At 72.3% G+C, this 228,484-nt stretch carries 197 protein-coding genes, 11 pseudogenes and 1 riboswitch (2 of these 209 cut by a window edge); of the genes and pseudogenes, 111 read left to right on the top strand and 97 right to left on the bottom strand.

The annotated features are described in order from the left end of the window. The 4 genes from ACIP93_RS28260 to ACIP93_RS28245 all read right to left on the bottom strand — a co-directional run. Positions 1 to 377, bottom strand: the 5' portion of a protein-coding gene (locus ACIP93_RS28260; RefSeq protein WP_345220015.1) for a TerB family tellurite resistance protein. It extends 79 nt beyond the left edge of the window; only the first 377 of its 456 coding nucleotides appear in the window; it begins with the start codon at positions 375 to 377; its stop codon lies beyond the left edge, outside the window. A 67-nt stretch (positions 378 to 444) separates the two neighbouring features. Beyond that, entirely contained in the window at positions 445 to 1,443 is a 999-nt protein-coding gene (locus tag ACIP93_RS28255) for a sporulation protein (RefSeq protein ID WP_401762958.1), read from the bottom strand. Positions 1,444 to 1,539: 96 nt separating this feature from the next. Then, positions 1,540 to 1,758 (bottom strand): hypothetical protein, encoded by a 219-nt coding sequence (locus ACIP93_RS28250; RefSeq protein ID WP_401762955.1) that lies wholly within the window; start codon positions 1,756 to 1,758, stop codon positions 1,540 to 1,542. A gap of 719 nt (positions 1,759 to 2,477) precedes the next feature. After that, entirely contained in the window at positions 2,478 to 3,275 is a 798-nt protein-coding gene (locus tag ACIP93_RS28245) for a GntR family transcriptional regulator (protein ID WP_401762952.1), read from the bottom strand. Between the two features lie 241 nt (positions 3,276 to 3,516). On the opposite strand from ACIP93_RS28245, the gene ACIP93_RS28240 reads away from it, so the two are divergent. Together ACIP93_RS28240 and ACIP93_RS28235 are read left to right on the top strand one after the other, a co-directional pair. Beyond that, positions 3,517 to 3,960, top strand: a complete 444-nt coding sequence (locus tag ACIP93_RS28240) for a transposase family protein (protein WP_401763001.1) — start codon at positions 3,517 to 3,519, stop codon at positions 3,958 to 3,960. Between the two features lie 470 nt (positions 3,961 to 4,430). Further along, positions 4,431 to 4,787, top strand: a complete 357-nt coding sequence (locus ACIP93_RS28235) for a hypothetical protein (RefSeq protein ID WP_345220010.1) — start codon at positions 4,431 to 4,433, stop codon at positions 4,785 to 4,787. 130 nt (positions 4,788 to 4,917) lie between these two features. Here ACIP93_RS28235 and ACIP93_RS28230 read toward each other — a convergent pair whose 3' ends face one another. Beyond that, positions 4,918 to 5,139 carry a hypothetical protein gene (locus ACIP93_RS28230; RefSeq protein WP_401763007.1) on the bottom strand — a complete coding sequence of 74 codons (222 nt, stop codon included), beginning with the start codon at positions 5,137 to 5,139 and terminating at the stop codon, positions 4,918 to 4,920. A 61-nt stretch (positions 5,140 to 5,200) separates the two neighbouring features. Continuing rightward, positions 5,201 to 5,539 (bottom strand): annotated as a pseudogene (locus tag ACIP93_RS28225) (IS5/IS1182 family transposase); the annotation flags it as partial. Here ACIP93_RS28225 and ACIP93_RS28220 point away from each other — a divergent pair. Further along, positions 5,540 to 5,719: pseudogene (locus ACIP93_RS28220) on the top strand (hypothetical protein); the annotation flags it as partial. Here the strand turns inward: ACIP93_RS28220 and ACIP93_RS28215 are convergent. The 11 genes and pseudogenes from ACIP93_RS28215 to ACIP93_RS28165 form a co-directional block, all read right to left on the bottom strand. Further along, positions 5,674 to 5,888: pseudogene (locus ACIP93_RS28215) on the bottom strand (aldehyde dehydrogenase (NADP(+))); the annotation flags it as partial. The pseudogenes ACIP93_RS28220 and ACIP93_RS28215 sit on opposite strands and share 46 nt — an antisense overlap. Before the next feature lie 48 nt (positions 5,889 to 5,936). After that, positions 5,937 to 6,752, bottom strand: a complete 816-nt coding sequence (locus ACIP93_RS28210; protein WP_401762949.1) for a hypothetical protein — start codon at positions 6,750 to 6,752, stop codon at positions 5,937 to 5,939. After that, positions 6,749 to 7,279, bottom strand: a complete 531-nt coding sequence (locus ACIP93_RS28205) for a SigE family RNA polymerase sigma factor (protein ID WP_345220008.1) — start codon at positions 7,277 to 7,279, stop codon at positions 6,749 to 6,751. The genes ACIP93_RS28210 and ACIP93_RS28205 overlap by 4 nt, the downstream gene beginning before the upstream one ends. Before the next feature lie 135 nt (positions 7,280 to 7,414). Continuing rightward, positions 7,415 to 8,431 (bottom strand): expansin EXLX1 family cellulose-binding protein, encoded by a 1,017-nt coding sequence (locus ACIP93_RS28200; RefSeq protein WP_401762945.1) that lies wholly within the window; start codon positions 8,429 to 8,431, stop codon positions 7,415 to 7,417. Between the two features lie 194 nt (positions 8,432 to 8,625). After that, entirely contained in the window at positions 8,626 to 11,268 is a 2,643-nt protein-coding gene (locus tag ACIP93_RS28195; protein ID WP_401762999.1) for an RICIN domain-containing protein, read from the bottom strand. A gap of 85 nt (positions 11,269 to 11,353) precedes the next feature. After that, positions 11,354 to 13,474 (bottom strand): beta-galactosidase, encoded by a 2,121-nt coding sequence (locus ACIP93_RS28190; RefSeq protein WP_401762942.1) that lies wholly within the window; start codon positions 13,472 to 13,474, stop codon positions 11,354 to 11,356. An 88-nt stretch (positions 13,475 to 13,562) separates the two neighbouring features. Next, positions 13,563 to 15,317, bottom strand: a complete 1,755-nt coding sequence (locus tag ACIP93_RS28185; protein ID WP_401762939.1) for a cellulase family glycosylhydrolase — start codon at positions 15,315 to 15,317, stop codon at positions 13,563 to 13,565. A gap of 51 nt (positions 15,318 to 15,368) precedes the next feature. Next, complete coding sequence (locus ACIP93_RS28180; protein WP_401762936.1) at positions 15,369 to 16,889, bottom strand: glycoside hydrolase family 43 protein; 1,521 nt, start codon at positions 16,887 to 16,889, stop codon at positions 15,369 to 15,371. Between the two features lie 136 nt (positions 16,890 to 17,025). Next, the gene (locus tag ACIP93_RS28175) at positions 17,026 to 17,991 is read right to left on the bottom strand and encodes a carbohydrate ABC transporter permease (RefSeq protein ID WP_401762933.1); all 966 of its coding nucleotides are present in this window, start codon (positions 17,989 to 17,991) and stop codon (positions 17,026 to 17,028) included. Further along, positions 17,988 to 19,019: an ABC transporter permease gene (locus ACIP93_RS28170; RefSeq protein WP_401762931.1), complete on the bottom strand. Its 1,032-nt coding sequence runs from the start codon at positions 19,017 to 19,019 to the stop codon at positions 17,988 to 17,990. Before ACIP93_RS28170 ends, ACIP93_RS28175 begins: the two co-directional genes overlap by 4 nt. After that, on the bottom strand, positions 19,016 to 20,692 hold the full coding sequence (locus tag ACIP93_RS28165; protein WP_401762928.1) for an ABC transporter substrate-binding protein: 1,677 nt from the start codon (positions 20,690 to 20,692) through the stop codon (positions 19,016 to 19,018). Before ACIP93_RS28165 ends, ACIP93_RS28170 begins: the two co-directional genes overlap by 4 nt. A gap of 163 nt (positions 20,693 to 20,855) precedes the next feature. Between ACIP93_RS28165 and ACIP93_RS28160 the strand changes: the two genes are divergently transcribed. The 9 genes from ACIP93_RS28160 to ACIP93_RS28120 all read left to right on the top strand — a co-directional run bounded on the left by ACIP93_RS28160 (position 20,856) and on the right by ACIP93_RS28120 (position 35,650). Next, positions 20,856 to 23,744 carry a glycoside hydrolase family 3 C-terminal domain-containing protein gene (locus ACIP93_RS28160; protein ID WP_401762925.1) on the top strand — a complete coding sequence of 963 codons (2,889 nt, stop codon included), beginning with the start codon at positions 20,856 to 20,858 and terminating at the stop codon, positions 23,742 to 23,744. 170 nt (positions 23,745 to 23,914) lie between these two features. Then, positions 23,915 to 24,898: an acetylxylan esterase gene (locus ACIP93_RS28155; RefSeq protein WP_401762923.1), complete on the top strand. Its 984-nt coding sequence runs from the start codon at positions 23,915 to 23,917 to the stop codon at positions 24,896 to 24,898. Between the two features lie 118 nt (positions 24,899 to 25,016). Continuing rightward, complete coding sequence (locus ACIP93_RS28150) at positions 25,017 to 26,441, top strand: GH1 family beta-glucosidase (protein WP_401762920.1); 1,425 nt, start codon at positions 25,017 to 25,019, stop codon at positions 26,439 to 26,441. Then, a complete protein-coding gene (gene yicI / locus ACIP93_RS28145; protein ID WP_401762917.1) occupies positions 26,438 to 28,720 on the top strand; it encodes an alpha-xylosidase in 2,283 nt (760 codons plus the stop codon). The genes ACIP93_RS28150 and yicI overlap by 4 nt, the downstream gene beginning before the upstream one ends. 221 nt (positions 28,721 to 28,941) lie before the next feature. Then, positions 28,942 to 30,000 (top strand): LacI family DNA-binding transcriptional regulator, encoded by a 1,059-nt coding sequence (locus ACIP93_RS28140; protein WP_401762914.1) that lies wholly within the window; start codon positions 28,942 to 28,944, stop codon positions 29,998 to 30,000. Positions 30,001 to 30,243: 243 nt separating this feature from the next. After that, positions 30,244 to 31,476, top strand: a complete 1,233-nt coding sequence (locus tag ACIP93_RS28135) for an extracellular solute-binding protein (RefSeq protein ID WP_401762911.1) — start codon at positions 30,244 to 30,246, stop codon at positions 31,474 to 31,476. Continuing rightward, positions 31,477 to 32,472 carry a carbohydrate ABC transporter permease gene (locus tag ACIP93_RS28130; protein ID WP_380836439.1) on the top strand — a complete coding sequence of 332 codons (996 nt, stop codon included), beginning with the start codon at positions 31,477 to 31,479 and terminating at the stop codon, positions 32,470 to 32,472. Positions 32,473 to 32,504: 32 nt separating this feature from the next. Further along, a complete protein-coding gene (locus tag ACIP93_RS28125; protein ID WP_401762907.1) occupies positions 32,505 to 33,341 on the top strand; it encodes a carbohydrate ABC transporter permease in 837 nt (278 codons plus the stop codon). Between the two features lie 77 nt (positions 33,342 to 33,418). Further along, positions 33,419 to 35,650, top strand: a complete 2,232-nt coding sequence (locus ACIP93_RS28120) for a glycoside hydrolase family 3 N-terminal domain-containing protein (RefSeq protein WP_401762904.1) — start codon at positions 33,419 to 33,421, stop codon at positions 35,648 to 35,650. A gap of 213 nt (positions 35,651 to 35,863) precedes the next feature. On the opposite strand, the gene ACIP93_RS28115 is transcribed toward ACIP93_RS28120, so the two are convergent. Then, positions 35,864 to 37,852 (bottom strand): beta-galactosidase, encoded by a 1,989-nt coding sequence (locus ACIP93_RS28115; RefSeq protein WP_401762901.1) that lies wholly within the window; start codon positions 37,850 to 37,852, stop codon positions 35,864 to 35,866. A 728-nt stretch (positions 37,853 to 38,580) separates the two neighbouring features. Between ACIP93_RS28115 and ACIP93_RS28110 the strand changes: the two genes are divergently transcribed. The 3 genes from ACIP93_RS28110 to ACIP93_RS28100 all read left to right on the top strand — a co-directional run bounded on the left by ACIP93_RS28110 (position 38,581) and on the right by ACIP93_RS28100 (position 40,648). Continuing rightward, complete coding sequence (locus tag ACIP93_RS28110) at positions 38,581 to 39,414, top strand: helix-turn-helix domain-containing protein (RefSeq protein WP_401762898.1); 834 nt, start codon at positions 38,581 to 38,583, stop codon at positions 39,412 to 39,414. Between the two features lie 134 nt (positions 39,415 to 39,548). Next, complete coding sequence (locus ACIP93_RS28105; RefSeq protein WP_401762997.1) at positions 39,549 to 40,328, top strand: phytanoyl-CoA dioxygenase family protein; 780 nt, start codon at positions 39,549 to 39,551, stop codon at positions 40,326 to 40,328. After that, on the top strand, positions 40,325 to 40,648 hold the full coding sequence (locus tag ACIP93_RS28100) for a hypothetical protein (protein ID WP_401762895.1): 324 nt from the start codon (positions 40,325 to 40,327) through the stop codon (positions 40,646 to 40,648). Before ACIP93_RS28105 ends, ACIP93_RS28100 begins: the two co-directional genes overlap by 4 nt. Before the next feature lie 29 nt (positions 40,649 to 40,677). Here ACIP93_RS28100 and ACIP93_RS28095 read toward each other — a convergent pair whose 3' ends face one another. Together ACIP93_RS28095 and ACIP93_RS28090 are read right to left on the bottom strand one after the other, a co-directional pair. Beyond that, positions 40,678 to 42,192 (bottom strand): alpha-N-arabinofuranosidase, encoded by a 1,515-nt coding sequence (locus ACIP93_RS28095; protein WP_401762893.1) that lies wholly within the window; start codon positions 42,190 to 42,192, stop codon positions 40,678 to 40,680. Positions 42,193 to 42,543: 351 nt separating this feature from the next. Next, positions 42,544 to 44,523 (bottom strand): TIM-barrel domain-containing protein, encoded by a 1,980-nt coding sequence (locus ACIP93_RS28090; RefSeq protein WP_401762890.1) that lies wholly within the window; start codon positions 44,521 to 44,523, stop codon positions 42,544 to 42,546. Positions 44,524 to 44,611: 88 nt separating this feature from the next. Between ACIP93_RS28090 and ACIP93_RS28085 the strand changes: the two genes are divergently transcribed. Further along, entirely contained in the window at positions 44,612 to 44,974 is a 363-nt protein-coding gene (locus ACIP93_RS28085; protein WP_401762888.1) for a DUF1304 domain-containing protein, read from the top strand. 18 nt (positions 44,975 to 44,992) lie between these two features. Here the strand turns inward: ACIP93_RS28085 and ACIP93_RS28080 are convergent, their stop codons facing one another. Then, complete coding sequence (locus ACIP93_RS28080; RefSeq protein WP_401762886.1) at positions 44,993 to 46,396, bottom strand: xylulokinase; 1,404 nt, start codon at positions 46,394 to 46,396, stop codon at positions 44,993 to 44,995. A 3-nt stretch (positions 46,397 to 46,399) separates the two neighbouring features. Next, positions 46,400 to 47,587, bottom strand: coding sequence for a xylose isomerase (gene xylA, locus ACIP93_RS28075; protein WP_401762883.1), 1,188 nt, complete (start codon positions 47,585 to 47,587; stop codon positions 46,400 to 46,402). Positions 47,588 to 47,743: 156 nt separating this feature from the next. Between xylA and ACIP93_RS28070 the strand changes: the two genes are divergently transcribed. Beyond that, positions 47,744 to 48,967, top strand: a complete 1,224-nt coding sequence (locus ACIP93_RS28070) for an ROK family protein (protein WP_401762880.1) — start codon at positions 47,744 to 47,746, stop codon at positions 48,965 to 48,967. A 369-nt stretch (positions 48,968 to 49,336) separates the two neighbouring features. On the opposite strand, the pseudogene ACIP93_RS28065 reads toward ACIP93_RS28070, so the two are convergent. Beyond that, a pseudogene (locus ACIP93_RS28065) lies at positions 49,337 to 50,779 on the bottom strand (endo-1,4-beta-xylanase). Between the two features lie 1,037 nt (positions 50,780 to 51,816). Between ACIP93_RS28065 and ACIP93_RS28060 the strand changes: the two are divergent. From ACIP93_RS28060 to ACIP93_RS28045, 4 genes are all read left to right on the top strand, one after another. Continuing rightward, positions 51,817 to 53,286, top strand: a complete 1,470-nt coding sequence (locus ACIP93_RS28060; RefSeq protein ID WP_401762877.1) for a non-reducing end alpha-L-arabinofuranosidase family hydrolase — start codon at positions 51,817 to 51,819, stop codon at positions 53,284 to 53,286. Positions 53,287 to 53,822: 536 nt separating this feature from the next. Continuing rightward, the gene (locus ACIP93_RS28055; protein WP_401762874.1) at positions 53,823 to 54,053 is read left to right on the top strand and encodes a hypothetical protein; all 231 of its coding nucleotides are present in this window, start codon (positions 53,823 to 53,825) and stop codon (positions 54,051 to 54,053) included. Positions 54,054 to 54,155: 102 nt separating this feature from the next. Continuing rightward, the gene (locus ACIP93_RS28050; RefSeq protein ID WP_401762872.1) at positions 54,156 to 55,169 is read left to right on the top strand and encodes a LacI family DNA-binding transcriptional regulator; all 1,014 of its coding nucleotides are present in this window, start codon (positions 54,156 to 54,158) and stop codon (positions 55,167 to 55,169) included. 917 nt (positions 55,170 to 56,086) lie between these two features. Beyond that, positions 56,087 to 58,273, top strand: a complete 2,187-nt coding sequence (locus tag ACIP93_RS28045) for a xyloglucanase (RefSeq protein WP_401762869.1) — start codon at positions 56,087 to 56,089, stop codon at positions 58,271 to 58,273. A 205-nt stretch (positions 58,274 to 58,478) separates the two neighbouring features. Here ACIP93_RS28045 and ACIP93_RS28040 read toward each other — a convergent pair whose 3' ends face one another. Then, entirely contained in the window at positions 58,479 to 59,636 is a 1,158-nt protein-coding gene (locus tag ACIP93_RS28040; protein ID WP_401762867.1) for an ROK family protein, read from the bottom strand. Between the two features lie 193 nt (positions 59,637 to 59,829). Between ACIP93_RS28040 and ACIP93_RS28035 the strand changes: the two genes are divergently transcribed. The 3 genes from ACIP93_RS28035 (at position 59,830) to ACIP93_RS28025 (ending at position 63,422) form a co-directional block, all read left to right on the top strand. Further along, positions 59,830 to 62,019 carry an alpha-galactosidase gene (locus ACIP93_RS28035; RefSeq protein ID WP_401762864.1) on the top strand — a complete coding sequence of 730 codons (2,190 nt, stop codon included), beginning with the start codon at positions 59,830 to 59,832 and terminating at the stop codon, positions 62,017 to 62,019. A gap of 122 nt (positions 62,020 to 62,141) precedes the next feature. Continuing rightward, the gene (locus tag ACIP93_RS28030) at positions 62,142 to 62,339 is read left to right on the top strand and encodes a hypothetical protein (protein WP_401762861.1); all 198 of its coding nucleotides are present in this window, start codon (positions 62,142 to 62,144) and stop codon (positions 62,337 to 62,339) included. Between the two features lie 222 nt (positions 62,340 to 62,561). Then, complete coding sequence (locus ACIP93_RS28025; protein WP_401762858.1) at positions 62,562 to 63,422, top strand: alpha/beta fold hydrolase; 861 nt, start codon at positions 62,562 to 62,564, stop codon at positions 63,420 to 63,422. A 162-nt stretch (positions 63,423 to 63,584) separates the two neighbouring features. On the opposite strand, the gene ACIP93_RS28020 is transcribed toward ACIP93_RS28025, so the two are convergent. Next, the gene (locus ACIP93_RS28020; RefSeq protein ID WP_401762855.1) at positions 63,585 to 63,890 is read right to left on the bottom strand and encodes an RICIN domain-containing protein; all 306 of its coding nucleotides are present in this window, start codon (positions 63,888 to 63,890) and stop codon (positions 63,585 to 63,587) included. Between the two features lie 230 nt (positions 63,891 to 64,120). On the opposite strand from ACIP93_RS28020, the gene ACIP93_RS28015 reads away from it, so the two are divergent. After that, positions 64,121 to 64,957 carry a hypothetical protein gene (locus ACIP93_RS28015; RefSeq protein ID WP_401762852.1) on the top strand — a complete coding sequence of 279 codons (837 nt, stop codon included), beginning with the start codon at positions 64,121 to 64,123 and terminating at the stop codon, positions 64,955 to 64,957. 298 nt (positions 64,958 to 65,255) lie between these two features. Here ACIP93_RS28015 and ACIP93_RS28010 read toward each other — a convergent pair whose 3' ends face one another. Further along, on the bottom strand, positions 65,256 to 66,065 hold the full coding sequence (locus ACIP93_RS28010; RefSeq protein ID WP_401762850.1) for a response regulator transcription factor: 810 nt from the start codon (positions 66,063 to 66,065) through the stop codon (positions 65,256 to 65,258). Positions 66,066 to 66,257: 192 nt separating this feature from the next. On the opposite strand from ACIP93_RS28010, the gene ACIP93_RS28005 reads away from it, so the two are divergent. The 3 genes from ACIP93_RS28005 to ACIP93_RS27995 all read left to right on the top strand — a co-directional run bounded on the left by ACIP93_RS28005 (position 66,258) and on the right by ACIP93_RS27995 (position 68,689). Beyond that, positions 66,258 to 66,761, top strand: coding sequence for a hypothetical protein (locus ACIP93_RS28005; RefSeq protein WP_401762847.1), 504 nt, complete (start codon positions 66,258 to 66,260; stop codon positions 66,759 to 66,761). A gap of 37 nt (positions 66,762 to 66,798) precedes the next feature. Next, positions 66,799 to 67,314 (top strand): hypothetical protein, encoded by a 516-nt coding sequence (locus ACIP93_RS28000; protein WP_345219257.1) that lies wholly within the window; start codon positions 66,799 to 66,801, stop codon positions 67,312 to 67,314. Between the two features lie 154 nt (positions 67,315 to 67,468). Next, the gene (locus ACIP93_RS27995) at positions 67,469 to 68,689 is read left to right on the top strand and encodes a hypothetical protein (RefSeq protein WP_401762845.1); all 1,221 of its coding nucleotides are present in this window, start codon (positions 67,469 to 67,471) and stop codon (positions 68,687 to 68,689) included. Between the two features lie 293 nt (positions 68,690 to 68,982). Here the strand turns inward: ACIP93_RS27995 and ACIP93_RS27990 are convergent. The 6 genes and pseudogenes from ACIP93_RS27990 to ACIP93_RS27965 form a co-directional block, all read right to left on the bottom strand. Beyond that, positions 68,983 to 70,044: pseudogene (locus ACIP93_RS27990) on the bottom strand (threonine aldolase family protein); the annotation flags it as partial. A gap of 87 nt (positions 70,045 to 70,131) precedes the next feature. Then, a complete protein-coding gene (locus ACIP93_RS27985; protein ID WP_401762842.1) occupies positions 70,132 to 71,523 on the bottom strand; it encodes a hypothetical protein in 1,392 nt (463 codons plus the stop codon). Between the two features lie 80 nt (positions 71,524 to 71,603). Then, entirely contained in the window at positions 71,604 to 72,830 is a 1,227-nt protein-coding gene (locus tag ACIP93_RS27980) for an amidohydrolase family protein (RefSeq protein WP_401762839.1), read from the bottom strand. Positions 72,831 to 72,931: 101 nt separating this feature from the next. Beyond that, on the bottom strand, positions 72,932 to 74,665 hold the full coding sequence (locus tag ACIP93_RS27975) for a flavin monoamine oxidase family protein (RefSeq protein WP_401762836.1): 1,734 nt from the start codon (positions 74,663 to 74,665) through the stop codon (positions 72,932 to 72,934). Positions 74,666 to 74,729: 64 nt separating this feature from the next. After that, on the bottom strand, positions 74,730 to 76,280 hold the full coding sequence (locus ACIP93_RS27970; RefSeq protein ID WP_401762833.1) for a glutamate--cysteine ligase: 1,551 nt from the start codon (positions 76,278 to 76,280) through the stop codon (positions 74,730 to 74,732). 134 nt (positions 76,281 to 76,414) lie between these two features. Beyond that, positions 76,415 to 77,083, bottom strand: a complete 669-nt coding sequence (locus tag ACIP93_RS27965) for a hypothetical protein (RefSeq protein WP_401762830.1) — start codon at positions 77,081 to 77,083, stop codon at positions 76,415 to 76,417. Between the two features lie 536 nt (positions 77,084 to 77,619). On the opposite strand from ACIP93_RS27965, the gene ACIP93_RS27960 reads away from it, so the two are divergent. The 9 genes from ACIP93_RS27960 (at position 77,620) to ACIP93_RS27920 (ending at position 85,483) form a co-directional block, all read left to right on the top strand. Then, on the top strand, positions 77,620 to 77,817 hold the full coding sequence (locus ACIP93_RS27960) for a hypothetical protein (protein ID WP_401762827.1): 198 nt from the start codon (positions 77,620 to 77,622) through the stop codon (positions 77,815 to 77,817). 653 nt (positions 77,818 to 78,470) lie between these two features. Next, positions 78,471 to 79,229 (top strand): iron-containing redox enzyme family protein, encoded by a 759-nt coding sequence (locus ACIP93_RS27955; protein WP_345219265.1) that lies wholly within the window; start codon positions 78,471 to 78,473, stop codon positions 79,227 to 79,229. Between the two features lie 55 nt (positions 79,230 to 79,284). Continuing rightward, positions 79,285 to 80,565, top strand: a complete 1,281-nt coding sequence (locus tag ACIP93_RS27950; RefSeq protein WP_345219266.1) for a pyridoxal phosphate-dependent aminotransferase — start codon at positions 79,285 to 79,287, stop codon at positions 80,563 to 80,565. Between the two features lie 16 nt (positions 80,566 to 80,581). Then, positions 80,582 to 82,378: an FAD/NAD(P)-binding protein gene (locus tag ACIP93_RS27945; RefSeq protein WP_401762823.1), complete on the top strand. Its 1,797-nt coding sequence runs from the start codon at positions 80,582 to 80,584 to the stop codon at positions 82,376 to 82,378. A gap of 3 nt (positions 82,379 to 82,381) precedes the next feature. Then, positions 82,382 to 82,909: a cupin domain-containing protein gene (locus tag ACIP93_RS27940; protein WP_401762821.1), complete on the top strand. Its 528-nt coding sequence runs from the start codon at positions 82,382 to 82,384 to the stop codon at positions 82,907 to 82,909. Beyond that, positions 82,906 to 83,676 (top strand): sulfite exporter TauE/SafE family protein, encoded by a 771-nt coding sequence (locus ACIP93_RS27935; RefSeq protein ID WP_401762818.1) that lies wholly within the window; start codon positions 82,906 to 82,908, stop codon positions 83,674 to 83,676. Before ACIP93_RS27940 ends, ACIP93_RS27935 begins: the two co-directional genes overlap by 4 nt. Positions 83,677 to 83,711: 35 nt before the next feature. After that, positions 83,712 to 84,308 carry an O-methyltransferase gene (locus ACIP93_RS27930; RefSeq protein ID WP_401762816.1) on the top strand — a complete coding sequence of 199 codons (597 nt, stop codon included), beginning with the start codon at positions 83,712 to 83,714 and terminating at the stop codon, positions 84,306 to 84,308. Positions 84,309 to 84,397: 89 nt separating this feature from the next. Next, entirely contained in the window at positions 84,398 to 84,946 is a 549-nt protein-coding gene (locus ACIP93_RS27925; RefSeq protein WP_401762813.1) for a nitroreductase family protein, read from the top strand. Between the two features lie 162 nt (positions 84,947 to 85,108). Next, positions 85,109 to 85,483: a VOC family protein gene (locus tag ACIP93_RS27920; RefSeq protein ID WP_401762810.1), complete on the top strand. Its 375-nt coding sequence runs from the start codon at positions 85,109 to 85,111 to the stop codon at positions 85,481 to 85,483. A gap of 169 nt (positions 85,484 to 85,652) precedes the next feature. Here ACIP93_RS27920 and ACIP93_RS27915 read toward each other — a convergent pair. The 3 genes and pseudogenes from ACIP93_RS27915 to ACIP93_RS27905 form a co-directional block, all read right to left on the bottom strand. Beyond that, positions 85,653 to 85,847 (bottom strand): annotated as a pseudogene (locus ACIP93_RS27915) (flavodoxin family protein); the annotation flags it as partial. Between the two features lie 460 nt (positions 85,848 to 86,307). After that, positions 86,308 to 87,066 (bottom strand): DUF2637 domain-containing protein, encoded by a 759-nt coding sequence (locus tag ACIP93_RS27910; protein ID WP_401762807.1) that lies wholly within the window; start codon positions 87,064 to 87,066, stop codon positions 86,308 to 86,310. 832 nt (positions 87,067 to 87,898) lie between these two features. After that, positions 87,899 to 88,060: a hypothetical protein gene (locus ACIP93_RS27905; protein ID WP_401762804.1), complete on the bottom strand. Its 162-nt coding sequence runs from the start codon at positions 88,058 to 88,060 to the stop codon at positions 87,899 to 87,901. Between the two features lie 241 nt (positions 88,061 to 88,301). Here ACIP93_RS27905 and ACIP93_RS27900 point away from each other — a divergent pair, with 241 nt between their 5' ends. Continuing rightward, a complete protein-coding gene (locus ACIP93_RS27900; protein ID WP_401763005.1) occupies positions 88,302 to 88,853 on the top strand; it encodes a hypothetical protein in 552 nt (183 codons plus the stop codon). Positions 88,854 to 88,896: 43 nt separating this feature from the next. Here ACIP93_RS27900 and ACIP93_RS27895 read toward each other — a convergent pair. Then, positions 88,897 to 89,469 (bottom strand): annotated as a pseudogene (locus ACIP93_RS27895) (peptidoglycan-binding protein); the annotation flags it as partial. Positions 89,470 to 89,939: 470 nt separating this feature from the next. Here ACIP93_RS27895 and ACIP93_RS27890 point away from each other — a divergent pair. After that, positions 89,940 to 90,212: pseudogene (locus tag ACIP93_RS27890) on the top strand (IS5/IS1182 family transposase); the annotation flags it as partial. 271 nt (positions 90,213 to 90,483) lie between these two features. After that, a complete protein-coding gene (locus ACIP93_RS27885; RefSeq protein ID WP_345219276.1) occupies positions 90,484 to 91,353 on the top strand; it encodes an isocitrate lyase/PEP mutase family protein in 870 nt (289 codons plus the stop codon). Between the two features lie 162 nt (positions 91,354 to 91,515). Here the strand turns inward: ACIP93_RS27885 and ACIP93_RS27880 are convergent, their stop codons facing one another. Further along, positions 91,516 to 95,781, bottom strand: coding sequence for a S8 family serine peptidase (locus ACIP93_RS27880; RefSeq protein ID WP_401762801.1), 4,266 nt, complete (start codon positions 95,779 to 95,781; stop codon positions 91,516 to 91,518). Between the two features lie 91 nt (positions 95,782 to 95,872). Here ACIP93_RS27880 and ACIP93_RS27875 point away from each other — a divergent pair, with 91 nt between their 5' ends. Then, positions 95,873 to 96,826, top strand: coding sequence for a helix-turn-helix domain-containing protein (locus tag ACIP93_RS27875; RefSeq protein WP_401762798.1), 954 nt, complete (start codon positions 95,873 to 95,875; stop codon positions 96,824 to 96,826). A 51-nt stretch (positions 96,827 to 96,877) separates the two neighbouring features. Here the strand turns inward: ACIP93_RS27875 and ACIP93_RS27870 are convergent, their stop codons facing one another. Next, positions 96,878 to 98,590: a PHP domain-containing protein gene (locus ACIP93_RS27870; RefSeq protein ID WP_401762795.1), complete on the bottom strand. Its 1,713-nt coding sequence runs from the start codon at positions 98,588 to 98,590 to the stop codon at positions 96,878 to 96,880. Positions 98,591 to 98,887: 297 nt separating this feature from the next. Between ACIP93_RS27870 and ACIP93_RS27865 the strand changes: the two genes are divergently transcribed. Beyond that, positions 98,888 to 100,291, top strand: a complete 1,404-nt coding sequence (locus ACIP93_RS27865) for a hypothetical protein (RefSeq protein WP_401762792.1) — start codon at positions 98,888 to 98,890, stop codon at positions 100,289 to 100,291. Between the two features lie 183 nt (positions 100,292 to 100,474). Here the strand turns inward: ACIP93_RS27865 and ACIP93_RS27860 are convergent, their stop codons facing one another. After that, positions 100,475 to 101,695, bottom strand: a complete 1,221-nt coding sequence (locus ACIP93_RS27860) for an FAD-dependent monooxygenase (protein ID WP_401762789.1) — start codon at positions 101,693 to 101,695, stop codon at positions 100,475 to 100,477. A gap of 576 nt (positions 101,696 to 102,271) precedes the next feature. Here ACIP93_RS27860 and ACIP93_RS27855 point away from each other — a divergent pair. From ACIP93_RS27855 to ACIP93_RS27820, 8 genes are read left to right on the top strand one after another with little or no spacing between them, the layout of a single operon-like run. Continuing rightward, positions 102,272 to 103,453 carry a glycosyltransferase gene (locus ACIP93_RS27855; RefSeq protein ID WP_401762786.1) on the top strand — a complete coding sequence of 394 codons (1,182 nt, stop codon included), beginning with the start codon at positions 102,272 to 102,274 and terminating at the stop codon, positions 103,451 to 103,453. Next, positions 103,453 to 104,925, top strand: a complete 1,473-nt coding sequence (locus tag ACIP93_RS27850) for a sugar transferase (RefSeq protein ID WP_401762783.1) — start codon at positions 103,453 to 103,455, stop codon at positions 104,923 to 104,925. Before ACIP93_RS27855 ends, ACIP93_RS27850 begins: the two co-directional genes overlap by 1 nt. Continuing rightward, positions 104,926 to 106,353 (top strand): O-antigen ligase family protein, encoded by a 1,428-nt coding sequence (locus ACIP93_RS27845; protein WP_401762780.1) that lies wholly within the window; start codon positions 104,926 to 104,928, stop codon positions 106,351 to 106,353. After that, on the top strand, positions 106,350 to 108,014 hold the full coding sequence (locus tag ACIP93_RS27840; RefSeq protein WP_345219285.1) for a lipid II flippase MurJ: 1,665 nt from the start codon (positions 106,350 to 106,352) through the stop codon (positions 108,012 to 108,014). Before ACIP93_RS27845 ends, ACIP93_RS27840 begins: the two co-directional genes overlap by 4 nt. Continuing rightward, positions 108,004 to 108,816: a polysaccharide deacetylase family protein gene (locus ACIP93_RS27835; protein ID WP_380836454.1), complete on the top strand. Its 813-nt coding sequence runs from the start codon at positions 108,004 to 108,006 to the stop codon at positions 108,814 to 108,816. Before ACIP93_RS27840 ends, ACIP93_RS27835 begins: the two co-directional genes overlap by 11 nt. Further along, positions 108,813 to 109,949, top strand: coding sequence for a glycosyltransferase (locus ACIP93_RS27830; protein ID WP_401762775.1), 1,137 nt, complete (start codon positions 108,813 to 108,815; stop codon positions 109,947 to 109,949). Before ACIP93_RS27835 ends, ACIP93_RS27830 begins: the two co-directional genes overlap by 4 nt. Then, positions 109,946 to 110,632 carry a lipopolysaccharide biosynthesis protein gene (locus ACIP93_RS27825; RefSeq protein ID WP_401762772.1) on the top strand — a complete coding sequence of 229 codons (687 nt, stop codon included), beginning with the start codon at positions 109,946 to 109,948 and terminating at the stop codon, positions 110,630 to 110,632. The genes ACIP93_RS27830 and ACIP93_RS27825 overlap by 4 nt, the downstream gene beginning before the upstream one ends. 5 nt (positions 110,633 to 110,637) lie before the next feature. Beyond that, positions 110,638 to 111,783: a GNAT family N-acetyltransferase gene (locus tag ACIP93_RS27820; RefSeq protein WP_401762769.1), complete on the top strand. Its 1,146-nt coding sequence runs from the start codon at positions 110,638 to 110,640 to the stop codon at positions 111,781 to 111,783. Positions 111,784 to 111,883: 100 nt separating this feature from the next. Here the strand turns inward: ACIP93_RS27820 and ACIP93_RS27815 are convergent, their stop codons facing one another. Further along, on the bottom strand, positions 111,884 to 113,155 hold the full coding sequence (locus ACIP93_RS27815) for a glycoside hydrolase family 26 protein (RefSeq protein WP_401762766.1): 1,272 nt from the start codon (positions 113,153 to 113,155) through the stop codon (positions 111,884 to 111,886). A 297-nt stretch (positions 113,156 to 113,452) separates the two neighbouring features. On the opposite strand from ACIP93_RS27815, the gene ACIP93_RS27810 reads away from it, so the two are divergent. Together ACIP93_RS27810 and ACIP93_RS27805 are read left to right on the top strand one after the other, a co-directional pair. Beyond that, positions 113,453 to 113,923 carry a tyrosinase family oxidase copper chaperone gene (locus ACIP93_RS27810; protein WP_401762763.1) on the top strand — a complete coding sequence of 157 codons (471 nt, stop codon included), beginning with the start codon at positions 113,453 to 113,455 and terminating at the stop codon, positions 113,921 to 113,923. A gap of 18 nt (positions 113,924 to 113,941) precedes the next feature. Continuing rightward, on the top strand, positions 113,942 to 114,802 hold the full coding sequence (locus ACIP93_RS27805) for a tyrosinase family protein (RefSeq protein ID WP_401762760.1): 861 nt from the start codon (positions 113,942 to 113,944) through the stop codon (positions 114,800 to 114,802). A 105-nt stretch (positions 114,803 to 114,907) separates the two neighbouring features. Here ACIP93_RS27805 and ACIP93_RS27800 read toward each other — a convergent pair whose 3' ends face one another. Continuing rightward, positions 114,908 to 115,177, bottom strand: a complete 270-nt coding sequence (locus tag ACIP93_RS27800; RefSeq protein ID WP_345219292.1) for a chaplin — start codon at positions 115,175 to 115,177, stop codon at positions 114,908 to 114,910. A gap of 285 nt (positions 115,178 to 115,462) precedes the next feature. Between ACIP93_RS27800 and ACIP93_RS27795 the strand changes: the two genes are divergently transcribed. After that, positions 115,463 to 116,134 carry a hypothetical protein gene (locus ACIP93_RS27795; protein WP_401762757.1) on the top strand — a complete coding sequence of 224 codons (672 nt, stop codon included), beginning with the start codon at positions 115,463 to 115,465 and terminating at the stop codon, positions 116,132 to 116,134. 70 nt (positions 116,135 to 116,204) lie between these two features. Here the strand turns inward: ACIP93_RS27795 and ACIP93_RS27790 are convergent, their stop codons facing one another. The 3 genes from ACIP93_RS27790 to ACIP93_RS27780 form a co-directional block, all read right to left on the bottom strand. Next, the gene (locus ACIP93_RS27790; RefSeq protein WP_401762754.1) at positions 116,205 to 117,398 is read right to left on the bottom strand and encodes a GDSL-type esterase/lipase family protein; all 1,194 of its coding nucleotides are present in this window, start codon (positions 117,396 to 117,398) and stop codon (positions 116,205 to 116,207) included. A gap of 256 nt (positions 117,399 to 117,654) precedes the next feature. Next, positions 117,655 to 117,939, bottom strand: a complete 285-nt coding sequence (locus ACIP93_RS27785; RefSeq protein WP_401762751.1) for a hypothetical protein — start codon at positions 117,937 to 117,939, stop codon at positions 117,655 to 117,657. Positions 117,940 to 118,319: 380 nt separating this feature from the next. Continuing rightward, positions 118,320 to 118,742: a VOC family protein gene (locus ACIP93_RS27780; RefSeq protein WP_401762748.1), complete on the bottom strand. Its 423-nt coding sequence runs from the start codon at positions 118,740 to 118,742 to the stop codon at positions 118,320 to 118,322. A 158-nt stretch (positions 118,743 to 118,900) separates the two neighbouring features. Between ACIP93_RS27780 and ACIP93_RS27775 the strand changes: the two genes are divergently transcribed. The 3 genes and pseudogenes from ACIP93_RS27775 to ACIP93_RS27765 form a co-directional block, all read left to right on the top strand. Continuing rightward, a complete protein-coding gene (locus tag ACIP93_RS27775) occupies positions 118,901 to 119,884 on the top strand; it encodes a helix-turn-helix transcriptional regulator (protein ID WP_401762745.1) in 984 nt (327 codons plus the stop codon). A 57-nt stretch (positions 119,885 to 119,941) separates the two neighbouring features. Next, a complete protein-coding gene (locus ACIP93_RS27770; protein ID WP_401762742.1) occupies positions 119,942 to 120,091 on the top strand; it encodes a hypothetical protein in 150 nt (49 codons plus the stop codon). A 34-nt stretch (positions 120,092 to 120,125) separates the two neighbouring features. Continuing rightward, positions 120,126 to 120,293 (top strand): annotated as a pseudogene (locus ACIP93_RS27765) (chitinase); the annotation flags it as partial. Here ACIP93_RS27765 and ACIP93_RS27760 read toward each other — a convergent pair. Next, positions 120,286 to 120,684: a winged helix-turn-helix transcriptional regulator gene (locus ACIP93_RS27760; RefSeq protein WP_401762739.1), complete on the bottom strand. Its 399-nt coding sequence runs from the start codon at positions 120,682 to 120,684 to the stop codon at positions 120,286 to 120,288. The pseudogene ACIP93_RS27765 and the gene ACIP93_RS27760 overlap by 8 nt on opposite strands. Positions 120,685 to 120,758: 74 nt before the next feature. Here ACIP93_RS27760 and ACIP93_RS27755 point away from each other — a divergent pair, with 74 nt between their 5' ends. After that, on the top strand, positions 120,759 to 121,451 hold the full coding sequence (locus tag ACIP93_RS27755; RefSeq protein WP_401762738.1) for an NADPH-dependent F420 reductase: 693 nt from the start codon (positions 120,759 to 120,761) through the stop codon (positions 121,449 to 121,451). Between the two features lie 94 nt (positions 121,452 to 121,545). Here the strand turns inward: ACIP93_RS27755 and ACIP93_RS27750 are convergent, their stop codons facing one another. From ACIP93_RS27750 to ACIP93_RS27725, 6 genes are all read right to left on the bottom strand, one after another. Beyond that, positions 121,546 to 123,261, bottom strand: a complete 1,716-nt coding sequence (locus ACIP93_RS27750; protein WP_401762736.1) for an amidase family protein — start codon at positions 123,259 to 123,261, stop codon at positions 121,546 to 121,548. 564 nt (positions 123,262 to 123,825) lie between these two features. Further along, complete coding sequence (locus ACIP93_RS27745) at positions 123,826 to 124,644, bottom strand: hypothetical protein (protein ID WP_345219302.1); 819 nt, start codon at positions 124,642 to 124,644, stop codon at positions 123,826 to 123,828. 20 nt (positions 124,645 to 124,664) lie between these two features. Next, positions 124,665 to 124,946 (bottom strand): acyl carrier protein, encoded by a 282-nt coding sequence (locus tag ACIP93_RS27740; RefSeq protein ID WP_345219303.1) that lies wholly within the window; start codon positions 124,944 to 124,946, stop codon positions 124,665 to 124,667. A 33-nt stretch (positions 124,947 to 124,979) separates the two neighbouring features. Beyond that, a complete protein-coding gene (locus ACIP93_RS27735; RefSeq protein ID WP_401762733.1) occupies positions 124,980 to 126,701 on the bottom strand; it encodes a fatty acyl-AMP ligase in 1,722 nt (573 codons plus the stop codon). A 115-nt stretch (positions 126,702 to 126,816) separates the two neighbouring features. Beyond that, positions 126,817 to 127,611 (bottom strand): hypothetical protein, encoded by a 795-nt coding sequence (locus ACIP93_RS27730; protein WP_401762730.1) that lies wholly within the window; start codon positions 127,609 to 127,611, stop codon positions 126,817 to 126,819. 239 nt (positions 127,612 to 127,850) lie between these two features. Continuing rightward, complete coding sequence (locus tag ACIP93_RS27725; protein ID WP_401762728.1) at positions 127,851 to 128,789, bottom strand: ATP-binding protein; 939 nt, start codon at positions 128,787 to 128,789, stop codon at positions 127,851 to 127,853. Between the two features lie 386 nt (positions 128,790 to 129,175). On the opposite strand from ACIP93_RS27725, the gene ACIP93_RS27720 reads away from it, so the two are divergent. Next, entirely contained in the window at positions 129,176 to 129,592 is a 417-nt protein-coding gene (locus tag ACIP93_RS27720; protein WP_345219306.1) for a tyrosinase cofactor, read from the top strand. 15 nt (positions 129,593 to 129,607) lie between these two features. After that, entirely contained in the window at positions 129,608 to 130,432 is an 825-nt protein-coding gene (locus ACIP93_RS27715; RefSeq protein ID WP_345219307.1) for a tyrosinase family protein, read from the top strand. 377 nt (positions 130,433 to 130,809) lie between these two features. Here the strand turns inward: ACIP93_RS27715 and ACIP93_RS27710 are convergent. From ACIP93_RS27710 to ACIP93_RS27695, 4 genes and pseudogenes are all read right to left on the bottom strand, one after another. Beyond that, a pseudogene (locus ACIP93_RS27710) lies at positions 130,810 to 131,446 on the bottom strand (transposase). A gap of 286 nt (positions 131,447 to 131,732) precedes the next feature. Further along, entirely contained in the window at positions 131,733 to 131,891 is a 159-nt protein-coding gene (locus ACIP93_RS27705) for a hypothetical protein (protein ID WP_345219308.1), read from the bottom strand. 41 nt (positions 131,892 to 131,932) lie between these two features. Beyond that, positions 131,933 to 132,136 (bottom strand): hypothetical protein, encoded by a 204-nt coding sequence (locus ACIP93_RS27700; RefSeq protein ID WP_401762724.1) that lies wholly within the window; start codon positions 132,134 to 132,136, stop codon positions 131,933 to 131,935. A gap of 14 nt (positions 132,137 to 132,150) precedes the next feature. Continuing rightward, on the bottom strand, positions 132,151 to 132,396 hold the full coding sequence (locus ACIP93_RS27695) for a hypothetical protein (protein WP_401762721.1): 246 nt from the start codon (positions 132,394 to 132,396) through the stop codon (positions 132,151 to 132,153). Positions 132,397 to 132,707: 311 nt separating this feature from the next. Between ACIP93_RS27695 and ACIP93_RS27690 the strand changes: the two genes are divergently transcribed. Both ACIP93_RS27690 and ACIP93_RS27685 read left to right on the top strand, forming a co-directional pair. Next, positions 132,708 to 132,872 (top strand): hypothetical protein, encoded by a 165-nt coding sequence (locus ACIP93_RS27690; RefSeq protein ID WP_401762719.1) that lies wholly within the window; start codon positions 132,708 to 132,710, stop codon positions 132,870 to 132,872. Positions 132,873 to 132,987: 115 nt separating this feature from the next. Next, positions 132,988 to 133,272 (top strand): helix-turn-helix domain-containing protein, encoded by a 285-nt coding sequence (locus ACIP93_RS27685; protein ID WP_401762995.1) that lies wholly within the window; start codon positions 132,988 to 132,990, stop codon positions 133,270 to 133,272. 79 nt (positions 133,273 to 133,351) lie between these two features. Here ACIP93_RS27685 and ACIP93_RS27680 read toward each other — a convergent pair whose 3' ends face one another. Further along, positions 133,352 to 133,537: a hypothetical protein gene (locus ACIP93_RS27680; RefSeq protein WP_401762716.1), complete on the bottom strand. Its 186-nt coding sequence runs from the start codon at positions 133,535 to 133,537 to the stop codon at positions 133,352 to 133,354. 883 nt (positions 133,538 to 134,420) lie between these two features. Here ACIP93_RS27680 and ACIP93_RS27675 point away from each other — a divergent pair. Continuing rightward, the gene (locus ACIP93_RS27675) at positions 134,421 to 135,365 is read left to right on the top strand and encodes an endo-beta-N-acetylglucosaminidase H (protein WP_401762992.1); all 945 of its coding nucleotides are present in this window, start codon (positions 134,421 to 134,423) and stop codon (positions 135,363 to 135,365) included. 97 nt (positions 135,366 to 135,462) lie between these two features. Here ACIP93_RS27675 and ACIP93_RS27670 read toward each other — a convergent pair whose 3' ends face one another. After that, positions 135,463 to 135,918, bottom strand: coding sequence for an ATP-binding protein (locus ACIP93_RS27670; protein WP_401762713.1), 456 nt, complete (start codon positions 135,916 to 135,918; stop codon positions 135,463 to 135,465). Between the two features lie 254 nt (positions 135,919 to 136,172). Here ACIP93_RS27670 and ACIP93_RS27665 point away from each other — a divergent pair, with 254 nt between their 5' ends. After that, on the top strand, positions 136,173 to 137,210 hold the full coding sequence (locus ACIP93_RS27665; RefSeq protein WP_401762710.1) for an NAD(P)/FAD-dependent oxidoreductase: 1,038 nt from the start codon (positions 136,173 to 136,175) through the stop codon (positions 137,208 to 137,210). A 65-nt stretch (positions 137,211 to 137,275) separates the two neighbouring features. On the opposite strand, the gene ACIP93_RS27660 is transcribed toward ACIP93_RS27665, so the two are convergent. From ACIP93_RS27660 to ACIP93_RS27650, 3 genes are all read right to left on the bottom strand, one after another. Further along, positions 137,276 to 138,274, bottom strand: a complete 999-nt coding sequence (locus tag ACIP93_RS27660) for a helix-turn-helix transcriptional regulator (RefSeq protein ID WP_401762707.1) — start codon at positions 138,272 to 138,274, stop codon at positions 137,276 to 137,278. Between the two features lie 111 nt (positions 138,275 to 138,385). After that, positions 138,386 to 139,594 carry a HEAT repeat domain-containing protein gene (locus ACIP93_RS27655; protein ID WP_401762705.1) on the bottom strand — a complete coding sequence of 403 codons (1,209 nt, stop codon included), beginning with the start codon at positions 139,592 to 139,594 and terminating at the stop codon, positions 138,386 to 138,388. A 9-nt stretch (positions 139,595 to 139,603) separates the two neighbouring features. Then, positions 139,604 to 140,323 carry a HEAT repeat domain-containing protein gene (locus ACIP93_RS27650; protein WP_401762702.1) on the bottom strand — a complete coding sequence of 240 codons (720 nt, stop codon included), beginning with the start codon at positions 140,321 to 140,323 and terminating at the stop codon, positions 139,604 to 139,606. 160 nt (positions 140,324 to 140,483) lie between these two features. On the opposite strand from ACIP93_RS27650, the gene ACIP93_RS27645 reads away from it, so the two are divergent. Next, positions 140,484 to 141,113, top strand: coding sequence for a hypothetical protein (locus tag ACIP93_RS27645; RefSeq protein WP_401762699.1), 630 nt, complete (start codon positions 140,484 to 140,486; stop codon positions 141,111 to 141,113). Here the strand turns inward: ACIP93_RS27645 and ACIP93_RS27640 are convergent. Beyond that, complete coding sequence (locus ACIP93_RS27640) at positions 141,110 to 142,030, bottom strand: LysR family transcriptional regulator (protein ID WP_401762696.1); 921 nt, start codon at positions 142,028 to 142,030, stop codon at positions 141,110 to 141,112. The two genes, ACIP93_RS27645 and ACIP93_RS27640, sit on opposite strands and share 4 nt — an antisense overlap. A 205-nt stretch (positions 142,031 to 142,235) precedes the next feature. On the opposite strand from ACIP93_RS27640, the gene ACIP93_RS27635 reads away from it, so the two are divergent. Then, on the top strand, positions 142,236 to 142,880 hold the full coding sequence (locus ACIP93_RS27635) for a DUF6817 domain-containing protein (RefSeq protein WP_401762693.1): 645 nt from the start codon (positions 142,236 to 142,238) through the stop codon (positions 142,878 to 142,880). A 30-nt stretch (positions 142,881 to 142,910) separates the two neighbouring features. Here ACIP93_RS27635 and metE read toward each other — a convergent pair whose 3' ends face one another. Beyond that, positions 142,911 to 145,223, bottom strand: coding sequence for a 5-methyltetrahydropteroyltriglutamate--homocysteine S-methyltransferase (gene metE, locus ACIP93_RS27630; RefSeq protein ID WP_401762690.1), 2,313 nt, complete (start codon positions 145,221 to 145,223; stop codon positions 142,911 to 142,913). 166 nt (positions 145,224 to 145,389) lie between these two features. Then, a riboswitch (cobalamin riboswitch) is annotated at positions 145,390 to 145,612 on the bottom strand. Between the two features lie 331 nt (positions 145,613 to 145,943). Beyond that, entirely contained in the window at positions 145,944 to 147,305 is a 1,362-nt protein-coding gene (locus ACIP93_RS27625; protein ID WP_401762688.1) for a glycoside hydrolase family 18 protein, read from the bottom strand. Between the two features lie 262 nt (positions 147,306 to 147,567). Here ACIP93_RS27625 and ACIP93_RS27620 point away from each other — a divergent pair, with 262 nt between their 5' ends. The 3 genes from ACIP93_RS27620 to ACIP93_RS27610 all read left to right on the top strand — a co-directional run bounded on the left by ACIP93_RS27620 (position 147,568) and on the right by ACIP93_RS27610 (position 150,805). Then, complete coding sequence (locus tag ACIP93_RS27620) at positions 147,568 to 148,221, top strand: GntR family transcriptional regulator (protein ID WP_345219326.1); 654 nt, start codon at positions 147,568 to 147,570, stop codon at positions 148,219 to 148,221. A 285-nt stretch (positions 148,222 to 148,506) separates the two neighbouring features. Continuing rightward, positions 148,507 to 149,976 (top strand): NCS1 family nucleobase:cation symporter-1, encoded by a 1,470-nt coding sequence (locus ACIP93_RS27615; protein ID WP_401762989.1) that lies wholly within the window; start codon positions 148,507 to 148,509, stop codon positions 149,974 to 149,976. Between the two features lie 85 nt (positions 149,977 to 150,061). Then, positions 150,062 to 150,805 (top strand): aspartate/glutamate racemase family protein, encoded by a 744-nt coding sequence (locus ACIP93_RS27610; RefSeq protein WP_345219327.1) that lies wholly within the window; start codon positions 150,062 to 150,064, stop codon positions 150,803 to 150,805. A gap of 75 nt (positions 150,806 to 150,880) precedes the next feature. Here ACIP93_RS27610 and ACIP93_RS27605 read toward each other — a convergent pair whose 3' ends face one another. Then, positions 150,881 to 152,044, bottom strand: coding sequence for an aminotransferase class V-fold PLP-dependent enzyme (locus tag ACIP93_RS27605; RefSeq protein WP_401762684.1), 1,164 nt, complete (start codon positions 152,042 to 152,044; stop codon positions 150,881 to 150,883). A 369-nt stretch (positions 152,045 to 152,413) separates the two neighbouring features. Between ACIP93_RS27605 and ACIP93_RS27600 the strand changes: the two genes are divergently transcribed. From ACIP93_RS27600 to menC, 3 genes are all read left to right on the top strand, one after another. Beyond that, positions 152,414 to 153,520 carry a M20 family metallopeptidase gene (locus ACIP93_RS27600; protein ID WP_401762987.1) on the top strand — a complete coding sequence of 369 codons (1,107 nt, stop codon included), beginning with the start codon at positions 152,414 to 152,416 and terminating at the stop codon, positions 153,518 to 153,520. A 116-nt stretch (positions 153,521 to 153,636) separates the two neighbouring features. Continuing rightward, entirely contained in the window at positions 153,637 to 154,440 is an 804-nt protein-coding gene (locus tag ACIP93_RS27595; RefSeq protein WP_401762681.1) for a GNAT family N-acetyltransferase, read from the top strand. Between the two features lie 57 nt (positions 154,441 to 154,497). Further along, positions 154,498 to 155,598: an o-succinylbenzoate synthase gene (menC, locus tag ACIP93_RS27590; RefSeq protein ID WP_401762678.1), complete on the top strand. Its 1,101-nt coding sequence runs from the start codon at positions 154,498 to 154,500 to the stop codon at positions 155,596 to 155,598. Between the two features lie 19 nt (positions 155,599 to 155,617). On the opposite strand, the gene ACIP93_RS27585 is transcribed toward menC, so the two are convergent. Beyond that, on the bottom strand, positions 155,618 to 156,262 hold the full coding sequence (locus ACIP93_RS27585) for a histone deacetylase (RefSeq protein WP_401762675.1): 645 nt from the start codon (positions 156,260 to 156,262) through the stop codon (positions 155,618 to 155,620). A gap of 156 nt (positions 156,263 to 156,418) precedes the next feature. Here ACIP93_RS27585 and ACIP93_RS27580 point away from each other — a divergent pair, with 156 nt between their 5' ends. After that, positions 156,419 to 157,180, top strand: a complete 762-nt coding sequence (locus ACIP93_RS27580) for an HAD family hydrolase (RefSeq protein ID WP_401762673.1) — start codon at positions 156,419 to 156,421, stop codon at positions 157,178 to 157,180. On the opposite strand, the gene ACIP93_RS27575 is transcribed toward ACIP93_RS27580, so the two are convergent. Continuing rightward, positions 157,177 to 157,674 carry a nuclear transport factor 2 family protein gene (locus tag ACIP93_RS27575; protein WP_401762671.1) on the bottom strand — a complete coding sequence of 166 codons (498 nt, stop codon included), beginning with the start codon at positions 157,672 to 157,674 and terminating at the stop codon, positions 157,177 to 157,179. The genes ACIP93_RS27580 and ACIP93_RS27575 overlap by 4 nt on opposite strands. Positions 157,675 to 157,770: 96 nt before the next feature. Here ACIP93_RS27575 and ACIP93_RS27570 point away from each other — a divergent pair, with 96 nt between their 5' ends. After that, positions 157,771 to 158,313, top strand: coding sequence for a DapH/DapD/GlmU-related protein (locus tag ACIP93_RS27570; RefSeq protein WP_345219334.1), 543 nt, complete (start codon positions 157,771 to 157,773; stop codon positions 158,311 to 158,313). A 256-nt stretch (positions 158,314 to 158,569) separates the two neighbouring features. Continuing rightward, complete coding sequence (locus ACIP93_RS27565) at positions 158,570 to 159,295, top strand: class I SAM-dependent DNA methyltransferase (RefSeq protein ID WP_401762984.1); 726 nt, start codon at positions 158,570 to 158,572, stop codon at positions 159,293 to 159,295. 175 nt (positions 159,296 to 159,470) lie between these two features. Here ACIP93_RS27565 and ACIP93_RS27560 read toward each other — a convergent pair whose 3' ends face one another. Continuing rightward, positions 159,471 to 160,103: a maleylpyruvate isomerase family mycothiol-dependent enzyme gene (locus tag ACIP93_RS27560; RefSeq protein ID WP_401762668.1), complete on the bottom strand. Its 633-nt coding sequence runs from the start codon at positions 160,101 to 160,103 to the stop codon at positions 159,471 to 159,473. Between the two features lie 76 nt (positions 160,104 to 160,179). After that, entirely contained in the window at positions 160,180 to 160,902 is a 723-nt protein-coding gene (locus tag ACIP93_RS27555) for a TetR/AcrR family transcriptional regulator (RefSeq protein ID WP_401762665.1), read from the bottom strand. Between the two features lie 191 nt (positions 160,903 to 161,093). Here ACIP93_RS27555 and ACIP93_RS27550 point away from each other — a divergent pair, with 191 nt between their 5' ends. Beyond that, positions 161,094 to 162,692, top strand: a complete 1,599-nt coding sequence (locus ACIP93_RS27550; protein WP_401762982.1) for a CocE/NonD family hydrolase — start codon at positions 161,094 to 161,096, stop codon at positions 162,690 to 162,692. On the opposite strand, the gene ACIP93_RS27545 is transcribed toward ACIP93_RS27550, so the two are convergent. From ACIP93_RS27545 to ACIP93_RS27530, 4 genes are all read right to left on the bottom strand, one after another. Further along, positions 162,637 to 163,173, bottom strand: coding sequence for an SRPBCC family protein (locus ACIP93_RS27545; RefSeq protein WP_345219337.1), 537 nt, complete (start codon positions 163,171 to 163,173; stop codon positions 162,637 to 162,639). The genes ACIP93_RS27550 and ACIP93_RS27545 overlap by 56 nt on opposite strands. Before the next feature lie 228 nt (positions 163,174 to 163,401). Beyond that, complete coding sequence (locus ACIP93_RS27540; RefSeq protein ID WP_401762663.1) at positions 163,402 to 164,346, bottom strand: Gfo/Idh/MocA family protein; 945 nt, start codon at positions 164,344 to 164,346, stop codon at positions 163,402 to 163,404. A 67-nt stretch (positions 164,347 to 164,413) separates the two neighbouring features. Further along, positions 164,414 to 164,818, bottom strand: a complete 405-nt coding sequence (locus tag ACIP93_RS27535) for a VOC family protein (RefSeq protein ID WP_401762660.1) — start codon at positions 164,816 to 164,818, stop codon at positions 164,414 to 164,416. An 87-nt stretch (positions 164,819 to 164,905) separates the two neighbouring features. Continuing rightward, the gene (locus tag ACIP93_RS27530; RefSeq protein ID WP_401762657.1) at positions 164,906 to 165,706 is read right to left on the bottom strand and encodes a VOC family protein; all 801 of its coding nucleotides are present in this window, start codon (positions 165,704 to 165,706) and stop codon (positions 164,906 to 164,908) included. Between the two features lie 128 nt (positions 165,707 to 165,834). On the opposite strand from ACIP93_RS27530, the gene ACIP93_RS27525 reads away from it, so the two are divergent. Further along, positions 165,835 to 166,797, top strand: a complete 963-nt coding sequence (locus ACIP93_RS27525; RefSeq protein ID WP_401762654.1) for a helix-turn-helix transcriptional regulator — start codon at positions 165,835 to 165,837, stop codon at positions 166,795 to 166,797. A gap of 50 nt (positions 166,798 to 166,847) precedes the next feature. Here ACIP93_RS27525 and ACIP93_RS27520 read toward each other — a convergent pair whose 3' ends face one another. Continuing rightward, on the bottom strand, positions 166,848 to 167,051 hold the full coding sequence (locus ACIP93_RS27520) for a hypothetical protein (RefSeq protein ID WP_401762651.1): 204 nt from the start codon (positions 167,049 to 167,051) through the stop codon (positions 166,848 to 166,850). Positions 167,052 to 167,490: 439 nt separating this feature from the next. Between ACIP93_RS27520 and ACIP93_RS27515 the strand changes: the two genes are divergently transcribed. The 3 genes from ACIP93_RS27515 to ACIP93_RS27505 all read left to right on the top strand — a co-directional run bounded on the left by ACIP93_RS27515 (position 167,491) and on the right by ACIP93_RS27505 (position 169,777). Continuing rightward, a complete protein-coding gene (locus ACIP93_RS27515; protein WP_401762648.1) occupies positions 167,491 to 168,195 on the top strand; it encodes a response regulator in 705 nt (234 codons plus the stop codon). A 160-nt stretch (positions 168,196 to 168,355) separates the two neighbouring features. Next, on the top strand, positions 168,356 to 168,931 hold the full coding sequence (locus ACIP93_RS27510) for a DUF1697 domain-containing protein (RefSeq protein ID WP_401762645.1): 576 nt from the start codon (positions 168,356 to 168,358) through the stop codon (positions 168,929 to 168,931). A gap of 129 nt (positions 168,932 to 169,060) precedes the next feature. Continuing rightward, positions 169,061 to 169,777, top strand: coding sequence for a hypothetical protein (locus ACIP93_RS27505; RefSeq protein WP_401762643.1), 717 nt, complete (start codon positions 169,061 to 169,063; stop codon positions 169,775 to 169,777). An 83-nt stretch (positions 169,778 to 169,860) separates the two neighbouring features. On the opposite strand, the gene ACIP93_RS27500 is transcribed toward ACIP93_RS27505, so the two are convergent. Together ACIP93_RS27500 and ACIP93_RS27495 are read right to left on the bottom strand one after the other, a co-directional pair. Next, positions 169,861 to 170,187, bottom strand: a complete 327-nt coding sequence (locus ACIP93_RS27500) for a hypothetical protein (protein ID WP_345219340.1) — start codon at positions 170,185 to 170,187, stop codon at positions 169,861 to 169,863. Between the two features lie 26 nt (positions 170,188 to 170,213). Next, a complete protein-coding gene (locus ACIP93_RS27495; protein WP_345219341.1) occupies positions 170,214 to 170,789 on the bottom strand; it encodes a TetR/AcrR family transcriptional regulator in 576 nt (191 codons plus the stop codon). Between the two features lie 135 nt (positions 170,790 to 170,924). Here ACIP93_RS27495 and ACIP93_RS27490 point away from each other — a divergent pair, with 135 nt between their 5' ends. The 4 genes from ACIP93_RS27490 (at position 170,925) to ACIP93_RS27475 (ending at position 175,522) form a co-directional block, all read left to right on the top strand. Continuing rightward, positions 170,925 to 171,812 carry a hypothetical protein gene (locus ACIP93_RS27490; RefSeq protein WP_401762639.1) on the top strand — a complete coding sequence of 296 codons (888 nt, stop codon included), beginning with the start codon at positions 170,925 to 170,927 and terminating at the stop codon, positions 171,810 to 171,812. 269 nt (positions 171,813 to 172,081) lie between these two features. After that, positions 172,082 to 173,791, top strand: coding sequence for a SpoIIE family protein phosphatase (locus tag ACIP93_RS27485; RefSeq protein WP_401762636.1), 1,710 nt, complete (start codon positions 172,082 to 172,084; stop codon positions 173,789 to 173,791). Beyond that, positions 173,788 to 175,047: a B12-binding domain-containing protein gene (locus ACIP93_RS27480; protein WP_401762633.1), complete on the top strand. Its 1,260-nt coding sequence runs from the start codon at positions 173,788 to 173,790 to the stop codon at positions 175,045 to 175,047. The genes ACIP93_RS27485 and ACIP93_RS27480 overlap by 4 nt, the downstream gene beginning before the upstream one ends. A 97-nt stretch (positions 175,048 to 175,144) precedes the next feature. After that, complete coding sequence (locus ACIP93_RS27475) at positions 175,145 to 175,522, top strand: STAS domain-containing protein (RefSeq protein ID WP_401762631.1); 378 nt, start codon at positions 175,145 to 175,147, stop codon at positions 175,520 to 175,522. Between the two features lie 66 nt (positions 175,523 to 175,588). On the opposite strand, the gene ACIP93_RS27470 is transcribed toward ACIP93_RS27475, so the two are convergent. The 3 genes from ACIP93_RS27470 to ACIP93_RS27460 form a co-directional block, all read right to left on the bottom strand. Then, complete coding sequence (locus ACIP93_RS27470) at positions 175,589 to 176,287, bottom strand: response regulator transcription factor (protein ID WP_345219346.1); 699 nt, start codon at positions 176,285 to 176,287, stop codon at positions 175,589 to 175,591. A 16-nt stretch (positions 176,288 to 176,303) separates the two neighbouring features. Then, positions 176,304 to 177,485: a histidine kinase gene (locus ACIP93_RS27465; protein WP_345219347.1), complete on the bottom strand. Its 1,182-nt coding sequence runs from the start codon at positions 177,483 to 177,485 to the stop codon at positions 176,304 to 176,306. Between the two features lie 312 nt (positions 177,486 to 177,797). Continuing rightward, the gene (locus ACIP93_RS27460) at positions 177,798 to 179,141 is read right to left on the bottom strand and encodes an MFS transporter (protein WP_401762626.1); all 1,344 of its coding nucleotides are present in this window, start codon (positions 179,139 to 179,141) and stop codon (positions 177,798 to 177,800) included. A gap of 233 nt (positions 179,142 to 179,374) precedes the next feature. On the opposite strand from ACIP93_RS27460, the gene ACIP93_RS27455 reads away from it, so the two are divergent. Beyond that, a complete protein-coding gene (locus ACIP93_RS27455; RefSeq protein WP_345219349.1) occupies positions 179,375 to 179,956 on the top strand; it encodes a Type-2Aa cytolytic delta-endotoxin in 582 nt (193 codons plus the stop codon). A gap of 252 nt (positions 179,957 to 180,208) precedes the next feature. Here ACIP93_RS27455 and ACIP93_RS27450 read toward each other — a convergent pair whose 3' ends face one another. Continuing rightward, positions 180,209 to 181,000 carry a hypothetical protein gene (locus ACIP93_RS27450; protein ID WP_401762623.1) on the bottom strand — a complete coding sequence of 264 codons (792 nt, stop codon included), beginning with the start codon at positions 180,998 to 181,000 and terminating at the stop codon, positions 180,209 to 180,211. A 307-nt stretch (positions 181,001 to 181,307) separates the two neighbouring features. Here ACIP93_RS27450 and dnaN point away from each other — a divergent pair, with 307 nt between their 5' ends. Next, a complete protein-coding gene (gene dnaN / locus ACIP93_RS27445) occupies positions 181,308 to 182,459 on the top strand; it encodes a DNA polymerase III subunit beta (RefSeq protein WP_401762620.1) in 1,152 nt (383 codons plus the stop codon). 32 nt (positions 182,460 to 182,491) lie between these two features. Here the strand turns inward: dnaN and ACIP93_RS27440 are convergent, their stop codons facing one another. Continuing rightward, positions 182,492 to 183,157, bottom strand: a complete 666-nt coding sequence (locus tag ACIP93_RS27440; protein ID WP_401762617.1) for a matrixin family metalloprotease — start codon at positions 183,155 to 183,157, stop codon at positions 182,492 to 182,494. A gap of 144 nt (positions 183,158 to 183,301) precedes the next feature. Continuing rightward, positions 183,302 to 184,360 (bottom strand): endonuclease/exonuclease/phosphatase family protein, encoded by a 1,059-nt coding sequence (locus ACIP93_RS27435; RefSeq protein WP_401762615.1) that lies wholly within the window; start codon positions 184,358 to 184,360, stop codon positions 183,302 to 183,304. A 207-nt stretch (positions 184,361 to 184,567) separates the two neighbouring features. Between ACIP93_RS27435 and ACIP93_RS27430 the strand changes: the two genes are divergently transcribed. Continuing rightward, a complete protein-coding gene (locus tag ACIP93_RS27430) occupies positions 184,568 to 185,644 on the top strand; it encodes a sensor histidine kinase (RefSeq protein WP_401762612.1) in 1,077 nt (358 codons plus the stop codon). Between the two features lie 25 nt (positions 185,645 to 185,669). Here ACIP93_RS27430 and ACIP93_RS27425 read toward each other — a convergent pair whose 3' ends face one another. The 3 genes from ACIP93_RS27425 to ACIP93_RS27415 all read right to left on the bottom strand — a co-directional run bounded on the left by ACIP93_RS27425 (position 185,670) and on the right by ACIP93_RS27415 (position 188,879). Beyond that, entirely contained in the window at positions 185,670 to 186,872 is a 1,203-nt protein-coding gene (locus ACIP93_RS27425) for a D-alanyl-D-alanine carboxypeptidase family protein (protein WP_401762610.1), read from the bottom strand. 249 nt (positions 186,873 to 187,121) lie between these two features. Beyond that, on the bottom strand, positions 187,122 to 188,576 hold the full coding sequence (locus ACIP93_RS27420; protein ID WP_345219355.1) for a glyceraldehyde-3-phosphate dehydrogenase: 1,455 nt from the start codon (positions 188,574 to 188,576) through the stop codon (positions 187,122 to 187,124). 177 nt (positions 188,577 to 188,753) lie between these two features. Further along, positions 188,754 to 188,879, bottom strand: a complete 126-nt coding sequence (locus ACIP93_RS27415; RefSeq protein WP_401762607.1) for a hypothetical protein — start codon at positions 188,877 to 188,879, stop codon at positions 188,754 to 188,756. Between ACIP93_RS27415 and ACIP93_RS27410 the strand changes: the two genes are divergently transcribed. From ACIP93_RS27410 to ACIP93_RS27390, 5 genes are all read left to right on the top strand, one after another. Next, positions 188,878 to 189,216 (top strand): hypothetical protein, encoded by a 339-nt coding sequence (locus ACIP93_RS27410; protein WP_401762604.1) that lies wholly within the window; start codon positions 188,878 to 188,880, stop codon positions 189,214 to 189,216. The genes ACIP93_RS27415 and ACIP93_RS27410 overlap by 2 nt on opposite strands. 198 nt (positions 189,217 to 189,414) lie before the next feature. Further along, positions 189,415 to 190,182 (top strand): spermidine synthase, encoded by a 768-nt coding sequence (locus ACIP93_RS27405; RefSeq protein WP_401762602.1) that lies wholly within the window; start codon positions 189,415 to 189,417, stop codon positions 190,180 to 190,182. A gap of 75 nt (positions 190,183 to 190,257) precedes the next feature. Then, on the top strand, positions 190,258 to 191,100 hold the full coding sequence (locus ACIP93_RS27400; RefSeq protein ID WP_401762599.1) for an alpha/beta fold hydrolase: 843 nt from the start codon (positions 190,258 to 190,260) through the stop codon (positions 191,098 to 191,100). Continuing rightward, the gene (locus tag ACIP93_RS27395) at positions 191,100 to 192,401 is read left to right on the top strand and encodes a PP2C family protein-serine/threonine phosphatase (RefSeq protein WP_401762596.1); all 1,302 of its coding nucleotides are present in this window, start codon (positions 191,100 to 191,102) and stop codon (positions 192,399 to 192,401) included. Before ACIP93_RS27400 ends, ACIP93_RS27395 begins: the two co-directional genes overlap by 1 nt. After that, on the top strand, positions 192,398 to 192,787 hold the full coding sequence (locus ACIP93_RS27390) for an STAS domain-containing protein (protein ID WP_401762593.1): 390 nt from the start codon (positions 192,398 to 192,400) through the stop codon (positions 192,785 to 192,787). The genes ACIP93_RS27395 and ACIP93_RS27390 overlap by 4 nt, the downstream gene beginning before the upstream one ends. Positions 192,788 to 192,836: 49 nt before the next feature. On the opposite strand, the gene ACIP93_RS27385 is transcribed toward ACIP93_RS27390, so the two are convergent. The 3 genes from ACIP93_RS27385 to ACIP93_RS27375 form a co-directional block, all read right to left on the bottom strand. Beyond that, positions 192,837 to 193,382: a GNAT family N-acetyltransferase gene (locus ACIP93_RS27385; protein ID WP_401762590.1), complete on the bottom strand. Its 546-nt coding sequence runs from the start codon at positions 193,380 to 193,382 to the stop codon at positions 192,837 to 192,839. Between the two features lie 95 nt (positions 193,383 to 193,477). Then, the gene (locus tag ACIP93_RS27380) at positions 193,478 to 195,574 is read right to left on the bottom strand and encodes an MMPL family transporter (protein WP_401762587.1); all 2,097 of its coding nucleotides are present in this window, start codon (positions 195,572 to 195,574) and stop codon (positions 193,478 to 193,480) included. Positions 195,575 to 195,696: 122 nt separating this feature from the next. After that, positions 195,697 to 196,215 carry a MarR family winged helix-turn-helix transcriptional regulator gene (locus ACIP93_RS27375; RefSeq protein ID WP_401762584.1) on the bottom strand — a complete coding sequence of 173 codons (519 nt, stop codon included), beginning with the start codon at positions 196,213 to 196,215 and terminating at the stop codon, positions 195,697 to 195,699. A 59-nt stretch (positions 196,216 to 196,274) separates the two neighbouring features. Here ACIP93_RS27375 and ACIP93_RS27370 point away from each other — a divergent pair, with 59 nt between their 5' ends. Together ACIP93_RS27370 and ACIP93_RS27365 are read left to right on the top strand one after the other, a co-directional pair. Beyond that, positions 196,275 to 196,445 (top strand): hypothetical protein, encoded by a 171-nt coding sequence (locus tag ACIP93_RS27370; RefSeq protein WP_401762581.1) that lies wholly within the window; start codon positions 196,275 to 196,277, stop codon positions 196,443 to 196,445. A gap of 131 nt (positions 196,446 to 196,576) precedes the next feature. Continuing rightward, a complete protein-coding gene (locus tag ACIP93_RS27365; protein WP_401762578.1) occupies positions 196,577 to 197,224 on the top strand; it encodes an HAD family hydrolase in 648 nt (215 codons plus the stop codon). On the opposite strand, the gene ACIP93_RS27360 is transcribed toward ACIP93_RS27365, so the two are convergent. Next, the gene (locus ACIP93_RS27360) at positions 197,206 to 198,186 is read right to left on the bottom strand and encodes a helix-turn-helix transcriptional regulator (protein ID WP_401762576.1); all 981 of its coding nucleotides are present in this window, start codon (positions 198,184 to 198,186) and stop codon (positions 197,206 to 197,208) included. The two genes, ACIP93_RS27365 and ACIP93_RS27360, sit on opposite strands and share 19 nt — an antisense overlap. Positions 198,187 to 198,297: 111 nt before the next feature. Between ACIP93_RS27360 and ACIP93_RS27355 the strand changes: the two genes are divergently transcribed. Then, the gene (locus tag ACIP93_RS27355; RefSeq protein ID WP_401762573.1) at positions 198,298 to 198,771 is read left to right on the top strand and encodes a DUF3224 domain-containing protein; all 474 of its coding nucleotides are present in this window, start codon (positions 198,298 to 198,300) and stop codon (positions 198,769 to 198,771) included. 42 nt (positions 198,772 to 198,813) lie between these two features. On the opposite strand, the gene ACIP93_RS27350 is transcribed toward ACIP93_RS27355, so the two are convergent. Continuing rightward, the gene (locus ACIP93_RS27350) at positions 198,814 to 199,962 is read right to left on the bottom strand and encodes a winged helix DNA-binding domain-containing protein (RefSeq protein WP_401762570.1); all 1,149 of its coding nucleotides are present in this window, start codon (positions 199,960 to 199,962) and stop codon (positions 198,814 to 198,816) included. Positions 199,963 to 200,009: 47 nt separating this feature from the next. After that, complete coding sequence (locus tag ACIP93_RS27345) at positions 200,010 to 201,662, bottom strand: GMC oxidoreductase (protein WP_401762568.1); 1,653 nt, start codon at positions 201,660 to 201,662, stop codon at positions 200,010 to 200,012. A 182-nt stretch (positions 201,663 to 201,844) separates the two neighbouring features. On the opposite strand from ACIP93_RS27345, the gene ACIP93_RS27340 reads away from it, so the two are divergent. Beyond that, entirely contained in the window at positions 201,845 to 202,549 is a 705-nt protein-coding gene (locus ACIP93_RS27340; protein ID WP_401762979.1) for a DNA-binding response regulator, read from the top strand. Between the two features lie 21 nt (positions 202,550 to 202,570). Here the strand turns inward: ACIP93_RS27340 and ACIP93_RS27335 are convergent. From ACIP93_RS27335 to lanKC, 4 genes and pseudogenes are all read right to left on the bottom strand, one after another. Next, positions 202,571 to 204,397, bottom strand: a pseudogene (locus tag ACIP93_RS27335) (ATP-binding cassette domain-containing protein); the annotation flags it as partial. Beyond that, positions 204,394 to 206,184 carry an ABC transporter ATP-binding protein gene (locus tag ACIP93_RS27330; RefSeq protein WP_401762565.1) on the bottom strand — a complete coding sequence of 597 codons (1,791 nt, stop codon included), beginning with the start codon at positions 206,182 to 206,184 and terminating at the stop codon, positions 204,394 to 204,396. The pseudogene ACIP93_RS27335 and the gene ACIP93_RS27330, both read right to left, overlap by 4 nt. Before the next feature lie 340 nt (positions 206,185 to 206,524). Then, entirely contained in the window at positions 206,525 to 206,656 is a 132-nt protein-coding gene (locus ACIP93_RS27325) for a SapB/AmfS family lanthipeptide (protein ID WP_345219372.1), read from the bottom strand. 11 nt (positions 206,657 to 206,667) lie between these two features. Then, positions 206,668 to 209,277: a class III lanthionine synthetase LanKC gene (gene lanKC / locus ACIP93_RS27320; protein ID WP_401762561.1), complete on the bottom strand. Its 2,610-nt coding sequence runs from the start codon at positions 209,275 to 209,277 to the stop codon at positions 206,668 to 206,670. A gap of 255 nt (positions 209,278 to 209,532) precedes the next feature. On the opposite strand from lanKC, the gene ACIP93_RS27315 reads away from it, so the two are divergent. The 6 genes from ACIP93_RS27315 to ACIP93_RS27290 are packed head-to-tail and all read left to right on the top strand — an operon-like array spanning position 209,533 to position 215,986. Further along, positions 209,533 to 210,381, top strand: a complete 849-nt coding sequence (locus tag ACIP93_RS27315; protein WP_345219835.1) for an STAS domain-containing protein — start codon at positions 209,533 to 209,535, stop codon at positions 210,379 to 210,381. Further along, positions 210,378 to 210,755, top strand: a complete 378-nt coding sequence (locus tag ACIP93_RS27310; RefSeq protein ID WP_345219374.1) for an STAS domain-containing protein — start codon at positions 210,378 to 210,380, stop codon at positions 210,753 to 210,755. The genes ACIP93_RS27315 and ACIP93_RS27310 overlap by 4 nt, the downstream gene beginning before the upstream one ends. Beyond that, entirely contained in the window at positions 210,752 to 211,174 is a 423-nt protein-coding gene (locus ACIP93_RS27305; protein WP_401762558.1) for an anti-sigma regulatory factor, read from the top strand. The genes ACIP93_RS27310 and ACIP93_RS27305 overlap by 4 nt, the downstream gene beginning before the upstream one ends. Further along, on the top strand, positions 211,171 to 212,253 hold the full coding sequence (locus ACIP93_RS27300; RefSeq protein WP_401762556.1) for an ATP-binding SpoIIE family protein phosphatase: 1,083 nt from the start codon (positions 211,171 to 211,173) through the stop codon (positions 212,251 to 212,253). The genes ACIP93_RS27305 and ACIP93_RS27300 overlap by 4 nt, the downstream gene beginning before the upstream one ends. Then, a complete protein-coding gene (locus tag ACIP93_RS27295; RefSeq protein WP_401762553.1) occupies positions 212,250 to 214,217 on the top strand; it encodes an ATP-binding protein in 1,968 nt (655 codons plus the stop codon). Before ACIP93_RS27300 ends, ACIP93_RS27295 begins: the two co-directional genes overlap by 4 nt. Next, the gene (locus tag ACIP93_RS27290) at positions 214,214 to 215,986 is read left to right on the top strand and encodes a SpoIIE family protein phosphatase (protein ID WP_401762550.1); all 1,773 of its coding nucleotides are present in this window, start codon (positions 214,214 to 214,216) and stop codon (positions 215,984 to 215,986) included. Before ACIP93_RS27295 ends, ACIP93_RS27290 begins: the two co-directional genes overlap by 4 nt. 6 nt (positions 215,987 to 215,992) lie before the next feature. On the opposite strand, the gene ACIP93_RS27285 is transcribed toward ACIP93_RS27290, so the two are convergent. Beyond that, positions 215,993 to 216,703, bottom strand: a complete 711-nt coding sequence (locus tag ACIP93_RS27285) for a MerR family transcriptional regulator (protein WP_401762548.1) — start codon at positions 216,701 to 216,703, stop codon at positions 215,993 to 215,995. A gap of 72 nt (positions 216,704 to 216,775) precedes the next feature. On the opposite strand from ACIP93_RS27285, the gene ACIP93_RS27280 reads away from it, so the two are divergent. Beyond that, a complete protein-coding gene (locus ACIP93_RS27280; RefSeq protein ID WP_401762976.1) occupies positions 216,776 to 217,267 on the top strand; it encodes a DUF6194 family protein in 492 nt (163 codons plus the stop codon). Positions 217,268 to 217,474: 207 nt separating this feature from the next. Further along, entirely contained in the window at positions 217,475 to 218,728 is a 1,254-nt protein-coding gene (locus ACIP93_RS27275) for an LCP family protein (protein ID WP_345219380.1), read from the top strand. Here ACIP93_RS27275 and thpR read toward each other — a convergent pair. Next, positions 218,715 to 219,332 (bottom strand): RNA 2',3'-cyclic phosphodiesterase, encoded by a 618-nt coding sequence (gene thpR / locus ACIP93_RS27270; RefSeq protein ID WP_401762546.1) that lies wholly within the window; start codon positions 219,330 to 219,332, stop codon positions 218,715 to 218,717. The genes ACIP93_RS27275 and thpR overlap by 14 nt on opposite strands. A gap of 42 nt (positions 219,333 to 219,374) precedes the next feature. Between thpR and ACIP93_RS27265 the strand changes: the two genes are divergently transcribed. The 4 genes from ACIP93_RS27265 (at position 219,375) to ACIP93_RS27250 (ending at position 225,014) form a co-directional block, all read left to right on the top strand. Next, a complete protein-coding gene (locus ACIP93_RS27265; RefSeq protein ID WP_345219382.1) occupies positions 219,375 to 219,713 on the top strand; it encodes a thioredoxin domain-containing protein in 339 nt (112 codons plus the stop codon). 362 nt (positions 219,714 to 220,075) lie between these two features. Next, positions 220,076 to 221,785 (top strand): chitinase, encoded by a 1,710-nt coding sequence (locus ACIP93_RS27260; RefSeq protein ID WP_401762543.1) that lies wholly within the window; start codon positions 220,076 to 220,078, stop codon positions 221,783 to 221,785. A gap of 276 nt (positions 221,786 to 222,061) precedes the next feature. Then, on the top strand, positions 222,062 to 223,543 hold the full coding sequence (locus tag ACIP93_RS27255; RefSeq protein ID WP_401762540.1) for a hypothetical protein: 1,482 nt from the start codon (positions 222,062 to 222,064) through the stop codon (positions 223,541 to 223,543). Between the two features lie 127 nt (positions 223,544 to 223,670). Beyond that, positions 223,671 to 225,014, top strand: coding sequence for a hypothetical protein (locus ACIP93_RS27250; RefSeq protein ID WP_401762537.1), 1,344 nt, complete (start codon positions 223,671 to 223,673; stop codon positions 225,012 to 225,014). A 70-nt stretch (positions 225,015 to 225,084) separates the two neighbouring features. On the opposite strand, the gene ACIP93_RS27245 is transcribed toward ACIP93_RS27250, so the two are convergent. Further along, entirely contained in the window at positions 225,085 to 225,804 is a 720-nt protein-coding gene (locus tag ACIP93_RS27245; protein WP_401762535.1) for a lysophospholipid acyltransferase family protein, read from the bottom strand. A 165-nt stretch (positions 225,805 to 225,969) separates the two neighbouring features. Between ACIP93_RS27245 and ACIP93_RS27240 the strand changes: the two genes are divergently transcribed. From ACIP93_RS27240 to nadE, 4 genes are all read left to right on the top strand, one after another. Then, the gene (locus tag ACIP93_RS27240) at positions 225,970 to 226,239 is read left to right on the top strand and encodes an acyl carrier protein (RefSeq protein WP_345219386.1); all 270 of its coding nucleotides are present in this window, start codon (positions 225,970 to 225,972) and stop codon (positions 226,237 to 226,239) included. After that, positions 226,236 to 227,441 carry a beta-ketoacyl-[acyl-carrier-protein] synthase family protein gene (locus ACIP93_RS27235; protein WP_401762533.1) on the top strand — a complete coding sequence of 402 codons (1,206 nt, stop codon included), beginning with the start codon at positions 226,236 to 226,238 and terminating at the stop codon, positions 227,439 to 227,441. The genes ACIP93_RS27240 and ACIP93_RS27235 overlap by 4 nt, the downstream gene beginning before the upstream one ends. A 74-nt stretch (positions 227,442 to 227,515) precedes the next feature. Beyond that, on the top strand, positions 227,516 to 227,989 hold the full coding sequence (locus ACIP93_RS27230) for an NUDIX hydrolase (protein ID WP_345219388.1): 474 nt from the start codon (positions 227,516 to 227,518) through the stop codon (positions 227,987 to 227,989). A 155-nt stretch (positions 227,990 to 228,144) separates the two neighbouring features. After that, on the top strand, positions 228,145 to 228,484 hold the 5' end (the start) of the coding sequence (gene nadE / locus ACIP93_RS27225) for an ammonia-dependent NAD(+) synthetase (protein WP_401762529.1). 491 nt of this gene lie beyond the right edge of the window; the window shows 340 of its 831 coding nt (coding positions 1–340); the start codon lies at positions 228,145 to 228,147; the stop codon falls past the right edge of the window.

Raw genomic sequence — 228,484 nt, 5'->3', positions numbered from 1 at the left:
TCGCCGTCGGCGCCGCCGATGACGATGCCGATCTGGACAACGGCGCGGGCCTCGGCGGCCTTCTTCTTGGCCTTGGCGATCTCCTGCAGCACGCTGACCTTGCCGAAGTCGAAGTCGGCCGTCAGCTTGGCCAGGTTGTCCTCGAAGCGCCGCCGCAGGTCATCGGCGTCGAAGTTGCCCAGTACCTCGTTAGTGGCGATCAACTGCGCCACGCGCCGGCGCTCGGCCGGGTCGATGGTGCCGTCGGCGGCCGCCACGAGCGCGCACATCGCCATGGACGCGTCCCGGAACGCGCCGGACTTCAGGTCGTTCTTCTTCGCCGTCAGCTGGGTCTGCATCGTCGATGCCGATTCCCGGATGCGGTCCCACAGGGCCACGGGGTAACTCCTTCGTTGAGCGGTGTGCGGGCCGGGGCAGCCCGGCCCGCACCTGTAAGGGGGTGGGTCAGGCCTCGTCGTCGCCCTCGTCGTCGCCCTCGAAGAAGTCACCGACCTCGTCGACGACTTCGGCGGCGACGAGGCCGCCGGCCACGCCGACAGCAAGGCCCGCAGCGCCCGCGGCGACGGCCGTTCCCATGCCGGGCCCGGAACGGTGACCGCCGTGGCCGTCGTGAGAGTAATGGGCGCCGTGCGGGTCTGCGTGCCCGTAGGGTGCGGGGGCGCTGTGGTGGCCGTGGCTGGCGACCATCTGGCGGAGCCAGGCGTCGACGACGGTGTTCCAGTCGCGCTGGTCGGCACCGTCGTGGCTGACGACGTGCCGGTTGACGACATCACGGCCCGAAGAGAAGAATCCGCCGGGCTTGTCGGCCTCCAGAACGACTTCCATCCCGCCGGGGTGGGCCAGGAAGGTGACCTCCAGCTCCCGCATGGCGTACGCGTACTGCGGGGCGGGTGCGAGTTCGATCTCCTGGTAGAACGGCAGCTGCTGGCCGGTGCCGCGGATGTGGCCGTACTCCAGGTCGGCCGTCTTGAAGCCGAAGCCGAGCTGGCCGAGGGCTTCGAGGACCGCCTCCTGCACGGGCAGCGGGGCAACGGCGAGCGGGTCGAGGTCGCCCTTGTCCTTCGCGCCAGCCACCGCCAGCTCCGTGCGTACGCCGAGCACGATGCCCAGCGCCTGCCCGTACAGCTCCGTGATCGGCGTCTCCCACGGCAGGGCCAGGCCGAACGGCACACTGCGCTGCTCACCGGCGGCCAGGCGGAAGCCGCCGCCGACGGTGAACCGGCCGAAGGCCGCCACGCCCTCGGTCTCTCCGCCGTCGTGTTCTGCCTCCACCCGGGCGACCAGTTCCAGGGTGATCTGCTCGATGTCGAAGTCGGCGCTGCCGCCCTTCAGATGCACCTGGCCGGTCAGGCTGGAGCCGGGCCGAACCGCACCCGGGTCGAGGACCGTGTCCACGGTGGGGCCGCCCACGCCGAGCGAGCCGAGCAACTTCTTGAACACCATCGCGGCGTTCACTCCTTCATGTACGGGATCTGCCGGCGCGGCGCCGCGGAACCTCTGCCGAGGCACGGACGGCACCGCGCGGCCAGAGGATGGTGACTACTTCGCCGAATCCAGCGCGGCCAGCGCCTGGGCCCAACGGACGTACTTCAGCTCGGCGAGCTCGGCGACGGTGGCGACACCGAACGCCTCCTCCAGCAGCTCGCCGTCACGGTCGGACACCCCCTTCAGTGCCGCGACGGGGGCGGCGAGGATCTCGGGCAGCGGCTTGTCCGCCCACGCCTTGTCCAGCACCTTGTCCAGATCGATCGAAGCCACGTATGCCCTCCCAGGCCAACAGCGAGTCGAACCAGCGGTGCGCGGCCGTGCGGCCGCGCAGCCACCGCCGAAAGCGACGGCTGCATGTGTGCACCCAGGGGCGGCAGGAAGTATCCCAACCGCCCCCCGTGTTTTCTACACGACTGTAGAAGCATAGGGCCGGGCCGGCGAGTCACGGGACACTCCGGAGCCATGAGGACGTTAAAAGTCCGGAAACATACCGTGACCAGCAGTCCCTCAGGCGGCTTTACCGTTCCTTCACTATGGGTGAGGGAAACTCCCCTCTCCCCTGAAGCACCCCGCTCGACGACGCCCTCACCGTCATGCGGGCAGCCGGCACCCATCTCGCCGCCGTCATCGGCGATAAAGGCGCCGTCATCGGGTTCGCGCCATGGAAGACGTCCTGTCCGAGCCGGTCGGCCCCATGGCCGTTTGATCGCCGCCGCCCCCCGAAGCCGGCCCTTGACGCCGAGGTGTCATCGACGGGCTGGGGGCGGGCCGGGGTGGAACGGCTGCGGGCTCGTGCGACCGCACGCCTCTGCCCTGCCACCGCGGCATCATCGCCGACAATCCCGTGCCGCCGAATGCCCACGTCGAGGGCCTCACCAGCCAGCCCGACCTATGGGGCGGCCCAGTCACCGACGAACGCCGCACACTCATCGCCCGCCTTCAACCCGCTGTCCCCGCGCCCTGAGCCACAGCGACTGCTTCCAGCACCGTCAACTCGCGCGCCGAAGGCCTCCATAGCCGTTCGGCCCGCGAGTTGACGTTTTCGTCCATGGGCCATGAGGGCGCTGCGTGTTCTGGTCAGCTGGGCTGCGGGACGCTGTCACGAGTTTCCCGGGGCACCGCAGTCGCCAGGAAGCTGAGCGCTGGGATGCCGACGGGGTTGGTAGTGGTACGGGTGATGCGCAGCAGCGGGACGCCTTTGGCCAGGTGGAGCCGGTCGGCTTCGGCGGGGGGTGGGCCTGTGGGCGCTGACGGCTTCGGCAATCCGGGTGCCGCGGGCGAGGGTGGCGGAGAGGAAGCTGGTGGCGAGCCGGTGCGGGGTGTGAGTGGCGGCGTCGCCCATGAGCCGCTCGCGGACGAGGACTTCCTGGGGCCCGCCGTCGGGAGGCGGAGGAGGGCGGCGATGTCACGGAGGGCGGGCGCCCGGGCGATGGTGGGGGTTCGAGAGCGGCCCACGGTTGTGCGGAGGCGTCGAAGCAGTAGCCGCGTTCGTCGCGGTGGACTTGGCGGCCGCGGGTCGGGCCCCGGCGGGGAGACCGGGTGCGGACGACGGTTCCGCGGCGGCGGACGACGTCGACGAGCCCTTCGGCTTCGAGTGGGGCCAGGGCCTCGCGTGCGGTCTGCTTGGTGACGTTGTACTGAGCCTTTTCCAACCTGGCATGGCTTACTGCGAGTTGGTTACCCGTGAAGAAAGATGAAGCTCCTGGTGGACGGTGTCTCGACCAAGATCTACCGTGCCGCCAGGAGCTTCGCGTGCTTGTCCGCCCGTCCTCGATCAACCTGTCCACCCGCACTCTGCGGTACCTGACCGGCCAGCTCCGTCTTCGCGGGCGGGCGATCGGTGCCCGATGGCGGCGGCTGACGGCAGGCCGGCAGGCCCTCCTGGCCCCGGCCCGCCTGCGGTGCGGTGACACCTACGCCCAGCTCGCCGCTGGATCCGGCATCGGCATCGGCATCGCGACCGTCTACCGCTGCGTAAGCGAGGCCGTCCATGCTCTGGCCGAGCTCGCTCGGAGCGTCGCCGAGGCAATGAGGACAGCGAGTGCGAAGGCGTTCGTCATCCTGGACGGCACGCTGCCGCCGATCGACCGGATCGCCGCCGACACCCCGTACTGCTCCGGGAAGCACAAGCGCCACGGCATGAACGTGCAGGTCCTCACCGATCCGTTCGGAAGGCTGCTGTGGGCCTCACCCGCTTTGTCCGGCTCCACGCACGACCTGACGGCTACCCGTACGCACGGGATCCTCGACGCCCTGGCGGAAGGCGAGCCAGACCCGGACCGCCACACCGTGGCTGACCACCGCCACCGTCCGCGCACCACTGCGGGTCCTCGGCGACCCCGTGGGGCACCCTTTCCGCCGCATTGTGCGAGGGTGACGGCGGGATTCAGGTCAGTCACGGCCGACATGCCCGCGGGGTCTGCCCGTCCCTCGATCCACAGCCGGGGCGGACCATCTGTTGCTCACGGTTGATATGGGATTAGATTGGCTCAACAGCCTTGTGAATGAACCGAGTTCAGGTGCGTGGGAGTCCCGCGTCCTTCCTGAGCCAGAGGGAGCAGTGGATGAGCGGAGCGGCCCCGACCCCGCCGGGATCCGGAGTACCTCCCACCTCCCCGCCAGGTCGACCCCCCGTACCCGCTCCGGACCCCGGTCGTCCCGACGGAGATCCGCACCCCGCCCCGTCGCGACGACGTCTCACCGAATGGGCGGCACTGGTTTCCGCCGTCACCGCGGTTCTCGGCCTCCTCCTGGGATTCTTCGGCCTTCCCACGGTGGTGAACTCCCCCACCGCCAGAACCGTGACCGTCAAGGAGACGGTCACGGTCACGGCGCCTGCGCCGACCAGGGCCGGTGGGCAGGGCGCCGGGTCGACTGCGGGGACGGCGGACACGGGTGCGCCTTCGGCCCCCGTCGAGCCCATCCGCCAAAAGAACATTCACATGACCATCCGGTACTACCTGTCGTTCTCCTTGGATCCCGTCAAACCCCGCGAAGGAGAGGGTGACTTCAACTTCTTCGCTCTCGGTGACGGAGAAATCAACTCGAGCGGAGGCACAGTGGTGCGGCTGGACCCCGGTCAGCAGGGTTCATTGGACGTCTGCACTTCCGACACCCGGTACGTCAGCAGGCTGGAGGTCGCCGAACTGACCCCGGGCACTCAGCTCTGCGTCGTCAACAAGGGGAACGTGGCACTCATCGAGATACGCGGGCTTCCCGACGCCGCGGCTCCCAGTTCGTACCTCACCTTCGACGCCACCATCTGGCGGCAGGCCGTCCGTCCTGAACCGACAGGCTGAGCGCCCCTTCGTCCGGTCGGGGCTCAGTGAGCCTCCGCCAGCCTGAGGGCGCAGGTCAAAGGGCTGGTGCGACCGGCCCCTGGGGTATTTGTGCTGATCGTGAGCGGGAGTCCACGGAGAAGATCATCCGTCAGCGGTTGATTTCGAGGTTCGTCAAGACGGTCAGGGCACGCAGGAGGCGGGTGGCGCGGGCGGAATTGGTGCGGAGCTTGGTGATGGCCCGCCAGTTCCTGAGGTGGACGAAGCCGTGCTCGACCGGTACGAGTCCGATGGCGAGGACACGGTTGGCCTCCTTCTCGCCTCGATCGAGCAGGTGGGTACGAGTGGCGATGCAGCGGCGGGTGATCAGCAAACTCTCGCGGGAGTGCGAAGGCGTGGGTTGTATTCTGCGAAAGGGCCAAGGGCGGCCAACACAATGGCTTGAGCTGCCGGTGGGTGATGAGGCAGCAGGTCGGATCGAGGAAAACTTCGTGGATGTCTGCTCGGCGTTCCCGACGGGCGCGGAGTCGTCGGAAGCCGTGTAGTCAGGCGAAGGTCTGCTCCACCACCCACTGGTAGACACCAAGTCCGGTGCCGTGGCGGGTGCTTCGGTGTGCGACGGCTGCGACGTCTGCGACGATGCCGCGGGCCCGGACCTGGTCGCGGTAGATGTCGTGGTCGTAGCCATGGTCGGCGAACAGCGCGTCCGGCCTGCGCGGTTGGGGGTCGAGGCGGCCGCGGACGGGCGGAATGGCGTCCAGCAGCGGCATGAGATCGCAGAGGGATTGCCCAATGCCGACATTGGTGCCCGCATTCATCCGGGCGCGGGCACCGTCAAGGACCACGTCAGCTCGATCCTCACCGAGCCGCGGGTCTCCAGCCGCGTCCAGGCGGCCCCGCTCGCCGAGTGGGAGGCGGAGTGGACGGCGACGACGCCGAGCGGAATCTTGTAACGGCTCAGATCGGGGACGGGCGGAGTCGCGGAGGCGTCCGGGTGGCTGATGATGACGTCGAGGAAGGAACCCTCGTCGACGACGTCGCGAAGGATCTCAACTGGCAGCATGTACCCGTGAGTTCACCGTTCAGCCGGGGCGCGCCCAGGGCGGTCTCGGCGTCGGCGGACGCCGCCTTCCCCGGTCGAGGGACGTATGTGCCCCGGGCGGCCGGCGGTCACGGCGCCGGTGCGAACCCTCCCCGGACCGAGACGGGGCCGTCCGAGGACCGGGCGTCGACGCGGTAGCTGTCGGCCGAGGCGTCGCGTGTGCCAGGGGCGTGGTTGTACTGGGCGGCGAAGGTGTGCTGCCAGGCCGGAACGGTGCGACCAGGTTTGAGGGCCCAGCGGTAGAGCAGTCCGCCGCCGGACTGCCGCACGGTGACGGTGAAGTCGTCGCTCGGCAGCGTGCGCCAGTTCCCGGTGTCCCGCACGCCGCCGGTCAAAGCGATGCGGAGTTCCACGGTGAGGGAGGTGAGCGGCCGGGTGGTGGTGAGGAGCAGGTTGCTCTGGGCCCAGTAGCGGGTGCTGTGCGAGTCCACCGTGCCGTTCGACGACAGGGGGCCGCTCTGTGTGCGGGGGGCCGCCGACGAGGGGGGCGGGCTGGTGGGATGCGAACCGGTGGGGGGATGGGTGACGGGGGGAGCGGTGGCGGTGGAGTCGCGGGGAGGCGAGGGGGGCGGCGGAGTGGGGGTGGGGGCAGGGGTGGGGGAGACGGTGGTGGGAGAAGGAGGAGGGGCGGCCGGAGCGGTGGGGGCGCCGGGCGGCGGTGAGGTCTGGACGATCCCGGCGACGGCGAGCGTGCCGGTCGCCAGGATGCCGGCGGCGGCGAAGCCGGTGAGGGCGGCCTTGGGCCATGACCTCGCGATCGCCGGGGCGCGGTGCCGGACGGCGGGGCCGGACGCGCCGCGTTCCACCCGGGCCAGGATCTTCGCGCGGTCGGGCTGGTGGGCCTCGGCGGCCTCGCGCAGCCGCCGGTTGATGTCGTCGTTCACCGGTTCCTCCTCCCTGCCGTCAGTTCCCCGGCTGCTCGTGCGCCGAGCGTCCGTTCCAGCTCCGCCATCCCCTTGGAGGTCTGGCTCTTCACCGTACCGACCGATATGCCCAGTGCTGCCGCGGTGTCCTTCTCCGACAGGTCGAAGGCGTGCCGCAGCACCACGCATGCCCGCTTGCGGAACGGCAGCCGGTCGAGCGCTGCGCGTACGTCCAGCACGGACGCCACGTCAGGGCTCTCGGTCCGCTCCGGACTGCGGGACCAGAACAGGGCGACCCGGCGTCTTTCGCGCACCGCGCTGCGGATGCGTGCGCGCGCCATGTTGGCCACCACGCCACGGGCGTACGCCAACGGGTGATCGGCCTGACGGAGCCGGCCCCAGTGCTGCCAGAGGGCGACCAGCGCGTCCGCGGCGAGGTCGTCGGCCGCGTCCGTCTCGCCGGTGAGGAGATGGGCGAAACGGGCCAGTTCGGCGTAGTGGCGTTCGAAGAAGTCGTGGAACTCCGCGGACGCGTCGTCGAGGAGCATCTCCCTCGGTCGCCCTCTCCCTGCGTTTTGTGTGAAAAATACCGGCTTGAGCGTAACAACGGTCGCCCTCGGAGCTCCCCGGGACGGGCTCCGGGGACACGGCCGTGACCTCGAAGACCTTGGACGGGGGCACGGTCAGTGCCGGGCGAACTGGACGCGGGCCGGCTGGACGACGTCCGGTTTCACCGCGATCCCGTCGACGACCAGCCGCTGCCCGTAGATGTCGGTGATCCTGATCGACCCGCCGCACCCGCTGCCGCCGGGCGAGAGGAAGTAGTTGTACGCGGAGCGAGGCAGCCGCCGCCAGCCGCCCGCCGTACGGAATTCGAGCGCGGCCACCGGGTTGCGGTGACCGATCACCTGGACGGCACACCAGTGGGGGCTGGAACCCGTCTTGTACCGGAGGGACATCGGCCCGGCGGTGGCGGGGCTGAGCAGCTCCCAGGTGATCGGGATGCGGCCCACCTCGAGGTCGGCGAGTTCGGCGAAGGCCTGCCGGCTGAGATCGAGTTGTCCGGGCGCGCAGGGCAGCGGGCACTCGTTGACGATCCGTACCGTCAGGGAGGCTCCGCCTGCGGCGCGAATCCGGACGTACGCCCCGCAGGCCCTGGCCGACTCGTAGTCGGTGTGGTTCATCGCCGCGACCATGAGGTCGGGGGCCGGGCCGTACAGGCAGGCGCCGTTCCCGTCGGCCGCCTCGTAGGCGGTCGCGACGCCCCGGTAGCCGACCTCGGGCTTGATCCGTCCGGCCAGGGAACCGGTGGAGGCCACGGGCCCGGCGGCGGCCACGGACCCGGCGGCGGCCGGGGGTGCGGCGGACGTCTTGCGTGGGCCGGGCCCGGTTGACGGCGTCGGGGTCGCGGTGGGCGGCGGAGTCGACGGGCCGGTGGACGGAGGCTTCGTCGGTACGTTCGTGGGGTCGGCCGTCATGGCCGGGGAACCGGTCAGGGGCGGGACGGTCACCGGGGCGACCGCGGCGGAGTCACCGGCGGGGTGCCCGGAGCCGTTCCCGCTCCCGGGGAGGAACGCGAGGAGCAGGCAGCCCAGAAGGGCGAGGGTGCCCAGAACCAGCGGAACACCGAGGTCCGGTTTGCGTCCGTGTCTGCGCCGTGGCGGGGGAGTGCCGTGCTGCGTGGTCGTCCTCGGGCCCATCCGTGTGGTCCATCCGTTCGGTTCTACGTGTCGGCGTGGTGTTCTTCAGTGGCCGCCGGAGGCGGAAAGGTTGCCGCTCCGGCGCGGGGAACGCAGAAATCACCGCGGGTTCCGCGGCTGCGGCAGCCGAACGGGACCGGAGCGGAACGGCACGCGGCGTGCCGTTCCGCTCCTGGCCCCGCAGGGGGACGCGGTCAGGAGAGGTCGCCGTACACCACGCCGCGGCCGTAGCTGCCCACGTAGACCCGGCCGTACATGTCGGGGTCGCCGGAGATGACGCTGATGGAGCTGCCGCCGAACTGGTTGCGGTCGTCGTTGATCCGGACCCAGGCGCTGCCGCCGTCGTCGGACCGGAACAGCCCGGTGACGCCCTTCACCGTGCCGCTGAGGTACAGCGCCTGGTGGCGGGCCCCCGGGGCCGGCTTGCCGAAGCCGATGCCCGACGCCTTCTGCACACCGCTCAGCCTGGTGAAGCCCGTCCCGCCGTCGGTGGAGTGCAGGAGACCGCCGCCCCCGGCACTGATCCACAGGTCACCGGCGGCGTCCGGGGCGGCCTTGAGGGGGCCGTTGCCCAGGCCGGTGGCCCGGCCGCCGAAGCTCCGGCCGCCGTCGGTGCTGGCGTACAGAGTGCCGTCGCTCAGGGCGTAGAAGGTGTGCGCGGCCGTACGGTCGGCCACCACGGCCGTGTCCGCGGGAAGCCCCGTGACCGCCCTCCAGGTCGCGCCCCGGTCGGTCGAGTAGTGCGGGCGCTGCCCCTCGGCGGTCCAGATCAGGGTGGACCCGTCCGCCGCGACCGCCACGCTGCCGCCGCCCGCACCCTTCACCGGCACCCCGGCGAACGGGGCCCAGTGGGCTCCGCCGTCGGTCGAGTACGCGCCGTGCTGTTCGTGGCCGAGACCGACCCGCGCCATGAACGCGGGCTTCGACTGGGCGAAGTCGATGCCGGTGGTGTTGGTGAACAGCGGTCCCGACAAAGCCTTGGCGGGAACCTTGGTCAGGTCCTCGTGCCGGAAGCCGCTGACATCGCCGAGCGCGCTGATCAGTGGCTGGCCGGGCGGCTTCATCAGCCCGAGAGTCGCGGTCTCCTCCACACCCTTGGCCGGAACCGTCCAGTGGGTCCTGCCGCCCCGGTCCGCCGCGGTCACGTCCTTGCTGCCCCAGATCCCCGACCCGGTGCCGTACAGCACGTGCCCGGAGTCGAAGGGGTTGATGGCCAATGCACCCATCCAGTGGCCGATGCCCTTGCCGACGTACGGTGCCGCGGAGTCGTCCCGCACCGAGGTGGCGCCGAGCGCCTTCCAGGAGGCGCCGCCGTCGTTCGACCGGTACAGCTCGTCCGAGGGCCACCAACGGCCCAGCGTGGTGACCATCACCGTGGACGGGCGCCGCGGATCGACGGCCAGCCCGGCGAACCCGTAGTTGCCGCTGGACGGCGAGATGTTCCTCCACGCCCCGGTGGCCGGCGTGTGCTTCCACACCGAACCGCCCGTCACCCCGTTCGGGCCGGGCGTGTTGGTGTACGTCAGGTACAGCGAACCGTCACCGGAGAGCACCCCGTGGTGCGGCAACTCCCCCTTGGGCCGGCCCGGTACGGGCTGCCAGGTGCCGCCGTCGTCGGTGGAGCGGTACAGGGAGGTGCCCTTGTCCGCCACCCCGACGTAGAGGGTCTTGCTGCCGGGCGGGCCGAAGGTCACGAAGGACAGGCCCACCCCGCTGCTCGCGCCGTCCTTGACGGGGAAGCTCGCGACCCGGCTCCAGGTCACACCGAAGTCGGTGCTGCGCCAGAGCCCGTTCTTGCGGGTGCCCAGGTACAGCTTGCTGTGGTCGGAGGGGTCCACCACCAGCCGCTCGCCCATGGACCGGCCGTCCTCGTTCCCGCCCAGTTTGAACGGCAGGTTGGTGCGCTGGAACGTCCGGCCCTGGTCGGTGGAGCGCAGGATCGCGCCGTTGCCCGCCCAGCCGTTGGTGTAGTGGCCGCTCGCGAGGTACACGCGGTTCGGGTCGACAGGATCGGTCGCCAGGCTCTCGATGCCCAGCAGGTTCCAGTCGTCCCCGCCGATCCAGTCGGTCATCGAGGTCCACCGGCCCGCGGCCGCCTCCCAGCGGTAGGCGCCGCCGATGTCGGTCCGGGCGTACAGCAGGTCCTTGCGGGTGGGGTGGAAGACCAGCCCGGTGACGAATCCGCCGCCGACGATCTGCGCGTTGTTCCAGGTGTAGCCGCCCTGGGAAGCGGAGTCCTTCACCAGCTTCCACTGCTGGTTGGCGGTGTTCCGGTCGGTGAACTGGATGAGCGGCGCGCCCTCGTTGCGGGAGCCGCCCCGCACGTCCAGCACCAGGCCGGTCCTGCGGGAGACGAACTTCACCGCCCCGTCGCCCACTTCCTCCAGCTTCCACTGCTGCGCGGCGGAATCACGGTCGGTCTGCTGCTCCACGGCGGCACTCGCGTGGGTGGCATCGCCGTGTACGCCCAGGACCTTGCGGCTGGTGCGGTTCTCCAGCTCGTAGTAGCCGTCGCCCACCGACCGCAGCCGCCACTGCTGGCTCGCGGCACCGGCGACGCGGCCCGCCTGCAGTATCCGGACGCCGTCCGCGGTGGCTGCCCCGGACACGTCCAGCACCTTGTCGCTGCGTACGGACACCAGGGTGTAGTACGCGCCGGGGTCCACCGCTGCGGCGTCCGCGTCGTCCTGCACGAAGAGCAGGTAGGGACCGAGCACACCGGTCACGCCCAGCGCCAGGCCCAAGGCCGTCCTGCGCCGGCGGTGGCGTCCACGGGCACGCTGCTCGGGGGCGGCCGCGTGGGCACGCCGCCGTCCGCCGTCGGCGCGGGGGTCCATCTCGTTCATGGGGGATCCTTGCTTCGTTCCGGGGGTCGCCTCCTCGTTGCCGCCGCCGCCGAAAAGGTTGCCGCCCGGTTCGGACTCATTGCCGCGTGCGGAATGCCCGTACGTCCCAGGCGCCGAGGGACACCAGCTCACCTGCGGCAACGGCCGTGCCGTCGAGGGCGTCGACCAGGTGCGCGGGCGCCGGGACGTCGTCCGGCTCCCAGCTCCAGTTGTGCACGACGTGGACGCGCCGTCCGTCCGGGGCGGTACCGGTCGCCACCGTGACGGACTCGGGCAGCCCGTCCCAGCCGCTGACGGGGGCGGGCGCCAGCCAGGCGGCCAGCGACCGGGCCAGGCCGCGCCCCGGCACCGTACCGACGCAGGTCACCCGGCCCGCGCCGTGCGGGCGGGTGGTGACGGCGGGCCAGCGGCCGAAGTGCGGGTGGTCGTACCCGGCCAGCACCGTCGCGTCGGTGACGGTGAGGCCCTCCACCCAGTGGGTCGCGGTCGCGTCGGCGTCGAGGCGCAGGGTGCCGCCGGGCGCGGCGTGCAGCCCCAGTGCGCCGGAGAGGTTGCTGAACTCGTCGTACGACACCCCGGCGGCGGCCGTCAGCCGGGCGGGGGCCGGTTCGTGGTGGGCCCGCGCCTCGTGGTCCGCGTAACCGGTGCGGGGGCCGAGGACGAGGTGGCCGCCGGCGACGGCGTACGCCTCGAACCAGTCGAGCAGGGAGTCCTCGGCCAGGTACAGGCCGGGGACGACCAGCACGGGGTGGAGTGCGGCGGCCACTTCGGGCGCCGGGCCGTCCCGTTCGCCCCGGGCGTCGTGCAGTTGGCGGGCGTGCAGGATGCGCACCTGGCGGCCGGACTCGAACGCGCCCCGGTAGAAGGGGTCGAAGATGCGCTGGTACGAGGCGGCGTCCGGACGGCCGTCCGCGGTCGCCAGCGGCGGGTACTTCTCCATCAGCCACTGGCTGGGCGCCGAGTGCACCATCGCGATGTCGGCGTCGGGTGTGATCCCGGCGAAGAGGTCGCCCGCTTTCTCGAACTCGGCGCCCAGGGCCGCGAGTTCGCTGTACACCCGGCCCGGCCGCCCGCTGTGCGGCAGCACTCCGCCCCAGTGCGTCTCGGTGCCGAAGTGCAGGGTGTGCCAGTGCCAGTACTCGATCATCCGCGCGCCGCGCGAGACGAGCGCCCACGCGGCCTGCCGCCACTGCCCGTCGTAGCCGGGGCGGTTGTCCGAAGCGCCGCTGACTGCCTGCGCGTTGGTCTCGGTGACCAGGAAGGGTTCCTGGCGGGAGGAGAAGATCCGGTCGGCGCTGCGGTACAGGGCCCACACACCGCTGGTCTTCCACTGCTGCTCGTGGGCGAGGGGGGTGGGGTCGGGCAGGGCGAGGGCGTCCTGGAGGTCGTAGTAGGGGTTGCCCGCGGTGACGTCCAGGGCGTCGGTGAGTTCGTCGTCCTCCAGCGCGGGGTGGGCGTAGGCGAGGCAGGTGGTGACGAACTGGTCCGGGCGGGCGTACTCGCGGGCGATGTCCGCCTGTCGGCCGATGAACTCGGTGGTCTGGCGCGCCTGGAACGCCCGCCAGGCGACGTCGTACTGCGGCTGCTGGTTGCCGTCGGGCTTCCACAGGTCGGCCCAGGTGGACAGGCGGTGCGACCAGTAGACCAGGCCCCACTCGCGGTTGAGGGCCTCCACGTCGCCGTACTTCTGGCGCAGGTGGTCGGTGAACCGCTGGAAGACGCCGTGGTTGTGCGGCAGGCGCAGACCGGGCTCGTTGTCGACCTGGAAGCCGATGACGGCCGGGTGGGCGGCATGGCGGGCGAGGATCGCCCTGGTGATGCGTTCGGCGTGGAAGCGGAAGGCGGGGTGGGTGAAGTCGGCCTCCTGACGGGCGCCCCAGCCGGTGGGCCGCCCGGTGGTGTGCTCGACGGCGATCTCCGGGTACTGGCGGGCCAGCCAGGGCGGCACGGCATAGGTGGGGGTGCCGAGGACGACGGAGATGCCGCGGGCGTGCGCCCCGTCGAGGACCGGGGTGAGCCAGTCGAGCGCGAAGCGGCCGTTCTCCGGCTCCCAGGTGGACCAGACCGACTCACCGACCCGGATGACGGTGAACTTCGCCTCCGCCATCAGGTCGAGGTCTTCCTCGAGCCGGTCGTGGGGTTGGTACTCGGGGTAGTAGGCGGCGCCGAACAGGACGCGCGGGGGCAGCGGGAACACGTCGGACGCACCTCGGAATCGGCGGGGTGAGGGCCCCGGCTGCCGGGGGAGCGGCAGCCGGGGCGTACGGGGGGGGGGGGGCGCGGGGTCAGGCGACGGTGCCGGTGACCGTGCTGTCGGTCCTGGTCACCTGGTAGGTGACGGTGGCGCCGCTGTAGAAGTGGAAGACCAGCGTGGCCGTCTGCCCCTCGCGGAGCGACGTGTTGAACGCCGGGGTCAGGACGATCGTGCTCTTCGGGTAGTCCGGCGAGAACGCCTGGTTGAACTCCTGGTACGGGGTCCAGTCGGTCGGGCCCGCGTTGCTGCCGTCCGCGTAGGTGGCGTGCATGGTGGCCAGCTGGTCGCCCCGGTACTGGGCGGGGACGGCGAACGCCTCGGTGGTGCCGGTCGTGTTCGTCAGCACCGGGCGGCCGGTGGTGACCACCTCGACGGTCCAGGGCCGACCGGCGGAGAACCGGGCCTGCACCGTGGCGTTGACCCCGTATCCCCGGTCACCGGCCAGTCGGGTCAGCAGTTCTGCCGTGAGGGTGAGCCGGTCGCCGGAGAGGGTGTAGTCCCGGCCCTGGACCAGCTTGCCGGAGCCGTGCCACAGGCCCCGGAACTTCAGGCCGTTGCGGTTCAGGGTGAGCGAACGGGCGGGGACGGCGCCCGACTTCGGCAGGTACACCCTGTCGAAGGAGGTGCTGCCCGAGCGGGTGGTCCAGCTCGACTTGATCAGGGCGAACAGGGCGGGGTCGCGCCACTTCAGCGTCTCCCGGTTCAGCAGGTTGAACGCGTCCCACAGGGCGGTGGTGATGCCGAGGGTGCGCATCTTGTGCCCGAGGTGCTCGAAGTACTTCAGCGCCTCGCCCCGCTCGACGCTCTCGGGGTGGAAGTGGTTCGGCCAGCTGAGCAGGCCGAACTCGCCGAGGTACACCGGGATGCCCCGGGCGAGGAGGGTGTCGCGCACCCGGTCGAAGGAGGTCTCCAGGTCTTTCTGGGCGGTCTCGTCGTAGCGGGTGCCGCCCGCGATGTTCACGCTGAACGGGTACCAGCTGTAGTAGTGCACGGTGGCGATCAGGTGCGGGTCCTTCAGCGCGCGGATGGTGGTGACGAGGTCGTCCAGGGGCTTCTGGTTGGCGGAGGTGTTCCAGGAGGGCAGGACCAGCACACGGTTGCCGTTGCGGCTGCCCGAGGCGCGGACGATCGAGTGGAAGGAGGTGTTGAGCTCGTGCAGGAACCGGGTGATCTGCTCCTGGGAGGCGTCCGCGAACTGCGGCTCGTTGATGCTCTCGAAGAGCACGCTGCGCGGGGCGTCACGGAACTGCCGGGCGATCTGGGTCCACAGCGAGTTGTAGCGGGCGACGACCTGATCGTGCTCGGTGGACATCTTCTTGATCCACTGCCACGAGTCGTGGTGCACGTTGAGCACCACGTACAGGCCCTCGGCGACCGCGAAGTCCACGACCTGCTGGACCCGCTTCATCCAGGTGGCGTCGACGGCGTAGGGGGCGGTGGCGGACTGGTGGTCGGTCCAGGTCACGGGGATGCGGACGCTGCGGAAGCCCTCGGAGCGGATCTTCGCGAAGTGCGCTCTGGTGGTCAGCGGGTTGCCCCAGGACGTCTCGTCCGGGATGGCGTCCAGGGTGTTGCCCAGGTTCCAGCCGGGCTGCATCGCCGCGTTGACGTCCTTGGCCTGGTACGGCACGGCGACGGCGGGCCGCGGCGGCTTCTTGCCCTCGTCCGGCCCGGCCGCCGCCGTACCGGCGGACAGGCCCAGCACGACCGCCAGCGCCAGCAGCACGGCCAGCAGGCGGCCGGGACCGTGGCTCCGGTGGTACGAGGATCGTCGTAGGTCGTTCACGGTGTTCCTTTCGGTCGGTGGTGCGCCGTGGTGCGGGGGGAGCCGACTGGCTCAGCCGTCGAGCGGCTCGTAGTCGAACCAGTCGAAGTGGACGGTGCCGGAGGCGGCGTACATGCCGATCACCCGGCCGGTGAAGCCGCCGGCGACCTCGGTGGAGAGGTACCGGCCGTCCAGGGAGGCGAGTTCGGTGTACGCGCCGCCCGGGAACTCGACGCCGAGGGCCAGCCGGTCGGGACCGGTCCGCGGGCCCTGCGGAGGCTGGGGTACGACGTCGAGACCGAGCACCACCGGCCCGGCGGGCACCGGGGCGGAGGCGACCTCGGTGCGCAGGGAGCCGATCCGGGCGAGGACCCTCACTTCGCCGTCGGCCGCCTCGATCTCGTAGTGGTGCTGCTCGTCCAGCCGTACGGCCAGCCCGCCGCGTCCTCGGCCGGGGTCCACGAGGGTGCGCACCCGGCAGGAGAAGTGCTGCTGGCGGCGGCCGACGAAGGTCACGTCGGGCGCGTCGAGGGACTCCCCCGCGGCGCGCAGGGTCAGGTGACCGGGGCGCTCCTCGGTGGTGCACAGCCGCTCCGGGCGGGCGCGCAGCGACAGCCAGTGGAAGGGGAGCGGGGCGTCGTCGAAGTCGTCCCTCCCGGTGGTGGCGGGAACGGGGTGCAACGGCCAGGCGGGGGCGGGCAGCTCGCCGGTGACCTCCCCGATTACCGGCCAGCCGTCGACCCATTCCACCGGGGCGAGGAAGGTCTCGCGGCCCAGTACGTGCCAGCCGGGGGTGCCGCCGCGCGGCCGAACCGCGAGCAGCACCATCCACCAGGACCCGTCGGGTGCCTGGACCAGGTCCGCGTGACCGGTGTTCTGGATGGGGCGACTGGTGCCGCGGTGGGTGAGGACGGGGTTGTCCGGGCAGGGCTCGAACGGGCCCGAGGGGTGACGTCCACGGGCGATCGAGACGGCGTGTCCGCGCTCGGTCCCGCCCTCGGCGATCATCAAGTACCAGAACTCGCCGATCCGGTACAGGTGCGGCGCCTCGGGGGCCTGGGCGCCCGGGCTGCCGGACCAGAGGGGACGCGGCCCGTCCAGCACCTTCCCGTTGTACGGATCCAGGCGGACCTGCGAGACCCCGGCGACCGTGCACCAGCAGGCGCCGTCCTCGTCCCAGGCGAGATCGGGGTCGATGCCCGGCACGTCCGGCAGCCGCACCGGGTCCGACCAGGGGCCCGCCGGGTCGGTGGCGGTGAGGAGCATGTTGCCCTCGTCGTTCACGTTGGTGACGACCAGCCAGAAGCGGCCGTCGTGGAAGCGCAGGGTGGGTGCGTAGATTCCGCCGGAGGACGGCCGGTCGTACGGCAGGCGCAACTGGGCGGGCCGGTCGAGGGCGTTGCCGATCTGCTTCCAGTGCACCAGGTCGCGGCTGTGGAAGACAGGGATGCCGGGGAAGTACTCGAAGCTGGAGCAGACGAGGTAGTAGTCGTCGCCCCGGCGGCAGATGCTGGGGTCGGGGTGGAAACCGGGGAGCACCGGGTTGGCGAGGGTGAGGGCGGAGGCGCCGTCCGGGCGGTGGTGGTCGGACACGTGAGGGGGTCTTCCTGTGGGAACGGGGAGTGAGGAGTGTTCGGCATGTCGAACATGGTTCGGAATGGATCCCGGGCCGCCCCGAAGAGACAGACGGGGGCATGGGGCCGTTACGGCAACAGCACCGCGGACGTGCTCAGCCCTTGATGGCGCCGGTGAGGACACCGGTGCGCAGGTGCTTCTGGACGAAGGGGTAGACGACCAGCAGCGGTATCAGCGTCAGGACCACCACCGCCATCTGCAACGACAGCGGAGCGGTCTGCATCTGGGTGCCGCCGAAGCCGCCGTCGACCGAACCGGGCATTCCGTTGCCCCTGTTCACATAGGTGAGCAACACGTACTGCAGCGGCCACTTCGCGCTGTCCGTCGGCATGTAGATCATGACGTTGAAGAAGGAGTTCCAGTAGCCGACCCCGTAGAAGAGCGCGATCACGGCGGTCACGGCACGGGAGGTGGGCAGGACCACGGACCACAGGATGCGCCACTCGCCGGCGCCGTCCATCCGGGCCGCGTCGATGAGTTCGGAGGAGGTCGACTGGTAGAAGGCGCGCAGGACGAGGATGTTGAAGACCGAGACCGCGCTCGGCAGCACCAGCGCCCACCACTGGCCGTAGCCGCCGAGCCCGGTGACGACCAGGAAGGTCGGAATCAGTCCGCCGCCGACGAACATGGTGACGATCAGCAGCATCAGGACGAAACGGTGGCCGAGCGACCTGGAGCGGGAGAGCCCGTAAGCACAGGTGATGGAGACCGCCATGGAGAAGGCCGTGCCGACGAGGGTGATGCCGAGGCTGACGATCAGTGCGTTCAGCACGGTCGAGTCGCTCAGCATCTGCCGGTACGCCTCGGCGGTCAGTCCGTCCGGCCAGATCACCAGGCCGCCGGCCCGGTTGATCGAACCGGCGTCGGAGAAGCTGGTCAGGACGATGATCCAGAGCGGGACGACGACGAGGGCGAGCACTCCGCCGAGGGTGAGGCCCTTGGCTGCCTGGCCGACCCCGGTGGGCGGTTCCTCCCAGGGCGGGCGGTTCGAACCGGCCTTGGCGCGGGGGGACCTGAGTGCTGTACGCCGGGTGGTGGCGCGGATGGGGGTGTCGGTCATTTTCGGTACAACCCGTCTTCGCCGAAGGCGTGGGCCAGCTTGTTGGCGCCCCAGATGAGCAGGAGCGAGATCACGCTCTTGAAGAGGCCGGCCGCCGCGCCGTAGCTGTAGTCGCCGGTGGAGATGCCGTAGTAGAAGGAGAAGGTGTCCAGGACGTCCGCCGCGTCGTGGCCGACCGCCTCGCGCTGGATGAGGAACTGCTCGAAGCCGACCGTGAGCGCGTTGCCCAGCCGCAGCACCAGCATCAGGACGATCACTCCGCGCAGCCCGGGCAGCGTGATGTGCCACATCCGCCGGAAGCGGCCCGCCCCGTCCGCCGCCGCCGCTTCGTAGAGGTCGGTGTTGATCGCGCTGAGGGCGGCGAGGAAGACGATGATCCCCCAGCCGGCTTCCTTCCAGACCGCCTGCGAGGTGACCAGCAGCGCGAAGGTGTCCGGGTTGGTCATGATGTCCCAGGTCCCGAAGTCGTGCCGGCGCAGGAACTGGTTGATCGCGCCGGCGCCGCCGAGCATCTGCTGGAAGATCGTGATTGCCAGCACCCAGGAGAAGAAGTGCGGCAGATAGACCACGGACTGGAAGAAGTTGCGGATTCTCAGGCTGAGCACGGAGTTGAGGAGCAGGGCCAGCGCTATCGGCACGGGGAAGAACAGGATCAGCTGGACGAAGCTCAGATAGAGCGTGTTCTGCAGGGCCTGCCAGAACTGGACGTCGGAGAGGAGCCTGTCGAACTGCTCGAACCCGACCCACGGGCTGTTCCACACGCCGTTCAGCGGGTCGTACTCCTGGAAGGCGGTGAAGACGCCGAAGAGCGGGGCGTAGTTGAAGACCAGGAGCAGGACGACGGCCGGCACCGTCATGAGCAGCAGGCTGCGGTCCCGGCGCAGGCGGATGCGCCAGTTGCGCCGGTCCGCCTTCTCGCCCCCGGGGTCCCCGGGCCTTTTGGGCCTCCCGGGCTCCCCGGGTGGCGGGGGCTGCTGCGGGGCGTCCGGGCCGGGGGTGCGGGCGGCGGGGGCGTGTGCCGTGCTCACAGGCCCGTCCCGTACTTCTCCAGGACGTTGCTGGTCATCCACTCCTTGAGGCGCTTGCCCTGCCCGGACTTCCAGGAGTCGACGACCGTCCGCACCTCGGACACCGTCTTCTTGCCGTGGCTGCAGTCCTTGATGGTGTCCGCCACGGGCTGGGCGGCCTCCGCTGTCGCCATCGCCTGCGGCAGGCTGATGTTCATGCCCCAGAACGGCGGCTTGACGAGCGTGTGGACGTTGGCCTTCTCCCAGTCCGTGACGTCCTTGACCAACTGGTCGTTGCCCGGGGCGCTGATCACTGCCGCGGGGGTCGCGAGGCCGGAGTAGGTGCCGGTCTGGGCGAACTTCTTGCCGTCCTCCGTGTAGACCGGTACCCCGTTCTCACGGGTGTGGTGGACGCCCTCGACCCCGAACTGGACCATCGTGTACTCGGCCGATCCGTACGGGGCGGCCAAGTAGTTCGCGACCGCGAGGAGTTCCTCGATCTGGGCCGGTTTCAGATTGGCGTTGAGGTAGCTGATCATGCTGGAGGCGGGGCCCATTTCCAGCCTGGGCCTGCCCTTGCCGTCGGCGGTGAAGACGTTGAAGGCACCGCGCCGGTACTGGGGGTTGGCGGCGGTGCCGGACTGGTGGTCGGCGAGGACCCAGGCGCCCTTGCCGTCTCCCTTGATGAGCGTCTTGCCGCTGTAGAAACGGGTGTTGGCGGCGGCGTTGTCGCCCGCCAGGGCGTCCGGGTGCATACAGCCGGACTTGGCCAGCCGGTAGTGCCAGTCGAGTGCCTCCAGGAACTCCTGGGTCTCGTAGAGGTGGCTGAGCTTGCCGTCCTCGACCTTCCACTTCGTGGGAGCGCCCCAGAAGGTGTACACGTACGTCCAGATGTCGTCGAAGGCCCAGACGCCCCGCTTGGCGTCGGTGAGCTCCTTGCCGAGGCGCATCAGGTCGTCCGCGGACTTGACCTGGTCGGCGGTGATGCCCTTGGCCTCCAGGACGTCCCGGCGGTAGAAGGTGGCGCCGACCTCGTAGTTGCTGGCGTGTCCGGGGATGCCGTGGAGCTTGTCGTTCCAGACACCCGTCTGCCAGGCGCCGGTGGGCAGGGCCGCCAGGTTGGGGTACTTCTTGACCTTGTCGCCCGCCAGGTACGGAGTCAGGTCGGCCAGTTGGGAACCGGCCAGCTGTCCGGTGGCGAAGTTGGGGTTCCACCAGGCCGGCAGCAGTATCCAGTCCGGCAGCTTCTTGGCGGCGGTCATGGTGGGGACGATGGTGTTGTAGGTGTTGCCGTCCGCCGGCTTGACCTGGAGGTCCAGCCCCAGCGCCTTGGTCATGGCCTGGAAGTAGGAGTTGCCGGCCGGCGGGTTGGTGCCCCACAGCGGAGTGACGGCCGTGTAGCTGCCGCCCTTGCCCGGTACGCCCTGGACCGTGACGGGAGGCTTGGCCGGGTAGGTGAGGTAGCCGGGGTGCGTGGCCACGTCCTTGCCCCCGGCCGCCGGCGCGATCTCCGGTTTCACGGCGGTGCGCTCCACGTACGTCGGCAGTGCCGCCCTCATGCCTTCCTTTGTGTTCGCACCGCCGCGCTGTGCCCCTCCGCCCCCTCCGCAGGCGGTGAGCAGGGGGGACATCGCGGCGGTTCCCGCGACAGCGGCGGCGGTGAGCAGACGCCTGCGGCTCATCTGGTGGCTCATGACGGTGGGGCCCCTTCCGGCAACAGCGCGTCGAAGCGCTTCACTTGGCAGCGGAAAGTAGCCGAGTTCATTCGGGCGAAACAAGAGGAAGAGCAGAACGAAACTTTCTCTTCCCTTCTCGTTGACAGGTTCTCGGCGGGAGTGAGAACGTCGATGCGCTTCGATGAAGGCCCGTCAAGGCCCACCCGCCCAAGGGGAGTTGCACGTGAGTTCCGTGCCCGAGTCCGCAACCGATCAGCCTGTTTTCCGCGACCCCGGCCACCCGTTGCGCAAGCGCGTCGACGATCTGCTCTCGCGGCTCACACCCGACGAGCGGCTCGCGATGCTGCACCAGCACGTGCCGGCCGTTCCCCGCCTGGGAGTCCAGGGATTCCGTACCGGCAGTGAGGCTCTGCACGGAGTCTCCTGGATCGGAGAGGCCACCGTCTTCCCGCAGGCCGTCGGCCTCGGTGCCACCTGGGACGAGGACCTGGTGCGCAAGGTCGGCGAGGCCGTCTCGGTCGAACTGCGCGCCTTCCACCACCACCGCACCCCCGACACCGGCCAGGGCCCCCACAGCCTCCAGGCCTGGGCGCCGGTCCTCAACCTGCTGCGCGACCCGCGCTGGGGCCGCAACGAGGAGGGCTACTCCGAGGACCCGGTGCACACCGCCCGCATCGGCGAGGCGTACTGCCGCGGCATGTCCGGCGATCACCCGGACTACCTGCGCACCGCCCCCGTCCTCAAGCACTTCCTCGCCTACAACAACGAGGACGACCGCTGCACCACCTCCTCCGGGCTGCGCCCGCGCGTCCTGCACGAGTACGACCTGGCAGCCTTCCGCCCCGTCATCGCCTCGGGCGCCGCGACCGGTGCCATGGCCGCGTACAACCTGGTCAACGGCCGCCCCTGCCACGTCACTCCGCTCATCGAGAGCGAGCTGCGCCGCTGGGCCGAGCCCACCGGCCACCAGCTGTTCGTGGTCAGCGACGCCGAGGCGCCGTCCAACCTGGTCGACCCGGAGCACTACTTCGACGACCACGCCGTCTCCCACGCCGCCGCCCTCAAGGCCGGAATCGACAACTTCACCGACCACGGCGAGGACAGCCACATCCCCCTCGGCAGGCTCCGCGAAGCCCTGGAGCGCGGCCTGATCGACCAGGGCGACATCGACCGCGCCGTCCGCCGCCAGCTCGAACTCCGATTCCGGCTGGGCGAGTTCGACCCCGGACTCGACCCGTACGCGGCCATCGGCCCGGAGGTGGTCGACTGCGCCGAGCACCGCGCCCTGGCCCGCGAGGCCGCCACCGAGTCCGTCGTACTCCTCAAGAACGACGGCCTGCTCCCGCTGGACGCCCGGCCCGGCCCCCGGATCGCCGTCATCGGCCCGCTCGCCGACACCCTCTACGAGGACTGGTACAGCGGCACCCTGCCCCACCGGGTGAGCATCGCCGACGGCCTCAACGCGGCACTGGCCGCCCGGGGCGGCGAGGTCGTGCACGTGGAGGGCGCCGACCGCGTCGCACTGCGCTCGACCACCACCGGAGAACTCCTCGGCAAGACTCCCTTCGACGTCAACGAATGGGGCGACGACGTTCTCACCCTGCGGGCCGCCGACACCGGACTCCACCTCAGCCTCAAGGAGGACGGCGCCCTCGTCGCCGACCAGGAGATCCTCAAGACCTGGTTCGTCAACGAGACCTTCCGCCTCGAACCAGCGGACGGGGGAAGGGTGCTGCTGCGTTCCGTGATCTCCGGCCGGTACGCCGCCGTCGACCCCGAGGACGGTCGTACCACGGTCACCGCCGACACCCCGGACACCGCCGAGCACTGGGAGAGGGAACTGCTGCACGACGGCCTCGCCGCGGCGCGCGCCGCCGCGCAGTCCGCCGACGCCGCCGTCGTCGTCCTCGGCAACCACCCGATGGTCAACGGCCGCGAGACCGAGGACCGCACCGGCATCGCCCTGCCCGCCACCCAGGAGCACCTGCTCCGCGAAGTCGCCGCCGTCCGCCCGGAAACCGTGCTGACCGTCATGAGCAGCTACCCGTACGCCGTCGACTGGGCCGACCAGCACCTGCCCGCCGTGCTGTGGACCTCCCACGGCGGCCAGGAGACCGGCCACGCGCTGGCCGCCGTACTCCTCGGCGACGCCGACCCCGCCGGCCGCCTTCCGCAGACCTGGTACCGGGGCGACGACGAACTGCCCGCACGCCTCGACTACGACATCATCAAGGCGGGCTGGACCTACCAGTACCACCGCACCGCGCCCCTCTATCCTTTCGGCCACGGACTGTCCTACACCGACTTCGGCTACGGCGACCTGCGCCTTTCGCGGTCGTCGATCGACCAGGACGGCACGGTCGACGTCACGGTCACGGTGACCAACGGCGGCTCACGCCCCGGCAGCGACGTCGTCCAGCTCTACGTCCGGGCGCTGGACGCCCGCTACGAGGCGCCCCGGCTGCGGCTCGCCGACTTCCGCAAGCTCCGGCTCGATCCCGGCGAGAGCCGCGAGCTGACCTTCCGGACACCGGCCGAGCGGCTCGCCCACTGGGACGTCGCCACCGGTGCCTTCACCGTCGACCCCGGCGGTTACGAGATCCTCGTCGCCCGCTCCGCCGGCCACTGCGTCCTCACCGCGCCCCTCACGGTGACCGGAAGGGACCCCGAACCCCGGGTGGTCGTCGAACGGCGCACCCTGACAGCCGATTTCGACGACCACACGGCCATCGCCCTTGTGGACGCCGCCCCCACGCACGGCGACGCGGTCACCCCCGCCGGCCCCGGACGGCCCGCGACCCTGCTCTTTCGCGGCACCGACCTCTCCGGGGCGGTCCGCGTCGAGGTGGAGGTCGCACGCGAGGACACCGGAACGGACGAGGCGCGGCTCGAACTCCGGGCGTCGGAGAAGCGGTTGGCCGCGGTCGACGTGCCGGTCACCGGCGACCGCCACAGGTGGACCACCGTGACCGCCGAACTCGCCGAACCAGCCGTCGGCGTCCACGACCTGCACCTGACCCTGCACGGTGAGTTCCGCCTCCGAGCCTTCCGCTTCTCCGGGTCCTGCTGAGGCCCACCCCCGCCAGGAGCAGCGGTCCGCCCTCGCACGGAGGCGGGCCGCCTGCCCGCCCGCGACGGCACCCGGACCGCCAGGTGCGGTCCTCGGCGCCGGACGCCTGCCCGTACCACGGCACCCCGCCGCCCCGCCGCCCCGCCGTCCACGACAACCGGAGGCCAACCATGCCGCTCACCGATCTCGGGCTCGATGAACTCACCCGATACCGACCGGAGCTGTCCGTCCCCGAGGACTTCGACGACTTCTGGCGGCGCACCCTCGAAGAGGCCCGCCGGCACGGCGGCGCGGTCAAGGCCGAGGGGGTCGCCTCCGCACACCTGCTGAGCAACGTCGAGGTCGACGACGTGCGCTTCCCCGGCTGGAACGGCGAGCCGGTGGCCGCCTGGCTGCTGCGCCCGCGCGGCGCGGAAGGGCCGCTGCCGGTCGTCGTCACCTACATCGGATACAGCGGCGGCCGCGGCCTGCCCACGGAACACCTGCTCTGGGCGTCCGCGGGTTTCGCCCAACTCGTCGTGGACAGCCGGGGGATGGGCCACGACACCCCGGACCGGACCGTGGGCGACGGCACCCAGTGGTCCGAAGGGTTCATGACCCGCGGCATCGACCACCCCGGCCACTACTACTACCGACGGCTGATCACCGACTGCGTGCGCGCCGTGGACGCCGTCTCCCAGATGCCCGCCCTCGACGAGGGCCGGATCGTGCTGACCGGCGGCAGCCAGGGCGGCGGACTGGCCCTCGCGGTCGCGGGCCTCGTCGGCGCCCGCGCGGCGGCGCTGATGACGGACGTCCCGTTCCTGTGCCACTACCGCCGGGCCGTGAACATCACCGGGGAGGCCCCGTACTCGGAGATCGCCAAGTACCTGCGCTGGCACAGCCGCCACCGTGTGGAGCGGACCTTCGCCACCCTCGACTACTTCGACGGCGTCCACTTCGCCACTCGGGCCACCGCGCCCGCCCTGTTCAGCGTCGGTCTGATGGACCCGATCTGCCCGCCCTCCACGGTCTACGCCGCCTTCAACCACTACGCGGGCGAGGACCGCACCATGACCGTGTGGCCGTTCGCCGACCACGGCGGCGGCTACGGCTCCAACCCAGCCGTCCAGCTCGCCTGGCTGCACGAACGCGGCACGGCCCCGAGGCTCTGACCGCCGCGGCCGGACCGTCCCTCCGACTGCCCCGCATCGCGGCGGAGGAGTGACGCACTCCACGCAAGCCGACGCCCCGCGCGCCGCCGCCCCCCGACCCGCCCACGAGGTACTCCGTATGCACCCTCCGGACTTCCCGGAACTGCCCGCAGGATTCCGCTTCGGCGCCGCCACCGCCGCTTACCAGATCGAGGGCGCCCACGACGCGGACGGCCGGGGCCCGAGCATCTGGGACACCTTCAGCCACACCCCCGGCCGCACCCTCAACGGTGCCACCGGCGACACGGCCTGCGACCACTACCACCGCTACCGCGAGGACGTGGGACTGCTGCGCGACCTCGGCGTCGACAGCTACCGCTTCTCGCTCTCCTGGCCCCGCCTGATCCCCGCGGGCACCGGCCCGGCCAACCCCCGGGGCCTCGACTTCTACGACCGCCTCATCGACGAACTGCTGGCCGCCGGCATCGCGCCCGCCGTCACCCTCTACCACTGGGACCTGCCGCAGGCCCTGGAGGCCCCGCCCCCAGGCAGCACCGCCACCGGTGGCGGCTGGCGGGTGCGCGAGACCGCCGAGGCATTCGCCGAGTACGCCGCCCTCGCCGCCGCGCGCTACGGGGACCGCGTCGAGCGCTGGATCACCCTCAACGAGCCGTACTGCTCCGCCTTCGTCGGGCACGCCGAAGGACGCCACGCTCCCGGCGCCCAGGAGGGCCGCGGCGCGCTGGCCGCCGCCCACCACCTCCTGCTCGCCCACGGCCTCGCCGTACAGGCGCTGCGCAGCGCGGGCGCCCAGGAGGTCGGCATCATCCTCAACATCGACCGCATCCACGCCGCCTCCGACCGCCCGGAGGACCTCGCCGCCGTACGCCGCGCCGAAGTCCTGCACAACGAGACCTGGACCGAACCGCTCCTCGGCGGGCGCTACCCCCGTGGCGAGCACGAAACCTGGGGGGCGCTCGCCGACGGCGCCTGGCGCCGGCCCGGCGACCTGCGACTGATCGGCGCCCCGCTGGACTTCCTCGGCGTCAACTTCTACCGGCCGGTCACCGTCGCCGCGGCAGCCCACCGCACACCCGACCCCGGCCTCCGCGACGCCGTTGACATCGGTGTCACCGAACTCGACCCGTACGGCACCCGGCACACCACCATGGGCTGGCCCGTGGTGCCGCGCGCACTCACCGAACTGCTCCGCGACCTCCACGCCCGCTACCCACGCCTCCCACCGGTGTGGATCACCGAGAACGGCTCGGCCGAGGACGACACCGTCGCCCCCGACGGCCTCGTCCACGACACCGACCGGATCGCCTACCTGGCCGACCACCTCGCCGCCGTCGCCGACGCGGTCGCACAGGGCGTGGACGTACGCGGCTACCACGTGTGGTCCCTGCTGGACAACTTCGAGTGGGCGCGCGGCTACGACCAGCGCTTCGGCCTGGTCCACATCGACCACGACACCCTGAACCGCACGCCCAAGGACAGCTACCGCTGGTACCAGGGCATGATCACCGCGCACCGAGCGCGGACGGAGGAACCTGCCCGATGAAGTTCACCGACGGCTACTGGCTGATGCGTCCCGGCGTGGTGGCGCTCTACGCCGCAGAGGTCGCCGACATCCGGGCCGACGAGCACCGGATGACCCTCTACGCCCCCGTGAAGCACGTGCGCGGCCGGGGCGACACCCTCAACAGCCCGCTGCTCACGGTCGAGTGCTGGTCGCCCGCCGAGGGCGTGATCGGGGTGCGCACCACCCACCACGCCGGTACGCCGGACCCAGGGCCCCACTTCGCGCTGCCCGGCGCGGAGCCGGGCGCGGGAAAGGTGCGCAGGGACGGTGCGGTGACCGAACTCTCCGCCGGCGACCTCACCCTGCGGGTGGACGCCTCCCAGCCGTGGAACCTGGAGTTCACCGCCGAGCGCCGGACCTTGACCACGGTGGGGGAGCGCGGCACCGGCTTCGTCACCGACGCAGCGGGAAGCCACCACATGCTTGGCCAACTCTCGCTCGGAGTGGGCGAGCTGGTGTACGGGCTGGGCGAGCGGTTCACCCCGTTCGTCAGGAACGGCCAGACGGTGGACATCTGGCAGGCGGACGGCGGCACCAGCAGCGAACAGGCCTACAAGAACATCCCCTTCCACCTCACCAACCAGGGCTACGGAGTCTTCGTCAACCACCCCGGCAAGGTCAGCTACGAGATCGGCTCCGAGTCCGTCGGCCAGGTCCAGTTCAGCGTCGAGGACCAGACGCTGGAGTACTTCGTCGTGCACGGCCCCACCCCGAAACAGATCCTGGAGCGCTACACCGCCCTCACCGGCCGCCCCGCCCTTCCCCCGGCCTGGGCCCTGGGCCTGTGGCTGACCACCTCCTTCACCACCGACTACGACGAGGCCACCGTCAACCGCTTCGTCGGCGGCATGGCCGAGCGCGGCATCCCGCTGAGCGTCTTCCACCTGGACTGCTTCTGGATGCGCGAGTACCAGTGGAGCGACTTCGCGTGGGACCCCGAGACCTTCCCCGACCCGGCCGGAATGCTGGCCCGGCTCAAGGAGCAGGGACTGCGGATCTCCGCCTGGATCAACCCGTACGTCGCCCAGAAGTCCGCCCTGTTCGCGGAGGGCATGCGCGAGGGGTACCTGGTGCGCCGCGCGGACGGCAGCGTCTGGCAGTGGGACCTGTGGCAGCCCGGCATGGCCTTGGTGGACTTCACCAACCCGGCCGCGCGTGACTGGTACACCGGCAAGCTGCGCGCACTGCTCGCCCAGGGGGTGGACTGCTTCAAGACCGACTTCGGCGAACGCATCCCCACCGACGTCGTCTGGCACGACGGTTCCGACCCCCAGCGGATGCACAACTACTACACCCAGCTCTACAACGAGGCCGTGTTCGAGCTGCTGCGCGAGGAACGCGGTGAGGGCGAGGCGCTGCTCTTCGCCCGCTCCGCCACCGCCGGGGGCCAGCAGTACCCGGTGCACTGGGGCGGTGACTGCGAGTCCCACTTCAACGCCATGGCCGAATCGCTGCGCGGCGGGCTCTCCCTCGGCCTGTCCGGCTTCGGCTTCTGGAGCCACGACATCGGCGGCTTCGAGGGCACGCCGAGCCCGGCCGTCTTCAAGCGCTGGGTGCAGTTCGGCCTGCTCTCCTCGCACAGCCGGCTGCACGGCAGCAAGTCGTACCGGGTGCCCTGGGACTACGGCGACGAAGCCGTCGACGTCACCCGGGAGTTCACCCTCCTCAAGCACCGCCTCGCCCCCTACCTCCAGCGCGCCGCCCAGCAGGCGCACACCACCGGCATCCCGGTGATGCGCGCCATGGTGCTGGAGTTCCCCGACGACCCCGCGGCGGCCACCCTCGACCGGCAGTACCTGCTGGGCGGCGACCTGCTCGTCGCCCCGGTCCTCAGCGACGACGGCACGGTGGAGTACTACGTCCCCGAGGGGACCTGGACCAACCTGCTGACCGGCGAGCAGGTCACAGGACCGCGCTGGACCAAGGAACAGCACGGCTTCCACACCCTGCCGCTGCTCGTCCGCCCCGACTCCGTCATCCCCCTGGCGGCCGACGACCAGCACCCCGTCTCCGCCTGGGCCGACGGAGTCGAACTGCGCGTCCACGCCTTCGCCGACGGCGCGGAGCGCACGGTCGTCATCCCCCGCTCCGACGGCCCCGGCGAAAGCGCCCGCTTCCATCTGCGCCGCAGCGGCGACCGACTCCACGTCACCACCGACAGCCTCCGTCCGTGGCACCTGCGGACCGGCGGACCGGACGGCACCCTGCACACCTGCCCGGCCGGCACCCCGCAGGCCGACTTCCCCTACCCGGTCTGAGAACGACGCCTCCTCCTCCGGCACGAGGTCTGTTCGTCTGTTCCGGGACACGGCAGGACGGTACGGGCCTCTGCCGCCGGAATCAGGCGCTTCGCACCGGTTTCGCGTTCGAGGAGCCGGACATCGGGGCGGGGTGGCCGACACGCGGCCGAGTGCATGTCCTACGGTTTCCGGAAGGCGCCCGGATTCCTTCCGGGCGCACAGCTACGGAGGTGGGGACTGTGGCCGGGAAACGCGCCCAGCGCACTACAGGTACGCAGGGCCCGGACGGGGCGGCCAAGGTGACGATCAGCGAGATCGCCCGGGAGGCCGGAGTGTCCGTGCCGACCGTCTCGCGCGTCGTCAACGGGCGTTCCGACGTCTCACCCGACACCCGGGCCCGGGTCGAGGACCTGCTGCACCGGCACGGTTACCGGCGTCGCCCGGGAGCGCAGGGGACCCGGGCGGCCCTGCTCGACCTGGTCTTCAACGACCTGGACAGCCCCTGGGCCGTGGAGATCATCCGGGGTGTGGAGGAGGTCGCGCACGAGCAGGGCGTGGGCACGGTGGTCTCCGCGATCCACGACCGGGCGGGCGCGGCCCGCCAGTGGATGACCAATCTGCGGGCCCGCGCCTCGGACGGCGTGATCCTGGTGACCTCCGTGCTCGAATCCGGTCTCCACGACGAACTGCGGCGTCTGGGTGTGCCGTTGGTGGTGATCGACCCGGCCGGATCGCCCGCCACGGAAGTGTCCACCGTCGGCGCCACCAACTGGGCCGGCGGCATGGCTGCCACGGAGCACCTGCTCGGGCTCGGCCACCGCAGGATCGGGTTCGTCGAGGGCCCGCCCCGGCTGCTGTGCTCCCGGGCCCGCCTCGACGGCTACCGCGCCGCACTCGACGTGGCCGGGGTGCCGGTCGACGACGAGTTGATCGTGCCCGGCGACTTCTACCACGAGTCGGGCTTCACGGGGGCGAACCGGCTGCTCGACCTGGACGAGCCGCCCACCGCGATCTTCGCGGCCAGCGATCAGATGGCGCTCGGCGCGATCGAGGCACTGCGCCAACGCGGTCTGCGCGTGCCGGAGGACATGAGCATCGTCGGCTTCGACGACCTGCCGGAGGTGCGCTGGTCGTCCCCGCCGCTCACGACGGTCCGTCAACCCCTGTCCGACATGGGCAAGTTGGCGGCTCGGATGGTGCTGGACCTGGCCCGGTCGGTGCAGCCCGCCTCGCCGCGGGTGGAGCTCTCGACGGAGTTGGTGGTCCGCGCGAGCACGGCGCGCCGGCGAGGCGCATAGCGGAGCAGTGACTTCCGCCCCGGAGGGGCGGCAGGGGTGTCAACGTCCTTTTCCGCCAGGACCGTTGACACCCCTTTCGCATGCCCGTAACTTCCGTGTCCGTCTCCCGATAATTATCGGACTTCTTCCGGAAGGTGTGCTGTGCCAGCCTCCGATCGAGTCGCCGCATCCCTCTTCGGTGCCGCGTCCTCCCCGTTTCCCCGTCGCCGATTCCTCGGCACCGCGACAGCGGCCGGACTCGGTGTGGCCGGACTGTCCGCCTGCTCGGACTCCGGGGCCACCACCACCGACAGCGAGGGCCGTACTGTCGTGGAACTGTGGAACATCCAGACCACGGAGCCCTCGAAATCCGTCTGGCCCGAGCGGGTCAAGGCGTTCGAGGCCAAGAACTCCAAGGTGCGCATCAAGCTCGTCACCCTGGAGAACGACGCGTACAAGTCCAAGATGACGGCGCGCACCAGTTCCGGAAAGCTGCCGGACATCTACCACACGTGGGGCGGCGGGGTGCTGAGGCAGCAGATCGACGCGGGACTCGTGGAGGACCTCACGCCCACCGTCAGCCCCATGGCCCCCACCTTCATCCCGGCGTCGCTCAAGCCCTACGAGTTCGACGGCAAGACGTACGCCATGCCCATCGACATCGGCGCCGTCGGCTTCTGGTACAACAAGGCGCTCTTCGCCAAGGCCGGCCTCACCGCCCCGCCGGCCACCTGGGCCGACTACCTCGATGCGGTCAGGAGGCTGAAGAGCGCGGGGATCACGCCCATCGCCCTCGCGGGCAAGGAGAAGTGGCCCGGCATGTACTACTGGGCGTACCTCTCCATGCGGGTCGGCGGAGTCGACAGCATGCAGGAGGCCGCCGACGCCGAGGACTTCACCGGCGACAGCTTCCTCAAGGCCGGCGAACACCTCAAGGAGCTCGTCGCCCTGGAGCCGTTCCAGAAGGGCTTCCTCGGCGCCGGGTACTCCACGCCCAACGGCGAGGCCGCGGTCATGGGCAACGGCGAGGCCGCGATGGAGCTGATGGGCCAGTGGGGGCCCAACGTGCAGGCCGACTCCGGCAAGGGCATCGGCGAGGACCTCGGGTTCTTCCCGTTCCCCGCGGTGGCGGGCGGCAAGGGCGCCCGGACCGACGTGTTCGGGGGCGGCGGCGGGTACGCGGTCCGCAAGGGCGCCCCGCAGGCGGCCGTCGACTTCCTGAAGTTCTTCATGTCGCCCGAGTCCGACCGCGTCCTCGTCTCCGAGGCCGAGATGATGCCGGTCGTCAAGGAAGCCGTCGGCGCCCTGACCGACCCCGGCCTCAAGGCCGTCTCCGAGACCCTCGGCAAGGCCACCGGCTTCCAGCTCTACCTCGACCAGGCATACCCGCCCGCCGTCGGACAGGAGATCAACGACTCGGTCGCCGCCCTCATCGCCGGGACCAAATCCCCCGAGCAGGTGGCCCGTTCCGTCACGCAGGTCGCCAAGAGCCAGTAAATGACCATGACGTCGACCGATACGCGCTCCCCGGGGCAGGCCCTCGCCGAGCAGCCGGACACGGACGGGCCCACCCGCCGCCCGTTCGCCCGCCGCCTGCGGGACTGGCTGACCCCCGTCCTCTTCACGGTGCCCGGACTCGTCCTGTTCGGCCTGTTCGTCCTCGTGCCGATCCTGTACGCCGGGTACGTCAGCTTCTTCAACTGGGGCGGATTCGGCGCCCCCTCGGACTTCACCGGCATCGACAACTACACCCGACTGCTCGGCGACCCGGTCTTCCTCGGCGACCTGTGGCGCGGACTGCTGCTCGTCCTGCTGTCCGTGGGGATTCAGCTGCCGTTCGCGCTCGCCATGGCCGTGCTGCTCAACCAGAAGCTGCGCGGCCGGGCCTTCTACCGGATGCTGTTCTTCGCCCCGTACGTCCTCTCCGAGGTCATCACCGGCGTCCTGTTCTCCATGATCTTCGCGCCGGACGCGGGCCTCGCCGACAAGGTGCTCGGCGCGATCGGCCTCGACGAGCTGGGCGGACTGTGGTTCGCCGACCAGGACAACGTCCTGGCCACCGTGTTCCTCGTCATGATGTGGAAGTACTTCGGCTTCCACATGATGCTCTACCTGGCCGGCCTCCAGGGCGTCCCCGCCGCACTCCACGAAGCGGCCCGCCTCGACGGCGCCGGCCCCTGGCAGCGCTTCCGCCACATCACCCTGCCGCTGCTCGGCCCGACGATCCGGATGAGCGTCTTCCTGTCCGTGATCGGCGCGATCCAACTGTTCGACCTGGTCTGGGTGGTGACCCAGGGCGGCCCCGACCACCACTCCGAGACGATGGCCGTCACCCTCTTCCAGTTCGGGTTCAAACGCACCCAGATCGGCTACGCCGGCGCGATCAGCATCGCGATGTTCCTCATCAGCCTCGTCTTCGCCCTCGCCTACCAGCGCTTCGTGCTGCGCCGCGACACCGAAGGAGCCCTCACCTCGATGCGAGGCAACCGATGACCCCGACGCGGCCGACGCCCACGAAGGCGCCGATGTCCCCCGGCCTGCGGCGCAGACTGCGCTCCACACCCCTTTACGTCATTGTGTGGGTGATCGGCGTGGTCATGGTCACGCCGCTGCTGTACGCGCTCGTCTCCGGTTTCAAGTCCACCGACCAGCTCTCCGGGAACGGCTTCGGACCGCCCTCGCCGTGGGTCACGTCGAACTACACGGACGTCCTGGCCTCCGCCGCCTTCTGGCGGATGCTCGGCTCCTCCACCCTGATCGCGGTCGGTACGACCCTGCTGACGGTCGGCGCGGCAGCACTCGCCGCGTTCGCACTCGCCCGCTTCGCCTTCCGCGGCCGGGAGGTGCTGTTCACCCTCTTCACCGTCGGGCTGATGTTCCCGTTCGCCGTGGCGATCCTGCCGCTGTTCATCCTGCTGCGCACCTTCGGCCTGCTCGACAACCCGTGGGGCGTGATCCTCCCGCAGGCCGCGTTCGGACTGCCGATGACCATCCTCATACTGCGCGGGTTCTTCCGTGAGATCCCCGGCGAACTGGAAGAGGCCGCGACGCTGGACGGCTGCTCGCCCTTCGGTTTCTTCTGGCGCGTCCTGCTGCCGATGGCCCGCCCCGCCCTGGGCACGGTCTCCGTCCTGGCCGTGGTGGGCAGCTGGAACAACTTCCTGCTGCCGCTTCTCGTCTTCAGCGAACCCACCTGGTGGACGATCCCGGTCGGAGTCCAACAGTTCCAGGGCCAGTACGCCGCCGACATCGCCCGCGTCTTCGCCTATCTGGTCCTCGCCATGGTGCCCGCACTCGGCTTCTACGCCGTCGCCGAACGGCAGTTGATCGGCGGTATCACCATGGGCGCCACCAAGGGCTGAGCCCGCACGGGCCGCCCGGTCGCCTTCCTCAGCCCCTTCGCGCCATCCACTCACTCGTACCGCACGTAAGGAGTTCCATGGCCGAGCCATGGCAGAACACCACCCTGCCCGCCCACGCCCGCGCGGCGGACCTGCTCGCCCGGATGACCAACGAGGAGAAGACCGCCCAGCTCTCCAGCGTATGGATCGGCGCCGACACCGAAGGCGCCGACGTCGCACCCGGACAGCACACCTACGCCGCCCGCAGCGCCGCCCTCGACGCCCTGCTGCCCTACGGCCTCGGCCACCTCACCCGCCCCTTCGGCACCGTCCCCGTGGACCCCGCCGAAGGCGCCGCCCGCCTCGCCGGGCTGCAACGCGCCATCCGCGCCGGCAACCGCTTCCGCCTCCCCGCGATCGCCCACGAGGAGTGCCTGACCGGCTTCACCGCATGGCAGGCCACCGTCTTCCCCACCCCCCTCGCCTGGGGCGCCACCTTCGACCCCGCGCTGATAGCGGAGATGGCGCAGGCCATCGGTGCGTCGATGCGCGCGGTCGGCGTCCACCAGGGCCTCGCCCCGGTCCTCGACGTCGTACGGGACCCGCGATGGGGCCGCACCGAGGAAGCCATCGGCGAGGACCCGTACCTCGTCGGCACGATCGGCACCGCGTACGTACGAGGTCTGGAGACGGCCGGGATCGTCGCCACCCTCAAGCACTTCGCCGGCTACTCGGCCTCGCGGGCCGCCCGCAACCACGCCCCTGCCTCGATCGGCCCGCGCGAGCTCGCCGATGTGATCCTCCCGCCCTTCGAGATGGCGCTGCGCGAGGGCGGCGCCCGCTCCGTGATGCCCGCCTACAACGACATCGACGGACTGCCCGCCCACGCACATGTCCGGCTCCTCACCCAACTCCTGCGCGAGGAATGGGAGTTCACCGGAACGGTGGTCTCGGACTACTACGGTGTCTCGCTCCTGGAGGAAGCGCACCGGCTCACCGACGGGGAGGCCGGAGCGGCGCGGCTCGCGCTCGCGGCCGGTGTCGACGTGGAACTTCCGGCGGCCCGCTGCTTCACCCCCGCCGACCCGCTCCCCGAGGACCTGCTCGACCGGGCCGCACTGCGCGTCCTCACGCAGAAGTGCGAACTCGGCCTCCTCGATCCCCACGAAGGACCCGGCGCCGCCGGGACCGCCGACGCACCCGTCGACCTGAACCCTCCGCACCTGCGTGAGCTGGCACGACGGGTGGCCGAGGAATCGGTCGTACTGCTCGCCAACGACTCCGGTGTGCTGCCGCTCGACGGCGGATCGCGCCTCGCCCTCCTCGGCCCGCTCGCCCACGAGCAGGCCGCCGTGCTCGGCTGCTACACCTTTCCCCGGCACGTCGGCGTCCACCATCCGGACCTGCCCACGGGTGTCGAGGTGCCGACGCTCGCCGAGGCGCTGCGCGCCGAGCTGCCGGACGCCGTGTTCGTCGAGGACCCGGCCGGTGCCGATGTGTGCCTGGCCGTGGTCGGGGACCGCTCCGGCCTGTTCGGCCGGGGTTCTTCGGGGGAGGGGTGTGACGCGGAAGACCTCCAACTGCCCTTTGACCAGGACAAGTTGTTGGACGAGGCGATGGCTTGCGGTGCGCCCGTGGTCATCGTCGCCCTCGGTGGACGCCCCTACGCGCTCGGCCGCTGGGCCGACCGGGCCGCCGCGGTCGTCACGGCGTTCTTCCCCGGACAGGAGGGCGGCGGGGCCGTCGCCGGAGTCCTGTCCGGGCGGGTCGAACCGTCCGGGCGTCTGCCCGTCGCGGTACCGCGCAACCCCGGCGGCCAGCCGGCCCCCTACCTCGCCCCGCCGCTCGGCAGGCACGGGTTCCCCAGCAGCGTGGACCCCACCCCCCTGTACCCGTTCGGGCACGGCCTCTCGTACACCGCCTTCGCCTGGGGCCGGCCCCACTGCGACGCACCGGAGTTCTCCACCGGCGGGGAGACCACCCTGCGCCTGACCGTACGCAATACCGGCGACCGGGCGGGCACCGAGACCGTCCAGCTCTACCTCCACGACCCGGTCGGCACCGTCGCCCGCCCCGAGGTCCGGCTCGTGGGCTACGCCCGCGTACCGCTCGAAGCCGGTGCCTCGGCCGAGGTGCACGCCACCTTCCCCGCCGACCTCGCCGCGTACACCGGCGCGGACGGCCGCCGCGTGGTCGAACCCGGAGCCCTCGAACTGCGCGTCGCCGCTTCCAGTGAACGCGTCCACCACACGGTGTCGCTCACCCTGACCGGGGAAGCGCGGCAGGTGGGGCACGAACGCCGGATGCGGTGCGAGATGCGAGTGAAGTAGCACCACTCGTCCATGCCACGGCGTCAGCGAGGACAGGAGGCCCAGGGCGGAGAGCAGAGCGGCACGGCAGGCGGTGCCGCGGCGCGCTGGGCCCCGGGCGTGCGCGGCCGGGGCGGGCGGTGGGCAGCCCGCTGGTGGTCGGTGCGCGGGCGGCGCCGGACGCGGCGGCAGCGGGTCAGCGCGGCGAACGCGTCGTCCGGCGCCTCCCTTCGGTCAGTGCCCGCGCAGAACCGCGCAACCACCGGCCGGCAGTACGCGCACGGGGGCGTCGGTGAGCAGGTCGTGCGCGGCCTCCGGCAGGGGCACGGGCTCGGCGGTGTGGTTGAGCAGGACCCGCCAGCTCCGTCCGTCGGGGGAGCGGCGGGTGACGGCCTCGACACCGGGCGGCAGGTCCGGCACCTGCGGTTCGACCCCGGCCTCCGCCAGCAGGCGGCCGACCAGCGCCGCGTAACCGACGTCGTCCAGCCGGGTGGACAGGTACCAGCCGTGTCCGCTGCCGAAGCGGTGCCGGGTGAGGGCGGGCCCGCCCGTGAGCATGCCGTGGGTGTACGCGGCGAGGGTCTCCGCGCCCTCGGTGCGCAGCAGTTCGCTCCAGACCGTGCCCTGCGACCCGTCCGACAGGACGATCCGCTCGTCCTCGCGCAGCGGCCGGTACTCCTCGACGCGCATGCCCAGGGCCTCGCGCAGCGGTGCGGCCGGGTAGCCGCCGAGCCTGGCGTGCATGCGGTCGTCGACGTAGCCGCTGGCGTGCTGGACCAGGAGCGTCCCGCCGCCGTCCACGAAGCGGCGCAGGCTCTCGGCCCCCTCGTCGGACAGCAGGAACAGGGCCGGGGCGACGACGAGCCGGTAGCGCGCCAGTTCGTGCTCCGGGCGGGCGAAGTCGACGGTGCATCCCGCGTCCCACAGCGCGCGGTGCGCCCGGACGAGTTCCCCGTGGTAGTCGCCGAGGCGGGAGGAGGGCAGCCCGTCGACGCCGAGTGCCCACCAGGCGTCCGGGGAGTCGAGCACGGCCACGGACGCGGTGACCGTCGACCCCGCCAGCTCGCCGAGCCGGGCGACGGCCTCGCCCAGTTGCGTGACCTCGCGGAAGATCCGGCTGTCGGGACCCGCGTGCGGGACCATCGCCGAGTGCCAGCTCTCGGCGCCGGCCCGGGACTGCCGCCACTGGAAGAACAGGGCGCCCTCCGAACCGCGGGCGATGTGGCCGAGGGAATGACGCATGATCTCGCCGGGCTCCTTGCCGAGGATGCGGTCGCCGTCGTACACGGTGTTGGTGCCCTGCTCCATCAAGAGCCAGGGGCGGCCGCCGCCGAGGGAACGGGTGCGGTCGGCGTGGGCGGCGACGCCGGCTGCGGCGTCCAGCCCGGGTGCCGCCGGATACTGGTCGGACGTGACGACGTCGAGTTCGCCGGCGAGGGCCCACAGGTCCACGTTCTGGTAGGCGGGGAGCATCAGGTTGGTCGTCACCGGCCGGTCGCTGTGCGCGCGGATCGCGTCGCGCTGCTCGCGGTGGGCGGCGACGATCTCGGCGGACCAGAAGCGGCGGAAGTCCAGCGCCTGACCGGGGTTCTTGTGCCACTGCGAGGCGCGCGGCGGCAGCACCTGCTCCCAGGACGTGTAGTGCTGGCTCCAGAACGCCGTTCCCCAGGCCTCGTTGAGGGCGTCCAGCGAGCCGTGGCGCGCTCGCAGCCACACCCGGAAGGCGGCGGCCGTGTGGTCGCAGTGGCAGAGGGTGCCGTACTCGTTGTGCACGTGCCACAGGGCGAGGGCGGGGTGGTCGCCGTACCGCTGGGCAAGGACGGAGGCGATCCGGCGGGCCGCGCGCCGGTAGGCGGGCGCGGTGAGGCAGTAGGTGTCGCGGCTGCCGTGGGTGAGGCGGGCGCCCTGGGGGGTGACCGGCAGCGCGTCGGGGTGGGCCAGGGTGAACCAGGGCGGCGGTGAGGCCGTCGGGGTGGCGAGGTCGACGGCCACGCCGTTCGCGTGCAGGCGCTCGATGTGGGCGTCGAGCCAGGCGAAGTCGAAGCGCCCTTCCTCCGGTTCGAGCAGGGCCCAGGAGAAGACGCCCACGGTAGCCAGGTTGACCCTGGCCCGGCGCATGAGCTCGTCGTCCTCCTGCCACACCGGCTCGTCCCACTGCTCGGGGTTGTAGTCCCCGCCGAAGGCCAGGCCGCCCAAGCGGTCGGTGATGCTGCGGGTCGTCATGACGGTTCCTCGGTCGGGGGACAAACGGCTTCCTGGTGATCTGCCGGGCCGGGTGACAGCAGTACGTGGCGCCTCGCGGGCCCCGCGCCCGGCAGGGCGGTGACGGTACGGCCCGCCCTCCGTCCGCCCCGACCCGCTTCCTGCGCGGGACCGGGGCGAGGGGATGGTGCTCGACGTGCTGCTTGGAACACCGGGCCCCGGCCGGACGGCAGAGGGGTCGGTGAGGCCGCGTGCACGGCCGAAGATGCTGTGTCGAAGCGCTTCGCCAACAGAGGCAAGTTAACGGAGAAGATTCGTAGAAAACAAGAGGCTCTACCGTGTAATGCTTCTCGTCGTGGTCACTTGCTGGATCGGCGAGAGGGACAGCCAAGTCGAAGCGCTTCGTCAACCGGGTCCGGAGTCGACTTCCTGCGTCCGTTCCGGCGACGAACCCCGCTTCCGGACCGGTGCGTTCGCAGGCGGAGGGGGGCAGGGCGGTGAGGCAGGGCGCTGCGGCAGCTGGTGAGCCGGTCGGATCGGTACGATGCCGCTGACGCGGCCCTGCTCGGCCCCGGCGAAGAGGGGCGGACAAGAGGAGGGCGGCAGGGGCGGCCTGGAGGCCGGCACCCGGCGTCACCCGCTCTTCACCCGTGGAGAGCTGTTGACCTCCCGGGAAGCCATGGACGATTTTCGTACGAGGTCTTCAGCCCGGGTACGAACCCTTCCCCGACGCATGCTGCCGAGGCACCGTGACCGCATTCCAGTCCGTACAGACAGCCCTCGTCCGCCTCGACGGTCCACCCGAACCCGCGGCCGTCGGCATCGGCGTCCACGGCCCGGCCGGGCACGTCGACGAGTTCCAACTGCCGGACATGTGGCAGTTCCATCTCTATCACTACGAGGCCGACCTGACCGTGGGCGGTGTCGAGCACCGGATTCGCCCCGGCCACGTCAGCCTCGTGCCGCCCGGAACGCCGGTCCGCTACCTGTACCGGGGCCGCTCCGAACACCTCTACGTACACCTGCGCCTCGGCGCTCAGGGCGCCGCCCGTGAGGTGGCGACGGTCCAACGCGCAGGCGTCCAGGCCGCCGTCCTCGACGGCCAGTTGCGCCAGGCGCTGTCCGCCTGGCCGCACACCCCCGGGCGGGCGGCGGCCGAAGTGTGGGCCGCGCTGTGGAACGTGGCCGAGCTGGCCCCGCTCCGGGACGGGAAGGCACAGGTCCTCCCTCCCGCGGTGGCCGCCGCGGTGGCCCTGATCGAGGCGCGGCTGGCGGAGCCGCTCACCGTGCCCGACATCGCGAAGGCGGCCGGTGTCTCCCACAACCACCTCACCCGCCTCTTCCGCACCGCCACGGGAGAAACAGTGGTCGGCTACATCCGTACCCGCAGGATGGAGCGGGCCGGGCATCTGTTGCGGGCGAGCACGCTCTCCATCTCCCGGGTGGCCGCCGCCGTCGGCATCCCCGATCTGCAGGCGTTCAACAAGGCCTGCCGTCGCGAGCTCGGGGCCTGCCCACGAACGGTCAGAGCCGCACGGCGCGGCACCCCGATGAATCGCCCCGCGGTGAGAATCGACCAGTAGAGGGTGAGCCCGGCCCACGCGTCCCGGTGGCGACCGCTCCTAGCGTGTGCGCCATGACGCATACCGAGACCGAGACACGTGCAGGAACCGGGGCGCCGACCCCGCCGGGCGGCGCGCTGCTCAGTACGGTCCAGATGGCGCGCTTCGTGGCGAGCGGATCGCTGCGCCTCGACGCGGTGGTTCCGGCGGCGATGAACGCCGAGGCCCTGCGGGTGCTGGAGGACGGAGTGCCGCCGGTGCCCTACGGGACACCGGTGCCGCAGGCCTACGCGCCGGGGTCGTTCCCCCGCAGGCTGCTCGAACTGCCGCAGGTGGCGGGGGCCTTGCACAGCCTGGTGGGTCCTGGGCCGACGGTGGACCACCACGCCGTGCACATCCGCGAGCCACGCGGGGGAGACGCCCAGCCGTTGCACGCGGACGCCGTCATCGACGTGAGGCCCGACGCGTTCGACGTCCAGCTGATGTACTACCCGCAGCAGGTGACGCTGGAGATGGGCGGCACCCTGAGCGTCCCCGGGAGCCATCTGCGGCGGACCAACGAGACCGACACCGGCCGGTACCAGAACCTGCGGGGCCAGGACCGGTTGGTCTGCCCGGCCGGCACGGTGGTGTTCCTGCACCACGGGATCTGGCACGGGGGCCGCCGCAACGACAGCGACATCCGGCGCTACATGTTCAAGATCCGCTTCAATCCGACGGTGCGCCAGCGCCTCCTGTGGGACCTCGCCGACCTGCACGACCCCCAGGTGCACGCCGAACTCGACGCGCACTTCCCCTGGTACGAGCAGGCCGGCGGCCGTCTGGAGCGGTACAACCGCGTCCTGCTGTGGCGCGAGCTGACCGGGGACGACGGATTCGACATCGACCACTGGGTGACCAGGGTCTCCAACCGCCCCGGGGCGAGGACCGCATGACCATCGACACGACGGACTCCGGCCCCCGGACGGGCGGCACCCCTGTGCTGCGGCAACGGGTCCTGGTGCTCTACCTGTCCACCTCGGCCCTGGACTCCCCGGTCGTCGGCTGGTCCCACTACGACGGGACCGGCCGCACCTTCCCGACCACGGGCGACAGCGACGAGCCGCCGTACGAGTCGGGCGTGGCGGCCCTTCTCGACGGCTGGCGGCTGATCCAGGCCGCTCAGCTGATCCCTCCCGGGCCGGGCAGCGAGTACGGCGTCTCCTTCCTCAAGCACGAGTTCTTCTTCGAGCAGATCGTGGACGTCCGGGCGTAGGAGCCGGCACAGCTCGCCGGTGGCCGGGTTCAGGCCAGCCGGATGACGTTCCAGGACAGCGGTTCCAGCACCGTGCTCAGCACGCCGTCCGTGAGGCGGGTGCCGGTGGCGCGGTGCGGGCCGACGCGTTCGGGGTCGGCGAGTGTGTTGCGCGCGTCGGGGTCCTCGTCGGCGAGGGCGCTGTGCTCGACGACCCTGCTCAACTCCAGCGCGTGCAGGGTGATCTCCAGCGGCAGGGGCTCGGTCTGGCTGCGGTTCACGGCGAAGACGGCCACCGTCCCGTCCGGTGCGCGCACCGCCGTCGCGTGCAGCAGCGGCACCTCCCCGTGCTCCTTCGTCGCGTACGTGGGCGAGTCGGGCCGTACGTCCAGGACCTGTCCGCGCCCGTGGCGGGCGGCCTGGGCGAAGGGGAAGAAGGTGGTCTGCCGCCATGCGGGACCGCCGGGTTCGGTCATGATCGGGGCGATGACGTTGACGAGCTGGGCGAGGCAGGCGATGGACACCCGGTCGGCGTGCCGGAGCAGCGCGACGAGGAGCGACCCGAGGACGACGGCGTCGGTGACGGAGTAGCTGTCTTCGAGCAGGCGGGGCGCCTCGGGCCAGTCGAGAGGGGCGGTGGCGGCCTCCTCGGCGGAGCGGCGCTGGTACCAGACGTTCCACTCGTCGAAGGAGAGGCTGATCCTCTTCGACGACTTCAGGCGTGCGCCGACGTGGTCGCAGGTGGCGACGACGGCCTCGATGAAGGCCTCCATGTCGACCGCGGAAGCGAGGAAGGAGTCCCGGTCCCCGTCGACCTCCTCGTAGTAGGCGTGCAGGGAGACGTGGTCGACGAGGTCGTACGTCTCGCTGAGGACGGTCGCTTCCCAGGCGGCGAAGGTGTCCATTCCCCGGCTCGAACTCCCGCACGCCACGAGCTCGACGGCGGGGTCCATCTGCCGCATGGCGCGGGCGGTTTCGGCGGCGAGGCGGCCGTACTCCTCGGCGGTCTTGTGGCCGGTCTGCCAGGGGCCGTCCATCTCGTTGCCCAGGCACCACAGGCGGATGCCGAAGGGCTGCTCGTCGCCGTGGGCGATGCGGCGCTCGGAGAGTTCCGTTCCGGCGGGGTGGTTGGCGTACTCCTGGAGTTCCAGGGCCTCGGCGACGCCTCGGGTGCCGAGGTTGACGGCCATCATGGGCTCGGCCTGCGGGCCGACCTTGCGGAGGAAGCCGATGTACTCGCTGAGGCCGAAGCGGTTGGTCTCGGTGGAGCGCCAGGCGAGGTCGAGCCGCCGGGGGCGTTCGTCGGCGGGGCCGACGCCGTCCTCCCACTTGTAGCCGGAGACGAAGTTGCCGCCGGGGTAGCGGATGGCGGTGGTGCCGAGTTCGCGGACGAGACCGAGGACGTCCGTGCGGAGTCCGGCCTCGTCGGCGGTGGGGTGTCCGGGTTCGTAGATGCCGGTGTGGACGCAGCGGCCGAGGTGCTCGACGAAGGAGCCGAAGAGCCGGGGGTCGACAGGGCCGACGGTGAAGGCGGGGTCGAGGGTGAAGCGGGCGGTGTGCGGCATGGCAGTGCCTTTCAGGTGGGTGGTGCGGGGCCGGGGGTTGCGGGAGCGGGCCCGGTCACTGCCCGGCCGGGCGCGTGTGGGCCCCGCCGGGCACGGACTGGCGCTGGACGCGCGGCCCGGCACTGGAGGAGGGCGAGGACGAGGAGCGGGAGCGGGTCCGCGATGACGACGGCGGCCATCAGCCGGGCGCGCCGAGGCCCAGTACGAGCAGTGGCGGCCGTCGCAGCGGTTCGCCGGACGCCGCGAGACCTCTCCCCCCCCGGCCCCCGCCGTCACCGGCCTCGTCACCGGCCGCTTCGCCCCGAGGCCGCCTGCGCCTTCCCGCGGCGGGTCGGACACGGGCGGGTCACGTCAGCGGAACAGCGCCGCCACCCCCGCGCCCTCGCGGACGAAGACGGGTATGCGGTCCAGCGGAGCATCGGCGTCGAGCGTCGTTCCGCCCTCCTCCACCCTCCCGGAGAACGGGTCCAGCCAGCGCGCCCCGTACGGCAGATGGACCCGGCGGCTGCGCGCTCCCGCCTCGTGGACCGGCGCCACCAGGACGTCGGGGCCGAGCAGGAACTGGTCGTCCGCCTCCCAAGCGCGTTGGTCGTCGGGGAAGTCGAAGAACAGCGGGCGCATCGGCGGGGCGCCGGTGCGGTGGGCGACCTCGGACAGCTCGTGCAGGTACGGGCGCAGCCGCTCGCGCAGGAGCAGGTGTTCCCGGAGGATGCCGTAGGCCTCTTCGCCGTAGGACCAGACCTCGTTCGGTCCGCCGGTCATGTCCGTGGAGAACGCGGGGTGATGGGGTTCGCGCTCGCCGTGCAGGCGCATGACGGGGCTGAAGGTGCCGTACTGGAACCAACGGATCAGCAGTTCGCGGTAGGCGCAGTCGTCCGGGTCGCCGCCCGAGAAGCCGCCGATGTCGGTGTTCCACCAGCAGATGCCGCTCATCGCGACGTTCAGCCCGGCCCTGATCTGGCGCGACAGCGAGTCGAAGGTGGGCGGGATGTCGCCGGAGCACAGCGCGGCCCCGTACTTCTGGCTGCCCGCCCACGCCGAACGCACCAGGGACAGCGGCCGGTCGTCGCCCGCCGAGGCCAGGCCCTCGGCGACCGCGCGGGTGTGCAGTACGGGGTAGAGGTGCGCGGCCGCGGCGGCCGGTCCGGCCGCGTACACGGCGCGCTCCGCCGCCTCCCGGCCCAGGTCGGGTTCACAGGCGTCCAGCCAGAAGCAACTCACCCCGTGCGCACGGTAGTTGGTGTTCAGCCGCTGCCACAGTGCGGTACGCGCACCGGGGTGAGTGGCGTCGTAGTACGCCATCGGGCGCATCGGCTCCTCGGCACTGCGTGACGGCCAATGGGCGGTGAGGAGGCCGCCGTCCGCGTCCCTGACGAGGTGCCCGGCGGCGGACAGTCCGTCGAACGAGTCGCTGCCGGGCTCGACCGTCGGCCACACCGAGACCGCGAGCCGCACTCCGAGCGCGGTCAGCTCCTGCACCATCCCGGCGGGGTCGGGCCACTCGCTCCCCTCGAAGCGCCAGTCGCCGTGGGCGGGCCAGTGGAAGAAGTCGCAGACGATGACCGACAGCGGCAGCCCGCGCTCCTTGTACTGCCGGGCCACCGAGAGGAGTTCGTCCTGGGTGCGGTAGCGCAGCTTCGACTGCCAGAAGCCGGACGCCCACTCGGGCAGGAGGGGCGGGCGGCCGGTGACCTGGGTGTACGCGTCGAGGATCTGGCCCGGGGTGTCGCCCGCGGTGACCCAGTAGTCGATGCGTCCGCCGCCGTCGGCGGTCCAGCGGGTCGTGTCGGCGCCCAGTTCGACGCGGCCGGTGGCGGGGTTGTTCCACAGCAGGCCGTAGCCGCGCGAGGAGTGCAGGAAGGGGATCGCGGCGACGGTGTTGCGCTGGACGAGGTCGATCACACAGCCCTTCTGGTCCAGGCGGCCGTGCAGGTGCTGGCCCAGGCCGTGCAGCCGCTCGCCGTCGTACCCCTCGAAGTGCTGTTCCGTACGGCCGTTTGCCGCGTGCACGCGGGGGCCTTCGTGGTGGGCGTACGGGGACTTCTCGGCGAGCAGTTCGCGGCCCGACGCGGTGTCCAGGAAGCGCAGGCGGCCGTCCGCCGACGCCTCCACGGTGAGGCGGCCGTTGACCAGGCGGGCCGAGCCGTCGTCGGCCACAAGGACCTCGGTGGGCGGTGGGGGCGGGGGGCTCTCCAGCGCACCGGGGGCGGCGGGGTCGACGGACCCCGAAGCGGCGCGCACACGGACCGCGTGCGGACCCCAGGGCTCGGCGTGGAGGACCTCGTTGGCTGTGCGGCGTTCCAGAGCGCCGGCACGGATGGTGTACGTCAAGGGGCTTCCCCTGTTCTGCTCGACTGGCGGTCTCGTCTGTCCGATCGGCGGGGGCGGGGTGCACGGGGCGTGACATAACATGCGCGTTATGTCTGCTTTCGCCGCTGTTGCGGTTGTCGCTCTCGCTCTCCTGCACCTCTGCATCCTGGTTCTGGAGATGTTCCTGTGGACCGGCTCCAGGGCGCGGGCCGTCTTCGGCACGACAGCGGAGTTCGCGGCTTCGACCAGGGCGATGGCCGCCAACCAGGGCCTGTACAACGGATTTCTCGCAGCCGGACTCCTGTGGGGTGCCTTCGCCTCCGATCCGGTCGGATTCCAGGTGCGGGTCTTCTTCCTGGCCTGCGTCGCCGTGGCCGGGCTCTACGGCGCCGCGACGTCGTCCCGCAAGATCCTCTTCGTGCAGACCGTCCCCGCGCTCGCCGTGCTCGCGCTGGTGCTCCTCGCCCGCTGAGGCAGGGGCGCGGCGCCGTCAGCGCGCGGACCGGTAGCGGTCCAGGACCTCGGGAGTGGCGGGCGCGGTCACGGTTCGGGTGCCCGCGCGCTCCCACGCGGGCAAGTGCCCGATGTGCACTCCGGCGGCCTGCCGCGCGGCGCCGTCGGCGACGTACTCACCCGGCTCGGGGACGAGCACGGGAAGCCCGAAGACCGCGGCGGCGACCTCCTGCACGGCGGCCGAGCGCGCCCCGCCCCCGACCAGGACGATCCGTTCGGCCGGGACGCCCTGCGAGGTGAGCGCGGCCAGCCCGTCGGCGAGGGAGCAGACGATGCCCTCGACGGCGGCACGGGCCAGGTGGGCGGGCGTGAAGTTGCCCAGCGTCATGCCGTGCAGCGAACCGGTGGCATCGGGCAGGTTGGGGGTGCGCTCCCCCTGGAAGTACGGCACCAGGGTGAGGCCCTGCGCCCCCGCCGGCACGGAGAGCGCCAGCGGGGTCAGCTCGTCCAGCGGGACACCGAGCACGGCCGCGGTCGCGTCGAGCACGCGTGAGGCGTTGAGCGTGCACACGAGCGGGAGATGGCGGCCGGTGGCGTCGGCGAAACCCGCCACCTGCCCGGAGGGGTCCGCCGTCGGCCGGTCGGCGACGGCGAACACGGTGCCCGAGGTGCCGATGGAGACGACCACGTCGCCCACCGACGCCCCGACCCCGAGCCCGGCCGCCGCGTTGTCCCCGGCGCCGGGACCGAGGAGCGCGCCCCCCGGCGTACGGCCCGCCGCTTCGAGCGGACCCAGGACCCGGGGGAGCACCGGGCCGTGCCCGAGGGTGCGGGCGAGAACGTCGGGCAGGTACCTCCCCGTCGACGGCGACCAGTACCCCGTGCCCGAGGCGTCCGAGCGGTCCGTCCGCAGCGCGTCCAGCGCGCCCGAACCGGGGCCGTGCCCCGCGAGCCGCCAGGTGAGCCAGTCGTGCGGAAGGCACACGGCGGCCGTCCGCGCGGCGCTCTCGGGCTCGTTGTCGGCCAGCCACCGCAGCTTGGCCGCGGTGAGGGCGGCGACCGGAAGGGTCCCGGTCGCCTCGGCCCACCAGCGGGCTCCGGCGGCGGAGTCGCCGTCGCCCGCCTCGCTGATCAGCGCCGTGGCGGCATCGGCCGAGCGGGTGTCGTTCCACAGCAGCGCCGGGCGGACGACCGCGCCGTCCCTGTCGAGACAGACCATGCCGTGCTGCTGGCCGGCCACCGAGACGGCGACGACGTCGTCGATGCCGCCCGCCGTCTCGATCGCGGCCTCCAGCGCCTCCCACCACGCGTCGGGATGCACCTCGGTGCCCTCGGGATGGCGGGCCGAGCCCGAACGCACCAGTGCGCCGGTCGCGGCGTCCCGCACCACGACCTTGCAGGACTGGGTGGAGCTGTCGACTCCGGCGACGAGGTCGGCCATCGGTCAGCGCCCGCCGGTCAGGTGCTCGATCGCGAGCTGGTTGAGGCGTACGAACGCGAAGGAGTGCGCGGCGGCCTTCTCGACGTCGAACTCCTGGAACACGGACGCGTCGGCGAGCAGGTCCGCCGCCGACTCCCCGGCGGCGAGCGTCGGCTCGGACAGCTCGTGCACGCCCGAGACGCGCAGCGCCTCCTGGACTTCCGGGTCGGCGCGGAACGCCGCCGCCCGCTCCCTGAGCCGCAGATAGGTGGCCATGTTGGCGCGGGCGGACTCCCACACGCCGTCGTACCCGTCGGTGCGGGAGGGCTTGTAGTCGAAGTGGCGCGGGCCCTCGTAACGGGGACCGCCGCCGGGGAAGCCGTTCTCCAGGAGGTCGACCGTGAAGAACGCGCTGGTCAGGTCGCCGTGCCCGAAGACGAGGTCCTGGTCGTACTTGATGCCGCGCTGGCCGTTGAGGTCGATGTGGAAGAGCTTGCCCGCCCACAGCGCCTGTGCGATGCCGTGCGTGAAGTTCAGGCCGGCCATCTGCTCGTGCCCGGTCTCCGGGTTGACGCCCACGATGTCGCCGTGCTCCAGCTGCGCGATGAACCCGAGGGCGTGGCCCACGGTCGGCAGGAGGATGTCGCCGCGCGGTTCGTTCGGCTTGGGCTCCAGGGCGATCCGCAGACCGTACCCCTTGTCCTTGATGTACGCGGCGGCGGTGTCCACGCCCTCACGGTAGCGGTCGAACGCGGCGGCGAGGTCCTTCGAACCGTCGTACTCCGAGCCCTCGCGGCCACCCCACATGACGAAGGTCTCGGCGCCGAACTCGGCCGCGAGGTCGATGGTGCGGAGCACCTTCGCGAGAGCGAAGCGGCGCACCGAGCGGTCGTTCGAGGTGAAGCCGCCGTCCTTGAAGACGGGGTGACTGAAGAGGTTCGTGGTGACCGTCGGGACCTTGAGTCCCGTCTCCTCCAGCGCGGTGCGGAAGGCGCTCAGGATTCGCTCGCGCTCGGCCGCGGAGGCGTCGAACGGGATCAGGTCGTTGTCGTGGAACGTGATGCCGTACGCGCCGAGCTCGGCGAGCCGGTGAACGGCCTCGACCGGGTCGAGAGCGGCACGGGTCGGGGCGCCGAACGGGTCGTTGCCCGTCCAGCCGACGGTCCACAGGCCGAAGGCGAACTTGTCCGCGGCAGTGGGGAGCAGAGTCATGCCAAACACCTCATCCGGGCTCGTCCTCTGCTGCGGGAGAAGCACTTCCGAGCAGGAGCAGAATTAGTATTGGATCTGAACTATATGGACCGTGGTGAACTTGTCAACGATCGTGCGGCGCGGCCGGACGCAGACAGGACCACCGAAGGGACGCACGTGCAGGGGCAGGGCGACAGCGCGGCGCACATCCAGGCACCCGGCCGGGTCACCGACGTACGGCGGCGCAATCTCGCCCTCGTACTCGCGCGCATCGGACCGGACGTCCTCGCGTCCCGGGCGGACATCGCCGCCGCCACCGGCCTCACCAAGGCCGCGGTCTCCAGCCTGGTGACCGACCTCCTGGCAACAGGGCTGGTCGAGGAACTCGGCGTGACCCGGGCCGGTGGGCGGGGCCGGCCCGGGGTGGGCCTGGCCCTCGATCCGCGACGCGGCGCGGTCGGCGCCGAGGTGAACGTCGACTACCTCGCGGCAGGCATCGTGGACCTGCACGGACAACTGCGGGTCCATGAAGTGGCCGAGGCCGCCAACCGGGGCCGCGCCCCGGACGAAGTCCTCGCGGAACTGTCGGAACTCGTCGCACGCTGTTCGGCCCGGGCCGCCGACGCGGGGATGACCCTCCTCGGCGGCGGACTCGCCGTTCCCGGCCTCGTGGACCCGGGCCGCGGGACCGTTCTGACAGCCCCCAATCTCGTGTGGCACGGCGCCGATCTGAGCGCCGCGCTCACCGGCCTCGCCCAGCCGACGCCCTTCGGCGTCGTCCTCTCCAACGAGGCGGACAGCGCGTCCCTCGCCGAACTCTGGTACGGCTGCGGGGCGTCGCTCGGCTCCTATCTGTTCGTGTCGGGCGAAGTCGGGGTCGGCGGCGGCCTGGTGCTGGCGGCGGAGCTGTTCTCCGGCCCCGGCGGACACGCGGGCGAAGTGGGACACGTCGTCGTCGAACCGGGCGGTCGACGCTGCTCGTGCGGAGGCCGCGGTTGCCTGGAGACCGTCGCCGGTCAGGAGGCGATCCTCGCCGCGGCGGGAATCACCGGCGGCGGCAGCACGACGGCGGAACGCATGAGCGTGCTGCGGTCCGCCCTCACGGCAGGCGACGCACGGGCGCTCGCTGCCGTCGCGCACGCGGGGCATTGCCTCGGGATCGCGGTGGTGTCCTCGGCGCGCCTCGTCGATCTCTCGGCCGTGGTGCTCGGCGGGCACTTCGCGACGCTCGCCGCTTGGCTGCGCCCCGCACTCCTCAGCAGCCTCGACGACTTCGCCCCGGGTCTCATCGCCCCCGGCCGCGCGGTCTTCTCGGAGCTGGGGGCGACGGCCGCACTGCGGGGGGCCGCGGGCTCGGTGCTGCGGCGGGCACTGGCCGCACCGTACGAACTGTTGGACTGAGTGCGGAAGTCCGCGGGGGCCCGCCGCGCGGGCAGCGGGCCCCCGCGGGCCCTCGGGCCTCCCTCCTCCGCGTGCCGGAAGCCCGTTGCGTGCTGCTTGTGCAGCGGACTGTGTGTTCAAGCCCTGCCTCACCGGAAGCCCGTTGCGTGCTGGGGTTGTGCAGCGGACCGTGTGTTCAAGCCCAGCCTCAGGGGGCGCGCTCCCGACCGCCGTATCCCCCTCAGCAACTGGTGCAGCCAGTCCGGGGCGGACCTCGGCGGACGCCCGACGACTGCCTCCGCAGCAGGAGACGGGTACCCCGTCGGCCCGGGGCGGAGGCCCTGGCCGCGACGGAGGTCGCGCCGCGTTCCGACAGGTCTGGCAGACCTCTCAGGTGAGGGTCCAGCGCTGGTTGCCCGCGTTCGAGCAGGAGTAGAGCTGGGCGAGGGTGCCGTTGGCCGTGCCGGCTCCGGCGGCGTCGAGGCACAGGCCGGACTGGACGCCGACGACGGAGCCGTCGGAGTTGAGGCGCCACTTCTGGTTGTCGCCGCCCCAGCAGCTGTAGATCTGCACCTTGGCGCCGTTGCCGTTGCCCGCGGCGTCCAGGCACTTGTCGCCGTAGACCCTGAGCTCGCCGGCGGCGGTGTGCGACCACTGCTGGTTGGTGTTGTTGTTGCAGTCCCACAGTTGGACCTGGGCGCCGTCGGTGGTGGTGGCGCCCGGCACGTCCAGGCAGCGGCCGGAAGCGACGCCCCTGATCTGTCCGGAACCCGAAGGGGGCGGGGTGGAGGCGGAGTTGAGTGCGTCGAGGACGGCGGTGTAGGCGGGCTTCTTGCTGCCGTTGGCGTTGAACAGCAGGGGCGAGTGCTCGGGTCGCCAGGAATCGGTGTCGCGCACACCCCAGACGGTGATGCCAAGACAACGCGCGACGGCCAGGCAGTCCTTGGTCACGTCGGCATAGGCAGTGGGTGACGCGCCCTGGATGTCGAGTTCGGTGACGGCCACGTCGACGCCGAGAGCGGCGAAGCTCCGCAGGGTGGTGCGGAAGTTGCTGTGGTAGGGGCTGTCGTTGTTGAAGTGCGCCTGGAAGCCGACGCAGTCGATCGGTACGCCGCGCTGCTTGAAGTCCTTGACCATGGCGTACATGGCCTGGGTCTTGGCCCAGGTCCAGTTCTCGACGTTGTAGTCGTTGTAGCAGAGCTTGGCGGCCGGGTCGGCGGCGCGCGCGGTGCGGAAGGCGACCTCGATCCAGTCGTTGCCGGTGCGCTGCAGGTTGGAGTCGCGCCGGGCGCCCGAACTGCCGTCCTGGAAGGCCTCGTTCACGACGTCCCACTGGGCGATCTTGCCTTTGTAGTGGGCCATCACGCCGTTGATGTGGCCGACCATCGCCTGGCGCAGCGTGCTGCCGCTGAGGCTCTACATCCAGCCGGGCTGCTGGGAGTGCCAGGCCAGGGTGTGACCACGCACCTGCTTGCCGTTCTGCACCGCCCAGTGGTGGACGCGGTCACCGGCGGTGAAGTCGAACTGGCCCCGGCGGGGTTCGGTGGCGTCGATCTTCATCTCGTTCTCGGCCGTCACCGAGTCGAACTCGCGGTTCGCGATCGCCGAGTACGTCGAGTCACCCAGCCTGCCCGAGGCGATGGCGGTGCCGAAATAGCGACCGCTCTGCGCCGCCGCGGCCCCGAGTGTGTTCTCGGCCGCGCTTTCGGCGGCGTGTGCGGCCGGTGACGTGACCGGCGCGGTGAGCGCACCGAGGACGCCGACGGCCAGTGCGGTGAGCAGAACGCCGGCCTTCCGGCGGACGGCGGGCGGGGGAGTGGCATGCGAAGACATGACTGTGCCTCCAGAGCTGAGATCGGGGAAGGGGGAACGGAGTCGCGCCGGGGGCGACCACCGTCCCGGAGACGTTGCGCGACTGCCAGGTGAGCGACTGTGCCGCTGTGGTGACCACGCCGGCGCGCTGGGGCCGTCCGGCGGGCAGCCGACCCGGTCGACGCGTACCGCGGTGTTCGCCGCCGCGGCGGGAACCGCCACCGGGCGGTGGCAAGGCGTCCGGGGTGGCGCGACGAAGAGGAGGAGGGCATGAGCGGCTCCCGCGTCGATGGTGTTCACCGGGTGGAGTGGGTCCGGGTGAGCAGGTCCTCCGCTGCGGCAGGCGGCCACGGGGGCAACCGTGTGAGGAACCAGGTGCCGGTGGGGCCGGCGGAGGTGAAGGAGCGGAAGCAGCGCAGGCCGACGGAGTGGACGCTCCCTGGATGAGCACACACCGGTGGCGACCCGCAGCCACTCCGTGGAGGCGTTCTCGGTGACCGGCGGCACCGTGGGCAACGCCGAGGAAGTGCGCTTCCTTTCGAAATATCGAACGACGGTTGGTGCGTCGGCTGATTCGAGTCGGACAGTAGCGACGTGCGGGGTGAGCGTCAACAGGGCTGACATGCAAGGGAGTTGGAAATGTGGCGACCGGGTGGACGCCGCTTGGCCGCCTTCTCCCTCCCCAGCGCGGGCGCGTGGGGCGAGGACCGAGGCGAAAATTTTCGGAGAATTGCCGTTCGGACCGACCTGCTGGTCGAGCCGCCAGGGGCAGCACTGTTGGCGGCAGTTCGGTCGTAGGTCTTGACCCTGGGACCTCGTGTTCCTAATTTGTGGCGTCAGCGATCCGAGAACTTTCCGGAAAAGTTTCGGACTTGAAGCGGCGTCCGCCTCCCGGATCCCCCACCCCGGCCACGGGGAAGTGCTCCAGCTGGAGCGCGCGCAGAGCGCCGATGCGTCGGCAGGCGCGCCAGTTCTCCCCCGCCCCGCCCCTGATCCCGCCGCGGCCGCTCCGCGGTGCATCAAGGTCACCTCACCCCCGCCCCCCAGGAGGTCTTCCGATGCGGTTCCGCCAACGGCCCCTGTTCCACCTCAGACGCCTGCTCGCCGTCCTCGCGCCCCTGCTGCTCGCGGCCACCGTCCTCGGCGCCCCGCCCGCCGCCGCGGCGACCGTCGACACCAACGCCTGGTACGTGCTGGTCAACCGCCACAGCGGCAAGGCCCTGGACGTCCACAACCTGGCGACCGGCGACGGCGCGCGCATCACGCAGTGGACCAGGAACGACCAGAACCAGCAGCAGTGGCAGTTCGTCGACTCCGGCGGCGGCAACTACCGCATCAAGTCCCGCCACTCCGGCAAGGTGCTGGACGTCCACAACCGGTCGACGGCCAACGGCGGCCCGATCGTTCAGTGGGCCGACCTCAACGGCACCAACCAGCAGTGGCGGCCGGCCGACAGCCCGGACGGCCATGTGAGGCTCCTCTCGCGCCACAGCAACAAGGCCCTCGAAGTGCAGGGCGCCTCCACGGCCGACAACGCGAACGTCGTCCAGTACGACGACTGGGGCGGCGCCAACCAGCAGTGGCGGCTCGTCAAGGTCGGCGGCGGCAGCTCGGGCCCGTGCGAGCTCCCCTCGACGTACCGCTGGACATCGACGGGGCCCCTGGCCCAGCCCAAACCGGGATGGGTCTCGCTCAAGGACTTCACCGTCGCCCCCTACAACGGCAAGCAACTCGTCTACGCGACGACGCACGACACGGGCACGAAGTGGGGTTCGATGAACTTCAGCCCGTTCACCGACTGGTCGGAGATGGGCTCGGCCGGCCAGAACACGATGTCGTCCGGCGCGGTCGCGCCCACGCTCTTCTACTTCGCGCCGAAGAACATCTGGGTACTCACCTACCAGTGGGGTGCGACCACCTTCTCCTACCGGACGTCGAGCGACCCCACCGACCCCAATGGCTGGTCAGCACCGCACGAGCTCTTCTCCGGAAGCATCGGCGGCCCCGGAACAGGACCCATCGACCAGACGATCATCGGTGACGCGACGAACATGTACCTGTTCTTCGCCGGTGACAACGGCAAGATCTACCGGGCCGATATGCCGATCGGGAACTTCCCGGGCAGCTTCGGCTCGTCGTACACGACGATCATGAGCGACACGACCAACAACCTGTTCGAGGCGCCGCAGGTCTACAAGCTCCAGGGCCAGAACCGCTACCTCATGATCGTCGAGGCGATCGGCTCCCAGGGCCGCTACTTCCGCTCGTTCACCGCCACCAGCCTGAACGGCACCTGGACACCCCAGGCCGCGACGGAGAGCAACCCCTTCGCAGGCAAGGCCAACAGCGGGGCCGCCTGGACCGACGACATCAGTCACGGCGAACTGCTCCGCACCGGCCCCGACCAGACCATGACCGTCGATCCCTGCAATCTGCGGCTGCTCTACCAGGGACGCAGCCCCGACTCGGACGGCGTCGACTACGGCCTCCTCCCGTACCGTCCGGGGCTGCTGACACTGCGGCGCTGACGGCGCGGCCCGAGTCCGCTACGGGGCCCGCGTGGTGGGCTCCGCAGGAAGCGGACAGGACGTGAAGCCCCTGGGAGGGAGGGGACGTGCGACGGCTCTGCCGTTCCAGGAGGCTTCACGTGGTCCTTCACCACCCGCCGAGTCCGAGGAGCCGGCCGGCCGAACGGGGTACCGAGCTCCGGTACGCGATCCGGTTCGGGCGATCTCGACATTCCCGAGCCTCCCGGGCAACCGCCGCGCGCGGGTCGGTCAGCTCTTCTTCGGCGGTGCGCCGGGCCGGTTGGCCAGGGTGACCGCCGGTCCGTGACAGCGCTGATCACGCGGACGGTCACCGGGCCTGTCCCGGGCGCGGCATGCACCAGGGGCGCGCCCGGGGAGAACGCGGCGGCTGTGGCCGTGACCGACGCCGCCGTCCACGCGGCTCGCGGCAGGTTCCGCACCGCGGACATGCCGTGACCGCGCCACCCTCGGCCTCGGCTGGAGGGCGCCAGAACTCCGCTGACGGGCCCACTGCTTGTCCCCGGTCCCCTGCCGCGGTGGTGAGGGACGACTTCCCGGTCGATGCCGGGGCCGGCGGCGTGGTCGACGAAGTGTCTGCGGTAGCCACCGTCGCTCCGGATCTCGCCCCGGATCTCGCGCAGGGCGGGCGGCAGCCGCTCGAAGAGGGCCCGACCGGGGGAGGGGCCCGGATCGTGTTCCGCTGGACGCCGGTTGACGAATGGTCCGTGCCGGGTGCCTTCGGACCGCTGAGTGAAGCGCTTCAATAGCATGGTCTGGACAGGTCTCAGCGACTGGGGCTAAGGTGCGTCCTATCCGCGACGATCTATGCCAAGTCCGCTGTTGAAGCGCTTCTTCTCGGGGAGAATCCGATGGTCACCCTTGCTGAAGTGGCGCAGCATGCCGGAGTCTCGGCCAGCACCGTGAGTTACGTCCTCAGCGGCAAACGGACCATCTCCGCAGTGACGAAGCAGCGGGTTGAACGCAGCATCCAGGAACTCGGCTACCACCCGAACGCCGGGGCGCGGGCATTGGCGAGCAGCCGGTCCAACATCATCGCGCTGATGATGCCGCTACGTACGGACATGTACGTACCGGTCATGATGGAGATCGCCATCGCCGTCGCCACCCATGCGAGGGAGCACGGCTTCGACGTGCTGATGCTCACCGGTGAGGAGGGGCCCGCCGCCGTGCAGCGCGTGGTCGGCAGTGGGCTTGCCGACGCGATCATCCTGATGGACGTGGAGCTGGACGACGCCCGGCTCCCCCTGCTGCGCGCGAGCGGGCGGCCCGCCGTGCTCATCGGCCTTCCCGCCGAACCCGGTGGACTCACCTGTGTGGACCTCGACTTCGCTGAGGCCGGGGCGCTGTGTGCGACGCACCTGGCCGAGTTGGGGCACCGCGACATCGTCGTGATCGGTGAGGCTCCGGCCGTGTACGAGCGCAAGACCGGTTTCGCGGAGCGCACCATCGAAGGTCTGCGGGGCCGTGCACAGGAGCTCGGCCTGCGTGTGCTGCACCGTCCGTGCGAGGGGTCGTACGCCGCAGTGGCCGGGGCCCTGGGGCAGGTCTTCACCGAACGTCCCGGCGTCACGGGTTTCGTCGTACAGAACGAGCAGGCGCTGGAACCCCTGCTCAGCCTGCTGCGCCAGGACAGACGTGCCATTCCCGAGGACATCTCGGTGGTCGCCGTCTGCCCGGAGCAGGTGGCCCTCCAGGGCTCGATCCGGCTGACCTCCGTCACCATCCCCGCGCGCGAGATGGCACGCCAGGCCGTGGAGCGCCTCGTCGCCAAGATCGCGGGTGAAAGCCAGGGCGAGGTCTTCCTCCTCGAACCTGAACTCGTCGCCCGGGCAAGCAGCGGACCGGCGCCCGCAGGAGGGTGACGGGCTGGCGTGGCGGGGTCTGACCGCCCCGCCGGATCGGTCCTCCACCCGCAGTGGAGCGCAACAACCACTGACGCGAGCGCCGAGGGCAACGGCCTCGCCATGCGCTCGGCAACGAGAGAACGCGCCAACTCCCAGCACCGGCGGCCCCGTTACGGGACCGCGAAGAGTGCGATGGCGGCGGGCAGTCCCTTCGCGGCACCGCGGCCGGATCGCCTGACGCGTTCTGGCGCGGCCCTCGCTGGGAGGAACTCCTTCCAGCCCGCCTCACTCGAAGCGCTTCGAAATTCTCGTGTTGCCTGCGCAGGACCCAGCAGGAGCAGCAGTCTGCCCGTGCGCCCGTTCGGCGGCGCCCGTGTCGCGCCTCCAACACGCGGGCACATTCCCAGTTCGGAGCGTGCGAAGCTGCCGTGAAAGGTCGAGCGAAGTCACCCTCGACTCCGTTCGGTCCCCGAAGTTCCCCGTGACGACCTGTTGTCTTCCCCGGAGCTGCATCGCTACTGTCACCGAAGCGTTGAAGCGCATCGATACGCGCCTTCTTCGGCCTTCCGGATCTCCTTCGACCGAACGGCTCCGTGTCGACCTGCCCCGGCTCCCGGGAGCGTGAGTCAAAGCCGCCGGCACCGCCGCGCATGAATGTCGCCACCACCGGCCCCAGGGCCGCACATGACTCGGACGGCCCTCACGAACACACCAGAAAGGCAGGACCCCCCATGTCCTCCGCGCCCCACCTGTCCCGATGAGGGCTGCTCGCCGTCGGCACGGCCGCCGCCGTCCTTCCGGCGCTCGCCCCCGCCGCCGCGTCAGCCGCGCCGTCCGGAGCGGCCAGACGTATCCCGTACACCTTCGGCAACGCGGAGACAGTCGGCGGCGGCTTCGTCAGCGGCATCGTCTTCAACCAGCGCGAGCGCGGACTGGTGTACGCCCGTACTGACATCGGCGGCGCCTACCGCCTCGACCGGGCGACCCGGCGCTGGGTCCCCCTCACCGACTGGATCGGCTGGGACCGGTACGGCCACACCGGCATCATCAGCATCGCCACGGACGAGACCGACCCCGACCGCGTCTACCTGGCGGCGGGCACCTACACCCTCCCCGACTGGGACCCGAGCACGGCGGCGATCCTGCGCTCGACCGACCGCGGCCGCACCTGGAGGACCACCCCCCTGCCGTTCCGCCTCGGCGGCAACATGCCGGGGCGGGGCATCGGCGAACGCCTGGTGATCGACCCGAACCGCAACCGCGTCCTCTACCTCGGCGTGCGCGGAGGGCACGGCCTGTGGCGTAGCACCGACCACGGCAAGACCTTCGCGAAGGTCGACGACTTCCCGAACGCGGGCAACTTCGTTCCGGACCCCCAAAACCCCGACGGCTACAACGGCGACAACCTGGGCGTGCTGCAAGTCGTCTTCGACAAGCGCACCGCCCGGGCAGGCAGGGCCACCCGCACGCTCTACGTCACGGTCGCCGACAAGGACAACATCCTCTACCGGTCGACCGACGCCGGCGTCACCTGGGAGCGCGTCCCCGGCCAGCCCACCGGCTTCATCCCGCACCACGCGCTCTTCGACCACGTCAACGGTTTCCTCTACCTGGCGACCAGCGACACCGCCGGTCCCTACGACGGCGCCAAGGGCGACGTGTGGAAGCTGGACACCGCCACCGACGCCTGGACCCGCATCAGCCCGGTCCCCTCCACCAGCGCCGACAACGCCTACGGCTACAGCGGCCTGACCATCGACCGCCGGAACCCGCGGACCCTGATGGTGTCCACCCAGGTCAGCTGGTCCCCCGACTGCATCCTCTTCCGCTCCACCGACGGCGGGGCCACCTGGACACGGGCGTGGGACTGGACCTCGCAGACCGAACGCCGGCTGCGCTACGACATGAACATCTCCGATGCTCCCTGGCTGACCTGGAACGCCACCCCGAAGCCGCCGGAGAGCACCCCCAAGCTGGGCTGGATGATGGAATCCGTCCAGATCGATCCTTTCGACTCGGATCACTTCCTGTACGGAACGGGGGCGACGATCTACGGCTCGGACAACCTCAAGGACTGGGACACCGGGGGCAGGGTGCACCTGTCCGTACGGGCCCACGGGCTGGAGGAGACAGCGGTCATGTGCCTGATCAGCCCGCCCGCCGGCCGCGCGCACCTCTTCTCCGGCATGGGCGACGTCGGTGGCTTCCGGCACACGGACTTCCGCAAGGCGTCGAAGATGTACGACAGTCCCACTTTCGGTGGCACCCCGGCCCTGGACTTCGCGGAACTGGCGCCCCACATCCTCGTACGCGTCGGCCACCCCACCAGCGGCTGGACGCAGCACTTCGCCGTTTCGACCGACGCCGGCGACACCTGGAAGCCGTCGGGCAGTGAGCCGGCCGGACTCACCGGGCCCGGCGTCGAGGACCAGGCCGTCGCCGTCGGCGCCGACGGCAGGCGCGTCGTCTGGTCCCCGGCCGGTGCTCCGGTCAGCTGGTCCGACGACCTCGGGGCGACCTGGACGGCGTCGAAGGGGCTGCCTGCCGGGGCCCCGGTACGTTCGGACCGGGTGAACCCCGCCATGTTCTACGCGTACGCCGCCGGCGTCTTCTACGCCAGCACGGACGGCGGCAGGACCTTCACAGCCACGGCGGCCGGCGGCCTGCCCACCGCGGGCAACGTCCGCTTCAAGGCGGTGCCGGGCCACGAGGGGGATGTCTGGCTGGCGGGCGGCACCAGCAGGTCCGCCGCTCCCACGCCGTACGGGATGTGGCGCTCGACCGATGCGGGAAGGACTTTCACCCGGCTCACGGCGGTGGACGAGGGGGACGTCGTCGGCTTCGGCAAAGCCGCACCGCGTGCCACGTACCCCGCCGTCTTCACCAGTTCCAAGATCGGCGGCGTGCGTGGCATCTTCCGGTCCGACGACGCGGGCCGGACCTGGCTTCGTGTCAACGACGACCGGCACCAGTACGGATGGACCGGTAGCACCATCACCGGAGACCCCCGCATCCATGGCCGGGTGTACGTCGGCACCAACGGACGGGGCGTCATCTACGGCGACCCGAAGCAGCCGGTGGACGGTGCCGTCCGGAGGCCGGCGCGGTCCACCTCCGGTTGACGCCGCTGTGGCAGTCCCGCAGATCGCCTCGGTGGGGGGGAGTCGGCGCGGTTGCCGGGGTCTGGACCCCAGATCCGCAGGGTGCCGCAGTAGGGCCGGTGGTCGACGCGAGGTGCCCTCGGGGGCCCTGAGGGCCGGTCGCACGGGCCGCCTCGGCCAGCCGTGGGCATGCCTTCGTTCACACCGGGGCAGGGCGACGGCGTGACTACATGTCCAGGACGTGGGCCTGGATCGCGGTGGTCGCGGCGCCGCGTGCCCAGTGGGTGAAGTCGCTTTCCCTTATGTCCAGTTGGAGTGGTACGGCGCTCGGGGTGCGGCCCTCGCGCACTGCTTCGTCGACGGCCGCACGGGCCACCTCGGCCAGCCGTACGCCTTCGCCCGCGAGCACGATCTTGCGCACCAGTGTGAAGTTGGCGATCGCGGCCACCAGACGGCCGAGGGCGCGCCCGGCGTCCGTGACGACCCGCGCGGCCACTGGGTCCCCGCTTGCGGCGAGGTCGAGGCACTCCTCGTAGGACACCGGTCGCCGCAGACCCACGGAGACGGCGGCGCACAGTGACGACTGCGTCAGCATGGCCGTGGCGCAGCCCCGGTGGCCGTCCGGGCACAGCGGCCCCAGCGGGTCCAGGGGAACATGACTGAGCAGCCCGATCCCGGCGTCCGGGCTGTCGACGACAGTGTCGTGCATGACCAGGCCGTATCCGATGCCGCTGCCGATGGTCAGGACCGCACACCGGTCGTGACCGCGCGCCGCGCCGAACCAGTGCTCGGCCCGGGTCAGAGCCAGCAGGTCGTTGTCCACGACGACGGGCAGGCTGAGAGTCTTGGAGAGCAGGCCGCCCAGCGGTACTTCGCCGGTCCAGCCCAGGAAGGGCGCCGTGATGACGGTCGTGTGCTCGCGGACGTGCCCGCCGAGGCTGACACCGACCCTGCTGACCGGCGGCCCCCCGGCGGTGCATTCGTCCGCCAGCTCCCGTACGGCCGCCACGACCGAAGCCGGACCCCGGTCCGTCAGGGGCCTGCGCGCCGAAGTGAGGGCCTCTGCGCGCAGGTTCGTGAGGACCGCGTGCACCGCGTCACCGGTCACTTTGACGCCGAGGAAGTGGTACGCGGCCGGGTTGACGGCGAGCGGTCGGCTCCGGCGCCCCGCCCGGCTCTCCCGGTCCGGTCCGCTGTCCTCCTCCACCAGCAGCCCTGCGTCGACCAACGGCCTGGTGAGCCGGGTGAGGCTGCCCGCCGACAGGCCCAGCCGCTGGGCGATCCGGCTGCGGGAGACGGGCCCGCGCAGCAGCACTTCGAGGGCGACGGCGCGGGCCGCGCCGGTCATCTGGATCTGGGTCGAGGGCGCTGGGGTGGCGTCCAACGGTGCTACCTCCGCGAAGCAGGGTCGGTCGGCTGGATGAGGCTCAGCGTCCCATGTCGACGAGTTATTTTCGCTGCAAAACGAATCGGCTGCCGTCGCCCTGATTTTTCCTGCTGCGCCCCGGGGTTGACGGCAGTTGGGTTCCGTGGCGAAAGTTTCTCGTGTCCGTCCGCGCATCATCCGAGGGAGACACATGCCCGCGCGCTCGCACGACCATGACCTCCTCCACTTCCGTGCCGCCGGGACGAGCCTCGTCCTGGACTGCTCCGGCGGCCTGCTGCCGCGGGTCGTCCACTGGGGGGCCGGCCTCGGTGAACTCTCCCGCGACGCGCTGGCTTGCCTGGCTCTCGCCGACGCGCAGCAGCCCGTGTCCGGTTCCCTCGATGTCCCGGTTCCCTTCACCGTGCTGCCGCAGCAGTCCGTCGGGTGGCTCGGCACCCCCGGACTCACCGGGCACCGCGACGGGCAGGACTTCTCGACGGCCTTCACCGTCCGCTCCCTGCGTCCCGAAACCGGCGACGGGCCCCTCGCCCACCGCCTCACCGTCGAAGCCGCCGACGAGCACGCGCGCCTGGCCCTGCGGCTGGAGATCGAGCTGACGCGCTCCGGCCTGGTCCGCCAGCGGGCCGCCCTCACCCACGAAGGCGGCCATGAAGACGGCCGGGAAGGCGAGCGCCCCTTCACCCTGGACGGTCTGCTGCTGACCCTGCCTGTTCCCGCCCACGCCACTGAACTGCTCGACCTCACCGGCCGCCACCTGCGCGAACGCAGCCCCCAGCGGCACGAGTTCACCATCGGGACCCATGCACGGGAGAACTGGCGCGGCCGCACCGGCATCGACGCGACACTGGTCCAGATCGCGGGCGAGAGCGGATTCGGGTTCCGCACCGGTGAGGTGTGGGGGATGCACGTCGCCTGGAGCGGCAACCACCGGTCCCTGGCCGAACGTACCCCGGCGGGCGTGCGCCTGCTCGGCGGCGGCGAAAGCCTGCTGCCGGGCGAGATCCGGCTCGCAGTGGGCCAGACGTACGACTCGCCCTGGGTCTACGGATCTTACGGACGCGGCCTGGACGAACTCGCCGGACGCTTCCACGCATACCTCCGCGACCGCGCCCACCACCCCCGCTCGCCCCGCCCGGTCACCATGAACACCTGGGAGGCCGTCTACTTCCAGCACGACGAGGACAAACTGAAGGCCCTGGCCGACGCGGCGGCCGAGGCCGGGGCGGAACGCTTCGTCCTGGACGACGGCTGGTTCCACGGCCGCCGCGATGACACGGCCGGACTCGGCGACTGGTACGTCGACAAGAACGTGTGGCCCGGTGGCCTGCACCCGCTGGTGGACCATGTGCACGCGCTGGGCATGGAGTTCGGGCTCTGGTTCGAACCCGAGATGATCAACCCGGACTCCGACCTCGCCCGGGCCCACCCGGAATGGATCATGGCTACGGGCGGGCGCACGCCGCCGCTCTCCCGCCATCAGCAGGTTCTCGACCTCGGTCACCCCGAGGCGTACGCCTACCTGCTGGAACGCCTGGACACCCTCGTCGGCGAGTACGGCATCGCATACATCAAGTGGGACCACAACCGAGACCTGGTCGAGGCCGGGCACGGCCCGCTCGGCACACCCGGGGTGCACACGCAGACCCTCGCCGTGTACCGGCTCATCGACGAACTGCGCGCCCGTCGGCCGGAGCTGGAGATCGAGTCCTGCTCCTCCGGCGGCGGCCGGATCGACCTGGGCATCCTGGAGCGCACCGACCGGGTGTGGACCAGCGACTGCATCGACGCCTTGGAGCGCCAGCAGATCCAGCGCTGGACCTCCCTTCTGCTGCCTCCCGAGCTGCTCGGCTCGCACGTGTCGGCGCCCGTCGCCCACACCACGGGCCGTTCGCACACCCTCGACTTCCGGGCGGCGACCGCCCTGTTCTGTCACTTCGGCATCGAGTGGGACCTCACCCTCGCCACCACCGAGGAACGCGCCCGGCTCGCGCAGTGGATCACGGCGTACAAGAGTCTGCGGCCGCTGCTGCACCGCGGCACCGTCGTCCGCGGCGACCACCCGGACCCTGCCCTGTGGCTGCACGGCGTCGTCGCGGCGGACCGGTCCCACGCCGTCTACGCCCTCGTGCAGACGGCCACCAGCGTGCAGTCGCCGCCCGGCCGCGTCCGCCTGCCCGGACTGGACCCGAGCGCCGTGTACCGGCTGGCACCGCTCGCGCCCGGGGACCGCCCGGAGGGGTCGGCCTGGACGGACCTGCCCTGGTGGCGCGATGAGCGGATGGAGCTGCCGGGGCACGTCCTGGAGACGGTCGGCGTACGGGCTCCCGTGCTGTTCCCGGAGCGGGCGGTTCTCGTGGAGGCACGGCGTGTCGGCCTCTGAGCCCGTGGAGCGCGGATGAGCCCGTCCGGGGCGGGGGAGTCCGGCATGGAAGTCTCCTGTGCCGGGCTGCCGCGCGTCAACTCCCGGTCAGCTACGAGGTCGCGCTGGAGACCGTGGGCCGGGTGGTTGCCCGGTACGCGCAACGCATACACGCAGAACGCCACGCGGCGGACCCCGACCTGGAGTGCCTGGCCACCTGCACCACGGCGCGGCACGACGCCCAGAAGGACGTCGAAGCGCTGGACGACGCGGACGAGGCGGAGACGGAACGGGTGGCCGCTCTCTACGAGGCGCGCTTCAAGGAATTCGCCGCACAGTAGGTCCCCCCGGGTGCTGCCGGCCGTCACCAGCGCCGCGAGTCGCGCGCTGGCCGCCGGCGGTTTCTGACAGCACTGAGGCACCGCACGCGGAAGAAGTGCGTGGGCACGCCGCCCGGTCCGGAGATCCTCGGCCGCCCGGACGACGTGCCGGAGCCCGTCGTGGGCAGAACGGAGATGCCGGGGAGGGCGGTCGGCCGGGCCCCGAAGCGAAAGGAGTGGTCCGTGTTCGAGGGATTCGCCACCAGGACGGTGGACACCGGTGAGGCATCCGTCTTCGTCCGATACGGCGGAGAAGGCCCGCCCCTCCTGTTGCTGCACGGCCATCCCCGCACCTCCGCGACCTGGCACCGGGTCGCGCCCCTCCTGGTGCGGCGGGGCTTCACCGTCGTCTGTCCCGACCTGCGGGGTTACGGGCGTTCCCGCGGCCCCGCGCCCGCCGCCGACCACGCACCGCACTCCAAACGTGCCGTGGCCGGAGACATGATCGAGGTCATGCGGGCGCTTGGTCACCAGCGCTTCGGGCTCGCAGGCCACGACCGTGGAACGGCCGTGGCGCTCCGGCTGGTGCTGGACCACCCGTCCGCGGTGTCCCGGGTGGCGTTCCTGGACGGCCTGCCGCTGAGCGAGCACCTGGACCGTGCCGACACCCGGTTCGCCACCGCATGGTGGCACTGGTTCTTCTTCGCCCAGCCGGAGATCCCCGAGCGCGTCATCAACGCGGACCCCGACGCCTGGTACCGCGGGACCCCCTCGGCGATGGGGCAGGAGAACCATGACGAGTGGCGCGCCGCCACCAGGAACCCGGACGTCGTGCGAGCCATGCTGGAGGACTACCGGGCCGGGCTCACCGTAGACCGCCGCCACGAGGAGGCGGACCGAGCCCGGGGCGCACGGATCGAGTGTCCCACCCTGGTCCTGTGGTCCCTGCGGGACGACTTGGAGGACCTGTACGGCGATCCGCGCGCCATCTGGCGCGGCTGGGCCGACGACGTCCGCGGCCACGGCATCGACTGCGGCCACCATGTGGCGGAGGAAGCCCCCGGTCCGCTCGCCGCCGCCCTGGGCGACTTCTTCACCGCCTGACTCGGTCCACCGCCGTAACAGCAGGGGTCGTCCCACACCCGCGGCAACGCCCCACGGGCGCTCGCCGTGCCCCGTACCCCGTGGCAGGAAACGCATGGCACCGCCCGGCCGGGAGCTGCCCATTCCCCTTGTGGGCAACTCACCCGGCCGGGCCGCTCTGCCTCAGCGCCAGGTCTGGTGCCGGTCGTAGTAGCACGTGTTCGTCCGCAGCCCGTACTGCCTGTCGTCCAGGCACTCATTGGTGGCCCGGCTCCTGAAGGTCACCTTGTCACCGCTCTCGTACGCCCACCAGCCGTGCTGGGGCGAGGAGTTGCAGGCCCTGGTGGTGAGCGTGACGCCGTCGTCGTAGAGGCACTTGTTGGTGGCCATGGTGCGGAGCTGGCGGGTGCCGTCGTTCCAGACGTGCACGTTCCACTGCTGGTGGACTGGTGGACACCACCGTTGCAGCCGTCTGCGCAGTAGCTCCATCCCGTGGGAGTGACCGTTGCCGCGCCCCCGTCGGCTCCTACGGGATCGCTGGAGTTCTCGGCCACGAAATAGTGGGCCATGCACGCCAAAGGGCTTGAGAGGCAACCTTGTTGGCGCAGTTCGAATTTCCCGTAGGAGTGGTACCGGGGCGAAGGTGTCTGTACTTCATGCCGAGTATGAGTAGCATCCGGCTATCCACGTGCCCCCTGCGAGAGCGAGCGACCATGTCGTTGAGCACCACCCCCATCCAGAATCAGTACGTGCAGCAGTTGGCCGATGACTTGGCGAGGAACATCGAGGAGCAGGAGAAGGTCCGCGCCCAGGTGGAGGAGGCGCAGAAACGTCTCGCCGTCCTGACGCAGGAGTACATCTGGCTTGAGGCCATGCGAGCCCAGGCCGCAGCGGCCGAGGCCACCTCGGCGGTTGCCGTACCGGTCACCGATGATGCTCCTGCCGCTCCTGCCGCTCCTGCCGCTCCTGCCGCTGAGGAAGCTCCGGCCCGGACGCCGGTGAAGGCCGGGCGGACCCGCAGGAAGGCCGTGAAGCCGCAGACCGTGACCGTCGCCACGGACGTCCCGGCACCTGCGGATGCCCCCGCGAAGCAGGGCGACTCAGCGGCTGCCCAACCGCTGGAGTCGACACCCGCGGAGGCGTCGAAGAAGAGGGCCGTGCGGAAATCAACGCCGAAGAAGACCGCGAAGAACGAGAAATCCGCGACGACCGCGACGACCGAGACCTCCGCAAAGGCCGTGAAGGCCGTGAAGAAACTCCCCGGCCAGCGAGTGACAACGACGAAAACGACCCCGGCCGAGCGGACCAAGCGGGGTCCTTCGCTGGCCGACCTGATCGCTCCGTTGCTCAGCGCGGACATCCCGCGCTCGACGAAGGAAGTCGTGGCCGCACTCCAGGAGCACCACCCCGAGCGCCCCACCAGCGACCAGCTGGTCCGCAACGCCATCAACACCCTGATCAGCCGGGGCAGGGCACAGCGGCACCAGCAACAGAACTCGGTGTTCTACACCGGCGTCGCACCCCAGGACGAGGGTGTGGAGGCAGCCGCACGGTGAGGCACGGACCGGCCCGACACCGGGCGGGCCGGGCAGGTGGCCCCGCTGGCAGGTGAGGCCGGCTCAACGGTGCGGCCATTGACGGTGCGGCCGTCAACGGTGCGGCCGTGAGCGACGCTCGCGCTCGTCGCGGACCCCCCACATCCCGGACGGCCCCGCCGGTTCATCCCGCAACGGCAGTTCCACGCCCCCTTTCGGCACATCGCAGCACATCGCATCGCAGCACATCGCACCGGTGTCGACGGTCGCATCCGAGCGCTCGCCGGTCGGCCGCGCGCGAGTGAGTGGCCGTCGGCGGTCAGCACGGCCTCCCGGGCGGCGACAGTTCCTGGCCGGAAAGCAGGCCCGCCTGCTGAGCACGCAGCACCGCGCTGAGCCGGTCCGTGGCCCCGAGTTTCCGGTACAGGGCGTTCAGATGCTTGTGGACGGTGCGCGGCGAGATGCCCAGCCTGCGTCCGATCCCCTCGGCGGTCAGTCCCGTGGCCAGCAGGTGCAGTACGTTCGTCTCGCGCGGGGTCAACGGCGCAGCCAGGGCGTCATTGGCCCGCCGCCCGCACTCGCCGGCGGAGGACCCGCGCAGCGCCAGCAGGAGGGACCGGTGGGCCGTCGCGGCCTTGAGCAGTGGCTGGACGCGTGCGGCGTAGCGCTCGTCGTGCCGGGAGAAGTCGTCGCCGGAACGGTGCACCAGGAACCCGCTGACGTGCGGCCCTCCCCCCGGCAGCGGCAGGCCGAACACGTGCCGTGTCCCGAACGCCTGGCGGAGGGCGTCGGCGGTCGGACTGTTCTGCCAGGTCCGTGCCCCCACCACCCGGGCGGCGCTCTGCGGCGTCCAGTCCGCGCTCGCCCCGTAGCGTTGGATGAAGGGATACCCCGAACGGATGTGACCCTGCGCCGAGTCGTCGTCGGCACCGGCCTCGGGCAGTCGTCGCGGGGACCGGATCACCACTCTGCCCTGCTCACGCGTCCAAGGCACCTCCTTGACCACGACCAGCTCCCCGTCGAGCGCCGTGAGCAGCTCGTCGGTGAGCAACGGCCAGACGGCCTCGGGGCTTTCGGCGCTCATCACCTCGACCGCCAGGTCCAGCATGCGTGCGTACCGATCCGGCATGACAACCCTCCGACGTCCCCGAGAGTGTGCTTCATCACGGTAACCCGTCGTCGTCCATACGCACTTCTCCCCATGGCCCGGCACAGGGCGATCCCGCCACGATCGGTTCCGGGCGGGCCGCGGGGTCCGCCCGGGACCGCGGGGAGATCACGTATGCCCGGGAAGCGAAGAGCGGCAGGAGCCGCGTCGGCCATGGCACCGCCGTCGGCCCGCCGTACGCTGTTCGCCGCCGTGCTCTGCGCCGCCAGTGCGGGGTTCGCGGCGCCCGTCGCGACGGCGGCCGAGCCACGGACGGGAGCCACCCACTGCGTCACCGTCCTGAACGGGGTCGAGCGCGGCGAGGGCGTGTCGAAGGTCCGTTCACGCACCTGCTTCTCGGGGCCCGGCGCGGCGGAACGCGCCGGGCGGGCGGCACCGGCCGTCGCGACCCAGCTCATGCTCTGGGCGGAGCACCGTGACTACGGCGGTGTGTACGACCGGATCCATGGCTACGACGGTCCGTGCGACGCGGCCGGCCACAGCTTCACGCCGAGCACCTGGTGGTCGAACAACCTGACGTCCTTCCAGGTGATGGGCGGCTGCACCAAGTCGTACCTGAGCGGCCCCCGTGGCAACGGCTCGTTCAGCGGGCAGGTCCCCCACGTCGGCGACAACCTCAACGACGCGGTCACGTACGTGAAGGTCTGGCGCGGCTGACGCCGCGACCGTTCACCATCGAAAGGACATCCACGACATGCGTCCACTGCGCACCGTACTCACGTCTCTCACCGCGACCTGCGCCCTCGCGGCCGGCCTGGCCGTCGCGGGTCCCCTCACTCCGGCGCAGGCCGCCGCGTCGGACTGCACGGGCGGAGCCCGGGGCTTCCGCGACCACCCGGACAACGCCTCCGGTGACACCGACAAGCCCCGCAAGCTGGACCTCGGCGGCGGCGTCGTCATCACGCTGGAGAAAGGGGTGTACGTGGACCAGCAGATCGGCTTCGGGAAGATCAGCGGCCCCACCCGCCCCGGTGACAAGGTGTGGATGGACTGGCGGGCCGCCGGGTGGGACGACGGAGGCAGGCCCGACTGGCCGGTGCACCCCTGGCTCCAGTGCGGACCCTTCACCGTGCAGCATCACGGCCAGAGCCTGACGACTCCCTTCAAGCGGACCAGCACCGACCCCAACTACCAGTTCCGGGTCTGCGGTTCGCTCGCCTCCAACGGCGTCGTCCGCTGCGCCACCAAGAACGGTGTCGACTGGTGGTGACCCGCCGGCACCGTTGAGCCCCGCCCCTGGGGTCCGCCGCGGGCCGCGGTACCGGCAGACCGGTGGCGCGGCCCGCGGCGGACCGCCAGGCCGTCCCACCGACCCGACCCACGGTCGGGCTCGTATCCGACGCCCGCGCACCCCTGGACTGTTCATGACTCTGTCTTTCATACGTTCCCGTGCTTCCACCCGCTCCGCCGCCGCCGCGCGTCGCCGCCCGCCGTGGCGGCCGGCACGCGCCGCCGTGCTCGCCACCGCTCTCCTCGCGCTCGTCCTCGGGGCCGCACTGCCGGCCGCGGCCGCCCCGTCACCCGGCCCGACGCCCGGAACCGCGCGTGCCGTCGTGCCGCCCGGGGTGACGGCGGGCATCGCCGTCTACGACCGCAAGGCCGGCACCTTCACCGAACAGGTCAACCCCTCCCTGCCCTTCCGTTCGGCCTCCGTCGTCAAGCTGCTGATCGCGCTGGACGTCCTGGGCGACCGCGGCCCCGACGCACTCGGCGCGCAGGACCGCGCACGTGTCGACGCCATGCTGCGCACCAGCGACGACAACGCGGCCAGCCACTTCTGGACCGTGAACGGCGGCGGCACGATCATCGACCGGATGGTGCGCAAGCTCGGCCTCACCGACACCGCCCGCCCCCCGGCGACCCATCCCGGCTACTGGGGCTACACCGCTCTCTCCGCCCGGGACACCGTCACGATCTACCGGTACCTGCTGGACACCGCGCCGGCCGCGGTGCGCGACTACGTCATGGGCGGCCTGCGCTCCTCCGCCCGCTGCGCCGGCGACGGCTACGACCAGCACTTCGGCATCCCCGGTGCCTTCGAGCGCCCCTGGGCGGTCAAGCAGGGCTGGTCGGGCTTCAGCTCGGGTGGTTGCACCACGCCGGCCGCGGTCGCACCGACAGCGGCCACGCCGGCGGCCGGTACCGGCGGTCCGGCCGCCGCGGGAGTCGACCTCGCCCGGCCGGCCCTGCACAGCACCGGCACCGTCGGCCCCGACGACGGCACGATCGTCGCCGTCCTCACCCTGCACCCGGACGGCACCTCGTACGGCAAGGCGTACACCGACCTGGGCCGGCTGACCCGCTCCTTGAACGTGCCCGGGGCCACGCGCCCCGCGGGCATGTGGATCGGCACGTGGGGCGCCGACGTCGTCGTCCGCGAAGAAGCCACCACGAAATCCCGCAAGTTGACGGTGCTGCCCGCCGGCGCCGAGATCCTGGTGTCCTGCCAGAAGCGGGGTCAGGAGGTCAGCATCCCGCCCTACACCAACGACTGGTGGGCCTACCTCCCCCAGTACGGAGGCTACGTCACCAACATCTATCTGAGCGTTCCCGAGAACCAGGTCCCGGGCCTGCGCCTGTGCTGACCCGCACAACCCGCCCGGTCCGCCTCGCCTGCCGGGGCGGACCCCCAGCGACACCGGCCCCCCGCTCCGGCCGCCTCCGTGCCCGGCACGCGGGGAAACGGACGCCCGCCGTCGAGCCCGTCGACCAGGCCCGGTGGAGCCTCGATGATGTGGCGGATCGCCGGTTCGGCCGACCGGCGATCCAGGGACAGCACGCGCGCTGTCACGTGCTTGTCGTGTGCGGCATTCGGTCCAACGGCGTCCTCGTGCCCGGGGTCTGGTCCCGTCGTCGAAGACGAGGCCAAGGGTGGTGGTCATGGTCGGGTCGTCTCGCACGCCACAACGGCGACGAACTCGTCCACGTCGCTTTCGGTGGTGTCGAACGAGCACATGAGCCGGGCTTCTCCGGTTTCCTCGTCGTTGAGGTAGAAGGTGTAGGTCTCGCGCAGCCGTTCGATGACGTGGTGCGGCAACTGGACGAACACCGCGTTGGCTTCAACGGGTCTGGTAACGACTACGCCGTCGAGGCGGGCGAGGGAGCGTCCGAGACGTGCGGCCATGGCGTTGGCTTGAGACGCGTTGCGCAACCATAGATCGCCGGTGAGCAAGGCCTCGAATTGTGCTGAGAGGAACCGCATTTTGGAGGCCAGGTGCAGGGATTGCTTGCGCAGGTGAGGGACCCCGCTGACCAGGGAGGGATTCAGGACCACGACGCACTCGCCGAAGAGCAGACCGTTCTTGGTGCCGCCGAAGGACAGGATGTCCACTCCTGCGTCCGTCGTGCAGGCACGCAGTGGAACGTCCAGGAAGGCGGCGGCGTTGGCCAGGCGGGCTCCGTCCAGGTGCAGCGCCATGCCTCGTGCGTGGGTGTATGCGGACAGGGCGCGGATTTCGTCCGGCCGGTAGCAGGCGCCCAGTTCCGTGGGCTGGGTGAGTGAGACGGCCTGGGGTTGAGCTCGTTGTACGTCACCCTGGGTTTCGACGGCACCGTGGACGGCGTGCGTATCGAGCTTGCCGTGGTTGTGCGGCACGGCCAACAATTTCAATCCGCCCACTCTTTCCGGCGCGCCTCCCTCGTCTTCGTTCAGGTGTGCTTGATCGGCGCAGACGACCGCGCCCCAGCGGTCGGTTACCGCTTGTAATGCGATGACGTTGGCGCCTGTGCCGTTGAAGACGGGGAAGACCTGGGCCTGCGGTCCGAAGTGGTGGCGGAAGAGCGTGTCGAGGTGGGCGGTGTAGTCGTCCTGTCCGTAGGCGCTCTGGTGACCGCCGTTGGCAAGGGACAGGGCCGTGAGGATCTCCGGGTGCGCGCCGGAACAGTTGTCACTGGTGAAATCGCGCCGTCGGGGATCGTGGCGCCGGGAGGCGTCGGTGCGCGTTCCGGGGCCATGCCCGCCGGGCTTGCCGTACCCACGCGTGGGCGTGGCACGGGCGGTCGCGGGCCTTGTCCGCGTCGCGGCTCTTCAACCGCCGACGACGTAGTTCCAGTAGCCCTCCAGGAGGGCGCCGAGCTGGCGGGCGGTGTGCAGGATGCGGTCGGGTTCCTCGCCCTGCGAGAGGCCGTGTTCGAGGACGGCCAAGGTGCCTTCGGCGATCTCGGCGGGTGGGCGTTCGCCCCACGACCGCATATAGGTGATCACTGGGCCGGGCACGTCGGGCAGGTTCTCTGCCGCATCCGCGATGCGGGAGAAGAGCGTGCACCACGTGGAGAGATCTGTGTGGAGGTAGAGCGCCGCTTCCGCCGGCCCGGCGTGCATGCCCAGCCAGGACAGGTCACGCACGACCTGGTACAACCCCTCGTCGACCGGCACTGCCGGGATGCGCCCGTCCTCGATGCCGACCGAGGGCGCCCCCTCGCGCAGGAGCTTGCGGGACTCGGCAATCGTGAGGAGGGTGAAGGAGAAGAGCTGAGCCGGGTCCTCGTGCCGGTGACGGGCCACCAACTGACCGTACGAGGAGAGTTCGGCCTCCTGGCACTGGTACTCCGCGAGCAGCAGACGCTTGAACTGGTCGCCACGCACCTGTTTGGCAAGCGCGCTTTCTACCATCGTGTTGCCGCGAACGAAACGCTCGACATCGGGCTTCATGGCTTCTACCAGCTGTTCGGGATTCATCCGGCCCCTCCTGAAGGATTGTGGACACGTCTGTTCTGGCAGCGGTATGCCGCTACCGGGGGTAGTGGAGCGGTGATCGTCTTGGGCTTCGGCAGCGCCGGCCACCGAGCGCCACCACGCGCGGTGCAGCGGCTCGAGCACCGAGGCGCTGCGGGTGATCCCTTGCTCGGGCTCTCCGTGGGCGAGACCGTATGCGATGACCCGAAGGACGCCGTCGGCTGTCGGTGCGGGGTTCTCCCGGTGGGCGTGCAGGTGCGCGACGAGCGCAGCGGGGACGTCTCGGTGTCGGTCCAGCGCCTCGGCCAACATCGCGCAGGATCGGCTCCACGAGGCGACACCGGTGCGGATCGTCAGTGCCGCCTCCCCGGGTCCGGCGTGGCACGCGACGCGGGTGAGGAAGGCGGTCAGGCGCCGTACAGCCGGGGTGCTCTCCGCGATGTGCAGGTCTGCCTGGGGCAGGCCCAGGGCCGGTGCGACCGAGGTGAGCAACCGGTGTCTGTGGCTGATCGCTCGGTTTCGCGCGTACGTGAAGAACTGATGTGGTTCCTCGTGCTCGTAGCGGCGCAGGAGGAAGGCGTACGCCTTGATCTCGCTCTCGCACGTCTGGTGTTCGGCGAGGACGAGCCGACGGCACGCATCGGTGTCCATGCGTCCGGCACTGGCCAGGGCGAGGACGTCCTGTGACACCGGGTTTCCGGCGCCGCCGGTGTGAACGGCGTCGAGGAACGAGGTGAGCGGCACGGAGCGTCCGGCATCCGGTCGCGCGCGAGCTTCACCTCCACTGCCGCCGCCGGGGCGCCTCTCGGCCCTGGGAGGCGGGATCATGTCAACGATCCCGGGGGGTAAGGCCGCCCGTCCTTGACGACGTAGCGGACGCGGCCGGTGGCTTGGATGTCGACGAACGGGTCACCGTGCACGGCGATGACGTCGGCTACGGAGCCGGGGACGAGCTTGCCCAGGTCGCTTCGGCCAAGGAGATCGGCAGCGACGGTCGTCGCGGCACGCAGGGCGCGCAAGGCGGTGAAGCCGTGAGAAAGCATGGCGGGGAACTCGCGCCAGTTGTCGGCGTGCGGAAACATGCCGGCGTCGGTGCCGAACGCCACCTTGACCCGGGTGCGTGCAGGGCGCGACAGCCCTTCGAGCAATTGCTCTGCGTGCGCACGGTACGCCTCGCGCGTCTGCGCAGATCGCCCGCTCCAGAAGTCGTCGTCGTCGAGGTTGTCCACGAAGTACCGCTGGACGTACTGGGTGGGCACCAGATACGTGCCCGCGTCGATCATGCGCTCGTAGGTGGGATCCGTGGCCAGGCAGGCGTGCTCGACGCTGCGCACGCCAGCCGTTACGGCCCGTACGACAGCCTCGTCGTGCAGGGCGTGGGTCGCGCAGGGCAACAGCATGTCGTCTGCCGTGGCGACGATTGCGTCCATCTCGGCCTGGGAGTAAGCGGTACTGGTGAGTTGGCTGACGGGTGAGGAGAAACCACCGCCGCCGGCGAACTTGATCCAGTCGGCGCCGGCCTGGGCTTGCCCACGTACGGCGCGACGCAATTCGTCGATCCCGTCCGCCACGGTACCGATCTGGGTGCCGTAACGCTGCGCGAGGTCGGGCGACTTGTCGCCGTGACCCGAACGCGGGGAAAGGATGTTGGGTGCCGCCAGGATGCGCGGGCCCTCGATCAAGCCGTCCTCGACGGCTTGCCGGAGTGCCACGTTGAGGGCTTGATGAGCGCTCCCCAGGTCGCGGACGGTGGTGAACCCGCCCGCCAGCAACTGCCGCAAGGGCCGGATACCCGTGAGCGTCTGGTACGCGGCCGACGACGTCTCGGCATTCTCATCGAGGAGGTGGACATGGCAGTCGATGAAGCCGGGCAGCACCGTGCAGCCCGGCAGATCCACGACCTCCGCGTCTCCCGGGGCGAGGCCGGGGCCGACTTCGGCTACCCGGCCGGCGCGCAGCAGGACCTCCAAGCCGCTTGTGGGGGCCGAAGCGACCGCGTCCCAGACTGCGTCTGGGCGCAGCAGGATGCCTCGCTGGGGGGAGGAACTCATGTACACCGTCCTTTTCGGTCGACGCCCGTCCGCGGACATGGGCACGCACGGGCACCGGGCGTGGCACTCACATCGAGGCAGGGATGCCACCGTGTTGCTCGTCACAGCTCGACAGGGGCGTAGTCGGGGTGGTTCCACATGTCTCCGGGGCCCGGATTGCCGGGTTCACAGCGACCGCCGAGCAGACGGACGACGCCCCAGGCGGCGTTGAGTCCTGAGGCAAGCGCGTGTTCGAGCCAACCCGACGACCAAGAGGTGTCGTCACCCGCGAAGAAGAGGGCATTGGGCGGCTCACCCGGTACAGCGGGCCGTCCGGTGAAGTCCTTCATGAAATGGCTGAACAGGTCCCGCTGATAGGGGTACTCGCCCGGTGCCGAGAAGCGGCACAAACCGCGGAAGTGGGCCTCGTTCTCCCACGAGATGGTGACCGCCTGAGAACGGTCCGCCTGCCGCCGCAGTTCCCCGGCGATCTCGGGGTGGATGCGTGCGAGGTCGCGGACGAAGAGTTCGACGCGTTCCTGCTGGGAGGAAGCCGACACCTTGACGGCATCCCGGCCCCAGCTGAAGCTCAGATCCAGAACGGCGGTCCGGCCTCCGGGGGCGCGGGGGGGACCGTAGTCGAAGGTGTAGCAGGCGCGCGGCAGGCGGTCGGTGAGAGTGACACCGTCGAGGGTGGTGCCCTGCCAGAAAGGTTCGTCCACCACGAGCGCGGTCTTGGACGACTGCCGGTAGCTGAGCCGGCGCACCGCACGCCACATCCTGGGGCCCAGAGGAGAACGGCCTGCGGAGGCGGAACGCAGTTCGATCGCTGTCTCCAGCACGTTCAGCTGGGGGGTCAGCACCACGGCGGCCACCCGCTCGCCGCGCCCGTCAGCGCTGTGCACCACGGCACCGCGGCGGGGGTCCTCGTCGACCACGACGGCAGTGACCGCAGGACGTGGTGTGCCGCCGTTGACCTCTTCCAGGCTGGTGGATCGACCGGAGGGATCGGTGGTGCGGTGGCTCCAGAATCCTTCGGCGAGTGCGCTGATGCCCTCGCGGGGGTAGTACGCGGTGCTGCCCTCGGAGGTCAGCACCAGCCGCAGCGTTTCCAGCAGGCTCAGCCCGAAGAAGGTGTCCCATGCCGCAGGGGCCACGCCGGTGGTGCCCAGCAGTCTGGCCTGGTTGTGGGTGAGCCCGGCACCCTCGTCCTCGCGCAGGAAACGGTAGAAGGTCCACTGCTCGTACCTGCGCACCACCTCCTGCCAGCGGCGACGCACAGCGCCCAGGTCGCGCCGTGCGAGGTCGCGCTGGAGCTGGTCCAGGCCCAAGCGGGTCAACGCGTCCAGCCAGCGGGTGTGGGCGTGGCGTATCTCCTCGTCGAGGGGATACAAGTCGGTGATCTCCCGGACCAGGTGGCGTACTCCGTCGATTTCAAGGGCGGTGACCGGCGTGGTTCCGGCCGCGTAGTCGTCGCGGAAGGGTTCCCAGTGCAGGCCGAACATCTGCGCGTACTGCCACAGCAAGCGCGCGGAGTCGGGGAAGCGCATACAGCCCAGCTCCACCACGGCGCTGTCATCCTTGTGCAGCCGCCGGGAGTACATCCGCCCGCCCAGCCGAACGCCTCCGGGCCCGTCCGCACTGCGTTCCGCTTCGTACACCAGCGGGCGGCAGCCGGTGCGCAGCAATTCGTATGCGGCGGCAAGACCGCTGCCACCGGCGCCGATGACCGCCACTGGCGCGCCCCGGGCCGCTTCGGGCAAGCGGCCAATACGCCGGTCGCCGGCCACGTGGGCGGCGTAGTCGAAGGGGAAGTCGACCTGCAGATCGGCAGGCGGCGGCGGTTGCGCACTCATCGAGACCTCGTTTGCGTACCGGGGGCGAACTCGGATCGGGACGAAGGGAACCTCGTGGCGGCGGCTACGGAGAAGCGCGGGGCGACGATCCGCGGTGAGCGCGCACGGGCCACGTGTGCACAGGAGCGCCGGTACGGGCGAGGTCGGCATAGGCGCGGGTCAGCATCCGCAGGGCTTCTGCTCGATCGACGTGCTGCTCGAACGCCATGAGAGTCCGGTCCTGCCAGGTCGCCCCGGTCCTGCCGGTGGTCGCACGTGCGCGGATGATTTCGAGCAGCGACTCGGTTTCTTCCTTGTCGACCTCCAAAGAGGCCAGACCAGCGGCGGCGAGCGGCACCAACCCGCAGACCAGATCGGCGGCCCGCCGACGGGTGGGTGGAGCGCCAACGGATGAGGGCCACCACAGCTGTGCGTCCAAACCGTACTTCGCCGCGAGGTAGAAGTTCTCTTGTGCGTGGGCGAACGGCAAGAGCTCCGCCACGTCTGCCTGTTCCGCGAGCCCTGTGGTCAGGCCCACGAGAAAGGCGGCGTTCGCCGCCATGTCGATGGTGGTCGGGCCGGAGGGCAGCGCGCGAAACTCAATGCGCACGTGCCCGGAGGGGTCGTAGACCGGCCGGTTCCACCACCACACCGTGCTCATGTGGTCACGCAGTTCCCGCAGACTCGGAACACCAGAGTCCGTCACGTCCGGGCACGGCAGTACGTCCGAGACGACCGGTTCCAGGACGTCGTAATGGCGCACCGCCTCCTCGAAGAGCTGCCGCACACCCCCGGCCAGCCACCGCCCGCTCGGCCCGAACGCGACCCGTGGAGGCCGTCGGGCGTCGTGTGAGCGGTCGCCGAAGCCGTGCTCGAACATGGGGATGCGCGCCTCCTGCCATGACCGCCGACCAAGCATCAATGAGGAGTTGCACGCTGCGGCCAGTACGGGCGCGATGGCGAGTTGCGCGGCGTTATAGGTACGGGTGAATGTCTGAGGAGCGACTGACAGATGGACTTGCCATGAGCAGGACAATCCTTGGACCGCGACGGACCGCGCGTGCACGGTGGTGGGTTCTGCTCCGTCGAGAGTGAAGGCGAAAGGGAGCGCACGCCCTGTCGTGAAGGCGCGCTCGAGAGCTCTGTACCTGGGGTGCGGCGACAGTGCCGAGGGTCCCACATCGGCGGATGTCAGAGTGGGCAGACTGCCGAGGGTGACCGGTGCAGCGGCATACGTCGACGCAGCGTGGGCGATCTTGGCCAACACTTCGTCACTCTCGGCGGCCATGGTGCGAAACGGGCCGCCGGCGGCCCGTACCGGCGTCACATTCACTTCAAGAAGGAAGCGGTTCACTTCGGGGGCGATCCGCTTGTCTGCGACCGCGGTGCGCACCGCGTCGCCCAACAAAGCCGGGGAGCCGTCGGTGTGGACCAGGAAAAGCTCCAGCTCCGCTCCCAGCGTGGTGCTCGCGGTGCCGAATCCGGGGCGGTGCAGCACGTCTTCGAGTTCGGTCAGGCAGGCGCGGAGCCGTGTTCGGGAGGTGCTGTTCCGCCCCTGGTCCGCGGCGACGCGCGGCGTCGGGCCAGGACTGGGCGGCGGCCTGCGAGGCGGATTCGTTGATTGGTTTCCGGTCACCGCACCCAGCCTCCTCATACGCCTCGATGCCCTCCGGTCTGACACGTGAAGGAGCCGCCCGTGGACGGACCCGAGGGGCTGGAGGTGTCCGGCCGCGTTCGGCCGGACCGCCGGCGAGCCACCTCGTGGGTGCCTCACCACCCGGTCCCGGCACCGTCCACGGCTGCGGAGTGCCACCATGCGCGCAGGGCGGGGTCCATGCGCACCGCGCTGCGGGTGATCCAGTCTCGGGGCTCGCCTTGGGCCAGGCCGTGTTCGATGACCTGGAGCACACCGTCGGCCACTTCGGGCGGGTTGTCGCGATAGGCATCGATGTAGGCGACGACTTCCTCGGGCACGTCATCGGCGTCGCGCAGTACGTCAGCGAGTTCCGCGCAGCTGTTGCACCACAGAGCGAAATCCGTTCGCGCTGTCAACGCAGCCTCCGCGCTCCCCGCGTGCAGCGCCACCCATGAGATGAACTCGGTAAACCGCCGCACCGGCCGGGTGACGGGAGCCCGGCGCATCTCGTCCGGGGAAAGACCCAGCGAGGAGGCGGCCCCTGAGACCATGCGGTGGCGTGCCTGCATGAGTTCGTGTGCCACAAAGGAGAAGAATCCGCCAGGAACCTCGTGGGGGAAGCGCGAAAGCAACAGCCCGTAGGCTGTGAATTCCGCCTCCTGCGACTGGAATTCGGCGAGGGCGAAGCGCTTCAGATGCTCGGTGCGGATTTTCCCTTCGCGCGCCAGGGAGAGGAACTCGTTGGCGCGTACATGATCGGCTATATTCGCCCCGACCGCGTCAAGAAATGAAGTGGCCGCCATGTGTAATTTCCTCCCCGCAGGCATTTTGGCGCGCATCGTCGCCCGGTGCGAAGTACTGGATGGTTTTACGTGGCCCGAATGGACGGCGGTGGCTATCCCGGAAACTGGCGACCACCATACGTGGCGTATCCGCGTTCGAGAACCCCTGAATGTCGTCGAGTGTGGATATGGGTGCTTCCCGGCCGAGAACACCAGCAAGAACAAGCCGGAACAGCCAAAAAGCCTTCTACTTTTGCTCCATGAGAAGGCCAGAAAGAGATCGTACTCGCGGCCGCTGCGGCAAGGTGGCGAACTTCTTGAAACTCTGGAGCACCATGGAGCCCTTGGGCAACGGCAGTTTCTTCGCCAACGATGAAGACGGGACAAAATCCCATGCGGCGCCTGCGCATGATCCCGCCCTGTACTACGCGGGCGCCGTCCTCAGCGGCCGGCTCCCCGTGCACCAGAACGGTTAGGGCGGCGCCGAGGCCGCCAACATCGAGGAGTCCCTGCACGCCGTCGCCGTCCGGCGCGGGGTCGGCCTGCTCCTGGTGTCGGTGGCCGCGCAGCACCCGGACCCGGACATCCCGTACCTGCCGCTGACGGGCGCCCTGCCCGCCGTCCTCACGTACGCCTCCCCACGCAGCGACCCGCACCCCTTCGGCCGTGCGCTGCGGAAGGACCGGACCGCCGAACGGGCCCCCGCCCGGCCCGATCTGCCGGAGGCCCGGCTGACGGCCCCGGCGGAAGCGTGAGGGGAGTGGCGGGCCGGGGCCCGGGTGCCCCTCCACAAAGCGTCCGGACGCCCGGCTTCCGCAACGACGGCGCTCGAATCGCTCGCAAGGGCGCGAACGGGACGATCGGTCGCACAGTCGATGGCAGTACAGGTGTCCGCACCCCCCGCCACTCCGACCGGCCGGCGAAACCCGCAGTTGGGGCCCGGTGCCGCCGTCGCACGATCGCCATCGCGAAGAACGGGCGTGCGAGTGAAGGGAGTTCTCCGCCCGTCGGCCTCCGTACGCGCGGTGTCCTGATCCCCACGGCGATCCTGTCCTGAATCGCGTTGTTGATAGTTCGTGGGCATATTCGTTTCCGCAGACCAGGCGTCCCGCTCCTCCTGCACACCCCTCCCGTGCGCCCGCCCGGCCCGCTTCTGTGCTGGCAATGGCGAGTTTCCGTCCTGTGGCGCCCAAGATCCATCCGTCAGGATGGTCGTGACGGGTCGGCGGCGGGCACGCCGACGAGTGGAGGAACGGTGCAGCACTCATCCGGGTCCGCAAGGAAACGGGTGGAGGAGCCCTTCTTCCCCCGGTCCGATCCGTGCGTCGACCAGTTGCGTTCCCGTTCCATTTGCTCGGCAAAGTCGTTCCGTCAGTCAACCGCGCCTCAAGACAGAGTGGGCACACGAATGACAACGTTTCCCAGCACGGCCATCCACGACTCGGTCACCACGCTCATCGACGACCTGGACCGGCACCCGGTCTACGAGAACGAGTACTTCAAGCTCCTTGAGGGAACGCCCTGGACCGGTGACACGTTCGACTTCCACCGGGCGAACTTCTACCACCGCACCGAAGGCACCGTGAAGGGCATAGCCCACGTGTGCGCCCAGGCCGCGGCCCACGACGACATGGACACCCTCGTCCTGTTCTCGCACATCCTCAACGAGGAGACCGGCGACGGAAACCGGGCGCACTGCCACGAGGTGCTGATGGAGAACACCCACAACCTGCACGGCCAGGTCGAGTTCGGGGTGGCTCCGATGCTGGTCAAGGAGGCGCGGGAGAGCAAGCTCGTCATCCCGGAGACCCTGGAGTACCGGCAGCGCACGCTGGACCTGCTGTCGGCCGGCTACCACAGCATGCTGGGCGTCGCGATGGCCCTGGAGTCCCACGCCGACCGGATGCTCAAGATCTGCCGCACGGCGTTCCGCAACACCAACAAGAACCTGCCGCAGGACAAGTTCGTCCACGACGTCGAGGTCTACTTCAACGTCCACGTCGGCGATGCGGGCGTCGAGGAACGCCACGCCGCGGACGCCAAGAAGTGCGTGGTGAACAACTGCCGCAGCGAGGCGGACGTGGCGGCCATCGCCGCCGCCGCGACGGAGACGCTGGACGTCCAGCTGCGCATGTGGAACGCGATGCACAAGGCCGTCACCCACTGAGTCCGCGGTTCCCCGAGGCTGCCCGCACGACTCCAGAGAGGTAGACCGCACGACTGTGCAGAAGAACCGAGGAATCTCCCGCGCCGTCCTGAACATCCCGGAATCGGTGACCCACGGCACCGCCGCGAAACTCCTGGCGATGAACAGCACGCTCGCCCCGGAGGACCAGGTCATCGACCTCAGCATCGGTGCCCTGGACACACCCGCCGACCCCCGGATCGACCGCGGCGTGATCGACTTCATCCGTACGCGGCCCGAGGTGCTCCACGCGTTCGCCCCCATCAAGGGATTCCCCTTCCTGCGGGAGTCCGTCGCGGCCCGCGTGAACCGGCTGCACGACATCTCCTACGACCCGGAGAACGAGATCCTGGTGACGCCCGGCGGCGTCAAGGGCTCCATCTCCGTGGCCTTCCACGCCCTGCTGGACCCGGGCGACGAGGTCGTCGTCCCGGTGCCCAACTGGCCCCACTACCCGGACATGGTGCTGCTCCACGAGGCCGTGCCGACGACCGTCCGCGTCACGGCCGAGGACGGGCTGACGGCGCCGGCCCTGGAGCAGGCGCTCAACGACCGCACCAAGATCGTGGTGCTCGGCGACTGCGTCAACCCGACCGGCAAGATCTACTCCACGCAGGAGCTCTCCGCGCTCGCCCAGGTTCTCGCCCGGCACAACCAGCGGCGCGAGTCCGACGGCGCGAGCCCGGTCTACGTCCTGTTCGACTGCCCCTACGAGGCCCACGTCCTGGGCGAGCGCGCCCGGACCTTCGCCGCCATCGAGGCCACCCTCCCCGACGGGACCCCCGCCCCGATGCGGCCGTGGACGCTGACGGTGACCGGCCCCGGCAAGACGTACGGCATGCACGGCGACCGGATCGGCTACCTGTGCGGACCGCCCGACATCGTCGAGGCCGCCGCCCGTGCCCAGGTCAACCTCACGTCGTTCGCCTCCACCTACGGCCAGGTCGCGACGCACCTCGCGCTCCAGCCGGACATGGACGAGGTGGCCACCGAACGGGCCAGGTCCGCGCGGGCGAACCTGGAGGTCATGCTCCGCGAACTGGAGTCCGTGCCCGCACTGCGGGTCAGACCCCCCGACGGCGGCTACTTCCTCTTCGTCGACCTGTCGCACTACGCCCACGCCTACCAGCAGCATGGGTACGTCACGGCGGACCAGTTCCTGCTGGAGGAGGCGAGGGTCGCCACCATCTGCGGCAACCACTTCGCCCAGGAGGAGGAGTTCGACCACTACGTACGGATCAACTGCGGCCGTACGGGTTCCACCCTGAGCCAAGCCGGCACACGCATCAGGGGTGCCCTCAGCCGTCTGGAGACCTGAGCTGAAAGCCAACACGGTGGGAACTGTCAGGTACTGCGTCATCGGCACCGGATTCGCCGGAACCTGCGCGCTGTGGCATCTGGTCCGAGAACTGACCGCTCCCGGCCGTCGGTCCCCGCTCTCCCGTCCGGCGGTCTCGATCGCCACGGTGGAGCGGGGGCCGGTCAGCGGCCCCGGATACCCCTACGCCAAGGACAACGCCCAACTCGGGCACCGGTGCAACAACGAGGCGAGCACCATGGGCATCCATGGCAACGACTTCGTCGACTGGCTCGCCGAGAACAAGCCCCGCCTCGTCGCCGACCACCCGGAACTCGTCCTGGAGACCCACCCCGGGATCGACCTGGAGCAATGGCGGCCGGAGAACGGCGAGTTCTATCCGCGGGCCCTGTTCGGCCTGTACTTGGAGCACCGGTTCCAGGACGCGGTGCGGACCGCCCGGGAGCACGGCATCGACGTGCGGCAGTACACGGAGCACGAGGCCGTCGACGGGTGGAGCGCGCGGGACGGCTTCTCCGTACGGCTCCGCGACCTGGCGACGGGCCGCGAGTTCGACCTGGACGGGCTCGACCGGGTGCTGCTGAACACCGGGCACTGGCAGTCCGCGCAGGGCGACCCGCTCGCGGAACACCCGGGGTACCTCGCGGCGCCCTATCCGCCGGGCCGGATCCTGCCCGCCGTCGCCGACCGCGTCCGCTCGCGGCGCGGTGCGGGCGGCCGTCCGCGGGTCTACGTCCAGGGCATGGGGCCCAGCGGCATCGACGCCGTCATGACCCTGTGCGACGAGGGCGCGTTCACGTACACCGCCGACGGACACGTCGACTCCTACCGGCCCGCCCCGACGGCGGGGGGGACGGAGCCCCTGCACATTGTCGTCGGGTCGCGCTCCGGCTTCTTCCCGCCCGTCCGGGGCCCGCTCACCGGCCACGAACTGCACCATCTCACCCCGGACGCCCTGGCCGGCATCCGGAGCGAGAACCGCGGGCGACTGCGGCTCGAACCCGTGCTGGACCTGCTGGACAAGGACCTGCGCCGGGCGACCGGCGGGGCGCTCGGGTGGCGCGACGTGGAGAAGCCCCGCTTCGCCTCGGCCAGGGAGAAGCTCGAAAGCGACCTCCATGACGCACGCCACGGCAACCTCGTCTACACGCTCGTCCTGAAAGCACGCCGCATGTGCTTCTACCGGGAACTGACGTCCGCCGACAAAGCCCTGTACGACCGGCACTTCGACACGCACTTCATCCGCACCGCGGTGCCGATGCCGACGGCCAACGCGGAGAAGCTGCTCGCCCTCATGGACGCCGGGGTCCTGTCCACCGTGCGGCACGGCTACGCCGACCCGCCGGTCGGCGTGGACGAGGACGGCGGATTCGTGATCGCCTACGAGACGGCCGACGGCGAGCGGTCCCGGCTGCGGGCCGACTGCGTCGTACGGGCCAAGGCGCACGACTTCGGCCTGGAGCGCCACCCCTCGCCCCTCGTGCGCAACCTGCTGCGGCGGGGCGAGATCGTGCGGCACGAGGAAGCGGGCTACGCCACCGGCGGACTCGCCCTCGACCCGCACGGCGACTACCGGGTGACCAGGCGCGTGGGAGGAATCACCGGCCCCTCGCCGCACCTGTCGTCGTACGGTTCCCCCGTCAGGTTCTGGCAGACCGAGAACAATTACGCCGGGGCCTTCGTGAGAGCCGCCGAACAGGTCGCCGCCGACTGGGCCGAAACCGCGAGAGGCATTCCGCAGCAGACCGGGAACCCCGAGAGCACCGCCGTCCCGGACGACTCAGAGCTGATCACCACCGAAACACGGAGCTGAACCATGGAAATGAAAGAGTTCCACTACCAGGACGGTCTGCGGGTCAGCGTCTTCAACCTCGATCACGAAGCGGTGCCCTACCACTTCCACAACGAGGTCTCCGACATGGTGTACTGCTCCCGGGGGCAGATAGCCATCGAACTCCCGGAGACCGGCGAGGTGTTCACCGTGCACCCCGGGCAGGTCTTCCAGGTGCCCCGCACGAAGAAGCACCGGTTCGTCAACGGAGCACCCGTCGGAACCCACTCGCGGTACGTCCTTCTCCAGATCGGCGCGTTCGACATCAACTTCGTACCGCCCGCCGAAGGGCTCGCGGAAAAGGTCGCCGACCGTGAGGCCACGCACGTGGCGGACGCCGAGGTGTACATCGAGAACCGCGAGGGGGACATCCGCAAGCTCGCCGATCACTTCGCGGTGGAGAGGCCCGAGGTCCTGACCGAGGAGGAACAGGGCGACGTGGTGCAGGCGCTGCGCTGCTTCGTGGACCGCGGGATCGCGGCCGAGCACCCGAGGGCCGCCGTCCAGCCGTGACCGACGCCGCTCCCTTCTCGTTCGGGCCGACCACCTTCGCACTGATCGTCCTCACGTTCTTCGTGGGCGGCCTGTTCAAGGGACTGACCGGTCTGGGCCTGCCGCCCGTCGTGCTCGGTGTGCTCACCGCGACGATCGGCATCGAGCCCGCCAAGGCGCTGATCGTCATCCCGACGTTCCTGACCAACGTGGCCCAGGCGGTCCGGGGCGGCCACGGCCGGAGAGTCGTCCGGCTCACCTGGCCGTTCCTCCTGGCCGCCACCGTGTTCACCTTGTCGGGGGCCCTGACGCTGAGCTACTTCCGGGCGGATGTGATGTCCGCCCTGCTCGGCGTCGGGCTCGCCGTCTACGGAATTCTCGGCCTTTTCCGACTGCGGGTGAACATCAGGGGAAAATGGTGGAACCACCCGATCGGCGTCCTTCTCGGAGCGGTCAACGGATTCCTTACCGGAATGACCGGATCCTCGGCCGTGCCGGGTGTTTTCTACCTCCAGTCGATCGGTCTGCTGCGGGACCAGCTGATCCAGAGCATGGGGATCCTGTTCACGCTGTCGACGGTCTCCCTGGCGTGGTCGCTGCGCACCCAGGACCTCCTGGGGGCGAACCTCCTCCTCATGTCGGCGGCGGCCCTGGTGCCGGCATTTCTGGGAATGTCGCTCGGAAACAAGATCCGCCACAGCATTCCCGAGGAAAAGTTCCACACGGTACTCTGTACCGCTCTGGTGCTGCTGGGCCTCTACATCACGGTCCAGAATCTTGCCGCATGACACCGGACCAGTTCATTGACGAGGAGACACACATCATGGAACAGGCCATCACCGAGTTACTGCGCGAGCTGGAGGAATTCGGCGAGGCCAACGACTCGTCCACGGACGAGCGCAGCCGGAAGATGCTCAACATCACGCACGACACCGGCGCGTTCCTCGCGGTGCTCGTCAAGGCGTGCAAGGCGCGCAACGTCCTGGAGATCGGCACCTCCAACGGCTACTCGACGCTCTGGCTCGCCGACGCCGTGGGCGAGGGCGGCACGGTCACCACGGTCGAACTGGCCGAGGACAAGGCGGAGATGGCCGCAGACAACTTCCGGCGCGCCGGACTCGACTCCCGCATCCGGCAGGTCACCGACGACGCGGGCCGTTTCATCGCCGGGCGCGACGCCGGCGAGTACGACTTCCTCTTCCTGGACAGCGACCGCGCGCAGTACGTCGGCTGGTGGGACTCGCTGCGGCGGATCCTCGCGGACGGCTGCCTGCTCGTGATCGACAACGCCGTCTCGCACGCCCACCAGTTGGAGGAGTTCAACAAGCTGGTCGAGGCGTCGGACGACTTCTCCGGAGTCCTGCTGCCCGTGGGCAAGGGCGAACTGGTGCTCCTCAAGGAGTCCGGGGACGCGTCCTAGCCGTACTCGTGCCCGATTTCGCATCGGGCCCGCATCCGCAGCCTCATCCGTACCCGGATCCGTACTGAGGAGTACCTGCCTTGGACGTCATGACGGCCATTCTGACGCGCCGCAGCATCCACGAACTCGCCGGTCCGGCCCCCTCCGACCAGGAGTTCGCCTACCTGCTCAAGGGTGCTGCCGCCGCCCCCGACCACGGCGGACTGCGCCCGTGGCGCTGGATCCTGCTCCGGGACGCGGAACTCGCGGCGGTGGGCGACCGGCTCGGCGCCGACGCGGAGGACCGCGGGGACTCCGCGGAAGGAGCCCCGGCCGGGGAGGAGTCCGTACGGGCGCCCCTGAAGGCGGTGCTCGTCTTCTCGCCGAGCGCGGAGAGCGGGGTGCCCGAGTGGGAGCAGCTCGCCGCGGCGAGCAACGTCGCCTACGGCCTGATGCTGCTGCTGCACGCCCGCGGCTTCGGCAGCGTCTGGCGCAAGGGGCGGTGGTGCCGGAGCGAGCGGAGCCGGGAGCTGCTGGGCATCGGCCCGGACGAACAGCTCCTGGGCTCCCTGGACATCGGGACGCCCGGCGCCCGGGTGCGGCCGGACCGCCGGAGGGTCGAGGACGTCACGGACCGCATGTGCGTCCTGCGCACCTGATGCCTGGGCGTCCCGCTTCCGTGCCACCGGGGCGGGCCGGGTCAGGGGCGGGCCGCTGCTCCACCGGTCCGCTGGTGTACGCGTCCGCCAGGACGGCTCGCCCGGGGGCGGCGGGCCGGATGCGGCACGGGTGAGTCCGCCGGAGAAGGGCAAGAGGCAGGTATGACCATGACTCTCGGTGCCTTCGTTCTCGGCACCCCCGACCCGCCGGCGCTCGCAGACTTCTACCGGGCCCTCCTGGGCTGGCAGGAGGAGGACCGCGACCCGGAGTGGGTTCGCCTGAAGGATCCGGAGCAGGACCGGCCGAGTCTCAGTTTCCAGCTGGAGGCCGGCCATGTGCCTCCCGTATGGCCACCGCGGCCCGGTGCTCAGCAGATGCAGGCACATGTGGACCTGCGTGTCGACGACCTGGAGGCGGAGACCGCCCGCGCCTGCGCCTTGGGGGCGACAGTGGAGGAGCACCAGCCGCAGAAGGACGTACGGGTGCTCCGTGACCCGCACGGTCACCTGTTCTGCCTCTTCCTGCCCGGGGCCTGAGGTGCCGTGGCGCGAGGGCACCCGACCAGACGTCCCGTCGCGCCGAAAAGAACGAGCAGTTGTTCTCCGAGGCCGGAGACAGGCTCGCACGAACGTCGTACTCGCACGTCGTACTCGTACTCGTGCAGGGCGACGGTGTCCTTGACGAGCGTTCCGGAGCGCCGGGCACTCAGGCCGGTGGCGGTCCGATCGGCGCGGTTTCCAGTGCGCGGGCGACCGCGTGCAGGTCGGCGGCCACCGCCCGCCCGGGAATGGTGTGGCCGATGTCCATGAGGCCGCCGGTGATCTCGGAAATCACATGATGGGCGCCGTCCTCGTTGCCGGTGACCACCACACCGGCGACCCGGTTGTGGGCGACCGGACGCTCCTGTGACGGTTTCCGAGCTGCGCCGGGCGCTCTGGAGCTGGGCAGGCGTCTGCCGCGCGAAGCCCGGGAGGCCGACCTGACGCTGATTGATGCGTTGGGGCAGCCGCGCGTGCTGGGCTTGGACGAGGCGCAGCGCCTCGTGGGGCCGGCCTGTGGAAGACCAGGTTGTTCGTCGGGCAGAAGTTGCCTTTCTGCTGGTGTGTCGTTGATGGATTCAGCAGCACCCGCACAGAGTGGTGGAGGGTGCTCAGCAGGGCGTGGTCCCGCGCGGGGAGCGGTGGCCGGCCCGGTGGACCGTTTCGATCGACTGCGCCACGTCTTCCGGCCAGTTCGCTGTACCCAAGACTTGTTTTTCTCGCTCTCTGCCACAGGTGTGAAAGAGACATCGGGCGCGGAGGACACGACATGACAAACGGAGGGACCGCGGCCGGACGGCTTCTCAGGCCGCCGCGGCGCCTCAGCGCACCCGGTGCGCGGGCCTGTGACGGGTCGGACGGCGATGGGGGCGGGTGAGGGTGATCTGGCGGACGAGCTGGTGGAAGCAGCTCAGCGCGGTGATCGGGGGAAGGCCGGCGACCGCGATCCCGACGAGGGTCTTGTCGGCGTGGTTGACGCACAGGGTGAGCGCGACGGCCGAGAAGAGGATGACGACGAACCAGGAGTGTGCCGCTCCGCGGTGGTGGAGGGCGGCACGCAGAACGGACAGGGAAGCGACAAGCCATGGACCGTACACCAGCAGTGGCCACAGTTCCGCCAGGTGCCCGGGCACGATCGGCTGGGCCAGGTGGCGCAACGGGTTGTACGTGACGACCGCGCCGAAGGCACTGACCATGGCCACGATGACGGTGGTGAGCGCGGCGAGACTGATGCTGACTCCGCGCACCCAGGACCACCCCTGCCGCCGCAGCCGGGTGTGCGGCCGACGCCGTTTGCGATGGTCGTGCGACCCGGGCCTCGGGAGCGGCACGTCAGGCTGCCGCGTCTGTTCCGTCTGCTGCGCGGGCGGTTCGGCGGAGGTGCCCAGGATGCGGGCGAGTTCGTCCTCCAGGCCCGCTTCCATGTCCATCGGGCCGGGCCACGAGGTCTGCCGCGGGAGGAAGAGCTCCTGCGTGGGGAGCAGCCTTTCGGGGTGTGCTGCGGGGGGTCCGGCCCAGTCGCCGGGGTCTTGCAGGAAGAGTGCTTCGTCCAGGCCGAAGGGATTGCGGTGCTCATCCACAGTGGGAGTGCTCCCACGCCGTGGCCGCCGTCCGCGCGGTGCTGAACGGCAACGCTTGCGCGTCTGCCTTCGGCCCGCCGGTACGTGCGGGCCGGGGAACGCCCGGAGCACAGGAGCTCGTGCAGACGGCTCGGTGGTAGAAGTCGGCCTGCATGGCGTTGAGTTCCTGAAGGAAGTCCTCCAGAAGGTCGGTGAAGACCGAAGCCCCGTCAGGCGGTGCGGTGGAGCCGTCCGACGACGGGGCAGGAGGGCCGTCCTGCCGAGGGAGCACGCCCCGCAGTGAGATGAGCGCGTCGGCGTCCTGCGGGCCTGCCGTCCGGGGAAAGCGCTGGGATGAGGTCACACACCTCTTAACGAGCCCGTCGTACTGACCATGTGTGGCAGACGAGTGGGCGGGAACGGCAAAGGGGTGAGTGTCCTGCGGCCGTGGGCAGAAAAAAGGCCCAACTGCCCGCGTCGCTTACCCCATTGTGTACCTGGCCGCGCCGGTTCCCATTTCGCTGCCGCCGGAGAGAGCCCCCGCTGCGCCGTATGACGGCATCCGCGAACTCAGGAGCGTCCACCGGTGTTCCCGCACGCCGAACCGGAACCTCAAGACCTGCACCGGTCGTCACGAGGCCGCACGGCAAGCAGTCGGAGGCAACCGCACGCGGACAAACGCCTACGACACGGCTCACCTGCGCAGATGGTGCCGCGCAAGCGCCCAGTGCCCACATCACCCGGACAGGCGCCGAGTTCAGTGAACCGGAGCCACGAAGACGGTGACGGGGGAGTCGTCGTCGCTTGCCCCCGGTACGAGTTCCGTGCCGTCCCCGGTGTGCGTCGCGGACGCTCAGCATCGACCCAAAAGGTCCGTCAGCGGCCGGGGGGTGAGGTGGAAGACGCGGATGTCGCGGGTGGTGCGGGCGTTGTGGATGTCGTAGGCGGGCGGGGCGGTGAGGATGCGGTGGTGGTGGGACGTTTTTCCCTCGGGGTCCAGTAGCCGGGCGCTCACATCTGTCCGGCGATCTTCCTTCCCACGTCCTCCCCACGTCCTCCCCAGCGGGCGCGCCTTCCTCCGCCAGGGGGAGACGGTCCGCCGTAGCGGCTGACGTGCGGCTGCCGTGTCCAGGACCAGCATGTACGTCATGACCACAGCGCCCGCTTCTCTCCCTGTCCCCGCCCCCGTCTGGGCTCGTCGTGCCGCCCACGCCATCGCTCTGTGCGCAGTTCCGTCCGGCCTGTGGCGCATCGCCATGGCATCCGGTATCCCTGTCGGCTACAGCGATCAGGTGCTGCGCGACGTCTTCGACATACCGGGCTGGGGCATCGCCTATGTCGTCGGCCTCTCCGTCCTTGCCGAACTGGCCGCACTGTTACCGCTGTTACTCGTCAGCGACCGGTGGCGGCCGCTGCGCCCCCGGGTCCTGTCCGCACTGGCCTGGACCGCCTCGGGGGTCCTGGTCCTGGTGGCGCTGTGGCAACTCGTGGTCGCTTTCACCGTCGAGAGCCAGACGTACATGTCGAGTGGTGCGGCACAGACCCTATGGGGCTTCGTCTTCGCCCCGCTGTTCGCCGTCCCGGCCCTGATGACCGCGGTGACCTGGTCCTACGCAAAGCGGCACCGGGCGGGCAGACAGGCATGGCCCTACCGCGTGGACGTCTTCGACCGCCGCGTCAGCCGTTTCAGTTCCAGCCGCCGTGCCCGCACCCGTCGGCCTTGCCGTCCCTGCCGTCCCGACTGTCCCTGCTGTTCCAGCCGTCCCGGTCACTCCCGCGGGTCTCGGCGTGCAGGGCCGCCCGGGTGAGCGGGCCGTACACACCGGGTGTCTCCGGGATGTTGCGCGCCACTTGGTAACGGCGCAGGGCCACTTCCACCGACTCTCCGAACTGTCCGTCAGCCGACCCGAGGAACAGAGAGAGCTGGAAAAGGCGGCGCTGGAGGTCTACGACCTCGGCGCCGGTACTGCCCAGCCGGAGACACTTCCCGGGCGGTTCGGGCTGTGGGGGGCTGAGGCGCGGTGGCTTCCTCTGCTTGGGCTGTTCCGTCTGCTTGGGCACGGCGCCGGGTGTGGAGGCCGTCGGCCGACCGGAGGCTGGAGACGACGCCTTCGGGGCGGTGGGCGTCGCGTTCCGGGCGGAAGTCCGCGGGGCGGCCGGCGGGTTCACCGTTGCGGACGTGCTGGCGGACGGCTGGGGCTTCGGGGTCGCGCTGGGCGGCGGGAGGTCGGGCACCGTCAAGATCACCCTGTCCGGCGACGTCCGGTGGGGGCCGGAGGTGAAGCACAGGGTGAGCCCGACCCCAGCGGCCAGAGCGCCGGAGACCAGCAGCGGGAGCGAGAGGCCGAGTTGACTCTCGCGCGTCGGTTTCGACGTGCTCCCCCGCGACCGCGACCGCAACCGCGACCGCGAGGCGTGCCGCATCCGGCGGGTCTTCTCCCCTTTGCGGCTCTCGTGGGCGTCGGTGGCTCCGGGGGTGGGAGGCAGGGCGAGCGTGGTGTCGAAGAGCTCGACGTCCTGCTCTCGCGCGCCCAACTCACCGCTGCCGCATTCCGTGATCTTGCCGAAGACGCGATCGTACTGAGCGGAGGGCGGCGTCGACTCGGGGGCGCTGCGGTCAGTCGGCGTGCTCAGGGCAGTTGTGTCGCGCATCGAGTGCTCCAGATGAGGTGGATCGCGGGCGATACGGCGCGATGGCGAAGATCCGGAATGAGGACTAGGAGAGTTTGAGCGGCGCTCAATTGAAGCGTCAACTGCGGTAAAGCCACACGAAAAGGTGGCGAAGGTGACGTTGATTCTTAAACGACTCTTAAGGAGAGACGCACATCACATCCACCGGGTCGTGCCCTGTGGCTTCGTGACGCAGGACCTGCCTTCTCGAATGACACCTCGATACGGTTCGTGACCGTCAGCGCAGGCGGTCGGCAACGGTACGGCGGAGAGGGTCCCGCGGGCTGTCCAGGCCGACGTCGGTGCCACGGGCCGGACCGACTGGAGCATGGCCGGTGCCGATTCCACGAGCCGCCGCGCGCATCCAGTACGCGGTGCGCGTCTCCATCCGTGCCCCGAAGATCCAGGGGCGGTGCGGAAGTCCGGTGCGCCACCGCTCCGATGAGGCCCCGGGGCGCTCGCGAGGTGGACTGACAAGCAAGACCCACCGTGCGGGAACGTGTGCCTCGGCAGACGGATGGATGCCCCCGGCCGTCGCACCGGCCCAGGCATCAGCGCGTCCCATCGGCAGCGGCATGCACGTCGGGTCCGGGTTCGGGTGCCGGTGACGTCTCCGCGATGAAGGGGTTACGCCGTCGGAGTGAGTAAAGCCTTCACGAGGTGAACCCGCGGGCTCGTTCCGAAAGCATCCCTGTTGAGCAAAGGGCTGCCCGTCGTGGCGACCTCTCAGCGGCCTGTGCGCCGAGGAGCGATGGAGGAACCAGAAGGATGACGTACGGAAGCAGGCTGCGCGAGCAGATCGCGGTGCCGGGCACGACGCCCCTGATCGGTGTTTACGACATGTACTCGGCGTCCATCGCGGCGGAGCACTACGACGGGATGTTCGTCTCCGGGTTCGGCTTCGCAGCCTCCCACTACGGGCTGCCCGACATCGGCTTCATCGCGTGGCCCGACATGCTGGCCTTCGCCCAGCGGCTGCGCGGCGCGTTCCCCCTGCACCACCTCCTGGTGGACATCGACGACGGATACGTCGACCCCGAGGTCGCCTGCCACATGGTGCGGAGTCTGGAACGCGCCGGAGCCTCCGGCGTGATCCTGGAGGACCAGAAGCGTCCCCGGCGCTGCGGACACGCGGACGGCAAGCTGGTACTGCCGCTGGAGGAGTACCTGGAGAAGCTCCACCTGGTCCTGGCCGCCCGTGACGACCTCGTCGTCGTGGCCCGTACGGACGCGACCGAGGACGACGAGATCCTGCGCCGGGCCCGGGCTCTCGCCGCCACGGACGCCGACGTCATCCTGGTCGACGGGGTGCGCAGCACCGAATGGATCCAGCGCATCCGCGAGGTTGTGGGAGGCAAGCCACTGCTGTTCAACCAGATCGCCGGCGGCAAGTCGCCGCGTCTCTCGCTCACCGAACTGACCGGTCTCGGTGTCGACGCCGCCATCTACAGCACGCCCTGCCTCTTCGCGGCGCACCAGGCGATGGAGACCGCCCTGGCCGAACTGCGCCTCGCCGACGGCCGTTTGCCGGCCGCGGACGTGAGTACCGTCGGTGTGCGGGAATCGACCGCCCTGCTGGCCAGGAACATCAGCCGCCATCACGGGGCCCCCACCGCACCGGAAGAGGCCACCGTGTGACCACCAGGCCGGCGGGGACGGCAGCCCTCTCGCCGGCCGGGCGGTCCGGCCCGAGCGGGACGGGGAGCCGAACCGGACACGCGCACCGGCTGCACGGGCGCACGGGTGCACAGGTGCACGGGCGCGCCCGTCGTGCGGCGCGCCCGTGCACCCGAGCGGGGATCAGCGGCGCAGCGTCAAGCGGTGGACGCCGCCGTCGACCGTACCGACGTAGAGCGTGCGGCCGTCGCGGGCGGCGGCCAGCTTGGTGGTGTCGGTGTTCTGCAGACCGCTGGAGACGTTCTCCCAGGTCCGGCCGTGGTCGGTGCTGCGCAGCACGCCCCGGCCGCCCTGGACGAGTCCGGAGGCCCGTGAGCTGGTGGTGGCGGCGTAGAGCGTCCCGCCGACCCGCAGCAGGTCCGACACGTGGACCGCGAGCGGGCCGGTGTCGGCGGTCCGGAAGGTCCTGCCGTCGTCGGTGCTGACCCGGATGGACTCGCCGCCGACCACCAGGCGCCGGCCGTCCGTCGTCAGCGAGGAGACGGGACCGTCGGCGACCTTGGTCTTGGTGACGCCGCCGTCGTCCGAGCGGTAGAGGCCCGAGGCGTTGCCCAGCCAGAGGCGCCGCGGGTCGCGCGGGTCACCGGCCATGGCGTCGAACGACCTCTCGTGGAAGAGGTTCTTCCAGGTGCGGCCGCCGTCGGTGGTCGAGTACAGCCCGTCGCCGAAGATGCTCCGGAAGCCGACCGCCACCCGGTCGGGGTCCGCCGGGTGCACCAGGATCGACGTCGGCACCTCCGACGAGGTGCCCTTCACCTGCCAGGTCCGGCCGGCGTCGCCGCTGCGGGAGACCTCGAAGAGGCCGGTCGCGGTGCGCCGGACCTGCCACACCACCGCGGTGTCCTTGGGGGAGACGGCGAGGTGGGAAGTGAGGCGGCCGGTCATGCCCTCCGCGCCGGACTGGCCCCACTCGGGGCCGGCGACGGGGATCCTGGTGCGGTAGGTGCCGCTCACCGTTCCGGCGAGCAGGTGGTCGCCGCCGGCCGCCAGGGCGAGGGTGGTCAGGCCCTGGACGCCGATCCTGCGGTAGCCGGTGGCGTCGGCCGAGCCGCGGTACAGGCCGTCCTGCTCGCTGGACACGGTCACCGAGCCGTCGGCCCAGCGGTCGTAGTCCATCGGGATGGCGGCCCTGGAGGGCGCCTGCGCGGGCTGCCAGGTCCTGCCGTGGTCCCGGCTGACCTGCCCGGCGCCGAACAGCGCGCGCAGGTACAGGTCGCCGCCGGAGGCGGACAGTCCGTTGCCGCCCTCCTTCAGGGGCAGCACGGTGGACCAGGTGCGGCCCTTGTCGTAGGAGCCGCGGACGCCCGTACCGGGGACGAGGGCCAGCAGGACGGTGGAGTCGGCCGTCAGGCCGCGGACGGACTTCACCGGTTCGTCGAGGACGAGGTGCGCCGGACCGGGATCGCCCTTGCCGACGCCGTCGATCCGCCAGACCCTGTCGAAGGTCGCCAGGTAGAGGGTGTCGCCGACGAGGGTCGCGTCGCGTACCGCGCCGTTCACGCCGGTGGGGTACGTCGCCCAGGTGTCGCCGGCGTCCGTGCTGACCAGCAGGCTGCCGTCGACCAGAGCGGCGAGGGTACGGGTCTGCTCGTCGGCGACGAACTCCTCGATGTGCGCGTCCGGCACGTCGAGCTTGCGCCAGCTTCGGCCGTTGTCGTCGGTGCGCAGGACGGCGCCCCTGCGGGTGGGGTCGGCGGCCGTGTTGACGGCGTACCACCAGCGGTCGGGGCGGCGGGCGTCGACCACGACCGCGCCGGTGCCGTTGCCGTCGGCGACCGGCAGCCTGCCGACCTGGCGCCAGTTGGCACCGCCGTCGGTGGTCAGCCAGGGAGCGGCCTTGCGGTACTGGGTCACGACGGCCTGCTTCGGCCGGGCGGGCGTGAGCGCGACGTGGCCGGCCTCGCTGTTGGGGCCGACGGGTTCCCAGCGGTCGCCGCGGCTGCCCGCCGGAGTGACCTCGAAGGCGCCGCGGCCGGTGATCCGCCGGCCGTCGGTGGTGGTGGCGCGTACGTCCAGCAAGTAGGCGCCGGCCGCCTTCTCGTTCACGTCGGCCTGGTAGTAGCCGGCGCCGTTCATGGTCGTGGGCAGGGTGTGGCTCCTGCCGTGCGGCGGCCTGACGGTGATCTCGGGCGGCGCGTTCAGGGCCGTCGGGGAGGCGATGTGCACCGTGGAGCGGCCGTCGCTCGGGTCGGGGGACGCCTGGACGACCAGGTGCCGCACGACCAGCAGGTACGGCACCCGCAGGGCCGGGCCGCGCGCCGGGGTGGCGGTGATCCGGCCGCTGATCTCCCGGTCGGTCTCCGGGCGGTCGGCGCGCAGGGTGACGGTGACGGTCGCGGACCCGCCGGCGGGAACGGTGACCCGGGACGGGGACACGGTGGCGGGGCCGCTGCTGCTCAGGGTGGTGGTCAGGGGTGCCTTGCCGGGGTTGGTCAGGCGCACCTTCGCGGTGCCGCCCACGGTCCGGTTCGAGAGGTCGGCGAGGCCGAACGACACGGCCGACGGGGAGGCGCCCAGGGTGGCCTTCGCCGCGGCGGCCACGTCGAGGCGTCCGTTGCCCTGGACGGCGGGACCGGTGCCGGCGAGCGGCTTGGCGGAGCCGACGAGGGCGGACCTGATCCCGTCGGGCCCCTGGTCCGGGCGCAGTTGGCGCAGCAGGGCGGCCGCGCCCGCGACGTGCGGGCTGGCCATCGAGGTGCCGGACATCCGGTAGACGCCGGGACCGTACATCGAGCTGGGGATCGCCGAGCGGATCTCCACGCCGGGTGCGACGAGGTCGGGCTTGAGGCCGAAGCCGGTGCCCGGCCCGCGCGAGGAGAACGAGGCGATCTCGTCGGTGGAGTCGGCGCCGCGCAGGGTGACGGACACCTTGCCGGCGGCCAGTCGGCGGCTCAACTGGTCGTACTGGGTCGTGTCGATGCCCATCACCACCAGGCGGTCCATGCGCAGCGAGTCCCCGGAGGCGGCGCCCCGGGCGAGGTCGGGGCGCGCGGGCGTCGCCGGGGCCCCGAACGTCCCGGGGCCGCCGGCGAGTGCGGGTCCGCCGTGGGACGGGAGGCCGCCGGCGAGTGCGGGTCCGCCGTGGGACGGGAGGCCGCCGAGCACGGCGAGCGCGCCGCGCTTCTCGGCCTCGCGCGCCCAGTCGACGTCCTGCTGGCTCAGGACCTCGGTGCTGGGCGGTACGAGGATGTCCGCCCGCAGGATCTTGCCCCGTACGTCACCGGCCCGCTTCCAGTCCTCGGCGGTGCCCGCGCCGACGTCCACGAGCGGGGCGGTGACCGGCTCCCGGGGCGGGTTCGCGGACAGGATGCCCCGGTAGGTCTGGATCAGTTCGGGCTTCCGGCCCGCGAGGTACGCGCTCGGGGTGCGCACCCCGCTGGTGGACGCGCCGACCGCGATGACGCCGTCGGCGGACGCCGGGGTGTTGACGGTGCCGCTGCCCGGCCCGCTGTTGCCGGCCGCCGCGACGACGACCACTCCGGCCCGTACGGCGGCGCTCGCCGCGCGGCCCAGCGGGTCGGTGCCGTCGCCGGGGCCGCCGAGGCTCATGTTGATGACGTCGGCGGGGAACGGGTTGGCCGGGTCGGCCGCCGCCTCGATACCGGCAACGATGTCAGAGGTGTAGCCGCTGCCGTCGGCGCCGGTGACCTTGTACGCCAGCAGGCGGGCGTCGGGCGCCATGCCGGTGACGCCTTCCTTGCCGGCCGCCTTGCCCGCGATGATGCCCGCGACGTGGGTGCCGTGGCCGTTGTCGTCCATCGGGTCGTCGTCGCCGTTGGCGAAGTCGTAGCCGCCGACGACCTTGCGGTCCTTGCCGAAGCCGCCCCCGAGGTCGGGGTGTCCGTAGTCCACGCCGCTGTCCAGGACCGCCACGACGGTGCCCCTGCCGGTGGCCTTCACCCCGGACGGGTCCGTGCGCTTCCAGACCTCGGGCGCGCCGGTCAGCGGCACGCTCACGTCCGTGCGCACCTGTATCCGGGTGTCGGGCCGGACGGCGGTGACGCCCGGCAGCGCGGCCAGCCGGGCCGTCTCCGACGCGGGCACCGTCATCGCCACGGCGTTGACCAGCAGCCCGAGTTTGCGCGGCGAACCGGGGTGCAGTCCGGCCTTCCGCACCTCCCCGACGAAGGCGTCCTGCCGGGCCGCCAGGTTCCGCCGGGCCTCGGCCACCGCGGCGGCGGGACCGGCGGCCAGGGCCGTCAGGGTGCCGCTGGGGGCGGCGGCGACGGCGGCGTCCCCGGACAGTTCGACGATGACCCGCTGGTTCGGGTCGGGCGACTTCGCGGTCGCGGTCGTGGCGCCGGGCAGCGCGGTGAGCGTCCCGGCGAGAGCGACGGTGGTGACGGCAACGGCCACCAGGCGTCGGGTTCTTCGTGCGTTCTTGGCCATGGGCAGCAGTCCTAGCCCCGAAGTCACTCTCCGTACAACAGATCCCGGCGGCCCATTGCTGCCGCTGGCACAAGTGGGCCAGTATCGGCATATGACGAACGAGCTCACCGCCGCAGGCATCGACCCGTTCGACGAGAGCGTCTACCGGGCCGTGCTGACCCGGCGTACCGCGGCCCCGGCCGAACTCGCCGCCGATCTCGGCTGTTCCGCGCTCCGGGCCACCAGGGCGCTGGACCGGCTGCACGACCACGGCCTGGTCGGGCGGCTCGCGGGGGTCCGCCGCCGGTACGCGGCCATCGAGCCGGGGGCCGCGGTGGAGTCCCTGGTGCGGTCCAGGGCCGCGGAGCTGGACCGGGTCCGCTCGGCCGCGGGCGAGCTGTCCCGCCTCTTCGCGGCGGCCCAGTCCGGCGCGGCCGACGAGGAGGAAGTGGAGATCGTCACCGGCCGTGAGGCGCTCGGCCGCTGGTTCGTACGGCTCCAACAGGAGGCGCACGAGGACGTCATGACGCTGGACCGGCCGCCGTACGCCCTGACCACCTCCAACCCCGTGGAGAGCACGGCGCTGGGCCGCGGGGTGCGCTACCGCGCGGTCTACGCCCCCGAGGCGCTGGAGTGGCCCGGCGTGCTCGCCGACATCCGCGCGCTCGTGCGCCGCGGCGAACAGGCCCGGGTGCTGCCTGGCCTGGGGATCAAACTGGCCGTCGCGGACCGCCGGTTGGCGCTGATGCCGCTCTCCCTCGACCTCGACGGCGTACGTGCCGCGGTCATCCGCCCCTGCACTCTGCTGGACGCCCTCACCGACTACTGGGAGCTGTGCTGGAAGCAGGCCCTGCCGCTGGACGCCCCCGCCGAGGACCCGCTGGGCGAGGAGGACCGCCTGGTGCTCACGCTGCTGGTCAGCGGCCTCAAGGACGAGGCGATAGCCCGCCAGCTCGGCTGGTCGGTCCGCACCATGCGCCGGCGGATGAGCCGCCTCCACGACCTGCTGGGCTCGGTCAACCGCTTCCAGGCCGGTGTGGTCGCGGCCCGCCGCGGCTGGATCTGACCTGCCACGGGGCCCCGCGAGACGTCGGCTGCCGGTGTCGCGCCGCCCCTCTCACCGCACGTCCACGAACACCGGGTTGGTGTAGAGCCAGGTGTCGAGCCACGGGTTGCCCTTGCCCGGCTCGTGCGGCAGCGGACCGTGCGGGTCGACGCCCGCCCCGAGGAAGCCCTTGCCGTGGCGCCTGCCGTCGCTGCCGCGCAGCCGTACGTAGCACGATCCGTCCGCGCGCCCGAGCGGAATGCGCAGGGTGTACGTGCCCCGGCGGCCCGACACGTCGGCGGTGCGGACGACCCTGGTGTCCGGGGCGTGCCAGTCGTCGCGGTCGGCGGCCGGGCCGCGCACCGCGCCGCGGATGACGTCGAGGTGTTCCAGGCGCGGCAGCACGCCGTACGGATTGCGGCGGGACGCCGCGGTCACCGTGACCGTGAGGGTGATCCGTTCGCCGCGCCGCGCCCGCAGCCTGCCGCCGAGGGTGGCGCTGCCGCCGCGCTCGCCGCGCACCTTGACGTCGATGCCGTCGACGAGGTGACCGTGGTCGACCCAGACCCGGCCGGCCCGCAGTCCCGCCATCACGTCCCGGTAGCCGTACCGGGTGACTCCCACGTGCGTACGGCTGAACTGGCCGGGCCAGAAGTCGCCGCCGGGCTGCGGTTCGGCGGTGTCGTACGGGTCGGGGAGGCGGCCGGTGCTGTCGAAGTCCTGTCCCGGGGGCCAGGCTCCGTTGGCCCAGGTGTCCTGGGCGACCCGGTGGACGTCGGAGTTGGAGGTGATGGTGAAGAGTTTGCCCTCCGCCAGCATGGCGTCCCACAGGCCGCCGACGGTCGCGGTCGCCCAGTCGAAGCCGCCGTAGGTGACGTAGGCCTCGCGGGGGTAGCCGGGCCAGGAGTCGGCGGAGGGCGAGTTGGTGTACTCGCCGCGGACGTTGGTGTCGGCGTGCCAGCCCGGGATCGCGCCGGCCTGGGCGCCGGGGGCGCCCTCCATGCCGATCATGATGTCGGGCGCGGCGTCGCGCCAGCCGCGCAGCTCGTGCGGCGAGTCGATGCCGAGCCGCATGGGGTGGTTGGCCAGGACGAGCACGTCGTCGACGTACCGGGTGCGACGCTGTTCGGCCAGCCACTTGAGGGCCTTGACCGCGTGCGCCTCGTTGCGCGGGGTGTCGGGGTGCGCCGGGGCGCCGGCCGTGTAGCCGAGCAGCTTGCCGTCGAAGGCTCTCTCGAATCGGGTGAGCAGATCGACCTCGTGCCGGCCGGGCGGCGAGAAGACGGTGCAGTGCTCGGCGCCGGGGATGTACCACTCCAGGCCCTGGAAGATCAGCATGCGCCTGTTCTCGGCGCGTGCCCGCAGGATCTCCCGATGCTCCCGCGCGGCGCCGAACTCGGCGTGGCCGACGTTGCTGTGCTCGGTGAAGACCATCCAGTCGAGCCCGAACTTCTGCCCGGCCCGGGCCAGTTGGGAGAACGTGTACTTGGCGTCATGGCTGTAGACGGAGTGGTTGTGGTGGTCGCCGACCAGATAGACCAGGTCGGGGGCGCGACCCTGCCCTCCGCGCCCGTGCCCCCCGTCGCCGTGCCCCCCTCCGGGGCCGTGCCCCCGGGACCCGGGCCCCCGCCCGTCGGCCAGTGCGGCCGACGGCAGCGACGCGGCGGCGAAGGCCGCGCCGAACAGGCCGGCGCGGCGCATCAGCCCCCGGCGGCTGACCGCCTGCGGGTCGAGCGACTCCGCGGGCACCTGGGGGTCGGCCCATTCGGGTACGGGGTGGGACATGCGGCGGATCTCCTCGGTGCGGGCGGCGGCGGTCCGTGATTCGGAGGACGCCACCTGGAGGATCTCCGCACTCCGCAACCGCCCGGTGAACCGCGGACTAACGGAAGGGGGCCTTCCGTTAGTCCGTTGAACGGAAGCCGACGGGCCCGTTCACCACCGGAGCCGCCGACCCGGCCGTCAGCTTTTACTCCCGTGTGCTGGACGGCCGCCGCGGGCACAATGGCCGGGAAGGCACGGGGAGCACGAGCGGCGGGGGACGTGCGGGATGGCCGGACGCGTGTGTACGGCGGTGGACCGATGACCGTCTATCCGATCAAATGCCTGCCGCCCGGGGCGCTGCCCGCAGGCGGCGTGCCGGCCTGGTCCGTGGACGGGGGAGGGGACGTCACCCGGTCCGTGGCCGGAAGCGGCGTCGGCGGCTGGCCCGTGGCCGACGCCGAACGGTGGCGGAGGGCGCGGGTCCCCGCCGTGCTCGCCCCGGCCGTGGGCGGCTGGATCGTGGCGGCCCTGGTGGCGGCGGCGTACGTCCTGCTGTTCGGCCTCTCCTCCACGTCCGCGGTCTGGCACGGCGGGCCGGGGGAGGGCACCGACTGGCTGCGGTACCCGGGGATCGTCCTGCTGACCGCCCTGCCGTTCTGGTACCGGTACGTTCCGGTCGCGGCCGTTCCGGCGGCCCTGGCCGTCGCCGTGGAGGCGGGCCTGTCCCTGGCCGGGTCCGGCGCTGCGGACCAGTCGGCGCGGGCCGGAGAGCTGGTCGTCCTCGCCGCCTGCGCCGTCACGGTCACCGGCGGCGGCCTGCGGCTGCGGGCCCGGCGCCGGCAGCGCGCCCTGGCCCTCGCCGCCGCGGGACGACGCCGCTTCCCGCTGCCCGACGGCACTCCGGAATCGGACGGACACCGCGGCCACCGGCACGTCTACCTCGGGCTGGTGCTCTGCCTGGTCGCCGCCGGCATCCTCACCGAGGGCCTGTTCGGGGAACCGACCGGTTCCGGCGTCCCCTACGACGCCGTCGGACAGCAGCGCGTCGCCCTGGTGCTCCTGGTGGCCGGTACGACCTTCTACGGCCACGGCCAGCTCGCCTACCTGGCGGCCCGGCGGCTGCACGGTGAGCCGCAGCCGGCCCTCGTCGTGGGCGTGCGGGAGGGGGCGGACGGACGCCGCTGGGTGTGCGCGGACGCCCGCACCGGCTCGGCGGCCCCGCTGGTCGCGTTCGTCGCCCGCAAGGGCGACACCTGTGCCTTCGCGCGGTCGCTGGGCAGCGGCTCGGCGTACGCGGTGGGCAACGGACACCACGACATCGACCCGAAGCACGAGCCCTTCGAAGCGCTCCTGTACGGCACTCCCGTGGAGGGCGACGAGGTCGTCCTCCTGCACGCCTGCGCCGAATACCACCGCCCCGACGAGATGGGGCAGATGTACGCGACCGTGTCCGCTGTCGCGCTCCGCCCGGACCGCCGCCACCGGCTCGGTCCGTGGCAGCCGGCGGACGGCCCCGCCCGGCAGCGCGAGCGGCTCCGCGAGGCCCAGGAGCGGGCGGAGCGCCACCGGGCGGCACAGCGCGAGGCGGCGGAGCGCCGCCGGAACGCACCGCGCGGTGGCTCGTGGACCCGCTCGACGGGCAGCGGCAGCAGCTCCGGCGGGGGCGGCTGCGGCTCCGGTTGCGGGTCGGGCGACGGCGGCGGCTGCGGGGGCGGCGACTGAGCGGCGGCGGGCCGGTGGGACGCGGGGCGACCGCGCCGGACGTACGGACGGGGCCCGAGTGGCTGTCGGGCCCCGTCCGTGCCCGACCCCCGGGGGAACGGTCCGGCGGTCGCGCACCCGGTCAACGACCGGCGAGCGGAAACGTTGCTGCACTTCTCCCCGCCGACCCGGGCCCTTCACGGCTCATGCGGAGGCGCGCTGCTTTCCCCGCTGTTTCTGCGCCGCGCGTGCGAGGCGGGACCCCAGCCAGCGCTTGCAGCCGCGCATCGCCGGGAGACGGCCCGCGGTGCGGTCGAGGTAGTAGTAGAGCTGCGGCGGCACGTGCGGCAGCAGGGGGGAGTGCCGCTGGCCGAGCAGGGCGAACATCTGGGACGGCGGAAGCCGGAGGTAGCGCGGGAGGTTCTCGTACCACTGGGCGCTGAGGCGGGCCGCGCTCTGTGCCGCGAGGAGGGCGGACTTGCGCCGTTGCTCGTACCCGCGCAGGGCGGCCTCGGTCGTCGGCTCCCTGAGCACGGCGGCGGCGAGCTCGACGGCGTCCTCGATGGCCAGGGTGGTTCCCGCGCCGATCGAGTAGTGCGTCGTGTGGGCGGCGTCGCCCAGCAGCACGAGGTTCCCCCGGTGCCACCGCTCGTTCGTCAGCGTCCGGAAGGTCTGCCAGCGGGTGCGCCCGTCGGCTTCCGCGCGGCCGATCAGCCGGTGGCCGTCCAGCGGCTTCGCGAACAGGGCCGCGAGGAGTTCCAGCGCCTCGCCCTCGTTCGCCGAGTCCAGTCCGAGGCCGCGGTGCGTCTCGGGCGAGCACTCCACGATGAAGGTGCTGCGGTCCGCACCGAACCCGTAGGCGTAGCACCAGATCCAGCCGTGCGCCGTCTCCACGAAGCTGAAGGTGAACGTGTCGAACCGCTTCGTCGTGCCGAGCCAGACGAAGGTGTTGCGGCCGCCGACCGCCGTGGGGCGGAAGTGGCCGGCGAAGCGCTCCCGCAGCGCGCTGTGGACGCCGTCCCCCGCGACGACCAGATCGGCGTCGGGGAGGGGGTCCTCCGGGGACCACTCCCGCTCGAACTCGACGCGGACGCCGAGTGCGGCGGCCCGCCGGGCGAGGATCTCCAGGAGACGATGACGGCTGATGCCGAACCCGCGGTCGCCGTCGTGCACGGTGGTGCGGTCCCCGACATGGGCGGTGCCGCCCCGCCAGCAGACCGAGCCCGCCCGGATGCTCTCGGCGCTCTCGGGGTCACAAGCTCGGAGCGTGTCGAGCAGTCCGTCCCAGTACGTCACTCCCCAGCCGTACGTCGAACCGGCCGCGTCGCGCTCGTAGACGGTGACGTCGTGAGCCGGGTCCTGCCGTTTCATCAGGATCGCGAAGTACAGGCCGGCGGGACCTCCGCCGACGCAGACAACCCTCACACGTGCTCCCGTTGGGATTCATTGCGACGACGGTGACATTTTGCCGCCGCAGATTAGCAGGCGGGTGTACCGGGCCGGAGGAGAAACACGCGGGGGCCGAGGTTTTGTCCCTCCTGCCCGACGGAGGCATTCGCTCACGCGTACGAGACTGTCCGCCGAATGGTAGTCAAAGAAGTTTTCGACCGGGTGTATTCGCACGCCTGAGGTGACTTCATATGGGCCGTCTGAGAATGTGCACTCCTATTTTCTTTTTCCGACCGAACCTGGAGTGCGGCCCATGCGAAGACCAGCACGCGTCCGCTCGTTCGCCGACTCGGGCACGCCGGGCCGGTCGTGCAATTCCCCCGACGAAAGCAGGACGTTCCACTGACCGCGCGGTTCCTTCTCGTCCCGCGCGGATCCGCCGGAGAGCCGGCGGGGAAATCAGGCGTGAGTTCCACCGTTCCTTGCGGCCATCAGAAGTAGTTATGGGACCGGGAGTGGTTCCGGCTCCTGAGGGCGGCTGCCGAACCGCCCCGGGACTGACGCACAGTTCCTTTCCGATTCGATTCAACTTCACGTACGAAAGGGCTGCCCGTGTTGCAGAAGAATCGGGCCGGGGGCCGTCCGCTGACGGTCCTCCACCTGGTGCAACCGGTGGACGGCGGGGTCGCGCGGGTGGTCGTCGATCTCGTCGGGTCCCAGGTCGGCAAGGGGGTGCGCGCACTCGTGGCCTGTCCGCCCGAAGGGCCGCTCGCCCGCCAGGCGGCCGCGGCCGGGGCGGAGGTGCTGCGCTGGCCCGCCGGGCGCGCGCCCGGCCCCGGGCTGGTGTCCGAGGTGCTGACCGCCGCCGGGCTGATCCGGCGGAGCGCTCCCGACGTCCTGCACGCGCACAGCGCCAAGGCGGGCCTCGCGGGCCGGCTCGCGGCGCGCGGCCGGGTGCCGACGGTCTTCCAACCGCACGCGTGGTCGTTCGACGCGCTGGAAGGGCGCTCCGCGGCCCTGGCCCGCCGGTGGGAGCGCTACGGCGCGAGGTGGAGCACCGCCATCCTGTGCGTCAGCGAGGCCGAACGGCGCGTCGGCGAAGCGGCGGGCATCGTGGCCCGCTGGTCGGTCGTCCGCAACGGCGTCGACCTCGGCCGGTTCGGCGCCGACGGCGGCACGGGGGGCCGCGCGGCAGCCCGCTCCCGCGTGCCGCGGCTCGCCGGGCTCGCGCCCGCCGCTCCGCTGGTGGTCTGCGTCGGCCGTGTGTGCCGCCAGAAGGGACAGGACGTCCTGATGCGGGCCTGGCCGGAGGTCACCCGGTCGTTCCCCGGCGCGCGGCTGGCCCTGGTGGGCGACGGCCCCGACGCCGCGGAACTGCGGGGATCGGCCCCGCCCGGCGTGCTGTTCGTCGGCGCGGTCACCGACACGCGGCCGTGGTTGCAGGCGGCCGACGTCGTGGTACTCCCCTCGCGCTGGGAGGGGATGGCCCTCGCCCCTCTCGAAGCCATGGCGTGCGGAACTCCCGTCGTGGTGACCGACGTCAACGGCGCGCGCGAGAGCCTGCCGCCGGGCAGTGAGCCCCACTGCCTCGTGCCGTCGCAGGAGCCTCCCGCGCTCGCGGCCGCGCTGACCGCGCTGGTGGCCGACCGCGCGCTGCGCGAGGACCTGGGACGGCGCGCCCGGGACCACGCCCGGGCGGCGCACGACGTACGCACCGCCACCGCGGCCGTGCTCGACCTCTACCAGGAAGTCCTCGGCTCGCCCCGACCCGCAACGAGGGAGTGCACCCAGTAATGACGACAGAGAGTGCGCCCGTGCCGCACGCCTCTTCCAACGCGGCCGTTCTCAGCCCGATCCGGCTCCACGAGCCCCGCAGATCCACGCGGCGCCGTCCGGCCGCGCCGTCCCCCGGTACGCCGCGCGGGCACGGCCAGTTCGCCGGTCGGGTCACCGGCGACGTGCTCGCCCTGACGGCCGCCCTGGTGCTGGTTCCGGACCTGAGCAGGCCGTGGCCCGTCATCCTGCCGCTCGTGGCCGGGCAACTGCTGGCACTGGCCTGCCGCGGTCTCTACCGCCCCAGGCTCTCCCCTTCGGCGCTCGCCGAGTTCCCCTTCCTGTTCGGCCTGGCGCTGGTGCAGTGGCTCGTCACCACGGAGGCGCTCGCCGCGTACCACCCGCGGTACGGCTCCGGCTGGGCGGCCCCGGTGTGCGCGGCGGCCCTGCAGGCCGTGCTGGTCTGCGGGGGGCGGGCCGCGACGTACGGCCTGAACCGCCGGTGGGCGGCCCGCCACCCCCAGTCGACGCTCGTCGTGGGCGGCGGCCCGCTCGCCCAGCGCGTCACCGCCGCGCTGCACGAGCACGCCGAGTACGGCATGCGGCCGGTGGGCCAGGTCGACGACCACGCGGCCGAGCCCACCGCGGCGGACGCCCCCGCGCTGCCGGTGCTCGCCACCCCGCAGGACATCAGCCGTGCCGTCGTGCAGGCCGACGTCCGGCACGCCGTCTTCGCCCGCCCCCTCGCGCCCGGTGGGCAGGGCGAGGAGCTCGTCGGGCTGCTCGCCGGTCACGGCTGTCGCCTCTGGGCCGTCGACGGCCCCGCCACGACGTCCGCCGGGCCCGGCACCGCGGTGGGCTCCGACCACCTCTGGGGATTCTCCGTGCGCGCACTGACCCCCCGGGGCGACTCGGCGGCGCAGACCGCCAAGCGGGCGATGGACGTCGTACTGGCCGTCCTCGTCCTGACCCTCGCGGCGCCCGTGCTCGGAGCCTGCGCACTCGCCGTCCGGCTCGCCGACGGCCCCGGTGTGCTGTTCCGTCAGGAACGCATCGGACGGCACGGCCGGCCCTTCCTCCTCCTCAAGTTCCGCACCCTGCGGCCCGTCGACGAGCACGAGTCGGACACCCGCTGGAGCGTCGCCCTCGACCAGCGGATGAGCCCGGTCGGCCGGCTGCTGCGCCGCACGTCGCTCGACGAGCTGCCGCAGTTGTGGAACGTGCTGCGCGGCGACATGAGCATGGTCGGCCCCCGGCCCGAACGCCCCTACTTCGTCACCAAGTTCCGCCAGACCTACCCCGGCTACCAGGCCCGCCACCGGGTGCCCGTCGGAATGACCGGCCTCGCCCAGGTCAACGGGCTGCGCGGCAACACCTCGATCGAGGACCGCGCCCGGTTCGACAACCACTACATCGAGACCTGGTCGCTCTGGCAGGACCTGTGCATTCTGCTGCGCACCGCCACCTCGCTGTTCCGGCACGGAGGCAGTTGAATGAACGTCTCTTCCCCGGCCGCTCCCGCGCCGCGTCCCGCGGTGCCCGCGGCCGTCCTCGGCGCGGCGGCCCGCTGGTGGCCGCTCCTGCCGTTAGTCGTGACCGTGCTGCTGATGGCCGCCCCCGTACGGAGCGAAGGGACGGGCGGGGGTCCGCACGTCTCCCCGGCCGACATCGCGTCGGGAGCCCTGGTGGCCTGCGCCCTGGGCCGGGCGCTGCGCCGCAGACTGCGGCCGCTGACGCCGGCGGCCGCGGTCGTCCTGGGCGCCCCCGTGGTGGCACTGGCGGTCGCCACGGTCACCTCGGCCGATCCGGCCCTGAGCCTGACCGGGTTCGTCCGCTACCTCCAGGTGTTCGTCCTGGTACCGCTGGCGGTGGTCCTCCTGGTCCGGGACGCCCGGGACTTCCGGGTCGTCATCGGCTGTCTCGCCGTGCTCGCCCTCGTGCAGGGCGCGGTCGGCGTCCACCAGTACGTCACCGGAACGGGCGCCTCCTACATGGGGGAGGACATCCGCGCGGTGGGGACCTTCGGGCCCTCGGACGTGATGGGAATGGCCACGGTCGTCGCCTACGGACTGCTCGCCGCGGCGGCCCTCGCGCTGCGCACCTCCCCGGACGCCCCCGCGTGGCTGCGGCCGGCGGCGTCGGCCGCGGCCGTGGCGCTCGTCGTCCCGCTGGCGCTGTCCTTCAGCCGCGGGGCCTGGATCGCCACCGTCGTCGCCGGCGTCGCGGTCCTCCTGCTGGCCGGCCGGCGCCTGGCACTGCGCGCCGTCGCCGTCCTGGTCCCCGCCGCGGTGGTCCTCGTGGCGGGCTTCGGAATCGGCTCGGAGATGATCGCGCAACGCCTCACCAGCATCACCCAGGTCACCGACGCCCCCGACCGGTCCGTCAACGACCGGTACACCATGTGGGCCGCCGCGACCGGCATGTGGCGGGAGCAGCCCGCCGCCGGGGTCGGTCTCAAGGGCTTCCCGGCGCACCGCGACGGGCACGCCTCGATCGGCCTGTCCTCCGGCAGCGACACCGCGGGCGCGGGGCAGGGCTTCCACAAGCAGCCGCTGCTGTCGCCGCACAACATGTACCTGCTCGTCCTCAGTGAGCAGGGCCTCATCGGTCTGACCGTCTTCGCCGGCGGCTGGGCCGCGGTGCTGGTGTGCGGGGCACGCCGCCTGTTCCCCGGCCGGGGGCGGGCGGTGACCGCCGCGGACTGCGGGCTGGCCGCCGTGGGCCTGACGCTCTGGCAGGCCGTCGACTTCCTGTACGCCGACATCGGCGGCCCCTCGACGGTCCTCACCGGCATCGTGTTCGGGCTGGGCGCCCGGTGGGCGCTGGCGGGCCCGGACCGCCGGACGAGCGGCGCCGCCGTACCGGCGCGGGCCCGGGTCGCGGACGCCGCGGCCGGCCGGGAAGCGAGGGCCGCCGGATGAGTGACACCAGAGCCGCCACCGAGCCGCCCGACGAGGTGCGGCCCCCCGCCGCTCCCCCCGCACCCGCCGACGGGGCCGGGCCGCCCCCGCTCGGCCGCCTGCTGGTCCGCGCCGCGTGGGTCACCGCCGCGCTGACCGCGGCCGGTTCACTGCTCGGTCTGGTACGCGACCAGAGCATCGCGCACCTGTTCGGCGCGGGGGTCGAGAGCGACGCCTTCCTGATCGCCTGGACCGTCCCCGAGATGGCCGCGACGCTGCTCATCGAGGACGCGATGGCGCTGCTCCTGGTGCCCGCCTTCAGCTACGCCCTCGCCCGGCGTGCCGCCGCCGTCCCGGACGGCGCCGAACCCGATCCGGTGCGGGTGCTGGTGGCCGCCACCTTCCCCCGCCTCTTCGGCCTGCTGGCCTGCGTCGCCGGGCTGCTGGTGCTCGGAGCGCCCTGGGTGGTGCGCGTGCTCGCCCCGGGTTTCGCCGACCCGCAACTGGCCGTCGACTGCACCCGGCTCACCTCGGTCACCGTCCTCACCTTCGCCCTCACCGGGTACTGCAGTGCGGGTCTGCGCGCGCACGGGCGTTTCCTCGCGCCGGCCGGGGTGTACGTCGCCTACAACATCGGTGTCATCGCCACCATGTTCGCCCTGCACGCCGTGTGGGGGGTGCGCGCCGCCGCCGCGGGGGTGGCGCTGGGCAGCTTGCTCATGATCCTCGTCCAACTGCCGGGATTCGTCCGGCTGGTGGCCCCGGTACGCGCGGCGCGCGGCGCACGCCGGCGGGCCGCCCGGCCCCGCGCCGCGACCGTCCGTCATCTGGGGCTCGCCCTGCTGCTGCCGGTCGTCGCCTTCACCGTCAGCCGGCAGTCCCAGGTACTGGTCGAGCGGTTCTTCGCCTCCGGGCTGCCGGCCGGCGCGATCTCCCACCTGAACTTCGCGCAGAAGGTCGCCCAGATCCCGATGGTGCTGTCCCTGATGATCTGCACGGTCACCTTCCCGGCCGTCGCCCAGGCCATGGCCGGCGGCGACCTGGACCGCGCCCGCCGCCGGGTCGAACGCGACCTGGGGCTGGCCGGGGCCATCGTTCTCCTCGGTACCGCGCTGGTCGTCGGCTACGCCCCGCAGATCATCGAAGTCCTCTTCCAGCGCGGGGCGTTCGGACCGAAGGACACCGCGGCCACCGCCATGGTGATGCGGGTGTACGCGCTGGGTCTCCTCGGCCACAGCCTGGTGGGGGCCCTCGGCCGGCCGTTCTTCTCCGCGGCCCGCCCCACCTGGTACCCGGCCGCCGCCATGGGCACCGGGCTCGCCGTGACCACGCTGGCGGGCGCGCTCGCCGTGGGCGCCTGGGGGGTCTACGGGATCGCCGCGGCCAACGCCGTGGGCATCACCACCACGGCCCTGCTGCTGCTGGCGGGCATCCGCTCGCGGGTCCTCCCCCTGGACGTGCGCGGGGTCAGCCTCGCCATAGCAAGGCTGGCCGTCGCCGCCGCGGTGGCCGCCGCGGCCGGCTGGGCGGCCGCGCCCCTGCCCGACCACCCGCTGCCCAGTCTCCTCGTGGGCTGTGTCCTGGTCCCCGTCGTCTTTGTCCTCACGGGACTGGTGGTCAGGGCCCCCGAAGTCGTCCACCTGCTGGCTCTCATCCGACAGAGGTTCACCCATGACCGCTGACCCGGCTGCCCGGGGCTTCCGCCCGACCAGACCTCCCGCCCCCGCACCGCGGGCCGCTCCTCCGTGGATCCTGATGTACCACTCGGTGGCGGACCCGACCGACGACCCGTACGGCATCACCGTCGCCGCCCACCGCCTCGACCACCACCTGCGCTGGCTGCGCCGTCGGGGGCTGACCGGCGTCGGCGTCGGCGCCCTGCTGCGGGCCCACGCGGCCGGCCGCTCCCGCGGGCTGGTCGGGCTGACCTTCGACGACGGGTACGCGGACTTCCTGCACGCGGCCCTGCCCGCCCTGCGACGGCACGCGTGCACTGCCACGGTCTTCGTCCTGCCGGGCCGCCCCGGCGGGTCCAACGAGTGGGACCCGCTCGGCCCGCGCCGGGCACTGCTGACGGAGAGCGGCATCAGGGAGGCCGCCGAGGCGGGGATGGAGATCGGCTCCCACGGGCTGGTGCACCGCGACCTGACGCGCGCGACCCGCGAAGAACTGCTGGCGGAGACGCGGCACAGCCGGGCCCTCATCGCCGATCTGACCGGCAGGCCGCCCGAGGGGTTCTGCTACCCGTACGGCGTCTTCGACCGCAGGGTGGCCGCCGCCGTGCGCGAGGCGGGCTACTCCTACGGCTGTGCCATCGACCCGGGCCCGCTGACCGGCGTCTTCGCGCTGCCCCGCACCCACATCAGCCAGGCCGACGGCGCCGGGCGCCTCTGGGCGAAACGGCTGCGCCCCCGCCGGGGGCGGCTGACCTCCCTGCCGCCCGCCGTCGCCGCCCGCCCCGCCCAGGTCGGCGGCCGACGGTGAGAGTGCTGCACATCATCACCGGACTCGGCGTGGGCGGCGCCGAACAGCAGTTGCGGCTGGTGCTCCGTCACCTCCCGGTGCACTGCGACGTCGTCACGCTCACCAACCCCGGCCCGGTGGCCGACGGGCTGCGGGCGGACGGGGTGCGCGTCACCCACCTGGGGATGAACGGCAACCGCGATCTCACCGCGCTCCCGCGGCTGGTCCGGCTGATCCGCGCGGGCCGTTACGACCTGGTCCACACCCACCTCTACCGCGCCTGCGTCTACGGCCGGATCGCGGCCCGTCTCGCGCGCGTCCGGGCGAGCGTGGCCACCGAGCACTCGCTGGGGCGCGCCGAGATCGAAGGGCGTCCGCTGAGCCGCGGCACCCGCGCGCTCTACCTGGCCACCGAGCGGCTGGGGGCGGCGACCGTCGCCGTCTCCGGGACCGTCGCCGCACGGCTGGGTGCCTGGGGCGTCCCCGCCGCCCGCATCCACGTCGTGCCCAACGGGATCGACGCCGCCCGGTTCCGCCACGACAGCGCCGGCCGCGCCGTCACCCGTACCGCTCTCGGCCTTCCGCCGGACACCTTCGTGGTCGGCGGGGTGGGCAGGCTCGTGCCGGGCAAACGCTTCGACGTGCTGGTGCGCGCGGTGGCCGCCCTGCCCGGCGCTCACCTCCTGCTGGTGGGCGAGGGCCCCGAGCGCGAAGCGCTGCGCGCCCTCGCGGTGCGGCTCGGAGCAGCCGGACGGGTTCATCTGCTCGGCGAGCAGGGCTCCCCGGCGGGCCCGGGATCTCCCGGCCTTCCCGCCCTGCTCGGCGCCATGGACGTCTTCGTCTCCACCTCGCGCGAAGAGGCCTTCGGGCTCGCCGTCGTGGAGGCGCTGGCCGCCGGCCTGCCGGTGCTGCACGGCCCCTGCCCCGCGATCGAGGACCTGCCCGCGGATCTGGCGCCGGGCGCGGTGCGCATCAGCGGCGAGCCGGACGAACTGACCTCCGTCCTGCGCGCCCACCGGGTTTCCGGAGCCCGTCGGCTGGACCCGCCTCCCGCCGTGGGCCACTACGACATCGCGCGCAGCGCGGCCCACCTCATGGGTGTCTACGCCCACGTCCTTTCCCCCGCCCGGCCGACCGAGAGAACACGCCCATGACCGAGACGCCCGAGCAGCAGAACGCCGCCGCCCCCAAGAGGTTCCCCGGCCGGCGGTTCCTGACCCTGCCGCCGCCCCTGCCCGCCTGGTGGCCGGTGCCCGCCTGCGCCCTCCTCGGCGCGCTGTGCGCGGGCTCCTACGGGATGCTCCAGGAAGCGGAGTACCGGTCCACCGGCTACGTCGTCGCGGCCCCCGAGAAGGACGCCTCGCCCGAAGCGGCCCTCGGTTACGCCCAGGCGTACGGGCGGATCTCCACCAGCGACTCCATGCTCTCGTACGCGAGCGCGACCGCCGGAGTCCCCGCGGCGTCCCTGCGCGCCCGGGTGCAGACGGAGACCTCGCCCGACGCGCCGATGATCGCGATCACCGGCACCTCCGACACCCCTGCCGAGGCCGCCGACATCGCCAACGCCGTGGCCGACGCCCTCCTCGTCAACAGCGGCGGGATGGCGGAGAAGACCGGAGTCAGACTGGTCACCTTCACCCGCGCGGTCGCCCCGCTGGCCTCCTCCTCCCAGCCCGTGCCGCTCACCGCGGCCGTGGGCGCCTGCGCCGGCGGCCTGATCGGCGGAATCCTGCTGCTCGTCCGGCCCCGGCGCCCCCGCCGGACGTCCGCTTCCCCGTCGGTGCCCGCGCCCGCGCACACCACCGACCACCTCGGCACCGAACAGGCACGGGTGTGACGCACATGAACCAGCACACACTGCGGACCACCCTGTGCCGCGACCCGCAGCACTTCGCGCGGCTGCGCACCGAGTGGAACGCACTGCACCGTCGCTGCGCCGCGGCGACCCCCTTCCAGGCCCACGCCTGGCTGAGCTCCTGGTGGCACTCCTACGGCGACCGGGGGCAGTTGCGCGCCGTACTGGTTCGGCGCGGGGACCGGCTGGTCGCCGCGGCGCCGCTGATGCTCGTGCACCGGCCGATGCCGCTGCTCGTCCCCGTCGGCCTCGGCATCTCCGACTACTTCGACGTGCTGGTCGACGACGAGGAGACGGCGGACGCCCTGCGCGCCCTGCGGCACGGCCTGGAGCGGGCCGCGCCGCACGCGGTGATCGACCTGCGGGAAGTGCGGCCCGGGGCGGCGGCCGAGGAACTGTACGAGAGCTGGCCCGGGGCCCGGGACCGTTTCCAGGACTCCACCTGCATGGAACTGCCCGCCTCGCCGATCGACGAACTCACCCGGCGGATGGCGAACAGCCGGGCGCAGCGCGTCCGCGCCAAGCTCCGCAAGATCGACGCACTGGGGATCGAGAGCCGTACGGTCGCGGCGCATGAGGTGCCGGGCGCGGTCGGCCACCTGCTGCGCCTGCACGAACTGCAGTGGCGGGGCAGGGGGGTCAACGTCGAGCATCTGCGGCCGAGGTTCGCCGCGCACCTGGTGCGGGCCGCCGGGCCCATGGTGCGCGACGGCGACGCGGCGATCACCGAGTTCCGGCTGGGCGGAGAGGTCGTCGCCGCCAAGCTGACCGTGCACTCGGGCGGGCTGACCGGCGGCTATCTCTACGGCGCGGACCCGGTGCTCAGGGAGAAGAAGGTCGACGTGACAGCGATGCTGCTGCGCCACGACGCGCACCTGGCGGCGGGCTCGGGCAGCGGTGTGCTCAGCCTGCTGCGGGGTGCGGAGACGTACAAGGACCACTGGCGGCCCCAGCCGGTGGTGAACAGCAGACTGCTGCTGGCCCGGTCGGCCCTCCGGCCGCTCCTGCGGCTGCGCGCGGCACAGGTGGCCTCGCGGGAGCGGGCCGTCAGGACCCTCGTGGAGCGACTGCCCGCCTCGCGTGAATGGCACGCGCGGTGGCAGAGCAGGCAGGCGGACGCCTCCGCGCGCTGAATCCGTCTGCCGGCGGACGCGCGGGGCACCGTGCTTCCCCGGCCCCTCCCGCCCGGCCCCCGCGCATCCGCGGGGGCCGGGCGGGGCCGCACCCGGGCGGCTAGCGGCCCGGGCGCCAGTCCCTCACCGATGCGGGGCAGATCCGCAGGTCGGGCAGCCAGCGCCGCAGCCACTCGTCCGGCTGCCAGGGCAGACACCAGTCGTCCTGGTTCAGCTCGGGCCATTCCGGAACGGTCGGCTTGGGCGGCACCGGTGTCGGCTCGGGCGGCACCGGCGTGGGCTCGGGCGGCACCGGTGTGGGCTTGGCGGTCAGCTTCGCGCGGAACACCTCGGACGACTTCGGGTTCTCGGAGCACTGCCAGACCCCGTGCGGACAGTAGTCCGTGATGGTCTGGTAGAGCGGTTTGTGCTGCGCGATCCAGTCGAGCATGCGCCGCATGTACTCGGGGTTGTCCCCGTTGCGGAAGAGCCCCCACTCCGGGTACGACGTCGCCTTGCCGTGGGCGGCGGCGAAGTCCACCTGGTGCTGGAGGCCGTACGGGGCGCGCACCTGCTCGTCGAAGGTCTCACCGGGCGGCTGGTCGTAGGAGTCCATGCCGATGATGTCGACCACGTCGTCACCCGGGTAGCACTTGGTCCAGGGGACCGCGTCCCGGCCGCGGTTCGGAGCGAAGTCGAAGCGGAACTTCTGGCCGGGGACGGACCGCATGGTGGCGACGATCCCCCTCCAGTACTTCTTCCAGTCCCTCGGGGAGGGCCCGCAGCGGTGGGTGTACGTCGTGCCGTTCATCTCCCAGCCGAGAACGATCACCGTGTCCGGTACTCCCGAGTTCACCAGGTTCTCGGCGAGCCGCAGGTAGTGCTCGTTGAAGTCGCCGCGTGCGCCGGCGCGCAGCAGGGAGCGGACCCGGCGGTCGGAGACGTGGTCCTCGTTGCCCTCCTGCATCGGCACGTTGAGGACGAACAGCCGCTCAGGGGCGCCACGCCGCCACTTCGCCCACGCACGCAGGAACTCGGGCCTGCCCTCGATGTTGGACCAGAGGTCGCCGGGCAGGTACGTGTGGCCGACGGTGAGTTCGGTGCCGCCGAGCCAACGCGACAACTCCTTCATCCGCCGCACACCGGCCGGACCGTAGTGCAGATAGGCCCCGAGAGCGGCGCTCGGCCGTCCTCTCTCCTTGTCGGCGGCGGCCGCCGGAGGACGGGGGTCGGTGTCCGCGGCGGTACGCGTCGCGGACGAGTGGACAGAAGCGCGGGCCGTTCCGGGCGCCTTTTCCACCAGCGGCCCCCCTGCCGCGCTGCCCGTGGCAGCGAACAGGCTGACGGAAATCGCCCCGATCGAAATTGCGGTCAGATTCCGCCGTGCTGCCATGTGCTCCTCCGCGCCGGTGTGTCGTTCATGTTCTTGACACTAGGCAGAAAGTCACACATACACCTCCGTGAGGGTCCGTCAGTAGGACCATTGGTGAAACCCGCGAATACATTCCGGGCCAGTCGGGTGATATTCGGCGCGGCGAGGTCCGTCTCGCCCGGAGTTCTCCCGCCGGGCCGTCCGCCACGTCCGCCTGCCCGCCCGGCACCGGCGGGACCGCCGCCGTCTGGCGAGACCGTTTCGCCGGCCTGTCGTTGACCACTACGGCAACAGGTACGAACGGAATGGAGAACGAGCATGAAGACACCCACGGGGCACGGGGCCGGGCGGCCGGGCACCGCCGCCACGCCCGCCCTGACCGCTCGTCGTGCGGTCCTGCGTACGGTGTTCGGCGCCGGTGTGGTCGCCGGGACCGCCGCGGCGCTCGCACCCGTCGTCGGAAAGAGGGAAGCCACCGCCGGCCCGCACCACGGACCGGCCTTCCCGGCAGCGGGCTTCAGCGAGATGTACCGCGGCCGCCTCATCGAAGGGACGACGCCGAGCGGGCGGGTCAGCCCGCTGGCCGCCCTCGCGGAGTCGGACACCCGGCATCCCCCCGAGGTGCGCGTCGACGGCCGGCCCCTGCACCTCATGAGGTGCGCGGACGGCAGCTACCTGAGCGTGGTGAACCACTACGAGTCGTTCCCGACGCCGCTCGCCGCCGCCCGCGCCGCCGTCGACGACCTGGGGCCCGCCCAGTTGTCCCGGACCCCCCTCCACACCAACTGAGACAGGACGGCCGGCCCGGTGCACACCCGCAAGAACCAGCGGAATCTGAACCGCACAGAGAAGCGCCGCCTGGTTGCCGCACTCCTGGAACTCAAACGTTCCGGCCGCTACGACGAATTCGTGTCCCTGCACGGCGAGTTCTACAACGCCGACGGCGACAAAGGTCCTCGTGCCGCACACATGACCCCGTCGTTCTTCCCCTGGCACCGCCAGTTCCTGCTGGAATTCGAACGAGCCCTGCAGGCGGTCGATCCGAGCGTGTCCGTCCCCTACTGGGACTGGACCACGGACAACACGCCCGCGGCCTCGTTGTGGGCGGAGGACTTCCTCGGCGGCAACGGCAGGACCGCCGACCAGCAGGTGATGACGGGACCCTTCGCCTATGCCAACGGCAACTGGCGCATCAAGGTCTCGGTCACCGAGACCCCCCACCTCACCCGGAAGTTCGGTGGGCGCGGAGGCACGGTGACCCTGCCCACCAGGAACGACGTGGCCCGGGCGCTCCAGGATCCGCTGTACGACGCCGCCCCCTGGGACAGCACCGCGTCCAGGGGCTTTCGCAACAAGATCGAGGGGTGGGCGGCCGACGGGGTCGGCAAGGGGAACAACCACAACCGGGTGCACCAGTGGGTGGGCGGCATGATGCTGGGCGCCACCTCCCCCAACGACCCCGTCTTCTGGCTGCACCACGCGTTCATGGACCTGCTCTGGCAGCGCTGGCAGCAGCAGCATCCCCGCTCCGGCTACCTGCCGGCCGCCCCCCTCCGGGCGGGCGACCCGCAGCGGGGCCGGGTGTACGGCCTGCACGAGAAGATGCCGCCGTGGGACACCACGCCGGCCCAACTGCTCGACCACGGCAACCTGTACCGGTACGCCTGAGGCCGGTGGCGGCCACGGCCCCGCCGCGCGCACGGGCCAACGGCACGGGCCAACGAACGCGGCCTCCCCGACCATGTCGGAGAGGCCGCGGGCGGGAAGCCGGAATCAGCTGCCGTAGCCACCCTCGTGGTGCTCGCCACCGTTCACGCAGGTGTTGCCGAACGCCGGGTTGAGCACCCCGATGACGTTCACCGTGTTGCCGCAAAGGTTGACCGGGACGTTGACGGGAACCTGCACGAGGTTGCCCGACACGACGCCGGGAGAGTTGGCGGCCACGCCCTCCGCGTCGGAGTCGGCCATGGCCAGTCCGGCGCCACTGGCGATGAGGGCACCGGCACCGGCTACCACGACGGCTGCCTGGGCGAAACGTGACATCAGTTCTCCTTCGAAGAAGCGCGGCCGACCGCAGGATTGCGACCGGCACGGTCCTTCAACGCGCGACCCGACAGAGCGGTAACGGCCCCCGCTGAAATCTTCTGGCAGGAAAGCGGCGGGAAAGCGGCGGCCAATGCCGGGGCGGCGGCAGGAAAGCGGCAGACAGCGCCGCGGCAGCGACAGGAAACACGCAAAGGAAAGGAAAGAGGGCCGCGCGCGGACGGAATGTCCCGGCGCGGGCGGCGCCCGCTCCCCGGCCGACGGACAGCCGCAGCCCCCGGTCCGGTGCCGAGGACGGGCCAGTACCCTCGTCAGCACCATGACGAGCAGCTCACCGGCCTCCCCACCGGGCTGCGCCACACGACCACCCCGCAGCAGATCCCGGGCGCGGCGTACGAGGGCGCGGCCTTCACGCTGCTGCGCGCCCTGGACGAACTCCTCACCGCGTGCGGCGTCGACCCCGGCGCGCCGGGAGCGGCGGATCGCCCGCCGCGCCTGATCGGGGGCGGTGCGCGGGGCCGCGCCTGGACCGGCACCGTCCGCCGCCTCTCCGGCCGCCCCGTCCTCCTGCCCGCCGGCACGGAGCCGGTGGCCCACCCCGACCGCTCGTTCGTCACCGTCCTGGGGACGGTGCTCGGCCCCAACGGCATGGACGCGTACGCGGAGGTGCTCGACCAGCAGCCGCAGCCGGTGGCACGCGAACTCGACGAGCTTCCCGCCCACGTGGACGAGCAGGCGCGCCAGAGTCTCGCCGGGCGTCTCGTGCCTCACGTCCGGGGCCTGCGGGCCAGGCACCCCGGGCTGAACGACCTCACTTCGGACGCCCCGCGCGGCCGGCAACATGCCGGTCGCACCATCGGCGCGGCCATCGCCGATCTCTACAACCCGGCCCAGATCGACGTCATGCGGCGGCTCCGTGAGCTCTTGTCCGATTCCGGGCGTGAACCCGGCACGTGACGGGTGGACGCCCGGCGGTGGGCGGCTGCCCGCCGTCTCTCGCACGTCGTGAAGGCCCTCCCCCTGCCGGTCACGGGCGTCCGGGTCGGTCGGCCGTACCGGCGAAGGGTCCGCTGTCCGCGAAGACGAGCCTGGCGAAGTTCTCGCCGATGCGGCGGTGTCCTTCGGGGCTGGGGTGGATTCCGTCCGGCAGGGGGAACTCGTCGTGGTCGCTCTGCCCGTACAGGTCGAGTCCGTCGAGGTAGTGGAGGTGGGGGTCCTCGGCGGCCCGCTGCTCGACGATGTCGGCCAGGACGTCGCGGACGATCGTGAGCGTCAGCCGCCCGGCGGCGGTCTCGGCCGGATCGCCGGTGGCCCTGAACTTCAAGGTTCCACCGGAGAGGTCCGGCATGAGAGGCCCCGGGGTGTTCTCGTGGGTCGGGCACAGGACGGGGGAGACCAGGAGCAAGGGGGTCGCGGGGTGACCTTCGCGGACGGTGTCGAGGAACCCGTGGACGGCGGGGGCGAAGGCGCGCAGGCGCATGGTGTCCCCGTTGACGACGTTGATGCCGAGCTTGAGGCTGATCAGGTCCGCGCGGGTGTCGCGTATCGCGCGGGCGACGAAGGGGTCCACCAGCGCGCTGCCGCTGAATCCGAGGTTGATCAGCTCCACGCCGCCCGCGGAGGCGGCCAGGGCGGGCCAGATGGTGCTGGGGAAGACGGCGTTGGAGCCCTGGCTGATGGAGCTGCCGTGGTGCAGCCACACCCGGCGCCCGGTCCTCGGGGCCGGTTCGACGGGGGCGTCGCTGCGCAGGGCGACGACCTCGGTGATCTCCGCGTGCGGGAGCCAGATCTCGATGTCCTTCTCGCCGACGGGGAGGCCGGTGAAGCGAGCCGTGCCGACCGCGCCCGGGGTGAGTTCCGCGGTCTGGGTCCGCATGTCGGTGACGGTGCGCAGGTTGCCGCCGTCCACCGTGGCCCGGGCGGTGAGGCGGCCGTCGACCAGGAGGTCGTAGACGCCGTCCGGCGGGGCCGGGAAACCCCGGTAGACGCGTTTGGTCGGCAGGGTGTCCAGGCAGACGGTGGTGGCGCTCGTACGGAAGGCCAGCCGGACACCGGAGGGCTGCGTCTCGGCCACGGCCAACTGGTCGTCGGGGATCTGGCGGCGCGCTCGGGCGGGCAACCGGTGCGGCAGCATCCCGTGGGCGGTCGCTTCCACGTCGAGGTGTCCGCGCAGGAAGTCCTCGGTGACGCGGGTGGTGATCAGTTTCTGTTCGGCGCTCATTGCCTCAAGTCTTCTCGCTGGGGTGGGTGGGGTGCTGCCGGGCGGCATCGGGAAGCACAGGGGAGGTGACGCTGCCGGTCAGGGGGTGGTCCGGCTCCGCAACGCGGTGCCGAGGCGGTCCGGGGTCCAGGCCCGGGGCTGCTGTGCGGTGATGTCGGCGGGGCCGAAACGGCTGGCTGCCTTCAGGAGGGCGTATCAGTGGAGGACGACGCTGCTCAGCAGCCGGCCCGCGTGCGTCCGGTCCGGCTCGGCCGGCTCACAACGACGCCGGATCGCCCCCGTCATCTGTGGGTGCCAGGTGCCAGGTGCCAGGTGCCAGGTGCCGGGTGCCGGCCGTGGTGGTCTGCGGGTTGAGCCGGAAGCGCGCTGCTTCGTAGCGGCCGGGATGCGCGCCCTGGCGCAGCCCCGGTAGGTGTTCGCGCCGGTACGTCGAAACGCCGGCCGAGGGCGGACCTTGGCCACCTGGACCGAACCCGGCTTCCTCGGCGAGTTCCGCACCGGCGAGCGTCAGCAGCTCCGGGCTCAGTCCTGCCCGCACCACGGCCATCACCTTCTCTCAGCAGCCTATGGACATCATGCCGCTACCTACACCCTTTAGGCAAAACATGCAGCACTTCAGGTTCTGCTGCACGCTGCTGGAGAGGGAGAGCGTGACGGCAGCGGCGACACCACACGGGTGCTCAAGAGGACGCCGCGAGCGGTGGCACGGAGCGGTGCCACTCTCCTCGTAGCGGCGGAAGCGCGGCACTGACGACCTCGAACGCCACCCCTGCGCATGCCGCCGGGCCGCCCCGGCTTCCGCATCCGTACGGCGCCCCGTTTCCCTTCACTGCCGTATGCCTGTGGTGCCTCCGCCGTCCGGGCCGCCCGTACAGCTCTGGCGGTCCGGACGGCGCAGGCATGTCACGTCGGTCGGTTGCTTCAGGCGTTGTACGGAGCAGTGACGTCCAGGACCCAGGTGATGCCGAAGCGGTCGGTGAGCATGCCGTACAGCGGCGCCCACTGTGCGGCCTCCAGCGGACGCACGACGGTCGAGCCCACGGCGAGCCTGCCCCACAGGGCGCTGATCTCCTCGGCGTCGTCGCCGCGCACGGAGACGAAGAACGGGTTCTCGCCCTGGTTCCAGGGCAGTCGCGAGGGGACGTCGTAGGCCATGATGTGGAAGCCGCCGTCGCCCGTCACCTCGCCCCACATCATCCAGTCCGCCTCGCTCTCGTCCTGCACGGCGCCCGCATCCTTGTAGGTGACCGCGACGACACGTCCGCCGAAGACGGACCGGTAGAAGTCCAGCGCCTCACGCGCGGTGCCCCGGAAGTTCAGGTGGGTGGTGGTCGTGACGGGCATGACCTGCTCCTTGCTCGATGTGGTGGCTGCACCGCTGGTCGCCTCAGCGCCCACGGCGGCTGCCGTGACCAGGGGCGATGCCCCCCGAACGGCTCGTAGGCCACGATGGCAGGGGTAGAGGACAGGAGGTGTCCGGTACTCCGGGGAGTATGGGTGCCATGCACAAGACATCCGCCCGGCTGCTCGCGTTGCTCTCGCTCCTGCAGACGCCCCGTGACTGGTCGGGCGACGATCTCGCCGAGCGTCTCGGCATCACGTCCCGCACCGTGCGCCGTGACATCGACCGCCTGCGCGAACTCGACTATCCGATCAAGACGCTCAAAGGACCGGCAGGCGGCTACCGCCTGGAGGCCGGCACCCGCCTGCCGCCCATGCTGTTCGACGACGGCCAGGCCGTCGCGCTGGCCGTCGCACTGCAGACGGCGGCAGCCGGCACCACCGTCGCCGAGGACGCCGGCCGCGCGCTGGCCACCCTCCGCCAGGTCATGCCGCCCCGCCTGCGCCACCGCATCGACCTGTTGCACCTCACCGCCGTCCAACCGCCCGCGACGGCCGGCGACGCCCACCCGGTCGACGCCCAGGTCCTGACGGACCTGAGCCGCGCCCTCCACGCGCGCGAGGAACTGCGCTTCGACTACGCCCTGGGGCCGGGCGCCTCGGCCGGCGACGTACGCCGTGCGCAGCCCCACCACCTGGTCACCTGGCGCCATCGCTGGTACCTCGTGGCCTGGGACCTCCACCGCGAGGACTGGCGCACCTTCCGCGTCGACCGCATCCGGCCCCGCACGCCCACCGGCCCGCGCTTCACCCCGCGTGACCTCCCCGGGGGCAGTGTCTCCGCCTTCATCACCAGCCGGTTCCGCGGCAACGACGGCACCACCACCGACTGGCCCTGCCGGGGCGAAGTCGTCCTCCGCCTCCCGGCCGCCGAGGTCGCGCCCTTCGCCCAGGACGGAATCGTCGAGGAACTCGGCCCCCGTCACTGCCGGCTCTTCCTCGGCTCCTGGTCATGGACCGGACTCGCCGCCGCCATCGGCCGCTTCGACACCGATGTCGAAGTCATCGCCCCGCCTCAACTGTCCACCGCGTTCGGTGAATTGGCTGACCGCTACGCGCGCGCCGCCCGCACCGCGAGCCCATAGACCGGCCCGGCCCGTCTGTTGTCCGGCCGAAGGGCGGGCAGGCGCGTGCCGGCGGCGGTGAGTCTTGAGCTGCTCGACGACGTGTGCCGTGTCCTCAGTGGCCGCACCCCGGTCGTCGGGGCCGCCGACATGCACGTGGCCGCGCTCGGCGCGCAGATTCGCTCCCTGGAGGTGAGCCGGGCCGTGCTGTCCACCGTGGCGAAATGAGGTCCGATCGTTGAGGAGACGGCGATGACGAACCGGTTGCCGCACGCCGCACGGCGCGATCGTCAAGGGGCGCGGCTTCGGCTTCGGCGAGACCATCCGCTCGGTCAACGGCTGCCCTGAGTGCGAAGGACGCGACCCGGCGCAGGTCCAGAGCCGTACCAGCAGCCATCAGAGCTGCATCCAGATCCTGGGCGTCACCCCCCGGGCCCGGCCTGAGTTGGCGGACGGGAAGACTCCGGGCCGACGGCACACGCTGCGTCCTGGGCCGCGATCACTTCGTCGCCGTACTCGAAGGCCCATGCGCCGACGGCGTCGATGGGTCCCAGCAAGGTCCGCCCCAGAGGGGTGAGTCGATACTCGACACGCACCGGCGCGCCCGGGTGTTCCTGCCGGTCGACCAGCCCGTTGAACTGCAGCCGCCGCAACGTCTCGGTGAGGACCTTGGAGCTGATGCCTCCGATCCGCTCCCGGAGTTCGACCGGTCGCCTGGGTCCGTCGCGCAGTGCCCAGAGCACCACGGCGTTCCAGGTGTTGGAGAGCAGGTCGAAGGCGAGGCGGGCGCGGCAGTCGGCGAGGAAGGCATCGGTCGTCACGTACCGAATGGTGCCCGAACCACCTTCTAGCGTCAGTGGGAACGGTCGAAGAAGGCACGGCGAGAGGTTGCGTGATGAGAATCGGTGTACTGGGCACGGGCAACATGGCCGACGCGCTCGCCACCCATTGGGTGCGGGCCGGGCACGAGGTGGTGGTCGCAGGGCGGGACGCGCAGAAGGCAGAGCGGCTCGCGACGCGCATCGGAGGCGGTGCGAAACCCGGGACTCCGCGCGCGGCTGCCGCATACGGACAGGTGGTGCTGGCCGCGCTGCCCTTCGGGGCGGGAGCGGAGGTGGTACGAGGGCTGGGCACGGCCCTGGAGGGCAAGGTGCTGCTCGACTGCTCCAACCCGGTCGGGCCGGGCTTCCGCCTGTTGACGCAAGGAGGCCCCTCGGCCGCGCAGCGACTGGCTGCGGCGGCACCGGGAGCCCACGTGGTCAAGGCGTTCAACCTGTGCCACGAGGACGTGTGGCGCATGCGTCCGCCCGTCTTCGACGGGCGGCCACTGGTCGTCCCGGTCTGCGGAGACGCCGAGTCCGCCCTCGACCGTGTGCATGAGCTGGTACGGGACACGGGCTGCGCCCCCGTGACCGCCGGCGGCCTCGAAGGCGCCGGACTCCTGGAAGCAACCGCCGCGCTCTTCATCGGACTGTGGGTCGGCAAAGGAGCGGACGCCCAGGCCATCGCCCCTCCGCTGGCATACGCGACGGGCCCGGGCCGCCAGGAGGCGGAGGACGGCGCAGAGGCTTCCCGTCAGGGGGTCTGAGCGGCGTCCGGACCGGCTGGTGTTCCGGGGCGTGCCGTCTGCCACGTACCGGCAGCGCCCGGGAACACCAGCCGCGCGCACTCGACCTGTGTGCTCAGCGTCCCGTGCCGCGCAGCTCGTCGGAGGCCGTGGGAGTCGGCAGGGTCGGGAGGTAGCGCGGGGCACGCCACGCCCGCAGACGCTGTTCGACGTGTGCGCCGAGGGACAGCAGCGCCTCGTCCTCGTGCTTCCCGGACATGAGGAGCAGGCCGACGGGCAGTTCGCCCACGGACCCGGCCGGGACCGAGAGGGAGGGGTATCCGGCCACGGCGGCGGGAGTGGAGGAGGGGATCACGTCGTTGTCGCCCCGGGCGCAGTCGGTGGTCCAGGCGGGCGGGTTGGTCGGCGCGGCGATGGCGTCCAAGCGGTGGGCGGCCCTCGTGTCGTCGATCGACCTGCGTGCCAGCCTGGTGAGTTCCGCGCGTGCGGCCCGGTACCGGGGGTCGGTCGTGGGCGGTGCCTTGAGTGCGCTCTCGAACAGCTCCACCCCTGCGAAGCACGTCTGTTCCGCCGGGTCGGCGCGGTGGAACGCGGTGAGCTCGGCGAGGTCCTTCGGGCCGCGCCGGCCGGCGAGGTAGGCGTCGATGTCGCGGTGGAACTCACTGAGCAGCGCGGAGAATTCCAGCTCGGCCAGGCGGTCCTGGTACGGCGGGGTGACCTCGACGACTGTCGCGCCGGCGCTCCGCAGCCGCTGCGCCGCCGCCGACATGATCTCGTCCACGTCCTTGCCGAGCGACGGCAGCCGCCACAGGCCGATCCGCCGTCCCCGCATGCCTGTCTGAGTGCTGCCACCGGCGGCCGTGCCGCTCGCCCGCGGGGCGGCGGGGGCCGTGCCCTCGCCTGTGACGTGCCCCTTCCCCCGCAGAGCGGTCAAGGTCAGCGCCACGTCGACGACGTTGCGCGCCATGGGTCCGGCGGTGTCCTGTTCGGCGGAGATCGGTACGACGCCCCGGCCGCTCACCACGCCCAGGGTGGGCTTGAGCCCGACCACTCCGTTCATCCCTGCGGGGCAGACGATGGAGCCGTCCGTCTCGGTGCCGATGGCCACCTGGGCCAGCGATGCCGCCAGCGCGGCCCCGGAGCCTGCCGATGATCCGCAGGGGTTCCGGTCGAGGACGTAGGGGTTGTGGGTCTGCCCGCCGACCGCGGACCAGCCCGACGTGGGCCGTGCGGCACGGAAGTTGGCCCATTCGGACAGGTTCGTCTTGCCGAGGATCACCGCTCCGGCCTCCCGCAGGCGGGTGACCAGGTCGGCGTCCTGGTGCGGGGCGGCCGTGGCGAGAGCGAGGGAACCCGCCGTCGAGAGCAGGCCCTTCGTGTCCACGTTGTCCTTGATCAGTACCGGGATGCCGTCGAGCGGACCGAGGACGGCGCCGCGCCGGTGCCGGGCGTCGCTCCGGGCAGCCTGCTGGAGGGCGGTGCGATCGGTGCGCAGCACGGCGTGGATCTTCGGATCGATCGCTTTGATGCGCTTCAGGTAGGCGCGGGTGAGTCCCGAGGGGGTGAGGGCCCCGCTCGCCATGCGTGCCTGGAGCTGCGGGATCGTCACCGTGTTCAGGTCGATGCCCCGCAGCTCTCCGTCTGCCGCAGAGGCCGGGGAGGCCGCGGGGAGGGCCTCGGAGGCGTGTCCGGGCCCGGCGAGGGATGTCCACCAGGAGGAGACGAGGAGCGCGGACACGACCAGTGTCGCTGCGGTACGTGCGCCGGGCCGGGGCGTGGGGCGTGGGGCGGAGGAGGAGTCCGTGGACTTCCGAACCGTGAGGAGTCTCATGGGTCAAGCCGACTACAGCCGCCCGGTCGCGCACAACAGCCCCGCCGGACACGTGCGTCGGTTCTGCGGGGTACCGCCGTCGAGCGCGTCCCTGCTCGTGGAGGGCGAGGTCGTGCATGTCGGGCAGCACGCGGACGGCCTCGGTCGTCCGCGCACGCAGCTCGTCCGTGCCCGGCTCGTCAGGGGCCGGTTCCGTGGTCACGCCATTCTTCGTCTGCCGGCCCGGGGAGGGGCGGGTCGGCCTCCGGGAGGGGGCCGGGATGACGGCGGTCGTACGGTACCGAGCTCGACTTCGTCGGCCGCGTACTCCTCCAGGGCGGCGGGGAGTGCGGTGCCGCCGATGCCGGGGGTCCGGCCTCCGCCGTCGTGGGCGACCGGCCCTCGGTGGCCTGGGCGGTCCGCGACGCGGGCCGCCCAGATGTGATCACCGGCGCATTCCGGCCGTCGACGGCGGTGCCGGTCGAGGTCACGAGGCGCGGCGGAGTGGCAACGGTGGCTCCCCGTCCGTGCCCGCATCGGAACACCAGGGTCGGCCACCGCCCCCAGGTCCGGCGCCGGCGCGGCTCAGTTGTCCCACGCGGGACTGGTGTTGGGAGGGTAACGGGAGCTGGAGGCCCCCTCCACCCAGGCGTCCACGTCCTGCCCGTCCCATTCCAGCAGCAGCTCGGCCTGCCGTTTGCACATGCCGTAGTCGAGGCTCCCGAAAAGGCTGCTGACGGTGATCTGCTGGTAGAGGTGCTGGTACCCCTTGCCCGTCTCGTATTCCATCTGCACCGTGGTCCGGAGCAGCCCGAGGCGCAGATCCCCGTCCACCACGGTCAGGACCCCCTGCTGCACATTGCTGTCCTTCTCCTGCCGCCCCTCGTTCTCGACCGCCAACTGGCCGATCTTCTTGACGGAGTTGATGATGCCGGTGAGCGTGTCCGGCGTCACCAGCCATTCGACCAGGTCTCTCACCACCCAGACGGCTCCCAGCAGGGAGAGGGATGAAATGTACGCGCTGCGGCTGTCGGGGCCCACAACGCGGGTGAGGAACGGCATCTCCTGGAACTGGCACACAAATCGAATCCACGCGACGGGATCGAACACCGTGGACGACGGATCGAAGCCGGCGGACTCCTCGGTCCTGCGCAGGATGGTGGCGGCCACCGACTCCCACGAGCCGAAGTCCGACAGCGGTCCCAGATCGGGCAGCCCGCCGTCGTCCCCGCCGTAGGTGTTGCCCACCCCTGTCTCCTGACCGCCGTAGTCGAACTCGTGGCCGTCGGGACCCAGCAGTTCGAGCTTCGCCAGCACCTCCCGCGAGGGCGCCCGCCCGACCTCCGCCCACCTGGCGATCGTCAACGCTTCCCGCCGCAACTGCCCCTGGTTCGAACCGCTCATGCTCCTCCTCCCTCCAGCGCTCAGGGCCGGTCGGCGTACCGTTCCCGCGACTCGCAGATCAACCGCTCGACGTCTCCCACCGTCCGCGCCCGGGGGACGGCCTCGAAGCCCAGGTTGACCCGGAAGCCCAGCTCGACCGCGCCCAGCAGGCGCAGGAGCTTCATGGAGTCGACCCCGGGCAGCTCCATCACCGCGGTGGTGCTCCGGATCTCCTCGGGACGGTCCGCGCTGCCGAGGTCCAGCTTCTCGCGGATCAGGGCGTACAACTGCTCTCGCTCCAGGGGGCTCAGACGACTGGGCACGGCTGCTCCTCGGGGAAGGTGTGCGGATGGTGTTCAACTCGCGCGGAGCGCCCCGGCGTGGAGAGCTCCGTCGAGGTACTGCTGCCGCGTCCTGCTCCGCTTCACCTTGCCGCTGGAGGTCTTGGGCAGCTCCCCGGGTGCCAGCAGGAGGATCTCCGCCACGGACAGGGACAGCTTCGTCTGGATGCGGACGCGGACCTGCCGGGCCACGGTGGCGGCGTCCCCCTCGCGGAGTTCGGCGACGATCACCACCTCCTCGGTGACCCGGCCCGGCCGGGTGAAGGCCACCACGTTGCCCTTGCGCAGACCGGGCACCTCCGCCGCGGCCCATTCCACCTCCTGGGGGTCGTGGTTGCGCCCGTTGATGATCAGCAGGTCCTTCTTGCGGCTCGTCACGTAGAGGACTCCTCCCGCCAGGTACCCGCAGTCCCCGGTGCGCAGCCCGTGAGCCGTGAAGCTCCGCCGGGTCGCCTCCGCGTCACCGTGGTAGCCGGCAGCCACGCTGGGCCCCTGGAAGACCACCTCGCCGACGTGCCGCTCGGGGAGCGGATTCCCCTCTTCGTCCACGACGAGGACGCGGTGGCCCGCGATGGCGCGCCCACAGGGCACGAACGCCGTCTGTGACCGGGGGTCCTCCGCCGCCGAGGACGGCCGCGCGAGGCCGTTCGCGTGGTAGGGCTCCTTCTGGATGACGTCCGGGGCGAAGGGAACTCCGATGTCGCTGAAGGAGATCGCGAGCGTCGCCTCCGCCATGCCGTAACACGGCACCACGGTCCCCGGCCGCAGCCCCGCCGCCGCGAAGTGCGCCGCGAAGGAGCGCAACGTCTGGGGGTGGTTGGGTTCGGCCCCGCAACCCACGACCCTCAGGCAGGACAGGTCCAGCCGCTGGAACTCCTCCGCGGAGGTGTGCTTGACGGCCAGCGCCAGGCCGAAGTTGGGTGCGAAGGTCACCGTTGCGCGGTGGCGGCTCACCGTTTCCAGCCACAGCCCCGGGGAGAACGCGAAGCGCAGCGTCGGCAGGAAGGTCACCGGGCAGCGCGCGATGAGCGGCGCCAGCACGCACCCGACCAACCCCATGTCGTGGTGCAGGGGCAACCAGCTCACGCCCCGGTCCCGGCCGCCGTCGAGGCGAAGGGCGCTGATGATGGCCGCGCAGTTGGCGAGCACGTTGGCGTGCGTGACCCGCACCCCCTTGGGGGCCGCGGTGCTCCCCGAGGTGAACTGCAGGAACATCACGTCCTGCGGGCGGATCACCTCGGGCTCGGGCGCACTGCCCGCCAGGGACCCGGCGAAGAGCTCCTCCGTGACGATGGCCCGCATGCCCTCGACAGTTCGGAGGAGCGGAGCCGGCAGGCCCGCCAGGCTGCGGGGCACCAGGAGCGTCCGGGCCCCTGCCGCGCGGAGGACGTGGGCGGCGTCCTCGCGGTACGCCTCGAACTCGTTGAAGCCCGTGGGCGGGTACATGGGGACCGGAACGATGCCCACCGAGACCGCGCCCAGGAAGGTGACGACGAACTCCTGCTCGTCGGGGACGATGAGCGCGATGCGTTCTCCCTTGCGCAGTCCGCTGTGGAGCAGCCGGCGTCCCCGGCGCAGAGCCTCCCGCGACAGCTCCGCCCAGCTGACGAAGTGCTCGCCCCCGTGCTGGTGGACGAAGGTGCAGCCACCGTCCGAGTGGCGGAGGTTCTCGGCGATGACCTGGGCGAAGGTCGAGGGCGTCGTTCCCTCGGGGGGCAGCACGTCACTGGCGACCACGGAACCTGCCTGGGGTGAGTGGCTCCCGGGGCGCGAACTCCCCCGAGTGGACGGGCCGTCCACCCGAAGGGCTCGCGCCGGGAGGCCGGCGGATCGAAGAAGGGCCCTGACCGTCTCAGTTGTCCCAGGCGGGGCTGTCGTTGGGCTTCTGGGAGGCGCTGGCCGTCTCGTTCGCCCATTCGTCGACGTCCTTGCCGTCCCAAGCGAGCAGCTTGTCGGCGGAGCGCTTGCACTTGTCGAAGTCGAGCACGCCGTAGCCGCGGTAGACCTGGAGGGTCTGGGCCAACTGCTCGTACCCCTTGCCCTTCTTGTGCTCCATCGACACCGTGGTCCGGATGGCTCCGAGGTAGAGCTTGCCGGCGTGGACCGACAGGCACCCGATCTGCTGGTTGCTGTTCTTCTGCGTCTGCTTCTGGGTCGACAGCGCCAACTGGCCGACCTTCTTGATGGACTCCACGATGCCCAGGTAGTTCTCGGGCGACATGAAGCTCTTGACCAGGTCGTCCACCGCGTCGATCGCGTTCTTGAGGGAGAGCGAGGAGATGTTCGCCTCGCGGTAGTCGTACGTGTACTGCGTGCACAACGGAATCGTGGCGAACTTCGTGAGGAAGGCGTTCCACGCCTTCAGGTCGAAGTTCGTGCCGCCCGGGTCGAACCCGCTGACGCTCTCGGCCTTGTGCACGATCGTGGCGGCGACGGACTCCCACGAGCCGAAGTCCGACAGCGGCCCCAGGTCGGGCAGCCTGCTGCCGTCTCCCACCACGTTGTTGCCCACCCCCTGGTCGTCGCTCCCGGAGTCGAACTGCGAGAGCAGGGACGCGGAAGCGGCGTCCGGCTGGGGGGACGACGTCTCCCACAGCGCGAGCTCCAGGGCCTCTCGGTGCAACCGGGACGTACTGATGTCGGTCATGACTTCTTCTCCCGCCTGAGGGAACGACACATCGGGCGCGGTGGTGAGCCGCGCCGATGAGAGTGGGACGCTCCGGAACAAACGGGAGCCTAACCGCCGTACTCCGGTGCCCCTCCCCTCTCTTCCGGACAAGGGAGCCAGGACGGAAATGGCGCTCTTGTGCCGTTGCGGCGGACACCAACCGGACCTCGGGCCTCCGGCGTGAATCGGCCCCGGCCCCTTGCCGCGGAGCGCACATGTCACGGGCCTACCCGGCGGGGCGCTCCCCACTGCGGCCCCCGGGCGGGCGAACGCCGGCGCCCGCTGCACGGAATCCGCCAAGAGCGGTCGAGCGGCGACACGAAGGGGCCCTGCACGATGGCCGGAACACGGTGCCGCCTCCGGCGACGGACGGTTCGTACCGCGTCCGGACCGCCGCCCGCGACGTCCCCCCTTCCTCGCCTTCCTCGACGGGCTCCGCACCGCCTGCCAGGGCCGCATCCAGGAACGGGACGCTGCTCGACGGGCCTGCCGCGCCGGCGGCCAGTGCGACACCCCGGGCCGCCACCGAATCGCCCACCGGCAGCAGGGACGCTTCGGCGGCGAGACCAGCCACGAACCGCACAGCCTTCTCGCCGCACTGCGCACCGGACGCGAGGTCGCTCCGGCCCCATCCCGGCCGGGCCGACTGGCCGGCGACCGGCCGCCGCGGGAACCGCGCTTCTGACGGTCGCGCGCTTGGTCGGCCTTGCCGGGGGCGGTGCGATGGGTCCCGCGTCGGGCGCAGGCAGGCCCGGTTCCGCGAGAAGCGCAGGCCTTGTCGGCCCGCACACGGCCGGGGTGGACGCGGGGCCGCGGCGGTCCAGTTCCACGGAACCGGGTTCGTCGATGCGGAAGAGGCCGACGCGGCCGTAGCGGGCGATCGTCTTGGAGAGCTGGTTCTCGTCGGCGACCTCGACGAGCTCGTTGACCAGCTTCGCGGCCGACACGCACATGACCCGGCAGCCGGCCGTCGCGGCCTCGGTGGCGCCGAGCGTTGTCAGCATGGGGGACTTGCCGGTCCCGCAGTCGCCGACCGGGCAGAGCGGTTGACTCCTCTCGGTCCATTCGCAGCCGGCGAGCGTGTGGACCGTGGCCGCGTCGACGGCATCAGACGTGAGGCGGAGGGATGTGCGGGCTGGGGCGGCCCCGCAAGGCATCCGTGTGCAGGCGGCGGTGGAGCAGCCGGTGACCAGTGGCTCCGTGCCATGACCTGAGCGGACGGCACGGTGGACGACGAGGTGGACAGCCTCCTGTTTTCGGACAGGTTTCCGCCCCGTGCGCGCAGGACCGGGAGCGCGGAGCCCCGAAAGATCTTCACGAGAAGGTCACATCCACGAAGGAATCTCCTTTACCGAGCAGTGGGGACGCTTGCCGACAGTGAGATGGGAAGCTCCGGTCGCCGCCCGGCCCGTTGCGAAGTGTCCGCATGACGGCCGATCGGACGGGTGCGCCTACCGCGGATGATCACTCCGCGTGTAGGCATGGCCAAAGTGGTCCGCCGAGTCCAGGGCCACCACAGTCGTATTCCTGGGGGTTATCTGTCATGTCCGGAATCACTCGCCGCCAGGCCGTGAAAGCCGCCGCGGGGGCTGCCACAGGTGTGACGCTCGTCTGCGCGGCCACCAGTTGGGCGGCCGGCGCCGTGACCAAGAACGACGGCGAGGCTGCCGCGCCGGGCGGGAGCGGTGATCCCACCTCGTTCGACGAGGTCTTCCAGGGCCGCCGCATCCAGGGCCAGCCGGTCGGCGGGGCCGGCGCCCACAGCGCCGGTCACGGCAGCCACAGCGCCTACCGGGTCCTCGTCGACGGCCGGGAACTCCACGTGATGCATCACGAGAAGAGCGGCTGGAGCAGCGCGATCAACCACTACGAACGGTTCAGGACCCCGCTCGACGCCGCACGCACCGCGGTCGTCTCCCTCAAGGGCGCCTCCGTCGTCCCCTTCGACCCCACCGTCTGAGCCGGGAGCCCCGTCATGACCGTACGCAAGAACCAGGCCGACCTCACCGCATCCGAGAAGAAGGCGTTCGTCGACGCCGTGCTGGAGGTCAAGCGCCGCGGGGTGTACGACGAGTTCGTCGCCGCTCACCGCCTCCGCTTCGCGCTGGACATGAACACCGGTGTCTACGTGGGCCACTTCGGCCCGTCGTTCCTGCCCTGGCACCGCAAGTTCCTCATCGACTTCGAGAACGAACTCCAGAAGGTCGACCCGTCGGTGGCGATCCCGTACTGGGACTGGACCGCGGACAACACCGTGGCCTCCTCGGTCTGGGCACCGGACCTGCTCGGCGGTACCGGACGCGCCCTGGACGACCAGGTGATGGACGGCCCCTTCGCGTACTCCGCGGGCAAGTGGCCGATCACGATACAGGTCGACAGCCGCCCCTTCCTGGCCCGCAACCTGGGCTACCGCATCCCCACACTCCCGACCCGGGCCGAGGTCGACGCCGCCCTCGCCCTGCCCACCTACGACTCCGCGCCCTGGCGCGACGGCTCCGCGGGCTTCCGCTCCGCGCTCGAAGGCTCGGCGGGATACATGAGCATGCACAACCGGGTGCACACCTGGATCTGGGGCCAGATGGAGTCGAGCGTCTCCCCGAACGACCCGGCGTTCTGGCTGCACCACGCCTTCGTCGACAAACTCTGGGCCGACTGGCAGGCGCTGCATCCGAGCAGTGACAAGTACCTCCCGGCCGGGGGGACGGCGGACGTGATCGACCTGAACGACGCCATGCCGCCCTGGACCGACACGACGCCGCAGAGCATGCTGGACCACACCCCCTACTACACCTACGGCTGAACCCTCCCACCGGCACTCCGGCATCCCTCGTCCGTGGCGTCGCGGAACGGCACCAGGGGCTGATCGGCGGCCGGTCGTACGTCGGGTGCTGCGCCTGCTGCCAGGTCAGGCGCAGCACCCGCCCGTGGTCGTACATCCCCCCGGTCCCGGTGAAGCCGTACCGCAGGCGGGCGGCCTCGGCCAAGAGGCGGCAGCCGGCAAGGAATTTCTCTGGAAAGCGACAGCCAGTACAACGACGCCCTGCGCTGGGCGGTGGAGTACGGGCTGGACGGTCCGATGACATCGCCGTGGCCGGCCGCCCAACGTCGTCACCGGAGATCGGAGACATGAAGTCCGGGACGCGGACCGATACCCGGTACGTGGAACTCGTAACACGCTCATGAGTTGTGCTTCTCGGGACGTCTCCAGCAGATGAGACTGCAGGCGAGGGAGACGAAGGCGTCGTGGAGTTCGGTGCGACGTTCCCAGCGGACAGCGAGGTGTCTGAACTGGGGGAGCAGGGCAAAGGTCTGCTCCCACATGGCGGAGCTTGCCCGGACCCTCGATGTTCGGGGCACCCCTGCGGGAGACCACCGGCAGGATCCGGCGCTTGCGCAGTGCACGGCTGTTGGGGCCGGAGCGGTTGGGGTCGGAGTCGTAGCCCTTGTCGCCGAGCAGCGCTTCGGGACGCCTGCGGGGCCGGCCGGGGCGTCCGGCGACGGGCCGGTGTCGGCTCCCCCTTTTTCGCGCGGATGTGAGAGCCGTCCACGCATGCCCTCGACCAGTCCAGTCCGCCGGCCGCGTCCAGCCCGGCGAGCGGGATCCGATGCAGGTGGTCGAAGACCCCGGCCTTCTGCCACCGGTCCAGCCGCCGCCAGCACGTCTGCCCCGAGCCGAACCCGAGCTCCAGAGGCAGAAGTTGCCGGGTGATGTCGTTGTGCCGCACGTACAGGATGCCCTGCGGGCACAGCCGGTCCGGTACCGGCGTGGCCCCGGCGACCGCTCGGGCCAGGGCGGCAGAAGCGGCTCGGTCACTGGTCACGGCCGGAGTGGAGCTGTGGAACTCCTGCCCAGTGATCGTAAAATCCTGCCGGGGAACTGGGCGTGGTCGGACACTCTGGCTCGTCGATCGTGCACCAGCTCGCGTACTTCCGTGACCTTGCGGAAAGCGATACGAGGAACAGACGAGCCCCTTACCGCACGGCGTCGGCCGTCTCTTCCCGTGGGACCTGCTCATGTGCGCCCACTGCACATGTCGGCCGCTGCGGGCCGGATGCGGGTCGGGCCCCGTGACGCGGGTCTTCGAGGCCGGAACCGTTCCTCAGATGTGGTCGGCGAGGACGAGGAAGGCGTCGGTCTCCAGGTCCATGACCACGGTGGTCTCGATGCCCTCGTGCTGGCGCGCGTTGGCGTAGTCGTCCGCGCGGCGGGCCGCCTGAGGTGAGCCGGCGGGGAAGGACTGAAGGATTTCCTCGTGCATGACACCCTCCTCGGGAGTGGGGCACCGCGGTCTCTGAACTGTCAGATGCCCGCACCTGAACCGAACATGAGCGGGAAAGCGCGAATCCGCCGGACCGAACTCCCACTGTGCGTCCAGTGGCTGGCGTCGGCCCGCAGGGCGATCAGGGCGAGAAGGGCCCACATGAGGTCGGCCAGGTGGCCCAGCAGGAAGCGGGCGGCCGGACGGTGCCCGCTGCCGGTGCCGATGTGCAGCACGATGAGCACACCGGCCCCGGGGGTTACGAGGTCCCCAGGGCGCTCACTCCCAGGACGTCCGGTTCGACGTTCCGGACCAACTCCTCGACTTCCGGCACGGAGGCGGTCTGGCCGTCAAGGGAGATGACCTCCGGATACGGGTGGTCGCGCAGCAGGACTGTGGCGAGCGGGACCACGCCCAGGGCCGGGAACGTGCCGTCGTTGGCAATCGAGGACACGTCGCCGTCGGTGCCGGCACTGACGGGGAGAATCTTCTGTACGGGTTTCACGGCGGCTTCTTCTCCTTGACGAAGCGCAGCTCGCCCTCACCGGAGTGCCGGTAAGTGTGCGTACGGTCAGGGGCAAAGACCGCCGGGTCTCCCTCGCGCATTGTCCAGTCCCACATCTCCAGGGCCGACGGCGGCTCGGACCCCGCCAGCAGCACACCCCGCCCGGGACTGTGCTCACTGCGTCACAGGCACGCGCCGTCCCCGGCCCGCACCCCACGGGCCAGTGGCAGCTCAGGGGTCTCGGCCGGCGGGGTCGTCCCCAGGGCCCCTGGGCGCCCGCGGAGCCGGCGAATGCGGAGGCCGGGCAGGAGGTGCGGCGCACCGGCCGCGGGTACTCGGCGATCCAGGCGACCCGGCCGCAGACGCTCGGTTACGGCCTGACCGACTCCCCGGCGGGGCAGGCCGCTTGGATCGCCGAGAAGTTCCGGGCCTGGACGGCCAACGACGGCCACCCCGAGGTCGCGCCGTCCCGGTAGGCGATCCCCGACGGGATCTCCGTCCACTGGTTCACCGCGTCGGCCACGTCGTCGGCACGCCTGTACTGGGAGAGCTTCGCCCACGGCCGCGGCCCGCGCCTACGCTCTCGGTCACCTGGGTGAGCCGCTGACGTTGGAGGACCTGGCCCGGGAGGCGGCGATGAGCGTGCGGACATTGAGCAGGCGCTTCCTGCTGGAGACGGGGGTGACGCCGATGCGCTGGATCACCGAGCAGCGGTTGCAGCACGCGCGACGACTTCTGGAACGGACCGACGAGCCGGTGGACCACATCGCGTCGGAAGCCGGCTTCGGTACGGGGACGGCGATGCGTCAGCACTTCCGGGAGGAGCTCGGGGTGTCGCCGCGCGCGTACCGCAATACGTTCCGAGGGGCGACCTGAGCGGAATCACCGCAGAACGCCTTGCATTACGAGTCCCCGTCCCGGGAGCGGGTGCCGTGAGATCGGCACCGACAGGATCTCAGTCCTTGCGCATTCCGCTACTGGCGAGCGTGGTGCCGAGGACGGTGACGGCAAAGATCACCGCGCCCTTGTACGAGAACGTATTCGTGATGATTCCGGCCTTCAGGAGCGCGAAAAGCAGGAGGATCCCTGCGCCGCACGACAGAAGGGCCAAGAGGGAGAGCCTCACGTAATAATTGCTCACATCGGGCCTCGTCGTCATATGTCGGGTCGGAGTGCGGGACCGCCCCCCTGCTTATCTTCATCCAGCGTCCACTGCGGCGTGTCACCGCAGGTCATAGACGCCCCCGCCGCACGCCCGGCCGTCCCCGGGGCCCGCTCCGCCGGTCGGGTCCCGCGGGTTCGCCGGCCGCTCGGGTCCAGCCGTTGCGCTCGGCGATGCGTACGGCGTCCAGCAGGGTCCGCGCCCGGAGCTTCGCTTTCACGGGCGACAGCGGATTGCGTACGGTGCCCATCCCCAGAAACGGCTCAGCCGTGATCTCCGCCGTGCTCGCCCCGGTCCTGGCGCAGCGCGGTGCTTCCAGCTCCCGTTTGGCCAGCGGACAGACGAGTGACTCCTGAGCCGCCTTCCACGGGACCGGATCGACGGCACGACCCCCGAGGCGACGGCGCGGGCGGCGTCGAGGAACTGTTCGGCGGTGGCCGACCTGAGCAGGGAACCCGCGACACCGGCATCCAGCGCCCTGCGTAACCAGGCCCGGCTGGTCCAGGGCCATCACCAACAGGGTTCTGCGCGAGGGCAGTTGGCCGTGCAGTCGCGTAGCGCCGGTCACGCCGTCGAGCCCCGGCGTGTTGACGTCCAGCGCCGTCACGCTCCACGGCGTGGGCGCCCGTGGTGCCGCCGGGACAACAGCCCCCGCGCCGGGAAACCGTGGCGGCTGCGGGGTGGCGAGCCCTCCTCGGAGAGGAATCCGGGCGGCCTCCTTGCCGCCCCGGCCTGGGGCTCCTCGATGTGTGACGACTGATGTGCTGCAACACCCGTGCGCAATGGGCCAGTTGTGCTGGAGGATTCATCCGGTGCTTGGACTGGCCGGGCGCCGAAACAAGCGACAGGAGACCGTTCGATGATGTTCAGTCTGGTACGGAGCAGGGCGCGCGCCACCGCGTTCGCACTCGCGGCGGTGTCGGTCCTCGCCCTCGGTTCCACCGCCGCGACCGGGGCGACCGCAGCGGCAGCGCCCGCCGCGCCCGGCCCCGGTCCCGCCCTCAAGAAGCAGGGGCCGACCTCGGTGGCGTACGTCGAGGTGAACAGCAACAGCATGCTCAACGTCGGCAAGTACACGCTCGCCAACGGCGGCGGCAACGCCTTCGACGTCGCCGTCATCTTCGCGGCGAACATCAACTACGACACGAGCAAGAAGTCGGCGTACCTGTACTTCAACGAGAACGTGCAGCGAGTTCTTGACAACGCTGTCACCCAGATACGGCCCTTGCAGCAGAAGGGCATCAAGGTCGTGCTGTCCGTACTCGGCAACCACCAGGGCGCCGGGTTCGCCAACTTCCCCTCCCGGTCGTCGGCTTCGGCCTTCGCCAAGCAGTTGTCGGACGCGGTGACCAAGTACGGGCTGGACGGCATCGACTTCGACGACGAGTACGCCGAGTACGGCAAGAACGGCACCGGCCAGCCCAATGCGAGCTCGTTCGTGCACCTGGTGACGGCGCTGCGCGGCGCCCTGCCGGGCAAGATCATCAGCCTCTACAACATCGGCCCGGCCGCATCCCGCCTCTCCTACGGCGGCGTCGACGTGACGTCCAAGTTCGACTACGCCTGGAACCCGTACTACGGCACCTGGCAGGTCCCCGCCATCGCCCTGCCCAAGTCGAAACTGTCGCCCGCGGCCGTCGAGATCGGCGGGACCCCGCAGAGCACTGTCGCGTCCCTCGCCCGCCGCACCGTCAGCCAGGGGTACGGCGTCTACCTGACGTACAACCTGGACGGTTCCGACCGCAGTGCGGATGTCTCCGCCTTCACCAAGGAGCTGTACGGCAGCGCCGCCGTCTACAAGCCGTAGGCGCGGCGAAGCCGCAGGTGCGGCGCAGGGCGCGCAGGAGCGTCTGACCGGTGTCGTGCCGGTCGGGCGCTCCTGCGACCGTTCGCGGCGCGCGGCGTCACGTCGCCAGGTCGCGGGCGGAGGCGGGGGCGTCGGCGAGGGGGAGGTGGACGCGGGTGCGTTTGCCGAGGGGCTGCTGGTGGACCTCGTACCCCTGGCAGAGGGCCATGACGATTTCCAGGCCGTGCTGGCCTATGCGGTCGGCGTCGGCGGCCCGGGGGACCGGGAGGGCGGGGCTGCTGTCCCAGAGGGACACCTGGACGCCCGCTCCGTCGGTGGACAGTTCGAGGAGCTGGGGCCCGGGGGCGTACTTGCAGGCGTTGGTGATCAGTTCGCTCACCACCAGCGGGACCACTTCCAGCGTCCGCGCGGAGACCGGGAGCCCGTAGTCGGCCTGGACCTTGTGGAGGAAGGCGCGGGCGAAGGCGCGGGCGTCCCCGATGTCCGCCGGGGCCCCCTCGTACGCCGCGCTGACGGTGAGAGGGAGGGATGCGACATCCGGATCATCCGGCATCCGGACACCCCTCTCGGCAAGCTCGTTCCGGCCCGCGTTCACCTGTCCCACAAGCCGTCCTCAGAATCGGTTCTTATGCCACCTGCGCGCAAGTACCCCCTGGTGCGGACATCATGCGTGCGGGATGCGGGCGAACTTTGCGGGCAGGTGCCCGCCCCCGCGCAGTTTGCCGAAATGGCAAGGATCTTTGCCTCTGGCGCAGTACGGGTGCATGTTCGGGGACCAGAGCACGGAGCCGGACGAACGAAAATGAGGTGGTCGTCGTGACCAGGAGCAGTGAGCGGCGGACGGACGGCGTGGCCGACGCCTACGACGTGGTGGTGGTCGGGGGCGGCGCCGGAGGCCTGGCGGCCGCGCTGGTGCTCGGCCGCGTCCGGCGCTCGGTCCTCGTCGTCGACGCGGGCGAGCCCCGCAACGCGCCCGCCGCGCACATGCAGGGCTACCCCTCGCGCGACGGCATGCCGCCCGGCGAGTTCCTGGCCGTGGTGCGGGCCGAGGTCGCCGGATACGGGGGAGAGGTGCTGCGCGACACGGTGACGGAGGTCGTGCCGGACGGGAGGGGAGAGTTCGACGTGGTGCTCGCGGGCGGCGGGCGGGTGCACGCGCGCCGGGTCGTCGTCGCCACCGGGCTGGTGGACGAGCTGCCGGAACTGCCCGGGGTGGCCGAGCGCTGGGGCAGGGAGGTGCTGCACTGCCCGTACTGCCACGGCTGGGAGGTGCGGGACGGGCGGATCGGCGTGCTGTACCGCGCGGAGGCGGGCGTACACCAGGCCCTGTTGTTCAGCCAGTTGTCGAGCGAGGTGACGCTGTTCCTGGGCGGGGCGGAACTTCCTGGCGAGGAGCGGGAGCTGATCGCCGCCGCCGGTGTCCGCGCGGTGGCCGGGAAGCTGGCGGGGCTGGTGGTGGAGGACGACCGGCTCACCGGGGTGCGCCTTGCGGACGGGGAGGTCCACGAGGCGTCGGCGTTCGTGGTGGCGCCCCGGATGGTGCCCCGCGACGGCGTGCTGACCGCTTTGGGCGTCCGTACGCAGGAGACGCCGGCCGGGACCTTCCCCCAGGTCGACCCGACCGGCCTGACCAGTTTTCCCGGCGTGTGGGCGGTCGGCAACGCCACCGGGGCCGCGGAGCAGGTGGTCAACGCGGCCGGTGCCGGGTACCGGGCCGGGACAGCCGTCAACATGTCGCTGCTGGAGGCCGACTTGGCGGTTTCCCGGCAGCGTGCGGAGTTCGCTTCGGCCGGGGCCGGGGCTGGGTCCGGCTCGGGTTACGGGTCCGGGTCCGGCGGGGCGTAGGCAGGGCAGACGCCCGTACGCAGGCGGCCGTTCGCAGCCGTCCGTTCGCAGCCGTCCGTACGGGGTCAGGAACGCGCCCGGTAGTGCGCGCCGACCGCGGTGGCGCGGTCGTGCAGGGTCGTGCGCAGCCACTGCGGGGACAGGGCCTCGGCGTGTGGGGCGAGTTGCCACAGGGCCCATTCGGCGTGCCGGGCGTCCTGGAAGGCCACCTCCAGGCGCAGCCACCCGTGCGTGCCCGGCTCGCCCGGCTCCGCTGCGTCCGGTTCCTCGGTGAGTACGGCGAGGGCCGTGGCCACCAGCGGCTCCCGGTGCTCCGGGGCCACGCGCACCAGCGCGGTGACCTGGTCGCCGCCGGTGCGGAACCGCCTGCCGCGCTCCTGCCAGGCCCGCTCCAGGTCGACCCGTTCCGGGCGTGCGGCGGGCTCGGCCAGTTCCTCGGCGGCGCGGACGCGGGAGAGCCGGTAGGTGCGGTCGGCCCCGGCGCGGGTGGCGAGGAGGTAGGTCTGTTCGCGTACGGTGACCAGCCCGAGCGGGTCCACGGTGCGCCACTCCGGGGGCCGGTCCACGGCCTCGTACCGGATGCGCAGCCGGTGGCCGGAGAGGACCGCGCGGCGGACCTCCGCCGCGATGGGGCCGGGTATGTCGTCGGCGTCCTGCCGTCGCGCGAGGAGGTCGGTCCCGGGGTCGACGAGCAGCCGCTCGGCCACCCTGGCGGCCGCGTCCCGCTGGCTCTCGGGCAGCGCGTCGACCACCTTGAGCATGGCCGAGGCCAGCGCGGAGCCGAGGCCGAACGCCTGCGGGCCGCGCCGCGATCCGGCGACCAGCAGGGCGAGGGCCTCGTCGTGGGTGAGCCCGGTCAGTTCGGTGCGGAAACCGGGCAGCAGCGCGAAACCGCCGTGCCGTCCGCGTTCGGAGTGCACCGGGACGCCCGCGGCGGACAGTGCCTCGATGTCGCGCAGCACGGTCCGGGTGGACACCTCCAGCTCCCGGGCCAGCGCGGTCGCCGACAGCCTGCCGCGCTGGCGCAGCAGCAGGACCAGGGAGACGAGACGGTCGGCACGCATGCACGAACCTTAAAGGGGGAGCCCCCGGCCTTCTCGGGAGGCATCGAAGCCGAGGTGGGCGCCGGGTCCGCGGTCCGCGCGCGTTCGGCCGGGGCTCGTACCGGCGGCCTCTCAGCCCCTGGTGTGTCTGCCGAGCAGGTACGCCGCGGTGAGGGCCACCCCGGGGTCCTCGTCCCGGGCCAGGTCCGTGAGCGCCTGGGCGGCTACGGGGCCCGGGATGTCCGCGAGCGCCTGGGTGAGGCGTCGCCGCGCGAGCGGGTCCTTGGCGCTGCGCGCGATGCGCTGGACCAGGCCGGTGGCGATGCGGTCCGCCAGGGGGGAAACGGCCTCGGACCGGCCCGCGGACCCGGGGCTGCCGCCGTCCGGAGCGCCCCGGACGGTCCCGGCGCGGCCCGGCACGGCTCGCCCGGGTGTCGGCGTGGGCGGGCGGCCGGGCCGGGCCGCCCGGGCGGGGGCGTCCGGCGTGGCAGGGGCGTAATGGGAGGAAGGCGGGCCGTCCGCGGGTTCGGGGCCGGCACCGCTCGCGGGACGGTTCGCCAGGGCGCTCAAGGCGTCCGCCGCGTCCACGTCGTTGCGGCCCTGGACGACCATGTCCAGCAGGGCCGGGATCGCCTCCGGTGCGCCGCGCGCCCCGAGGGCCAGCGCCGCGACCCGGCGGACGACCTGGTCGCGATGGGCCAGCGCGTCCCGCAACAGCCCCGTCGCCTCCTCGTCCGGAATCGCGGCGAGGGTGCGCGCGGCACGCCTGCGGACCTCGGCCGCCGACGAACCGAGCCCCTGCGCGAGCAGGGCCGACGGGCTCTCGTCCGCACGCGCCAGCGCCCACCGCAGCGCCCCGGCGACGTTCGGCTCCCTCTCGTTCAGCGCGGCCTCCACCAGCGCCCCCACCGGGGTCTCCTCGGCGGCGGAGGACAGGACCGCGCTCTGCCGTCGGCCCGCACTCTTGGAACCCAGCCCCTGGAGGAGCGCGGTGGTCCGCAGGACGTCCTCCCAGCCCGCGGGCCCCGCCGCGTCGATCCGGCTCAGCCGGTCCAGCAGTTCGGTCTCGGCGGCGATGCGTTCCCGGGTCTGCCGGATGAGGTCGGCGACGAGCTCGGACGGGGTGAATCCCGGGTCGTCGAGCGCGCGCCCGACGTCGCGCAGCGACAGCCCGAGCGACCGCAGGCTCTCGATGTGGAACACCCGCCGGATGTCCTCCGGGGCGTACTCGCGGTAGCCGGAGCCGTTGCGGTCCGACGGCCGCACCAGCCCCAGCGACTCGTAGTGCCGGAGCATGCGCGCGCTCACCCCGGACCGCCGCGCCACCTCACCGATCAGCACCCCGGCACCTCACCCCTCGTGTCCGTCCGGGCCCAGGGCCACGACGCGCTTCGCCTCCTCGATCGCGTACTCGAACCCGGCGTCCGGGTCGTGCAGCAACCGCTCGGTGGCGAGCGCGTGCGCCCGCACAGCGGGGTCGGCGTGCGTACCCGCCGCCGTCAGCTCCGGGACGATCACCTCACCGAGCGCGACCATCGCCCGGCTGAGGCTCAACTGCGTCGCCCGCGGACCGCGCCCGAGCTGGGTCGACAATACTGCGGCCAGTTCCTGCCTCTCGTCCTGCCGTACGGGCCCTGCGGGTGGTCCGGGGTCTACGAGGACGACCGCCGCCCGCCAGGCACTGCGGGCGACCTCGTCGTCGGGGTCGGTCAGCAGGGCGCGGGTGATCGCGGGCCGGGCCCGCCGGTCCCCGATCTTGGACAGGGTGTGCAGCGCCTGGCTGCGTGCCTGCGCGGTCTCCGAACGCAGCTCTGCGACGAGCGCCGGGACTGTCAGGTCGGGCGCGTGCCGGGTCAGCGCCCAGGTCAGCATCTCCCGCACCTGGAAGTCGGGCTCGACCGCGCACCGTACGACGAGCGGGCCGACGTAGGCGGGATCGGGGCGGGACCCGACCGCCATCGTCGCCCGCAACCGCACCGGGACACGCGCGTCCTCCAACGCCCGCAGCGCCCGTACGGTGTCTCGTTCTCGTTCTCGTTCTTGTTCTTGTTCCTGCTCCGCCATGGTCATGGGGGCCACCTCCTGCGCCACAGTGAAGACCTTGCCACCGTGTCAAGGTCAAGCGGCGGCCCCGTCCTCGCACGGCCGACCGGACGGTCCCACCTGACCCCCGCGACAGATATGACAGAAATAATTGTCGGGAAGGGGATTCGACAGTTATGCTTGTCGCATGAATGACATGGCGAGCATTCCCACCCCCGACAAGGCCGACCCCGACTTCTGGGCTGCCGTGACCGCCCAGGTCGTGCCCGCCTGGGCCGAGCCCACGCTCGACGACTCGCTGGCCATGGACGACAGGGTGCTCGACGCCGTCCGCGCGCTCGCGCAGGGCATCTCGACGCGCGCTGCCGCCTACCGGGCCGCGGGCAAGGACTTCGACCCGGTGCTCATGGCCGCGCCCGATGTGCAGCTCGCGGTGCTGCGGTCGCTGTACGAGGCCAAGCGGTCCGTCGACCGGCTGGCGGAGAGCGCGGCCACCGCCGCCGGGCGGAGCGGTGCGACGTACGTCCAACTCGGTGCCGCCTGGGGCGGGCTGAAGCGGCAGTCGGCGCGGCTGAAGTGGCCCCACGCGGTGGTGAAGCGCGCCGCGGGCGAGTCGGTCCCGCTCGCCTACGCGGGCGGCAGCGCCGTCATCCACCACGACCCGGACGCCGACGCCTGGTGGTACACGGCCACCGGCGCGGACCGCACCGAGGAGGAGTCCGAGGCCGTGCACGCCACCTCGGCGGAGGCCATCGCGCGGGCGACCGAGTTCCTGCTGGGGCACGCGGGGCAGGCGGGACCCGAGGCGGCCGGTTAGGGGCGGGCCGGGCCGCCCCCGGCCGGGAACGTCCGCCCGCAGCTCTCCTCGACCGTGGCCGCGAAGGACCGGGCCGTCGGCGGCAGCGTCGCCCAGCGGCGCACCGCCCAGCCGGTCCACAGCGGAGGCAGCTCCGGCAGCGGGATCAGGCGCAGCCCGGGGTGTGCGGGGCCGTGCCACGCCGGCAGGTCGGGGACCACGGCGTGGCCCAGACCCAGTTCGGCGAGCAGGATCGCCGTGTCCCAGTCGGCGACACTGGTGTCCGAGGTCGGCTCGATCCCGGACGCCGCGAACCAGGAGTCCAGCCGGGAGCGCGAGGTCGCGTTCTCGGGGAGCGCGATCAGTCGTACGTCCGCCCATTCCGCCGGCCCGATGCGGGACGTGGCGGCCAGGGGATCGTCGGCGGCGACGGCCAGTACCCAGGGGAGTTCGACGACCGGGCGCTGCTCGATGCCCCGGACGGGGTCGCCCAGGGTGATCCAGGCCAGGTCCAGGCCGCCCGCCAGGAGCGCGTCGAAGCAGGCGCGGCTGGACGTCGCCGTCCTGAACTCCAGCCTCACCTGCGGGAATTGACGGCGGAAGCCGACCACCGCCTCCGACATGAAGTGCCGGACCGTCGTCGCGCCCGTGGTGATCCGTATCGAACCGCCCTCGCCCTGGGCCAGCTCGCGCAGTCGGCGGAGGGCGAGGTCGATGTCGCCCAGCCCCCCTGCCGCCGCCCCGCTGAGGAGCTGCCCGGCGGGGGTGGGCACCACGCCGCGCGGCAGACGTTCGAGGAGGGCGAGGCCCGTCTCCCGTTCCAGGCGCTTGACGTGCTGGCTCACCGCGGACTGCGTGCAGGACAGTTCGCGGGCGACGGCGCTGAGGCTGCCGCTGCGGCACACGGCGACGAAGACGCGGAGGTCGTCGAGGGTCATGGGAACCCAAGCTAGCGCTTGGGAACGGGCAAGAAAACCCTAGGATTGACTGGGCGTTGGGGGCGCGGGACGATCCTTCTCAGGGCCCGAGGCGGCAACCCGGCCAGGCTCCGCGCGCTGTTCCAGACGGTGGGCGGGACCGGCCGGGTGCCGACCGCCCGCCGCGCCCGCGGACGTGCGCCGTTGTACGGAGAGGGGCTTGCCCGTGGAACCGACGACCCCCGTGGAGCCCGTCGCCCCGGTGCACCCCGGCACCCGCGTGGACCAGGCCACCCGCCTCCTCCGCGACCTCGGCGCCGACGCCCTCGCGCACCCCGGCGGCACCCTCCTCGCCCATCTCGACCGGGTGCGCCGGCGACTCGCCGACTGGGGCGCCCGGCCCGCCCTCCAGCTCGCCGGCCTCTGTCACGCCTCCTACGGCACCGACGGCTTCGCCCCGGCCCTTCTCCCGCTCGGCGAACGCGACCGCCTGCGGGCCGCGATCGGCCCCGAGGCCGAAGCCCTCGTCCACTTCTACGCGAGCTGCGACCGCCGGGCCGTGTACCCCGTGCTGGCCCTCCCCAACTCGCCCTTCACGGACCGCTTCACCGGCCTCTCCCGGCTCCCCGCGCTCCAGGAGAAGCGGGACTTCGCCGAGCTCACCGCCGCCAACGAACTCGACATCATCTGCGTCGACGCCGCTTTCCGTGCCCGCCACGGGGCCCAACTCCGCGCTCTCTTCACCCGGTTCGCGCCTCTGCTGAGCCCCGCCGCCCGGGCGGACTGCGCGACCGTGCCGGCCGCGGACGTGCACCCGCGCCCGCCGGGCGGCGCCACCGGCCTCCCGGCCCACGGGGGAGAGGCGGAGTGACCCCGCCTCTCCCCCCAACTGCATGACCCGCTAACGCAGTTCGTCGCGCACGGTCCTGGCCGCCGCCACCAGGTTCTCCAGGGAAGCGCGCGTCTCCGGCCAGCCGCGGGTCTTCAGGCCGCAGTCCGGGTTGACCCACAGCCGCTGCGGCGGGATCGCCTCAAGTCCCTTGCGCAGCAGGGCCGCCGCCTCCTCGGCGGAGGGAATGCGCGGGGAGTGGATGTCGTAGACGCCGGGACCGGCCTCGCGCGGATAGCCGTGCGCGGCCAGCTCGCGCGCCACCTGCATGTGCGAGCGGGCCGCCTCCAGGCTGATGACGTCCGCGTCCAGGTCGTCGATGGCCTGCACGATGTCACCGAACTCGGCGTAGCACATGTGCGTGTGGATCTGGGTCTCCGGGCGCACCCCGCCGGTGGTGAGCCGGAAGGACTCCGTCGCCCAGGCCAGGTACCCGGCGCGGTCGGCGGCGCGCAGCGGCAGCGTCTCGCGCAGGGCGGGCTCGTCGACCTGGATGACCGAAGTGCCGGCCGCCTCCAGGTCGTCGACCTCGTCGCGCAGGGCGAGAGCGACCTGCCGGGCCGTGTCGCCGAGCGGCTGGTCGTCCCGTACGAACGACCAGGCGAGCATCGTCACCGGGCCGGTCAGCATGCCCTTCACCGGGCGGTCGGTGAGGGAGTTCGCGTACGAGGTCCAGCGCACCGTCATCGGCTCGGGGCGCGAGATGTCACCGGCCAGGACCGGCGGGCGGACGTAGCGGGTGCCGTAGGACTGGACCCAGCCGTGCTGGGTGGCCAGGTACCCCGTCAGCCGTTCGGCGAAGTACTGGACCATGTCGTTGCGTTCGGGCTCGCCGTGCACCAGGACGTCGAGGCCCGCCTTCTCCTGGAAGGCCAGGACGTCGCGGATCTCGGCCTTGATCCGCTCCTCGTAGGCCGCCGCGTCGATGCGGCCGGCCCGCAGGTCGGCCCGTGCGGTGCGCAGTTCGGCGGTCTGCGGGAAGGAGCCGATCGTGGTGGTGGGGAGGAGGGGGAGGCCGAGTGCGGCGCGCTGGGCGGAGGACCGCTGCTCGTACGGTGCCGAGCGGCGGCCGTCCGCGTCCGTCACGGCGGCGACCCGGGCCCGTACGGCCGGGTCGCGGGTGATGGGGGAATTGGACCGGGAGGCCAAGTCGGCCCGGTTGCGGGCGAGTTCGGCGGTAATGCTGCCGGTGCCCCGGGCGAGGCCCTTCGCCAGGGTGACGACCTCCGCCGTCTTCTGCCGTGCGAAGGCGAGCCAGCGCAGCACCTGCGGGTCGACGTCCCGCTCGGCCGCCGCGTCGACAGGGACGTGCAGCAGCGAGCAGGAGGCGGCCACGTCGACGCACTCGGCCAGGCCGAGGAGCGTGCCGAGGGTGGCGAGGGACTTCTCGTAGTCGTTGATCCAGATGTTGCGGCCGTCGACGACGCCCGCGACCAGCCGCTTGCCCGGCAGCCCGCCCACGGCGGCGAGCGCCTCCAGGTTGGCGGCGGCGGGACCGGTGAAGTCCAGCGCCAGGCCCTCGACCGGGGCCTTGGCGAGCACCGGCAGGGCGTCGCCGAGCCGGTCGAAATAGGAGGCGACGAGGAGCTGCGGGCGGTCGGTGAGCGCGCCCAGGTCGCGGTAGGCGCGGGCGGCGGCGTTCAGTTCGGCCGGGGTGCGGTCCTGGACGAGGGCGGGTTCGTCGAGCTGCACCCAGGTGGCCCCGGCGGCCCGCAGGTCGGCCAGCACCTCGGCGTACACGGGCAGCAGCCGGTCCAGCAGGGTCAGCGGCTCGAAGCCGGCGGCGACGCCCGGGGCGGGCTTCGCCAGGAGGAGGTACGTCACCGGGCCGACCAGCACGGGCCGGGCGGTGTGGCCGAGCGCGAGGGCCTCCGTCAGCGTGCCGACCTGCTGGGACGAGTCGGCGGTGAAGACCGTGTCCGGACCCAGTTCGGGCACCAGGTAGTGGTAGTTGGTGTCGAACCACTTGGTCATTTCCAGGGGGGCCACGTCCTGGTTCCCGCGCGCCATCGCGAAGTACCCGTCGAGGGGGTCGGCGTCGACGGCCGCGCGGTGGCGTGCCGGGACGGCGCCGACCATGACGCTGGTGTCCAGGACGTGGTCGTAGTACGAGAAGTCGCCGGTCGGCACCTCGTGGAGGCCGGCCCCGGCCAACTGCTCCCATGTCGTACGGCGCAGGTCGGCCGCGGTCGCCCGGAGGGCGTCGGCGGTGACCCGTCCCTTCCAGTACCCCTCGACGGCCCTCTTGAGCTCACGGTTCCCGCCCTGGCGGGGGTAGCCGTACACGGTGGCGCGTGCTGCCGCGGCTGCGGACTTCGGTGTCACGGAAATCTCCTTCGCGAGATGACTCCTGAGCACCCCGGCGACGGGACGCGGACGCGAAGGGACGACGAACCGGGCGGGCCGCCGACTCCCTTGCGGGAAAAGGCCGTTCCGCCTGATCTGTACGCCGACCCGCCCACGAGGTCACCGGGATGTCCGCACGCGAGCGGGTCGCGTGCGGGCAACGGGCAGGTCTTCGGACTCGCGGGCACACCCACCGGAACTCCGGCGGATTCCTACTGGCCGTCGCTTCCCAGGTCCGTGCGGACCCAGTGCGTATGACGGCGTTCGTTCCCACTCACCGCTGCGGGGCAGTCCCGGATTCCCACCGGGTTCCCTCTTGCGACGCCGCTGCCTGGCGGGCAGGGCGAACCAGTTGCACGGGCCACGATAGGGGGCGGGAGGGGTGCGCCGGGACCCGGAGCCCGCCTTCCGGACCGTGACGTGGGACACGGGGGCACGCCCCCTCGGTCAGGAGACCTCCCGGGCCGGGGGTGCGCTCGGGCGGGGGAGCACACCGCCACAACCGGGGGCGTGTCCCCGGTCGGGAGCACACCGCCACAACCGGGGGCGTGTCCCCGGTCGGGAGCACACCGCCACAACCGGGGGCGCACCCCGACCGGGAGCACACCGCCACAACCGGGGGCGCACCCCGACCGGGAGCACACCGCCACGGCCGGGAGCGCACCCCGATCGGGAGCGCACCCCCGGCCCCGCGTACGGTCAGCGCCGGCCGAGGCCCCGGTCCAGCGCCCGGTAGAGCTCGCCGTCCGCGGTGTCCGCGTCCAGCGACCAGGCCATCACGCCGCCCAGGCCCCGGGCCCGTACGTACGCGCCCTTGGCGGCGAGGACCAGCGGGTCGTCGTACGTCCACAGGGTGGTGCCGTCGAAGAGCCAGGCGTGACCGCCGAGCAGATCGCGGTGGACCTTGAACTTCCCGGCCTGCACGAGGGGCTTCAGCTCCTTGTAGTCCGCGTAGCCCGCTGCCCACGTGGCGGGGGCGGGGCCGGCGGCGGGCTGGCCGAGGCCGTCGCCGCCGCCGGTGACGCCGGTCCAGCCCTGCCCGTAGAACGGCATGCCGACGACCAGCTTGCGGGCCGGTGCGCCGCGCTTCAGCCAGGACTGGACCGTGCCGTGCACGCTGAAGTCGTTCCGGGCGAAGAGGGCCGACTGCTGGGCGGTCTTCTTCTCGCCGCTGACGTGGAAGTCGTAACCCTGGAGGTTGACGAAGTCGAAGTCCTTCATGATCTTGCGGACCTCGAAACCGGCGTCGATCTTGGCGTCGGCGGTCGGCACGAAGGCGGAGAGTTCGTAGTGCGTGCGCCTCTGCTTGCCGAGCGCGTCGAGCTGGCTGCGGAACTCCCGTACCAGCGCGGTGAAGTTCTGCTTGTCCTCGGGACGGTAGACGGTGTCGGCGTCGCCCTCGGAGCCCGGCCACTCCCAGTCGAGGTCGATGCCGTCGAAGACGCCCTCGGCCGCGCCGTCGCCGCCGCGCGCCCCGTCCTTGGGCAGGTTGCCCTTGATGTACAGGTCGATGCAGGAGGTGACGAGGGCCTTGCGCGAGGCGGGGGTGAGGGCGGCGTCGGAGAAGTGGGTCGACCAGCTCCAACCACCCAGCGAGATCATCGCCTTCAGGCCCCGATGCTTGGCCTTCAGCTCCTTGATCTGGTTGAAGTTCCCGGCGAGTGCCTGGGTGTCGGTGTCGGCCTTTCCGTCGACGGAGTTCGCGGCGTCCAGCGGGCGCTGGTAGTCGGCCCACGGGTCGCTCTCGCCGGGGACCGGCGTGAGGAAGCACTTGCCGCTCTTGTCGACGTTGCCGAAGGCGTAGTTGAGGTGGGTGAGGCGGGCGGCGGTGCCGCTGGCGTCCAGGTCCTGGACCTGGTAGTCGCGGCCGTAGACACCCCACTGGGTGAAGTAGCCGACCCGGCGGAGGGCGGGCCGGTCGCCGTGCCCGGCCTGCTGGGCGGCCGGTGGGGCGTCGGGAGCCGCTGGGGCGGCGGAGGCGGAGGGGGCCAGGGTGGCGAGGAGCGAAGTGACGCAGGCGGCGGCCACGAGGGCCGACCCTTTCAGGAGTCTTCGTCGCATGAGCGGACGCTATTGGTCTGGACCATGCAGGGTCAAGGGGTGGTCGGGAAGAGGTGGGGCCGTCCTGGTCCGGCACCGTGAACACGGAGGCCGGAGGCCGGAGGCCGGATGCCGGGTGCCGGGTGCCGGCCGCCGGCCGCCGTCGTGCTCGCGGTGGTCGTCGTGCGCCGCCGGGACGTGTGAGCGCGCTCGCGGAGGAGTACGGCCGGGCCGGGCGAGCGTTCGTACGAAGCGACAACCGCCTGATGAGAAGATGTGCCGCATGGCAGGTTCTGAAGGCTTCGAGCCCGAGTCGGATCGGGTCACCCGGCAACTGCGCGACGACATCCTCGACGGGGTGCGGCCGCCCGGCAGCAAGCTCGTCGAGCGTGAGCTCGCCGCCGAGCTCGGGGTGAGCCGGCTGCCGATCCGGGACGCGCTCAAGGCCCTGGTGAACGAGGGGCTCGTGACGCCCCGGCCACGTACGTGGGCGGTGGTGCGGGAGTTCACCCCGACCGACATCGCCGACATCGACGAAGTGCGGTCCGCGCTGGACACGTTGACCTTCCGGCTGGCCGCGCAGCGGCGTACCCGCGAGGGGCTGGCGAAGCTGCGGGCCGACCTGGACGCGGAGTTCGAGGCCGCGCGGCGCGGGGATGCGGTGACGGCCCGGCGGGCGGCCGCCGACTTCCACCAGACGGCCACCTCGCTGGCCGCGAACGACCTGCTCAGCGAGTTGGAGGCGACGCTGCGCAGCCGGTTGCGGTGGTTGCAGGTGCGGCACGACGACCTGCTCGACGTGGCGCGCGAGCACGAGGGGCTGTACGACGCGATCGCCGCCCGTGACGTACCCCGCGTCGAGGAACTCGTCGCCAAGCACCTGGAGTCGGGGCGGAACTCGGCGGCGGCGCACCTGAGCGGGGCGAAGGAGGAGTAGGGGGGCGGGGGAGTTCCGGAGGGGGGTTCGGAGAGGGCAGTTCGGGGCGGGTCGCGCAGTGGCGGCTCGCCCCTTTCGTGTGCCCGGGCGGGCGACGGATTCTGTATTTGGTATCCCATTTTCTCGGGCAGATCTCTTGACTGTCCCAGGAAGGCGGCCGTAGCGTCCCCGTCACTTGCTTCGATAGCACGGTTTCGTATACCGAAATCGCTGAGAAGGGTGGCTGGTGTGACCACAGCTCAGGACGCAGTGCGCGCAGACGGGGCACAGTCCGCCGTCGGCCCGGTGGCCGGTGACGGGCCCCCGGGCACCAGCCCCCGTCTCTACAGTCCCGACCTCGCCCCGACGAAGAGGGCCGGCCGCAGTTGGGGCGGCTACAACGTCTTCACGCTCTGGGCCAACGACGTGCACAGCCTCGGCAACTACGCCTTCGCGATCGGCCTGTTCGCCCTCGGGATGAGCGTGTGGGACATCCTGGTCGCGTTCGTCCTGGCCTCCGCCCTCCTCTTCGTCCTGCTCAGCCTGTCCGGCGCCATGGGCTCGAAGACGGGCGTGCCGTTCCCGGTGATGAGCCGCATCTCCTTCGGCACCAGGGGTGCGCAGCTTCCGGCCGTCATCCGGGGCGGAGTGGCCGTCGCCTGGTTCGGCATCCAGACGTATCTCGCCTCCTCGGTGCTCTCGGCGCTGCTCATGACGCTGATACCGGGGCTCGGGGGCTGGGAGGGCAGCTCCTTCCTCGGGCTTTCGGCGCTGGGCTGGCTGTCCTTCCTGATCCTGTGGGTCGTACAGGTCCTGATCGTCAGTTACGGGATGGACGTCATCCGGAAGTACATCGCGGTGGCCGCGCCCGCCGTGCTGATCACGATGCTGGCGCTCGCGGTGTGGATGTTCGCCAAGGCGGACTGGACGATCGCGGTGGACGCCGGGAACCCGTACACCGGCGGCGAGCGCTTCGTGCACATCCTGGAGGCGGCCGCCCTCTGGGTCGTCATCTACGGCACCTTCGTCCTCAACTTCTGCGACTTCACGCGTTCCGCCCGGAGCAACCGCTCGGTGCTGGCCGGAAACCTGATCGGCATCCCGGTCAACATGCTCTTCTTCGCGGGCATCGTGGTGGTGCTGAGCGGCGCGCAGTTCGAGCTGAACGGCACGGTGATCGCGAGCCCCGCTGACATCGTCCAGGCCATCCCCAGCACCTTCCTGCTGGTCCTGGCCTCGCTGGCGCTGATCCTGCTGACCGTCGCCGTCAACCTCATGGCGAACTTCGTCGCCCCCGTCTACACCCTGGTCAACCTCTTCCCGCAGAAGCTGGACTTCCGGCGGGCGGGCATCGTCAGCGCGGTGCTCGGCCTGGTCATCCTGCCCTGGAACCTCTACAACAGCCCCGTCGTGGTCGAGTACTTCCTCGGCGGGCTCGGGGCGCTGCTCGGCCCGGTGTTCGGCATCGTGATGGCGGACTACTGGCTGGTGCGCCGGACCCGGATCAACGTCCCCGACCTCTACACGGAGGACCCGGCGGGCACCTACGCCTACCGGAGCGGCGTCAACCCGCGCGCGGTGACCGCCCTCGCCCCGACCGCCGCGATCGCCGTCGTCGTCGCCTTCGTGCCGTACTTCTCGGGGATCTCGGGCTTCTCCTGGTTCATCGGGACGGTGCTGGCGGGGCTGTTGTACGTCGTCCTGCCCGGCCGGGGCGCGCGTCCCCCGGAGTACGCCGACGCCGACGGCGAGGCCATCGCGGTGCCGAGCGCGTGAACCTCCCGTGAGCCTCCGAAGAGTCCCCCCGAACGAGCCTCCCGAAGAACCTCCCGAAGAACCTCCCGAAGAAGCGGAATCATTCATGCGGTTGCTGGTCGTCAACGTCAACACCACCGAGTCCATGACGCGGAGCATCGGCGCGCAGGCCGTGGCCGCGGCCGCGCCGGGCACCGAGATCGTGCCGCTCACGCCCGCCTTCGGGGCGGAGTCGGTGGAGGGCAACTACGAGAGCCACCTGGCGGCGATCGCCGTGATGGAGGCGGTACGTTCCCACCCCGGCCCCTTCGACGCGGTGATCCAGGCGGGGTACGGGGAGCACGGGCGCGAGGGCCTCCAGGAGCTCCTGGACGTTCCGGTCGTGGACATCACCGAGGCGGCGGCCTCGACGGCCCAGTTCCTCGGGCGGAGTTACTCGGTGGTGACGACCCTGGACCGCGCGGTTCCGCTGATCGAGGACCGGCTCGCGCTGGCCGGGCTCTCGGCGCGGTGCGCGTCGGTGCGGGCGAGCGGGCTGGCGGTGCTGGACCTGGAACGCGACCCCTCGGCGGCGGTCGAGGCCATCGTCGCGGAGGCCGTCGCTGCGGTGGAGGTGGACCGCGCGGAGGTCATCTGCCTGGGCTGCGGCGGTATGGCGGGACTCACCGAGCGGGTGGTGGCGCGGACCGGGGTGCCGGTGGTGGACGGGGTCGCGGCGGCGGTCACGATCGCGGAGTCGCTGGTGCGGCTGGGGCTGCGGACCTCGAAGGTCCGCACGTTCGCGCCGCCCCGCCCCAAGAGGTTCACGGCGTGGCCGCCGGGGGCTGCGGCGGTCGTGGGGGCGGGGTAGTCACTCCTGCGGGTCCCCCCCCGACTCCCCAGGCCCTCCGGCACCCCCGCCCCTGGCGCGCGCCGGGCCCCCCGCTCAGCGGCCGTCCAGCAGCCTTCCCAGCGCCGTCGCCAACCGCTCGTACTCCTGCGGCGTGTTGTAGATCTGGCCGCTGATCCGGATGCCGCCCCCGCCCGGCCAGGGCCAGACCAGGACCCGGAAGCCCAGGCGTCCCGCGATCTCCTCGCGCAGCGCGACCGACTCCGCCGGCGTCCTCGCGAAGCCCGGCGGCAGGCGCAGGGCGCGCATCGGGAGGCGTTCGTCGTACGGCAAGGGGGTCAGCCCCGGGACGCGGGCCAGCAGTCGCGCCCCGTACGCGGCCAGCGCGCTGTTGTGCCGGCGCACCCGGGGCGCGTCCAGCCGGGCGAGCAGGTCGAGGCCCTCGGGTGCGGCCAGCCACCCCGTGTAGTCCACCGTCGCCCGGTACTCCACCGAGCGCGGGAACCCCCGCTCGTCCTCCCAGGAGGGGACCGGCGCGGGCACCCGGTCCCGGAAGCGCGGCGCGACCGTCAGCAGGGCGCTGCCCGGCGGCGCGTACCCCCACTTGTGCAGGTTCCCGAACCAGAAGTCCGGGTTCCCGGCGAGCGGGTCTGCCAGGGTCCCTGGCGCGTGCGCCCCGTCGACGATCGTGACGATCCCGCGTTCCCGCAGGTCGGAGAGGAGCGCGGGGGCGGCGATGAAACGGGCCGTGGGCGAGCTGATGTGGTCGAGAAGGACGAGGCGGGTGCGCGGAGTGACCCCGGCCAGGACGGCCTTGCGCACCGCCTCCTCGTCCGGAAGCAGGGGGTCCAGGGCGACCGTCACCACGCGGGCCCGGCGCGCTGCCGCCGCCACGACGGTGCCGTACCCGTGGTCGGTGACGAGGACCTCGTCGTCGGCCGAGAGCCCGGCCGCGTCCAGCGCGAGGTTCGCCGCCTCGGTGGCGTTGGCGACGAGCGCCGAACCTTCCGGATCCATGCCCAGGTGCTGTGCGATACGGGTCCTGGCCTGCGCTGTTCGGTCCGGCGCAGCCAGGAAGAAGGCGTCCGGATCGGCGTCGGCCTCGTCCCGCAGACGCTGCTGGGCCGCCATCACGGGGAGGGGCACCGCCCCGAAGGACCCATGGTTGAGGTGCGCCACGGCGGGGCCGAGCCGGAACAGCTCGGCGCCGCCGGGGAACACGGACGGGGAGGTCTCTTCGGTGCGGGCGGGCTCGGCCATGCCGTCGACCCTAGGCGTGCGGCGCCCGCCGCGGAAGCGGGCCTCCCGGACGTACGCGTGGTCCCCGGGGGGCGGGAATTTCCGGGGAGGGTGTTGTGCAGGTGGACCAACGGAGGCCCCGGCCTTGGTCCGTCCGCACAAACCGCAGATCGGCGTGCTCGCCTAGCGTGGTCCTCAGAAGGAATGCCCGCTGCGGAATGCGCTGTCGCCCCTGAGGAGCCGAAGGTGAACGCCGACCCGACGAACGAACCGTCCCCGGCCCCGTCCGCGCCCGTGTCTACGGCTGCCACCTCCGCCCCGCCCCCCACTCCGTCCCCCGCCCCGCCTCCCGCCCCGTCCGCGACCCCGGACGGCGGACAACTGGCCCGGATGCTGGCCGACCTGGAGGAGCTCGTCGTCTGCGAGTCCTTCTCGGCCGACCTCGCGGCCGTCGCCCGCAGCGCGGACGTCGTCGCCGCGCAGGGGGCCCGGTACCTCGGCGCCGAGCCCGAGCGGATCGTCGTGGCCGGGGTGACCCATCTGAAGTGGACGTTCGGCACGCCGCGCGTGCTGCTGCTCGGCCACCACGACACGGTGTGGCCGATGGGCTCGCTGACGACCCACCCCTGGTCCGTCACCGACGGCATCGTGCGCGGCCCCGGCGTCTTCGACATGAAGGCGGGCCTGGTCATGGTCTTCCACGCGCTGGCCTCACTGCCCTCGCTCGACGGGATCTGCGTGCTGGTCACCGGGGACGAGGAGGTCGGCTCGGACGCCTCGCGGGCGCTGATCGAGGAGGTCGCGCGCGAGTGCGCGGCCACTTTCGTGCTGGAGGCGTCGGCGGACGGCGGTGCGCTCAAGACCGGCCGCAAGGGCACCTCCCAGTACGAACTGGTGGCGCACGGAAAGGCCGCCCACTCCGGCCTCGAACCCGAGAAGGGGGTCAACGCGGCCATCGAGGCCGCCCATCTGACCCTCGCGCTGGACGCCGTCACCGCCGGGATCAACGCCGGGGAGTCCGAGGGCTGGCGCACCACGGTGACGCCCACGGTCGTCACCGCCGGTTCGACGTCCAACACCGTTCCGGCGACGGCGGCCGTCACGGTCGACGTACGGGTCCCGACCCTGGCCGCGCAGGAGAAGACGGACACGGCCCTGCGCGCCCTGAAGGCGACGCTGCCGGGGGCCCGGGTGGAGGTACGGGGCGGCCCCAACCGGCCCCCGCTGGAGGAGACCGCTTCCGCCGGACTCTTCGCCACCGCGCGGGAGTTGGCCCGTACGCTCGGCATCGGGGAGCTGGCGTCGACCGCCGTCGGCGGCGCTTCGGACGGCAACTTCACCGCCGGGGTCGGCTGCCCGACCCTGGACGGGCTCGGCGCGGTCGGCGGCGGCGCGCACGCCGACCACGAGCACGTGATCGCCACTGAACTCGTGCCCCGCACCCGCCTGTTGGCGGCTCTCGTGCGGCACGTCGTGGACGCGGAGGCGGCCCGATGAGCGGTCATGGTGGTGGAGGCGACGCGATGAGCCACTGTGGCGGCGGCAGCGGCCCGATGAGCCGTCATGGCGGCGGAGGCGGCCCGCTGAGCCGTTCTGGCGGCCGGGGCGATCCGATGAGTCCCGCCCCCGAAGGCGCGGCCGGCCCCGCCGCCCCCCTCGCCGTCCGCGAACTGCACGAGCTGGACGATCTCGAAGCCGTGGCCGCGCTCTTCGAGCGGATCTGGGGCTCGCCCCCGGGCGGTTCCCCGGTCAGCCCCGAGGTGATGCGCGCCTTCTCCCACTCCGGTAACTACGTCGCGGGCGCCTACGAGGAGGACCGCCTGGTCGGCGCGGCCGTCGGCTTCTTCGCCGCCCCCGCCGGCGAAGCCCTCCACTCGCACGTCACCGGCGCCCTGCCCGGCCGTGCGGCGGGCCTCGCCCTCAAGCTCCACCAGCGGGACTGGGCCCTGGCCCGCGGGCTGAGCCGCATCACCTGGACCTACGACCCCCTCGTCCGCCGCAACGCCCACTTCAACCTCACCAAGCTGGGCGCGCGCCCCGTCGAGTACCTGCCCCGCTTCTACGGGGACATGGCCGACGCCATCAACGACGGCGACGAGTCGGACCGTGCCCTGATCTCCTGGGACCTGACCGCCGGCCCCGCCCCGGCGACGGCCGCCCCCGCCGGAGCGGCGACCGCACTCGCGGTCCGCGGGGGGCGTCCCGCCGTCGCCCGGGACCTCGACGCGCGCACCCTCCTCGTGGAGGTCCCCGCCGACATCGAGGGCCTGCGCCGCACCGATCCGGGGGCCGCCAAGGAATGGCGGCTGGCCCTGCGCGAGGTCCTCGGCGGCCTGCTGGCCGACGGCGCCCGCGTCACGGGCTTCCACGACCGCGCGGCCTACGTCGTCGAACGAACCTCATCAGTAGCCCAGTAGCCCAGTAGCCCAGTAGCCCAGTAGCCCAGTAGTCCAGCAGCCCAGGAGCCAACTCCCTTGAACATCACCGGAATCGAACTCCGCCGCATCGCCATGCCGCTGCGCGCCCCCTTCCGCACCTCCTTCGGCGTCGAGACCGCCCGCGACGTCCTGCTGGTGCGCGTGGTCACTCCCGAGGGCGAGGGCTGGGGCGAGTGCGTCGCGATGTCGGAGCCCCGTTACAGCTCCGAGTACGTCGACGGGGCGCAGGACGTGCTGCGCCGCTTCCTGATCCCGGCGTTGCCGGAGGCCGTCGACGCGTACGGCGTCAAGCGGGCGCTGAAGCCCTTCAAGGGCCACCGGATGGCCAAGGCGGCGCTGGAGACGGCCGTGCTCGACGCCCAGCTCCGCGCGACGGGCCAGTCGTTCGGCGGGTACCTGGGAGCCGATCGCACCCGCGTCCCCTGCGGTGTCTCCGTCGGCATCATGGACTCGGTCCCCGAACTCCTGGACGCCGTCGAAGGGTTCGTCGCCGAGGGCTACGTCCGCATCAAGCTGAAGATCGAGCCCGGCTGGGACGTGGCCCCCGTGCGCGCCGTCCGCGAGCGCTTCGGCGACGACCTGCTGCTCCAGGTCGACGCCAACGCCGCCTACACCCTCGCCGACGCCCGCCACCTCGCCACACTCGACGCCTTCGACCTCCTCCTGATCGAGCAGCCGCTGGCCGACGACGACCTCGTCCAGCACGCCGCCCTCGCCCGCCAACTCGCCACCCCCGTCTGCCTCGACGAGTCCATCGAGTCCGCCGAGGACGCGGCGGCGGCGATCACCCTGGGCGCCGCCTCCATCATCAACATCAAGCCCGGCCGGGTCGGCGGCTACCTGGAGGCCAAGGCCATCCACGACCTGTGCGTCGCGCACGGCGTCCCCGTCTGGTGCGGCGGCATGCTCGAAACCGGACTCGGCCGCGCCGCCAACGTCGCCCTCGCCGCGCTCCCCGGCTTCACCCTCCCCGGCGACACCTCCGGCTCCCGCCGGTACTTCGCCACCGACATCACCGCCCCCTTCGAACTGGCCGACGGCCACCTCGACGTCCCCACGGGCCCGGGGCTGGGCGTCGAACCGGTCGCCGACATCCTGGACGAGGTCACCGCCTCCAGCGAGTGGATCAAGCTGTAGTCCCGGGCTGCCACGACGATCAGGGCCGGGGCGGGGGAGGAGCCGACCGTGCCGCCCGCCCCGCAGGACCGGGAGGCCCCGGGCGGAGCGCCGCGACCTCCTCCGCGCTCCAGTGCCCGGCGGCGCCCGGGGCCGCGGCGAGGTACGCGGCGACATCCTCCGGCGGCCAGGCGCCGGTCTCGGTGAGGCCCGCGTACAGGTGTGCCAGATAGGCCGGCGCGGGCCGGTTCCACGGCACGTCGTGCACGCCCCAGGGCGCGGTGAAGGTGAGCATCGGCACCCCCGCCCGCCTCCCGGCGCACACCAGGGTCTCGTACCGCCCGGGGCCCACCTCCACCCTCCCCTCCCGCACCGCCCGACCCAGGTCGAGATCCGTGCCGGGGCCGGGCCGCCGGTACATCTCCTGCGCGGCGACGTCGCAGAACTGCTGGGCGCTCACCAGGTACGCCCGCGCCAGCACTCGCCCCGGCGCGCCCGGATCGTAGAAGGCCCGCCCACCGGTCCAGAGGAGGGACTCGGTGGCGAAGTACAACACCCCGCCGAGCTCGACGGCTTCGGTGGCGAGGGGCGGCCGACTGTCCCGGCACCCATCGAGGTACCGGCCGAGCCGCGCCGCATGGGTGTTGGATCCGTAGGAGACGTACCAGATGTGACGATGCGTCATCTCACCGTACGCCCCCGGGCCGCCCGGCAACCGCTCTCACCCCCGCCTCCCGCATGCCCGCAGCCTACGACCGCCGCCCGCTCGACGCCCCCGGACCCGCGGGGGGCGGTGCGACCCCTTGCGGGGTCCGCCGGGTCCCGGCCTACCCTTCGCCCCATGACCGCACGCACGTACGACGCGAGCCCGCCGAGCCGTCAGGACCCCGTGGACCTCGTCATCTTCGACTGCGACGGCGTCCTGGTCGACAGTGAGCGCCTCTGCGTCCAGGTCGACGCCCGCATCACCGCCGAACTCGGCTGCCCCTTCACCGAGGCCGAGATCGTCGAGACCTTCGTCGGCTGCTCCTACGAGGTCTACACCGCCGCCGTCGAGCAGCGTCTCGGCCGCCGCCTCGCCCCGGACTGGCTCGACGCGTACGAGCACCTCTACTTGGAGGCCTTCGAGGCCGGGCTCACCGCCGTCGACGGCGTCGCCGACGCCCTCGCCCGCCTCGGCCCGACGCCCTTCTGCGTCGCCTCCAACGGCCGCCACCAGGACATCCGCCGCAGCCTGAGCCTCACCTCCCTCGACCCGCACTTCGACGACTCCCGCATCTTCAGCGCCTCCGACGTGGCCCTCGGCAAACCCGCCCCCGACCTCTTCCTCCACGCGGCCCGCTCCCTGGGCGTCCCGCCGGAGCGCTGCGCGGTGGTCGAGGACAGTCCGTACGGCGTCCGGGCCGCCCGCGCGGCCGGGATGCGGTCCTTCGGCTATCACGGAGGGCTGACGAAGCCGGAACGCCTCGCGGGTCCGGGCACCGTCCTCTTCGACGACATGCGCGCCCTGCCGGCCCTCCTCGGCCTCCGCCGGGCCCCGGCGGACGTTCCTCGGCCCGGCCGGCTCACCCTGGCCGAAAGCGCCTTCGAGCCCCGTCGCTAGGGCTGGGGGAGCACGGATGCCAGGGCCGGCCGGGTGCCCTGCGTCCACGCGATGTGCAGGTCGGCGCGGTGCAGCCGCCACCCGGCAGGGGTGCGGACGAGTTCGTTGTCCGTACGGCCGCCGGAGACGAACAGCTCGCCGCCGTCGGCCAGTACGTGGGTGCTGAGCTGGTTGCCGCGCAGGGTGGCCCGGTCGCCGTCGACCTCGATGACGTAGTTCGAGCCGAAGTGCACGGTACGGGCGAACAGGCGCATGGCGGCGGACACGTTCGCCAGGACGGCGGACCGGCCCGCGACCTGTCCGGCGGGGGTGGCGGTGGTGGCCTCCTCGGTGAAGAAGGCGGCTGCCCACGCCGCGTCGAGGGCCCGGCCGCCGTCGGCGTGGACGTCGTCGAGGGAGCGCAGGTAGCGGTCGAAGAGGTCGGTGATCTCGGCGCGGTCGGTGAGGGCGCGGATCTCGGTGTGCGGGGTCCGGGTGCCCGTGGTCTCGGTCATGAGCCCGATCATTTTCCCTCAACCGTGCTTGAGGTCAAGGGAGTGGCAAGGGTGCTGCCGTTTGCACGGCGCGTGCCCGCACGGAAGGATCGCGGCATGCCCAGCGAACGCCTCATGCGCATCCACAGCGACGAGTTCCGTGCCATGGCCGAGAGGGTGCTCCGGGTCACCGAGCTGACCTCCCGCCTGAACGTCCTGCCCTTCGAGGACGAGGCGGGAAAGGCCGAGCTCTTCGAACAGATCCTCGGCAGGCCGCTGCCGTCGGGGGTCACCGTTTATCCGCCCTTCTACACGGACCACGGCCTCCGTCTCGACCTCGCCGAGCGCGTGTTCATCAACCAGAACTGCACGTTCCTGGACTACGCCGGCATCCGCATCGCCGAACGCGTGATGATCGGCCCGAAGGTCACCTTCATCACCGGCGGGCACCCGGTCGACCCCGAGGAGCGGCGGCTGTACCTCACCGGCGCGCCCATCGACGTGGCCGAGAACGTGTGGATCGGCGCCGGGGCCACCATCCTGCCCGGCGTCAGCATCGGCCGGGACGCGGTGATCGCGGCGGGCGCGGTCGTCGCCGACGACGTTCCGGCGGCGAGTCTGGTGACCGGCGGCAAGGCCACCGTGCGTCGGCGGTGGTGACGGCCGCCGCCTCGGTTCCGGGTCCGGCCCCCGCTCCGGCCCGGGCCCGGAAATGGGCGTGCGTCGTGCGTCCGCCCCGCAGTACGGTTCCGCGGTGGACGACACCGCAGACGCACACGACGTGACGCAGGCCCCCGGCTCCACCGCCCCCGATTCCACCGCCCCCGGCTCCACCGCCCCCGAGGACTCCGCCGGCTCCGACACGGTCCCCGGCGCCCTCCCCGACGCGCCCGAGGACGGCTACTTCGGCGCCTCCGTGGCAGCGACCTACGACGATCCCGAGACGGGCGGCATGTTCAGCCCCTCCGCGGTCGACCCCGCCGTCGACCTGCTGGCCGAACTCGCGGCGGGGGGCCCGGCGTTGGAGTTCGCCGTCGGCACCGGCCGGATCGCTCTCCCGCTGGCCCGCCGGGGAGTGCCGGTGCACGGCATCGACCTGTCCCGCGCGATGGTCGAACGCATGCGGGCGAAGGAGGGGGGAGCGGAACTCCCGGTCACCATCGGGGACTTCGCGACCGCCCGCGCCGACGGACCGTACGAGCCGGGCGGCTTCACCCTGGTCTACCTGGTCTTCAACACCATCATGAACCTCACCACCCAGGAGGCCCAGGTCGCGTGCTTCCGCAACGCGGCGGCCCACCTCGCCCCGGGCGGCGCCTTCGTCGTCGAGGTCGGGGTGCCCGAACTGCGGCTGCTGCCTCCGGGCCAGGAGGCGGTCCCGATGCGGGCGACCCCCACCCGCTGGGCGTTCGACCGCTACGAGGTGGCCACCCAGTCGATGAGCTCGAACTACATCGAGGTCGAAGGGGGACGCGGCTCGTACCGTTCCATCCCCTTCCGCTATGTGTGGCCCGCCGAACTCGACCTGATGGCCCAACTGGCGGGCATGCGGCTGCGGGCCCGCTGGGAGGGGTGGCGGGGCGAGCCGTTCACCAACGAGAGCGAGAAGCACGTATCGGTGTGGGAGAAGCCCGGGGACTGACGGGCCCGAGAAGGCGCGTGCGCCGGCCCGGCAGGCCGAAATCCCGGGACCAGCACGGGAGTTGGCGCGCTTCGGTCCCTCGTTCGGCCCCTCGGGCATCGTCGCAGGTCAGCCCGTTGGTACGGGACGGAAAGGGACTGAGAGGGACTGGCTCCGGGAATGGGGCCCGGCAGGCTCACGGCTCGTTCGTCAGTACGGCCACCCCCGGCCCCTCCAGTTCGTCCAGGGCCGATTTCCGGCCCGACACCGCGAGGAGGAGCGCGAGCGCCGTTCCGCTCACCTCGGGGCCGTCGCCGATGGTCACGGCGGCGGAGTCCGTCGCCATGAGGCGGACCCCCGCCACCCGTTCCCTCGCCCCGCCCAGGGACGCGGACGTACGGGTCTGGAGGCGCAGCGCGCGGACCACGGCCTCCGGTGCGTAGGTGTGCATGAGCCCCAGCGGGCGGCGGATGTCCTCGCCGTGGACGACCTCCTCGACCAGCCGCGTGTCGAGCGGCGCCGGGGGCGTCGAGCGGCGTCCGGCCGCCTGCCGCAGCTCCTCCAGGGTCTCCTGCGGGGTGGCCCTCCGCTCGCGGGCGACGCCCGCCGCGTTCTGCCGGTCGAAGTCGAAGCGTGCGCGGACCATGGCGGCCACGAAGCCGAGCCGGGTCGTCTTCCAGGTGTCCGCCAGGTGGGCGGCCACGTCGTGCACGGTCCAGCCCGCGCAGAGGGACTGCTTCTCCCACTGCGCGTCGTCGAGCCGGTCGAGGTCGATGAGGAGCGCCGCACGCTCGGCGTGCACCAGGGGCCATACGTGGCTGTCGCTCATGGTTCCTCCACGGGGCGGGAAGCTGCGATCACTGTCTTCGGGAGACAGGACCCGCCGCGTCCCCGGAACTCATCGGTCAACCCGCGTCGAGTCCGTCCACCAGCCGGTCCAGGAACCGGGCGAACAGCGCGTCCGGCGACAGCGGCCGGGCGGGGGCGGCCAGGGCCGCCGCCAGTTCCGGGTGCGCCCCGTCGGACGCCACCGCCGTCAGGTAGCGGATCTCGGCCGCCGCGCGTGCCGGGTCGTCGGCGGCCCGGGCGCGGGTGAACTCGTTGGCCGCGTACGCCGAGACGAAACCCGTGAGCTGGCTGAAGACCTCCAGCCTGGCCCCGCCGTCCAGGCCCGTCGGGCGCAGGGCCGCCAGGACGCCCTCCAGGAAGGCGAGCGCGTTCGGGCCGAGCGAACGGCGGGTGGTGAGGGCCGCCGGCAGCCAGCGGTGGCGGAGCATGTGGGCGCGCTGGAGGCGGGCCACGGCCTTGAGGTCCGCGCGCCATTCGCCGGTGGGCGCGGGCGGCGGGAGCAGTTCGGCGGTGACGTGGTCCACCATCAGCTCGATCAGGGTCTCCTTGTCCGGCGCGTAGCTGTAGAGCGACATCGCGCCCGCGCCGACCTCCGCCGCCACCCGGCGGATCGTGACCGCCTCCAGGCCCTCCGCGTCCGCGAGCGCCACCGCCGCCGCGGTGATCGCCTCCCTGGTGAAGGCGGGTCTGCGGCCCCGCCCGGAGCGGTTCGCGCCGGTGCCCAGCCAGAGCTGTTCCGGGTCGACCGGGGGCGGGGTCGGCTTGTCGGCGCGGGGCATGGGTCCTCGGCTCCTGGAGTGCATGGGGCGGGCGTGCGCGGGGCGGGTTCCGCCCGTGGGGTCCATCCAAGCATCAGCTATTCTCGTACAACGTACGAAATTAAGTGGGAGGGGATGAACCGATGCGTTCGACACAGCAGGAGACCGGGAGCACCCGAGGGGTGAAGAGGCCGCCGCTCGCCTCGCGGCTGATGCGCGCCACCTGGCGCGGACTGCCCGCCGCCCGGTACGGGGCCGGGTTCGAACCCGGCATCGCGGTCCCGGCCGCCGACGGGACGCCGCTCGTGACCGACCACTACTTCCCCCGGGGCGGGGGCGACTTCCCGACCCTGCTCGTGCGGTCGCCCTACGGGCGCGCCCTGCCCTGGTCGCCGATGTACGGCGTCCTCTTCGCCGAGCAGGGCTTCCACGTGGTCGTCCAGAGCTGCCGGGGCACGGGCGGCTCCGGCGGCGACTTCCACTACTGGCGCAACGAACCGTCCGACGGGCAGGCGGCCGTCGCCTGGCTCCGCCGGCAGCCCTGGTTCAACGGGGTGCTGGGCACCGTCGGCCCCAGTTACCTCGGTTACACCCAGTGGGCCCTCGCCCTCGACCCGCCGCCGGAGCTGAAGGCGATGGCCGTCCAGATCGGCCTGCACGACCCCCACGCCCTCTTCCACACCGACGGCGCACTCCACCTGGAGATCTCCCTGGCGGCCGGTACGGGTGTGGAGTACCAGCAACGGGGGACCGTGCCCTTCCTGCGGTCCACCCTCCGTCTGAAGCGCCACCTGCGCCGCATCGTCGCCGCCCGCCCGCTCCGTGGCGCGTACGAACCCGCCCTCGGCCGACTCCCCTGGCTGGACGGGGCGATGGCCCACCCCGACCCCGCCGACCCGTACTGGGACGGGGCCTGCCTCGCCGGGGCCGCCGAGCGGGCGACCGTGCCCGTCAGCCTGGTCACCGGCTGGTACGACGCGCTGTGCGGCCAGACCTTCGCGCAGTACGCCCGGCTGCGGAACGCGGGCTGCGAGGCGGCCCTGCTGGTCGGCCCGTGGACCCACAACTCCACGCTCCAGCAGGGCTGGCCCGACGTCTTCGCCGAGACGCTGGCCTGGCTGCGCGCGCACCTCTGTGGCGATCCGTCAGCTCTGCGGCCCACAGCGGTGCGTGTGCACCGGGGAGGCGACGGGAAGTGGGAGGACCTGGCGGACTGGGCGGAGGAGCGGGCCGCCCCCTGGTACCTCGCTGCGCGGGGCCGGCTCCTGGCGGAAGCCCCCACGGACGAGGCGCCCCTCGCTTCCTTCCGCTACGACCCCGACGACCCCACCCCCTCCGTCGGCGGCCCCGGACTCGGCCCCGACGCCGGACCCCGCGACCAGACCGCCCTCGAAGCGCGCGACGACGTCCTCACCTTCGACGGGCCCGTGCTCACCGCACCCCTCGACGTGCGCGGAGCCGCCCGGGGCCGCATCCGGGTCTCCACCGACACCGGGTTCGCCGACCTCTTCGTACGACTGTGCGACGTGGTCGGGGACGGTCGCGCGGTGAACGTGTGCGACGGGCTCGCGGCGGTGCGCACGTCAGGGTCCGGCCCGGCCGCCGTGGACGTGGCGCTGAGCCCGACGTCGTACCGCTTCGGCATCGGGCACCGCGTCCGGCTCCAGGTCAGCGGGGGCGCCCACCCGCGCTACGCCCGGTCGTCCGGGACGGACGCGCTGCCGCTCGACGCCGTCGACTTCCGTCCCGTACGTCTCACGTTGCACGCGGGTTCGGTGCTGGAGCTGCCCCGGACTCCAGCTCCCGCTTGAGGTTCTTCAGCGTCCGGTCGATGTTGCGGACCTGGAAGGCGGCGAAGGTGTGGCCGCCGGTGGCCACCAGGTCGAAGGCGTTCGCGACGAGGGCCGGCCAGGACCGGCGGTCGTCCGTCCAGGTCTCGGTCACCTTCGTCCCGCCCGCCCGGTCCTCCTCGAACCGGTACCGCCAGGTCGCGATGGGGGCCTTCAGCCGGGGGTTCTTCAGGCCGATCGCGTGCACGCGGAAGGCGAAGCCGCGGCCCGGCTCGGCCTCGACGACCGTGCACCGGGTGGTCCAGCGGAACGCGCCGCGCTTGTTGTGCCCGTCGAAGACCTGGCCCACGCGGGCGGGCCCGTCCTCCCCGCCGGGCACGGTCGCCCCCAGGTTCTCGGGACTCCACCGGCCCATCAACGCGGGCCGGCTGACCTGGTCGTACACGGACTGCGGCGGTGCCTCGACGCGGATGCTGCGGGACACGGTGAAGGTGCGGGCCATGGGAACTCCGTTCGTCGACCCGCGCGACCTTACTCGCGAGTAGCCGGTCTGTCAGCAGCCCGCGTCCACCTCTTCGCCGGCTCCGCACCCGATCCGGTCGTGCCCGCTGCCGAAGTCACGGTCGCACTCGTCGTGTGGGGGAGCGCTCCTCCACGGACCCCGCCCGGGGGCGCGGCGGGGATGCGGCCCGCGTCCAGGCCGGGATTCCCGAGCCGGCGGGTGGGCGCGTCAGCGGGCGGGGTCGACCTGGCGGTCGATGCGCAGGGTCAGTTCCAGCGCGTCCAGGGCGCCGGCGGGGGCGATGAGGTTGTCGGCCTCGCCGCGGACGACCGCCAGGACATGGCTGATCATCGCGGTGTACTGGTCGGCCGGATCCAGGGGCACTTCGTGGACGCCGTCGGCGGTGCAGGCGGTCAGGGTGGTGGTGGGCTTTCCGTCGTAACCCATGGTGGAGACGGCTTCCAGGACACCGCCGGTGAAGGCGGCGGTGTAGCCGCCGCGTCCGCCCCAGGGCAGAGGACGCAGGGAGGTCGCCGAACTGCGGGCGATGGCCCCGTCGAAGGTCATGACCGCCTCGACCGCACCGGCGCCCGCGTCCCGTTCCACGGCGGTGACGTGGACCTCGCGGGGAGTGCCGAGGGCGCGGGTGATCAGGTCGAGGTCGCTGTGCATGGCCTCCATCGGCAGGGCCTTCGTGCCCAGATCGGCACCGGGCCACAGGGGTGCCGTGGCGGACCAGCAGGTCAGTTCCTCCAGCCGCCCGTAGGCGCCTTCGCGTACGGCGTCGTCGAGCACCTGGTTGGCGGGCACGAACCGCTCGAACATGTTCACGAACGCGTGCCGGTCGCTCGCCTCGGCGGCGGCCACCAGGCTGCGTCCCTCTTTCATGGAGACGGCCATGGGCAGCTCGGTCAGGACGTGCTTGCCCGCTGCCAGGGCGCGCAGCGCCATCGGGGTGTGCAGGGGTATCGGCAGACAGAGGTCGACCAGGCCGAAGGAGTCGTCGTCGAAGGCGGAGTCCAGGTCGGTGGAGGACGCGAAGCCGAACTGCCCGGCGACCCGGGCGGTCTTGTCCGGGTCGCGGCCGAACATCACCACGTCGACGTCGTCGCGGGCCGCGTAGACGGCGGCGTGTGCCTGGCCGAAGCCGGTTCCCAGGAGGGCGATCTTCACGGGGTTTCCCTTTCGGGCGGAGGTGGGCCGGCCGCAGCCGGTGCTGCGGCCGGGGGTGTTCACGCGGTCAGGAGGACTGGGCCCGGCTGATGCACAGCGGCTGGCCGGACGGGTCGAGCAGGACGGTCCAGTGCTCGCCGCCGGGCTGGAAGTCCGGCTTGGTGGCTCCGAGGTCCAGCAGCCGCTTCTCGGCGGCGGCCACGTCGGGGAACGCCAGGTCCAGGTGGAAGGGCAGGTCCTGGTGCGGCCAGTCGGGGGCGGTGTGGGCGGCGGAGGTCCAGAAGACGTACACGGCGTCGCCGACGGCGACGGGGAAGGCGACCTCGTTGCCCTGCTCGTCGGGGTAGGGCGAGCCGACCTCGCCGCCCAGCGCGGCGGCGTAGAAGGCGGCGAGCGCGCGTCCGTCGGCGGCCCAGATCGCGTACGAGATCACCGAGCCGTTCAGGCTCCGGTCGGAGGGTGCGGTGTTCATGGGGGGTTCCTCTTCCTCGGTTCTTCGGGGGCTCAGGGGGGTGATCGGGGGTGATTCCCGGGTGTGGCCGAGGGTCCGGCCCGTCGGTCAGGCGTCGTGCGCCGGCAGGGCGTGCACGCCGAACCGGTTTCCCAGCGGGTCGGCGAGCCGAGCCCGTACGGTGCCGTCGGCTCCTGCGGCCGGCGCCCGCTCCACCCGGCCGCCGTGGCCGAGGGCCGCGGCGGCGGTCGCGGCCACATCGGCGGACAGGATCGAGGGGGCCGCGAAGTCGGCCGGGTCCGCGCACACCGTTCCGGCGGGCCACCGCGCGCCGGGGGTGAACACCAGGTGCGTACCCGGTGCGGCCGGGCACGGCTCGAAGCGCCAGCCGAAGGCGGCCTCGTAGAAGGCGCGGGTGGCCGCGCTGTCGCTGGTGGCGATCTCGAAGCCGGCCATCATGCCGGGCCGCGGGGTGCGGACGGCCCGCTCGATGTGCTGCTCGGTGGCCTGCCGCCGGCCCGCGAGGCCGGCGGAGGTCCCCCGGGCGAACAGGGAGAAGGTGTTGCCCTGCGGGTCGGCGAGGCGGGCGAAGACGGTGACGTCGCCCACCCGGGTCGCCGGGACGAGGACCTTCGCGCCGAGCGCCGCGAGCTTCTCGACGTCGGCGAAGACGTCTGCGGAGAGTACCGAGAGGTTGATGACCTCGCCGGTGTCACCCTGCTGGACGGCGCCCATGGGCCAGGGCGCGCCCGGGGCCGTGATCCGGGTGTACGTACGGCCGTCCACGGAGGAGTCCGGGTCGACGGCGAAGGTCCAGCCCAGGACGGGCCCGTAGAAATCCTGCACCTGCCGCGGGTGGGCGGTGCCGATCTCGAACCAGACGACGCTGCCGGGGGACATGGGGCTCATGGGGGATCCTTCGTCGGGCGCAAGGGTGCGCGAAACGGATTTCAGCGGAGCAATGCCCCGACCGTCTTCCTCACGTTAGGACCCTTTGCGGACACCTCGTGTCCTCGAAGTCGGGCACAGTGGATGCCATGACGACCGACATGCCCGCTCGGATGCTTCGGCTGCTGTCCCTGCTGCAGACCCGCCGCGAATGGTCCGGCGCCGAGCTCTCCGAGCGGCTGGGCGTCACCGTGCGCACCGTCCGCCGCGACATGGACCGCCTGCGCGAACTCGGCTACCCAGTGGACAGCGTCAGCGGCCATGCGGGCGGCTACCGGCTCGCGTCCGGCGCGGACATGCCCCCGCTCCTGCTCGACGACGAAGAGGCCGTCGCGCTCGCCGTCGCCCTGCGCACCGCCGCCGGGAACGTCACCGGCTTCGAGGAGTCCGCCCTGCGGGCGCTGGCCAAACTCGAACAGGTCCTGCCCCGCCGGCTGCGCGCTCAGGTCGCCGCCCTCCAGCAGGCCACTGCCACCGTCGACTGGGGACAGCGCGGGCCCCGCGCCGATCCCGCCACCCTGACCCTGCTGGCGGCAGCCTGCCGCGACCACGAGACCGTGACCTTCGACTACACCACCCGCGACGGCTCCCGGGCGCCCCGCCGGGTCGACCCCCACCACCTCGTCGCCTCCGGCGGGCTGTGGTACCTCCTCGCCCACGACACCGCCAAGAACGACTGGCGCATCTACCGCCTCGACCGCATCACCGGCCCCACCCCCACCCGGCACCGCTTCACCCCGCGCCCCGGCCCCGGCGCCGACCCCGCCGCCTACGTCGCGGACAAGATCGCCGCCGCCCCCGCCCGTCACCGGGCCGTCGCCACCGTCCGGGCCCCCGCCGAGACCGTCCGCCGCCGCGGCTGGGCCCTGGCCGCCCGCATCAGGGCGGCCGGTCCCGACGCCTGCACCGTGGACTGCTCCGGCGACAGCCTCACCGGCATCGCGCAGATCCTCACGGGCCTCGGCTGCGACTACACCCTGGACGCCGACGAGGCCGTCCACGACCACCTGCGCACCGCCGCCCGCCGCGCCCTCGACGCGTCAACGGGCTGAGCAGGCGCGGACCGGCCCCCTTGGTCCCACGGCCCTCCCGCAGCGCCGCTTCACGGGAGGAGAGCGGGCATCCCCTCCATGAGCACCACGACGGCGACCACCTCACCGGCCGGACCACGGCCCACCCACACGGGGTGGGTACCGTCCCCGGTCGTCGCGAAGGCCACCGGTTCGCCACCGGAGGCATGGTCCTGGGCGCGCAGCAGGAACACGGAGTCGCTGATGTGCTCGGCCGCGTCCGGGTCCTCCCGCATGAGCCCCCGGCCGAACGGCGACGGAGCAACGGCGAAACAGCCGCTCCGGATCGTCCAGCAGACACAGGTCCAGGCTGTGGGTGCGGCGGCCCCGGGCGTCGTACGCCCGGACCCCGACGTAGTGGTCCCGCCAGGAGACGAGCCGCACCTCCAGCGGAGCCCGCCGGTCCGTGGCCCGGTGCACCACGACGTACGGAAGCCCGGAGGCGTCCCGCTCCCGCGCCTGCCCGGCGGACATCGGCCGCCGGGGCGCGCTGGCTTCCAGGCCCCACGCCCGCGCGTACCCCACGTCGATGGCCATCGACGCTCCCCCGTCCCGCGCCCGGCTCCTTCACCGTGCACTGATCTGCCCGGTAGCGGCCGCCCCTGACAACGGCCCCGGGCGACGTTCCCGAGGTGCTCGCCGTGGCCCGCGGCCGTCCCGTCTAGGCTGGCGTCCGTGAGCCGCCGACCGCACCCCACTCCAGCAACTCCGCCGCGTTCCCTGCGAGTTCTGCTCGCCGACGACCAGGACATGGTGCGCCGCGGCATGCGGCGCGTACTGGAGGCGCAGGAGGACATCGAGGTCGTCGGGGAGGCCGCCGACGGAGCGGCGGCGCTGGAGGGGATGCGGCTGCTGCGCCCCGACGTCGCACTCGTCGACGTACGCATGCCGCGCCTGGACGGACTCCAACTGACGCGCACCGTACAGGAGTTGGGGGACCGGCTGCCCGTGAAGATCGTCATCGTGACGACCTTCGACCTGGACGAGTACGTGTATCCGGCGCTGCGGCACGGCGCCTCCGGCTTCCTGCTGAAGCGCTCGGGGCCCGCCCTGCTGGTGGAGGCGGTACGGGCGGCCGTCGCGGGGGACAGCCTGATCAGCCCCTCGGTCACGGTCCGCCTGCTCAAGCACGTCACCGCCCCCGGGCCCGGCCGCATGCCGGGGGCCGCGACCACCCCCGAACCGCTCACCCCGCGCGAGCGGGAGATCGCGGGGAAGGTCGCGGAGGGGCTGACCAACGCCGACATCGCCGCCGGGATGTTCATCTCGGCGGGCACGGTCAAGACCCACGTCGCGAGCATCCAGCGCAAGCTGGGCGTCCACAACCGCGTCGGGATCGCGGTGCGGGCCTGGGAGATGGGGTACGGGGCCGGAAGCTGAGCCCTCGAAACTCCGGGGTTCTGGGGCCGGGGCGACGGGGCGAGGGCGGAGCTGTCGACTGCCGTACAAGTCGTACGTTACGTATGAGGCATGCGGGACGTACGGAATCAGGGCCGGGAAACAGGGCCGGCCGCCCCGCCCCATGCCCTACTGTCCCGGCATGACACCTGCCCCCGCATCATCCGCCCCGCCCTCCTCGGTGGTCTTCTACCGCAACCTGAACCTCGGCCACCGCAACAGCCCCGACCGCGCCACCCTGGAGGGCGCGCTGACCGAGGCCGGAGCCCGCGAGGTCCGCTCCTTCCAGACGAACGGCACGGTCCTGTTCACCGCCGAGGACCCCACCGGCGTCGTCGCCAAGGCCGCGGCCCGGCTCCGTACCGCCGCCGGATTCACCGAACCCGGCATGGTGCGCGACCTCGCCGAACTGGCCGCGATCATGGGCGAGTCGCCCTTCTCCGCGTACGACACGAGCGACCCCGTCCGCCGCCCGGCGCTCACCTTCTTCGACGGCGGAACCCCGCTCGGCGTGACTCTGCCCTGGGCGAACCCGAAGGACGACGTCGAGTTCGTCGGCCTGTACGAGGGACTGGTCCTGAGCCTCGTCCGCCAGACCCGGGACGGAGCGGCCGGCGGCAGCCCGACCACCGAGGTGGAACGCCTCACCGGCGTCCCGGCCACCACCCGCGTCCTGGGCACCGTCGAGCGGCTGCTGAAGGCCGCGGGCCTGGGCTGATCCCCGGGACGGACCGGCGGGGGAGCAACCGTGCGCCGCCGTCGAGAAGTTCTGCCTCTGCTGGGCAGTACGCTACGGAGAACTTCTCCGCTTGGCCGTCCCCGGGCACGACCGAAGGGCAGAACCCCGATGACGACCGCACCCGGCGCCGCCGCGCCGCCGCCGCGCCGTACGGACGCGCGCCTGAAGCGGGACCGGCCGGTGGCCGCCGCCCGTGAGGTGTTCGCGGCGTCGGGCGGAAGCGGTCTCGAGGTGATCCGGAACTTTCCTTTCCTTGTGACCGGCGCGGTCTGCGGGGTCCTCGCCGCCGTGGCGGGCTGGAGCGGCTCGCTGGCGCTCGTCGGCGGGTACGCCGTGCCCGGCTGGCAGTCGGGCGCGGTGCTGCTCGCCGTGTCGCTGATCCTTCTAGGCGTCCACTACGTCCGGGGCGTGCGCCGGTACGCGGCGTCCGGCGCGGAGTCCATGCCCTCCCGGAGGTCCCTGCGCCTGCTCCTCGCTCTCGCCCTGCTGACGGCCGCGGCCGCGCTGGGCTGCGGGCAGGGCGCCCTGAGTGACATGGTCAACGGCGCGGAGTACCGGGTTCTCGCGCCCACGGGGCCGGGGGGCTGCACGGCCGTCGTGCGGGAGGAGTCGTTCCTGGAGAGCGGACGCGGAGAGGTGTACGCGGTCGGGGACCCGGGGCTGGCCCGGACGCCCTCGGGGACCTGGGAGGTGGACGCCGGACACCGGCCGGTCGCGGCCGGTTCGTACGAGCTGACCTGGGGCGACGGCGGCTCCCTCACGGTCCGCGACAGCGGAACGGGCCCCGCTCCTGCCCTGGACGTCGAGTTCCTCGCCTGCCCCTGAGGCCGCCGGGGGTCACGCCCGGGTGGGCGTCCGGGGGAGTTCGCCGCCCCGCGTGGGGCCGGCGGCGAACCCGAGGGCCGTGCTCACCCCCCTTGCCGCTCGCCCCCGGTGGCGAAGTGCCGGTCCAGGTAGGCGTCCGGGGCGAGTTCGCTGTCCCGCATCAGGGAGTACACCTCGCTGCCGTGGCCCGGACGGGCCGCGTCGACGAGCGCGTAGACCTGTACGAGCCCGAGGTACTCCGTGCCGGACAGGGCCGCGCAGTACTCCTCGGCCTCCTGCTCGGCGGCGGCTGTCGCCGCGTCGAAGTCGGCGACGTGCCAGAGCGTGACACGTTCCTCGTAGGTGTGCAGGTCGTGGTGCCTGTAGATCGTGCGCGCGGAGAACCAGGGCGTCGCCGGCTGCTCGGGCATCGGGATTCTCCGGGGAGGGGAAGGGGCTACGGAATTCGCGGGGCGACCAGGCTGCGGAAGGTGGCCGCCGGGTCGGCGTCCAGCTCCGGTGCGCTGCCGCTCAGTCGCAGCGTGGCGAAACCGTGCGCGAGCGACCAGGCGGACAGCGCCGCCCGCCGGGCGTCCGGGGTGCGCCGGGCGTCGGGGAAGTTCTCGACGTCCGTGCGCAGGACGGCGTACGCGCGCTCCTTGGCGGCGATGAGTTCCGGGGCGTCGGCGTGCAGCAGCCGGGGCTGGAACATCACCTCGAAGTGCGCCGGGTGGGCGAGCGCGAACTCCACGTACGCCGCGCCCAGTTCGCGCAGCCGGTGCGGGGCGTCCGCCGGCACCGCGCCGACGGCGGCGGCCAGCAGGCCGAAGCCCTCGACGGCGATCGCGGTCAGCAGTCCGGCCTTGTCCTTGAAGTGGTGGGCGGGTGCGGCGTGCGAGACCCGGGCGCGGCGTGCGAGGTCGCGGAGGCTGACCGCGGCGACGCCCTCGCTCGCGATGACCTCCAGCGCGGCGCTGAGGACCGCCCGGCGGAGGTCTCCGTGGTGGTACGCGGTGTGGTGCGGTGCGGCCATGGGCGGATCCTACTCCGCGGATCTTGGCGGCGGAAAGTAGGCATTGACAAGATGGGGTCGGAGGCGGTGGGATGCCATCCAGGCAGCGACAAGATGTCGGCGCCCGCGCCGCACGCGAGCCCCGGAGGACCCGAGATGACCCACCGTCCGAGCACCGCCCGGCAGCTGTGGAAGCTGCTGGAGCCCGTGCACGCCACCGTCTACTACGCGGCGGAGGCCTTCGAGGCCGCCGAGCGCCTCGGCCACGCCGTCGACGAGCGGTGGCCCTCCTACTTCGCCTACCGCGCCGCGCCCCTGGGCCCGGTCGGTCCGCACCTGGTCACCGCGCTCTTCTACAGCTTCAGCCCGCGCATGGTGGAGAGATACGTCACCCCGGCCCGGCGGACCGCCACCCCCGAGCGGGTGCTGGCCGCCCGGGGCGAAGCCGTCGACCGCGCCCTGCGCAGGCTGCTCGGCGACCGGATCGACTCCCCGGAACTGCGGGAAGCGGCGGACCTGGTGCGCCGTGCCGCCCGGGCGGCGGACACCGCCGGACGCCCCCTGGCCGCCGCCAACGCCGCACTGCCCTGGCCGGACGCCCCGCACCTGGTCCTCTGGCAGGCCGCCACCGTCCTGCGCGAGCACCGGGGCGACGGGCACCTCGCCGCTCTCCAGGCCTACGGCATCGGCCCCGTCGAGTCGCTCGTCTCGCAGGCGGCGGCCGGCGCCGCCCCGCGCGAGGTGTTCGACAGCAGGCGATGGGAGGAGGCGGAGTGGGACGCCGCGTGCCACCGGCTCGCCGCGCGCGGCCTGCTGGCGGCCGACGGCACCGCCACCGACGCCGGCCGCCGCGTCCGTACCGCCGTCGAACACTTCACCGACCGACTCGCCCTCGCCCCTTGGGACGCCCTCACGCCCGGCGAGGCCGCCCGGCTCCCGGAGCTCCTTTCGCCCCTCGTGCTCGACATCGTCTCCACCGGACTGCTCCCCGCCCGGAGCACCCTCGGCATCGGGATGGCGTACTACGAAGACGCTGACGCCTGACGCCTGACGCCTGACGCCTGACGCCTGACGCCTGACGCCTGACGCCTGGCACCGGGCCCGCAAGCGGTCTGGCGGAGTGCCAGTACCGGCCGGGAATCGCCGCCCGCCCACCGGAGACCTTCACATGCGGGCGGCCGTCCTCACACAGGGCGGGTTGCCAGAAAGGTTGCCAATGAAGGAGTGTTGTCATGAGGCAACCTTTGGTCGCCTCGGACTTTTTCCTCTACTCGATGGGGTGAGGGGCCCGCGCAGCGGGCCTTCTACGTTTGGTGACTTCCGCACAGCAGGCAGGCACATCGCAGGCCGGCACGCCCGGCTCCGGCGCCACTCGCCACGACGACGGAGCGTGGCGCACCGCGCCCTATCCCGCCCTCGTGGTGGACGACCGTGACACCGTACGCCGCGCCAACGACGCCGCCGAAGCTCTCTTCGCGGGCACCTGTGCGGGCCGTCCCCTCGCAGAGGTGGCCCCGGACTGGCTCCTGCGGGCGCACCGGGAGCGCCCCGGCGACGCCGTGCGCGGGTCGGTGGGGGACCGTACCTTCGAAGCGCATCCCAGCAGGACGGACGACGGCAGCGGTGTCGTGTGGTGGTTCGTCGACGACACCGACCAGGTGCTCGCCCGGCGGGCCCTGCGGCTGGAGCGCGAGCGCACCGCCTTCCTCACGCAGGCGTCGAACCGGCTGCTGTCCTCCCTCAACCTCGACCGCTGCATGGACGCCACCGCCCAGCTCGCCGCCGAGCACCTCGCCGACGCGGCCCTGGTGGTCGCACCGGCCAGCGGGCACCGGCTGCCCGCCGTGGAGTGCGTGCGCGGCGGCAGCCCGGTGCGCTCGCTCCAGACCGCCGACCCGCACGAGGTGCCGGGGCTGGGGGAGGCCCTCCAGGGGTTCCCGCCCGTGCCGTCGCGGTGGATCGACCCCGCCGCGGCTCCCGGGTGGGTGGTTCCCGAGGGGTTCGGCGAGGTCGGCTCGATCGTCGTGACACCGCTGCCCGGACACGGGGTTCCGGCGGGCGCGCTCATCCTGCTGCGCCGTACCGGCGGGGCCGGCGCCTTCAGCGAGGAGGAGGAGGTCTTCGCCCGGCTCTTCGCCTCGCGGGCCGGCGCCGCGATGTCGGCGGCCCGGCTGTACGCCGAGCAGTCGGCCATCACCGAGACCCTGATGCGCGAACTGCTCCCGCCGGTGCTGCGCCAGGTCGCCGGCATGGAGTTCGCGGGCGGCTACCGGCCCTCCCAGGACACCGAGCGCGTCGGCGGCGACTTCTACGACGTGCACCCGGCCGCCGTCGAGGGCGAGGCCTCCCTCGCCGTGCTCGGCGACGTCTGCGGCAAGGGGCTCGACGCGGCCGTCCTCACCGGCAAGATCCGCAACACCCTGCACGCCCTGCTGCCCATGGCCGACGACCACCAGCGCGTCATCGACCTCCTCAACGGGGCGCTGCTCAACTCCCACCACGCCCGGTTCGCCACCCTGGTGCTGGCCTCCGCCGTGCGCGAGCAGGAGCGCGTACGGCTGCGGCTCAGCAGCGCCGGACACCCCGCGCCCCTGCTCGTACGGGTCGACGGCACCGTCGAGGAGACCGCCACCAGCGGCACCCTGGTCGGCGCGATGCCCCGGGTGCCGACCCGCACCGTGGAGGCCGTGCTGGAGCCGGGCGAGAGCTGCGTGCTCTACACCGACGGCATCACCGAGGCGCGCGGCGGCCCGCTGGGCGACGCCATGTTCGGCGAGGACCGGCTGAAGGCGGCCCTCGCGGAGTGCGCCGGGATGCCCGCCGAGGCGGTCGTGGAGCGCATCCAGATGCTGGCCTCGCAGTGGGTGGGCGGCGGCCGCCACGACGACATGGCCGTCCTCGTCATCTCGGCGCCCAGGGCCGACCGCCGACGGGAAGGGGCGCACTCCGCCGGGAGCGAGCCGTCGTACGAGATCGCGCGCTCCCCGGTGATCCCGCGTACTCGGGGCAGGCTCAGCACATGAGCCCGCACATCGCCCCCGGTCGCACCGGTGAGCCCGGACACGTCGGCGGACCCCGTCGCACCGGTGAGCCCGGCCGCGCCGGTGGCACCGGTCGTACCGGCGCGTCCGACCACGCCGCGAGAACCCGGCCCCAGGCCGCCGCCGTCTACGTGGACCGGCTCTGGGACGCCGTCGCGGCGGGCGACGAGTACGCGGCCACCGACACCGTCCTGAGCGCCCTCGACGACGGGCTGCCCGGCGAGGACGTCCTCCTGGAGGTCATCGCCCCGGTCCAGGCGAAGGTCGGCGCCGAGTGGGCCGCCAACCGCATCAACGTCGCCCAGGAACACACCGCCACCGCCATCAACGACCGCGCGGTCGCCGCCCTCGCCCAGTACACCGCCCTCCGTCGCCCGGCCGCCGGGCAGCAGGAGGCGGCCGCCCGGTACGCGCCGGGCCGCGCCGGGACCCTGGCCGCCCCCGCCACGCGCGCCCGCCCCGAGCCCCCGGCCGGCAAGGGCCGCATCACCGTGGCCTGCGTGGACGGCGAGTGGCACGCGTTGCCCGCCCGGATCCTCGCCGAGGTGCTCAAGCTGCGCGGCTGGCAGGTCGACTACCTCGGCGCCCAGGTCCCCGCCCCGCACCTGATCAGCCACCTGCACCGGTCCGCGACCCAGGTCGTCGCCCTGTCTAGCTCCATCGCCACCCGGCTGCCCACCGCCCACGCCACCATCACCGCCTGCCAGGCCACCGGCGTACCCGTGCTGGTCGGCGGGGCCGCCTTCGGTCCCGAGGGCCGTTACGCGCGCCTGCTCGGCGCGGACGCCTGGGCCCCCGACGCCCGCGCCGCCGCCGACCTCCTGGACGCCGACCGGCTGCCGGACCCCCAGCACGGCCACCAGCCCCTGGACGACCTGCCGCATCTGGCCGACCAGGAGTACACGATGGTCGCCCGCACCCACGCCGAGCTGGTCAAGGCCGCCTTCACCGGCCTCGAAGAGCGCTACCCGGCCATGCGGACGTACACGGACCGGCAGCGCGAGCACACCGCCGAGGACCTCGCCCAGATCGTCAGCTTCCTGGCCACCGCGCTCTACACCGACGACCCGGAGCTGTTCACCGGGTTCCTGCTCTGGACCGCCGGGATCCTGGAGGCCCGGGGCGTCCCGGCCGACTCCCTGCGTCCCGCGCTCGACGTCCTCGGCGAGGAACTGCGGGACTTCACCCGCGCCACCCGCTTCCTCGCCCTCGCGGCGGAGGGCCTGACGACCCGGTGAGCGCCCCCGTGGCCGAGCGGCCACCCACCTCCCGCGACGAACCGCCCAGCGACTCCCGTACTCTCTCCCCCATCAGCTCCGGCCCCGGAAAGCCCGCATGACGACGACGCCCCCGCACTCGATCCGCCCGAATCCGCTGCGCCTCACCACCGGCCCCGAAGACGAGCGCACGCTCCGCCTCGCCCTGCGCGGCGACCTCGACTACGACCACGCCGACCTGCTCCTGGACGTCGTCCGAGAGGAGCTGGCCGGGCGTCCCGGGCTGCGCGCGCTCCGGCTGGACTGCGCCGAACTGACCGCCGTCGACTCGATGGGCCTGTCGGTGCTGCTCATGGTCCACCGCGTCACCACGGCCGCCGGCATCGGGCTGCACCTCGACCACCGCACGCCCGCGCTGGAGCGGCTGCTCCAGATCACCGGCACGCGGGACCACCTCACCGGTCACGGCGCGGAACCGATATCCGAGTCCTCATGACGTCGTAGCCGTCCGGGAGCCGTCCGGAAGTCCGGGCTCCGAGCCGGCCCGACGCCGTCCGCGGCCTCACGCCCCGCCCGGCCGCACCAGCCCCGTCTCGTACGCCATCACCACCACCTGCGCCCGGCTGGCCAGGTTCAGCTTGGTCATCGCCCGGTTGAGGTGCGTCTTGACCGTCGCCCCGCTGATGAAGAGCAGCTCGGCGATGTCCGCGTTCGACAGCCCGCGCGCCGCCATCCGCAGCACCTCCACCTCGCGCCCCGTCAGCTGCTCCAGGTCCGGCGGCAGTTGCGCCGGCAGGTCCGGGGGGTCGCCGTCCTGTGCCCGTACCGCGAAGGACTCCACCAGCCGCCGGGTGACGCTCGGCGCGAACAGCGAGTCCCCGCCGCGCACCGCCTGGATCGCCGCCAGCAGCCGCTCGGGCCCCGAGTCCTTCAGCAGGAAGCCCGAAGCCCCCGCGCGCAGCGCGCCGTACACGTACTCGTCGAGATCGAACGTCGTCAGCACGAGGACGCGCGGCGGCGGGTCCTCGGCCGCCGCGAGGATCTTGCCGGTGGCCACGATGCCGCTCATGCCGGGCATCCGGATGTCCATCAGGACGACGTCCGGGCGCAGCGCGGCCGCCAGTTCGACGGCCTCGGCCCCGTCGGCGGCCTCGCCGACCACCTCGAAACCGGGGGCCGCGCGCAGCAGCCCCACCAGGCCGGCCCGGATCAGGAACTGGTCGTCGACGACCAGGACTCTCACCGCCTCCTGGGCGTTCATCGGGCCCGCCGTCCGTTCATCGCTCGCGGTCGTCCTCCGGTCGTACGGTCCGGGGCGAGGTCGGCAGGTCGAGGCGGACCTCGTAACCGCCTGCGCCGCCGCGCGGGCCGATGCTGATCGTTCCGCCGTAGAGCTTGGCCCGCTCCCGCATCCCGATCAACCCATGACCGGTTCCCCCCACAACCTTGGCCGGAATCACCCCCTCTCCCGCGCCGGGCTCCGCGTTCACGACCAGCACCGTCACCTGCTGCGGCCCGTACCGCAGTTCCACGAGGGTGGGCGCACCGGGCGCGTGTTTCAGTACGTTCGTGAGCGCCTCCTGCACCACCCGGTACGCGCACAGCCCCACCCCGGGGGCGAGCGGACGCTCGGTGCCGCTGACCCGCAGTTCCACCGGCACGCCCCCGGCCCGTACCCGCTCTACCATCTCCGCGAGCCGGGCCAGGCCCGGCATGGGGGCGTCCGGCGGGTTCTCGCCGTCCCGGTCGTCGGGCGCGCGCAGCAGACGCAGCATCCGGCGCATCTCCTCCAGCGCCTCCGCACTGGTGTCGGCGATGGTGCCCAGGGCCGCCCGCGCGGTCGGCGGGTCGGATGCGAAGACGAACTGGGCGAGCCCCGACTGCACGGATATCACCGACATGTGGTGGGCGACGACGTCGTGCAGCTCCCGGGCGATCCGGCCGCGTTCCTCGTAGACCTCCCGGCGGGCCCGCTCCTCCTGCTCCTCGCGCAGTCTGCGGGCCAGCTTCGCCGACCTGCGCGCCACCACCCCGAATCGCCACAGCGCCGCCGGCCACACGATCGCCTGCGCCACGACGGCGGCCATCGAGGAGCGCGGATCGAGCAGGCCCGCGTACACCCACACCGCACCCATCAGCACCGTGCAGGCCACGGAGGTCCGCAGCGGGCGCAGGGAGGCGACGGTGTAGACGGCGAGCATGGGGCTGAAACTGCCCGCGACGGGCCAGTACCCGGCGGTGATGTAGACGATCCACGCCGTGTGCACGAGCAGGCAGACCGCGACCGGCGCACAGGCGCGGAACGCGGTCGGCAGGTTCACCAGGCCCAGCAGCACGTACCCGGCGAGATCGAGCGCGGGCCGCCCCTGCGTGACGGACTCCTGCCCGAGCAGCACGGCCACGGTGGTCTGCGCGAGGGCCAGCAGGAGATCGGCGCGAGGAGGGCGGAACCGGAGCATCGTCGCAGCGTAATCCCGCAGGTCCGGGCGCACGTCAACCGGGCGGCATACCACGGAAGTTGCAGAGGCGGCCGAAACTGCCACGCTGGGTGGAGAGGAGATCAACCCCTGGTGGGACGCACCGAGGGCTTACCGTCCGTAACTTCTTCCCCAGCGGTACGCCCCGGCCGGACGCGGCGCGGGCGGCGTATCCGACGGGGCCGCGACGGTCCGTCCTCACCATCGGGGGAGGGGGCGGGCCGCCGTCGCTCGTTCCCCGGTGCCTTCCCGAAGGCATTCCCGCCCGGTGACCAGGCCCTCGGCCCGGCCCTGCTAGGCGTGCGCCAGCTCCCGGCCCTTCGTCTCCGGGGCTGCCACCGCCATCCACCCCATCGCGAGCAGCACCGCCACGGTGAGGACCCCGAACGTCCACGGCAGCCCGAGCACCGGCCACAGCACCGACCCGAAGAGCAGCGGCGCGAACCCGGTCAGCGAGCGGCTCACCGAGGAGGCCCAGCCGAAGCCGGTGGCCCGCAGCGCGGTCGGGTACAGCTCGGACGCGTACGCGTACAGCGCCGGGATCGCCAACTGGATCAGGAAGCCGAACGCGCCGATCGCCACCAGCGGCGCGGTCTCCCGCTCCCGTACGAGCGCGAACACCACCAGCGCCGCGGTCGCCAGCGGCGCGCTCACCCCGATCAGCCACTTCCGCCCGACGACGTCCACCAGCGCGGTCGACACGAGCACGCCCAGGATCCCGAGCCCGGCCATCAGCGTCGTACCGGTGAAGGCGGCGGTGTCGGCCTGGCCCTCCGCCTTCAGGATGGACGGCATCCAGCTCAGCGCCGCGTAGTAGACCAGCAGGACCGTCGCGAACATCAGCCACACCGCCGAGGTGACGCGCGGGCTGAACGACCAGATCAGCCGGAGCTGTTCGGCCGCCGCCGCGACGCCGCGGGTGCGCGGAGCGGCGGGCGGTCGTGGAATTCCGTACGGTTCGACAGGTGCGCCGGTGCGGGCCACCAGGTCGTCGATGACGGAGCGCGCCTCCGCCTCGCGGCCCTTTCCCGAGAGGTAGACGGGCGACTCGGGGACGCCGCGCCGCACCCAGAACAGCAGCAGCGCGGGCAGCGTCATGGTGAAGAGCATCCAGCGCCAGTTGCCGTCCAGCGGCAGCATCGCCGTCGAGACGAGCCCGCACAGGGTCACCCCGATCGGCCACCACAGGTCCAGCGCGGTGAGGATCCGCCCCCGGTACTTGCGCGGTGAGAACTCGCTGACCAGCGCGTAGTCGACCGGGATGCAGCCGCCCAGGCCGATCCCGGCGAGGAAGCGCAGCACCAGGAAGACCCAGTACGACGGCGAGAGCGCGCCCAGGACCGAGAACACCGCGAAGATCAGCAGCGTGACGCCGAACGCCTTCTTGCGGCCGATCCGGTCGGCCACCGAACCCCAGGCGACCGCGCCGACCGCCATCCCGACGAGGTTCGCGGTGGCCACCAGCCCGCGCTCGGCGACGCTCAGGCCGAACTCCTTGCCGACCAGGGGCATCAGGAAGCCGTTGAGGGCGATGTCGTAGGCGTCGAAGAGGTAGCCGAGGCCGCCGATCACGAAGATCTTCCCCTGGACACCCCACTTCCAGGGGAGTTCCTGGACGATGTGATCGCCTGTCTTCACTGCGTGCTCCAGAGGGGCGGCGGGGCGGGGGAAGGGGCTGATCATAGAGCGCTTCCGCGCACGGCCCGCGCACCGGTGACCGCGCCGCCCCGGCCCCGGCGGCCTCCCCGCCTGCCGGACGGCCGGAAGCCGCCCGGCATACTGGCCCGGCTCCTGACCGCCGGGGAAGCCCCCGCGGTCCCCGTACAGGAGATCCCCGCACCAGAGACATCGCACAAGGAGAAACCGCAAGGATGACCGCAACCTTCAAGACCGTCACGGACGTGGACCCCCAACACCTGGGCCAGGCGCGGGCGATGGACCGGCTCTTCCAGGCCGCCATCGCGCCCGCGACCGTCAACTTCGACTTCGGCCACATCCGGGAGGCCGCCGCCGCGATCCCCGACAGCTCGATCGTGAAGCTGGTACGGGGCTGGGGCCTCCAGGAGACCGCGCCCGTCGCCGTGATGGCGCTCTCCCTCAAGGAGGCCGTACGGCAGGCACTTCCGCCCGAGTTCGCCGACGCGGCGTTCTGGCCCACCGTCGAACGGGAGCTGGAGGCCGCCTTCACGGGCCTCGCCGACCAGGAGGGGGCGCAGGGCCTGGCCTACTACGAGGAGGCCCCCGACCGCACCAGCTACTACCGTGACCTCTTCTTCGCCCTCCAGGGCGGGCAGGACCTCTACGGCATCGCCTTCTGCATCGACGTCACGGTCGGCCTCGACAAGGCGGCCGCGGGGGCCCTCGCCCTGACCGACGTCGCCCCGTACCGCATCCGCCTGAACGCCATCGTGGTCCGCCAGGCGCTGCGCACCGCGGCCCCGGCCGCCGCCTGACCCCTGCACCGGCCCCTGTACTGACTGACCCCCGTACCCGCCTTGGTTTCGGCCCGCCGTCCCGGGCCGCCGCCCCGCCTGCGCTCCCGCCCCGTGAAACCGCTCCGAACGACCCGTCGGCCCCGCTGCGGCACGCCGCGCGGCATCCGGTCGCCCGCGAAGCCCGTTCCGGGCGCGGCACCGTGACGGCATCGACGGGCCCGGGGGTTCCTGGAACGCCCCGGGCCCGTCAATGCCGTGCACACCGTGTGCCTACGAGGCCGCCGCCCCGCCCTTCTGCTGCTTCTGCGGGTCCACGACCTCGCCCGCCGGCGGGGCCTTCGCGTCCACCGGCTTGCCGTAGTCCGTGAAGGTCGTCGTGACCGGAGCCTTCCCGCCCTTCTGCTCGACCTTCAGGATGTACGGCTCGTCCTCCGCCGCCACGTACATCGTGATCGTCTCGCCCTGGGCGGTCTTCTTCTGGAGCACCGCGGCCTTCTTGCCGTCGACCTGGGTGTCCTCGGCGCGGGTCATGCCCTTGCGCTCGGACTTGTCCCGGTCGAGGAGGGCGATCACCGCGTCCTTGTCGCAGCCGGCCTGCGCGGCCTTCGCGTCGGCCGGGGGCAGCTTCACCCACTTGTCCTTGAAGGCGGCCGTCGCCTTCTGCCCCTTGGCGCCCGTGCCCTGCTGCTTGAGGAGGGCCTCCCAGTACTGCTGGTTGGCCTTGAGGTAGGTGACGGAGTCGACCCGGCGCATCTCCGCCTTGGCCTCCTGCTGGGTGTTGGTGCCCGAACAGTTGCCCTTGGTGTCGACGACGTAGTCCGACGCCGCCGACTGGCCGTTCGCGGCGGCCTCCGTCCTGATCCGTACGGAATCCGCCTGCTTCGTCGCCGTGACCGACTTGTCGGCGATCTGGTCGGGGGACTGCCCCTCGAAGGTCTTCTTCTCGGCGGCCTTCTTGTCCGGCGAACCCGACGAGCCGGGCGCGTCGGCCTTGCCGCACCCCGAGACCCCCACGGCCAGAGCCGCGCATGCCACCGCCGACACCATGAACTTCGCCTTCACGGCAAACCCCTCCACATATGAAATGAGATCGACAATCCCCCCACTGAACTCCCCTGGGGGAGAGGGAAGTTCGGTGTGCACCGCGAGTACCCGGGTTCGCTGGAGTAAACCCACGGATGGGTTTTTGCGGGGCAGAGGGTGGAGGGGAGGTGAAGCGTGTGACAGCCGTGCCGGGGAGGCGCGGCGGGGCACGGGCCGCCCGCTCCCGCCCCGGTCCGGTCGCGGAAAAGCCTGGTCGGAGGGCGTTGTCAGTGGCGGCGTCTAGCGTGCGTGCATCAACTGGCGCACAGCGGTGGGGAGAAGATCGATGGAGTTCCGGATCGAGAGAGGCGTGCTGGTCGACGCGGTCACGGCGGCGGCCAGGTCCTTGCCCGCCCGCTCGCCGGTGCCCGTGCTGGGCGGCCTGCTGCTGACCGCGGGGGAGGGGCTGCTGCGCATCTCGGGCTTCGACTACGAGGTGGCGGCGACCGTCGAGGTACCGGCCGAGACGGTGACGCCCGGGCAGGTCCTGGTGCTGGGGCGCAGGCTGCTGGACGTCTGCAAGGTGCTGCCCGAGACCGCGGTGAGCTGCGCGCTGGAGGGCGCGCGGTTCACCGTCGAGGGCGGCGGGACGCGCTTCGGGCTCTCCACCCTGCCGAGGGAGGAGTACCCGGCGCTGCCCCAGCTCCCCGAACCGCGCGGGGTGGTGGACGCCGGTGCGTTCGCGGAGGCGGTCGCCCAGGTCGTGATCGCGGCGGGACGCGACGAATCGCTGCCGGTTCTCACCGGGGTGGGCCTGCGGCTGGACGGCCCCGGCCTGACGCTGACCGCCTCGGACCGCTACCGCTACGCCGTGCGGACGCTGGAGTGGAAGCCCGACGCGGGCGACGCCGGGGAGAAGGGGGAGGCGGTGGAGGTGGTGGTCCCCGGCCGTCGGCTCGCCGACATCGCCCGCGCCCTGGCCGGGTCCGGCCTCGTCCGGGTCGGGCTCAGCGGCCCGGGCGGCACCGGTGGCGGACTGGTCTCCTTCGAGGGCGCCGGGATACGCACGACCGTGCGGCTGCTGGACGGCCGGCTGCCGCGTTACGACAAGCTGTTCGCCCTGAAGGACCCGGCCGTCGCGGTGGTCCCGCGCGCCCTGCTCGCCGACGCGGTACGCCGGGTCGCGGTCGTGGCGGAGCCGAACAGCCCGGTCCGCCTCGACTTCTCCGCCCGGGGCACCGTCCTGCTCCAGGCCGGTTACGAGGACGACGTCGCGGCCCAGGAGGTCGCCGCCGACCTGACCGGCGCCCAGGACGTGGCCGTCGCCTTCAACCCGGCCTACCTCGCGGACGCCCTGGGCTCCTTCACCGCCCCGCAGGTGCGCTTCGAACTGCTCGGCCCCGGCCAGCGGGCCCTGCTCAGCGGCATACCGGCGCAGGACGACACCGCGTCCGGGGACCACCGTCACCTGCTCATGTCCGTACGGCAGCTGAGCTGAGCCGTGCCGGGCCGCCCCGCTGGGGCGGGGGCCTACCGGGTGCGCGGGCGACGCTCGTACAGGGCGCGCACCGCCCGTACGTCGTCCCGGCCCAGGAAGTGGCGGCCCGTCACGTCGGCCTGCATGACGGACCGCGGGTCGTCGCTGTGCCCGAGGCCGATGCTGTGCCCGAGCTCGTGCAGTGCCGACTGGTAGAGGTCCTGCCCCCGGCTGCCCGAAGCCTGCGGGAGCGCGCGGCGCCGGGCGGGCGGGGTGAGGTCCCAGTTCTCCTCGTCGTCGAAGTACAGGTCCCCGTACGGCGGGAAGAACGCGTAGGCCACCACGCCCCCCGGCCCGTCGAACGGCGACCTGAAGGAGGCGTCGTGCGGCGTGGCGATCCGGTCGGCGCGGGTCACGAAGCGGATCTCGATGTCCGCGTGCCCGCCGCCGACCTTCCGGAAGCGGATCTTCCGGCTGGCCTTGGACCACTCGTTCATCGCCCGGCCCACCAGCCGCTCCACCTGGCGCTGCTTGCCCCGCAGCGACTCCCGTTGGCTGTACTCGACGATCCGCCAGGTGATGTCGGGGTCCCGCCAGGCGGGACCCACCACGTCGTACGAGGCAGCGGGTGGGGCGGCCGCGGTGAGCAGCGCGGCGGTGAGCGCGGTGGAGACGGCGGCGGGGAGCAGGACCCTGCGGGATCGGGGAGCGCGGGACATCGGACCTCCGGTCGGGAGCGTGGCATCCGGGCTGAGCTGCGGACCTTCCCGCTCCCGGCGGAAGTCAAAGCGCCCGGCCGGACCTGTCGCTCCGATGGCCCAGACGCGCCACCCCGTCACCGCACACGGCCGGCCGCCCGGGGGTCACCAGCGCAGCTCGGCGGCGACCGGAAGGTGGTCGCTGCCCGTCGCCGCCAGCACCCGGGCCCGCGACGGCTGCACGCCCCGCACCAGGATCTGGTCGATTCGCGCCACCGGGAACGACGCGGGCCAGGTGAAGCCGAAGCCGTCGCCCGCCTCCTCCTGCGCCGGGCGCAGCCGCGAGGTGATGCCGCTCAGCGCCCGGTCGTCCACCGTGCCGTTGAGGTCGCCCAGCAGCACCACCCGCTCGCCGCGTTCCGCGGCGAGCGCCGCGCCGAGCGCCTCGGCGTTCCGGTTGCGCGCGTCCGTCCAGAACCCCGTCCGGGGGGTGACCCGCACCGACCCCAGATGGGCGACGTACACCGCCAGCGGCCCGCGATCGGTGGCGACGGTGGCGCGCAGGGCCCGGTTGTGGGGCAGCCTGGCCGACTCCGGTTTGGCGTCGCCCAGCGGCCCGGCGTCCACCGCGGTGTCCACGGGCCGCACGTCCGACAGCGGCAGCCTGCTCCACAGCCCGACCGTGCCGAGGACGGTGCGGTGCGGGTAGGTCCCGGCGAGTTCCCTCTCGTACGTTCCCCTGGCCTGCGCCGCGACCTCCTCCAGCGCCAGGACGTCCGCGCCGGAGGCCGCGAGGGCGCGGGCGGTGCCGGCCGGGTCCGGGTTCGCCGCGCCGACGTTGTGACTGGCCACTGTCAGCGTGCCGGCCGGGCCCGACTTGTCGACGAGCAGCCCGCCGAAGAGGCTCAGCCACACCGTGACCGGCAGCAGCAGGGCCACCAGCGCGGTGGCCGAGCGGCGCAGGACCGCGAGGACCAGCAGCACCGCGACGACCGCGCCGCACCACGGCAGGAAGCTCTCCACCAGGCTGCCCAGGCCCCCGACGTCGGGTATCCACGCGTGCAGCGCCATCAGCGCCCCGGCCGCCAGGGCCAGGACCGCGAGCACCCGGCCGCGCCGCCGGGGGCCGGCGGCGGCGTCCCGCACCGGAGCGGCGGCGGGGTCGGTGGCGGTGGTGGGGGACGCGGCGGAGGCCGGTTCCGTCAAGGGCGGGGTGAGCTTCATGCCGACAGTCCACCCGGCGCCGTGTCGCCGGTGCGTATCGGGTTTTCGATATGCGCCCGATAGGCGGCGGCTCGTAGCCTCGAAGCCTCGTGGGCTCGCGGCCTCGTAGCCGCCTCGTGGCCTCGTAACCTCGAAGTCTCGTGGCCTGCGAGCTTCGTCGTCCGGGTCCAGGAGGGCTCCGGGCACCCGACCCGAGGGAAGTGGACCGTGGACCGGCGGCCCGGCATGAGCGCGCGCCTCAAACTCACCCTCAGCTACGCCGGATTCCTCATGCTCGCCGGCGGCCTGCTGCTGGCCGCCATGGGGCTGGTCCTCCTGCGCAAGGGATGGCTGCAGACCAACGCGGCGGGGGCCTGGACGGCCACCCCGGGCACCGACTTCCTCCAGGGGTTCGCCCCGACGGCGGCGGCCGTCATGGTGTTCCTCCTGGTCTTCGGCCTGCTGGGCGGCTGGTTCCTCGCCGGCCGGATGCTCGCCCCGCTGCACCGCATCGCCGACGCCGCCCGCACGGCGAGCACCGGATCGCTCTCCCACCGCATCCGGATGCCGGGCCGCAGGGACGAGTTCCGCGAACTCGCCGACGCCTTCGACGGCATGCTGGAGCGCCTTGAGGCGCACGTCGCCGAGCAGCGTCGGTTCGCCGCCAACGCCTCGCACGAGCTGCGCACCCCGCTGGCGATCTCCCGGACGCTCCTGGACGTGGCCCGCTCCGATCCGCACTGCGACACCGGCGAGGTCATCGGCCGCCTGCACGCCGTGAACACCCGGGCGATCGACCTCACCGAGGCGCTGCTCCTGCTCAGCCGCGCCGAGCAGCGGTCGTTCGTACGGGAGGAGGTCGATCTGTCGCTCCTGGCGGAGGAGGCCGCCGAAACGCTCCTGCCGCTCGCCGAGGAACACCGCGTCGGCGTGACGACGGACGGCGAGATCGCCCTCGCGAACGGCTCGCCCGCACTGCTGCTGCAACTGACCGTGAACCTCGTGCAGAACGCGATCGTGCACAACCTGCCCGCCGGGGGCACGGTCCGCGTCCGCACCGAGGTCCGCCCCCGCACCGTGCTGCTCACGGTCGAGAACACCGGGCAGCGGGTCAGCCCGCGGCTGGTCCCGCTGCTCACCGAACCGTTCCAGCGCGGCACCGAGCGCGTACGCGGCGACCACGCGGGCGTCGGGCTCGGACTCGCGATCGTCAAGACCATCGCCCGGGTGCACGACGGGACGCTCACCCTCGCGGCGCGCGAGGACGGGGGCCTGCGCGTCACGGTGGAACTGCCCGCGGCGTGACCCGCGGCCCGCGGGGCGGAACGTGTTACTCCGCGCTCTCCCCGGCCCGCCGCCGTTTCAGCGCGAACGCGATCGCGCCGCCCGCGACCGCCACGACCGCCCCGAGGCCCGTCCAGCCCAGCGCGCCCATCGACCCGTCGGCCGCGTCGCCCGGGGTCTTCACCCCCGCGGCGGTCCTCGCCGACGAGGAGTCGGCGGCGGCCGGGGAGTTCTGGTCGAGGCTGCCGATCGGCTTGGTGCGTCCGACCGCCTGGAAACCCCAGTCGAGGAGCTTCGCCATCTCGACGTACACCTCGTCGCGCTTCTTCGTCTGCGGGTTCATCACCGTCACCAGCAGCGTCCGGCCGTCGCGGGTGGCCGCCTCGGCGAGGGTGTTGCCCGCGTGCGAGGTGTAGCCGTTCTTGCCGCCGATCAGACCGGGGTACTTCGGCACGCCGCCGATGCCCGACAGCATCCGGTTGGTGTTGGAGATCGCGAACGGCTTGCCCTTGGTGGAGGGGCCGCCGGGGAACTTCGCCTCGGCCGTCGAGCAGAACTCCTTGAAGTCCGCGTTCTTCAGGCCCGCGCGGAGGAACAGCGACAGGTCGTACGCCGACGAGACCTGGCCCGGCGCGTCATAGCCGTCGGGGCTGCGCACATGGGTGTCCTTCGCGCCCAGCGCGTCCGCCCGCTTCTGCATGTCGGCGACCGTCTTGTCGACGCCGCCGTTCATCGCGGCGAGCACGTGCACGGCGTCGTTGCCCGAGCGCAGGAACACGCCCCGCCACAGGTCGTCCGTCGTGTACCGCTGGCCCGGCAGGATGCCGACCGCGCTGCTGCCCGAGCCGATGCCGCGCAGTTCGGCGTCGGTGACCGTGTGGCTGAGCCCGTGCGGGACGATCGGCAGCACGGTGTCCGCGAAGAGCATCTTCAGGGTGCTCGCGGGCGGCAGCGGCCAGTGCGCGTTCGACGCGGCGAGCACGTCGCCGCTGTCGGCGTCCGAGACGATCCACGACAGCGAGGACAGGTCCTTCGGCAGCGCGGGCGCGCCCGCGCCGGCCTGCGGCCCCGGCAGGGCGAGGGCGGCGCCGCCGACGGAGGACATCTGCGCCGGCGGGGTCTGCGGCTTGTCGCCCTTCGCCGCCGCGGGCTGCGCCACCGCGGGGGCGGCCACGGCGAGGGCGGCGACCGCGCCTGCGGCCAGGGTGGCGAAACCGCGCCTGTACTGCGGGAAGAGGGAGGAACGCATCGCCCGAACGTATCGCAACCGGACACGCCCGCAGGGCCGGAGGAGCCCGGTGCGGAAGTGGAATTTCCCACGGCCCGCAAGGGGAACGCGCGGGCCGCGTATCCCGTCCCCGGTGACCGGCCCGGCCGCCCGGCTGCCCCGGCAGGGTCTTTGCCGGAGGCGGGCGGAGAGCGCGGGCACGGGCGACGGCGAAGGGGCGGAACCCGGTCGGATTCCGCCCCCGTCACCGCACTCGCGCCGCCCCGGCCGTCAGGCCACCGGCGCCGGGTACGTCGGGTACTCGACGCCCGAGACGTGCTGGACGACCCGGATGACCTGGCAGGAGTAGCCGAACTCGTTGTCGTACCAGAGGTAGAGGATCGCGTCGTCGCCCTCGACCTTCAGCGCACCCGCGTCGATGATCGACGAGTGGCGCGAGCCGACGAAGTCGCTGGAGACGGCGTCCGGCGCGCTGATGAAGTCGATCTGGCGCTTCAGCGGCGAGTTCAGCGACACGTCGCGCAGGTGGTCCAGGACCTCCTCGCGGGTGGTCTCGCGCGCCAGGCGCAGGTTGAGGATGGCGATCGAGACGTTCGGAACCGGAACCCGGATCGAGCTGCCGGTGATCCGGGCCTTCAGGTCCGGCAGCGCCTTCGCGACGGCGGACGCGGCGCCCGTCTCCGTGATGACCATGTTCAGCGGCGCGGAACGGCCGCGGCGGTCGGAGCCGTGGTAGTTGTCCAGCAGGTTCTGGTCGTTGGTGAAGGAGTGGACGGTCTCGACGTGACCGCGCAGCACGCCGTACTCGTCGGCCATCGCCTTCAGCGGCGGCACGATCGCGTTCGTGGTGCAGGACGCGCAGGAGATGATCGCGTCGTCCGGCTTGATCGTGTCGTGGTTGACGCCGTGCACGATGTTCGGGACGTCGCCCTTGCCGGGAGCGGTCAGGACGACCTTGGAGATGCCCGGACGCAGGTGGTGGGAGAGGCCCTCGCGGTCCCGCCAGCGGCCCGTGTTGTCGATCAGGATGGCGTCCTTGATGCCGTACTCCGTGTAGTCGACGAGCGTCGGGTCGTCGGAGTAGATCATCTTGATGACGTTGCCGTTGGCGATGATCGTGTCGTTGTCCTCGTCGACGGTGATCGTGCCCTGGAACTGGCCGTGGATGGAGTCGCGGCGCAGCAGCGAGGCGCGCTTCACCAGGTCCTGGCCCTTGCCCTTGCGGACGACGATGGCGCGCAGCCGCAGCCCGTTGCCGGAACCGGCCTTCTCGATGAGCAGGCGGGCCAGCAGCCGCCCGATGCGTCCGAAGCCGTAGAGCACGACGTCGCGGGACTCGCGGCGCTCGATCTTGTTGGCCCCGGTGGCTCCGGCGACGGCCCCGGCGGTGAACTCCTCGATCGACAGACCGCGGTCGTCGGCGCGGTACATCTCGGCGAGGAGGCCGATGTCGATCTGCGAGGGACCCAGGTCGAGGGTGGTCAGCGCCTGGAGGAAGGGGAGGGTCTCGGTGATCGAGAGCTCCTCGCCGGCTATCTGGCGGGCGAAGCGGTGGGTCTTGAGGATGCTCACCACCGACTTGTTCACCAGGGACCGGCTGTGGATCAGGACCGTGACGTCACGCTCCCGGTGCAGCTTCCCGATCACGGGGATCATCGACTCCGCGATTTCCTCGCGGTGCTTCCAGAGGGTGAACGAGTCGGCGTTGACGTCGTTGGCAGTCACAGGCTTCTTCTCTTTCGAGCTAGGCGGTGCTCATATGCTAACCCTCCGGCTTTTTGGATCATCCACGAGGTGCCTGGTGGGGGACCGGCGAGACCGCGTCGGCCGCCGCGGGGGCGTCCCACGGAAGCGTCCTTCGCCTCCGGGGCCCCGCAGGTCAGGGGCTGGGACGTCCCACGGTCACGTCACTTCGCGGCGAAACCTGGCCAGTTGGCGCACCGCCCCGGAAGCCTGGTGGGCGGAGCGGGACGGCAGCACCACCCGCCGCTCCGCCACGATTCCGTACGAGGAAGGGAACCCCACCATGTCCAGCACCCCGCGCAAGCGCCTCGCCGTCGCCACCGCAGCCGTCGCCCTCGGCGGCGGGCTCGTCCTCCCCGCGACCGCGACCGCCGCGCCCGCCGCACCGGCCGGCCGGTCCGCGGCCGACGTGCGCGTCCAGGGCACGGCCCCCGCCTGCGTCACCCGGGACGTCATCAAGCAGAAGAAGCAGGTGACCGTCCGCAACAACTGCGGCAAGACCATGCACGTGAAGCTCGTCATCAACAACGGCCCCGACGGCGCCTGCTGGACCTATCAGCACGGTGAGGGCAGCGTCTGGACGTGGAAGGTCGGCTCGTACGGCAAGATCGTCACCTGCTGAGCGGCCCCTGACGGCCTCCGCGTCACGCCCGCGAGCGGTCACCGGCCCGGTGGCCGCTTCCGGCGTGCGCCCCGGGCCCGGCTCCGCACCCCGAGGACCCGGGCGGCCGCCGGTCCGGACAGCCGTGGAACTCCCGCCCGGTACGCGTCGTTGTCCTGCCGAGCGACCGGAACCGCCGGTCGCGGAAGGGAACCCGCCATGCAGGCCACCGCCCCCGGCCGCCCCGCCGAACCCGTGCAACTCGACCGCCGCCAGGGGCCGTACGGCGAAGTCGTGCTGCGGCGGCGCGGGGACGCGTACGAGATCATCGCCAACGGGTGTTTCCTGATGGACACTTCGGACGGCCGCTCCGAGAGGCTCCTCGTCGACGCGGCGTACGCGGCCCTGCACCCCGCACCGGGCGCGCCCCGCCCCTCCGTGCTCATCGGCGGTCTCGGCGTCGGTTTCTCCCTCGCCCACGCGGCGGCGCAGGACCGCTGGGGCCGCGTCGTGGTCGTGGAGCGCGAGCGGGCCATCGTCGACTGGCACCGCGAGGGGCCCCTCGGCGCCGTCACCGCCGCCGCGCTGGCCGACCCCCGGGTCGAGATCGTGCTCGCCGACCTGATCGCCCACCTGCGCGACGCGGACCCGGCGGGCGCCCCCGACGGCTCTGCGGCGGACACGTACGACGCCCTGTGCCTGGACATCGACAACGGCCCCGACTGGACCGTCACCGACGACAACCGCAACCTCTACACCCCCGCCGGCCTCGCCGCCTGCCTGCGCCGCCTCAACCCGGGCGGCGTGCTCGCGGTGTGGTCCGCGCAGCCCTCGACGGCGTTCGAGGACGCGCTGCGGAAGGCGGGTTTCACGGAGGTGCGGACCGAGGAGGTGCCGGTGGCACGGGGCGTGCCGGACGTGGTGCACCTGGCGCGCAGGCCCCGCCGGGCCCGCGGCGGGCCCCGTGCCCGGTCCGGCGGGGCGTAGCCGTGAACGGCGGCTGCGGCCTCCTGGCGCCGACGCGGTGAGCGGTCGCGGAGGAATGGATGACAGGATGGCCGGATGGATATCCGTCGCAGGAACAACGTCGTCGTGACCGGCCGGGCCGACGGCCCCACCGTGGTGCTCGCGCACGGCTTCGGCTGCGACCAGAACATGTGGCGCTGTGTCGTGCCCGCCCTCGCGGAGCGTCACCGGGTCGTGCTGTTCGACTACGTCGGCTCGGGCAAGGCCGACCCCGCCGCCTGGTCCGAGGCGCGCTACTCCGGCCTGGCGGGGTACGCCCAGGACGTGGTCGAGATCTGCGCGGAGCTGGACCTGGAGGGGGCCGCCTTCGTCGGGCACTCGGTGAGCGCCATGATCGGCGTGCTCGCCGCGCGCAGCGCCCCCGAGCGCATCGGCTCGCTGGTCATGGTCGCGCCGTCCCCCTGCTACATCGACGACGAGGGGTACCGGGGCGGCTTCTCCGCCGAGGACATCGACGAACTCCTGGCCTCCCTGGAGTCCAATTACCTGGGCTGGTCCGGCGCGATGGCCCCCGTCATCATGGGCAACCCCGAGCGCCCCGAGCTCGGCGAGGAGCTCACCAACAGCTTCTGCGCGACCGACCCCGAGATGGCCCGTGTCTTCGCCCGCACCACCTTCCTCACGGACTCCCGGGAGGACCTGAAGGACGTGGCGGTGCCCACCCTCGTCCTGGAGTGCCGCCAGGACGCCATCGCCCCGCGCGAGGTCGGCGCGTACGTCCACGCCGCCGTGCCGGGCTCGGAGCTGGTGACCCTCGACGCCACCGGCCACTGCCCGCAGCTCAGCTCGCCCGAGGTGACCGGTGCGGCGATCCTGGCCTTCCTCGACGGGCTCCGGCCCGCCCCGACCGGCACCCCGCCCGCGGAAGCCCGCCGATGATGAGCCGCACCAGCAGCGAGCCCGGGCCGTTCGAGCCCGGACCGTTCGGAGCCGGAGCCGGAGACGGCGCGGTCACCGACGCCGCGTTCAGCGCCCTCCTGGAGGACAGCGCGGAGGACCTCTACGAGCAGGCGCCGTGCGGTTACGTCTCCACCCTCATGGACGGCACCCTCGCCAAGGCCAACGCCACCCTGCTGGACTGGCTCGGCCTGCGCCGCGAGGACGTCGTGGGCCGGATGCGCTTCAGCGACCTGCTCACCGTCGGCGGCCGGATCTACCACGAGACGCACTTCGCGCCCCTGCTGCGGATGAAGGGCGAGATCAACGGCATAGCCCTGGAGCTGAAGGGCGCCGACGGCGTCCGCATGCCCGTCCTGGTCTCCGCGGTCGTCAAGTACGGCAGCGAGGGCGAGCCCCTGCTGATCCGCGCCACCCTCGCCGACGCCCGCGACCGCCACGCCTACGAGCAGGAGCTGCTGCGCGCCCGGCAGGCCGCCGACGCCGCCCGCCGCGAGGCCGAGGCCGACCGCGTCCGCCTGAAGGACGCGCTGATCGTCCTCCAGCAGAGCCTGCTGCCCGCCGTCCTGCCCTCCGTGCCGGGCCTGGAGTCCGCCTCGTACTACCACACCGCCTCCCCCGACCGGCTCGGCGGCGACTTCTACGACCTGTTCCCCGTCGACGGCGAGCGGTGGGGGTTCTTCCTCGGCGACGTCTGCGGCAAGGGCCCCGAGGCCGCCGCCGTCACCTCGCTCACCCGCTACACGCTGCGCGCCGCCGCCCTGCACGACCCGGACCCGGTCGCCGCCCTGTCCACGCTCAACACCATGCTCCACGAGCGCTACTCCGGCAGCGACCCCCGCTACTGCACCGCCGTCTTCGGCATCCTCCAGCCCGACCCGGAGACGGGCCACGTGACGGTACGGGTGGCCTCCGGCGGGCACCCCCCGGCGCTCGTGCTGCGCGCCGACCGCAGCACGGAGTACCTGGAGACCCCGGGCGGCCTGCTGATCGGCATCCTGGCGGACCCGCCGCTCAGCACGGCCACCACCGTCCTCGCCCCCGGCGACACGCTCCTGCTGCACACCGACGGCCTGACCGAGGCCCGCACCGCCGCGCGCGGACGGGGCTCCGAGCGGTACGGCGACGAAGCGCTGCGGGAGTTCGCCGCCAACGTCCCCGACACCTCGCCCGCCTCCCTGGTCACCGCGCTGAGCGGGCTCCTGGAGAGCTTCGGGGACGGCCTCGACGACGACACCGCCCTGCTCGCGCTGGGCGCCCCGGCCATGGAGAAGCCCGAATGACCCCCACGAAAACGCTGACGATCACCGTGCGCCAGGCCGCCACGGGCCCCGTCCTGGAGATCGCCGGCGACCTCGACTACGACACCGCGGGCGACCTGCGCACCCGCCTGGGCACGCTCCCGCTGACGGCGGACGCCCGCCTGGTGATCGACCTGGCGGGCATGGAGTTCTGCGATTCCACCGGCATCACCGCGCTGCTCGCCGCCCGCAACCACGCGCTGGCCGCGGGCGCCGGGATCGCGCTGTCCGCCGTGCCGGAGCACACCTGCCGGGTACTGCACCTGGTCGGCCTCGACCAGGTCTTCGCCCTGTACGCCAGCACGGCCGAGGCCACGTCCACCGAGGACCCGGACCGCCGGCCGGACCCGCGGACCCCCACGGGCTGACCCCCACGGGCTGACCCCCGCGGGCCGGGGCCCGGGGGCCGCCGCCCGGTCAGCGGCCCTTCCACTCGTGGGCCAGCAGCGACCACACCTCCATGTCCAGGCGCACACCCCGGTACTCCGTGTGCTCGCGCAGCGTGCCGTCCAGGTGCATCCCCGCGCGCTGCGCGACCGCCCGGCTGCGCACGTTGACCGTGCTGTTCCACCACTCGACCCGGTGCAGCCCGCGCTCCTCGAAGGCGTACGCGAGGAGCTTGTCGACGGCGGCGCCGATCAGGCCCCGCCCCTCGGCCGCCGGCTCCGACCACACGCCGATCTCGGCGGTGCCCAGCGCGGCGTCGAAGTGCACGAACATGACACCGCCCACCAGGGTTCCGTCCAGCCAGATCCCGAAGATCCGTCCGGCGTCGGCCACCTGCTTGTCGGCGTACCGCTGCAAGGTGGCCCGGGCCGACGCCAGGTCGGTGGAGAACGTGGCCCACGGAATCCACGGGTCCACCAGATCGCGGGCGCGGTCCATGTGGGCCAGGAACTCCGGTGCCTGCCAGGGCTCCAGCGGGCGGAGTTCGGCACGGTCGGTCAGGGATACGGCGTACACGGCAGTCCTCGGGGTCCGGGAGCTGGGGCGCCCGCGCGGTGGCGGCGGGCGGCACCACGATACGTAACGCTCCCGCCCGGCGCGGCGGGTTCGCGCTACGCCTCCTCCGCCCGGGGCCTGCTCAGCCGGCCCGGCCACCACGCCGTGCGGCCGATGTCCCGCACCAGCGCCGGTACGAGCAGGGACCGTACGACCAGCGTGTCCAGCAGCACGCCGAACGCCACGATGAACGCGATCTGCAGCAGGAAGGCCAGCGGGATCACGCCCAGGGCCGCGAAGGTCGCCGCCAGGACCACGCCCGCCGACGTGATCACTCCGCCGGTCGCGGTGAGGCCGCGCCGGACGCCCTCGCGGACGCCGTGCGCGAGGGACTCCTCGCGGACCCGGGACATCAGGAAGATGTTGTAGTCCACGCCGAGCGCGACCAGGAACACGAAGCCGTACAGCGGGACGGAGGAGTCCGTGCCGCTCATGCCGAAGACGTACCGGAACACGAGGGCCGAGACCCCCAGCGTGGCGACGAAGTTGAGCGCGACCGTGGCCACCAGCAGCAGCGGCATCAGCAGCGAGCGCAGCAGCAGGGCCAGGATGACGAGGATGATCGCGAGGACCACCGGCACGATCAGCGCGCGGTCCTGGGCGGCGGTCCGCTGGGTGTCGTACTGCTGCGCGGTGTACCCGCCGACGAGCGAGTCCTGCGCGCCCGGCACCGCCCGTACCCGCTCGCGCAGTTCGGCCACCGTCCGCTTCGCCGCGTCGCTGTCGGCGGCGTCCTCGAGCGTGGCGTCGACGCGCACCCGGCCGTCCACGACGAGCGGCGGACCCCCGCCCGGGCGGCCCGACGCGGTCACGGCCGTGGCGTCGGCCACCCCCGCGACGTCCTTCGCCTCCTTCACGACGGACTCGGCCACCCGCGCCCCGGTGATGACGACCGCGGGCTGCCCGGAGCCGCCGGGGAAGTGCGCGCCCAGGGTGCGCTGGGCGGCGACCGAGGGCGCGTCATGGACGAAGATCTCGTCGAGCGGCACGCCCCGCGAGGTCAGCATCGGCGAGAACGCGGCACAGGCCAGCAGCCCCGCCAGGCAGACGGCCCACACCCGGCGCGGCGCCCGGTCCACGAGACCGGCCACCCGCTGCCACAGACCCGCGCTGCCGCCCCGCCCGGCCGTGGGCCTCGGCCGGGCGGGCCAGTACGCGGCCCGGCCCAGCAGCGCCAGCGCGGCGGGCAGGAAGGTCAGCGCGCTCAGCACCGCGCACACGATGCCGATCGCCCCGACCGGGCCCAGCGCGCGGTTGTTGGTGAGGTCGCTGAGCAGCAGGGCCAGCAGGCCGAGCGCGACGGTGGCCGCGCTGGCCGTCACCGGCCCCACCGACTGCCGCCAGGCGGCCCGCACAGCGGTGAACCGGTCGGCGCCGCCCGCCAGTTCCTCCCGGAAGCGGGCGCTGAGCAGGAGCGCGTAGTCGGTCGCCGCGCCGATCACCAGGATGGACAGGATGCCCTGCACCTGCCCGTCCACGCGGACCACGTCGTGGTCGGCCAGCACGTACACCACCGCGCTCGCCAGCCCCAGCGCGAACACCGCGCCGATGATGATCACGAAGGGGAGCAGCACGCTGCGGTACACCAGCAGCAGGATCAGCAGGACGGCGGCCAGCGCCACCCCGAGCAGGATTCCGTCGATTCCGGCGAAGGCGTCCTTGAGGTCGGCCTGACTCGCGGCCGGCCCCGCCAGCTCGACCTTGGCGTCCGGCACGTGACCGGCGGCCCGCTTGACGCGGTCGAGTGCCGGGGCGAGCTCGTCGCCGAGGTCGGGACGCAGTTGTACGACCCCCTGGAGCGCCTGCTCGTCCTTCGACGGCAGCGCGGGCGAGGCCCGGCCCGCGATGCCGGGGGAGCCGTTCAGGGAGGCCAGCGCGCGGGTGGCGGCCGCCGCCTGCTGCGCGTCGAAGGGGCCGCCGCCGGGATGGGTCCACACCACGACGAGCGGCAGGGTCTCGTCCTGCCGGAACGCCTTCTGCGCCTCGATGACGCGGGTGGACTCCGCGTTCTGCGGCAGGAACGCCGCCTGGTCGTTGCTGGCGACCTCGCCCAGCTTCCCGGCGTACGGGCCGAGACCGCCGCCGACGCCGAGCCAGGCGACCAGCAGGACGAGCGGAACCAACCAACGGGCATGCCGTGCTGCGCTGGACATCGTGCTCCCGGTGCGAGTGAGGAGGGGGCGGGCCCTCGCCCGGGTTTCCCATTCTCTCGATGATAAACAATCTCAATGATTGAAATACACCGCCGCCGGTCCGGCGCGCCGCCTTCCCGCGCTCAGGAGCGCGGGGCGCGCACGTCCGTGAGTTCGGAGTTGAGGTCGGCCAGGAAGCGCAGGACCACCGCGAGTTCGCCGTCGGTGAAGCGGGAGCGGGTGTTCTCGGTCGCCTCGGCGAGCGGCCGGAAGTGGGTGCGCGCCACCTGCCGGGCGCTCGGCTCGTAGTGGAGGTGCACGACGCGGCGGTCCGTGCTCTCCCGGGAGCGCCGGATGTGACCGGCGTTCTCCAGCCGGTCCAGGCAGGCGGTCACCGCGCCCGAGGTCAGCCCCAGGTGCTCGCGGAGGCGGCCCGGGGTGAGCGGGGTCTCGGAGTCCAGGATCGCGGCCAGCGCCTGGATGTCGGTGGCGTGCAGGCCCTGGCCGGAGGCGAAGCCGTGGACCAGCCGGTTGATCTCCCCGTTCATGCGGCGCAGCTGCACGGCGAAGGCCCGCAGGTCGGGGGCCGCGGGGGCGGGGCTCGGCGCTGCGGGGGTCCCCTGCCCGACCTCGGGTCCGTCTCGTTCATCTGTACTGGCCACGGGGTCACCCTATGGCGCGGGCCCCGCCCGGAGGTACGCCGCACGCCCCACCGGGCCGCGTGCCCGTGCGTCCCCCGGCCACCGGCCGCTGCGCCCGGGGCAACGGCGGCGCGCACCTGCTGTGGGTGGACCCGGCCCGCGATCTGGTGGTCAGCTCCCGCTGGGGCGCGGACCCGGAGAAGCTGCTGGCGGAGGTGTCGCAGGCGGTGCCCGTGACGCAGCGGAGTTGACCTTGCCCCTGGGGGAAGGCCCACGGTGTGTGCACGCGCCCCGGGGGCAGCTCCACGGCGCGTGTACGCACTGTGGGGGCAGCCCCGCGGTGCGCCCGTACGCATCCGTACCGCACCCCCAAGGGAACCCCATGACCACCACCGCGCCCCGCCCCTCCTGCCTCCTCCTCGACATCGGCGGCGTCCTGGAGCTCACCCCCGACACGGGCTGGCTGCCCCGCTGGGAGGAGCGGCTCGGCCTCGCCCCCGGCACCGTCGACGACCGGCTGGGCGAGGTCTGGCACGCGGGCAGCGTCGGCCGCGTCGACGAGGGGGAGGTGCGCGCCCGGGTCGCCGCGGCGCTCCGTCTCGACACCCCGCAGCTCGACGCCTTCATGGCCGACCTCTGGGACGAGTACCTCGGCTCACCCAACGTGGAACTGCTCGCGTACGTACGCGAGCTGACCGGCCGTCAGGACCTCCGGATCGGCATCCTCAGCAACAGCTTCGTCGGGGCCCGCGAGCGCGAAGCCGACCGCTACCGCCTCGACGCCCTGGTGGAACGGCCCGAACACCTCGTCTACTCCCACGAGACCGGCATCCTCAAGCCCGATCCCCGCGCCTTCGCGACCGCGTGCACCACGCTCGGCGTGCGCCCGCAGGACTGCCTCTTCGTGGACGACGCCGCCCCGAACGTCGAGGCCGCCCGCGCGGCGGGCCTGCACGCGCACCTCTTCCGGGACAACGCCGGCACCCTCGCCCGCATCGCCGACCACCTCCGTCAGGGCGCGGCCGCATAGCGGGCCGCCAGTGCCGCCACCGTCCCCGCGAGCGCCGTGCGCAACTCGGGCGGCCCCAGCACCTCCGCGTCGTCGCGCAGCCTGAGCAGGTCGGACACCGCCACGGACGACGACTCGACCCGCATCTCCGCCCGCACCCACCCCTCGGCGTCCGCCTCCCCGGCCCCGGCGAGGGCCTCGGTCCCCGCCGCTCCGAACAGCGCGGGCAGCAGCCGCTGCCCCGTCGGGGAGAGCCGCAGCTCCGCGACCCCCTGGTACCGCTTCGCCTCCATGCGCCGCGAGGACTCCTGCCAGTGCGCCGCCAGCGCGAACCCGGCCGGGCGCTCGAAGACCTCGCCCGTGTCCCGTACGGAAAGGAAACGTGACACCCGATACGTCCGCACCGCCGCGTCGGAACCGCGCGACCGCGCCACCAGGTACCAGATCCCGCCCTTCAGGACGAGACCCAACGGGTCGAGCACGCGCCGCACCTCGCCCTTCCAGCTCCGGTAGTCCACGGCGAGCTTCCGCTGCTCCCACACCGCGTGCGACACCTCCGAGAGGTACGGAACCGGATCGGCCTCGCGGAACCACGCGGGCGCGTCGAGATGGAAGCGGTCCTCCCACACCCTTGCCCGGTCGGCCAGTTCCGCCGGGAGGGCCGCCTGGAGCTTGAGCCGTGCCGTGGCGAGCACCGCGCCGAGCCCCAGGTCGTGCGCCGGACCGGGCGCGCCCGCGAGGAACAGCGACTGGGCCTCGGCGCGGGTGAGACCCGTCAACCGGGTGCGGTATCCGGCCATCAGCTCGTACCCGCCGTCGGGCCCCCGGCCCGCCCTGACCGGCACGCCGGCCGCGCCGAGCGCCTCGACGTCGCGGTAGACGGTCCGTACCGACACCTCCAGCGCCTCGGCCAGTTGGGGCGCGGTCATGCGGCCCCGGCTCTGGAGCAGCAGGAGCAGCGAGAGGAGGCGGTCGGCGCGCATGCCTCCCATTGTCCTTCCGTACCTGACAGAAGGTGTCAGGTACGGGGAACAGAGTGGTGTGCGGCGAGTGAGCGGCCCGCGCACTCCGACGCACCGACCCCAGGGGAAGACATGACGACCACGCCCATGAACGCGAATACGGACACGGACACGGCCACCGACACGGGCAGCACGACCGTCACCGGGCACTTCACCTACGCGAGCTGGGACGAGACCTGCGCCACCGACGCCGGGACGAGTCCCCGGATCTCCCACGCCTCCGTCGTCAACACCTTCACCGGCGGCATCGAGGCCGTCGACACCCGGTGCGAGTACATCTGCACGTACGTCACGGAGACGACCGGCTGTTTCAACGGAATGGAGTTCTTCTCCGGCCGGCTGGGCGGCCGCGAGGGCAGGTTCGTGGTCGAGGAGCGGGGGCACTTCGGTGCGGACGGCACCGTGCACTGCGCCTTCGAGGTGGTCCCCGGCTCGGGCACGGACGCGCTGGCCGGGCTCACCGGAAAGGGCCGCTTCGTCGCCCCGCACGGTGAGAAGTCCGTTCCGTACACCTTCACGTACACGCTGCCGGACCTGCCGGCCTGACCCGGGGCGCGGCGGCTCCCGGGTGCCGTCCTCCCCTCCGCCTCACCCTCCCCCGGCCCCGAACGCCCGGACCTCGCCGCCGGGGAGCTTGGCCCACCAGTGGTGGTAGCGGCTGTACGTCCGGGGGTCCCGCTCCGCGAGCAGTGCGGCCAGGGGCTGCGCCTCGGCCGCCACCTCCTCCCACTGGCCGGGCCGCAGGTCCCGGAAGGCGGTCACCTCGACCGCGCCGTCCAGGAGCCGCCAGACCCCGGCGACGTAACCGTCCAGCAGGAGGGTCGGAAGGACGTCGCCGTTGGTGCGGATCACCACCTTGCGCAGTTCCTCGGGGATGATCCGGCTGCGGTCCTGGAACGCGAGCAGGGTGCTGTCCCACATCGGCAGCAGCCGTGCCGGAGCCGGAGTGTCCGCGTCCGGCCGCGGCGCACCCGGCAGGTCGTACAGCGCCTTCCCGTCCGGTCCCCGGAACTCCTCCACCGTCCCGTCCAGCTCCCGCAGCACCCGCAGCACCGGCGTGGTCCGTACCAGCGCGAACCGCGCCACGTCCCCCACCGAAGCCGGACCGAACCCCTCCAGATAGCGCAGCACCAGGTGGCGCAAGGCCGGTACGTCCACCTCCCGGCCCTCCGGCACCGCGGCCGCCCCCGCCGTGACGTAGGAGGGCCGCGCGCCGAAGGACCACGGGCCGCCGGTCGGCACGTGGTGCAGCGGCGCGTACACCTGCACCCCCCGCAACGCGGCGTCCTTGCGCTCCGCGCCGACCTTCCCGGCCAGCCACTCCTGCACCTCGGCGGAGGTCCGGGGCTCCTTCGCGAACACCAGCAGCTCCGCCGCCAGTTGCCGGGCGTCCTGGGCCGTCAGCCCGGAGTCCGTGAAGCGCGACCCCAGCCCCGACCCGTACAGCGTCGGCTGGACCGCCGACCGGAACGGCTGGTAGTCGTCCGCCGCCACCGCGTGCAGCGTGATCCGCATCAGCGTCGCCTTGACGACGGTCCGCGCGGCGAACGCCGCGTCCAGCCCGGCCGGATCGAAGCCCTCGATCCGGTTCCACAGCGCGACGTACGGCGAGGGCGCGTGCTGCGCCTGGAGCGCGACGACGCGCCGGACGGCGTCCGTCACGCTCAGGCTCGCCCGTTCCAGCAGGAGTTGGCGGCCCAGAGTGGCCCGGTTGAGTTCACGCGCGGAGATCGTCACACCGCCGATTGTGCCGCAGTCCCGCTGCGCGCCGCCGGGAGCCGCCGTCACCCCGGCCGGCGGAGGTCGTCGGCGATGATGCGCTCGATGTTGCGTTCCGCGAGCGCGGTGATCGTGACGAACGGGTTGACGCTCGTGTTGCCCGGGATCAGGGAGCCGTCCATCACGTACAGGCCCGTGTACCCGTGCAGGCGGCCGTAGTTGTCGGTGGCCCTGTCGAGGACCGCGCCGCCGAGCGGGTGGTAGGTGAGGTGGTCGCCCCAGATCTTGTACGCGCCGAACAGGTCGGTGCGGTAGATCGTGCCCTCCTTCTGGTTGATCTTGTCGAAGATGGTCTTCGCCGCGTCGACGGAGGGCTGCTTCCACGCCGTCTGCCAGTCGAGCTCGACCCGGCCGGCCGACGCGTTCCAGGTGAAGCGGGCGCGGTGCGGGTTCTTGGTGATGGAGAGGTAGAAGGAGGCGTACGTCTCGATGCCGGTCGGCAGCGGGGCCACCTCGGCGAACGCGCCGCCCGCGTCCCAGTTGTCGATACCGGCCGTCGGCATGGCGGACTGGAGCTTGCCGGTGGCGTCCCACATGTGGTTGGCGCGGCCGCACATCACATTGCCGTTGTCGCCCCAGCCCCGGCCGACCTCGTCATTGAGGCGGGGGAGCGCGCCGGTCGCCTTCAGCCGGGTGAGGAGCTTGGACGTGCCGACGCTGCCCGCCGCGAAGAAGACCCGGTCGGCGGTGACGGACTTGGTGGCGGTCACCGCGCCCGCCGTGTCGAGCTGCTCCACCACAACGGTGTAGCCGGACGCGGCCGGGGCCACCGAAGTCACCCTGTGCAGTGGGGAGACGGTGACGCGCCCGGTGGCCTTCGCCTGGGCGAGGTAGGTCTTCTGGAGGGACTTCTTGCCGTGGTTGTTGCCGTACAGGACCTCACCGGCCAGCGCCGACTTCGGTACCAAGCCCGCCAGTTCCTGCTTCATGTACTCCCAGTCGTACACATTCGGCACGAAGACGAACGGGAACCCGGAGCGCTCCGCGTGCTTGCGGCCCACCCGCGCGTACTGGTAGCAGGACGCCGACTCCCACCACCGGGTGTCGACCTCGGTGACGCCGAGCCCGGCGTTGGCGCGCGGGTAGTACGTGCCGTACATCTCGTCGGCGTTGACCGAGGGCAGCACCGCGCCGAAGCGTTCGCGGCGCGGGGTGACGGCCATGCCGCCGTTGACCAGTGAGCCGCCGCCGACGCCCCGGCCCTGGTAGACGGTGATGCCGCCGAATTCCTCCGCGTCCAGGATGCCGGTGTGGCGCGGCACGTCCTTGTCGAGGGGGAAGCCCAGGAAGTTGGACAGCGGCTGCTTGGTTCTGGTGCGCAGCCAGAAGGAGCGGTGGTCGGGCCTGGTGGTGTTGGCGAAGACGTTGCCGTCGGGGCCGGGGGTGTCCCAGGCCATGCCCATCTCGACCAGGTGGACGTCGACCCCGGCGCGGGCCAGGCGCAGGGCGGTGACGGAACCTCCGTAGCCCGTGCCGATCACCAGCGCCGCGACGTGCTCGCCGTTGGTCAGGGCCGGGCGGCGCGGCGCCGCGTGGACGGTGGGGGAGCCGGGGCCGCCGAGGGCGGCCGTGCCGAGGAGGGCGCCGGTGCCCGCGAGGAGCAGGCGACGGGACGGACTCATCGGGGAGGGTGGGGTCTGCGAGGTTGGTGCAGCCATGGGAGATTCCTCACTCTTGTGGGAAGAGGAGCGAGTTGTACTGCCGGGGTCTTGGGAAGTCACGGCATACCGCGAGGTAACTTCCTCCGGCCCCCGGGAACTCCCCTGACGTGCGACAAGGGGCGACGCGGAACGCGGTCGCACATGTGTTGCGGGCGCACGGTGGCGCACGGCGCCGGGCCATGTGCCCCCTGTGCTTCGCGATGCGGATGCGGAAGCGTTCCTTCGGCGGCTTGATGGGCACTGGTGTCATCCCCACTGGAGGAGTGGCAGTGATCCGTGTCCATGTCGCCCATGCGGCAGGTCTGTTCAGATCGGCGTTGATGGCGCTGTTGCGTGCCGAGGAAGGCTTCGAGGTGCTGGATGAGGACGCGCGGCTCGGGCCCTGCGCGGTGGGCGGCCCCCCGGCCGACGTGTGGGTCGCCGATGCGGAGGAGTTGCCGCCGCGGCTCCGGAGGGCGGCGGGCAGAGCGTCCCGGACCTCGCGCGACGCCGCGCCGGGAGGCGCCGGACTGCTGGTCCTGGCCACCGCCGACCGCCCCGGGGTGCTGCGCCGGGCCTTCGACGCGGGAGCACTCGGTTACGTCGACAAACAGCTTTCGCCCTGTCGATTAGTCGAGGGGATCCGCGCGGTCGCACGCGGCGAGCGGTACGTCGACGAGTCACTCGCCTTCGGACTCCTGCGTGCCACGGAGATTCCCCTCACCCCCCGGGAGCTGGGAGTGCTTTCGCTGGCCGCGCAGGGCGCCTGCGTCGCCGAGATAGCGCTCGAACTGCATCTGTCCCGGGGCACGGTGCGCAACTACCTGGCGGCCGCCATCCGCAAGACGGGCGCCCGCAACCGGGTCGACGCGATCCGCATCGCCGGGTCGGCGGGCTGGATGTGACCGGTGCGGGTCCGGCTTCCGGCCCGTCAGGTCCCGGTAGAGGCCGGACTGCCGCAGCAGCTCGTCATGGGTTCCGCACTGCGCCCTGGTGCCGTCCAGTACGAGAATCCGGTCGGCCCGCAGCGCGGAGGTCATCCGGTGCGCCACCACGACCAGGGCCCCGGGCCGGTCGGCCAGCACCCGCTCGGCGCGTTCCTCCGCCGCGGGGTCGAGATGGCACGTCGCCTCGTCGAGCACGAGGAGCGGGGCGGGGGAGAGGTGGGCCCGCGCGAGCGTCACCAACTGCCGCTCGCCCGCCGAGAGCTGTCCGGGGTCGACGACCGCGTCCAGTCCGCCGATCCGCGCGGCCAGCGGACCGAGACCGAGCGCGTCGACGGCCGCCGCCACCTCGGCCGGGGCCGCGCCCGGGTGCAGGTGGGTGAGGTTCTCGCGGAGGGTGGCGGTGAAGACGTACGCCTCCTGGGGGACCAGGGCGCGCTGGGCGGAGCCGCACACGGCCCGTCCGGCGAGCAGCACCGAGCCCCGGTCGGGGACGAGCAGCCCGGCGAGGACGTTGGCCAGGGTGGACTTCCCGATGCCGCTGGGCCCGACCACGGCGAGGTGCTCGCCGGCGCCGAGGGTCAGGGACAGGCCGTCGAGGACGGGGCGCGCGCCGGGACCGTAGGCGAGGGTCACGCCGTGCAGCTCGGCGGCGGGCGGGGGACGGCGGGACGGGGAGGGCGTCCCGGGCTCCGGGGACGGCGGCGGAGACTTCGCAGGGGTCCGGGGGTCCGGCCCCTGCGCGGAGCCGCCCGGGGGCGCGGGGTCGGCGAACCGGTCCAGGACGACCAGCAGCCGAGTGCCCGCCGCGCCGAGGGCGGTCATCAGCGTGTGCAGGGCGGGCAGCAGCGCCTGGACGAGGTAGGTGAGCGCCCCGGTCAGCACGCCCGCCCCCAGCCCTCGGTCCAGCAGCCAGGGGGTCGCCAACAGCAGGAGCAGCGGGGGCAGTTGTCCGGCGACGCCGAGTGCGACCGTCCGCAGGGCGGCCCATCGGGCCAGCACCCGTGCCGCCCGGGCCGCGGCGTCGGCCGAAGCGGTCGCGGCCGCGCCGACCTGGTCCGCGATGCCGCAGGCCGCCACGTCGCGCAGCCCGGCCGCCGCCGCCCGCACCTGGTCGGTGTACGTCTCTTCCGCGTCCAGCGCCGCCCGCTGGGCGCGGGCCATCGGCCCCAGCGTGGCGAGGAACAGACCGAGGCCGAGGAGCAGCGGAGGCACGGTGACCAGTAGGAGTTCCGGGGCCAGGGCGAACATCCCGGCGAGCGCGCCGACCGCCGTGAAGACGAAGGACCGGGCGGTCAGCACCAGCCCCGCGAAGCTGTCCCGGGCGATCTCGCTCTGCTGGGAGACCCGGGACACGGCTGTCCCCGGGGTGGCTGGGCCGGGGGCGACCCTGGCCGGGGCGGGCGGGCCCGGGGCGGCCGGGACAGGACCGGCGGTGCCGCCGCGTGCGCCCGTCGCCGTCCGGAGGGCCTGGTCGACGGCCCGGCGGACCAGCCCGTCCCGGAACGGCTCGACCAGGCCGGCCAGTTGGGCGAAGACACCGCGCGTGACGGGCCCCCCGGCCAGGATCGCCGGCATCGCCACGGCCAGCCAGGCCAGGCCGACCCCGGCGCGTCCGGCGAGGAAGCCCCGGTCCAGGGCCTGGGCCAGGCAGTAGCCGCCCAGGAAGGTCTGCGCCGACTCGGCGAGCGACCAGCCGGTGAGGCGGACCAGGACCAACCGGTGCCGGGCCAGGAAGCGGCGGGCGTCCGCGCGCAGGCGGGTGCGGGGAGCGGCGTCGACGGGGTCGCCCGCCCGGGGGCCGCTCATGCCGGAGCTTCCCCGGACGCTCCGGAGACCTCGTGTTCCTCGGGCCCCCGGGCCTGCTCGGGCCCCCGGGGCCGCTCGGCCTCCCCGGTCACCGCGAAGACCCGCCGGTAGTCCGGCCGGTCCCACAGCGCCTCGTGCGGGCCCACCGCCCGCACCCGGCCCGCCTCCAGCCACACCACCAGGTCCGCCCGGGCGGCCGACGAGAGCCGGTGGGCGACCACCAGGCGCGTGCCCGGGCCGACGTCCCGGGACAGCGCCTCCTCGATGCGGCGCTCCGTCGCCGTGTCCAGGCTGGACGTCGCGTCGTCCAGGATCAGCAGTCGGCCCGCGTGCGCGAACGCCCGTGCCAGGCCCAGGCGTTGGTGCTCACCGCCCGAGAGGGGAGCGGCTGCGGGCGGAGTGTCGTACGCGTCCGGGAGCAACCGCAGGAAATCGTCCGCACCCGCCGCCCGGGCCGCCGCCACCACCTCCGCGGGCGTCGCCCGGCGCGCGCCCGAGGCCAGCGCCTCGCCCAGGGTCGCGCCGAAGAGCGCCGGCCGCTCGAAGGCGTACCCGACCTCCCGGCGCAGTTCCCGCGCCTCGATCTCCGCCAGGGGCACGCCGTCCAGCAGTACGGTGCCGGAGTCCGGCGCGCAGAGCCGGCCCGCCACCGCCGCCAGCGTCGACTTGCCGGAACCGGAGCGGCCGACCACGGCCGTCGTCGTGCCGCCGGGGAGGGTGAGGGAGACGTCGGTGAGGACGGGCGCGCCGTCCAGCGCCACGTTCACGCCCACGAGGTGGAGCGTGCCGGGGCCGTCCGGCGGGAGGGTCCGGTTGCCGGAGCCGAGCGGGGGCAGCGCGAGGAGGTCGCCGAGCCGGCGGGCGGCGGTCCGGCCGCGGATCAGGGTGCCGAGGAAGGAGGCCACCGTGCCGATTCCGGCGGCGAGGGCCGCGTACCGGGAAATCGCGAGGAGGTCGCCGACGGTCAGCCGGCCGGAGACCACGCCGAGGCCCGCGACGGCCGTGACGGCGGTGATCAGCAGGGGCAGCAGGACGGTGCTGCGGGCCACCGCCCGGCCGTGGACCCGCCACATCCGCCGCCCCTGGACGCCCAGTTCGGGCAGCGGAGCCAGAACGCGGGCCCGGTCGCGCGCGACAGTCCCCCCGGCGGCGATGCTGCGCGCACCGGTCAGCGCCTCCGCGAGCCGGGAGGCGAGGGCCGCCTGCACCCGCTGGTAGCGGGCCACGCTGTCGGAGGAACCGGCGGCGAAGGCGCGCAGCAGGAGCAGGAGGAGGGGCAGGCCCGCCGCGAAGGCCAGCGCGCACCACGGGTCGATCAGGGCCAGCGCCACCAGGCCGCCCACCGGTGCGATCAGGGAGGCCGCCAGGGCCGCGGCGGCACCGGGCGCGGCGCCCGCCTCGGTGGCGTTCGCGGACAGCCGGGTCGCGGTGTCGCCGGGCGGGAAACGGGCGGCGGCGCGCGGGGTGGCGTCGAGCAGCCGGGCCAGGGTGCGGCCGCGCAGCCAGGCCGTCGCCCGGGCCTGGGCGGTCCCGGAACACAGGGCCTCCGCGGCCTCGGCCAGGACCTGGCCCGCCACGAGCACCGCGCACAGGGTCAGCCACCGCCCGCCGGCACTGTCACGGGCGAGCAGCAGGTCGAGGGTGCGGCCGACGGCGGCGGGCAGGGCGAGGGCCGCGGCGCCGGACAGGGCGGAGGCGAGGAAGAGGGCGCCGGCGGGGGCGCGGGTGTGACGGGTCGCGGCGAGGAGGAGGCGGTCGGGTGGGGCGATGGCCCTGGCGGGCGGCACGGGGGCTCCTTCGGTCGCCGGGAGGGGGTGCGCTCGGCGCGGTCGCGGGGGCGGCAGCGGTGAGGCGCTGCCCCGTGCCGCACCCGGCCCCGGGGTGCTCCCGCCCCGGCCCCGCCCCGCCACCGGAAGCGCTCGGCACGCGGCCGAGCCCGCGGTTCCCCGCGCCGTGCGAAGGGGCGCGGGGAACCGCGCGAGCGACCACAACGCACCCGCAGGCGAACCGCGCGGAACCGGCGCCGGGTACCGATACCTCACCCCGCACCGCGCCCGAGCGGCCCTCGGGCCACGGACAACGGTCGGGCCGGGAGGACCGTGCACGGTCCCCCCGGCCGTCACCCCGCTAGTTGCAGGTGGTCACGCTGAGGCTGCTGTCACCACAGAGAAGCAGGCTCGCGCGGCTGCCGGTGAGCTCCGTGTCACCGATCGCCTCGTCCTTCGGGGTCTCCATGGACTGGAGGTCAAGAATGCTCATGACTGTTCCTCTCACTGGGGACGGTGTTCTTCTGGTACGGCCCCGGAAGGGGCCGGCTCTGGGGCCGCCGGAAGCGGCGGCAGGAAGGGCAGCCGCGCCGCGAGCGAGCCGGACGGCTCCTCGCACGCGGCGGCCAGGGCGAGCAGGCAGCCGGCGGCGCCGGTGGCCAGGTCCATGGACAGGCGCATCATCTGCTCGCCGGGGAAGGCCAGCCGGCCCTGGTGCGGCACGGCGTGCCAGGCCAGCGCGTCGATCTGGCGGCGCACGTCGGCGGGGTCCGTGCCGGGCCCGGGGGCCGAGGTGCGGCTGAGGTACAGCACCATCCCCGCCGCACCCCGGAACAGTCCCGGCTGGGCGTAGAAGGTGGCCTGCGCGGCGGCGACGATGTCCCGGCGCGCCCGCTCGAAGTCCGCGTCGGCGCGGTGCGCGAGGTAGTCGTCGAGCACCATGCCGATGCCGACGCTCCCCGCCCCGAGGTACGGCATCGTCCGCCACCCCTCGCTCACCTGGAGCGTTCCGCCCGCGCTGCGCACGCAGCGGGCCAGGTCCCGGCGCAGTGCCCCGGCCGCGAGGTCCAGGAGCCCCGGGTCGCCGGAACGCTCGTACAGGCGCAGGAAGAGCAGCGCGCCGCCGGTCGCCCCGTGCAGCAGCCCGGCCCGCGCGGGTTCCCGGTGCGGCCGCGCCGCCAGGTCGGCGCAGCGCAGCGCGGCGTCGGTCAGGGCGCGTTCACCGGTGGCGGCGCCGAGCGCGTCCAGGGCCAGGCCCAGGCCCGCGAGCCCGCCGTACAGGTCGGGGGCGAGGGCCTCCCAGGGCTGGGCGAGGGCCAGTTCGGCGAGTTCCAGGGCGCGGGCCCGGTGGCCGAGGTGCTCCAGGGTCCAGGCGATGCCGGCCAGGCCGTCGTAGAAGCCGAGCGGGGTGCCGGACGCGGGTTCCTTCGTACGGGCGAGGAGCCACTCCTCACCGGGCTCGAAGCGTCCGGCGCCGCTCGCGTGGAGGGCGTAGAGGATGCCGGCGGTTCCGTTCGCGACGTTCTGCCCGCCGCCCGAGACCGCGAACTGGGCGATGTCGCCGGGGAAGCAGCGGTCCTCGCGGCCGGGGGTCGCGCAGGCCCGTATCGCCCCGGCGAGGGAGTCGCGGCTGTGCGGCCAGTCGCCGGGCCGGACGGGGAGGTAGGGATGTGCGGGGACGAGGGCGGGACCGTCGGGTCTGCGACATATCTCGTCGACCGCCTCCCGCAAGTAGTCCTTCGGCACCGGGAACTGACGAGCCGTTATCTCGGCCAGGTGGGCGGCTTTGGTGCGGTCCAGGGCCAGCAGGCTGGTCAGCGGTATGAACAGGGCGAGGCGCAGACAGGCCAGCGCGTACCGGTCGACGTCGACGCCGCGCCGGTCGGCGGGCGCCACGAAGGCCGGGTTGGCGACGGTCTGGCGGCGGTTCTCGGCGGCGGGGGCCGCGGCCTCGAAGTCCAGGAGGACGACCTTCGACTCGTCCTCGGAGAGCATGATGTTGAACAGGTGCAGATCGTTGAAGACCACCCCGCGGGCGTGCACGGCGGCCACCGCGTCCGTCACCAGGCCGTGCACGCGCAGCGCCCACGCGGTGTACTCGGCGAGCCGTTCCGGCGTCGGGTCCGCCTCGATCAGCGGGTGGCGGCGCGCGAAGAAGGAGTTCAGCGGCTTGCCCTCGACGAACTCCATGACCAGGAAGCGGTGTCCGCCGAGCTCGAAGCCGTCCAGCACCTCCGGGGTGCAGTCGAGCCCCGACAGCCGCTCCAGCGCGTCCTGTTCGCGCTCCAGCCGGGCCACCGCGTCCGCGCCGTCGGCGGCGAGGCCGGCGTGCGGCCTGCCTTCTTTCAGGACGACCTTCGCGCCGGTCCTGGTGTCCGTGCCGACGTACACCCCGCCGCCGTTGGAGAAGTGCAGGGCCGTCTCGATGCGGTACGGCATGTCCGCGACGGTCGCCGCGGCGCGCGCCGCCAGGTGCGGGAGCAGCCAGGCGGGCGGCTCGATCCACTCCGGCATCCGGAAGGCGGGCCCGCGCACGTCGGGCACCAGGACGCCGTCGGCGTTCTCCAGGGCCGGCCGCAGCTCGCCCCGCTCGTCGTAGCAGTCCCGGCGGGTGAAGCTGCCGTACCGCAGGTGGACGGGCCCCTGGTTCCAGCGCAGGTCACTGAGGACGTACGGGCCCTGCTCCCCGGCGAGCAGGGCGTCCAGGTCCGCGGCGATCCGCGCGCACTGGTCGTCGTCGGCGGGGTAGACCGTGATGAACTTGCCGCTGGCGCCCCGGTCCGCGTACTTGGCGTTGCGGGTGTGCAGCAGGTAGCGGCTCGGTACGAACTTGAAGGCGATGAGGCGCGGAACGCAGTACTCCGTCACCCGCTCCAGAACCGACTCGGCGTTGCCGAGGGTGGCGGAGACGTGGATCTTCCAGCCCTGCGCGGGCAGCCGGGCCGCCACCGGCCGCAGCGCCAGCCAGTCGCCGGTGCTGTGCCGCTGCCAACCCTCCGGAACGGGCGCGGTGGCCGCCGGGTACAGTGCCCCCCGGTCGTCGTGTGCCATCCGGTGCGGAGCGTCGTAGAAGGTCCGGTCCGCATCGCAGAACACGGCGTAGCCCTTGTTCACGCGCCCTCCTTCGCCGTCGGTCCCGCTGACGGTTGGAACGGTGTCACGGGGCGGCGGCGGCCGGACAGTCACCGCTGTCACGCTCCACCCGTGCGGAACACACGGGTAACGGGCGGTAACCGGGCCGGGGACGTGCCGCTGTGCGCGCCCCCCTCCCGCGAAAGCGAGAAGGACATACGCGACCATGACGTACTGTCGACAAGAGTTGTGAAAATCTGATGTGGGGCGGGTGCAACGGGCGTGACGACCGAATACGTGACCAATGACGAGGACGCCATCGGGCTGGTGGGCCTGCTGGAGTCCCGGCGCGACGAGTTCGTGCAGGGCTGGGTCCGCTCCGTCAGCGGCACCCTGCGCGGCCGCCTGAGCGCCGCCGAGGCGGCCCAGGAGCTCAGCGAGATCTACAGCGCCCTCATCGGCGCCCTCAAGCAGGGCGGACTGAGCGGCCGGGCCGAGCACTTCAGCGAGGTCCGCAGCCTGCTGGTCGAGCTCTCCCGCAACCGGGCCCGCCAGGGCTTCACGCCCACCGAGACCGCCGTGTGCGTGTTCTCGCTGAAGCAGGTGCTGGAGGAGGCGCTCATCGCGTCCCCGGAGGGCGCCCGCGCGTACCTCCAGCTCGCCCGGCTGCTGGACGACCTGGGCCTGTTCACCGTCGAGGAGCACTCCAAGACCCGTGAGGAGATCATCTCCTCGCAGGCCGAGCAGCTCCTCGAACTGTCCACGCCCGTCGTCAAGCTGTGGGACGGCATCCTCGGCGTGCCGCTCGTCGGCACGCTGGACTCCGCCCGTACCCAGGTCGTGATGGAGAAGCTCCTCCAGGGGCTGCTGGACTCCAACTCCACGCACGCCATCATCGACATCACCGGGGTGCCCGCCGTCGACACCCAGGTCGCCCAGCACCTGCTGAAGACCGTCGTCGCCGCCCGCATGATGGGCGCGCAGTGCATCATCTCCGGCATCCGCCCGCAGATCGCGCAGACCATCGTGGCCCTCGGCATCGAGTTCGGCGACATCGCGACCAAGGCGACGCTCGCGGCCGCCCTGCACGACGCGCTCGCCGAGATCGACGGGGCCGCGACGCTCCGCAAGGAAGGCCTGCTGTGACCGACCGCGTGCCGGTCCTCAAGATCGGCCAGATCCTGCTGGTGTCGATCCAGACCGACCTGGAGGACCAGATGGTCCTCGACCTCCAGGAAGACCTCTCCCAGCGCATCGTCGACACCAACGCCGAAGGCGTCGTCATCGACATCACCGCGCTGGAGATCGTCGACTCCTTCGTCGGCCGGATGCTCGCCACCATCGCCGCGATCTCCCGGGTGCTGGGCTCCGAGACCGTCGTCGTCGGCATGCGCCCGGCCGTCGCCATGACCCTGGTGGAGCTCGGCCTCTCGCTGCCCGGTGTGCGCACCGCGCTCACCCTCGAAAGGGGAATGGAGCAGATCAAGCGTCTGAACCAGAACCCCACGGCCATCAGGTGAAGGAGTACGACGTCGACGCCGGCCAGGTGGAGACGATCCTGATCACCACCAGCGGAGACGTGGTCAAGGCCCGTCAGGCCGTCCGCACCCAGGCGCAGCGCACCGGGCTCTCCCTGGTCAACCAGACCAAACTGGTCACCGCGGCGAGCGAGTTGGGGCGCAACACCCTGCTGTACGGAGGCGGCGGCCGGGCCCGCATCGCCGTCGTCGCCCAGGGCGGCAGGAAGGGCGTGTGGGCACGCTTCGAGGACGAGGGCCCCGGAATCGCGGACATGGATCTCGCGCTCACCGACGGCTGGACCTCCGGCAACGGCATGGGACTCGGGCTCAGCGGCGCCCGCCGGCTCGTGGACGAGTTCGAGATCGAGTCCGCGGCCGGCCGGGGCACCACCGTCAGCGTCGTGAAGTGGGCACGGTGAACGCTCCCCTGCTCTCCGCGGCGGAGGACGTCGTCTGGCTCCGGGCGGGCGAGGCGCTGGCCGCGTCCGCCCGCCGGGAGGCCGGGGCGCTCGCCCACCGGCTGGGGATGAGCGCCGACCGGGTCGCCCGGATCGAGCTGGCCGCCACCGAGGCCGCCACCAACCTGCTGCGGCACGCCGACGACGGCTCGCTGATCCTGCGGGTCAGCCGGGCCGCCGACGGCGCGGCCCTGGAGATCCTGGCCCTCGACATCGGCCCCGGCATCCCCGACATCGACGCCGCCCTGCGCGACGGACACTCCGGGGGCGGCACGCTCGGCATCGGGCTCGGGGCCATATCGCGGCTCTCCGACGACTTCGACGTGCACTCCCTGGACGGGCGCGGCACCCTCGTCCTGGCCCGCTTCTGGGCGCCGGCGGCCGCGGGCGACCTCGGCAGCCGGTCGGCCCGCGCCGCCGCCCGGCACGTCGCCGGGCTGACCCGGCCGATCAGCGGCGAGACGGTCTGCGGCGACGCCTGGGCGGCCAGAGCCGACCTGGCCGAGACCCCCGGCCTCTCCGGCGAACGGCCCCCCGGCCGCGTCACGGCCATGATGTGCGACGGCCTCGGGCACGGCCCCCTGGCCGCCCGGGCCAGCGAGCGCGCCCGCCAGGTCTTCCAGAACAGCACCCGCACCGGCCTGCGCGACATCCTCCAGGAGATCCACCTGGCGCTGCGCGGCACCCGGGGCGCGGCCGTCTGCCTGGTCTCCGCCGACTTCGCCGCCCGGCGGGTCGAGGCGTGCGGAGCGGGCAACGTCAGCGCGTTCGTCGTCGACGGGCAGCGGCGCACCGCGCTGATCTCGCTGCCCGGCATCGTGGGCAGCCACCTGCCCTCGCTGCGCGTCTTCGACGCCCCGCTGCCGCCGGGCGCCACCGTCGTCGTGCACTCCGACGGCCTCAAGGACCGCTGGGCGCCCGGTGACTTCCCGGGCCTCTTCACCCGGCAGCCCGTCATGATCGCCGGCCAGATCCTCGGCCAGGCAGGAGTTCGGCGCGACGACGCGGGCATCGTGGTGATCACCACCCCCGCGTCATGAGCGGCGGCCCCCACCGTCCGGACCCCGGGCACGACCTGCTGGAGGTCGTGCTCGGGACCGCGCAGGACGTGTTCCGGCTGCGCCGCACCGGGCAGGCCGCGGCCAAGGCGCTCGGTCTCTCCACTGCGGGCTCGGCCCGGCTGGTCACCGTGCTGAGCGAGATAGGCCAGAGCCTGCTGGGCGCCGACGGCCTCACGGCGGCCCTGCGCGTCGAGCACCCCGGGGCCGCACCGGCCCCGGGCATCGGTCACCCCGGCACCGCGCCGGCCCCGCGCCCCGGCGGCACGACGGACGCGTTGCTCGTCGTACGGTTGCGGTGGCACGGGGACAGGCGGCTGGAGCCCGGGCTCGTGTCGGCGGCGACCCGACTGCTCGACGTGTGCCGTTACGCTCCCGGGGAAGGCCCGGCCCCCGAGGACACCCGGGCCGCGGCCCCGACGGGGCACGGCGGGGCGCCGGCCGGGCAGGGCGGCGCGACCTCCGTCACCCTCGCCCAGCGCCTCCCCGCCACCGACGCCCCCCTCGCCGAGCGTGCCGAGGACGCCCGCGGCGCCCTGCACCGCACCGACGACGTCGACATGGTCGAGGCCCTGCGCACCCAGAACCAGCAGCTCCTGCTCTCCCTGGAGGAGTCCAAGCAGCAGCAGGAGGAACTCCAGCGCCTCAACCAGGAGCTGGAGGAGACCAACAGCGGCGTCGTCGCCCTGTACTCCGAGCTCGCCCAGGAGCTGGAGAAGACCAACAGCGGGGTCGTTGCCCTCTACGCCGAACTGGAGGACAAGACACGGCAGTTGAGGGTCGCCGGCGAGGCCAGCACCCGCTTCTGGGCGAACGTCAGCCACGAGCTGCGCTCCCCGGCCAACTCCGTCATCTCCCTCGCCCGCCTGCTGCTCGACCCCGGCGCCGAACCCCTCTCGGCCGAGCAGAGCCGCCAGGTCTCCCTCATCGCCGCCTCCGGCAGCACTCTGCTCGCCCTGGTGGAGGAACTCCTCGACGTGGCCAAGGCCGAGTCCGGCCGTCTGGACCCCCTCCTGGTCCCCACCGACCTCACCACCCTCCTCCACCAGCTCCACGGCACCCTGCTGGGCACCGCCCGGCCCGGCGTCGTCCTCGCCGTCCCCGCCGTCCCGCCGGGCCTGCACCTGGTCACCGACGAGGTCATGCTCACCCGCGTCCTGCGCAACATCCTCTCCAACGGCCTGAAGTTCACCGATCACGGCGAGGTCCGCCTCACCGTGGACACCGAGGACCGCGACGGCGAGACGTGGTTCCGCTTCACCGTCCGCGACACCGGAGTCGGCATCCCGGCCGACCAGCTGGAGCGGATCTTCGAGGAGTTCTACCAGGTGCGCGGCCCGCACCAGCGCGGCAGGAGCGGCACCGGCCTGGGACTGCCGTACGCCCGCAAACTGACCGAGCTCCTCGGCGGCCGCCTCGCCCTCACCAGCCGTCCGGGCGAGGGCACCGCGGTCACCGTGGAGCTCCCCGCGCAGACGCGGCTCCCCGGACCCGGCCCCGACGCCCCGGCGCCGGCGGGCCTCCTGCTGGACTCTCTGGTCGTCATCGACGACGACCGCGCGTTCCTGACCGCGGTGCGCCCCACCCTGGAGCGGATCGCCCCGTACGTGACCGAGATCAGCGAGATCCACGACGCCGCGTCCGTGCTGGAGACGGTGAAGGCCGCGGCGGCCCAGGCGGTCCTGCTCGACCTGATGATGCCCGTCCTGGACGGCTACCAGGTGCTCCAGCAGCTCGCCGCCGACCCCGAGACCGCCCGCCTGCCGGTCGTCGTCCTCACCGCGTCCGACCCCGCCGACATCGACCGCACCCGGCTCGCACATGCCCGCGCGGTCCTGGGCAAGACGCACCTCACACCGGCCCGCATCACCGCGGCCCTGGCCCGTCGGGCGCCGGCCACCGAAGGCACGCCCCGCTTTCCCGCGCAGGAGACCGACACGGCATGACACATCCCTCCGAAGCCGCCCCCGCACTGGTCCTGGTCGTCGACGACAACCCCACCAACCGCTACGTCGTGAGCACCACGCTGCTGCGCGCCGGGCACCGCGTCCTGGAGGCGGCCGACGGCACCCAGGCGCTCGCCGTGCTCAGCGAGTCCGACCCGCTGCCCGAGGTCGCCATCGTCGACGTACGGCTGCCGGACATGACGGGTTTCGAGGTGTGCGAGCGGATCAAGGCCGACCCGCGGACCACCACCATCCCGGTCATCCACATCTCCGCGTCGGCCATCACGGTCTCCGACCGCACCCAGGGCCTCAACCGGGGCGCGGACGCCTACCTCACCGAGCCCATCGCCCCCGTCGTGATGCTCGCCACCGTCACCGCGACCCTGCGCTACGCCCGCGCCCGCAGCCGCGCCGAGGCCCTCGCCCGCCGCCTGCACCGCCTCAACCAGGCCACCCTGGCCCTCTACAGCGCCCCCGACGCCCGCACCCTCGCCCAGGCGGCGGCCGACAGCGCCGCCGAGCTCCTCGGCACGCCGGCCGCGGTGTCCCTGACGCTGCCCCAGGGCGCGCCGTACACCGCCGCCTCACCGGCCGCCGACGCACCACCGGCCGCCGACGCATCACCAGTCGCCGACACATCGGCGACCACCAGCGCCGCACCGGCCTCCGACGCCTCACCGGTCACGAACGCCCCGCCGCCCCCCGATGCCCCACCGGCCGCCTCCGCCCCGCCGGAAGGCGCGATCCCCCCGCCCGGCCCCGGGCGCATCGCCTCGCACGGGGTGACGGAGCAGTCCGCCTACCGCTCCCTCGCGCCCCCGGCCACCTCGCTCCTCGGGGCCAGGCTGCGCACCCTCGCCCCCGGCCAGTGGCCCGCCGCGCCCGGCGCCCTGGCCGAGCACCCCCTGCTCACGCTCGTCTCGGCCCGCGCCAAACCGGCCCGCCCGCCCGTCCACCTGATCGTTCCCGCCACCGCCATCACCGGGCTCGACGACGAGGAACTCCTCGCCCAGCTCGCCCACGCCTGCACCCTCGCCCTCGAAGCGCTGAACGCCTACAGCGAGGAACACGCCCTCGCGCTCACCCTCCAGCGCGGCTTCCTGCCCGAGTTCCTGCCCGACACCACCCGCGCCGACCTCGCCGTCCGCTACCTCCCGGCCAGCCGGCAGACCGAGATCGGCGGCGACTTCTACGAGGCCCTGGTCTGCCCCACCGGTCTCGTCGTGGCCGTGGGCGACGTGGCCGGGCACTCCCTGGACGCGGCGATGGTGATGGGCCAGGTGCGGCACGCGTTGCGCGCGTACGCGACCGAGGGGCACCCGCCCGATGTCGTACTGCGCCTCCTGGACCGGCTGCTGCGCACCACGCAGCCCGGCGTCACCGTCACCCTGTGCGTGCTGCTCCTGGAGGACGACAGCGACACCGTGCAGGTCGCCAACGCCGGCCATCTGCCGCCCCTGCTGCGCACCCCCGACGGCGAGGCCCGCTTCCTGGAGGAGCACGGGCCGCTGCTCGGGGTCGGCCTGCCGCATCCGCCCGCGCTGCGCGTGGCCGTACCGGCCGGCTCGGAACTGCTCCTGGTCACCGACGGCCTGATCGAGCGCCGCCGCCAGGACATCCGCGAGTCCCTCGCGGCGCTCGCCGCCGCCCACGCCCAGGGCCCGCGCACGCCGGAGGCCCTGTGCGCGTACCTCCTGGAGAGGTTCCCGCCGGACGGCAACGACGACATCGCCCTGATGTCGGTGCACGTCAACGCGCACACGGCATAAGGGGGTTCAGCGGGAGGACTCGATCACGGCGGCCAGGTCCGCGCCCGCGCGCAGCAGGGCCACCGTCCGTGCCGCGATGTCCTCCAGCCGGCGTCCCAGGAGGTACGGGGCCGAGCCCGGCCCGTCGAGCCGCTCCAGCGCGCCCATCACCTCCCGTACGACGGGCACGCCGTACCCGGCGCCGCGCAGGGCGGCCACGATGCGCGCCGCCGCGACCGCCCGCGGCCCGTACTGCCGGGCCCGCAGCGAGGTCACCCGCTCGGGCCGCACGAGCCCCTCGTCCTCCCAGAACCGCAGCGTCGAGGGCCGCACGCGCAGCGCCCCGGCGAGCTCCGTGATGGTCATGGTGACGAGACGGTCGGTTTCATACGTTTCCTCCTCGTCCCGAATGATCCGCAGGGCCTCCTGCGCGCGCAGCGTGTCGGCCCGGTCCCGCGCCAGGGCGGTGTGGACTTCGCCGATCGCGGCAGCGGCCTCGGCGAGGGTGCCGGACCACGCCTCGGTGAGCAGCCGCCGCGCGGCGACGGGACCGGCGGCCACCGCGAGGGCGCGGTAGGCGTGCAGGGCCCGCACGTGCAGCGGCCCGTACCGCCGGTAGCCGTTGGGCGCGCGCACCGCCGGCGGGATGACGCCGAGCCGCTCCAGATTCCGTACCTGCTGCACCGAGTACCCCGACCCGACGGCCACGTCGACCGTCCGCAGACCGTCACCGCTCATCCGAACCCCACACGGGCGAACCCCACACAAGCACTTGAAGCCGACACTCGAACCATGACCGACGACACGAGTATCGATCAGATCCTGGCCACCGTGCGCGCCCTTCCCGGAGCCCTGGTGTTCGAACCGCGCGAGGGCGACGGCACCCCGGAGTTGGCCTGGGGCGACGCGTTCTGCTACTACGCCCCCGACGGGCAGGTGCCCGGCCATGTCCAGCCGTACGCCACGGTCGTCACGAAGGACTACCCGGGCGACACGGCCTCGGCCCTCGACGCCCCCGGCCGCCTGCGGGTCAACGTGCGCGTCGACCGCGCGACCTTCCGCGCCTGCACCGGCGAGGAACCCCGGGCCCTGGCCCTGCCCCGCGACCACACGGCCGTCGACGTCGTGCTGCCGCACCCCGTGTACGGGGAGCTCGGCTGGCTCTGCGTCGTCAACCCGGCCGCCCGCACGACGGACACGCTGACCGAGCTGCTGCGCGCGGCGCACGAAGCGGCCCGCGCCAGGGCGCTGCGGCGGGCCGGAGGACGCGGCGACGGACGAAACGAAGGGGGCGACCGGTGAAACGGACGTGACGAAGGATGAAACAGCAGGTCAGCGCCAGGGCAAACACGCGCAAAGAAAGTTGAAAATCCCGTACAACCTTTCGAGCACCTCGTATGTCTGACCGTGCAGCGCCTGACGGCAGGCGCGGACGAATTGTCGATTTTTCCGACCCTGATTCCGTGATGGCAGGGGGTACGAGGCAAGCGGTGAGGGGCTGACGGTCGTATGGGGAACAGAGGGAAGAGCAGTCGCGGGGCTGCGGGCGGCGGACGCCGGAAGCAGTCCGGCGGCCGGCGCGCGCAGCCGTCGCCCAGTCCCCGCTCGTACGACGAGCCCGCCCCCCGCGACGCGCCGCCGGAGCCCTACCAGGGCCGGGCCGCCGCCCGACGAGCACAGGGCGGCGGTGGCGGCCGGGCCGCGAACCGGCGGGGCAGGCGCAAGCCGGCCGGCCGGTTCCGCAGGCTGAAGTGGGTGCTGGCCGCGCTGGTGGCGCTCGGGGGCACGGGGCTGGCCTGGATCTACTTCAGCCTCGACGGCAATCTCAAGCAGGTCGACATCGACGCCGCCCTCGGCACCAACCGCCCCGCCGAGGTCGACAACGGATCGATGGACATCCTGGTCCTCGGCTCCGACTCGCGCCGCGGCCCCAACGGCGCGTACGGCAAGGACGTGGGCAGTGCCCGCGCCGACATCACCATGGTCGTGCACGTCCACGAGGGCCACGAGAAGGCGAGCGTGGTCTCCATACCCCGCGACACCCTGGTGACCCGCCCGGAGTGCCAGAGCCACAGCGGCAAGCTGCGCCCCGAGGCGGAACGGCAGGTGTTCAACACGGCCTACGAGATCGGCGGGCCGGTGTGCGCGGTGAAGACGGTGGAGCGGCTCGCCAACATCCGCATGGACCACTACCTGGAAGTCGACTTCAGCGGCTTCAAGCAGATCATCGACGAGCTCGGCGGTGTCAGCCTCACCACCACCCGGGCCATCAACGACCCGAAGAGCAAGCTGGAGCTCGCCGCGGGCACCCACCGACTGACCGGCGAGCAGTCCCTCGGCCTGGTCCGCACCCGCAAGACCGTCGGCGACAGCAGCGACCTGGGCCGCATCCAGCTCCAGCAGGCCTTCGTCAAGGCGCTGATGGAGCAGGTCAAGGAGGTCGGGGTGTTCAGCAGTCCCAAGAAGATGTACAACCTGGCCGACACCGCCACCCGCACCGTCACCACCGATTCGGGCCTGGGCTCGGTGCCCTCGCTGCTGTCCTTCGGCAACGCGCTCGGCGGGATCGGCGCGAAGGACATGAAGATGATCACGCTGCCGATCGACTACGACGCCAAGGACGAGTTCCGGGTCGTCCCGCTGAAGGAGCAGTCGGCGACGCTCTGGCAGTCGCTGCGCGAGGACAAGGAGATACCGGACTCGGTCACCAAGGACTCGGCGGGCGACAAGGTGGACGCGGGCAAGGTGGTCAAGAGCGACTGACGGGCCCGGCCGCCGGGCCGGTGAACGGCCAGGACGCGACGTCCCGGTAGCGGATCGGCCCCGGTCCGCGCCCGAAGTTGCTCGCCACCAGGTGCAGCCGGGCCGCCTGCCACGGCCGCCCGGCGAACCCGTCCAGCGACGCGGCGACCGCCGCCACCGACGCCGGGTCGTCCCGCCGGGCCCGCGCCAGCGTGAGGTGCGGCCGCAGCCGGCGCTCCTCGAAGGCGATCCCGCACCCCTTGACCAGCGCCCTGACCTCCCCGGCGAGCCCCTGGAGGGCGTCGGTGTCGCCCTCGACACCGCTCCACAGCACCCGCTCGTCGAAGTGGCCGCCGCCGGTCAGGGCGAAGGACAGCGGGGCCCGGGCCGCCGCCAGCCCGGCGAGCGCCGGACGCAGCAGGTCCACCGCCGCCGCGGGCTGCTCGCCGAGGAAGGCGAGCGTGAGGTGCCAGTCCTCGACGCGGTTCCAGCGCAGCCGGGGGTACGCCGCGTAGGCGGGCCCGAGCGCCCGCGCCAGCTCGTCCTTGGCGGGGTCGGGAGGGGCGAGGGCGACGAAGACGCGGGTGGTGGCGGGGCGGTCGTTCTCAGGGTGCACGGCATCCATGATGGGGGTGCACACGCGTTCGTACGAAAACGAGGAGTACCGGTGGCCAGCAGGATGCACCAGCCGAGGGAGAGCGCCGAGTTCGACTTCGTCCTGTCGAGGGTGGAGGGCCCGGTACTCGCGTACTTCAGCGGGACGTGGCCGAAGGCGGTGCAGGCGTGCAAGGAGATGGACGTGGTGGTGGGGGAGGCGGCGGACGAGTTCGCGGGCCGCCTGACGGTCCTGAAGGCCGACATCACCCGCTGCCCGCTGCCGGTGAAACGGTACGGAGTGACCGGGGCCCCGACTTTGGTCCTGCTCCACGACGCGGAACCCACCGCGACCCTCACGGGCCCCCAGAGCCCCACGACCCTGTCCGCCTTCCTCCACCGCCACCTCTGACCCGCACAGGACGCGCCCCGCCAGGAGCGCGGGGAACCGCGCGAGCAGCCACGACGAAGCCGCACGGCCCACCGCCCCCTTCAGGGGCGCGGGGAACTGTGCGAGCAACCCCCCACGAAGCCGCGCGGCGAGCGCTCTGGGTGAAGGAGCGGGGCAGGGGCACAGAACGGCGGCCCGGGGGCGGAGCCCCCGGCAGGAACAGCAACCAGAACACAGCAGACGAGCGGGTCCACCCCGAACCCCAACTCCCCTCCTCCGCCAAAGGTCTTGACAACCGCATTGGTCTGGACCAGATTGCTGCTCCAACGGTGGCCACCGTATCCCCACCCCCCACCCCACACCTCTCTCCCCGGAGGCTCCCCGTGGACCCCCAGCGCACCCCCGCCCCCACCCGCAGACGCCGCCGCTCCACCCTCACCGCCGCCCTGACCGCCGCCGCCCTCGCCGCCGTCGGCATGGCCACCGCCCCCACTGCGCAGGCCGCCGACCTCAACGTCGCGAAGAACGCCGGCTTCGAGTCGGGCCTCGCCAACTGGACCTGTACGGCCGGTGCTTCCGTCAGCACCCCCGTCCGCACCGGCGCCGCCGCCCTCAAGGCCACCCCCGCCGGCCAGGACAACGCCCGCTGCTCGCAGTCCGTCGCCGTGAAGCCCGGCGCGACCTACACCCTCTCCGCCTGGACCCAGGGCGGTTACGCCTACCTCGGTGCGAGCGGCACCGGCACCACCGACGTGTCGACCTGGTCGCCCGGCTCCACCGCGTGGAAGCAGCTCACCACCACCTTCAAGGCGGGCCCGAACACCACGTCCGTCACGGTCTACACCCACGGCTGGTACGGCCAGGCCGCCTACTTCGTCGACGACGTCTCCGTCTTCGGCCCCGACGGCGGCGGCGGTCCCGACCCCGAGCCCGGCATCCCGGCCACCCCCACCGGCCTGACCGTCGGCTCGCCCACCTCGACCTCCCTCACCCTGACCTGGTCCGGCGTCGCGGGCGCCACCTCGTACCACGTCTACCGGGGCGGCACGAAGCTCCCGCCGGTCACCGGCACCTCCACGACGGTCACCGGCCTCACCCCCGACACCGCCTACGACTTCCAGGTCACCGCGGTGAACACAGCGGGCGAATCCGCCAGGTCGACGACTGTCAGCGGCCGTACCGCCAAGGGCGACACCAACCCCAACCCCAACGTCCCCCGGCACGCCCTGACCGGTTACTGGCAGAACTTCAACAACGGCGCGACCGTCCAGAAGCTGCGCGACGTGCAGGCCCAGTACGACATCATCGCCGTCTCCTTCGCCGACTCGACGGCCACGCCCGGCCAGATCACCTTCAACCTGGACCCGGCGGTGGGCTACACCAATGTCGCCGACTTCAAGGCGGACATCGCCGCGAAGAAGGCGGCGGGCAAGTCGGTGATCCTCTCCATCGGCGGCGAGAAGGGCAACGTCACGATCAACAGCGACGCCTCCGCCACCGCCTTCGCCAACAGCGCGTACGCGCTCATGCAGGAGTACGGCTTCAACGGCGTCGACGTCGACCTCGAACACGGCATCAACTCCACCTACCTGACCAAGGCCCTGCGCCAGCTCTCCGCCAAGGCGGGCCCGAACATGGTCCTCACGATGGCCCCCCAGACCATCGACATGCAGTCCACCGGCACCGAGTACTTCAAGACCGCCCTCGCCGTGAAGGACATCCTCACCGTCGTCAACATGCAGTACTACAACTCCGGCTCCATGCTCGGCTGCGACGGCAAGGTCTACAGCCAGGGCTCGGTCGACTTCCTCACCGCGCTGGCCTGCATCCAGCTCGAAGGCGGTCTCGACGCCTCCCAGGTCGGCCTGGGCGTCCCCGCCTCCCCGCGCGGCGCGGGCAGCGGCTACGTGTCCCCGTCCATCGTCAACAACGCCCTCGACTGCCTCACCCGGGGCACCGGCTGCGGCTCCTTCAAGCCCGCCCGCACCTACCCCGCCCTGCGCGGCGCGATGACCTGGTCCACCAACTGGGACGCCACCGCCGGCAACGCCTGGTCCAACGCGGTCGGCCCCCACGTCCACGGCCTCCCGTAGCCCTGGGCCCCCTCAACGCACCCTGCCCGTACGGGACGTGACCGTACGGGCAGGGTGTCTCCATGTCTCCGGCGCCCCCGCCGGAACGCACGTCCCCCGGGACGGCCGGGTGCCCCGAACGGGTGTCGTCCCGTTGCCGGGTGTGCGTGGCTCCTGTGGAGTGGTCCGGGTGTGTGTAGGAACGTAACTCCTCCTCCGGTACGAGCTGACGCGTACGGGGAGACACGCGCACGGCACGGGCGCACAGGCACCGCGACAGGGAGAGAGGGGGCCGCGATGGCAACCCGTACGGCCAGCGAGAACACCGGCGTACGGCGCGGGGCGCACCCGGACGGGAAGCCGGACGGGAAGCCGGACGGAGTCGGTACGGTCGCGCCCGCCGTGCCGCAGGCCCCGCTGGACCCGCCGCCGGGCAGCACCGATCCCGAGCTCCTGGTCAGGGCCTCCGTGCTGCTCGCCGAAGCCGCGCTCGCCGCCCGGCAGGCCGGGGCCGAGATGACCGCCGCCGCCTTCAGCCCGCGGCTCGGGCTCGACGCGCTCAAGCGGCCCCTCTGGGCGCTCGGCGCCCTCGCCTCCACCGCCAGGGCGCTCACCAACCCCGCCGGGCTCGGCGGCACCGTCAACGGCGGCGTCCTGGGTGAGTTCGCACGCTCCGCCCTCGCTCTCGCACGGCTGCGCCCGGCCCCCGTCGCCATGGCCGTCGACGCGTTCGCGATGCGCGTCGAGGCCGCCGCCATCGAGCACCCCAACCTCGCCGAGCCCCTGGCCAAGGAACTCACCGACGCACTGGTGGCGGGCCGGCGGCTCGACGCGGTCCGGGCCGCCCGCCGCCTCGTCGACCTCATGGGGGTCACCCGCACCCTCACCACCGTCAGCCCCGTCCTCATGGAGCTGCTCGCGCTGATCGCCCTGCTCGACCAGAACCCCGCCAACGACGCCTTCGCCTGGGTGACCCTGGCCGGCGGCGTCCCCGCCACGGACCCCTTCCTCGGGCTGCCCGCCGGGCTCATCCGCTACCTCAACCCCGGCCCCGGCCGGGCCGAGCGCGCCCGGCCCGACCGCATCCTGGAACGCTGCCTGGCCCGCTCCAGCAACGAGATCGTCAGCTACATCGACGACATCGCCGCCCTCGGCAACCACGGCCTCGCCCTGCTGCGCCGCGTCCGGTGCGCCGACGGCGCGGAACGGCACGTCCTGCTGCTGCCCGGCACCGGCTTCGGCCGGATGCGCAACAGCACCCCGCAGGACGTGGTCGGCGCCTTCGACGCCGTGCTGCGCACCGACACGACGTACTCGCGCGCCGCGAAGCAACTGCTGCTGCGCTCGGGCGTCCCGGTCGGCTCGGACCTGATGATCGTCGGCCACAGCCTCGGCGGGATCACCGCCATGAACCTGGCGGCCGACCTGGACCTGGTCTCCACGTACCGGCTCACCCATGTCGTCGCCGTCGGCTCGCCCATCGACAACAAGCGGCCCGCCGACCCCGACACACAGGTCATCAGCCTGGTCAACAAGTACGACGTCATCCCCAACCTCGACGGCCGCGGCCCCTCGTCGCCCAACGACATCCCCGCGCACTGGGTCGAACTGGCCTGGCTGGACGACACCTACGACTATCCGCTGTCCCACGCGCCCCAGTCGTACTCCGGCACCCTGCGCAACGCGATGCCGCAGCACCGCGCGCACGTCAACTCGCTGATCAGGCCGTACGACGGCGAGATCGTCGGCAACCAGCCGTATCTGCTGCTCGACAAGTAGCCCCGCCCGGCCGGCGGTCCGAGCCGCGCCGAGGCGGCCCCGGCGGTCCCACCCGTACGACCCGGCCGCTTCCGAACGCCCCCTCACCTCCCGTGCTCATCCCTGGAACGCCACGAAAGGCCGCCCGATGACCGTGCTCGACGACCCGACCGGGGCCCGCGGGCCCGCCACCGCCCGGCCGCTGGAGAACGTCCTGTTCGGCGCCGCCCTGGCCGCCCGGCGCTTTCCGTGGATCGACGCGCCCGCCCGCGCGCTCGGGCTGACCCCGTTCACCCGCGAGAGCCTCACCCGGCAACTGCTGGCCCACCTCAAGGACAGCGCCTCGGGCCGCCCGGTCCGGCTGCACACGCCGTTCGGCGCCTGCCTCGCGCCGCTCGACGCCGACGACGCCGCCGGCCTGCTGGCCCGCGCCCACGAGGCGGGGGCGCTCGGCCGCGCCGAGCACCTCACCCCCGACGGCGACCGCCACCCCGTCGCCCCGCACGCGGCCCTCCCCGTGCCGCCGTCGTACCTGGGCGAGGTGCACCCGCTCGCCGCGCAGGAGGCGGCGCTGCTGCTCGCCGCCCGGCACGCCGACGCCACCGTGTCCCGGGAGGACTGGGACACGGCCGCCCGGCGGCTGGCCCGCCGGGTCGTCCTGGGCGCGGCCGCCGCCGAGGACACCCTGCTCAGCGACCTGCTGGCGGCGGCGGGCAGCTCCGCGGACACCCACGAGCACACCGACCGGGCCGCCGCGCTGCGCCGGCGTCTCACCCCGTACCTGCGCGCCGGCGGCGGCCTCGCGGACGGGGCGGACCTGCCGGAGGAGCAGACCGCGGCGGCCGTGGAGCACATGCTCGACCTGCTCACCCGGGCCACCACGCACACCGCGCGCCAAGCCTTCGCCCTGGCCGCTGCCCGGCCCGCTGCCCGGCCCGCGCTGCCCGTGACGGCTCCGATGTCCGTGGCGGAGCGCGCCGAGGCCGCCGTGGAGGAGGCGCTGCGCCGCCATCCGCCCCGGTGGGCGACGAGCTACGAGGTGCTGGCGCCGTTCCGCTGGCAGGACGTGTCCATCGCGGCGGGCACGGACATCCTGTGTGCCACCGCCTGGCTGAACGACCTGGCGGAGGGCCCCGGGGGAGCGGCGCCCTCCTTGTGCGCGGTGCCCGGGACGTGCGAGGCGGCGGACCTGGCCGTGTTCACCGCCCGTGCGCTGGTCACCGCCCTTCTCGACACCGCCGAGCCGCTCGTGCTGGAACGCGGCCCCGCCCCGTTGCGCGACCGGGGTCCCGCCCACCACGCCACCCTGGCCAGGGAGAGCGCCCTCGGCCTCGAAGAGCACGCCGGGCGGCTCGCCGAGTGCGCCCGCGACAGCGGCTGGAACCGCGACGCCGTCGGCGAACGCTCCCGGATGCTCCTGCTCGACCACGCCGAACGCTGCCGCCGCGCCGCCGCCGACGTACGGAACGCGGCGCGCCGGCTGGCTCGTTGAACGGTACGGAGCCGGACCCGCCGGTGCGCCGGGGCGGCCGGGGCCAAGGGCGCGACGGGACCGGCGGCGCTCAGTGGAAGGGCGAGGCGCGCCGTGCCCGGTCCCGGTCCACCATTTTCTGCACCGTCGCCTGCGCCTCGTCGCACAACAACCGGGCCGCGGCCGCCCGTTCGGAGAAGGACTGCGACCGCGCGGGAACGGGAATCGGCTCCCCGAACGAGATCAGCCATTTCGACGGCAGCGGCAGCAGCGTGGTGACCGGGAAATAGGGCAGCCCGGCCAACCGGGCCAGGAAATCCACCTCGCCGAATTTCGGATAAGCCTCCTCCGCGCCCACGATCGACACCGGAACGACCGGTGCGCCGGCCCGCATCGCCGTGACCGCGAATCCCGTGCTGAAAGTGCGCAGCCGGTATCTCTGCCGGAAGGATTTGCGCACCCCCGAGAAACCCTCGGGGAAGAGGGCCACGGCCCGCCCCTCCGCCAGCCGGCCCAGTCCCACCGTCGGGTCGTTCTCGAAGACTCCGGCCTTGCGCGCGGTCGAGGCGACGACGGGGAACCGGAACACCAGGCTCGACGCCATGATGTCGACCGGCCTGGCCAGGTCCCGTTCCAGCACCTCGTTCAGGATGAAACCGTCGAGCGCCCACGCTCCGGAATGATTGGCGACAAGTATCACCGGACCGGACGCGGGAATGTTCTCCGTTCCGGAGACCTCCGCCCGGAAATAACTGTCGGCCAGCCACGCCAGCAACCCGCGCAGCGCTTTGTCGCCGACGTCCTCCACCACATCCTGCACAGTCGGCCCGCCTCACGTCCAAGGGCTCGGTAAGGGAATGCGGCCAGTATGTCGGCGGGTCGCCCGCGACTTGTCGATACAGTGCCCGACAGCACCAGATCAACTCGAATGTCCCAGACCGGCTCCCACTCCCAAATGACCCCGTGGAAGGGCGACATGAGTACGTCTGCACAGTTGGAAACCCGGGACTCCCGGGACACCCGGGAAATCGTCACCGGACTTCTCGTGGGGAAATTCGAGGCCGACCCCGCCGAAGTGCGGGAAACCGCCCCGATGTCGGCCCTCCTCATCGACTCCCTCATGGTCGTCGAGATGGCCATCACCCTCCAGGACGAGCTGGGCGTCACGCTCGGCGAGGAGGACCTCCGCGACCTCACCCTCGGCGAGTTCGTCTCCCGGGTCGACGAACGGCGGGCGCGCGCATGAGCGCCGCGTCCGCCCCGGTGGTGACCGGCGTCGGACTGGTCACCGCCGCGGGTCCCGACCGGGACACCACCTGGGCCGCGGTCCGCGAGGGCCGCCCCACCGCGGCGCCCGATCCGCGCCTGCGCGACCTCCCGGTGTCGCTGACCTGCCGGGCCCCGGAGTTCGACCACCCCGTCCTGCGCCGACGGGGCACCGCCACTCTCGACCCCGTCGCCCGCCTCGCCCTCGCCGCGACCGCGCAGGCCCTGGAGCAGGCCGGTCTGGACCCCGCCGAATGGGACGAGTCCCGGGTGGCGGTCGTCACCGGCCACGGCACCGGCGGCGTCCACTCCGAGGAGGCGGCCACCGCCCGCCTCGCCGAGCGGGGCCCGGGAAGCGTCTCCGCGTACTTCCTCACCGGCTACCTGATCAACATGGCGGCCGCCGCCATCGCCCTGCGCTTCGGTGTCACGGGCCCGACCGTGGCCCTTTCCACGGCCTGCGCCTCCGGTACGACCGCCCTGGGCGCGGCCCGCGACCTGCTGGCCTCGGGCCAGTGCGACATCGCCCTGGTCTGCGGCGCGGAGTCGCCCCTCACCCGCCTCATCGTCACGGGCTTCACCCAGCTCGGTGCGCTGTCGAACCACTCCTCGCGCCCCTTCGACGCGGAGCGGGACGGCTTCGTGATCGCCGAGGGCGCCGGCACGCTGGTCCTGGAACGCGCCGAACACGCCCGGGCGCGGGGCGCGTGCTCCCTCGCGCGCCTCATCGGTTACGGAGCCTCCACCGACGCCCACCACCTGGTGGCCCCCGACCCCGGGGGCCGGGGCGCGGAACGCGCGGTGCGGGCCGCGCTGGCCGAGGCCTCCCTCCTTCCCGGGGACGTCGGCCACATCAACGCCCACGGCACGTCGACGCCGCGCAACGACGCCGTGGAAGGCGCCCTGCTGCGGCGCGTCTTCCCGCACCGCCCTCCGGTGACGTCCGCCAAGGGCGCCCTCGGTCACACGCTGGGCGCTGCGGGGGCGATCGAGGCGGCCCTGACGGTGCTCGCCCTGAACGAGGGCATGGTGCCACCGACGGCGGGCCTGACGGAGCCGGACAAGTCCCTGGACATCGACGTCGTCCGGGGCGGGGCGCGCGCCCTGCGGGAGCCGATCGCCCTCAGCACGTCGTTCGGGTTCGGCGGACACAACGCGGCGGTGGTGCTGGCGAAGGGGTGAGGACGCCGTCCCGCCGGCGGGCGGCCCGCTCGAACCGGCCGAGTGAAATCGGGGCGTGGGGTTAGCCTCCCGGCATGGACTTGCGACTTGCGGCGTACGCCGTGTGCATCGAGGACGGCAGGGCCCTGCTCGCCCACGCCGTCAAGCCGGACGGCACCCAGGTCTGGACCCTCCCCGGCGGCCGGGTCGAGGGCGGCGAGGACCCGGTGGACGCCGTCGTACGGGAGGTCGCCGAGGAGACCGGGCTCACCGCCGAGGTGGTACGCCTCCTCGGGGTGGACTCCCGCACGGTCCCGGCGGCGGAACGCCGTGCGCCGGGCCTGCCCGCGCTGCACAACGTCGGCGTCTTCTACCGGGTCCGCATCACCGGCGGCCGCCTCCGCCCCGAGCCCGACGGCGAGACCGCCGAGTCGGTGTGGATCCCCCTCGCGGGCGTGCCGGGCCTCGCCCGCTCCTCCCTCGTGGACACCGGCCTCGCCCTCGCGCGGAACGCCCCGGCCTCCGGCCACGTCCCTCCGGTCCCGCTCGGCGGATTGATCGAGCACTGAGCGGGGCAGCCGGATACAGGGGCCGGCCGGACGACACGTCGCCCGGATGCCCTGGTCAGGGCACCGCCCCCGTCGCCTAGAGTGCGGAGTGTCCCCCGGGGACACCCCGGCGGCCCCCGACCTCAGACCCACACCGCAGACCGAGGAGAGCAACCGTGACCGACCAGGCGCCCACGTCCGAGCAGCAGGAGATCGCCCGGGATCTGCACGTCGGCGCGTCCTTCGACGCGCAGCAGGAGATCGAGAAGCGGGTTGCCTTCCTCGTCGGCCAGCTCACCTCCACCGGCCTGCGCGCGCTGGTGCTGGGCATCAGCGGAGGCGTGGATTCCACGGTGGCCGGACGGCTCTGCCAGCTCGCCGTGGAGCGGGTGCGCGAGAACGGCGGCGACGCCACCTTCTACGCGATGCGCCTGCCGTACGGCGCCCAGGCCGACGAGCAGGACGCCCAGCGCGCCCTGAAGTTCATCCAGCCGGACGAGGTCCTCACCGCCGACG

The sequence above is a fragment of the Streptomyces sp. NPDC088745 genome, assembly GCF_044751045.1.
Taxonomy (GTDB): Bacteria; Actinomycetota; Actinomycetes; order Streptomycetales; family Streptomycetaceae; genus Streptomyces; species Streptomyces cremeus.
This window is presented reverse-complemented; position numbering and strand designations above follow the sequence as displayed.

Coding starts and splice junctions, on each gene's coding strand:
- ACIP93_RS28255 (WP_401762958.1), bottom strand. CDS start 1,443: ATGGTGTTCAAGAAGTTGCTCGGCTCGCTCGGCGTGGGCGGCCCCACC.
- ACIP93_RS28240 (WP_401763001.1), top strand. CDS start 3,517: ATGAGGACAGCGAGTGCGAAGGCGTTCGTCATCCTGGACGGCACGCTG.
- ACIP93_RS28235 (WP_345220010.1), top strand. CDS start 4,431: ATGACCATCCGGTACTACCTGTCGTTCTCCTTGGATCCCGTCAAACCC.
- ACIP93_RS28205 (WP_345220008.1), bottom strand. CDS start 7,279: ATGCTCCTCGACGACGCGTCCGCGGAGTTCCACGACTTCTTCGAACGC.
- ACIP93_RS28200 (WP_401762945.1), bottom strand. CDS start 8,431: ATGGGCCCGAGGACGACCACGCAGCACGGCACTCCCCCGCCACGGCGC.
- ACIP93_RS28195 (WP_401762999.1), bottom strand. CDS start 11,268: ATGGACCCCCGCGCCGACGGCGGACGGCGGCGTGCCCACGCGGCCGCC.
- ACIP93_RS28175 (WP_401762933.1), bottom strand. CDS start 17,991: ATGACCGACACCCCCATCCGCGCCACCACCCGGCGTACAGCACTCAGG.
- ACIP93_RS28165 (WP_401762928.1), bottom strand. CDS start 20,692: ATGAGCCACCAGATGAGCCGCAGGCGTCTGCTCACCGCCGCCGCTGTC.
- ACIP93_RS28160 (WP_401762925.1), top strand. CDS start 20,856: ATGAAGGCCCGTCAAGGCCCACCCGCCCAAGGGGAGTTGCACGTGAGT.
- ACIP93_RS28155 (WP_401762923.1), top strand. CDS start 23,915: ATGCCGCTCACCGATCTCGGGCTCGATGAACTCACCCGATACCGACCG.
- ACIP93_RS28150 (WP_401762920.1), top strand. CDS start 25,017: ATGCACCCTCCGGACTTCCCGGAACTGCCCGCAGGATTCCGCTTCGGC.
- yicI (WP_401762917.1), top strand. CDS start 26,438: ATGAAGTTCACCGACGGCTACTGGCTGATGCGTCCCGGCGTGGTGGCG.
- ACIP93_RS28130 (WP_380836439.1), top strand. CDS start 31,477: ATGACCATGACGTCGACCGATACGCGCTCCCCGGGGCAGGCCCTCGCC.
- ACIP93_RS28125 (WP_401762907.1), top strand. CDS start 32,505: ATGTCCCCCGGCCTGCGGCGCAGACTGCGCTCCACACCCCTTTACGTC.
- ACIP93_RS28120 (WP_401762904.1), top strand. CDS start 33,419: ATGGCCGAGCCATGGCAGAACACCACCCTGCCCGCCCACGCCCGCGCG.
- ACIP93_RS28115 (WP_401762901.1), bottom strand. CDS start 37,852: ATGACGACCCGCAGCATCACCGACCGCTTGGGCGGCCTGGCCTTCGGC.
- ACIP93_RS28105 (WP_401762997.1), top strand. CDS start 39,549: ATGGCGCGCTTCGTGGCGAGCGGATCGCTGCGCCTCGACGCGGTGGTT.
- ACIP93_RS28100 (WP_401762895.1), top strand. CDS start 40,325: ATGACCATCGACACGACGGACTCCGGCCCCCGGACGGGCGGCACCCCT.
- ACIP93_RS28095 (WP_401762893.1), bottom strand. CDS start 42,192: ATGCCGCACACCGCCCGCTTCACCCTCGACCCCGCCTTCACCGTCGGC.
- ACIP93_RS28085 (WP_401762888.1), top strand. CDS start 44,612: ATGTCTGCTTTCGCCGCTGTTGCGGTTGTCGCTCTCGCTCTCCTGCAC.
- ACIP93_RS28080 (WP_401762886.1), bottom strand. CDS start 46,396: ATGGCCGACCTCGTCGCCGGAGTCGACAGCTCCACCCAGTCCTGCAAG.
- xylA (WP_401762883.1), bottom strand. CDS start 47,587: ATGACTCTGCTCCCCACTGCCGCGGACAAGTTCGCCTTCGGCCTGTGG.
- ACIP93_RS28060 (WP_401762877.1), top strand. CDS start 51,817: ATGCGGTTCCGCCAACGGCCCCTGTTCCACCTCAGACGCCTGCTCGCC.
- ACIP93_RS28050 (WP_401762872.1), top strand. CDS start 54,156: ATGGTCACCCTTGCTGAAGTGGCGCAGCATGCCGGAGTCTCGGCCAGC.
- ACIP93_RS28035 (WP_401762864.1), top strand. CDS start 59,830: ATGCCCGCGCGCTCGCACGACCATGACCTCCTCCACTTCCGTGCCGCC.
- ACIP93_RS28020 (WP_401762855.1), bottom strand. CDS start 63,890: ATGGAGCTACTGCGCAGACGGCTGCAACGGTGGTGTCCACCAGTCCAC.
- ACIP93_RS28010 (WP_401762850.1), bottom strand. CDS start 66,065: ATGCCGGATCGGTACGCACGCATGCTGGACCTGGCGGTCGAGGTGATG.
- ACIP93_RS28005 (WP_401762847.1), top strand. CDS start 66,258: ATGGCACCGCCGTCGGCCCGCCGTACGCTGTTCGCCGCCGTGCTCTGC.
- ACIP93_RS28000 (WP_345219257.1), top strand. CDS start 66,799: ATGCGTCCACTGCGCACCGTACTCACGTCTCTCACCGCGACCTGCGCC.
- ACIP93_RS27995 (WP_401762845.1), top strand. CDS start 67,469: ATGACTCTGTCTTTCATACGTTCCCGTGCTTCCACCCGCTCCGCCGCC.
- ACIP93_RS27980 (WP_401762839.1), bottom strand. CDS start 72,830: ATGAGTTCCTCCCCCCAGCGAGGCATCCTGCTGCGCCCAGACGCAGTC.
- ACIP93_RS27975 (WP_401762836.1), bottom strand. CDS start 74,665: ATGAGTGCGCAACCGCCGCCGCCTGCCGATCTGCAGGTCGACTTCCCC.
- ACIP93_RS27965 (WP_401762830.1), bottom strand. CDS start 77,083: ATGGCGGCCACTTCATTTCTTGACGCGGTCGGGGCGAATATAGCCGAT.
- ACIP93_RS27955 (WP_345219265.1), top strand. CDS start 78,471: ATGACAACGTTTCCCAGCACGGCCATCCACGACTCGGTCACCACGCTC.
- ACIP93_RS27940 (WP_401762821.1), top strand. CDS start 82,382: ATGGAAATGAAAGAGTTCCACTACCAGGACGGTCTGCGGGTCAGCGTC.
- ACIP93_RS27930 (WP_401762816.1), top strand. CDS start 83,712: ATGGAACAGGCCATCACCGAGTTACTGCGCGAGCTGGAGGAATTCGGC.
- ACIP93_RS27925 (WP_401762813.1), top strand. CDS start 84,398: ATGACGGCCATTCTGACGCGCCGCAGCATCCACGAACTCGCCGGTCCG.
- ACIP93_RS27920 (WP_401762810.1), top strand. CDS start 85,109: ATGACCATGACTCTCGGTGCCTTCGTTCTCGGCACCCCCGACCCGCCG.
- ACIP93_RS27900 (WP_401763005.1), top strand. CDS start 88,302: ATGGCATCCGGTATCCCTGTCGGCTACAGCGATCAGGTGCTGCGCGAC.
- ACIP93_RS27885 (WP_345219276.1), top strand. CDS start 90,484: ATGACGTACGGAAGCAGGCTGCGCGAGCAGATCGCGGTGCCGGGCACG.
- ACIP93_RS27880 (WP_401762801.1), bottom strand. CDS start 95,781: ATGGCCAAGAACGCACGAAGAACCCGACGCCTGGTGGCCGTTGCCGTC.
- ACIP93_RS27875 (WP_401762798.1), top strand. CDS start 95,873: ATGACGAACGAGCTCACCGCCGCAGGCATCGACCCGTTCGACGAGAGC.
- ACIP93_RS27870 (WP_401762795.1), bottom strand. CDS start 98,590: ATGTCCCACCCCGTACCCGAATGGGCCGACCCCCAGGTGCCCGCGGAG.
- ACIP93_RS27865 (WP_401762792.1), top strand. CDS start 98,888: ATGACCGTCTATCCGATCAAATGCCTGCCGCCCGGGGCGCTGCCCGCA.
- ACIP93_RS27850 (WP_401762783.1), top strand. CDS start 103,453: ATGACGACAGAGAGTGCGCCCGTGCCGCACGCCTCTTCCAACGCGGCC.
- ACIP93_RS27845 (WP_401762780.1), top strand. CDS start 104,926: ATGAACGTCTCTTCCCCGGCCGCTCCCGCGCCGCGTCCCGCGGTGCCC.
- ACIP93_RS27840 (WP_345219285.1), top strand. CDS start 106,350: ATGAGTGACACCAGAGCCGCCACCGAGCCGCCCGACGAGGTGCGGCCC.
- ACIP93_RS27835 (WP_380836454.1), top strand. CDS start 108,004: ATGACCGCTGACCCGGCTGCCCGGGGCTTCCGCCCGACCAGACCTCCC.
- ACIP93_RS27825 (WP_401762772.1), top strand. CDS start 109,946: ATGACCGAGACGCCCGAGCAGCAGAACGCCGCCGCCCCCAAGAGGTTC.
- ACIP93_RS27820 (WP_401762769.1), top strand. CDS start 110,638: ATGAACCAGCACACACTGCGGACCACCCTGTGCCGCGACCCGCAGCAC.
- ACIP93_RS27815 (WP_401762766.1), bottom strand. CDS start 113,155: ATGGCAGCACGGCGGAATCTGACCGCAATTTCGATCGGGGCGATTTCC.
- ACIP93_RS27810 (WP_401762763.1), top strand. CDS start 113,453: ATGAAGACACCCACGGGGCACGGGGCCGGGCGGCCGGGCACCGCCGCC.
- ACIP93_RS27800 (WP_345219292.1), bottom strand. CDS start 115,177: ATGTCACGTTTCGCCCAGGCAGCCGTCGTGGTAGCCGGTGCCGGTGCC.
- ACIP93_RS27790 (WP_401762754.1), bottom strand. CDS start 117,398: ATGAGCGCCGAACAGAAACTGATCACCACCCGCGTCACCGAGGACTTC.
- ACIP93_RS27780 (WP_401762748.1), bottom strand. CDS start 118,742: ATGCCCGTCACGACCACCACCCACCTGAACTTCCGGGGCACCGCGCGT.
- ACIP93_RS27775 (WP_401762745.1), top strand. CDS start 118,901: ATGCACAAGACATCCGCCCGGCTGCTCGCGTTGCTCTCGCTCCTGCAG.
- ACIP93_RS27755 (WP_401762738.1), top strand. CDS start 120,759: ATGAGAATCGGTGTACTGGGCACGGGCAACATGGCCGACGCGCTCGCC.
- ACIP93_RS27750 (WP_401762736.1), bottom strand. CDS start 123,261: ATGAGACTCCTCACGGTTCGGAAGTCCACGGACTCCTCCTCCGCCCCA.
- ACIP93_RS27745 (WP_345219302.1), bottom strand. CDS start 124,644: ATGAGCGGTTCGAACCAGGGGCAGTTGCGGCGGGAAGCGTTGACGATC.
- ACIP93_RS27730 (WP_401762730.1), bottom strand. CDS start 127,611: ATGACCGACATCAGTACGTCCCGGTTGCACCGAGAGGCCCTGGAGCTC.
- ACIP93_RS27725 (WP_401762728.1), bottom strand. CDS start 128,789: ATGCCTTGCGGGGCCGCCCCAGCCCGCACATCCCTCCGCCTCACGTCT.
- ACIP93_RS27720 (WP_345219306.1), top strand. CDS start 129,176: ATGTCCGGAATCACTCGCCGCCAGGCCGTGAAAGCCGCCGCGGGGGCT.
- ACIP93_RS27715 (WP_345219307.1), top strand. CDS start 129,608: ATGACCGTACGCAAGAACCAGGCCGACCTCACCGCATCCGAGAAGAAG.
- ACIP93_RS27705 (WP_345219308.1), bottom strand. CDS start 131,891: ATGCACGAGGAAATCCTTCAGTCCTTCCCCGCCGGCTCACCTCAGGCG.
- ACIP93_RS27675 (WP_401762992.1), top strand. CDS start 134,421: ATGTTCAGTCTGGTACGGAGCAGGGCGCGCGCCACCGCGTTCGCACTC.
- ACIP93_RS27670 (WP_401762713.1), bottom strand. CDS start 135,918: ATGCCGGATGATCCGGATGTCGCATCCCTCCCTCTCACCGTCAGCGCG.
- ACIP93_RS27660 (WP_401762707.1), bottom strand. CDS start 138,274: ATGCGTGCCGACCGTCTCGTCTCCCTGGTCCTGCTGCTGCGCCAGCGC.
- ACIP93_RS27650 (WP_401762702.1), bottom strand. CDS start 140,323: ATGACCATGGCGGAGCAGGAACAAGAACAAGAACGAGAACGAGAACGA.
- ACIP93_RS27645 (WP_401762699.1), top strand. CDS start 140,484: ATGAATGACATGGCGAGCATTCCCACCCCCGACAAGGCCGACCCCGAC.
- ACIP93_RS27640 (WP_401762696.1), bottom strand. CDS start 142,030: ATGACCCTCGACGACCTCCGCGTCTTCGTCGCCGTGTGCCGCAGCGGC.
- ACIP93_RS27625 (WP_401762688.1), bottom strand. CDS start 147,305: ATGCGACGAAGACTCCTGAAAGGGTCGGCCCTCGTGGCCGCCGCCTGC.
- ACIP93_RS27620 (WP_345219326.1), top strand. CDS start 147,568: ATGGCAGGTTCTGAAGGCTTCGAGCCCGAGTCGGATCGGGTCACCCGG.
- ACIP93_RS27610 (WP_345219327.1), top strand. CDS start 150,062: ATGCGGTTGCTGGTCGTCAACGTCAACACCACCGAGTCCATGACGCGG.
- ACIP93_RS27605 (WP_401762684.1), bottom strand. CDS start 152,044: ATGGCCGAGCCCGCCCGCACCGAAGAGACCTCCCCGTCCGTGTTCCCC.
- ACIP93_RS27600 (WP_401762987.1), top strand. CDS start 152,414: ATGCTGGCCGACCTGGAGGAGCTCGTCGTCTGCGAGTCCTTCTCGGCC.
- ACIP93_RS27595 (WP_401762681.1), top strand. CDS start 153,637: ATGAGTCCCGCCCCCGAAGGCGCGGCCGGCCCCGCCGCCCCCCTCGCC.
- ACIP93_RS27585 (WP_401762675.1), bottom strand. CDS start 156,262: ATGACGCATCGTCACATCTGGTACGTCTCCTACGGATCCAACACCCAT.
- ACIP93_RS27580 (WP_401762673.1), top strand. CDS start 156,419: ATGACCGCACGCACGTACGACGCGAGCCCGCCGAGCCGTCAGGACCCC.
- ACIP93_RS27575 (WP_401762671.1), bottom strand. CDS start 157,674: ATGACCGAGACCACGGGCACCCGGACCCCGCACACCGAGATCCGCGCC.
- ACIP93_RS27570 (WP_345219334.1), top strand. CDS start 157,771: ATGCCCAGCGAACGCCTCATGCGCATCCACAGCGACGAGTTCCGTGCC.
- ACIP93_RS27560 (WP_401762668.1), bottom strand. CDS start 160,103: ATGAGCGACAGCCACGTATGGCCCCTGGTGCACGCCGAGCGTGCGGCG.
- ACIP93_RS27555 (WP_401762665.1), bottom strand. CDS start 160,902: ATGCCCCGCGCCGACAAGCCGACCCCGCCCCCGGTCGACCCGGAACAG.
- ACIP93_RS27550 (WP_401762982.1), top strand. CDS start 161,094: ATGCGCGCCACCTGGCGCGGACTGCCCGCCGCCCGGTACGGGGCCGGG.
- ACIP93_RS27545 (WP_345219337.1), bottom strand. CDS start 163,173: ATGGCCCGCACCTTCACCGTGTCCCGCAGCATCCGCGTCGAGGCACCG.
- ACIP93_RS27535 (WP_401762660.1), bottom strand. CDS start 164,818: ATGAACACCGCACCCTCCGACCGGAGCCTGAACGGCTCGGTGATCTCG.
- ACIP93_RS27530 (WP_401762657.1), bottom strand. CDS start 165,706: ATGAGCCCCATGTCCCCCGGCAGCGTCGTCTGGTTCGAGATCGGCACC.
- ACIP93_RS27525 (WP_401762654.1), top strand. CDS start 165,835: ATGACGACCGACATGCCCGCTCGGATGCTTCGGCTGCTGTCCCTGCTG.
- ACIP93_RS27520 (WP_401762651.1), bottom strand. CDS start 167,051: ATGCGGGAGGACCCGGACGCGGCCGAGCACATCAGCGACTCCGTGTTC.
- ACIP93_RS27510 (WP_401762645.1), top strand. CDS start 168,356: ATGACACCTGCCCCCGCATCATCCGCCCCGCCCTCCTCGGTGGTCTTC.
- ACIP93_RS27505 (WP_401762643.1), top strand. CDS start 169,061: ATGACGACCGCACCCGGCGCCGCCGCGCCGCCGCCGCGCCGTACGGAC.
- ACIP93_RS27500 (WP_345219340.1), bottom strand. CDS start 170,187: ATGCCCGAGCAGCCGGCGACGCCCTGGTTCTCCGCGCGCACGATCTAC.
- ACIP93_RS27495 (WP_345219341.1), bottom strand. CDS start 170,789: ATGGCCGCACCGCACCACACCGCGTACCACCACGGAGACCTCCGCCGG.
- ACIP93_RS27490 (WP_401762639.1), top strand. CDS start 170,925: ATGACCCACCGTCCGAGCACCGCCCGGCAGCTGTGGAAGCTGCTGGAG.
- ACIP93_RS27480 (WP_401762633.1), top strand. CDS start 173,788: ATGAGCCCGCACATCGCCCCCGGTCGCACCGGTGAGCCCGGACACGTC.
- ACIP93_RS27475 (WP_401762631.1), top strand. CDS start 175,145: ATGACGACGACGCCCCCGCACTCGATCCGCCCGAATCCGCTGCGCCTC.
- ACIP93_RS27470 (WP_345219346.1), bottom strand. CDS start 176,287: ATGAACGCCCAGGAGGCGGTGAGAGTCCTGGTCGTCGACGACCAGTTC.
- ACIP93_RS27465 (WP_345219347.1), bottom strand. CDS start 177,485: ATGCTCCGGTTCCGCCCTCCTCGCGCCGATCTCCTGCTGGCCCTCGCG.
- ACIP93_RS27455 (WP_345219349.1), top strand. CDS start 179,375: ATGACCGCAACCTTCAAGACCGTCACGGACGTGGACCCCCAACACCTG.
- dnaN (WP_401762620.1), top strand. CDS start 181,308: ATGGAGTTCCGGATCGAGAGAGGCGTGCTGGTCGACGCGGTCACGGCG.
- ACIP93_RS27440 (WP_401762617.1), bottom strand. CDS start 183,157: ATGTCCCGCGCTCCCCGATCCCGCAGGGTCCTGCTCCCCGCCGCCGTC.
- ACIP93_RS27435 (WP_401762615.1), bottom strand. CDS start 184,360: ATGAAGCTCACCCCGCCCTTGACGGAACCGGCCTCCGCCGCGTCCCCC.
- ACIP93_RS27425 (WP_401762610.1), bottom strand. CDS start 186,872: ATGCGTTCCTCCCTCTTCCCGCAGTACAGGCGCGGTTTCGCCACCCTG.
- ACIP93_RS27410 (WP_401762604.1), top strand. CDS start 188,878: ATGTCCAGCACCCCGCGCAAGCGCCTCGCCGTCGCCACCGCAGCCGTC.
- ACIP93_RS27415 (WP_401762607.1), bottom strand. CDS start 188,879: ATGGTGGGGTTCCCTTCCTCGTACGGAATCGTGGCGGAGCGGCGGGTG.
- ACIP93_RS27405 (WP_401762602.1), top strand. CDS start 189,415: ATGCAGGCCACCGCCCCCGGCCGCCCCGCCGAACCCGTGCAACTCGAC.
- ACIP93_RS27400 (WP_401762599.1), top strand. CDS start 190,258: ATGGATATCCGTCGCAGGAACAACGTCGTCGTGACCGGCCGGGCCGAC.
- ACIP93_RS27395 (WP_401762596.1), top strand. CDS start 191,100: ATGAGCCGCACCAGCAGCGAGCCCGGGCCGTTCGAGCCCGGACCGTTC.
- ACIP93_RS27390 (WP_401762593.1), top strand. CDS start 192,398: ATGACCCCCACGAAAACGCTGACGATCACCGTGCGCCAGGCCGCCACG.
- ACIP93_RS27380 (WP_401762587.1), bottom strand. CDS start 195,574: ATGTCCAGCGCAGCACGGCATGCCCGTTGGTTGGTTCCGCTCGTCCTG.
- ACIP93_RS27365 (WP_401762578.1), top strand. CDS start 196,577: ATGACCACCACCGCGCCCCGCCCCTCCTGCCTCCTCCTCGACATCGGC.
- ACIP93_RS27360 (WP_401762576.1), bottom strand. CDS start 198,186: ATGCGCGCCGACCGCCTCCTCTCGCTGCTCCTGCTGCTCCAGAGCCGG.
- ACIP93_RS27355 (WP_401762573.1), top strand. CDS start 198,298: ATGACGACCACGCCCATGAACGCGAATACGGACACGGACACGGCCACC.
- ACIP93_RS27345 (WP_401762568.1), bottom strand. CDS start 201,662: ATGGCTGCACCAACCTCGCAGACCCCACCCTCCCCGATGAGTCCGTCC.
- ACIP93_RS27340 (WP_401762979.1), top strand. CDS start 201,845: ATGTGCCCCCTGTGCTTCGCGATGCGGATGCGGAAGCGTTCCTTCGGC.
- ACIP93_RS27325 (WP_345219372.1), bottom strand. CDS start 206,656: ATGAGCATTCTTGACCTCCAGTCCATGGAGACCCCGAAGGACGAGGCG.
- ACIP93_RS27295 (WP_401762553.1), top strand. CDS start 212,250: ATGAGCGGCGGCCCCCACCGTCCGGACCCCGGGCACGACCTGCTGGAG.
- ACIP93_RS27290 (WP_401762550.1), top strand. CDS start 214,214: ATGACACATCCCTCCGAAGCCGCCCCCGCACTGGTCCTGGTCGTCGAC.
- ACIP93_RS27285 (WP_401762548.1), bottom strand. CDS start 216,703: ATGAGCGGTGACGGTCTGCGGACGGTCGACGTGGCCGTCGGGTCGGGG.
- ACIP93_RS27275 (WP_345219380.1), top strand. CDS start 217,475: ATGGGGAACAGAGGGAAGAGCAGTCGCGGGGCTGCGGGCGGCGGACGC.
- thpR (WP_401762546.1), bottom strand. CDS start 219,332: ATGGATGCCGTGCACCCTGAGAACGACCGCCCCGCCACCACCCGCGTC.
- ACIP93_RS27255 (WP_401762540.1), top strand. CDS start 222,062: ATGGCAACCCGTACGGCCAGCGAGAACACCGGCGTACGGCGCGGGGCG.
- ACIP93_RS27250 (WP_401762537.1), top strand. CDS start 223,671: ATGACCGTGCTCGACGACCCGACCGGGGCCCGCGGGCCCGCCACCGCC.
- ACIP93_RS27240 (WP_345219386.1), top strand. CDS start 225,970: ATGAGTACGTCTGCACAGTTGGAAACCCGGGACTCCCGGGACACCCGG.
- ACIP93_RS27235 (WP_401762533.1), top strand. CDS start 226,236: ATGAGCGCCGCGTCCGCCCCGGTGGTGACCGGCGTCGGACTGGTCACC.
- ACIP93_RS27230 (WP_345219388.1), top strand. CDS start 227,516: ATGGACTTGCGACTTGCGGCGTACGCCGTGTGCATCGAGGACGGCAGG.